The organism is Pseudomonas resinovorans NBRC 106553 (assembly GCF_000412695.1).
GTDB classification, from domain to species: Bacteria; Pseudomonadota; Gammaproteobacteria; order Pseudomonadales; family Pseudomonadaceae; genus Metapseudomonas; species Metapseudomonas resinovorans_A.
The window spans coordinates 4,695,589-4,926,274 of the sequence record NC_021499.1 but is presented as its reverse complement, the minus strand read 5'-3'; the positions used below and the strand labels follow the sequence as shown (position 1 = coordinate 4,926,274).

At 65.1% G+C, this 230,686-nt stretch carries 187 protein-coding genes, 2 tRNA genes, 1 pseudogene and 1 riboswitch (2 of these 191 running past the window's edge); of the genes and pseudogenes, 99 read left to right on the top strand and 91 right to left on the bottom strand.

All coding sequences use genetic code 11. The features are described from left to right. From PCA10_RS22160 to PCA10_RS22135, 6 genes are all read left to right on the top strand, one after another. On the top strand, positions 1-1,770 hold the 3' portion of the coding sequence (locus PCA10_RS22160) for a TonB-dependent receptor (RefSeq protein WP_016494323.1). 399 nt of this gene lie to the left of the window's left edge; the window shows 1,770 of its 2,169 coding nt (coding positions 400-2,169); its start codon lies beyond the left edge, outside the window; the stop codon is at positions 1,768-1,770. A 203-nt stretch (positions 1,771-1,973) separates the two neighbouring features. Continuing rightward, complete coding sequence (gene cysM, locus PCA10_RS22155; RefSeq protein WP_016494322.1) at positions 1,974-2,885, top strand: cysteine synthase CysM; 912 nt, start codon at positions 1,974-1,976, stop codon at positions 2,883-2,885. Beyond that, positions 2,872-4,224, top strand: coding sequence for a 23S rRNA (uracil(1939)-C(5))-methyltransferase RlmD (rlmD, locus tag PCA10_RS22150; protein WP_016494321.1), 1,353 nt, complete (start codon positions 2,872-2,874; stop codon positions 4,222-4,224). The genes cysM and rlmD overlap by 14 nt, the downstream gene beginning before the upstream one ends. Positions 4,225-4,307: 83 nt before the next feature. Continuing rightward, complete coding sequence (relA, locus tag PCA10_RS22145; RefSeq protein ID WP_016494320.1) at positions 4,308-6,554, top strand: GTP diphosphokinase; 2,247 nt, start codon at positions 4,308-4,310, stop codon at positions 6,552-6,554. A 97-nt stretch (positions 6,555-6,651) separates the two neighbouring features. Then, the gene (gene mazG, locus PCA10_RS22140; protein ID WP_016494319.1) at positions 6,652-7,482 is read left to right on the top strand and encodes a nucleoside triphosphate pyrophosphohydrolase; all 831 of its coding nucleotides are present in this window, start codon (positions 6,652-6,654) and stop codon (positions 7,480-7,482) included. Between the two features lie 21 nt (positions 7,483-7,503). Continuing rightward, positions 7,504-8,043 carry a DUF2058 domain-containing protein gene (locus PCA10_RS22135; protein WP_016494318.1) on the top strand — a complete coding sequence of 180 codons (540 nt, stop codon included), beginning with the start codon at positions 7,504-7,506 and terminating at the stop codon, positions 8,041-8,043. A 187-nt stretch (positions 8,044-8,230) separates the two neighbouring features. Here the strand turns inward: PCA10_RS22135 and PCA10_RS22130 are convergent, their stop codons facing one another. From PCA10_RS22130 to purM, 4 genes are all read right to left on the bottom strand, one after another. Continuing rightward, entirely contained in the window at positions 8,231-8,506 is a 276-nt protein-coding gene (locus tag PCA10_RS22130) for a Rho-binding antiterminator (protein ID WP_016494317.1), read from the bottom strand. 156 nt (positions 8,507-8,662) lie between these two features. Continuing rightward, on the bottom strand, positions 8,663-9,373 hold the full coding sequence (locus tag PCA10_RS22125) for a DUF3108 domain-containing protein (protein ID WP_016494316.1): 711 nt from the start codon (positions 9,371-9,373) through the stop codon (positions 8,663-8,665). A gap of 11 nt (positions 9,374-9,384) precedes the next feature. Continuing rightward, positions 9,385-10,035 carry a phosphoribosylglycinamide formyltransferase gene (gene purN / locus PCA10_RS22120; RefSeq protein WP_016494315.1) on the bottom strand — a complete coding sequence of 217 codons (651 nt, stop codon included), beginning with the start codon at positions 10,033-10,035 and terminating at the stop codon, positions 9,385-9,387. Next, positions 10,035-11,093 (bottom strand): phosphoribosylformylglycinamidine cyclo-ligase, encoded by a 1,059-nt coding sequence (gene purM, locus PCA10_RS22115; RefSeq protein WP_016494314.1) that lies wholly within the window; start codon positions 11,091-11,093, stop codon positions 10,035-10,037. Before purM ends, purN begins: the two co-directional genes overlap by 1 nt. 230 nt (positions 11,094-11,323) lie before the next feature. Between purM and PCA10_RS22110 the strand changes: the two genes are divergently transcribed. The 3 genes from PCA10_RS22110 (at position 11,324) to hda (ending at position 14,251) form a co-directional block, all read left to right on the top strand. Then, the gene (locus PCA10_RS22110; RefSeq protein ID WP_041770400.1) at positions 11,324-12,358 is read left to right on the top strand and encodes a DUF2066 domain-containing protein; all 1,035 of its coding nucleotides are present in this window, start codon (positions 11,324-11,326) and stop codon (positions 12,356-12,358) included. Positions 12,359-12,455: 97 nt separating this feature from the next. Beyond that, entirely contained in the window at positions 12,456-13,550 is a 1,095-nt protein-coding gene (locus tag PCA10_RS22105) for an AI-2E family transporter (protein ID WP_016494312.1), read from the top strand. Beyond that, positions 13,547-14,251: a DnaA regulatory inactivator Hda gene (gene hda, locus PCA10_RS22100; protein ID WP_016494311.1), complete on the top strand. Its 705-nt coding sequence runs from the start codon at positions 13,547-13,549 to the stop codon at positions 14,249-14,251. Before PCA10_RS22105 ends, hda begins: the two co-directional genes overlap by 4 nt. 632 nt (positions 14,252-14,883) lie before the next feature. On the opposite strand, the gene PCA10_RS22095 is transcribed toward hda, so the two are convergent. From PCA10_RS22095 to arsC, 3 genes are read right to left on the bottom strand one after another with little or no spacing between them, the layout of a single operon-like run. Further along, on the bottom strand, positions 14,884-15,291 hold the full coding sequence (locus PCA10_RS22095) for a DUF2069 domain-containing protein (RefSeq protein ID WP_016494310.1): 408 nt from the start codon (positions 15,289-15,291) through the stop codon (positions 14,884-14,886). Continuing rightward, entirely contained in the window at positions 15,284-15,889 is a 606-nt protein-coding gene (wrbA, locus tag PCA10_RS22090) for an NAD(P)H:quinone oxidoreductase (protein ID WP_016494309.1), read from the bottom strand. The genes PCA10_RS22095 and wrbA overlap by 8 nt, the downstream gene beginning before the upstream one ends. Then, complete coding sequence (gene arsC, locus PCA10_RS22085; RefSeq protein WP_016494308.1) at positions 15,886-16,239, bottom strand: arsenate reductase (glutaredoxin); 354 nt, start codon at positions 16,237-16,239, stop codon at positions 15,886-15,888. The genes wrbA and arsC overlap by 4 nt, the downstream gene beginning before the upstream one ends. Positions 16,240-16,363: 124 nt before the next feature. Here arsC and PCA10_RS22080 point away from each other — a divergent pair, with 124 nt between their 5' ends. Further along, positions 16,364-17,584, top strand: a complete 1,221-nt coding sequence (locus tag PCA10_RS22080; protein ID WP_016494307.1) for a YihY family inner membrane protein — start codon at positions 16,364-16,366, stop codon at positions 17,582-17,584. 135 nt (positions 17,585-17,719) lie between these two features. Further along, positions 17,720-17,911 (top strand): hypothetical protein, encoded by a 192-nt coding sequence (locus tag PCA10_RS22075; RefSeq protein WP_016494306.1) that lies wholly within the window; start codon positions 17,720-17,722, stop codon positions 17,909-17,911. A gap of 6 nt (positions 17,912-17,917) precedes the next feature. Here the strand turns inward: PCA10_RS22075 and PCA10_RS22070 are convergent, their stop codons facing one another. Then, entirely contained in the window at positions 17,918-18,307 is a 390-nt protein-coding gene (locus PCA10_RS22070) for a hypothetical protein (protein WP_016494305.1), read from the bottom strand. 120 nt (positions 18,308-18,427) lie between these two features. Next, a complete protein-coding gene (locus tag PCA10_RS22065; protein ID WP_016494304.1) occupies positions 18,428-19,834 on the bottom strand; it encodes a PilZ domain-containing protein in 1,407 nt (468 codons plus the stop codon). Between the two features lie 30 nt (positions 19,835-19,864). Between PCA10_RS22065 and PCA10_RS22060 the strand changes: the two genes are divergently transcribed. Together PCA10_RS22060 and PCA10_RS22055 are read left to right on the top strand one after the other, a co-directional pair. Then, the gene (locus PCA10_RS22060) at positions 19,865-20,344 is read left to right on the top strand and encodes a TlpA disulfide reductase family protein (protein WP_016494303.1); all 480 of its coding nucleotides are present in this window, start codon (positions 19,865-19,867) and stop codon (positions 20,342-20,344) included. 2 nt (positions 20,345-20,346) lie between these two features. After that, positions 20,347-20,622, top strand: coding sequence for an acylphosphatase (locus tag PCA10_RS22055; protein ID WP_016494302.1), 276 nt, complete (start codon positions 20,347-20,349; stop codon positions 20,620-20,622). 187 nt (positions 20,623-20,809) lie between these two features. On the opposite strand, the gene PCA10_RS22050 is transcribed toward PCA10_RS22055, so the two are convergent. Together PCA10_RS22050 and PCA10_RS22045 are read right to left on the bottom strand one after the other, a co-directional pair. Continuing rightward, positions 20,810-21,766, bottom strand: a complete 957-nt coding sequence (locus PCA10_RS22050) for a hypothetical protein (RefSeq protein ID WP_016494301.1) — start codon at positions 21,764-21,766, stop codon at positions 20,810-20,812. Between the two features lie 8 nt (positions 21,767-21,774). After that, entirely contained in the window at positions 21,775-23,490 is a 1,716-nt protein-coding gene (locus tag PCA10_RS22045; protein WP_016494300.1) for a proline--tRNA ligase, read from the bottom strand. Between the two features lie 113 nt (positions 23,491-23,603). Between PCA10_RS22045 and PCA10_RS22040 the strand changes: the two genes are divergently transcribed. Continuing rightward, positions 23,604-24,017: a PaaI family thioesterase gene (locus PCA10_RS22040; protein WP_041770921.1), complete on the top strand. Its 414-nt coding sequence runs from the start codon at positions 23,604-23,606 to the stop codon at positions 24,015-24,017. A gap of 67 nt (positions 24,018-24,084) precedes the next feature. Here PCA10_RS22040 and PCA10_RS22035 read toward each other — a convergent pair whose 3' ends face one another. Next, on the bottom strand, positions 24,085-25,431 hold the full coding sequence (locus PCA10_RS22035) for an OprD family porin (protein ID WP_016494298.1): 1,347 nt from the start codon (positions 25,429-25,431) through the stop codon (positions 24,085-24,087). Between the two features lie 693 nt (positions 25,432-26,124). Here PCA10_RS22035 and PCA10_RS22030 point away from each other — a divergent pair. Together PCA10_RS22030 and PCA10_RS22025 are read left to right on the top strand one after the other, a co-directional pair. Beyond that, positions 26,125-26,556 carry an HIT family protein gene (locus tag PCA10_RS22030; protein WP_016494297.1) on the top strand — a complete coding sequence of 144 codons (432 nt, stop codon included), beginning with the start codon at positions 26,125-26,127 and terminating at the stop codon, positions 26,554-26,556. Beyond that, complete coding sequence (locus PCA10_RS22025; protein WP_016494296.1) at positions 26,553-26,759, top strand: SlyX family protein; 207 nt, start codon at positions 26,553-26,555, stop codon at positions 26,757-26,759. Before PCA10_RS22030 ends, PCA10_RS22025 begins: the two co-directional genes overlap by 4 nt. Before the next feature lie 48 nt (positions 26,760-26,807). On the opposite strand, the gene PCA10_RS31315 is transcribed toward PCA10_RS22025, so the two are convergent. From PCA10_RS31315 to PCA10_RS22005, 4 genes are all read right to left on the bottom strand, one after another. Continuing rightward, a complete protein-coding gene (locus PCA10_RS31315) occupies positions 26,808-27,410 on the bottom strand; it encodes a cold-shock protein (protein WP_041770920.1) in 603 nt (200 codons plus the stop codon). Between the two features lie 151 nt (positions 27,411-27,561). After that, the gene (locus PCA10_RS22015; protein ID WP_016494294.1) at positions 27,562-28,629 is read right to left on the bottom strand and encodes a GGDEF domain-containing protein; all 1,068 of its coding nucleotides are present in this window, start codon (positions 28,627-28,629) and stop codon (positions 27,562-27,564) included. A gap of 105 nt (positions 28,630-28,734) precedes the next feature. Then, the gene (locus tag PCA10_RS22010) at positions 28,735-29,205 is read right to left on the bottom strand and encodes a Dps family protein (protein ID WP_016494293.1); all 471 of its coding nucleotides are present in this window, start codon (positions 29,203-29,205) and stop codon (positions 28,735-28,737) included. A 134-nt stretch (positions 29,206-29,339) separates the two neighbouring features. Beyond that, positions 29,340-30,158, bottom strand: a complete 819-nt coding sequence (locus PCA10_RS22005; RefSeq protein WP_016494292.1) for an SDR family NAD(P)-dependent oxidoreductase — start codon at positions 30,156-30,158, stop codon at positions 29,340-29,342. Between the two features lie 272 nt (positions 30,159-30,430). Here PCA10_RS22005 and aspS point away from each other — a divergent pair, with 272 nt between their 5' ends. The 16 genes from aspS to nadA all read left to right on the top strand — a co-directional run bounded on the left by aspS (position 30,431) and on the right by nadA (position 43,755). Then, positions 30,431-32,206 (top strand): aspartate--tRNA ligase, encoded by a 1,776-nt coding sequence (gene aspS, locus PCA10_RS22000; RefSeq protein ID WP_016494291.1) that lies wholly within the window; start codon positions 30,431-30,433, stop codon positions 32,204-32,206. A gap of 61 nt (positions 32,207-32,267) precedes the next feature. Then, positions 32,268-33,017, top strand: a complete 750-nt coding sequence (locus tag PCA10_RS21995; protein ID WP_016494290.1) for a YebC/PmpR family DNA-binding transcriptional regulator — start codon at positions 32,268-32,270, stop codon at positions 33,015-33,017. Positions 33,018-33,153: 136 nt separating this feature from the next. Continuing rightward, on the top strand, positions 33,154-33,678 hold the full coding sequence (gene ruvC, locus PCA10_RS21990) for a crossover junction endodeoxyribonuclease RuvC (protein ID WP_016494289.1): 525 nt from the start codon (positions 33,154-33,156) through the stop codon (positions 33,676-33,678). Between the two features lie 21 nt (positions 33,679-33,699). Then, positions 33,700-34,305 carry a Holliday junction branch migration protein RuvA gene (gene ruvA, locus PCA10_RS21985; RefSeq protein ID WP_016494288.1) on the top strand — a complete coding sequence of 202 codons (606 nt, stop codon included), beginning with the start codon at positions 33,700-33,702 and terminating at the stop codon, positions 34,303-34,305. Positions 34,306-34,311: 6 nt separating this feature from the next. Then, positions 34,312-35,364, top strand: coding sequence for a Holliday junction branch migration DNA helicase RuvB (gene ruvB, locus PCA10_RS21980; RefSeq protein WP_016494287.1), 1,053 nt, complete (start codon positions 34,312-34,314; stop codon positions 35,362-35,364). A 93-nt stretch (positions 35,365-35,457) separates the two neighbouring features. Continuing rightward, on the top strand, positions 35,458-35,904 hold the full coding sequence (ybgC, locus tag PCA10_RS21975) for a tol-pal system-associated acyl-CoA thioesterase (protein WP_016494286.1): 447 nt from the start codon (positions 35,458-35,460) through the stop codon (positions 35,902-35,904). 2 nt (positions 35,905-35,906) lie between these two features. After that, the gene (tolQ, locus tag PCA10_RS21970) at positions 35,907-36,602 is read left to right on the top strand and encodes a protein TolQ (protein ID WP_016494285.1); all 696 of its coding nucleotides are present in this window, start codon (positions 35,907-35,909) and stop codon (positions 36,600-36,602) included. A 34-nt stretch (positions 36,603-36,636) separates the two neighbouring features. Next, entirely contained in the window at positions 36,637-37,095 is a 459-nt protein-coding gene (gene tolR, locus PCA10_RS21965; RefSeq protein ID WP_016494284.1) for a protein TolR, read from the top strand. Further along, complete coding sequence (gene tolA / locus PCA10_RS21960) at positions 37,095-38,150, top strand: cell envelope integrity protein TolA (protein ID WP_016494283.1); 1,056 nt, start codon at positions 37,095-37,097, stop codon at positions 38,148-38,150. Before tolR ends, tolA begins: the two co-directional genes overlap by 1 nt. Beyond that, the gene (gene tolB / locus PCA10_RS21955; protein ID WP_016494282.1) at positions 38,147-39,451 is read left to right on the top strand and encodes a Tol-Pal system beta propeller repeat protein TolB; all 1,305 of its coding nucleotides are present in this window, start codon (positions 38,147-38,149) and stop codon (positions 39,449-39,451) included. Before tolA ends, tolB begins: the two co-directional genes overlap by 4 nt. 58 nt (positions 39,452-39,509) lie before the next feature. Next, positions 39,510-40,007, top strand: a complete 498-nt coding sequence (gene pal / locus PCA10_RS21950) for a peptidoglycan-associated lipoprotein Pal (RefSeq protein ID WP_016494281.1) — start codon at positions 39,510-39,512, stop codon at positions 40,005-40,007. 6 nt (positions 40,008-40,013) lie between these two features. Then, positions 40,014-40,838, top strand: a complete 825-nt coding sequence (gene ybgF, locus PCA10_RS21945) for a tol-pal system protein YbgF (protein ID WP_016494280.1) — start codon at positions 40,014-40,016, stop codon at positions 40,836-40,838. 124 nt (positions 40,839-40,962) lie between these two features. After that, the gene (gene queE, locus PCA10_RS21940; protein WP_016494279.1) at positions 40,963-41,610 is read left to right on the top strand and encodes a 7-carboxy-7-deazaguanine synthase QueE; all 648 of its coding nucleotides are present in this window, start codon (positions 40,963-40,965) and stop codon (positions 41,608-41,610) included. A 58-nt stretch (positions 41,611-41,668) separates the two neighbouring features. Continuing rightward, complete coding sequence (gene queC, locus PCA10_RS21935; RefSeq protein ID WP_016494278.1) at positions 41,669-42,343, top strand: 7-cyano-7-deazaguanine synthase QueC; 675 nt, start codon at positions 41,669-41,671, stop codon at positions 42,341-42,343. A gap of 58 nt (positions 42,344-42,401) precedes the next feature. After that, a tRNA-Lys gene (locus tag PCA10_RS21930) sits at positions 42,402-42,477 on the top strand. A 219-nt stretch (positions 42,478-42,696) separates the two neighbouring features. Continuing rightward, positions 42,697-43,755 (top strand): quinolinate synthase NadA, encoded by a 1,059-nt coding sequence (nadA, locus tag PCA10_RS21925; RefSeq protein ID WP_041770399.1) that lies wholly within the window; start codon positions 42,697-42,699, stop codon positions 43,753-43,755. A gap of 59 nt (positions 43,756-43,814) precedes the next feature. Here nadA and PCA10_RS21920 read toward each other — a convergent pair whose 3' ends face one another. Further along, complete coding sequence (locus PCA10_RS21920; RefSeq protein ID WP_041770398.1) at positions 43,815-45,248, bottom strand: M48 family metalloprotease; 1,434 nt, start codon at positions 45,246-45,248, stop codon at positions 43,815-43,817. Between the two features lie 158 nt (positions 45,249-45,406). Between PCA10_RS21920 and PCA10_RS21915 the strand changes: the two genes are divergently transcribed. Beyond that, entirely contained in the window at positions 45,407-45,658 is a 252-nt protein-coding gene (locus PCA10_RS21915; protein WP_016494275.1) for a sulfurtransferase TusA family protein, read from the top strand. 33 nt (positions 45,659-45,691) lie between these two features. After that, entirely contained in the window at positions 45,692-46,762 is a 1,071-nt protein-coding gene (locus PCA10_RS21910) for an AI-2E family transporter (protein ID WP_016494274.1), read from the top strand. 194 nt (positions 46,763-46,956) lie between these two features. Here the strand turns inward: PCA10_RS21910 and PCA10_RS21905 are convergent, their stop codons facing one another. Together PCA10_RS21905 and PCA10_RS21900 are read right to left on the bottom strand one after the other, a co-directional pair. Beyond that, entirely contained in the window at positions 46,957-47,430 is a 474-nt protein-coding gene (locus tag PCA10_RS21905) for a peroxiredoxin (RefSeq protein WP_016494273.1), read from the bottom strand. A 13-nt stretch (positions 47,431-47,443) separates the two neighbouring features. Next, a complete protein-coding gene (locus PCA10_RS21900; protein WP_016494272.1) occupies positions 47,444-48,001 on the bottom strand; it encodes a glycine cleavage system transcriptional repressor in 558 nt (185 codons plus the stop codon). 178 nt (positions 48,002-48,179) lie between these two features. Between PCA10_RS21900 and dapA the strand changes: the two genes are divergently transcribed. The 5 genes from dapA (at position 48,180) to PCA10_RS30470 (ending at position 52,203) form a co-directional block, all read left to right on the top strand. Further along, positions 48,180-49,058 carry a 4-hydroxy-tetrahydrodipicolinate synthase gene (gene dapA / locus PCA10_RS21895; RefSeq protein ID WP_016494271.1) on the top strand — a complete coding sequence of 293 codons (879 nt, stop codon included), beginning with the start codon at positions 48,180-48,182 and terminating at the stop codon, positions 49,056-49,058. Between the two features lie 18 nt (positions 49,059-49,076). Continuing rightward, positions 49,077-50,198 (top strand): outer membrane protein assembly factor BamC, encoded by a 1,122-nt coding sequence (gene bamC, locus PCA10_RS21890; RefSeq protein WP_016494270.1) that lies wholly within the window; start codon positions 49,077-49,079, stop codon positions 50,196-50,198. Positions 50,199-50,287: 89 nt separating this feature from the next. Next, positions 50,288-51,157 carry a phosphoribosylaminoimidazolesuccinocarboxamide synthase gene (locus PCA10_RS21885; protein ID WP_016494269.1) on the top strand — a complete coding sequence of 290 codons (870 nt, stop codon included), beginning with the start codon at positions 50,288-50,290 and terminating at the stop codon, positions 51,155-51,157. Positions 51,158-51,317: 160 nt separating this feature from the next. Further along, positions 51,318-51,407, top strand: a tRNA-Ser gene (locus tag PCA10_RS21880). A gap of 337 nt (positions 51,408-51,744) precedes the next feature. Then, complete coding sequence (locus tag PCA10_RS30470) at positions 51,745-52,203, top strand: hypothetical protein (RefSeq protein WP_016494268.1); 459 nt, start codon at positions 51,745-51,747, stop codon at positions 52,201-52,203. 377 nt (positions 52,204-52,580) lie between these two features. Here the strand turns inward: PCA10_RS30470 and PCA10_RS29840 are convergent, their stop codons facing one another. Next, entirely contained in the window at positions 52,581-53,495 is a 915-nt protein-coding gene (locus tag PCA10_RS29840) for a replication initiation protein (RefSeq protein ID WP_016494266.1), read from the bottom strand. A gap of 345 nt (positions 53,496-53,840) precedes the next feature. On the opposite strand from PCA10_RS29840, the gene PCA10_RS21875 reads away from it, so the two are divergent. Then, entirely contained in the window at positions 53,841-54,137 is a 297-nt protein-coding gene (locus PCA10_RS21875) for a type II secretion system protein (protein WP_016494265.1), read from the top strand. Between the two features lie 15 nt (positions 54,138-54,152). Here PCA10_RS21875 and PCA10_RS21870 read toward each other — a convergent pair. The 8 genes and pseudogenes from PCA10_RS21870 to PCA10_RS31025 form a co-directional block, all read right to left on the bottom strand. Further along, a protein-coding gene (locus PCA10_RS21870; protein ID WP_144276949.1) for an IS3 family transposase occupies positions 54,153-55,303 on the bottom strand; the annotation gives its coding sequence in 2 pieces (ribosomal slippage) (positions 54,153-55,066 and positions 55,066-55,303; 1,152 coding nt in all). Between the two features lie 40 nt (positions 55,304-55,343). After that, on the bottom strand, positions 55,344-56,849 hold the full coding sequence (locus tag PCA10_RS21860; RefSeq protein WP_144276996.1) for a coiled-coil domain-containing protein: 1,506 nt from the start codon (positions 56,847-56,849) through the stop codon (positions 55,344-55,346). 387 nt (positions 56,850-57,236) lie between these two features. Continuing rightward, positions 57,237-58,700, bottom strand: a complete 1,464-nt coding sequence (locus PCA10_RS29835; RefSeq protein ID WP_016494263.1) for a tyrosine-type recombinase/integrase — start codon at positions 58,698-58,700, stop codon at positions 57,237-57,239. A 327-nt stretch (positions 58,701-59,027) separates the two neighbouring features. Then, the gene (locus tag PCA10_RS21850) at positions 59,028-60,290 is read right to left on the bottom strand and encodes a HipA domain-containing protein (protein ID WP_016494262.1); all 1,263 of its coding nucleotides are present in this window, start codon (positions 60,288-60,290) and stop codon (positions 59,028-59,030) included. Then, complete coding sequence (locus tag PCA10_RS21845; protein WP_016494261.1) at positions 60,287-60,520, bottom strand: helix-turn-helix domain-containing protein; 234 nt, start codon at positions 60,518-60,520, stop codon at positions 60,287-60,289. The genes PCA10_RS21850 and PCA10_RS21845 overlap by 4 nt, the downstream gene beginning before the upstream one ends. Positions 60,521-60,964: 444 nt before the next feature. Then, positions 60,965-61,243 (bottom strand): hypothetical protein, encoded by a 279-nt coding sequence (locus PCA10_RS21840; RefSeq protein WP_016494260.1) that lies wholly within the window; start codon positions 61,241-61,243, stop codon positions 60,965-60,967. 86 nt (positions 61,244-61,329) lie between these two features. After that, positions 61,330-61,536: a carbon storage regulator gene (locus tag PCA10_RS21835; protein WP_016494259.1), complete on the bottom strand. Its 207-nt coding sequence runs from the start codon at positions 61,534-61,536 to the stop codon at positions 61,330-61,332. Positions 61,537-61,735: 199 nt separating this feature from the next. Further along, a pseudogene (locus PCA10_RS31025) lies at positions 61,736-61,955 on the bottom strand (type II toxin-antitoxin system RelE/ParE family toxin); the annotation flags it as partial. 94 nt (positions 61,956-62,049) lie between these two features. Here PCA10_RS31025 and PCA10_RS21825 point away from each other — a divergent pair. After that, positions 62,050-62,667: a hypothetical protein gene (locus tag PCA10_RS21825; protein ID WP_016494258.1), complete on the top strand. Its 618-nt coding sequence runs from the start codon at positions 62,050-62,052 to the stop codon at positions 62,665-62,667. After that, positions 62,660-63,412, top strand: a complete 753-nt coding sequence (locus tag PCA10_RS21820; protein ID WP_016494257.1) for a hypothetical protein — start codon at positions 62,660-62,662, stop codon at positions 63,410-63,412. The genes PCA10_RS21825 and PCA10_RS21820 overlap by 8 nt, the downstream gene beginning before the upstream one ends. A 247-nt stretch (positions 63,413-63,659) precedes the next feature. On the opposite strand, the gene PCA10_RS21815 is transcribed toward PCA10_RS21820, so the two are convergent. Both PCA10_RS21815 and PCA10_RS21810 read right to left on the bottom strand, forming a co-directional pair. Continuing rightward, on the bottom strand, positions 63,660-64,043 hold the full coding sequence (locus PCA10_RS21815) for a hypothetical protein (protein ID WP_070104103.1): 384 nt from the start codon (positions 64,041-64,043) through the stop codon (positions 63,660-63,662). 172 nt (positions 64,044-64,215) lie between these two features. After that, positions 64,216-64,917: an SOS response-associated peptidase gene (locus tag PCA10_RS21810; RefSeq protein ID WP_016494255.1), complete on the bottom strand. Its 702-nt coding sequence runs from the start codon at positions 64,915-64,917 to the stop codon at positions 64,216-64,218. A gap of 280 nt (positions 64,918-65,197) precedes the next feature. On the opposite strand from PCA10_RS21810, the gene PCA10_RS21805 reads away from it, so the two are divergent. From PCA10_RS21805 to PCA10_RS21785, 5 genes are all read left to right on the top strand, one after another. Continuing rightward, positions 65,198-66,811, top strand: coding sequence for a M28 family metallopeptidase (locus tag PCA10_RS21805; protein WP_016494254.1), 1,614 nt, complete (start codon positions 65,198-65,200; stop codon positions 66,809-66,811). Positions 66,812-67,018: 207 nt separating this feature from the next. Continuing rightward, positions 67,019-67,633, top strand: a complete 615-nt coding sequence (imuA, locus tag PCA10_RS21800) for a translesion DNA synthesis-associated protein ImuA (protein ID WP_016494253.1) — start codon at positions 67,019-67,021, stop codon at positions 67,631-67,633. A 5-nt stretch (positions 67,634-67,638) separates the two neighbouring features. Beyond that, positions 67,639-69,054, top strand: coding sequence for a Y-family DNA polymerase (locus PCA10_RS21795; protein WP_016494252.1), 1,416 nt, complete (start codon positions 67,639-67,641; stop codon positions 69,052-69,054). After that, a complete protein-coding gene (locus PCA10_RS21790; RefSeq protein ID WP_016494251.1) occupies positions 69,051-72,131 on the top strand; it encodes an error-prone DNA polymerase in 3,081 nt (1,026 codons plus the stop codon). The genes PCA10_RS21795 and PCA10_RS21790 overlap by 4 nt, the downstream gene beginning before the upstream one ends. Before the next feature lie 303 nt (positions 72,132-72,434). Beyond that, complete coding sequence (locus PCA10_RS21785; RefSeq protein WP_016492035.1) at positions 72,435-73,415, top strand: IS110 family RNA-guided transposase; 981 nt, start codon at positions 72,435-72,437, stop codon at positions 73,413-73,415. 514 nt (positions 73,416-73,929) lie between these two features. Here PCA10_RS21785 and PCA10_RS21780 read toward each other — a convergent pair. After that, positions 73,930-74,352: a hypothetical protein gene (locus PCA10_RS21780; RefSeq protein ID WP_041770914.1), complete on the bottom strand. Its 423-nt coding sequence runs from the start codon at positions 74,350-74,352 to the stop codon at positions 73,930-73,932. 28 nt (positions 74,353-74,380) lie between these two features. After that, a complete protein-coding gene (locus tag PCA10_RS21775; protein WP_016494249.1) occupies positions 74,381-74,863 on the bottom strand; it encodes a GreA/GreB family elongation factor in 483 nt (160 codons plus the stop codon). Positions 74,864-75,439: 576 nt separating this feature from the next. Here PCA10_RS21775 and PCA10_RS21770 point away from each other — a divergent pair. Next, positions 75,440-75,850 (top strand): tetratricopeptide repeat protein, encoded by a 411-nt coding sequence (locus PCA10_RS21770; RefSeq protein ID WP_016494248.1) that lies wholly within the window; start codon positions 75,440-75,442, stop codon positions 75,848-75,850. 53 nt (positions 75,851-75,903) lie between these two features. Beyond that, complete coding sequence (locus tag PCA10_RS21765) at positions 75,904-77,382, top strand: DNA recombination protein RmuC (RefSeq protein WP_016494247.1); 1,479 nt, start codon at positions 75,904-75,906, stop codon at positions 77,380-77,382. Positions 77,383-77,411: 29 nt separating this feature from the next. Here the strand turns inward: PCA10_RS21765 and PCA10_RS21760 are convergent, their stop codons facing one another. Both PCA10_RS21760 and PCA10_RS21755 read right to left on the bottom strand, forming a co-directional pair. Beyond that, the gene (locus PCA10_RS21760; protein WP_016494246.1) at positions 77,412-78,668 is read right to left on the bottom strand and encodes an MgtC/SapB family protein; all 1,257 of its coding nucleotides are present in this window, start codon (positions 78,666-78,668) and stop codon (positions 77,412-77,414) included. Positions 78,669-78,782: 114 nt separating this feature from the next. After that, positions 78,783-80,054: an MFS transporter gene (locus tag PCA10_RS21755; protein WP_016494245.1), complete on the bottom strand. Its 1,272-nt coding sequence runs from the start codon at positions 80,052-80,054 to the stop codon at positions 78,783-78,785. Between the two features lie 193 nt (positions 80,055-80,247). Here PCA10_RS21755 and PCA10_RS21750 point away from each other — a divergent pair, with 193 nt between their 5' ends. Together PCA10_RS21750 and PCA10_RS21745 are read left to right on the top strand one after the other, a co-directional pair. Then, positions 80,248-81,300 carry an aldo/keto reductase gene (locus PCA10_RS21750; RefSeq protein WP_016494244.1) on the top strand — a complete coding sequence of 351 codons (1,053 nt, stop codon included), beginning with the start codon at positions 80,248-80,250 and terminating at the stop codon, positions 81,298-81,300. Between the two features lie 13 nt (positions 81,301-81,313). Continuing rightward, complete coding sequence (locus PCA10_RS21745; RefSeq protein ID WP_016494243.1) at positions 81,314-82,297, top strand: quinone oxidoreductase family protein; 984 nt, start codon at positions 81,314-81,316, stop codon at positions 82,295-82,297. Between the two features lie 115 nt (positions 82,298-82,412). Here PCA10_RS21745 and ppnN read toward each other — a convergent pair whose 3' ends face one another. The 3 genes from ppnN to PCA10_RS21730 all read right to left on the bottom strand — a co-directional run bounded on the left by ppnN (position 82,413) and on the right by PCA10_RS21730 (position 85,928). After that, on the bottom strand, positions 82,413-83,810 hold the full coding sequence (ppnN, locus tag PCA10_RS21740) for a nucleotide 5'-monophosphate nucleosidase PpnN (protein WP_016494242.1): 1,398 nt from the start codon (positions 83,808-83,810) through the stop codon (positions 82,413-82,415). A gap of 254 nt (positions 83,811-84,064) precedes the next feature. Next, positions 84,065-85,111: a class I SAM-dependent methyltransferase gene (locus PCA10_RS21735; protein WP_016494241.1), complete on the bottom strand. Its 1,047-nt coding sequence runs from the start codon at positions 85,109-85,111 to the stop codon at positions 84,065-84,067. A gap of 367 nt (positions 85,112-85,478) precedes the next feature. After that, positions 85,479-85,928 (bottom strand): hypothetical protein, encoded by a 450-nt coding sequence (locus tag PCA10_RS21730; RefSeq protein ID WP_016494240.1) that lies wholly within the window; start codon positions 85,926-85,928, stop codon positions 85,479-85,481. Positions 85,929-86,129: 201 nt separating this feature from the next. Between PCA10_RS21730 and PCA10_RS21725 the strand changes: the two genes are divergently transcribed. Next, complete coding sequence (locus PCA10_RS21725; RefSeq protein WP_016494239.1) at positions 86,130-90,593, top strand: DEAD/DEAH box helicase; 4,464 nt, start codon at positions 86,130-86,132, stop codon at positions 90,591-90,593. A 241-nt stretch (positions 90,594-90,834) separates the two neighbouring features. Here PCA10_RS21725 and PCA10_RS21720 read toward each other — a convergent pair whose 3' ends face one another. Continuing rightward, positions 90,835-91,593 carry a Mut7-C RNAse domain-containing protein gene (locus PCA10_RS21720; protein WP_016494238.1) on the bottom strand — a complete coding sequence of 253 codons (759 nt, stop codon included), beginning with the start codon at positions 91,591-91,593 and terminating at the stop codon, positions 90,835-90,837. A 78-nt stretch (positions 91,594-91,671) separates the two neighbouring features. Then, on the bottom strand, positions 91,672-92,325 hold the full coding sequence (locus PCA10_RS21715; protein WP_016494237.1) for a peroxiredoxin: 654 nt from the start codon (positions 92,323-92,325) through the stop codon (positions 91,672-91,674). Between the two features lie 337 nt (positions 92,326-92,662). On the opposite strand from PCA10_RS21715, the gene fusA reads away from it, so the two are divergent. Further along, a complete protein-coding gene (gene fusA / locus PCA10_RS21710) occupies positions 92,663-94,765 on the top strand; it encodes an elongation factor G (protein ID WP_016494236.1) in 2,103 nt (700 codons plus the stop codon). Positions 94,766-94,849: 84 nt separating this feature from the next. Here the strand turns inward: fusA and PCA10_RS21705 are convergent, their stop codons facing one another. Together PCA10_RS21705 and PCA10_RS21700 are read right to left on the bottom strand one after the other, a co-directional pair. After that, the gene (locus PCA10_RS21705) at positions 94,850-95,983 is read right to left on the bottom strand and encodes an LLM class flavin-dependent oxidoreductase (RefSeq protein ID WP_016494235.1); all 1,134 of its coding nucleotides are present in this window, start codon (positions 95,981-95,983) and stop codon (positions 94,850-94,852) included. 287 nt (positions 95,984-96,270) lie between these two features. Further along, positions 96,271-97,455, bottom strand: coding sequence for an acyl-CoA dehydrogenase family protein (locus PCA10_RS21700; RefSeq protein ID WP_016494234.1), 1,185 nt, complete (start codon positions 97,453-97,455; stop codon positions 96,271-96,273). Positions 97,456-97,643: 188 nt separating this feature from the next. On the opposite strand from PCA10_RS21700, the gene PCA10_RS21695 reads away from it, so the two are divergent. The 6 genes from PCA10_RS21695 (at position 97,644) to PCA10_RS21670 (ending at position 104,366) form a co-directional block, all read left to right on the top strand. Then, positions 97,644-98,150, top strand: a complete 507-nt coding sequence (locus tag PCA10_RS21695; RefSeq protein ID WP_016494233.1) for a flavin reductase family protein — start codon at positions 97,644-97,646, stop codon at positions 98,148-98,150. Between the two features lie 9 nt (positions 98,151-98,159). Then, positions 98,160-99,836, top strand: coding sequence for an FAD-binding protein (locus tag PCA10_RS21690; RefSeq protein ID WP_016494232.1), 1,677 nt, complete (start codon positions 98,160-98,162; stop codon positions 99,834-99,836). Beyond that, positions 99,833-100,591, top strand: a complete 759-nt coding sequence (locus PCA10_RS21685; protein ID WP_016494231.1) for a glucose 1-dehydrogenase — start codon at positions 99,833-99,835, stop codon at positions 100,589-100,591. The genes PCA10_RS21690 and PCA10_RS21685 overlap by 4 nt, the downstream gene beginning before the upstream one ends. A gap of 13 nt (positions 100,592-100,604) precedes the next feature. Then, a complete protein-coding gene (locus tag PCA10_RS21680) occupies positions 100,605-101,660 on the top strand; it encodes a ferredoxin--NADP reductase (RefSeq protein WP_016494230.1) in 1,056 nt (351 codons plus the stop codon). A 287-nt stretch (positions 101,661-101,947) separates the two neighbouring features. Further along, positions 101,948-102,721 carry an SDR family NAD(P)-dependent oxidoreductase gene (locus PCA10_RS21675; protein ID WP_016494229.1) on the top strand — a complete coding sequence of 258 codons (774 nt, stop codon included), beginning with the start codon at positions 101,948-101,950 and terminating at the stop codon, positions 102,719-102,721. Between the two features lie 64 nt (positions 102,722-102,785). Then, complete coding sequence (locus tag PCA10_RS21670; protein WP_016494228.1) at positions 102,786-104,366, top strand: FadD3 family acyl-CoA ligase; 1,581 nt, start codon at positions 102,786-102,788, stop codon at positions 104,364-104,366. Here PCA10_RS21670 and PCA10_RS21665 read toward each other — a convergent pair. From PCA10_RS21665 to PCA10_RS21645, 5 genes are all read right to left on the bottom strand, one after another. Further along, entirely contained in the window at positions 104,363-105,055 is a 693-nt protein-coding gene (locus PCA10_RS21665; protein ID WP_016494227.1) for a transglutaminase-like cysteine peptidase, read from the bottom strand. The genes PCA10_RS21670 and PCA10_RS21665 overlap by 4 nt on opposite strands. 296 nt (positions 105,056-105,351) lie before the next feature. Then, a complete protein-coding gene (locus PCA10_RS21660; RefSeq protein ID WP_016494226.1) occupies positions 105,352-105,645 on the bottom strand; it encodes a hypothetical protein in 294 nt (97 codons plus the stop codon). Positions 105,646-105,941: 296 nt separating this feature from the next. Then, entirely contained in the window at positions 105,942-107,375 is a 1,434-nt protein-coding gene (locus PCA10_RS21655) for an AdeC/AdeK/OprM family multidrug efflux complex outer membrane factor (protein WP_016494225.1), read from the bottom strand. Beyond that, on the bottom strand, positions 107,372-110,506 hold the full coding sequence (locus PCA10_RS21650) for an efflux RND transporter permease subunit (RefSeq protein WP_016494224.1): 3,135 nt from the start codon (positions 110,504-110,506) through the stop codon (positions 107,372-107,374). Before PCA10_RS21650 ends, PCA10_RS21655 begins: the two co-directional genes overlap by 4 nt. An 11-nt stretch (positions 110,507-110,517) precedes the next feature. Continuing rightward, complete coding sequence (locus PCA10_RS21645; RefSeq protein ID WP_016494223.1) at positions 110,518-111,660, bottom strand: efflux RND transporter periplasmic adaptor subunit; 1,143 nt, start codon at positions 111,658-111,660, stop codon at positions 110,518-110,520. Positions 111,661-111,862: 202 nt separating this feature from the next. Here PCA10_RS21645 and PCA10_RS21640 point away from each other — a divergent pair, with 202 nt between their 5' ends. From PCA10_RS21640 to PCA10_RS21625, 4 genes are all read left to right on the top strand, one after another. Next, positions 111,863-112,504 (top strand): TetR family transcriptional regulator, encoded by a 642-nt coding sequence (locus PCA10_RS21640; protein WP_016494222.1) that lies wholly within the window; start codon positions 111,863-111,865, stop codon positions 112,502-112,504. A gap of 585 nt (positions 112,505-113,089) precedes the next feature. Next, entirely contained in the window at positions 113,090-114,826 is a 1,737-nt protein-coding gene (locus PCA10_RS21635) for a type I secretion system permease/ATPase (protein ID WP_016494221.1), read from the top strand. A gap of 66 nt (positions 114,827-114,892) precedes the next feature. Beyond that, entirely contained in the window at positions 114,893-116,176 is a 1,284-nt protein-coding gene (locus tag PCA10_RS21630) for an HlyD family type I secretion periplasmic adaptor subunit (RefSeq protein WP_394296630.1), read from the top strand. A gap of 1 nt (position 116,177) precedes the next feature. Further along, entirely contained in the window at positions 116,178-117,521 is a 1,344-nt protein-coding gene (locus tag PCA10_RS21625) for a TolC family outer membrane protein (protein ID WP_016494219.1), read from the top strand. A gap of 587 nt (positions 117,522-118,108) precedes the next feature. On the opposite strand, the gene metR is transcribed toward PCA10_RS21625, so the two are convergent. Further along, on the bottom strand, positions 118,109-119,026 hold the full coding sequence (gene metR / locus PCA10_RS21620) for a transcriptional regulator MetR (RefSeq protein WP_016494217.1): 918 nt from the start codon (positions 119,024-119,026) through the stop codon (positions 118,109-118,111). Positions 119,027-119,134: 108 nt separating this feature from the next. Between metR and metE the strand changes: the two genes are divergently transcribed. Then, positions 119,135-121,435 carry a 5-methyltetrahydropteroyltriglutamate--homocysteine S-methyltransferase gene (gene metE, locus PCA10_RS21615; RefSeq protein WP_016494216.1) on the top strand — a complete coding sequence of 767 codons (2,301 nt, stop codon included), beginning with the start codon at positions 119,135-119,137 and terminating at the stop codon, positions 121,433-121,435. Between the two features lie 456 nt (positions 121,436-121,891). Then, entirely contained in the window at positions 121,892-125,362 is a 3,471-nt protein-coding gene (locus tag PCA10_RS31185; RefSeq protein ID WP_016494215.1) for a beta strand repeat-containing protein, read from the top strand. Here the strand turns inward: PCA10_RS31185 and lipA are convergent. The 8 genes from lipA to PCA10_RS21570 all read right to left on the bottom strand — a co-directional run bounded on the left by lipA (position 125,352) and on the right by PCA10_RS21570 (position 136,296). Then, positions 125,352-126,344 carry a lipoyl synthase gene (gene lipA / locus PCA10_RS21605; RefSeq protein ID WP_016494214.1) on the bottom strand — a complete coding sequence of 331 codons (993 nt, stop codon included), beginning with the start codon at positions 126,342-126,344 and terminating at the stop codon, positions 125,352-125,354. The two genes, PCA10_RS31185 and lipA, sit on opposite strands and share 11 nt — an antisense overlap. 37 nt (positions 126,345-126,381) lie before the next feature. After that, complete coding sequence (gene gcvT / locus PCA10_RS21600) at positions 126,382-127,500, bottom strand: glycine cleavage system aminomethyltransferase GcvT (protein WP_016494213.1); 1,119 nt, start codon at positions 127,498-127,500, stop codon at positions 126,382-126,384. 83 nt (positions 127,501-127,583) lie between these two features. Further along, a complete protein-coding gene (locus PCA10_RS21595; RefSeq protein WP_016494212.1) occupies positions 127,584-128,960 on the bottom strand; it encodes an L-serine ammonia-lyase in 1,377 nt (458 codons plus the stop codon). 17 nt (positions 128,961-128,977) lie between these two features. Next, positions 128,978-130,231, bottom strand: a complete 1,254-nt coding sequence (gene glyA, locus PCA10_RS21590) for a serine hydroxymethyltransferase (protein ID WP_016494211.1) — start codon at positions 130,229-130,231, stop codon at positions 128,978-128,980. A 64-nt stretch (positions 130,232-130,295) separates the two neighbouring features. Further along, on the bottom strand, positions 130,296-133,160 hold the full coding sequence (gcvP, locus tag PCA10_RS21585; RefSeq protein ID WP_016494210.1) for an aminomethyl-transferring glycine dehydrogenase: 2,865 nt from the start codon (positions 133,158-133,160) through the stop codon (positions 130,296-130,298). A gap of 15 nt (positions 133,161-133,175) precedes the next feature. Continuing rightward, positions 133,176-133,553 (bottom strand): glycine cleavage system protein GcvH, encoded by a 378-nt coding sequence (gene gcvH, locus PCA10_RS21580; RefSeq protein WP_016494209.1) that lies wholly within the window; start codon positions 133,551-133,553, stop codon positions 133,176-133,178. Positions 133,554-133,824: 271 nt separating this feature from the next. Beyond that, positions 133,825-135,363 carry a sigma-54-dependent transcriptional regulator gene (locus PCA10_RS21575; protein ID WP_016494208.1) on the bottom strand — a complete coding sequence of 513 codons (1,539 nt, stop codon included), beginning with the start codon at positions 135,361-135,363 and terminating at the stop codon, positions 133,825-133,827. Positions 135,364-135,384: 21 nt separating this feature from the next. Then, positions 135,385-136,296, bottom strand: coding sequence for a LysR family transcriptional regulator (locus PCA10_RS21570; protein ID WP_016494207.1), 912 nt, complete (start codon positions 136,294-136,296; stop codon positions 135,385-135,387). 155 nt (positions 136,297-136,451) lie between these two features. Between PCA10_RS21570 and speB the strand changes: the two genes are divergently transcribed. From speB to PCA10_RS21545, 6 genes are all read left to right on the top strand, one after another. Then, a complete protein-coding gene (speB, locus tag PCA10_RS21565) occupies positions 136,452-137,423 on the top strand; it encodes an agmatinase (protein ID WP_016494206.1) in 972 nt (323 codons plus the stop codon). A 57-nt stretch (positions 137,424-137,480) separates the two neighbouring features. Beyond that, positions 137,481-138,989 (top strand): aldehyde dehydrogenase family protein, encoded by a 1,509-nt coding sequence (locus PCA10_RS21560; RefSeq protein WP_016494205.1) that lies wholly within the window; start codon positions 137,481-137,483, stop codon positions 138,987-138,989. Between the two features lie 99 nt (positions 138,990-139,088). Beyond that, entirely contained in the window at positions 139,089-139,262 is a 174-nt protein-coding gene (locus PCA10_RS30755) for a hypothetical protein (protein ID WP_016494204.1), read from the top strand. A 3-nt stretch (positions 139,263-139,265) separates the two neighbouring features. After that, on the top strand, positions 139,266-140,747 hold the full coding sequence (locus tag PCA10_RS21555; RefSeq protein ID WP_016494203.1) for a purine-cytosine permease family protein: 1,482 nt from the start codon (positions 139,266-139,268) through the stop codon (positions 140,745-140,747). Beyond that, positions 140,740-142,425, top strand: coding sequence for a choline dehydrogenase (gene betA / locus PCA10_RS21550; RefSeq protein ID WP_016494202.1), 1,686 nt, complete (start codon positions 140,740-140,742; stop codon positions 142,423-142,425). Before PCA10_RS21555 ends, betA begins: the two co-directional genes overlap by 8 nt. 157 nt (positions 142,426-142,582) lie before the next feature. Beyond that, positions 142,583-143,578 (top strand): alpha/beta fold hydrolase, encoded by a 996-nt coding sequence (locus PCA10_RS21545; RefSeq protein ID WP_016494201.1) that lies wholly within the window; start codon positions 142,583-142,585, stop codon positions 143,576-143,578. 148 nt (positions 143,579-143,726) lie between these two features. Here PCA10_RS21545 and glpD read toward each other — a convergent pair whose 3' ends face one another. Together glpD and PCA10_RS21535 are read right to left on the bottom strand one after the other, a co-directional pair. Next, positions 143,727-145,256, bottom strand: coding sequence for a glycerol-3-phosphate dehydrogenase (glpD, locus tag PCA10_RS21540; protein WP_016494200.1), 1,530 nt, complete (start codon positions 145,254-145,256; stop codon positions 143,727-143,729). 136 nt (positions 145,257-145,392) lie between these two features. Next, complete coding sequence (locus PCA10_RS21535) at positions 145,393-146,151, bottom strand: DeoR/GlpR family DNA-binding transcription regulator (protein ID WP_016494199.1); 759 nt, start codon at positions 146,149-146,151, stop codon at positions 145,393-145,395. A 90-nt stretch (positions 146,152-146,241) separates the two neighbouring features. On the opposite strand from PCA10_RS21535, the gene ybaK reads away from it, so the two are divergent. The 4 genes from ybaK to PCA10_RS21515 all read left to right on the top strand — a co-directional run bounded on the left by ybaK (position 146,242) and on the right by PCA10_RS21515 (position 149,933). Beyond that, positions 146,242-146,712: a Cys-tRNA(Pro) deacylase gene (gene ybaK / locus PCA10_RS21530; protein ID WP_016494198.1), complete on the top strand. Its 471-nt coding sequence runs from the start codon at positions 146,242-146,244 to the stop codon at positions 146,710-146,712. Between the two features lie 31 nt (positions 146,713-146,743). Continuing rightward, entirely contained in the window at positions 146,744-148,231 is a 1,488-nt protein-coding gene (gene glpK, locus PCA10_RS21525; protein WP_016494197.1) for a glycerol kinase GlpK, read from the top strand. 76 nt (positions 148,232-148,307) lie between these two features. Continuing rightward, complete coding sequence (locus PCA10_RS21520) at positions 148,308-149,051, top strand: substrate-binding periplasmic protein (RefSeq protein WP_231866602.1); 744 nt, start codon at positions 148,308-148,310, stop codon at positions 149,049-149,051. A gap of 99 nt (positions 149,052-149,150) precedes the next feature. Further along, on the top strand, positions 149,151-149,933 hold the full coding sequence (locus tag PCA10_RS21515; RefSeq protein WP_016494195.1) for a PhzF family phenazine biosynthesis protein: 783 nt from the start codon (positions 149,151-149,153) through the stop codon (positions 149,931-149,933). Positions 149,934-150,040: 107 nt separating this feature from the next. Here the strand turns inward: PCA10_RS21515 and PCA10_RS21510 are convergent, their stop codons facing one another. Together PCA10_RS21510 and argF are read right to left on the bottom strand one after the other, a co-directional pair. Next, positions 150,041-151,150 carry an ABC transporter ATP-binding protein gene (locus PCA10_RS21510; RefSeq protein WP_016494194.1) on the bottom strand — a complete coding sequence of 370 codons (1,110 nt, stop codon included), beginning with the start codon at positions 151,148-151,150 and terminating at the stop codon, positions 150,041-150,043. Continuing rightward, on the bottom strand, positions 151,147-152,064 hold the full coding sequence (gene argF / locus PCA10_RS21505; protein WP_016494193.1) for an ornithine carbamoyltransferase: 918 nt from the start codon (positions 152,062-152,064) through the stop codon (positions 151,147-151,149). Before argF ends, PCA10_RS21510 begins: the two co-directional genes overlap by 4 nt. Positions 152,065-152,514: 450 nt before the next feature. Here argF and PCA10_RS21500 point away from each other — a divergent pair, with 450 nt between their 5' ends. From PCA10_RS21500 to grxD, 4 genes are all read left to right on the top strand, one after another. Further along, positions 152,515-154,038, top strand: coding sequence for a sensor domain-containing diguanylate cyclase (locus tag PCA10_RS21500; RefSeq protein ID WP_016494192.1), 1,524 nt, complete (start codon positions 152,515-152,517; stop codon positions 154,036-154,038). Between the two features lie 184 nt (positions 154,039-154,222). Further along, positions 154,223-154,660: a hypothetical protein gene (locus tag PCA10_RS21495; RefSeq protein ID WP_016494191.1), complete on the top strand. Its 438-nt coding sequence runs from the start codon at positions 154,223-154,225 to the stop codon at positions 154,658-154,660. Positions 154,661-154,794: 134 nt separating this feature from the next. Then, positions 154,795-156,903, top strand: a complete 2,109-nt coding sequence (locus PCA10_RS21490; protein ID WP_016494190.1) for a molybdopterin oxidoreductase family protein — start codon at positions 154,795-154,797, stop codon at positions 156,901-156,903. 93 nt (positions 156,904-156,996) lie between these two features. Next, positions 156,997-157,323 carry a Grx4 family monothiol glutaredoxin gene (gene grxD / locus PCA10_RS21485; RefSeq protein WP_016494189.1) on the top strand — a complete coding sequence of 109 codons (327 nt, stop codon included), beginning with the start codon at positions 156,997-156,999 and terminating at the stop codon, positions 157,321-157,323. A 172-nt stretch (positions 157,324-157,495) separates the two neighbouring features. Here the strand turns inward: grxD and bfr are convergent, their stop codons facing one another. Continuing rightward, positions 157,496-157,966: a bacterioferritin gene (gene bfr / locus PCA10_RS21480; protein WP_016494188.1), complete on the bottom strand. Its 471-nt coding sequence runs from the start codon at positions 157,964-157,966 to the stop codon at positions 157,496-157,498. 203 nt (positions 157,967-158,169) lie between these two features. Next, entirely contained in the window at positions 158,170-158,388 is a 219-nt protein-coding gene (locus PCA10_RS21475) for a bacterioferritin-associated ferredoxin (protein ID WP_016494187.1), read from the bottom strand. 283 nt (positions 158,389-158,671) lie between these two features. Between PCA10_RS21475 and PCA10_RS21470 the strand changes: the two genes are divergently transcribed. Next, the gene (locus PCA10_RS21470; RefSeq protein ID WP_016494186.1) at positions 158,672-159,274 is read left to right on the top strand and encodes a peroxiredoxin; all 603 of its coding nucleotides are present in this window, start codon (positions 158,672-158,674) and stop codon (positions 159,272-159,274) included. A gap of 122 nt (positions 159,275-159,396) precedes the next feature. Here PCA10_RS21470 and rnt read toward each other — a convergent pair whose 3' ends face one another. Both rnt and pyrC read right to left on the bottom strand, forming a co-directional pair. Continuing rightward, a complete protein-coding gene (rnt, locus tag PCA10_RS21465) occupies positions 159,397-160,071 on the bottom strand; it encodes a ribonuclease T (RefSeq protein ID WP_016494185.1) in 675 nt (224 codons plus the stop codon). Next, positions 160,068-161,114, bottom strand: a complete 1,047-nt coding sequence (gene pyrC / locus PCA10_RS21460; RefSeq protein WP_016494184.1) for a dihydroorotase — start codon at positions 161,112-161,114, stop codon at positions 160,068-160,070. The genes rnt and pyrC overlap by 4 nt, the downstream gene beginning before the upstream one ends. Before the next feature lie 166 nt (positions 161,115-161,280). On the opposite strand from pyrC, the gene PCA10_RS21455 reads away from it, so the two are divergent. The 6 genes from PCA10_RS21455 to modC all read left to right on the top strand — a co-directional run bounded on the left by PCA10_RS21455 (position 161,281) and on the right by modC (position 167,437). Beyond that, positions 161,281-162,312, top strand: coding sequence for a flagellar protein MotY (locus PCA10_RS21455; RefSeq protein ID WP_041770907.1), 1,032 nt, complete (start codon positions 161,281-161,283; stop codon positions 162,310-162,312). Between the two features lie 129 nt (positions 162,313-162,441). After that, positions 162,442-163,659: an argininosuccinate synthase gene (locus tag PCA10_RS21450; RefSeq protein ID WP_016494182.1), complete on the top strand. Its 1,218-nt coding sequence runs from the start codon at positions 162,442-162,444 to the stop codon at positions 163,657-163,659. Positions 163,660-163,894: 235 nt separating this feature from the next. Further along, positions 163,895-164,281, top strand: a complete 387-nt coding sequence (gene gloA / locus PCA10_RS21445; RefSeq protein ID WP_016494181.1) for a lactoylglutathione lyase — start codon at positions 163,895-163,897, stop codon at positions 164,279-164,281. A gap of 276 nt (positions 164,282-164,557) precedes the next feature. Next, the gene (locus PCA10_RS21440) at positions 164,558-165,586 is read left to right on the top strand and encodes a GGDEF domain-containing protein (protein WP_016494180.1); all 1,029 of its coding nucleotides are present in this window, start codon (positions 164,558-164,560) and stop codon (positions 165,584-165,586) included. Between the two features lie 75 nt (positions 165,587-165,661). After that, the gene (gene modB / locus PCA10_RS21435) at positions 165,662-166,348 is read left to right on the top strand and encodes a molybdate ABC transporter permease subunit (protein WP_016494179.1); all 687 of its coding nucleotides are present in this window, start codon (positions 165,662-165,664) and stop codon (positions 166,346-166,348) included. A gap of 3 nt (positions 166,349-166,351) precedes the next feature. Further along, on the top strand, positions 166,352-167,437 hold the full coding sequence (gene modC / locus PCA10_RS21430; RefSeq protein ID WP_016494178.1) for a molybdenum ABC transporter ATP-binding protein: 1,086 nt from the start codon (positions 166,352-166,354) through the stop codon (positions 167,435-167,437). A gap of 232 nt (positions 167,438-167,669) precedes the next feature. Here the strand turns inward: modC and PCA10_RS21425 are convergent, their stop codons facing one another. The 9 genes from PCA10_RS21425 to PCA10_RS21385 form a co-directional block, all read right to left on the bottom strand. Further along, positions 167,670-169,163: a sensor domain-containing diguanylate cyclase gene (locus tag PCA10_RS21425; RefSeq protein WP_016494177.1), complete on the bottom strand. Its 1,494-nt coding sequence runs from the start codon at positions 169,161-169,163 to the stop codon at positions 167,670-167,672. A gap of 55 nt (positions 169,164-169,218) precedes the next feature. Beyond that, a complete protein-coding gene (locus PCA10_RS21420) occupies positions 169,219-170,073 on the bottom strand; it encodes a DUF4824 family protein (protein WP_016494176.1) in 855 nt (284 codons plus the stop codon). Continuing rightward, a complete protein-coding gene (locus PCA10_RS21415) occupies positions 170,070-171,146 on the bottom strand; it encodes a DUF2157 domain-containing protein (protein ID WP_016494175.1) in 1,077 nt (358 codons plus the stop codon). The genes PCA10_RS21420 and PCA10_RS21415 overlap by 4 nt, the downstream gene beginning before the upstream one ends. Positions 171,147-171,337: 191 nt before the next feature. Beyond that, the gene (gene uca, locus PCA10_RS21410; protein WP_016494174.1) at positions 171,338-174,937 is read right to left on the bottom strand and encodes an urea carboxylase; all 3,600 of its coding nucleotides are present in this window, start codon (positions 174,935-174,937) and stop codon (positions 171,338-171,340) included. 259 nt (positions 174,938-175,196) lie between these two features. Next, positions 175,197-175,832, bottom strand: coding sequence for an urea amidolyase associated protein UAAP2 (locus PCA10_RS21405; RefSeq protein ID WP_016494173.1), 636 nt, complete (start codon positions 175,830-175,832; stop codon positions 175,197-175,199). An 11-nt stretch (positions 175,833-175,843) separates the two neighbouring features. Then, on the bottom strand, positions 175,844-176,572 hold the full coding sequence (locus tag PCA10_RS21400) for an urea amidolyase associated protein UAAP1 (protein ID WP_016494172.1): 729 nt from the start codon (positions 176,570-176,572) through the stop codon (positions 175,844-175,846). Positions 176,573-176,586: 14 nt separating this feature from the next. Beyond that, positions 176,587-177,408, bottom strand: a complete 822-nt coding sequence (locus PCA10_RS21395; RefSeq protein WP_016494171.1) for an ABC transporter ATP-binding protein — start codon at positions 177,406-177,408, stop codon at positions 176,587-176,589. Then, positions 177,405-178,220 carry an ABC transporter permease gene (locus PCA10_RS21390; protein WP_016494170.1) on the bottom strand — a complete coding sequence of 272 codons (816 nt, stop codon included), beginning with the start codon at positions 178,218-178,220 and terminating at the stop codon, positions 177,405-177,407. The genes PCA10_RS21395 and PCA10_RS21390 overlap by 4 nt, the downstream gene beginning before the upstream one ends. A 103-nt stretch (positions 178,221-178,323) precedes the next feature. Beyond that, on the bottom strand, positions 178,324-179,391 hold the full coding sequence (locus PCA10_RS21385; protein WP_016494169.1) for a putative urea ABC transporter substrate-binding protein: 1,068 nt from the start codon (positions 179,389-179,391) through the stop codon (positions 178,324-178,326). Positions 179,392-179,455: 64 nt separating this feature from the next. Beyond that, positions 179,456-179,555: riboswitch (guanidine-I (ykkC/yxkD leader) on the bottom strand. Positions 179,556-179,862: 307 nt separating this feature from the next. Between PCA10_RS21385 and PCA10_RS21380 the strand changes: the two genes are divergently transcribed. Then, positions 179,863-180,393: a hypothetical protein gene (locus PCA10_RS21380; protein ID WP_016494168.1), complete on the top strand. Its 531-nt coding sequence runs from the start codon at positions 179,863-179,865 to the stop codon at positions 180,391-180,393. Positions 180,394-180,532: 139 nt separating this feature from the next. Here PCA10_RS21380 and PCA10_RS21375 read toward each other — a convergent pair whose 3' ends face one another. After that, on the bottom strand, positions 180,533-181,450 hold the full coding sequence (locus tag PCA10_RS21375; protein WP_016494167.1) for a LysR family transcriptional regulator: 918 nt from the start codon (positions 181,448-181,450) through the stop codon (positions 180,533-180,535). A gap of 97 nt (positions 181,451-181,547) precedes the next feature. Here PCA10_RS21375 and PCA10_RS21370 point away from each other — a divergent pair, with 97 nt between their 5' ends. The 3 genes from PCA10_RS21370 to lapD all read left to right on the top strand — a co-directional run bounded on the left by PCA10_RS21370 (position 181,548) and on the right by lapD (position 186,245). Continuing rightward, complete coding sequence (locus PCA10_RS21370) at positions 181,548-183,335, top strand: alkyl/aryl-sulfatase (RefSeq protein ID WP_041770394.1); 1,788 nt, start codon at positions 181,548-181,550, stop codon at positions 183,333-183,335. Positions 183,336-183,579: 244 nt separating this feature from the next. After that, positions 183,580-184,287 (top strand): cysteine protease LapG, encoded by a 708-nt coding sequence (gene lapG / locus PCA10_RS21365; protein WP_081663990.1) that lies wholly within the window; start codon positions 183,580-183,582, stop codon positions 184,285-184,287. Positions 184,288-184,295: 8 nt separating this feature from the next. Further along, the gene (gene lapD / locus PCA10_RS21360) at positions 184,296-186,245 is read left to right on the top strand and encodes a cyclic di-GMP receptor LapD (RefSeq protein ID WP_016494164.1); all 1,950 of its coding nucleotides are present in this window, start codon (positions 184,296-184,298) and stop codon (positions 186,243-186,245) included. Between the two features lie 69 nt (positions 186,246-186,314). Here lapD and PCA10_RS21355 read toward each other — a convergent pair whose 3' ends face one another. After that, positions 186,315-186,659, bottom strand: a complete 345-nt coding sequence (locus PCA10_RS21355) for a hypothetical protein (protein ID WP_016494163.1) — start codon at positions 186,657-186,659, stop codon at positions 186,315-186,317. 88 nt (positions 186,660-186,747) lie between these two features. Then, on the bottom strand, positions 186,748-203,457 hold the full coding sequence (locus PCA10_RS30460) for a retention module-containing protein (protein ID WP_016494162.1): 16,710 nt from the start codon (positions 203,455-203,457) through the stop codon (positions 186,748-186,750). A 338-nt stretch (positions 203,458-203,795) separates the two neighbouring features. Here PCA10_RS30460 and PCA10_RS21345 point away from each other — a divergent pair, with 338 nt between their 5' ends. The 3 genes from PCA10_RS21345 (at position 203,796) to PCA10_RS21335 (ending at position 208,762) form a co-directional block, all read left to right on the top strand. Then, positions 203,796-205,148, top strand: coding sequence for a TolC family outer membrane protein (locus PCA10_RS21345; RefSeq protein ID WP_016494161.1), 1,353 nt, complete (start codon positions 203,796-203,798; stop codon positions 205,146-205,148). 109 nt (positions 205,149-205,257) lie between these two features. After that, entirely contained in the window at positions 205,258-207,414 is a 2,157-nt protein-coding gene (locus tag PCA10_RS21340) for a type I secretion system permease/ATPase (RefSeq protein ID WP_041770392.1), read from the top strand. Next, positions 207,404-208,762 (top strand): HlyD family type I secretion periplasmic adaptor subunit, encoded by a 1,359-nt coding sequence (locus PCA10_RS21335; RefSeq protein ID WP_016494159.1) that lies wholly within the window; start codon positions 207,404-207,406, stop codon positions 208,760-208,762. The genes PCA10_RS21340 and PCA10_RS21335 overlap by 11 nt, the downstream gene beginning before the upstream one ends. A gap of 243 nt (positions 208,763-209,005) precedes the next feature. Here PCA10_RS21335 and mmsB read toward each other — a convergent pair whose 3' ends face one another. From mmsB to PCA10_RS21310, 5 genes are read right to left on the bottom strand one after another with little or no spacing between them, the layout of a single operon-like run. Then, on the bottom strand, positions 209,006-209,890 hold the full coding sequence (gene mmsB, locus PCA10_RS21330) for a 3-hydroxyisobutyrate dehydrogenase (protein ID WP_016494158.1): 885 nt from the start codon (positions 209,888-209,890) through the stop codon (positions 209,006-209,008). Positions 209,891-209,933: 43 nt separating this feature from the next. Further along, entirely contained in the window at positions 209,934-211,037 is a 1,104-nt protein-coding gene (locus PCA10_RS21325) for an enoyl-CoA hydratase/isomerase family protein (protein WP_016494157.1), read from the bottom strand. Between the two features lie 22 nt (positions 211,038-211,059). Beyond that, positions 211,060-211,878 (bottom strand): enoyl-CoA hydratase, encoded by an 819-nt coding sequence (locus tag PCA10_RS21320; RefSeq protein ID WP_016494156.1) that lies wholly within the window; start codon positions 211,876-211,878, stop codon positions 211,060-211,062. 10 nt (positions 211,879-211,888) lie between these two features. Continuing rightward, on the bottom strand, positions 211,889-213,052 hold the full coding sequence (locus PCA10_RS21315; RefSeq protein ID WP_016494155.1) for an isobutyryl-CoA dehydrogenase: 1,164 nt from the start codon (positions 213,050-213,052) through the stop codon (positions 211,889-211,891). A 16-nt stretch (positions 213,053-213,068) separates the two neighbouring features. Next, complete coding sequence (locus PCA10_RS21310) at positions 213,069-214,562, bottom strand: CoA-acylating methylmalonate-semialdehyde dehydrogenase (protein ID WP_016494154.1); 1,494 nt, start codon at positions 214,560-214,562, stop codon at positions 213,069-213,071. A 132-nt stretch (positions 214,563-214,694) separates the two neighbouring features. On the opposite strand from PCA10_RS21310, the gene PCA10_RS21305 reads away from it, so the two are divergent. Then, positions 214,695-215,576: an AraC family transcriptional regulator gene (locus PCA10_RS21305; RefSeq protein WP_016494153.1), complete on the top strand. Its 882-nt coding sequence runs from the start codon at positions 214,695-214,697 to the stop codon at positions 215,574-215,576. 174 nt (positions 215,577-215,750) lie between these two features. Here PCA10_RS21305 and PCA10_RS21300 read toward each other — a convergent pair whose 3' ends face one another. Further along, positions 215,751-216,596: an HDOD domain-containing protein gene (locus PCA10_RS21300; RefSeq protein WP_016494152.1), complete on the bottom strand. Its 846-nt coding sequence runs from the start codon at positions 216,594-216,596 to the stop codon at positions 215,751-215,753. Positions 216,597-216,705: 109 nt separating this feature from the next. On the opposite strand from PCA10_RS21300, the gene ung reads away from it, so the two are divergent. Then, positions 216,706-217,404 (top strand): uracil-DNA glycosylase, encoded by a 699-nt coding sequence (gene ung, locus PCA10_RS21295; protein WP_016494151.1) that lies wholly within the window; start codon positions 216,706-216,708, stop codon positions 217,402-217,404. Positions 217,405-217,470: 66 nt separating this feature from the next. Here the strand turns inward: ung and PCA10_RS21290 are convergent, their stop codons facing one another. The 6 genes from PCA10_RS21290 to PCA10_RS21265 all read right to left on the bottom strand — a co-directional run bounded on the left by PCA10_RS21290 (position 217,471) and on the right by PCA10_RS21265 (position 224,151). Beyond that, positions 217,471-218,370: a DUF6279 family lipoprotein gene (locus PCA10_RS21290; protein WP_016494150.1), complete on the bottom strand. Its 900-nt coding sequence runs from the start codon at positions 218,368-218,370 to the stop codon at positions 217,471-217,473. 479 nt (positions 218,371-218,849) lie between these two features. Further along, positions 218,850-219,872, bottom strand: a complete 1,023-nt coding sequence (locus PCA10_RS21285; RefSeq protein ID WP_016494149.1) for an AbrB family transcriptional regulator — start codon at positions 219,870-219,872, stop codon at positions 218,850-218,852. Beyond that, the gene (locus PCA10_RS21280; protein ID WP_016494148.1) at positions 219,865-221,373 is read right to left on the bottom strand and encodes a tripartite tricarboxylate transporter permease; all 1,509 of its coding nucleotides are present in this window, start codon (positions 221,371-221,373) and stop codon (positions 219,865-219,867) included. Before PCA10_RS21280 ends, PCA10_RS21285 begins: the two co-directional genes overlap by 8 nt. A gap of 1 nt (position 221,374) precedes the next feature. Continuing rightward, on the bottom strand, positions 221,375-221,818 hold the full coding sequence (locus PCA10_RS21275; protein WP_016494147.1) for a tripartite tricarboxylate transporter TctB family protein: 444 nt from the start codon (positions 221,816-221,818) through the stop codon (positions 221,375-221,377). A gap of 55 nt (positions 221,819-221,873) precedes the next feature. Further along, positions 221,874-222,848, bottom strand: coding sequence for a tripartite tricarboxylate transporter substrate binding protein (locus tag PCA10_RS21270; protein WP_016494146.1), 975 nt, complete (start codon positions 222,846-222,848; stop codon positions 221,874-221,876). Between the two features lie 37 nt (positions 222,849-222,885). Beyond that, positions 222,886-224,151: an OprD family porin gene (locus PCA10_RS21265; protein WP_016494145.1), complete on the bottom strand. Its 1,266-nt coding sequence runs from the start codon at positions 224,149-224,151 to the stop codon at positions 222,886-222,888. A 200-nt stretch (positions 224,152-224,351) separates the two neighbouring features. Here PCA10_RS21265 and PCA10_RS21260 point away from each other — a divergent pair, with 200 nt between their 5' ends. Next, positions 224,352-225,023, top strand: coding sequence for a response regulator (locus PCA10_RS21260; RefSeq protein ID WP_016494144.1), 672 nt, complete (start codon positions 224,352-224,354; stop codon positions 225,021-225,023). Continuing rightward, the gene (locus tag PCA10_RS21255) at positions 225,016-226,401 is read left to right on the top strand and encodes a sensor histidine kinase (RefSeq protein ID WP_016494143.1); all 1,386 of its coding nucleotides are present in this window, start codon (positions 225,016-225,018) and stop codon (positions 226,399-226,401) included. The genes PCA10_RS21260 and PCA10_RS21255 overlap by 8 nt, the downstream gene beginning before the upstream one ends. An 88-nt stretch (positions 226,402-226,489) precedes the next feature. On the opposite strand, the gene PCA10_RS21250 is transcribed toward PCA10_RS21255, so the two are convergent. The 3 genes from PCA10_RS21250 to ygfZ form a co-directional block, all read right to left on the bottom strand. After that, entirely contained in the window at positions 226,490-227,245 is a 756-nt protein-coding gene (locus PCA10_RS21250; protein WP_016494142.1) for a substrate-binding periplasmic protein, read from the bottom strand. A gap of 68 nt (positions 227,246-227,313) precedes the next feature. Next, a complete protein-coding gene (locus PCA10_RS21245) occupies positions 227,314-228,150 on the bottom strand; it encodes an HDOD domain-containing protein (protein WP_016494141.1) in 837 nt (278 codons plus the stop codon). Between the two features lie 32 nt (positions 228,151-228,182). Next, the gene (gene ygfZ / locus PCA10_RS21240; RefSeq protein ID WP_016494140.1) at positions 228,183-229,124 is read right to left on the bottom strand and encodes a CAF17-like 4Fe-4S cluster assembly/insertion protein YgfZ; all 942 of its coding nucleotides are present in this window, start codon (positions 229,122-229,124) and stop codon (positions 228,183-228,185) included. Positions 229,125-229,243: 119 nt separating this feature from the next. Here ygfZ and PCA10_RS21235 point away from each other — a divergent pair, with 119 nt between their 5' ends. Continuing rightward, positions 229,244-229,498, top strand: a complete 255-nt coding sequence (locus tag PCA10_RS21235) for an FAD assembly factor SdhE (RefSeq protein ID WP_016494139.1) — start codon at positions 229,244-229,246, stop codon at positions 229,496-229,498. Continuing rightward, a complete protein-coding gene (locus PCA10_RS21230; protein ID WP_016494138.1) occupies positions 229,482-229,934 on the top strand; it encodes a protein YgfX in 453 nt (150 codons plus the stop codon). The genes PCA10_RS21235 and PCA10_RS21230 overlap by 17 nt, the downstream gene beginning before the upstream one ends. Here the strand turns inward: PCA10_RS21230 and nadB are convergent. Further along, positions 229,903-230,686 carry the final stretch of an L-aspartate oxidase gene (gene nadB / locus PCA10_RS21225; protein ID WP_016494137.1) on the bottom strand. Its footprint extends 833 nt past the window's final position, so the window shows 784 of its 1,617 coding nt (coding positions 834-1,617); the start codon falls outside the window, past its right edge — the gene reads right to left on this strand; it ends in the stop codon at positions 229,903-229,905. The two genes, PCA10_RS21230 and nadB, sit on opposite strands and share 32 nt — an antisense overlap.

Sequence of the window (230,686 nt, the reverse complement as noted above, 5' to 3'; positions counted from 1 at the left end):
AGCGACACCTTCCTGGACGGCGTGCGTGACACCGGCGCCCAGACCCAGCGCTACACCGCCGATATCAACCGGCAGTTCCTCGACAGCGGCGCGTTCCGCCTCAACCTGGTGAGTCACGAGAGCAACGTCGCCGGCCGCGATAAGGTCGACTACGACCGTTGGGGCGTGGCGCCGTCGCTGGCCTTTGGCCTGGGCACCGACACCCGCGTGAACCTCGACTACTACCACCTGGAAAGCGACGACCTGCCGGACTCGGGCATTCCCTACGGCTACTCGGTGGGCACCACCCATACCGCCGCCCGCCCGGACAAGCGCACCGACGGCGGCGACAGCAGCAACTTCTACGGCCTGACCAACCGCGACTTGCGCAAGACCCGGACGGACATCGCCACCTTCGCCTTCGAGCACGACCTCAGCGACTCGCTGACCATCAGGAACACCCTGCGCCACGGCAGCAGCATGCAGGACTACATCCTGACCCAGCCGGACGACAGCCAGGGCAACGTGCGCAACGGCACGGTCTGGCGTAGCGCCAACACCCGCGTCAGCAACACCGACACCTCCACCAACCAGACCGATCTGTTCGGTGATTTCTACCTGGCCGGCTTCAAGAACAGCTTCTCTACCGGTATCGAGTTCACCCGCGAGGAGTCGGATCGCTCCAGCTACAACGTCGACACCAACACCAACGGTCCGGGCGGCGCCAACAAGTGCGTCCCGGCGATCATCGGTGCGCCCAGCGGCTACAACTGCACCTCGCTGTCCAACCCGAATCCCAACGATCCCTGGTCGGGCGCCATCTCGCGCAACTACGCCAGCACCGAAACCACCGGTGACACCCGCGCGGTCTACTTCTTCGACACCATCGAGCTGGACCCGCAGTGGCTGCTCAATGTCGGCCTGCGCTACGACAACTTCCAGACCGACTCCAAGACCAAGTCGGCGGCTGGCGCCACCACCTTCAAGACCTCGGACACCAGCGAGTTCGTCAACGGCCAGTTGGGCCTGGTGTGGAAGCCCGCCGAGAACGGCAGCGTCTACGCGTCCTACGCCACCTCCGCGACGCCGCCCGGCGCCATGCTCGGCGAAGGTCAGGACGGCAACCCGCTGCCGAGCTCCGTCGGCACCCCCACCAGCATCGTCAGCGACCTGGAGCCGGAAGAGACCACCAACTACGAGCTGGGCACCAAGTGGGACGTGCTGGACAACCGCCTCTCGCTGACGGCCGCGATCTTCCGCACCGAGAAGGAGAACACCCGCGTCCTGGTCAGCAACTACACCTATGAGAACGCCGGCAAGACCCGTGTGGACGGGATCGAGCTGACCGCCAGCGGCAAGCTGACCGACAAGTGGCAGGTGTTCGCCGGCTACAGCTACCTGGACAGCGAGGTGGTAGACCCGGGCGCCGTGGGCAACCGCGCCGGTGTGGTGACCAGCGGCGTCAACCCGGCCAAGGGCAATGAGCTGCCCAACACGCCGAAGAACAGCTTCAGCCTGTGGACCACCTATGAAGTGGTGCCGAAGCTGACCATCGGCGGCGGTGCCTTCTATGTGGACGACGTGTTCGGCGATACCAACAACACCGTGTACGTGCCGTCCTACTGGCGCTACGACGCCATGGCCAGCTACCAGCTGACCGAGAACGTCGACCTGCAGCTGAACGTGCAGAATCTCACCGACGAGGTCTACTACGACAAGGCCTACTCGGCGCACTTCGCCAACCAGGCGGCGGGCCGCACGGCGCTGTTCACCACCAGCGTGCACTTCTGATGCGCTGACGAAAAAGCCCCGACCGGGAAACCGGCCGGGGCTTTCTCATTCCGGGGTTCCCCCGGATGGGCAAGGGCGGGCAACATGCTTTTTCGTTCCATATATATAGCTGCACGCCATAAGCCCAAACGCTTGCGCGATATGGCGTCGCGCGGTTTGCCGCTATCATATGCACCCCCTGCGTCTGGATTGCGAAACCCGCCATGACTCTGCAGTACCCCACAATCGCCGATTGCATCGGCCATACCCCGCTGGTGCGTTTGCAGCGCCTGGCTGGTGAAACCAGCAACACCCTCCTGGTCAAGCTCGAAGGCAACAATCCCGCCGGTTCGGTGAAGGATCGCCCGGCCCTGTCGATGATCACCCGCGCCGAACTGCGCGGCGACATCCAGCCCGGCGACACCCTGATCGAGGCCACTTCCGGCAACACCGGCATCGCCCTGGCCATGGCTGCGGCCATCAAGGGCTACAAGATGATGCTGATCATGCCCGACAACATGAGCGCCGAACGCAAGGCCGCCATGACCGCCTATGGCGCCGAGCTGATCCTGGTGAGCCGCGAAGAGGGCATGGAAGGCGCTCGCGACCTGGCCGAAAGCCTGCAGCGCGGTGGTCGTGGCAAGGTGCTGGACCAGTTCGCCAACGGTGACAACCCCGAGGCCCACTACGTCGGCACCGGCCCGGAAATCTGGCAGCAGACCCAGGGCGGCATCACCCACTTCATCAGCTCCATGGGCACCACGGGCACCATCATGGGTGTGTCGCGCTACCTCAAGGAGCAGAACCCGGCCATCCAGATCGTCGGCCTGCAGCCCCAGGAAGGTTCGGCGATCCCCGGCATCCGTCGCTGGCCCCAGGAATACCTGCCGAAGATCTACCAGGCCGAGCGCGTCGACCGGGTGGTGGACATGGCCCAGAGCGAGGCCGAGGACACCATGCGCCGATTGGCGCGCGAGGAAGGCATCTTCTGCGGCGTGTCTTCCGGCGGCGCGGTGGCGGCCATGTTGCGCCTGTCCCGCGAAGTGGAGAACGCCACCATGGTGGCGATCATCTGCGACCGTGGTGATCGCTACCTTTCCACCGGCATCTACGAAGATCCGAATGTCCCGGCGTAACTCCGGCCTGCGCTTCCAGCCCAGCGGCGGAGCGCGGACCCCCCAGGTTCCGGTGGGCAAGAAACAGCGGCTCGCCATCGAGCGGCTGGCCAACGACGGGCGTGGTATCGCCTTCCTCGAAGGGCGCACCTGGTTCGTCGCCGGTGCCTTGCCCGACGAAGAAGTGGAAGCCCGCGTGCTGGCGGCCCGCAGCCAGGTGGTGGATGCCCGCACCGAGCGCGTCCTGCGCGCCAGCCCGTTGCGCGTGGTGCCGCCCTGCGAGCATGCCGGCCATTGCGGCGGCTGCACCCTGCAGCATCTGCCCCATAGCGATCAGGTCGCCCTCAAACAGCGCACCCTGGCCGAGCAGTTGGCGCGTTTCGCCGACCTGGTGCCGCAGACCTGGGCGGCCCCACTTGTGGGGACCGAATTCGGTTATCGACGTCGCGCCCGCATCGCCGTGCGCTGGGACGCCAAGGCGCGCCAGCTGGAAGTCGGCTTCCGCGCGGCTTCCAGCCAGGCGATAGTCGGGATCAAGGATTGCCAGGTACTGGTACAGCCCTTGCAGCCTGTAATGCGCGCGCTGCCCGATCTGTTGCGTGGCCTGGAAAAGCCCCAGGCGGTTGGTCACGTCGAGCTGTTCCACGGCACCGCCTCGGCGTTGCTGCTGCGGCATACCCAGCCCCTGGGCGAGCTCGACCTGCAGCGTCTGCGCGAGTTCTGCGCGGCGCACCAGGCGCAGCTCTGGCTGCACGGCGAGGGCGAGCCCCAGCCGGACCAGGCCGGGGCGCGACTGGGCTATCGCCTTGAGCGCTGGGACCTGGAGCTTGAATATCGCCCCGGCGACTTCGTTCAAGTGAATGAGGCCGTCAACGAGGCGATGGTGGCCCAGGCGCTAGACTGGTTGAATCCGCAACCGGGCGAGCGTGTACTGGATCTGTTCTGCGGGCTCGGCAACTTCGCCTTGCCGCTGGCGCGCCAGGTGCGCGAAGTGGTGGCGGTGGAAGGTGTCGAGGCTATGGTGGAAAGGGCGCGCGGCAATGCCGTGGCCAACGGCCTGGATAATCTGCACTTCCACCAGGCCGACCTGTCGAACCCCTTGGCCAATGCCTCCTGGGCGCGGCAGGGATTCGACGCCGTGTTGCTCGATCCGCCGCGGGACGGTGCCTTCGAAGCCGTTCGGCAGATGACTGCAACCGGAGCGCGACGCGTGGTCTATGTATCCTGCAACCCAGCGACCCTGGCGCGCGACAGCGCCGAACTGGTCAAGCAGGGATACCAGTTGAAGAAGGCCGGGATCCTCGACATGTTTCCTCAGACGGCCCATGTCGAGGCCATGGCGTTATTCGAGGCGGGCTAGGAAGCCCGCGAAATCCGACCGGCACGACAGAGGCTGGCGACAATTCGACGTGAGGGGTTCACGTCGTAGGGAAGGTAGGCAAGATGGTACAGGTGAGAGCGCAACAGCCGGTCAATACGGACGGCAGCATCAACCTCGAGGCGTGGCTGGACCATGTCATCAGCCTCGACCCGGTGCTCGACCGCGCGGTACTCAAGGAGGCTTGCGAGTTCGCCCGCGATGCCGAACAGCAAGCCAAAGCCGCGCAGAACAGCTGGGCCGAAGGCAACTCCAGCTTCCAGACGGGCCTGGAGATCGCCGAGATTCTCGCGGACCTGAAACTGGACCAGGAGTCCCTGGTGGCCGCGGTGATCTACCGTGGCGTGCGCGAAGGCAAGATCCAGCTGCAGGCCGTGCAGCAGCGCTTCGGCCCGGTGGTGGCCAAGCTGATCGAAGGCGTGCTGCGCATGGCCGCCATCAGTGCCAGCCTCAACCCCCGGCAATCCATGGTCCTCGGCACCCAGGCGCAGGTGGAGAACCTGCGCAAGATGCTGGTGGCGATGGTCGACGACGTGCGCGTGGCGCTGATCAAGCTGGCCGAGCGTACCTGCGCCATCCGCGAAGTGAAGAATACCGACGAGGAGAAGCGCCACCGCGTCGCCCGCGAGGTATTCGACATCTACGCCCCCCTGGCCCATCGCCTGGGGATAGGTCATATCAAGTGGGAGCTGGAGGACCTGTCCTTCCGCTACCTGGAACCCGAGCAGTACAAGCAGATCGCCAAACTGCTCCACGAGCGCCGCCTGGACCGCGAGCAGTACATCGCCGACGTGATGAAGCAGCTGCGCGACGAACTGGCCGCCACCGGTATCAAGGCCGACATCAGCGGCCGCGCCAAGCACATCTATTCCATCTGGCGGAAGATGCAGCGCAAGGGCCTGCAGTTCAGCCAGATCTACGATGTGCGCGCCGTGCGCGTGCTGGTGCCGGAGATGCGCGACTGCTACACCGCCCTGGGCATCGTGCACACGCTCTGGCGGCACATTCCCAAGGAATTCGACGACTACATCGCCAACCCCAAGGAAAACGGCTACCGCTCCCTGCACACCGCGGTGATCGGCCCGGACGGCAAGGTGCTGGAAGTGCAGATCCGCACCCACGCCATGCACGAGGAGGCCGAACTCGGGGTCTGCGCCCACTGGCGCTACAAGGGCACCGACGTCAAATCCAGCTCCGGCCACTACGAAGAGAAGATCGCCTGGCTGCGCCAGGTGCTCGAATGGCACGAGGAACTGGGCGACATCGGCGGCCTGGCCGAGCAGCTGCGAGTGGATATCGAGCCCGATCGGGTCTACGTATTCACCCCCGATGGCCACGCCATCGACCTGCCCAAGGGCGCAACGCCGCTGGACTTCGCCTACCGGGTGCACACCGAGATAGGCCACAACTGCCGGGGCTCCAAGGTCAACGGCCGCATCGTGCCGCTGAACTACAGCCTGCAGACCGGCGAGCAGGTGGAAATCATCACCGGCAAGCACGGCGCTCCCAGCCGTGACTGGCTCAACCCGAACCTGGGCTACATCACCACCTCCCGGGCGCGGGCGAAGATCGTCCACTGGTTCAAGCTGCAGGCCCGCGACCAGAACGTCGCCGCCGGCAAGGCCATGCTCGAGCGCGAACTGTCGCGCCTGGCGCTGCCGCCGGTGGACTTCGAGAAACTCGCCGAGAAATGCAACCTGCGCACCGCCGAGGACATGCATGCGGCCCTCGGCGCCGGCGACCTGCGCCTGGCCCATGTGGTCAACTGCGCCCAGGCCCTGGTGGAGCCGGAGCGCGGCCACAGCGAGCAGCTGGAGCTGATCCCGCGCAAGCACTCCCAGCACAAGCCGGGCAGGCGCGGCGACGTGCAGATCCAGGGGGTGGGCAACCTGCTCACGCAGATGGCTGGCTGCTGCCAGCCGCTGCCGGGCGACCCGATCGTGGGCTACATCACCCTCGGGCGTGGCGTCAGCATCCATCGCCAGGACTGCGCCTCGGCCTTGCAACTGGCCGGCCGCGAGCCGGAGCGGATGATCCAGGTCAGCTGGGGCCCGGTGCCGGTGCAGACCTACCCGGTGGATATCATCATCCGCGCCTACGACCGTTCCGGCCTGTTGCGCGACGTGTCCCAGGTGCTGCTCAACGATCGGATCAACGTGCTGGCGGTCAATACGCGCTCGAACAAGGAAGACAACACCGCTGCCATGTTGCTGACCATCGAGATTCCGGGGCTGGATGCATTGGGACGCCTGCTCGCCAGGATTTCCCAGTTGCCGAATATCATCGAAGCCCGCCGTAACCGCGCGGCCTGACCTCCGTAGGTTGGTGCAGAGCGTAGCGAAGCCCAACATCGCTGTTGGGCCTCGCGGGCTCGGACCAACCTACGGTTGATCTCTACCAGGATTCGTCATGTACCAACTCAATGACCTGCTGCACCTCATGGCCCGGCTGCGCGACCCGCAGTACGGCTGCCCCTGGGACCTGAAGCAGGACTACGCGAGCATAGTCCCGCACACGATCGAGGAAGCCTACGAGGTGGCCGACGCCATCGAGCGCGGCGACTTCGATCACCTGCCCGGCGAGCTCGGCGACCTGCTGTTCCAGGTGGTCTATTACAGCCAGCTGGCCAAGGAGGAAGGGCGCTTCGAATTCGCCGGCGTGGTGGATGCCATCACCCGCAAGCTGGTCCGCCGCCATCCCCATGTGTTCCCCGACGGCGACCTCTACGGCGCGCCCGACATGGCTCGCCTGGAAGAGGCGGCGATCAAGCAGCGCTGGGAAGAGATCAAGGCCGAGGAGCGCGCCGAGAAGGCCGCCGCGCCGGAGCAACTGTCCCTGCTGGATGATGTGCCCGGTGCCTTGCCGGCCCTGAGTCGCGCCGCCAAGTTGCAGAAGCGCGCGGCCCAGGTGGGCTTCGACTGGCCCGAGGCGCTGCCGGTGATCGACAAGCTCCGCGAGGAGCTGGACGAGGTACTCGAGGCCATGAGCGAGAACGACCCGCAAGCCATCGCCGACGAGTTGGGCGACCTGCTGTTCGTGGTGGTCAACCTGGCCCGTCACCTCAAGGTCGACCCGGAAACCGCCCTGCGCGGTGCCAACGAAAAATTCGAAAGACGCTTCCGTTTCATCGAGCAGGCATTGCACGAGGCGGGTCGTCCCATTGAAGATTGCACCCTGGAACAACTGGATGCCCTCTGGGGCGAAGCCAAGAAACAGGAAAAACTCAGCCTTGGCTGTTAACTCGAGAGACTGAACCCCGACATGAGCCTTTCCCTCCGCGACCAGCTGCTTAAAGCCGGGCTGGTGAACGAAAAGCAGGTCAAGCAGGCCGGCAAGCAACAGCAAAAACAGACGCGCCTGGAGAAGAAGAACCAGGTCGAGAAGGACGACTCGCTTCGCCAGGCCGCCCTCCAGGCCCAGGCCGAGAAGACCGCCCGCGATCAGGAGCTGAACCGCCAGCAGCAGGAAAAGGCCGACCAGAAGGCCAAGGCTGCCCAGGTCAAGCAACTGATCGAAACCTCGCGCCTGCCCAAGCTGACCTCCGACGACTACTACAACTTCGTCGACGAGAAGAAGGTCAAGCGCATGGCCGTCAACGCGCTGATGCGCGAGAAGCTCAGCAGCGGCTCCCTGGCCATCGTCCGCCATGGCGGCGGCTACGAGGTGATCCCGCGGGACGCCGCGCTGCGTATCCAGGAGCGCGATCCGCGTCGTGTGGTGCTGCTCAACACCCAGACCGAAGAGCCGGATGCCGACGATCCGTACGCGGCCTACAAGGTGCCAGACGACCTGATGTGGTGATGCAATGAAGAACCGGGCCTAGGCCCGGTTTTCTTTTGCGAGCGGCGAGGCCGGGAGTAGGTTGGGTAGAGCGAAGCGAAACCCAACGTTCGGTGCTCCGGATGGTGCTCGGAGTCCCGGATTGCATCCGGGGTGCCGCTGTCGGCTCGTGGCCTGTCTGTAGGAGCGAGTGCGCAGCTGAAAGCGCTCAGCAGATCTGATTCCCCAGCAGCACCCGCCCGAAACTCGCGCCCTCGGTCAGCGGCGTGATCGCCGTTATCTGGTCCAGGCGCAGGCGTTCCTGGCCGCCCTCGTTCTGCACCAGCAGGAACTCCTCCTTGTCGGGCGTCGTCAGCGTGGTCATGGCGCGGGCGTCCAGGCGGGCGCCGCCGACCAGTTCGATGTGCAGCTGGTAGCGATGCAGGCAGGCGATCTCGATGTAGTCGTAAAGGTCACAGGAGAGCGGCTGGTAGTCCTGGATCATGGTGGTTTCCTCTGCGGCGGACAGATGGACAGCATAGGCGCAGTCGACGCGCCCGGGCTTCCCTTCAAGTATCAGCCTGTTTCGCCCGTTGCGACGGGACAAAAACCCATAAAAAAACCGAGCGCTCGGCCCGGTTTCTTGTGGAGGGGGTAGCGACTACTGGCCTTTCACCGATTTGCCGTCCACCGTGCCGTCCTTGAGCATGATCACGTACTCCTTGCCGTCCTTTTCCACCTGTTGCAGGCGGACGAGCAGGTAGTCCCAGTCCTTGGCGAACCAGAGCACGGTCTTGCGGTTGCTCTGGGTGGGGTCGCGCACGCGCTCGACCTTGATCGCGTCCACCGCACCGGCTTCGGTCTCCACGCGTTCTTCGCCCAGTACGCGGAAGTCGTAGGTCTCGATCTCGTCACCGTCGACCACCTGGTAGCTCATGCTCTTCTTGCCGTCGGCGACGTCATGCTGGAGCACCAGCTGGTAGGTGGACTTGTCCTGCAGGCCACGGTTCAGGGGCAGGCGCACCTGGTTGCCGCGGTCGGTGCCGATGATCTGCTTCTGGGTCCAGTCGAAGTCGAACTCCACCTGCTTGCTCTTGCCGAGGCCGCTGCGCTTGAAGCGGTAGGTCAGGGGCAGGAATGCATTGTTCTCGACGCGGAAGGTGCTCACTTCGCTCAAGCTGGCCACCAGCATCGAAGCTTCGAAGTCCAGTTCCCAGCGACCGTTGTCGAGCTGCTTCAGGCTGCGGCCGGCGGTACCGCTGACCGGCAGCTGCTTCCAGTCGGCGGTGTAGCTGGCCTCGAAGGGTTTCAGCTCGGCCGCCACGGCGGGGAGGGTAGAAAGGGCGAGGAGCAACAGCAAGGCGCGACGCATTGGCGAATCTCCTAGTTACGCAGTTGTTGCCCCGATGGGGGCAACCTTTGTCCATCCAGTTCGGCGCCGCTCGGGCCCAGGCGCAGTCTGCCTTCGGCAAACCAGCGCATGGCCAGCGGATAAATGCGGTGTTCCTGTACATGAACCCGCTGGGCCAGGCTTTCCGGCGTGTCGTTCGACTCTACCGGGATAAGGGCCTGTACCACCAGAGGGCCACCATCGAGTTCTTCGGTGACGAAGTGCACGCTGCAGCCATGCTCCGCGTCTCCGGCTTCCAGTGCGCGCTGGTGGGTGTGCAGGCCCTTGTACTTGGGCAACAGCGAGGGATGAATGTTCAGCAGGCGGCCCTGGTAGTGGCGCACGAATCCGGGGGTGAGGATCCGCATGAAACCGGCCAGTACCACCAGTTGGGGCGCGTAGGCATCGATGGCTTGCACCAAGGCGGCGTCGAAGGCTTCGCGGTCGGCGAAGGCCTTGTGGTCCAGTACCCGGGTCTCGATGCCGGCGATCTTCGCCCGTTCCAGGCCGTAGGCATCGGCGCGGTTGGAAATCACCGCGCGGATGCGTGCCGGATGGTCGCCGCCGGTGGTGCTGTCGATCAGCGCCTGCAGATTGCTGCCGGAGCCGGAGATCAGCACCACTACATCACAGCGTGCGGCCATCAGTGGCTTTTCAGGTTGTTCAGCACGACGCGCGGGGCGTCTTCGGCGGCCGCGGCGATTTCACCGATGACCCAGGGCTGCTCGCCAGCGGCGCGCAGGACCTTGAGCGCGGCTTCGGCCTGCTCGGGGGCCACGCAGATGACCATGCCCACGCCGCAGTTCAGCACGCGGTGCATTTCGGTCTCGTCGACGTTGCCTTGCTGTTGCAGCCAGTCGAAGACCGCCGGACGGGTCCAGCTGGCCACGTCGATCACGGCCTGGGCGCCTTCGGGCAGTACGCGCGGGATGTTGTCCAGCAGGCCGCCGCCGGTGATGTGGGCCATGGCCTTCACCGCGCCGGTTTCCTTGATCAGTTGCAGCAGCGCCTTGACGTAGATGCGGGTCGGCGCCATCAGCAGGTCGGCCAGGGGCTTGCCGTCGAGCTGTACCTGCTCGATGTCGGCGCCGCTGACTTCGATGATCTTGCGGATCAGCGAGTAGCCGTTGGAGTGCGGGCCGGAGGAGGGCAGGGCGATCAGGGTGTCGCCGGTGCGTACCTTGGAGCCGTCGATGATCTCGGCCTTTTCCACCACGCCGACGCAGAAGCCGGCCAGGTCGTAGTCTTCGCCTTCGTACATGCCCGGCATTTCGGCGGTTTCACCGCCCACCAGGGAGCAGCCGGCCAGTTCGCAGCCGACGCCGATACCGGTTACCACGGTAGCGGCCACGTCGACGTTGAGCTTGCCAGTGGCGTAGTAGTCGAGGAAGAACAGCGGCTCGGCGCCGCAGACCACCAGGTCGTTCACGCACATGGCCACCAGGTCCTGGCCGATGCTGTCGTGCTTGTTCAGGTTCAGCGCCAGGCGCAGCTTGGTGCCGACGCCGTCGGTGCCGGATACCAGGACCGGCTGCTTGTAGCCGGCCGGGATCTCGCAGAGGGCGCCGAAGCCGCCCAGTCCGCCCATCACTTCCGGGCGCGCGGTACGCTTGGCCACGCCTTTGATGCGTTCGACCAGGGCTTCACCAGCGTCGATGTCTACACCGGCGTCCTTGTAGCTCAGGGAGGGTTGCTTGCTCATAAATCCAGGCCTATAGGGGGGGAATTCGAGGATCGACCGGCAAGTCTGGCTGCCGGTTTGCGAAGGCGCGCGATTTTATCAGGCTTGCCCGGTAGCGGCCATCGGCAGCGGTCGGCCCCTGGATAAAAGTCGCGAAAAACGCCCGCGTTGCTCAGTGCCAGGCAGCTGATTAAGGTATAGCCCTTAGATTGCGGCCTATGCTGCACCTGTTCGCCCCTAGAGAGTCCGCCATGCGCCTGATCGCTCAATCCTTCCTGCTCTGTCTTACGCTGCTCGGCCTCACGGCCCATGCCGAAACGGTCAACAACCTCTACCAGGTTCGCGAACCGGTCAGCTCCCAGCAGCCGGAGGAACGCACCCAGGCACTCGTCCGTGCCCTGGACACCCTGGTGCTGCGCCTCTCCGGCGACCCCAAGGCAGCCCAGAACCCGGCCCTCGACGCACTGCGCAAGGACCCGCAGCAGGTAATCAGTCAGTACGGGTACGAAGGGCAGGCCCTGGTGGTGGATTTCGACCCGATTTCCACCGAGCGTGCCCTGCGCCAGGCCGGTATCCCGCTGTGGAGCGCCAATCGCCCGGCCGTGCTGGCCTGGTGGCTGAATCGCGCCGCCGAAGGCAGCAACCTGGTGGGTGACGGCCAGGACGCCGCGGCGCCCCTGCGGCAGGCCGCGCAGAACCGTGGCCTGCCGCTGCGCCTGCCATTGGCTGACCTGAACGAGCAACTGCTGGCGACACCTGAACAACTCACCTCGGCACAGCCCGGTGCCCTGACCCAGGCCTCCGAACGCTACGACGCCGACGCCCTGCTGGCGGTGGATGCCAGCGAGGCCGACGGCAGGTGGCAAGCCCAATGGCGCCTGTGGCTGGGCGACACTCGCGAGCAAGGCACCGCCGAGGGCGCCGACAGCGCCGCCGTGGCCGATGCGGTGATGGCCGCCGTGAGCCAGCGCCTGGCGACACGCTTCGTGTCGGCTCCTGGTGCCGGCCAGAACCTGGCGCTGGAAGTGCAGGGCGCCAACCTGGCGCGCTACGCCGAGCTGTCGCGCCTGCTGGAGCCATTCGGCGCACGGCTGACCCGGGTCGAAGGCGATCGCCTGGAGTACCAGGTCAACGCCAGCCCGGAGCAACTGCGGGCCCAACTGGGCCTGGCCGGGCTCCAGGAGTCGGCGCCCGAGGCACCGGTCGCTTCCGCCGATCCGCAGGGCGCGCCGGCGCAGGCGCCTCTGGTGGTGCCGCGCGACAACCTGCTGCGCTTCCACTGGTAGTGGGCATGGACCAGCCGCTTCAGCGTGTCTCGCCTCCTGGCCGGAGACGGCCGGGACGGGTTGCGGAAATATCGTTGCGCAAGGATGAGGGCCCGAGATGACCGATTCGCGCCGCTGGGTCTGGCTGGCCGGCTTGCTGTTCCTGGGGTGGCTGTTCTACCAGCTGCGCCCGGTGCTCTCACCTTTCCTGGTGGGCATGCTGCTGGCCTACCTGGGCGACCCCCTGGTGGACCGCCTGGAACGCCTGGGCCTGTCGCGCACCATCGGTGTGGCGCTGGTGTTCGGCCTGTTCGGGGTGATCCTGCTGGACCTGCTGCTGGTGATGCTGCCCCTGCTCGGCCGCCAACTGGTCCGTCTCTACGAACTGGTGCCGCAGATGCTCGACTGGCTGCAGCACATCGCGTTGCCCTGGGGGCAGGAGATGCTCGGGCTGCCCGGGGACTTCTGGCGCTTCGACAAGCTCAAGACGGTGGTCAGCGGCTACCTGGGTCCAACCACGGACATCGCCACCACCCTGCTGAGCGGCGTCACCACCTCCGGCCTGGCGCTGCTGGGCTGGCTGGCCAACCTGCTGCTGATCCCGGTGGTGGGTTTCTACCTGCTGCGCGATTGGGACCTGATGGTGCACAAGCTGCGTGGCCTGCTGCCGCGCAACCGCGAGGAACAGGTGGTCGGATTGGTGGCTGAGTGCCACGAGGTGCTGGGGGCATTCGTGCGTGGCCAGTTGCTGGTGATGCTGGCCCTCGGCTTGATCTACGCGGGTGGCCTGATGCTGGTGGGGCTCGACCTGGGGCTGCTGATCGGCCTGCTGGCGGGGCTCGCCAGCATCGTGCCGTACCTGGGCTTCGTCGTCGGATTCGGTGCCGCCCTGGTGGCCGCACTGTTCCAGTTCCAGGGCTTCGAGCTCTATCCGCTACTGGGGGTCGCCGCGGTATTCACCGTGGGGCAAATGCTTGAAAGTATGCTGCTGACGCCGCTCCTGGTGGGCGATCGCATCGGCATGCACCCAGTGGCAGTGATCTTTGCGATACTTGCTGGCGGCCAGCTGTTTGGCTTCACCGGCGTGCTGCTGGCACTGCCGGTTGCGGCGATCATCATGGTTTTGCTGCGCCATGCGCATGATTTCTATAAACTTTCCGACCTTTACGGACAGTCGAGTAGCGGTCCAGACGACCCTCCCAGTACGGCATGACACCGATCCAGCTCCCCCTGAGTGTGCGTCTGCGCGATGACGCCACCTTCGCAAACTTCTATCCCGGCGCCAATGCTGCGGCCCTCGGCTATGTCGAGCGCCTGTGCGAGGCCGATGCCGGCTGGACCGAAAGCCTGATCTACCTCTGGGGTGGCGAGGGCGTTGGCCGTAGCCATCTGCTGCAGGCAGCCTGCCTGCGCTTCGAACAACGAGATGAGCAGGCCATCTACCTGCCCATGGACGAGCTGGTGCACTACGGGCCCGAGGTCTTCGACAACCTGGAACAGTGCGAACTGGTCTGCCTCGACGACCTGCATGCCCTGGCCGGGCGGCCGCAGTGGGAAGAAGGGCTGTTCCACCTGTTCAACCGCCTGCGGGATGCCGGTCGCAAGCTGCTGCTGTCGGCCGACAAGTCGCCCCGCGAGCTGGGCATCAAGCTGCCGGACCTGAAGTCGCGCCTGACCTTGGCGCTGGTGTTCCAGCTCCATGGCCTGTCCGACGAGGACAAGCTGCGGGCCTTGCAGTTGCGCGCCTCGCGCCGTGGCCTGCACCTGACCGACGAAGTCGGGCGCTTCATCCTCACCCGTGGTCCACGCAGCATGAACCTGCTGTTCGACTTGCTGGACATCCTCGACCAGGCCTCGTTGCAGGCCCAGCGCAAGCTGACCATTCCGTTCCTCAAGGAAATCTTCGGCTGGTAGCTGGAGTCGAGTGAAAAAAAGCCCGGGCCTTGGTCCGGGCTTTTTTCGGGTGCGCGCTGGAAGTTGAGGGCTTAAACCGGATTGGCAGTCCGGCATGAAGGGGTTTGGAGCTGTGTCGTTTGGCTCATTGTCGAGTGGGCTGCGGGTTTCTGTTTCGCCTTCCCGGGCGACTCCCTTTGGCAGTCGCCCCAAAGGAAGCAAAGGGCTTGCCCCGACATCCGGCCCCGGCTGCGCCGGGGTTCCCTCCCTACATCGTCGCTCCGGGGGCACGGCGCGAAGGGCCATCCATGGCCCTGCGCGCCTCTCGCGGCATCCATGCCGCTCATCCCCCTGACTCGCTGCGCTCGCCCTTCGGGCCAGCCTGCGGCTGTTACTTCGCTGCGCTCCGTTTCACAACGATTCCGCTCGGCCTCCTGAAGGGGCGGTTCGCGCGGCGTCATCGTCCCAGCTTCATTTCAGACCGGTATGGGCAACAGGCACAAGTCACCCCTCTCCCTCCGGGAGAGGGGCAGGGGAGAGGGATGCTTCAGCAAGCAGAGTCTCGGGCAAAGGCAATCACAAAAACTTGCCAATCCGGCATGAGCCGATACTTCCCCCGAAAGTCTGCGAAGCACCCCCCCCCCAGCCAGGAATCACTCCCCGGCGAGCTTGCGGGTGTTCTGGAAGCTCCAGCGGGTATAGAGCAGCGCCGAGCAGAACAGCACCAGGCTGACCACTGTCTCCAGCCAGCCGTACAGGCTGCGTGCCGGGTCGATGGTGGCCAGTACGCCCTGGATGAAATAGATATTCACCACGAAGCAGGTCCAGGCGTGCACGCGGGCATTGCCGAGGATCATGCCGGGCGCGAGCAGCACCAGCGGCGCCAGTTGGACCGAGAGGACCACCCAGGTGCGTGCACCGTGCAGGTCGGCGAAGAACAGGGTGTTCACGGCCAGCAGCAGGGCCAGGGCGAAGAAGCTCGCCAGGGCGACCACGCGGCTCACCGCCAGACGCGGTGCCAGCCAGGCCAATTCCGGGAGTTGCTTGGGTTTTCTAGCCACGCGGGGTCTCCAGGCGTTGGGCGGTTTGCGCCAGGCGTTGGCCCAGGGCGCGGCAGAGGGCGATCTCGTGTTCGTCCAGCGGGCGCTTGCCGTCGGCGCCGGCATGGTGGCTGGCGCCGTAGGGCGTGCCGCCACCACGGGTTTCCAGCAAGGCCGGCTCGCTGTAAGGCAGGCCGGTGACCAGCATGCCGTGGTGCATCAGTGGCAGCAGCATGGACAGCAAGGTGGTTTCCTGGCCGCCGTGCAGGCTGGCGGTGGAGGTGAACACCGCCGCCGGCTTGCCCACCAGCTCGCCGGTGAGCCAGAGGCTGCTGGTGCCGTCGAGGAAGTATTTCAGCGGCGCGGCCATGTTGCCGAAGCGGGTCGGGCTGCCGAGCACGAGGCCGACGCAGTGGCGAAGGTCGTCCAGGGTGGCGTAGAGCGGGCCGTCGGCGGGAATGTCCGGGGCTACCGCCTCGCATTCGCTGGAGACCGCTGGCACGGTGCGCACGCGGGCTTCCAGGCCGGTCAGCTCGATGCCGCGGGCGATTTGCCGGGCCATTTCGGCGGTGGCGCCGTGGCGGCTGTAGTAGAGGACCAGAACGTAGGGGGCGCTCAAGGCAGGATCTCCAGCACGCGCTCCGGCGGCCGGCCGACCACGGCCTTGTCGCCGGCGATCAGGATGGGCCGTTCGATCAGCTTGGGGTGGGCGACCATGGCGGCGATCAGTTGCTCTTCGCTGAGGCCGCTGTCGGCCAGGTTCAGCTCCTTGTACTCATCCTCGCCGCTGCGCAGCAACTGGCGGGCGGACAGGCCCAGCTTGGCCAGCAGGTCGCGCAGTTCGGCGGCGCTGGGCGGGGTTTCCAGGTAGCGCACGATGGTGGGCGCCAGGCCGCGCGCTTCCAGGAGTTCCAGGGCACCGCGGGATTTGGAGCAGCGCGGGTTGTGGTAGAGGGTCAGTTCGGTCATGTCGGGGGTCGCATGGGCTTGGTCGAGGCGGCTATTCTAACCGGGTCACGGCGCAGTCCTGAACCGTGGGCGGTGCTGGCGGTCTGTTGAGCCGGTCCGGACCGAAACGCGTCAAGGAGATGGAATGCACCAACGCCTCACGGACATCGTCGAATTCTGGCGCTTCCTGCTCCAGCGGTTCATTGCCGATCGTGGCACCAACAGCGCTGCGGCCCTCACCTATACCAGCCTGTTCGCCGTGGTGCCGGTGATGACGGTGACCTTCACCATGCTCTCGGCCATTCCGGCCTTCCAGGGCACGGGCGAGCAGATCCAGAGCTTCATCTTTCACAACTTCGTGCCCTCCACCGGGGAAGCCCTGCAGGAATACCTGCATGCCTTCACCGCCCAGGCCCGGCACCTGACCTGGTTCGGCGTCGGCCTGCTGGTGGTGACCGCCTTCATGATGCTGGTGACCATCGAGAAGGCCTTCAACACCATCTGGCGGGTGCGCCAGCCGCGCCGGGGCGTGTCCAGCTTCCTGCTCTACTGGGCGATCCTCAGCCTGGGCCCGTTGCTGCTGGGGGTGGGATTCGCGGTCAGCACCTATATCACCTCGCTGTCGCTGATTTCCGGTCCGGATGCGCTGCTCGGCGTCCAGACCCTGCTGGGCTTCATGCCGCTGTTGTCCAGCATCGCCGCCTTCACCCTGATCTACGCCGCCGTGCCCAATGCCCGGGTGCCGGTGCGCCACGCCCTGGTTGGCGCGATCTTCACGGGACTGCTGTTCGAGGCGGCGAAGGCGCTGTTCGGCCTCTACGTCAGCTTTTTCCCGGGCTATCAGTTGATCTACGGCGCCTTCGCCACGGTGCCGTTGTTCCTGCTGTGGATATACCTGTCCTGGGTCATCGTGCTGTTCGGCGCGGAGCTGGTGTGCAGCCTCTCCACGCCCTGGCACTGGCGCCGTCGCGCGATGCCGCGCCTGCTGGTGCTGATGGGGGTGCTGCGGGTGTTCCATGATCGGCAGATGCGCGGCATGCCGGTTCGCCACCTGGATGTCCAGCGGGCCGGCTGGCACCTGCCGGAAGACGAGTGGTTGGAGATGCTGGAACTGCTGGAGAGCCAGCACTTGGTCTGCCGTGCCAGTGGTGGTGTCTGGGTGCTCTGCCGCGACCTCGGCGGCTACAGCCTCTACCAGTTGCTCGCCCACATGCCCTGGCCGCTGCCGCGTCCGAACCAGTTGCCCGAGCATCTCGACGAGTTGTGGTATCCGCCGCTGCGCAAGGCGCTGGAGCTGCTTCAGGAAGAGCAGCAGGCGTTGTTCGGCGGCAGCCTGGCGCAATGGCTCAAGCCGGGGAGCGACTGACGAATTTCGTCAGTCGGCGACCGAGCCGGGCGCTGCGAGGCGCGCGGGGCCTGGCAATGACGGGGCTATGGGATTGGCATGGATATGGCACTACAGGGAAGAGGCCATCGAGCCGATGGCCAGGGGAAGCAGGCAATGGGCACCAGGAAAGACACACTGATTCATCTGCACGAGCGCGCGCCGCAACGGGCACTGGAAGGGCTTAACCGGGTTACCGGGCTGAAATTCCAGCACTGGCCCGAGTCGCTGGTGCCAGTGCCGGTGGCGGATGAATCGGAGTCGGCGCAGGCGCTGCCGCGCGAGGGGAATCGGGCGCTGCCCGGTTGAGCGGAGTCAGGCGCGGGCTTTGCGGCCGGCCGGTTCGGCCAGCTCCACCGCCTGGACGAAGAGTTCGTCCACCAGCAGGCTCTTGATCGGCACGGCTGCGCGCAGGCGTACCTGCATCTGTTCGATCTTCTGCTTGAACGGCAGGCGGGCGATACCCGACAGGAGAATCTTGCCCTTGGCGTTGGGCCTGCCGTGGTCGACCGCGACTTCGCGGCGGCGATCGCCGTCGAGGTAGCTCACCAGCAGGGACACCGGCAAGTCGGCCATGCCCGGCAGGTTCAGCCAGGCCGCCACGTTGAAATCCGCCACCCGGCCGTCGAAGGCGGTGAGCGAGGAGCGGGCGACGTCGACGATACCGCTGGGGACTGGGCCGATCAGGCTGTCTTGCTGCTGCATTGGGCATCCAGGCTGAAGAGGTACGTTCGTACCGATGGTCCGGGATTATAAGCAGCTATTCCCGCACGAACTGTGCGCGCTGGCCGCCGACGGGCGTGACCCGTCTCGCAGATTGACCACTCAGGCAAGTTGCAGGGGGTAGCGCGCCACCAGAGAGGTGCAGAGGTTGGGCTGGGGCAGCGGGACTATGGCCTGGTTGTTCACGCTGGCCAGCTGCATCCAGAGGTTTTCCCCGTCGCCGAATTGATTGCAGGGCAGCCAGAGGCCGTGATGCCAGCCGCTGCCAGGGTCGGGCGTGCTCTGCAGGACGCCAGGGTGGGTCTGGGCGTTGGGCGCGCGGCGCAGCCAGACGGGACGCGGCAGGCCCTTGAGGTAGCGCAGGCCGAGGTGCAGGCCTTCGGCGTTCTGGTAGCGCCAACGCACCAGGGCCAGCACCGGTGTATTCGGGGTCTGCACCAGCACCAGTTGGCCCACCGGCAATTGGCTGCCCTGGTCGCCATGGCAGAGCAGGCGGGCGCCGCCGGGGCTGGTATCGAGCAATTGCGCCTCGCAGCGGCCGGGATGCTGCGCAAGCAGCTCGGCATGGATGGCGGGCAGTCCCACCACCAGTTGGCAGCTTCCCGTCTTCTCGGTACGCAGGTGGCGGCGCTGCTGGCGGCCGAGCCAGTGCTGGCGGACCTTTTCCAGGAGCTGGCGTTCGCTGTCGCTGCGCAGTGGCGCCGGCTCATGCACGGCGATCAGCAGGGCGCCCAGCTCGAAGCGGCGCAGGTAGGTGTTGGCGCCATCGGGGCGCTGGTCCTGGGGCAGGCAGGGCTGGGATTCGGTGAGATCGACGGTCGGGCTGCCGTTCTCGTCGTCCTCGTCCCAGGGCAGTAGCCGCGCCAGGCCGGCGAGCGGGGCCAGGGCACCGAACAGCAGCGGGCATTCGCCTTCGCTGAGGTGGAAGGGGTTGCTCAGTGCCAGCAGGAGCATCTGCTGGTAGAGCCCGCGCAGGGTGTTTGCCGGTGTGGGGCGAAATGCCGCGGCCACCGGCTCGTCCAGGCAGCCCTGGTGCTCGCCGATCCAGTACAGCAGGTGGCTGTCGCGCCAGAGCCGGGGGCTGGGTTCCTGGTAGAGCTGGTAGTGGCGCAGCAGGGTCTGGGCGAGGAAGTGCTGGGCCATGTACAGGCACCAGGCAAGGTGCGGGCGCGACGGTTGATGGCCCTGGAGAATCTGCAGCAGTAGGCGTTTGAATCCGCAGGCCAGCTCGTCGCAGAGCCTGATGAACAGGGGCGGTGGCGACGTGCGGCCCTGGTAGGCCTGGGCGTAGTGGCGGAACTCTTCGCTGAAGCTTTGCAGCACCCTTTGCCTTTCGAGTAAGGTCAGCGCGCTACGATTGAGCCTGAACAAATGCCCCAGGACCTGTTGCAGGGCACTATCCTGAGGGAGTTGGCGTGCCTGTGAGAGGAGTGTCGGCACGCTTGCCAGTGGAGTGCTGTTCTCTTCCAGGATGTCCGGCACTTCCAGGCGCAGGGCATCCAGCGTCATACCAACCCCGCGTACACGAGGACTGAATGCATGGGATCGCGACTCCAAGCTTTGATAGGGGTGATCGCACTGATGAGCGCCGGCCTGTTCCTTGCCAGCTGCTCGGACGACGTAGGCGTCGATCAGCATGGACAGAAGGTAGCGGTTGAGCGCCTCGAAGGCCAGTGGCTGGTGATCAATTACTGGGCCGAGTGGTGCGCGCCTTGCCGGACGGAAATACCCGAGCTCAACGCCTTCGCCGAGCAGCAGCGGGACAAGGGCGTGAAAGTCCTGGGGGTGAATTTCGATGGCCTGCAGGGCGATGAACTCGGCCAGGCCACGAAGAAAATGGGCATCCAGTTCACCGTGCTGGCGGAGGACCCTTCCAAGCGCTTCGACCTGCCGCGCAGCGAAGCATTGCCGGTCACCTACATCATCGACGCTCAAGGCAAGTTGCGCGATCGCCTGATGGGTGAGCAGAGTGCGGCGGGCCTGACCGCGCGCCTCGAAGAACTGCGCAAGGGGAGCTAGCGATGGCGCGAATCTGTCTGCATGGCTACGTGAGCGGCAAGGTGCAGGGTGTCTATTACCGCCAGTCCACCCAGGAAGAAGCCGACCGCCTGGAACTCGATGGCTGGGTGCGCAACCTGGCCGATGGCCGGGTCGAGGTGCTGGTGGAAGGGGACGAGGAGCCGGTGCGCGAGCTGGCGGCCTGGTTGGAACGGGGGCCGGCGGATGCGCAGGTGACGGCTGTCGAACTCGAGGAACAGCCGTTGCAGGGGATTACCGGTTTCATCGTGCGGCGCTGAGAACCTGCTCAGGATCTGCTGCGCGTCGGAATAACCGCGTTGAGAATGGCTTCGGGCTTGCTCATTTACAGCGCGTAAACTCCGCGCCCTCAGCCATTCTCGCCTTGTTCTTCTCTAGCTCGCGAAATCCTGAGCCGGTTCTGAGTCCACATGGAGAGCGGGCTGGGCCACTCCCGGGAGGGTGGGATCAGTCCGAATCACCCGGGTCGACGGCCAGTCGACCGGCGTTCTTCATCAGCGACTGGAGAAACTCCTGTTGCAGCTCCGGATCGTTGCGGGTCAGCTCGATCAGGCTCTGCTCCAACTCGCTGGCTTCTTCTTCCAGACCCAGGTCCGACAGGCGTTTGACCCGGTGCACCCATTGCGGCACTTCGTCGTCCTCGAGGTCCTCGAAGATCAGCGCATGGGCCTCCGCCAGCTTGCCGCGCAGGGCGTGGCTGATGCCAAGGCTGGCATCCGCGCGGGCGTTGTCGGAGGGATCCTCGACGCTCAACAGCAGTGTGCCGGTGCGGCTGATGTCCTGGTCGGCGAAGGGGCCGTCCAGCAGGTTCAGGCGCAGGATGCCGTTGCGATCGGTGACCAGCTCATGGGTCTGCTTGCCAAGCTTGACCAATACCGGACGCTCGGCCCAAGGCAGGCTGGAGTACTCCATGCGCTTGTCCAGTTGCTTCTCGTCGAGGCTGGCGAGGTTCTGCTCGGAGCGGCCGTTGGACTCGACGTTCATCGCCGGGTTGAGGCCGGCGAAGCCGTAGCTGATCCAGTCCTTGGTGGCGGTGTCCGGCAGGCTGCCCAGCAGCACCACGTTGAGCACGTTGGCGCCGACACCGGCGACCACCGCTACCGCGCCCAGGGGCACTTCGTAGAGTTCGCGCCAGGGCTGGTAGGGCGTGTAGCGGTCGTAGTGGCGGCTGACCTCGAACTCGGTGACTTCGAAGGTCTTCTGCTCGTTGATGCGGATGCGCCGTTGTGGCAGTTCCAGCACCTGGGGGTCACCCACCTCGATCTGCAGGCTGTGGTTGAGCAGTTTGCGCTCGACGCGCTCTTCGTGTTCGCTGCGCTGCGGCAAATGATTGGCGCAGCCGCTGACGAAGAGGGTGCCGCACAAGGCGGCACCGGTGAGGTATTGGGAACTACGCTTGGACATTTTCTCGATCAGCGATTCACGCGGGCGGTGATGTAGGAGAGTACGTCGGCGACCGCTACAGCCTGGCTGTCGGTCTCGCGGCGGCTCTTGTATTCCAGGTTGCCTTCGGCCAGGCCACGCTCGCTCACGACGATACGGTGCGGAATGCCGATCAGCTCCATGTCGGCGAATTTGACGCCGGGGCTGGTCTTCTTGTCACGGTCATCCAGCAGTACATCGATGCCCGCCGCGCGCAGCTCGGTGTAGAGCTTGTCGGTAGCTTCCTTGACGGCCGGGGTCTCGTACTTGAGCGGCACCAGGGCTACCTGGAAGGGCGCCAGGGCCTCTGGCCAGAGGATGCCGCGGTCGTCGTAGTTCTGCTCGATGGCGGCAGCCACCACGCGGGATACGCCGATGCCGTAGCAGCCCATGATCAGGGTGACCGGCTTGCCGTGCTCGCCGAGCACCGCAAGCTTCATGGCTTCGCTGTACTTGGTGCCCAGCTGGAAGATGTGGCCCACTTCGATGCCGCGCTTGATCACCAGGGTGCCCTTGCCGTCAGGGCTCGGGTCGCCGGCAACCACGTTGCGCAGGTCGGCGACTTCCGGCAGCGGCAGGTCGCGCTCCCAGTTCACGCCGAAGTAGTGCTTGTCGTCGATGTTGGCGCCGATGGCGAAGTCGCTCATCAGGGCGACCGAACGGTCGACCACGCAGGGCAGGGGCAGGTTCAGCGGGCCGAGGGAGCCGGCACCGGCACCGATGGCCTGGCGCAGTTCGGCTTCGCTGGCGAAGACCAGGGGGTTGGCGATCTGGGCCAGGTTGGCGGCCTTGATCTCGTTCAGCTCGTGGTCGCCACGGACGATCAGCGCCACCAGGGTGCCTTCCTCGGCGCCATGGACCACGAGGGTCTTGATGGTCTTCTCGATGGGCAAGCTGAAGTTTTCCACCAGGTCGGCGATGGTCTTGGTGTTCGGGGTGTCGACCAGCGTCAGCGCCTGGCCGGGCGCGGCGCGCTCGGTCTCGCGGGGCAGGGCTTCGGCCTTCTCGATGTTGGCGGCGTAGTCGGAGCTGTCGCTGAAGGCGATGTCGTCTTCACCCGAGTCGGCCAGCACGTGGAACTCGTGGGAGCCGGTACCGCCGATGGATCCGGTGTCGGCCAGCACGGGACGGAAGTCCAGGCCCAGGCGGCTGAACACGTTGCAGTAGGCCTGGTGCATGCGGTCGTAGGTTTCTTGCAGCGATGCCTGGTCCATATGGAAGGAGTAGGCGTCCTTCATGATGAACTCGCGGCCGCGCATCAGGCCGAAGCGCGGACGGATCTCGTCACGGAACTTGGTCTGGATCTGGTAGAAGTTCAGCGGCAGCTGCTTGTAGCTGTTCAGCTCGTTGCGCGCCAGGTCGGTGATGACTTCTTCGTGGGTCGGGCCGACGCAGAAATCGCGCTCGTGGCGATCCTTCAGGCGCAGCAGCTCGGGGCCGTACTGCTGCCAGCGGCCGGACTCCTGCCACAGCTCGGCAGGCTGCACGGCGGGCATCAGCACTTCCAGCGCACCGGCGGCGTTCATCTCTTCACGGACCACCGTCTCGACCTTGCGCAGTACACGCAGGCCCATTGGCAGCCAGGTGTAGAGGCCAGAGGCGAGCTTGCGGATCATGCCGGCACGCAGCAGCAGCTGGTGGCTGATCACCACGGCGTCGGTGGGGTTTTCCTTGAGGGTAGACAGCAGGTACTGACTGGTACGCATGTTTGGCCGTTTTGTCGGTTGCGATGGGTTTGAATGGCTCGGCATTGTACGGCGCTGATCAAGTGGCGTACAGGATAGCGGTCCGGTAGCGGCAGGAGGACGAGGTGAAAGTGTTGACGGCGGGGCAGGTGGAGGCGTTGATCCGCGAGGGCGTGCCCATGGCGGAGGACATCGGTTTACGCATCGAGCGGCTGGACGCCGAGGGCGCCCTGGCGCGGGTGCCGTTCCAGCCCAAGTTGGTGCGTCCGGGTGGGACCTTGTCCGGCCCGACCATCATGGCGCTGGCCGATGCGGCCATGTATGCGGTGGTGTTGGGAAGTCTCGGCAAGGTCGAGATGGCGGTGACATCCAACTTGAATATCAACTTCCTCGCCCGGCCCAGGCCGGTGGATCTGTTTGCCGAGGCACGGATACTTAAACTGGGTCGACGTCAGGCGGTATGCGAAGTCTCCCTTTATTCGGAAGGGGAGCAAGACAATCTCGTCGCCCATGTAACCGGTACTTATGCACTGCCACTGGTTGATTAAAGTTTGAGCAAAAAAGAACCCCGGCCTAGGCCGGGGTTCTTATTTCACTTAGTAGAACGCTGGGATATTAGAGGATATCCAGCGGGTACTCGGTGATTACGCGGATTTCGTCCGAAGCGGTGCCGCCAGCGGAGCCGAAGAAGGCCATGTCGCTGTTTGCACGCCAGGTGGCGTGACGCAGGCGGATGGACAGATCCTTGGCCGGACCTTCCTGTACCACGTACTTGGCTTCGATGTTGCGTTCCCATTCCTTGCCATCGTCGCCGATGCCGCCGTACGGGCCGAGCTGGTTGGCCTTGGTACCGTCGACGTCCTTACCGGAGATGTAGCGAGCCATGAAGCTCAGGCCCGGTACGCCGTACTCGGCCATGTTCAGGTCGTAGCGAGCCTGCCAGGATTTCTCGTTCGGGCCGTTGAAGTCGGAGTACTGAACGGAGTTGGCCAGGAAGATGGAGTCGCCGGAGTTGCCGAAGTCCATGCCGATGTAGTCAAACGGCGTGTCAGCGTTGTTGCGCTGGTAGGCCAGAGTGAACTTGTGGGCGCTGATGGAGTAGGCGGCGGCTACGGAGTAGATGGTGCCGTCGATGTCGCTGCCGGCTTTGGCTTCGCCTTCGTCCAGGGTGCGGTAGACGTTGAAGTCCAGGTTCACCGCCTGAGCGTCGGTGATCGGGAAGTTCAGGTTCAGGTTGCCGTAGTACTGGCGCCAGATGTCTTCCAGCTCGGAGCCGTACAGGCTGACGCTGACGTTGTCGGTGATGGCGTAGGTGCCACCAACGTAGTCGGCGTTGCGAGCGGTGATGTCCGGGTTGGCGGTGTAGGCGGTGCTGATCTCACCGTTGCTGCGGGTGGACAGGTTACCGTCGCGGATGGCGGTGAAGTGACCGGCGTCCAGGTTCAGGCCTTCGATCTCGCTGCTGGTCAGCTGGAAGCCTTCAGCGGAGCTCGGGAACAGGCGAGCGGTACCGGTGGCGAATACCGGAGCGGTGGGGAACAGGTTGCCGTACTTCAGCTGGGTGCTGGACACCTGCATTTTCACGGCGCCGCCGGCGTAGGAGTAATCGTCCTGGGCTTTGCCGTCGTCGCCGATCGGCAGCAGGCCGGTACCGTTGGTGCCGCCGCCGCTGTTCAGTTTCAGACCCAGCATGCCGTGGGCGTCAACGCCGAAACCAACGGTGCCTTCGGTGTAACCGGACTCGAAGTTCAGGCTCATGCCATGAGCCCACTCGTTACGGTAGTTCTGGCGATCGTTGGGGTTGTTACGGAAGTCGCGGTAGAACGCGAAGTTCTTGTTCAGCAGAGTCAGGTTGGCGTCTTCGACGAAGCCCTTGGACTCAGATTGGGCGCTGGCGAAGGCCAGTTGCATGCTACCGGCGGTCACGGCCAGAGCCAGTGCGCTCCACTTCATCACTTGCATTGTGATTGCTCCTTTGGTTTGAAGATTATCGCCGCATTCTTATGTTTGAAGGCGGTTCTTTCTTTTTGTGTCGGCGCTAACTTATAGCACGGTCAGAATATTCGCCATAGTTGAAGCTTAATCCTTGCGAATTCTTCACATCGCTGTCGCAATTTGTGAAGGGGTATGTCGCGTTTTTATAGGTTTGGCCTTGCATCCTTTCACTACCTATGTTTGACGGGCATTTTGCGAGGGGGATTCGTTGGTTTTCTCCCTAACTCGCTATGTCCTGGCGTTCCAAAAGCAAGAAGCGTGCTCAAGTGATGATTTCTTACGTGAATTCGGGTTTTTCTTCGATGCCTAATCGATTTCCGTGCGCCAACACCTTGATTCTCTGGCTCGGAGCGCAGACGCGCGCCCTAAAATGAGGCATTCATTGTGTTGGCTGGTGCTTGACATGGGGTGTAGGAAAGGTCTGTAAGTGCCGCCGGGCGGCGCTGCGGCTGGTTGGCGTCACCGCAGGTAACAGAATGTTAACGGTGCGCCGTCCTGGTGCGTCGCCCGGTGGCTTCCTGCCTTCTATATGGCGATGGGGCGGGAGGAGTTCCGCATCCAGCGAGCCTTGCCTTATGCTGCGCGGCCCGCCCGTCTCGGCCTAGTGCCGGAGGCGGGTGTTAAGCTCGAATTCCCTACAGTCGAACAGGAGAGGCCAGTATGTTCGCCCTGGACCCAAGACTTCAGCAGGACACCCTGCCAATCGGTGATTTCCCCCTGTGCCGGCTGCTGTTGATGAATGATGCCCAGTACCCCTGGTTCATCCTGGTGCCGCGCTGCGAGGAAGTGAGTGAGTTGTTCCAGCTCGGTGCGCAGGAGCAGCGGCAACTCTGGGAAGAAACGACCTTCCTTGCCGAAACCCTCAAGGACACCTTCGGTGCCGACAAGATGAACGTCGCGACCCTCGGCAATATGGTCAGCCAGTTGCACATGCATGTGATCGTGCGTCGCCGTGAAGACGCCGCCTGGCCCGCCCCGGTATGGGGTCGCCATCCGGCGGTGGCCTATTCGGCCGAGCAGGTGGCCGCCATTCGCGCAAAGCTCCGCCTGGTGCTGGCCGATGATTTCCGCTTCGTGGAGGGTGAGTCGTGAGCCTGGAGACGCGCATTGCCGACCTGGAAAGCCGCCTGGCTTTCCAGGATGACACCATCCAGGCCCTCAACGATGTGCTGGTGGAGCAGCAGCGGGTCGTGGACCGCCTGCAGCTGCAACTGGCGGCATTGGCCAAGCGCCAGGAGGAGTTGCTCAGCCAGTATGGTCCCGGCGACGACGAGGCGCCGCCTCCCCATTATTGAGCGCCCATGAAAAAGCCCGCCGATTGGCGGGCTTTCTTTTTGCCGGGCTCAGCGTCGGCCGGGCAGGGCGGCGATCACGTCTTCGGCTTGCAGGCCTTTGTCCCGCTGGATCACCGAGAACTCCACGCGTTGGCCTTCGATCAGCACGCGGTGGCCTTCGCCGCGAATGGCGCGGAAATGCACGAAGATGTCATCGCCGGTATCACGGGAGATGAAGCCGAAGCCCTTGGAGGTGTTGAACCACTTCACGGTACCGGTTTCGCGGTTGCTCATGTCCTGGGGCAGGAGTGGCGCCTGGGTGACTTTCTGCAGGTTGATGGCCAGGTGCAGTGCGACGGCCAGGATCACCGTCAGCAGGCTGATGAGGATCGCGGGCTGCTCGCCCACGGTGGGCAGCGGGGCGAGGAGGATCAGGGTCTGCAGGATCACCGCCAGTACCAGCAGGGCGGAAACCAGGTTCTGCAGCTGGTGGCGCAGGCCCTTGGCCCAGGCGGGAACCACCGGGGCCAGCAGCAGGTTGAGCAGGCCGCAAAAGGCCAGGAACAGCGCCTCGGGTTGTTGCAGGTAGGGGATGGCGTCGGCACGCAGGCTGGGAATGAAGGACAGCAGTAAAGCGGCAGCGCCCGTCAACAGATGGACGATTTTCAGTATGTTCAATGGATTCACCTTGGAAACGGAATCTCTAACGGAAGAGCCGAACCGCGCGAGATGAAAAGAGCGACGGTGCCGGCCTATGCCGCAGGTCAGAGAGTTGACATGCGGCACGGGCTGTATTTAACAGCAAAGGAGAGGGCTTCTCAAATCAAGCGGTTAGCGCGTCTTCGGAGCCTTGCGGATGCACCTGGTTACGCCCGTTGCGTTTGGCCTGGTAGAGGGCGTCGTCGGCACGGGTGATAAAGCTTTCGAGGGTGTCGCCGGGCTCCGCGAGGGCCAGGCCGAAGCTCGCCGTGATGGTATCGAGTACCTGGTCGGTGCGCCGGACCTTGACCCGCAGCGCCTGCATCTTGCTGCGCAGTTGCTCGGCGAACGTGCGTGCCGCGTTGAGATCCTGGCAATCGCGCAGCACCACGCAGAACTCTTCGCCACCGTAGCGGCCCGCCATGCCTCGGGGCGGCAGGAGTTCCCGCAGCAGCTGGCCGACATGCTGCAGAACGCGATCGCCCAGCGGGTGGCCGAACTGGTCGTTGAACTGCTTGAAGTGGTCGATATCCAGCATCACCAGCGCCAGGCCTTCCTGGCCGCTCTTCAGCGCCTGTTCCAGCAGGCGTGAGAAGGCCTGGCGGTTGAACACCTGCGTCAGGCCGTCGACGGTGGCGGCCAGTTGCGCGCGTTCGAGCTGGCTGCGCAGGTGCTGGATCTCCGTCTGGGCGGCGCGCAGTCGATAGAGGAACTGCTCCTGCTGCTCCTGCATCAGCTGGGTGCTTTCCTGCAGGTGGTTCAGCACGCTGGGCAGGTCGTCGATGATGGGTTCATGCAGGGCGGCCAGGCCGGCGGACAGGCTGCTGTTGTAGGCCTGGCTGCCGTTGACGCTGCGGCTCACGTCGCCTTCGATATCGTCCACCAGGTCGATGACCTGCTGCTGGCCGTGGCGCGCGTCTTCCAGTTCGCCACGGATGATGTATTCGCGGAACAGCTTGAGCGCCGACTCCGGCGGGAACACGTCGAAGTCCTTGGTGATCTTTTCCAGGCGGCGATTGAGGTCCGGCTCCACACCTTTGCTGTAGGTGTACCAGAGCGCGTAGTGCACTGGGTTCGGCGGGATGGCGTGGCGCACCATGAGCGGGACGGCCTGCTTCAGCAGGTCGGCGGCTTCGCGGGTTTCTTCGGGGTAAAGCTCAAGCAGCGACGGTGGTTTCGGAGGCTGGCTCATGCACTTCACTGTGACGAGATGTCGAATTGCCAGAGCATAGAACAGGCGCGTTGTCGCGCATAGCGAAAGGCCCGGTTTCCCGGGCCTTTTTGCAGCGCCTGGAGGTCAGGCGGCGAGCAGGCTGCGGAGCATCCACGCGGTCTTTTCGTGGACTTGCATGCGCTGGGTGAGCAAGTCGGCGGTGGGTTCGTCACTGACTTTGTCCAGCAGCGGGAAAATGCCGCGGGCAGTGCGCACGACCGCTTCCTGGCCCTGGACCAGTTGGCGAATCATGTCCTCGGCTGCCGGTACGCCTTCTTCTTCCTTGATGGAGGAGAGGCGGGCGTAAGCGGCGTAGGTGCCGGGCGCAGCGAAGCCCAGGGCGCGGATGCGTTCGGCGATGGAGTCCACCGCCAGCGCGAGTTCTGTGTACTGACCTTCGAACATCAGGTGCAGGGTGTTGAACATCGGGCCAGTGACGTTCCAGTGGAAGTTGTGGGTCTTGAGATAGAGGGTGTAGGTGTCGGCCAGAAGTCGGGAGAGACCCTCCGCGATAGCGGCGCGATCCTGTTCGGCAATTCCGATATTGATGTCCATACCAGTTCTCCTCTGGGTAGTGTGCGGCCCAAACCGGGCCCTTGATGGGCAGAGCCTAGCACGGGGGTGGCGGTGGTCGGCCTTGTCTTCGGTCAATGGACGTGATGGATAGAAGTCATTGGCAGCTACCGGGTTCAACTCTTTATTAGCAGCTTTGCGAGAAGTCGTGGGTAGTTGGCGGGCAGCAGGCGCTGGAGGCGATCGAGGAAGCGTGCATCGGCACCAATCAGGATGCGCGGGCGACCGGCCCGGATGCCGTCGAGGATGACGCGCGCGGCTTGCTCGGCGGAGGTACGCGCCAGTTGGTCGAAGCGTGCCGCCGCCTTGCCGGCGTCGGACTTGCCGTCTACGCCCTGGTAGAAGCGGGCCGAGCGGGCGATGTTGGTGCGGATGCCGCCGGGATGGACGCAACTGACCTTGATCGGCGTGTGGCAGAGTTCCTGGCGCAGCGCTTCGGTGAAGCCGCGCACGGCGAACTTGCTGGCATTGTAGGCGCCCTGGGTGGGCACGCTGACGATGCCGAAGATGCTCGACAGATTGACGATGTGGCCCTCGCCCTGGGCCAGCAGGTGGGGCAGGAAGGCCTTGGTGCCGTGCACCACGCCCCAGAAGTTGATCCCCATCAGCCATTCGAAATCGTCGTAGCGCATCTCTTCGATGGTCTGGGACACCGCCACCCCGGCGTTGTTGATGACCAGGTGGGCGCGGCCGTGATGGGCCAGGACCTGCTCGGCGAACCCGTGCATGGCGTCGCGATCGGCGACATCCAGGGTGTGGGTGGAAACCCTCAGGTCTGGACTGCGCAATGGGGCGGTGGTGACTTCCAGGCCTTCGGCGTCGATGTCGGCGAGGGCGAGGTGGCACCCCTGGGCCGCCAATTGCTGGGCCAGGGCGCGGCCGATACCCGAGCTCGCCCCTGTAATGATCGCGACCTTCCCTGCGAATGACTGCATCTCCACTCCTTCCTTGTATGCCTGGCGTCCGTCCGTCGGGCGGGTGTCCGCGAGCTTAGACACAGGTATCCGGCCCAGCAAGCCAGGGCGCGTCAGGGCTGGGCGCGTGGGGTGGTGGGGAGGGCGGCTGCACGGTGACAATTTACGCTATATAATCCCGCTCTTTGCCGCGAACCCCGGCCTGTCCGGCAGGGGGTTGCACCTCCGCCGGATGCTCCGCCGCCCCCGGGCGGGCGGACGAATTCACGACTCAAGAGAAGCGAAACACGACCATGATGCGCAGCCACTATTGCGGCCAACTGAACGAGAGCCTGGACGGCCAGGAAATCACCCTCTGCGGTTGGGTACACCGCCGCCGCGACCACGGCGGGGTCATCTTCCTCGATATCCGTGACCGCGAAGGCCTGGCCCAGGTGGTGTTCGACCCGGATCGCGAAGAAACCTTCGCCCGCGCCGACCGCGTACGCAGCGAGTACGTCGTGAAGGTCACCGGCAAGGTGCGCCTGCGTCCTGAAGGCGCGCGCAACTCCAACATGGCCTCCGGCGCCATCGAAGTGCTGGGCTACGAGCTGGAAGTGCTGAACCAGGCCGAGACCCCGCCCTTCCCGCTGGACGAATACTCCGACGTGGGCGAAGAAACCCGCCTGCGCTACCGCTTCATCGACCTGCGTCGTCCGGAAATGGCCGCCAAGCTGAAGCTGCGCGCGCGCATCACCAGCAGCATCCGCCGCTACCTGGACGAGAACGGCTTCCTCGACGTGGAAACCCCGATCCTGGGCCGTCCGACTCCGGAAGGCGCCCGCGACTACCTGGTGCCGAGCCGCACCTACCCGGGCCACTTCTTCGCCCTGCCGCAGTCGCCCCAGCTGTTCAAGCAGCTGCTGATGGTGGCCGGCTTCGATCGCTACTACCAGATCGCCAAGTGCTTCCGCGACGAAGACCTGCGTGCCGACCGCCAGCCGGAATTCACCCAGATCGACATCGAGACCAGCTTCCTCGACGAGAGCGACATCATCGGCATCACCGAGAAGATGGTGCGCCAGCTGTTCAAGGAAGTGCTGGATGTCGAGTTCGACGAGTTCCCGCACATGCCCTTCGAAGAAGCCATGCGCCGCTATGGTTCCGACAAGCCCGACCTGCGCATCCCGCTGGAACTGGTTGACGTCGCCGACCAGCTGCAAGGCGTGGAATTCAAGGTGTTCTCCGGCCCGGCCAACGATCCGAAGGGCCGCGTCGCCGCCCTGCGCGTACCGGGTGCCGCTTCGATGCCGCGCAGCCAGATCGACGACTACACCAAGTTCGTCGGCATCTACGGCGCCAAGGGCCTGGCCTACATCAAGGTCAACGAGCGCGCCAAGGGTGTCGAGGGCCTGCAGTCGCCCATCGTCAAGTTCATCCCCGAGGAGAACCTCAATGTGATCCTCGACCGCGTCGGTGCGGTCGATGGCGACATCGTGTTCTTCGGTGCCGACAAGGCCAAGATCGTCTGCGACGCCTTGGGCGCGCTGCGTATCAAGGTCGGCCATGACCTCAAGCTGCTCACCAAGGAGTGGGCGCCGATGTGGGTCGTGGACTTCCCGATGTTCGAAGAGAACGACGACGGCAGCCTGACCTCGCTGCACCACCCGTTCACCGCGCCCAAGTGCACCCCGGAAGAGCTCGAGGCCAACCCGGCCGGCAAGCTGTCCCGTGCCTACGACATGGTGCTCAACGGCACCGAACTGGGCGGCGGTTCCATCCGTATCCACGACAAGTCCATGCAGCAGGCGGTATTCCGCGTGCTGGGCATCGACGATGCGGAGCAGGAAGAGAAGTTCGGCTTCCTCCTCGACGCCCTGAAGTACGGCGCGCCGCCCCATGGCGGCCTGGCCTTCGGCCTCGACCGCCTGGTCATGCTGATGACCGGCGCCGCGTCGATCCGTGAAGTGATCGCCTTCCCGAAAACCCAGAGCGCCGGCGACGTCATGACCCAGGCACCGGGTACCGTGGATGCCAAGGCCCTGCGCGAGCTGAACATCCGCCTGCGCGAACAGGCCAAGACCGAGTAATCAGAACCAACCCGAGGTGGCGCCGACAGGCGCCATCCGTTCAGAGAGTACGGAGTGAGTTATGGCTGGTCATTCCAAATGGGCCAACATCAAGCACCGCAAGGAACGTCAGGACGCCAAGCGCGGCAAGATCTTCACCAAGCTCATTCGTGAGCTGACCGTCGCGGCCAAGCATGGCGGCGGCAACCCCGCGGACAACCCGCGTCTGCGCCTGGCCGTGGACAAGGCGCTGACCGCGAACATGACCCGCGACACCATCGATCGCGCGATCGCCCGTGGCGCCGGCTCCAACGAAGCCGACAACATGGTCGAGCTGAGCTACGAGGGTTACGCGCCGAGCGGCGTGGCCATCATCATCGAAGCCATGACCGACAACCGCAACCGTACCGCGGCCGAAGTGCGCCATGCCTTCAGCAAGTGCGGCGGCAACCTGGGTACCGACGGTTCGGTAGCCTACATGTTCGATCGCAAGGGCCAGATCAGCTACGCCCCGGGCGTGAACGAAGACGCCCTGATGGAAGCGGCGCTGGAAGCCGGTGCCGACGACGTGGTGGCTGAGGAAGATGGCTCCGTGGAGGTCTACACCACCTTCGCCGACTTCCTGTCGGTGAACGAGGCGCTGACCAAGGCGGGCTTCAAGGGCGACGAGGCCGAAGTGGCCATGATCCCCTCGATCGCCGCGCCCATCACCGACCTGGAAACCGCCCAGAAGGTGCTGAAGCTGATCGACATGCTGGAAGACCTGGACGATGTCCAGAACGTCTACCACAACGCCGAGATTCCTGACGAGATCATGGAACAGCTCGGTTAAGTGCTGGCGTGATCGAAAGCCGGAAGTCGCCTCGCGCGCTTCCGGCTTTTTTGTTGGCGGGCCACTCCGTATACTCGCGGCTGGATAAATAGACAGTGTGCCGACCCTTGAGTCGGTCCGTGGAGCTAGCGGCGGCATGACCCTGATTCTTGGTATCGACCCCGGCTCACGCATTACCGGCTACGGCGTAGTCCGTGACACCGGTCGCGGCTGCGAGTACATCGCCTCCGGCTGCATCCGTACCGGCTCGGGTCCGCTGCACGAGCGTCTGCAGATCGTCTTCCGTGGCGTCAGTGAGGTGATTCGCACCTACGGCCCGGTGACCATGGGCATCGAGCAGGTGTTCATGGCGCGCAACGCCGACTCCGCGCTGAAGCTGGGCCAGGCCCGTGGCGCGGCTATAGTCGCTGGAGCCGAGGCTGGCCTGGAAATCGCCGAATACACCGCCAGCCAGGTCAAGCAGGCCATCGCCGGCACCGGCGGCGCGGACAAGCAGCAGGTGCAGATGATGGTCATGCATCTGCTCAAGCTGGTGCAGAAACCCCAGATAGATGCCTCCGATGCCCTGGCCATCGCCCTTTGCCATGCCCATCACCGGCAAACCCTGATCCCCCACGGCCTGGTGTCCGCCAAGCGGCGGAGCGGGCGACTTCGTTTGTAATTATTTCAAAGGACGTTATTCGTGATTGGACGCCTGCGCGGCAACCTGGCGGAAAAGCAACCGCCGCACCTGATACTCGACGTCAATGGTGTGGGCTACGAGCTGGAAGTGCCCATGACCACGCTCTATCGCCTGCCCTCGGTGGGCGAGCCGGTGACCCTGCACACCCATCTGGTGGTGCGCGAGGACGCCCAGTTGCTCTACGGGTTCTTCGAAAAGCGCGACCGGGAGCTGTTCCGCGAGCTGATCCGGCTCAACGGCGTCGGCCCGAAACTGGCCCTGGCGCTGATGTCCGGCCTGGAGGTGGATGAGCTGGTGCGCTGCGTTCAGGCCCAGGACACCTCCACCCTGGTGAAGATCCCCGGCGTCGGCAAGAAGACCGCCGAGCGCCTGCTGGTGGAGCTCAAGGACCGCTTCAAGGCCTGGGAGAGCATGCCGGCCATCGCAACCCTGGTGGTCGAGCCTCGGCTTGGTGTGGCAGTCTCCAGCGCGGAGAATGACGCCTTGTCCGCATTGATCGCCCTTGGCTTCAAGCCCCAGGAGGCGAGCCGTGCGGTATCCGCCATCAAGGAAGAAGGGCTGTCCAGCGAAGAAATGATCCGCCGCGCCCTGAAAGGAATGGTGTAACCCCGCATGATCGAAGCCGACCGCCTCATCACCGCCAGCAGCCGCGACCGCGACGAGCAGCTGGACCGCGCCATTCGCCCGCTGAAACTGGCCGACTACATCGGCCAGCCGGTGGTGCGCGAGCAGATGGAGCTGTTCATCCAGGCAGCCAAGGGGCGCAGCGAGGCCCTCGACCATACCCTGATCTTCGGCCCGCCGGGCCTCGGCAAGACCACCCTGGCGAACATCATCGCCAGCGAAATGGGCGTTGCCATCAAGAGTACCTCCGGCCCGGTGCTGGAGCGGCCGGGTGACCTGGCTGCGCTGCTCACCAACCTGGAGGCCGGCGACGTACTCTTCGTCGACGAGATCCATCGCCTCTCGCCGATAGTCGAGGAAGTGCTCTATCCGGCGATGGAAGACTTCCAGCTCGACATCATGATCGGCGAAGGCCCGGCAGCCCGTTCCATCAAGCTCGACCTGCCGCCCTTCACCCTGGTCGGCGCCACCACCCGTGCCGGCATGCTGACCAATCCGCTGCGCGACCGCTTCGGTATCGTCCAGCGCCTCGAGTTCTACAGCACCCAGGACCTGTCCACCATCGTCGCCCGTTCCGCCGGCATCCTCGGTTTGCAGATCGACCCGGAAGGCGCCTTCGAGATCGCCCGGCGCGCCCGTGGCACGCCGCGTATCGCCAACCGGCTGCTGCGGCGGGTACGTGACTTCGCCGAGGTGCGCGGGCAGGGCGACATCACCCGGGACATCGCGGACAAGGCGCTGAACCTGCTGGATGTCGACGAACGTGGCTTCGACCACCAGGACCGGCGTCTACTGCTGACCATGATCGACAAGTTCGATGGCGGCCCGGTGGGCATCGACAACCTGGCGGCGGCCATCAGCGAAGAACGCCACACCATCGAAGACGTGCTCGAGCCCTACCTGATCCAGCAGGGCTACATCATGCGCACGCCTCGGGGGAGGGTGGTGACGCGCCATGCTTACTTGCATTTCGGGCTGAACCTGCCCAAGCGCATGGTGGATCAACCGACCGCCGACCTGTTCGGTTCGGGTGACGAATAGTGGCATTCGTGGTCGAAGGGCGTGGCAAGGACTAAGCCATGAAAAAAACAGTTGCCTGTTCGGATTGGCAACCTCAGGAGTAAGCACTAGAGTATGCGCGCGCAAATTGGGGCCCAGCTTTTCCAGCATCGCTGTCGTGTCTACTACGAAGACACCGATGCTGGCGGCATCGTCTACTACGTCAATTACCTCAAGTTCATGGAGCGGGCTCGAACCGAGCGCCTGCGGAGTCTGGGTTTTGCCCAGTCCGAGCTGGTCGGGGAGAACCTGCTGTTCGTCGTTCATTCCGCGCAAGCGCGCTACCTTGCGCCGGCAAAGCTGGATGACGAACTGAATATCAGTGCCGAGGTGATGGAAGTAAACCGGGCCAGCCTGCGTTTTCGTCAACAGGTCAGGCGCGCCGCCGATGACGTATTGCTATGCGAAGGGCAGTTCCTGATTGCCTGTGTTCGTGCCGACAGTTTGAAACCCCGGGCGATCCCCGAAGCGCTGCGTGAAGCCTTCGCCGTCGACCCGGGTCTTTACCCAGCAGGAGATTAAGCGTGGAAGCCAACGTCGTCGACCATACCTCCATGTGGAGCCTGATCAGCAACGCCAGTATCGTGGTGCAGCTGGTCATGCTGACCCTGGTGGCCGCCTCGGTCACTTCCTGGATCATGATTTTCCAGCGCAGCAACCTGCTGCGCGCCGCCAAGAAGTCCCTGGAGTCCTTCGAGGAGCGCTTCTGGTCCGGTATCGATCTCTCCAAGCTGTATCGCCAGGCCGGTAGCAACCCGGACCCGGATTGCGGCGTCGAGCAGATCTTCCGTGCCGGCTTCAAGGAATTCTCCCGTCTGCGCCAGCAGGCCGGCGTGGACCCGGACGCAGTGATGGAAGGTGTGGCCCGCGCCATGCGCGTGGCCATTTCCCGTGAGGAAGAGAAGCTCGAGCAGAGCTTGCCGTTCCTCGCCACCGTGGGTTCCACCAGCCCCTACATCGGCTTGTTCGGTACCGTGTGGGGCATCATGAACTCCTTCCGCGGCCTGGCCCAGGTGCAGCAGGCGACCCTCGCCACCGTGGCGCCCGGCATCGCCGAAGCCCTGATCGCCACCGCGATCGGCCTGTTCGCCGCAATCCCGGCGGTCATTGCCTACAACCGCTTCGCCGCTCGTGGTGAGACCCTGATCGGTCGCTACTACACCTTCGCCGATGAGTTCCAGGCCATCCTGCACCGCAAAGTGCACACCAGCGACGAGTAAGTCGCTGGGACCCTGAGAGGAAAGGTTTCAAGCCATGGCCAGAATCCGCCACAAACGCAAACCGGTCGCCGAGATGAACGTCGTGCCTTACATCGACGTCATGCTCGTGCTGCTGGTGATCTTCATGGTCACCGCGCCCATGCTCAACCAGGGCGTCAAGGTCGACCTGCCGAAGGTCTCCAGCGAGGCCCTGCCACAGGACAACAACGCCCGTGTCCTGACCATCTCGATCAAGGCCGACAAGTCCTACTTCTGGAACATGGGCGAAGAAGTTCAGACCGACCAGACCCGCAAGAGCGAAACCTCGGTTTCCCTGGAAGAACTGGTCCAGGCGGCCTCCGGCATCATGGCCGAGAACAGCCGCCAGGGTAAAACCGTCCAGGTCTTCGTGCGCGGCGACAAGACCGTCGACTACGGTGCCGTGATGGCGGTGATGGGCGGCCTGCAGAAGGCTGGCGTGGCCAACGTCGGGCTGATTACCGAGGCGCCCTGATGCAGCAGCAGAGCGAACGCTCCCCCTCGGAAAGCTACTTCTGGCCCAGCGTCTGGGCCGTGGCTTTGCACGTCCTGATGTTCGGCATGCTGTTCGTCAGCTTCGCCTTCACCCCCGAACTGCCGCCGTCGCGGCCGATCGTGCAGGCCACCCTCTACCAGCTCAAATCCCAGAGCCAGGCCACCACCCAGACCAACCAGAAGATCGCCGGCGAGAAGAAGCAGACCACGGCTCCGCAGTTCGAGACCGAACAGATGGAGCAGAAGAAGGCCGACGAGCAGAAGGTCGCGGCGGCCAAGGCAGCGGAACAAAAGAAAGCCGATGAGGCTCGAAAGGCCGAAGCGGCGGAGCAGAAGGCCGAGGAAGCCAAGCAGGTAGCCGAAGCCAAGAAAGCCGAAGAAGCGAAGAAAGTCGAAGAGGCGAAAAAGGTCGAAGAGAAGAAACAGGCCGATTTCGCCAAGAAGAAAGCCGAAGAGGAAGCCAAGAAAAAGGCGGCCGACGAGGCGAAGAAGAAAGCAGCTGAGGAGGCCAAGAAAAAGGCCGCCGAAGACGCGAAGAAAAAGGCGGCAGCCGAAGCTGCGAAGAAGAAAGCTGCCGAGGATGCCAAGAAGAAAGCCGCTGCTGATGCCGCGAAGAAGAAATCGGCCGAGGAAGCCAAGCGCAAGGCTGCGGAGGACAAGAAGGCCGCGGCCCTGGCCGAGCTGCTGTCCGAAGATGTCGGGCGCCAGCAGGCACTTGCCGATGAAGTTGGCGACCAGGTTGCCGGCAGCCTCGACGACTTGATCATCAAGCTGGTCAGCGAGCAGTGGCGCCGTCCGCCATCGGCCCGTAACGGCATGAGCGTAGAAGTCCTGATCGAGATGCTGCCCGATGGCACCATCACCAACGCCAGCGTCACCCGCTCCAGCGGCGATTCGCCCTTCGACGGTTCGGCAGTGAGTGCCGTGCGCAGCGTCGGGCGTATCCCCGAAATGCAACAATTGGATCGCGCTACCTTTGACCAGATGTACAGGCAGCGCCGCATCATCTTCAAACCGGAGGATCTAGGTCTGTGAACACCCTCATTCGTATCGTCCTGCTCGGAGTGGCCATGCTGGTCGGCTCCGTCCAGGCCGCCGACCCGCTGGTGATCACCAGCGGTACCGACCGGGCGACCCCGATTGCGGTGGTGCCCTTTGGCTGGCAGGGCGGCACCGTGCTGCCCACCGACATCGCCGAAGTGGTCGGCAACGACCTGCGCAATTCCGGTTACTTCGAACCGATCCCGCGGCAGAACATGATCAGCCTGCCGACCCAGGCCAGCGAAGTCATCTTCCGCGACTGGAAGGCCCTGGGCGCCCAGTACGTGATGGTGGGCAGCATCGTTCCCGCCGGCGGCCGCCTGCAGGTGCAGTTCGCCCTGTTCAACGTGACCACCGAACAGCAGGTCATGGCGGGCAACGTCAGCGGTTCCACCGACCAGCTGCGTGACATGGCGCACTACATCGCCGACCAGTCCTTCGAGAAGCTCACCGGCGTCAAGGGCGCGTTCTCTACCCGCATGCTCTACGTCACCGCGGAGCGTTTCTCGGTGGACAACACCCGCTACACCCTGCAGCGCTCGGACTATGACGGCCAGCGCGCCGTGACCCTGCTGCAGTCCCGCGAGCCGATCCTGTCGCCGCGCTACGCGCCGGATGGCCGCCGTATCGCCTATGTGTCCTTCGAGCAGAAGCGTCCGCGCATCTTCATCCAGCACATCGACACCGGCCGCCGCGAGCAGATCACCAACTTCGAAGGCCTCAACGGCGCCCCGGCCTGGTCGCCGGACGGCAATCGCCTGGCGTTCGTGCTGTCCAAGGACGGCAACCCGGAGATCTACGTGATGGACCTGGGCAGCCGCCAGCTGCGCCGCGTCACCAACAACATGTCGATCGACACCGAGCCCTTCTGGGGCGCCGATGGCCAGACCATCTATTTCACCTCGGATCGTGCCGGCAAGCCGCAGATCTACAAGGTCAACATCAACGGTGGCGAACCCCAGCGCGTGACCTTCGTGGGCAACTACAACGCCAACCCGAAACTCTCGGCCGACGAGAAGATGCTGGTGATGATCCACCGTCAGGACGGCTTCACCAACTTCAAGGTGGCTGCCCAGGACCTGACCCGCTCCGGCAGTGCTCCGCGCATCCTTTCCGGCACCTCGCTGGACGACTCGCCCACTGTCGCGCCCAATGGCACCATGTTAATCTACGCAACTCGCCAGCAAGGGAGCGGCGTACTGATGCTCGTGTCTACAAACGGGCGCGTACGGATCCCGATTCCCACAGTTCAGGGCGACATTCGCGAACCGTCCTGGTCGCCGTACCTGAACTGAAGCGGTCTTAAAAAAATACCCTTACTAAACACAACTGGGGTTCATTAGGAGTTACATGATGGAAATGCTGAAATTCGGCAAATTTGCCGCTCTCGCACTGGCTATGGCCGTAGCTGTTGGTTGCTCGTCCAAAGGCGGCGAAGGTACTGGCGAAGGCGCCGTTGACCCGAACGCTGGCTACAACGCCGGCGGTAGCGGTGTAGATGGCAGCATGAGCGAAGAAGCCGCTCTGCGCGCTATCACCACCTTCTACTTCGAGTTCGACAGCTCCGACCTGAAGCCGGAAGCCATGCGCGCTCTGGACGTTCACGCTCGTGACCTGAAGGCCAACGGCAACCGCGTTGTCCTGGAAGGCCACACCGACGAGCGCGGCACCCGCGAGTACAACATGGCTCTGGGCGAGCGTCGCGCCAAGGCCGTTCAGCGTTACCTGGTTCTGCAGGGCGTTTCCCCGGCTCAGCTGGAACTGGTTTCCTACGGCGAAGAGCGTCCGGTTGCCACTGGCAACGACGAGCAGTCCTGGGCGCAAAACCGCCGCGTAGAACTGCGTAAGTAATTCGCGATGCGCAAGTCCAGTCGTGCTCTGACTTTCCTGGCCCTCTCCAGCCTGCCGTTCGCGGCGCTGGCTGAGGTTCCCGTGGTGGATAACAACGCCGGTTACGGCAGCAGTTACCCGCCGGCCGGTTACGGTACGACTGGCGCTGCCTACGCCGGGACAGGGGCCCCCGCGGCCCCTATCTCTGCGCAGGGCGAGCTGTTCATGCAGCTCCAGCAGATGCAGGAAGAGATCACTCGCCTGCGTGGCATGCTCGAGGAGCAACAGTACGAGATCCAGCGCCTGAAACAGGAAAGCCTGGAGCGTTACCAAGACCTCGATCGCCGTGTTTCCGGTCCCGCCGCCGCTGGCGCGCCGACCGCCCCCAATTCCCCTGCCGCTGGCGCACCCGCTGCCAACGGCGCTCCGGCCGCACCCGCGCAGCAAGCCGCTGCCAGCAGCGAACCGGGCGATCCCGCGAAGGAAAAGCTCTACTACGATGCCGCCTTCGACCTGATCAAGGCCAAGGACTTCGACAAGGCCAGCCAGGCGTTCAACGCCTTCCTGCGCAAGTACCCCAACAGCCAGTACGCCGGCAACGCGCAGTACTGGCTGGGTGAGGTGAACCTCGCCAAGGGCGACCTGCAGGGCGCCAGCCAGGCCTTCGCTCGTGTCGGCCAGGCCTATCCGCAGCACCCGAAAGTGCCGGACTCCCTGTACAAGCTGGCGGACGTCGAGCAGCGTCTGGGCAATGGCGCCAAGGCCAAGACCATCCTCCAGCAGGTCATCAGCCAGTTCCCGGGCAGCTCGGCCGCCCAATTGGCCCAGCGCGATCTGCAGCGCCTGCCCTGACGGCAAGCCTCTCGGTCACTTGAACCCGCGCTAGTCGCGGGTTTTTTGTTAGAATGGCCGGCTACACCCTTCTTTCCCGCAACGGAGGCGGATGGCCTGTTTAGCCGTCACGCCCGTGGCTGATATGCATCAAACCCTGCGAATCACCGAGATTTTCTACTCGTTGCAGGGGGAAACACGTACCGCCGGCCTGCCGACGGTTTTCGTGCGCCTCACCGGCTGCCCCCTGCGCTGTCAGTACTGCGACACCGCCTATGCGTTCAGTGGTGGCGAGCTCATGACGCTCGACGCCATCCTCGAACGTGTCGCCGCCTACAAGCCGCGCTACATCTGCGTCACCGGTGGCGAACCGCTGGCCCAGCCGAACTGCATCCCGCTGCTCCAGCGCCTGTGCGACGCCGGCTATGACGTGTCCATCGAAACCAGCGGCGCCCTGGATGTATCCGCCGTGGACCCGCGCGTGAGCAAGGTGGTCGACCTGAAGACCCCCGGCTCCGCCGAAGTGGGGCGCAATCGCTACGAGAACATCGCCCACCTGACGGCCAACGACCAGGTGAAGTTCGTCATCTGCTCCCGCGAGGACTATGACTGGGCAGTGTCCAAGCTGATCGAGTATCGCCTCGAGCAGCGCGCTGGCGAGGTGTTGTTCTCGCCCAGCCACAAAGAGGTCAGCGCCCGCGATCTGGCCGACTGGATAGTGGCTGACAACCTGCCTGTGCGCCTGCAGTTGCAGTTGCACAAGATTCTCTGGAACGACGAGCCGGGTCACTGATCCGGCACGGAACGCACCTTGCCTGCCTGCGAGGCAGGCCGATTTCGAGGGACCTCCCATGAGCGAGAAGAAAGCGGTCATCCTGTTGTCCGGCGGCCTGGACTCGGCCACCGTGGTCGCCCTGGCCCGCGCCGAAGGCTACGCCTGCTACACCATGAGTTTCGACTACGGTCAGCGCCATCGCGCCGAGCTCCAGGCCGCCGAGCGCGTCGCGCGCCAGCTCGGGGCGGTGGCGCACAAGGTCATTGGCCTCAACCTGAACGGCATCGGCGGCTCTGCGCTGACCGATACCTCCATCGATGTGCCCGAGAGTCCCACCGAAGGCATTCCGGTCACCTATGTACCGGCGCGCAATACCGTCTTCCTGTCCCTGGCGCTGGGTTGGGCGGAGGTGCTGGGGGCGCGGGATATCTTCATCGGCGTCAACGCCGTGGACTATTCCGGTTACCCCGATTGCCGCCCCGAATTCGTCGACGCCTTCGAGCGCATGGCCAACCTGGCCACCAAGGCCGGCGTGGAAGGGCAGGGGTTCCGCATCCAGGCGCCGCTGCAGAATCTGAGCAAGGCCGAGATCGTCCAGGCCGGCATGCGCCACGGCGTCGACTACGCTCTCACGGTATCCTGCTACCAGGCCGACGACGAGGGCCGCGCCTGTGGCAAATGCGACAGCTGCCGGCTGCGCGCGGCAGGCTTTGCGGCGGCGGGTATGAAGGATCCTACGCGCTACCAGTAAAAAAGTTTTTATGAGGTGTTGAATTCCTGAATAAAATCAGTATCATGCGCCTCGCGTTGGGTCGTTAGCTCAGTCGGTAGAGCAGTTGGCTTTTAACCAATTGGTCGTAGGTTCGAATCCTACACGACCCACCATCTCCAAAAGCCCGCCTTCTCAGGCGGGCTTTTTCGTTTCCGGACACTTCATTTCCCTTCCCCAATTGCCTGGCCACGACAGACGGATGGTGCTTGCCAGGGTTGTCCCTGCACTGCCAAATCTGCGATATCATCCGCAGCCGCTCCCGTGACGCCGTGGTCACAGGGGGGCAGGTGTATAATCGATTCCGCGCCACCGTGCCCGCAGGTTCAGCTTCCATGACACAGCTTTCCGAACGCTTTCTGGTCCAGGCCCATCTTGCCGCCAAGCAGCCCAAGCCGCTGACGGCCGAGGAGGAGGCGCACTACCGTGCCGCCATCGCCGCCGAGTTGAAGGCGCGCGATGCCGTGCTGGTCGCCCACTACTACTGCGACCCGGTGATCCAGGCGCTGGCCGAGGAAACCGGCGGCTGCGTCTCCGACTCCCTGGAAATGGCCCGTTTCGGCAACCAGCATTCGGCGCAGACCGTGGTGGTCGCCGGCGTGCGCTTCATGGGCGAGACCGCGAAGATCCTCAACCCGGAAAAGCGCGTGCTGATGCCCACCCTGGAAGCCACCTGCTCCCTCGACCTGGGTTGCCCGGTGGATGAGTTCTCGGCCTTCTGCGACCAGCACCCCGAACGCACGGTGGTGGTCTACGCCAACACCTCGGCGGCCGTGAAGGCCCGTGCTGACTGGGTGGTGACCTCCAGCTGCGCGCTGGAAATCGTCGAGAGCCTGATGGACAACGGCGAGAAAATCATCTGGGCGCCGGACCAGCACCTGGGCCGCTACATCCAGCGTGAAACCGGTGCCGACATGCTGCTCTGGGACGGCGCCTGCATCGTCCATGAGGAGTTCAAGGCCAAGCAGCTGGAAGACATGAAGGCGCTGTACCCGGAAGCCGCCGTACTGGTCCACCCGGAGTCCCCGGAGGCCGTGATCGAACTGGCGGACGCCGTGGGTTCCACCAGCCAGCTGATCAAGGCTGCGCAAACGCTGCCGAACAAGATGTTCATCGTCGCCACCGACCGCGGCATCTTCTACAAGATGCAGCAGCTGTGCCCGGACAAGCAGTTCATCGAGGCGCCCACCGCCGGCAACGGCGCCGCCTGCCGCAGCTGCGCCCACTGCCCCTGGATGGCCATGAACACCCTGGAGCGCACCCTGCAGTGCCTGCGCGAAGGCACCAACGAGATCTTCGTCGACCCGGCGCTGATCCCCAAGGCCATCAAGCCGCTCAAGCGCATGCTGGACTTCACCCAGGCCGCACGCCTGAAACAGGCCGGCAACGCCTGATTCCCGCGCAGAAAAAAGCCCGGACCAGTCCGGGCTTTTTCATGCCTGCCTGAAGCGCCTCAGCGCATCATTTCCTTGATCATCTTCTGCTGCTGGATGATCTCCTGCTGGCGGGCATCGATACGCGAGGCCAGGGGGAAGTTGCCGGATGCGCGGCGCTTGGCGAAGTCCAACTGCTCGATGGCCTGATCGAAATCGCCCACCAGGGCGAAGAACTCGGCGCGGGCCTGGTGCAGGCCGATGGTGTTGCCGGCCAGGCCGCGCACTTCGGCCACCTGGTACCAGACGTCCGGATCGTTGGGGCGGCTCTTGAGCAAGGCGTCGAGCACCTTCTCGGCTTCCTTGGGCTTGTTCTGCTTGATCAGCAGGTCGCTGCGCATCTGCTTCAGCGGGTAGTTGTTGGGGTACAGGGTGAGCAGGCGGTCCACGCGTTGCTGGGCGTCGGCCAGGCGATTGCCGGTGATGTCCAGGTCGACCTGGGCCAGGTTGTAGACGATTTCGTTCGGCGCCTTGGCCAGCAGCGGCGCCAGGTTATCCCGGGCCTGGTTGAGCTGGCCGCCCTTGATCTGGGCGATGGCCAGGCCGTAGCGGGCGGCATCCAGCTTGGGGTCTTCGTCGAGCATGGCGCGGAAACGCTTGGCGGCGATGCCCGGGGTCTCTTCGAACATCAGCTGCACGCGGGCGCGCATCAGCTGGTAGCGCAGGCTGTCCTCGACGCCACCCGAGGGGAATTGTTCGGCACGGTTGCGGGTGTCGGCGATACGGTTCTCGGTCACCGGGTGGGTGAGGAGGAATTCCGGCGGCTTGGCGTCATAGCGGTACTGGCGCATCAGGCGCTCGAACATGCGCGGCATGGCGCGTGGATCGTAGCCGGCCTTTTCCAGGTTGAGCAGGCCGATGCGGTCGGCCTCCTGTTCGTTCTGCCGGGAGAAGCGGCGCTGCTCCTGGATGGCTGCGGCCTGGGTGCTCATGATCGCGGCCATGCCGGCGTCCCCCGCGCCTGCGGCGGCGGCGACGATACCGGCGAGCATCGCGGCCATCACCGGGATCTGCATGCGCTGCTGGGCTTCCACGCCTCGGGCGAAGTGGCGCTGGGACAAGTGCGCCAGTTCGTGGGCCAGCACTGAGGCGTACTCGGCCTCGGTGGGGGCGTAGAGGAAGAGGCCGCCGTTGACGCCGATGATGCCGCCCGGTGCGGCGAAGGCGTTCAGCTGCGGGCTGTTGAGCAGCACGAACTCCAGGCGCCGGTCCTGCAGCTGGCTGGTCTCGGCCAGGCGGTAGACGCTGGTTTCCACGTAGTTCTTGAGCTGCGGATCGCTGAGTTGCGGCACCTGGCCGCGGAGCATGCTCAGCCAGGCGCGGCCAAGCTGATGTTCCTGTTCCGGAGAGACGATGGATGAGCTGGAATCCCCCAGTGACGGCAGGTCGTCGGCCATGGCCGGTGAAGCGAGAAGGCAGGCAAGCGTCAACAGAGTGGGGCGCAGAAGATTCATGCACTGGGCTCGTGGGGCGACAAAGGGCTAACTGTAGCGTCCAGGCGCGGTCGCTGGCCAGCGGCGCTCTGCCTTCGGTATCCTAACCGCCCGCTCAAGTATTACCGCCATGGGTCCTCCCCGAACGACCCGCCAGGCGCCTTCCCCGGAGACCCACCATGACTGACACCGCCAGTCGAGCCGATGCGTTCGACGCCGAGCTGGATGCCAGCGGCCTCAACTGCCCCCTGCCGCTGCTCAAGGCCAAGCTCGAACTCAATCGCCTGCCCAGCGGCGCGGTGCTCAAGGTGATCGCCACCGACGCCGGCTCCCAGCGGGATTTCCGCGCTTTCGCACAGTTGGCCGGGCACCAGTTGCTGCGTGAGGAAGTCGAAGACGGCGTGTACCGCTACTGGCTGCGCAAGGCCTGATTCCGGCCGCTCAGGGCCATCCAAGGATTTTCGATGCTCAAGGTGCTTCGCGACTGGGTCCAGCGCTACTTCTCCGATGAAGAAGCCGTGGTGCTGGCCGTCTTTCTGGTTCTCGGCTTCACCATCGTCCTCACCCTCGGCAACATGCTCGCGCCGGTACTGGCCGGGCTGGTGCTGGCCTTTCTCATGCAAGGGCTGGTCAACCTGCTGGAGCGCCTGCGGCTCCCCCAGGGCCTGGCGGTGTGGATAGTCTTCACGCTGTTCATCGGCGCCCTGGCGCTGATCATCTGCGTGCTGGTGCCGCTGCTCTGGCAGCAGCTCAGCGCCTTGTTCCAGGAGCTGCCGGGCATGCTCGGCGAATGGCAGTCGCTGCTGCTCCTCCTGCCCGAACGCTACCCGCACCTGGTGACTGACGAGCAGGTGCTCAAAGCCATCGAAGTCACCCGCAGCGAGATCGCCAAGTTCGGCCAGTGGGCGCTGACCTTCTCCCTGTCCAGCCTGCCGTTGCTGGTCAACGTCATGATCTACCTGGTGCTGGTGCCGATCCTGGTGTTCTTCTTCCTCAAGGACCGTCTGTTGATCGCGCGCTGGTTCAGCGGCTACCTGCCCACCGAGCGCGCGCTGATGACCGAGGTCTGGGACGAGGTGAACGAACAGATCGCCAACTACATCCGCGGCAAGGTGATCGAGATCGTCATCTGCGGTTCGGTGACCTACGTGGCCTTCGTCTGGCTGGGGCTCAACTACGCGGCGCTGCTGGCCCTGCTGGTGGGCCTGTCGGTGGTGGTGCCCTACATAGGCGCGGTGGTGGTGACGGTGCCGGTGGCCATGATCGCGCTGTTCCAGTGGGGCTGGAGCGACCAGTTTATCTACCTGATGGTGGTCTACACGGTGATCCAGACCCTGGACGGCAATGTCCTGGTGCCGTTGCTGTTCTCCGAGGCGGTGAACCTGCACCCGGTGGCGATCATCTGCGCGGTGCTGCTGTTCGGCGGGCTCTGGGGCTTCTGGGGCGTGTTCTTCGCCATCCCCCTGGCCACCCTGTTCAAGGCGGTGCTGGATGCCTGGCCCAAGGCCGGGCCGCCGCAGGCCCTCGAACACTAGGTTCTGTACGAAAAGTGCCTGCGCTCGGTGATGCTGTGTTGAAATCGGCCTCAGAATGCTCATTTACAACACGTAAACTGCGCTTCTTCGGCCGATTTCGCCTTGCCTGACCTTCGCTCGACGACTTTTCGTACAAGACCTAGCCCTGAAACGAAAAAGGCCGCTGATGCGGCCTTTTTCTTGTGGCTGACGGCTCAGCCCCGGTTGAGCGCCTGGGCGGCGGCGAGCACCGCATCCACATGGCCCGGCACCTTCACGCCGCGCCACTCCTGGCGCAGCACGCCGTCCTTGTCGAGCAGGAAGGTGCTGCGGTCGACGCCCATGTATTCCTTGCCATAGAGCTTCTTCAGCTTGATCACGTCGAACAGCTGGCAGAGCGCCTCGTCCTTGTCGGAGATCAGCTCGAAGGGAAACTCTTGCTTGCACTTGAAGTTCTCGTGGGACTTCAGGCCATCGCGGGAGATGCCGAACACCTGCGTGTTGGCCGCCAGGAAGGCCTCGTGCTGGTCGCGGAAACCCTGGCCTTCGGTGGTGCAGCCCGGGGTGCTGTCCTTGGGATAGAAGTAGAACACCACCTGCTGGCCCTTGAGGGCGGCGAGGCTGACCTCCAGGCCGCTGGTGGCCTGGGCGATGAAATCGGCGACGGGTTGGTTCAGGGAAACGGCCATGTCTCTCGGCTCCTCAGGGGTGTTGCGGGCGCCAGGGCTCGATCAGCGCATCCAGGTTCAGTGCGTCGGCGAAGTCCAGGAACTGGTCGCGCAGCCAGCTGATCTGGGTGCCGGCGGGCAGGGTCACGGTGATGGTGGCGTTGAGCATGGTGCCGCCGGTCTGCGGCGCCTGGTAGGTGTCGCAGGTCAGGCTTTCCAGCTCCACGTGGTGGTCGAGGAAGAACTGGCACAGCTCGTTGAGGATGTCCGGACGGTAGGCCGCGCTGACGTAGGCCACGTAGGGCAGGGCCTGGGGGCGAACCTCCTGGGCGCTGCTGCGGGTCACGTTGGCGGTGAAGCCATGACGCTTGGACAGCGCCGACAGCCCGGCTTCCAGGCGCGCGAGACCGTCCCAGCTGCCGGAAATCTGCAGTACCAGGGCGCAGAACTCGCCGTGGCGGGTCAGGCGGCTGCTGACCACGGCGCAGCGGTTCTCCTGGCTGGCGCGGCACAGCACGTTGGTCAGTTCCGTAGGGTTACGGCCCATGGCGCTGATCAGGAGGAATTGTTCGCGGGGCGGGGTGGTGGACATGCAGCATTCCTAAAGCGAGGGAAGGGCGGCGCGGGCCGCGCTGTTCAAACCGGGAAGGTTAGCGAAAAGCGCCGCCGAGGGAAATGCCGTAACCGCCTGACGGCGCTTGCGTTCACCTTGTGCAAGGCCTGAGCCGACAGTACCATTACGGCTCTCTTTTTCCGGCAGGAGCGGTTGCATGATTGCGGGCAGTATGGTGGCACTGGTTACGCCCATGGATGCGCAGGGTCAATTGGACTGGGACAGCCTGGCCAAGCTCGTTGACTTCCATCTTCAAGAGGGCACCAACGCCATAGTTGCCGTCGGCACCACGGGCGAATCCGCCACGCTTGACGTCACCGAGCACGTCGAGGTGATCCGCCGGGTGGTCGCGCAGGTCAATGGCCGCATACCGGTCATCGCCGGTACCGGTGGCAACTCCACGCGCGAATCGGTCGAGCTCACCGCCGCCGCCAAGAACGTCGGCGCCGACGCCTGCCTGCTGGTGACCCCCTACTACAACAAGCCGACCCAGGAAGGCCTGTACCAGCACTTCCGCCACATCGCCGAGTCGGTCGCCATTCCGCAGATCCTCTACAACGTACCGGGCCGCACCGTCTGCGACATGCTCCCGGAAACCGTCGAGCGCCTGTCCAAGATCAGCAACATCATCGGTATCAAGGAAGCCACCGGCGACCTGCAGCGCGGCCAGGAAGTACTGGATCGCGTGAGCAAGGACTTCCTCGTCTACTCCGGCGATGACGCCACCGCCGTCGAGCTGATGCTGATGGGCGGCAAGGGCAATATCTCCGTGACCGCCAACGTCGCCCCGCGCGCCATGGCCGATCTCTGCGCAGCCGCCATGAAGGGCGACGCCGTCGCCGCCCGCGCCATCAACGACAAGCTGATGCCGCTGCACAAGGCGCTGTTCATCGAGTCCAACCCGATTCCGGTGAAGTTCGCCCTGCACGAGATGGGTCTGATTCCCGATGGCATCCGCCTGCCGCTGACCTGGCTCAGTCCGCGTTGCCACGAACCTCTGCGCCAAGCCATGCGCCAATCCGGCATTCTTGCCTAATCCAAGGAAACATTCCGCATGAAGCGACTGGCCGGACTCTCCGCACTCGCCCTGATCATTTCCAGCACCAGCGGTTGCGGCTGGCTCTGGGGCCAAGATGGCTACTTCCGCGACCGTGGTAGCGACTACCTGGAAGCGCGTCAGACCGCGCCCATGCAGGTGCCCACCGACGTACACAACGCCAAGCGCCTCGACCCACTGCTGCCCGTGCCGATGAACGTGGCCGACAGCCGTGCCGAGGGCGAATTCGAAGTACCCCGTCCGCAGGCCCTGCAAGCCACGGCCGAGGCCAGCGACTTCAGCCTGCAGAAGAGCGGCGACACCCGTTGGGTGGTCGCCCAGCGTCAGCCGGCAGAAGTCTGGCCGGTGGCCCGTCAGTTCTTCGAGGACGGCGGCTTCCGCATCGCCAACGAGCGTCCGCAGACCGGTGAATTCAGCACCGACTGGCAGCGCCTCGACCAGCTTTCCGGCCCCCTGGCCCGTCGCCTGGGTACCCGTGTCAGTGGCGTCGAGCCGGACAGCGAAGTCCGCGCCCGCGTGCGCATCGAGCCGGGCGTGCAGCGCAACACCAGCGAAATCTTCGTCCTGACCACCAGCCGTCCGGCTGGCAGCACCGCCGATATCGGCTGGCCGAGCCGTTCCGACAACCCGGAAATGGAAGCCGCACTGCTCGACGAAATGCTCGCCGGCATGGCGCGCAGCTCCGAGCAGGGTGGTTCCGTATCCCTGCTCGCCGCCCGCGACTTCGATGCCCCGAACCGCGTGACCCTGTCCGAGGACGGCAACGGCAACCCCATGCTCAGCCTCGGCGCCGACTTCGACCGCTCCTGGTCCAGCGTCGGCCGCGCCCTGGAAGCCGGCGATGTTCGCGTCGACGACATCAACCGCAGCCTGGGCGTCTACTACATCAACCTCGCCGAAGGCGCGGTGAAGGAAGACAAGAAGCCTGGTTTCTTCGCCAGCCTGTGGGGCAGCGCCCCCAGCGAGGAAGAAATCGAGGCCCGCGCCGAACGCTTCCAGGTACGCCTGACCCGCGTCGGTGAAAGCGTGCAGGTGACCGTGGAGAAGGACCTCAACACCGTGGCTCCCGCCGATGTGGCGCGCCGCGTGCTGACCCTGATCCAGGAAAACCTCGGCTAAGCGTAACGCCGTCTCGCGGCGATTCGTGGAAACAACAAGGCGAAACCCTCGGGTTTCGCCTGTTTCGTTTGATAAAGGCGGAAAACGACATGAGCACACCCACCACACTCAGCCTGAAGAAGATCTACTCGGGAAAGGTCCGCGACCTCTACGAAATCGACGCCAAGCGCATGCTGATGGTCGCCACTGATCGCCTTTCCGCGTTTGACGTGATCCTCGAGCAGCCGATTCCCGAGAAAGGCAAGATTCTCACCGCCATCTCCAACTTCTGGTTCGACAAGCTGGCCGACGTAGTACCCAACCACTTCACCGGCGACAAGGTGGAAGACGTGGTGCCGGCCGCCGAGCTGCCCCTGGTGGAAGGCCGCGCCGTGGTCGCCAAGCGCCTCAAGCCGGTGGCCGTCGAAGCCATCGTGCGCGGCTACATCGTTGGTTCCGGCTGGAAGGAATACCAGAAGACCGGCACCGTCTGCGGCATCCAGCTGCCGGCCGGCCTGAAGGAAGCCTCCAAGCTGCCGCAGCCCATCTTCACCCCCTCGACCAAGGCCGCCGTCGGCGACCACGACGAGAACATCTCCTTCGAGCAGTGCGAAGCCATCATCGGCAAGGAACTGGCCGCCAAGGTCCGTGATACCGCCATCGCCCTGTACAGCGCCGCCGTCGAATACGCCGCCACCCGCGGCATCATCATCGCCGACACCAAGTTCGAGTTCGGCATCGACGAAGACGGCACCCTGACCCTGATGGACGAAGTGCTGACCCCCGACTCCAGCCGTTTCTGGCCGGTGGAAAGCTACGTCGAAGGCAAGAACCCGCCGAGCTTCGACAAGCAGTTCGTCCGCGACTGGCTCGAATCCACCGGCTGGAACAAGGAACCCCCGGCCCCGGCCGTGCCCGCCGACGTCGCGCAGAAAACCGCCGACAAGTACCGCGAAGCCCTGACCAAGCTGACGTCCTGATCACGTCCCACCCCCATTCGCCCCTCCTCTGTAGGGGCGAATTCATTCGCCAAGGATCGCGCAGCGCTCCCTGGCACATGCAACCATCTGAAACCACGCGAAAAAATCGCCCGATTGGGCTTCGCCAAAGGCCCATGAGCTGATATCATGCGCGCCGTTCGGGAAGATGCCGGAGTGGCCGAACGGGACGGATTCGAAATCCGTTGTGTCAGCAATGGCACCTAGGGTTCAAATCCCTATCTTCCCGCCATATCGTAAAAAGCCTTATAAATCAACGGTTTATGAGGTAGCCGAAACGGCGATTTGTAGCAACGGTTTGTAGCGTTTTTTGTAGCGCAAGCCTGACCTACGAATCGCCGTTTTTCTTTGTCTGCGATTTGCCACGCTTAGCCCTTCTAAGCCGTTTCTAGGCTTCCCCTTGGTTTGCCCTGCCGTTTTGATTTCCACGCCTCCTATAGGGCTGTGATGCGTCTATACGTTCGTTTGTTGGGGAGAGGTAGCCGAAGGTGCGGAGGGTTTCCATCCGTGGCTTTGGGTGCCTAAAAATCTGTAAGATTAGATCCAACGGGAATCTATCAAGGATAAATATGGGAAGTTTAGGGTTTTACGAGGAGGTTTTTGGTAAGCACGGTCTTATAATTCCTGTCTATTCTAATTTCGGAGTTATTAGAGATATCTGTAAGGAGTTAGTAGAGGTTGAAAACCCCAGCGATGAAATCGTTGGGGAGATCCTTTCGGCTGTATATAGTCCAAGTCATTTGGCTGCTATGGTCTTAGAACGATATCCTCATGTACCAATAGTTTCCGAATATCAAACGTCCATAGCCGAGTCTATTGAAGCTCACTTTTTAGGTCTTGGACATGTTGCGGTTGCAGGTCTTATGCCTGTTGTAGAGGGGGTGGGGAGATCGCTTTATGAGCAGAGAGGGCTTGGAAGTAGACGTGGAAATGGAATAGTTAGGCGTTTCGAGAAACTTGTCTCGTTTGCAATTGTGAAGTTAATGAGAGAAAAATTGGTGATTACGCTGAAGTTGAATCAATGCTGAATTCATTTCAGACTTTCTTGAAAACTTGTTTTTACAGTGATTCTTATTCTTATCCATTGGCAGACAACACAAATAGAAATGGTGTTACTCATGGTACTTATACTGATAAGGATTTTGGAAGTCCATTAAATTTCTATAAAACTCTAAGTGCGGTTGATATGCTCTGCTTAATCTCAACTTTCCAAGTTTTTCCACCTAAGCGAACTACAGAAAGTACAGCCTTGGCTATGTATTACCAAAGTATGCGCAAGCATAACTCTGCCAGTCGTGAAGCCTGGGGTAAATTTCTTTCTCAATAACTAGTGTGTTCAGGGTCAAGCCGCAACATCCTGTCCGGGTGCTATTATCTGATATAGGCTTTTAGACAAATTATAATGCTATGTATTGGATTTCCAGTTGTAGGCTGTTGCTCTACTGACTTTTAGCAGTTGCATTACTTCTTGAATGCTAGCGCCAGATTTAAGCAAAATAATTCCTTCCTCTCTTTTTGTTCTGCCTTTCTGCTTGCCTCTCAAAGCCTGTATATCGCTTGTATGTGTCTTTGCGATATAGTTTTCAAAGGTTCCACGGTTGAAGTTTCTAAACGTCCACTTGGCTACGCTCTTGGCTGTGTGTTTGACTTCTGCACTATCCAGTGGAGTAGAAAATTGGCTGTTGTAGCCTGTGGCTCTATCCACGCAAGCGTTTAGCCATTGTTCATAGTCAGGCCAGCCCTGACGAATTGCCTTATATGCCCAAGCCCTTAGTTTCTCGAATAGTGTGCAGTTCCTACCTAAGCCATAGTCGGGAAGGGGCTTGCGCTTGTTCTGGTAAGGGGATAGGTCCAGGTAATCGGCTAGGCCGTCTAGGGTGTAAAGTTCTGGCTCCCACTGTTTGACGATCCAATGTGGATTGAGTGGGTTTTTACAGATAAGCCCTGAATAGCCTATGTCAGCGTTTAGAAGATCACGCATAGCGTTGTCGATAGCCCCTGCGTAGCGTAAAGGGGCTGTTTTGCCGTCGATTGCGGTTCTGATAGGGGTATGTAAGCCGTAGAGCAAATGAGCGTGCCCATTGGCCGGATTTCGAGCGATTAGATTAGGTGGTGGTGCCCCTACCTGCTCCCAATGTAAGCCAGCGTCTCGACGGTCTACGTCATAGACAAGCCATAGCTTATGGGTTGGGCCATTCGGTTGAATGTGGCGAGCAAGTGCGGCTTTTTCTTTTTTGTTTATTTTTAAGCCGTTTGATAAGTGGTCAGCGTGATACGGTCTTGCTGGTAATTTCTCGTTAAATAAGTCTAAGCATTCCATTGTATTCCTCTTCTGATTAATGTTCAGAAAGAGACAACCTAGGAAGTGACTTGACAATGATTTATTTGATGATTAAATGAATATTGTTAAGTTTATGTTCGTTGTGTTCTAATCTAGCCACCTTCCCCAAGGTGGTTTTCTCTTTCTACTCTATTCAAAATCTCATATTATATAATTTTGTCAATGTGCTATTGACTTAAATTGTTTATAGGTTAATTTGTAAGTAGCACAATCCTCAATTGTGTGTTTCTTGAAAGAAGGCCAGCAAATGCTGGTCTTTTTTTGCTCTTCCATTCTTTAATTTATGAGGTATATTGATATTAAGTAAACAATAAAAAGGAATGTATGTTAAAGGATGGAATTAGAAAAAGTGCCGGTTTAACTTTGATTGAGTCATTGGTTGTTGTAGGTATTTTGCTCGGCATTGTGGCAATTGCTTTGACTTTGTATGGGACTGTTAAAGATAGATTGAATGTGAAAAATGAGTCAGAGAATATATCCTTTGTATACTCTCAGGTCCTAGATTTGTTTAGTGATGAGACTACGGATGAGCTAGAAAATCCGCTGGCGATTGAGTCGGGGATATTCCCGAAGAAGATGAAGATCGTTGGTGATAAGGTTTATAATTCTTGGGGTGGGTGAATCGCCCCGGCTTTCCTAGACACTCTCCAAGCTCTGGAAATAACGCTTTTCAAACTCCACTGGCGATAGCTGCATAGCGCTGCTGTGCCGGCGTTTGGGGTTATAAAACATCTCGATGTAATCGAACACATCACTCCGGGCTTCTTCGCGGGTGCCGTAGGTTTTTCGTCGGATGCGTTCCCGCTTCAGCAACTGGAAAAAGCTTTCCGCCACCGCGTTGTCGTGGCAGTTACCGCGTCGACTCATGCTGCTGATCAGGTTGTTGGCCTTGAGGAAGCTCTGCCAGTCCGAGCTGCTGAACTGGCTGCCCTGGTCGGAGTGGATCATCACTTCCTGCTTGGGCTTGCGCCGCCACACCGCCATCAACAGGGCATCGATAGCCAGGTCGCTGCACATCCGTGGCTTCATCGACCAGCCGATCACCTGGCGTGAAAACAGATCCAGCACCACCGCCAAATACAGCCAGCCTTCATAGGTGCGGATGTAGGTGATGTCGGTGACCCAGACCTTGTTCGGTTCACTAACGTTGAATTGCCGCTCCAGGCGATTGGGCGAAGCCACCGTTGGCCGGCCGCCGTAATAGCCGGGGCGCCGCCGATAGCCGGTCTGTGAGCGCAGCCCTTCTCCTCGCATCAGGCGAGCCACGCGGTGCCGGCCACAGGACTCCCCCAGCTCACGCAGGTCGTCGTGAATCTTGCGATAGCCGTAGACCCCACCGCTTTCCAGCCAGGCATGTTTGATCAACCCGAGTAGGCGCTGATCTTCCTTGGCGCGTACGGATTTCGGCTCGGTCAGCCAGGCGTAGTAACCGCTGGGATGCACTTTCAGGGTCTGGCAGAGACGTCGAACCGGGTACTCCACCGACAGCTTGCTGATGAAGGCGTACTTCAGCCGGACTCCTTGGCAAAGTACGCGGCGGCCTTTTTTAGGATGTCTCGCTCTTCGGTCACTCGCTTGAGTTCGGCGCGCAGACGACGCAGTTCGGCCTGCTGATCGTCGTCTTGCTGCCGCTGCGCCTGGGGCTTGCCGTAGCGCTTGATCCAGGCATACAGGCTATGCACCGACATGCCTAACCGCGCTGCCACCTCGGCTACGGGGAGGCCGCGCTCGGTCACTTGTTTGACCGCTTCGATTTTGAATTCTTCGGGGTAACGCTGGTTGCTCATGGCACCTCCTAATGGGCCTCATTATGAGGCTTGGAGGTGTCTACGAAACTAGGGGCGATTCATTTACAATCTGAGCGTTTAGGGCTTTTATAGCCTTGTTGTGCTTCTCTAGTTCTGCTGTGATTGTCTTTTCTAGTTCAGTCTTTTTCTTTTCAAGGACCCTAACGGTTTCCTTGGCTATTTTCTCTTGAGCAATAATGTTGTCGAGTTTTCTTTTCTGCTCGTCGTATTCATTTGATAGCAAGTCAATCCTGTTTTTTGACGTTTTTTCAATTTGCTCTAATTTCTCCGTCTGTTCGAGTATTTGAGAATTTTTTCTATCTATCATTTGCTCTAGTTTGCTCTTCTGGACTACCGCCTGTTTTACTTCCTGCTGAGTGTTTTCCAGCTTTTTCGTGGTTTCTGCTAGCTGTTCCTCTCTTAGGGTGTAGAGATTGAATGCACGGTCTTCCTTGGCTTTTTTGCTCTCAAGTCTGAGTTTTTTTCTTAGTTCAAGGCTTTCTTGCGTGGTTTCCACTCTGCTAGCGACAATAGGGATATTCTCATTTTTAAACTTATCGTTTATGTGTTGGTAGAACAGTTCTTGTAATGCTTCACCTATAATCTGGCTTTCTTCGTAGGTCTGGCTTTTTGTATTGACTGGATTGTATTCTTTGAAGAAGTCAATTGACTCAATGACCTTGTTGGCAAGCAAGGCTTGATGCTCTGTGAGGTCATATTCGCCTGTCCTTTGGTTTTTACAGTCGATAAAGATATGAGGGTGGTCGCCAACCTTCTTGTTCCCTTTAGCCTCTAGTTCGTCGCCGTGGTAAACGGTTAGTAGGACTTTATAGTCTGGAAAATACTTGGAGTAAAAGTCTTGAATACCGCTTATGTAGAAGTCTGCTGACAAATCTACTTGGTTGTGCATCGGGAACTTGAAGAAGGCTTCTTGAATAACCGTTTTTCTTCCATCCAGCGGTTTTTCTATCTGGATGATTCCATTGTGTAGGTCTATGTAATTCTGCACGCTTTTGAGCTTCTGAGCCTTTCTGCTCAGGTCAAAACCGTTGAAGTCTTCTGCGACTTGAAGGGGGTCTATGTGGTCGTTTCTTTCGATTAGATCTTCTAGGTAATCAGCAACCGGATTCCCGGCTTCTTCCTTGATTATCTTCTTGATTTTGTACTTATATTTACCTTTGGTTTCTATGTCCTCCTGCCTTTTCTCCTTGGATCGACTTATTGCATAGAACGGTTTTAGTGTCTCTTTAATGTAAGACATGCCGTCCTGCGGATTCATTGCTACTTGTTTTCCATTTACTATAAAAACGTTTTTGTGTGATAGTGCTTCGTCCCATTGAAGTTTTTTTATCTCCTTGCTTGGGATTCGCAAAGAGTGCTTAAGAGACTTGTTCAGTTTTCGGAGTGTTGAAACTGAAAAATTTAGTCTCTTATATAGCATTGATGTTTCTTTAATTTGACCAGTCATTTTTACCTCATTTTTTAGTTGTTTTTCCCTCCATTTATCCAGCGAGATGGCTTCTGCATTTTGCTTTTGGGATTCCAAAGGGTGGAACCCTTGGCCCGACGTTTTAACTTCTCACCTTTTGCGCAGCAAAAGTGTGAAGTTAAAACCAAAGGGTTGATAAAGGTCTAAAAACTCTCGGTTTTCATACCTTATATAAATAATTTACCATAAATTTTAATTTGATCAAAAAATGATCACTATTTTGATTGGTTTTCTTGTGTTGCGTATGTGCGTGTATAAGGGGGCTTATACAAGCCTGCTGTATAGGCTGTCTTTTATAAGTGCTCTATATATAGCTTGCTATGGCGGGCGCACATGTGAGGTGCTGGGTACGGTCTGCTTTAAAGCGGGAGGCGGGATTTAAGGGCGTTCTTTTATGTGTAACGCCCTAATTTTTTAATGAGTAACGCTTTCCGAGTAGGCTGGTTAGATTGGGTATTTTAGTTTGGATATTGCATTGAGTTTTTGGCTGGGGCTAGGGCCTGAACTGTATACGTCAAAAGTAATTGTTCCGGTTTCATGTCCTACAACTGCGGCAATCAAGATTCCGGGTATATCTGCACGTTGCAATTGAGTAATTACTGTCTTGCGTAGGCTGTGAAAAACGAATTGAGAGTTATAACCGATCTCGGTTTTTAACCGTCCAAACTGTTTGCTGAGCGCATCCGAGCGGTTCCCATACTTGTTGCCTGAAGTAGACTTTATGAGATAGCCGTCTTCGGATTTCTCCGCTAGACGGTCTATTACATGTAATAGGTCTGGGTGGATGGGGATGTTTCGTTCGCCTGCTGCGGTCTTGGCGTCTTTGATTGAAAAGCACTTAATGCCCTCATCGTTGATTATGTCGCTTGTTTTCAAGCGGCATAGTTCTTCGATTCGTGCGCCTGTGTAGGCACCTAATAGAATTAGGTCGGAAAGGGTTTCACGGTTTTTAAGCCCTTTGGCTGTGTTGTATAGCCTTGCTACGTCTTCCGTGCTGAATGATTTCCGCTCTGTAGAGTTTGCGGATTTCTTGCTTCGGTTTGTGGGAAAGTCGTGGTTCTGGAATGGGGACTGCTGGTCACGGTGTAGTTTCTTGAAGTTCTCATCGTAGCGAAGTGCCCATTTCCAAAAGCTGGAACCTGCAAACAAAAATTGCTTTTTGGTTTTCTCGCTGACGTTGAGCGTATCCATGTAGGCCGTAATGCTTTCGTGGGTGAGATCTCGGCGGTTATCTTCAAGCCATTTCTTGAGATTTTCCAAACGGGCTACTTGAGTGTCTACGGTCTTTTGAACTATGCCTTTGACGTTCTCTTGATATGTCTTGAATGTGTTGATTCTGGCGGTCGTTATGGGGGATTTAGCCCGGTAGTGGCTAGGGTCTTTGAGAATTTTGCGGATATCTTCTTTTTCTTCTTCTTTAAGGGGCAGAGTATTACTCTGCCGCTCCATGTTCTCTTGGATAAGATTTTGAAAGTCTTGATTGAGTGCCAAAACGTCAACTTTTTCGCCAATCTCAAAATGGCGCAAAATTCGCTCCCATTTTTCTTGGCTATGGTTTTGGTCGAGTTTCAAAAAATCTGCCGCAAAATCGGTATTCAATGAAGCGATAGGGCGTTCCATTACGGTTGCCTGTGCCATATCTGCAAAGAATGCTTGGGCACGCTCTGCCATTCGCTTTGCTTCAATGCGGGCGTCTTCGGGGTCGATCTTCGCTGCGCTGCGAGCTTTGGCAATCATTGATTGCCATTCCTGTAGGTAGGGGATTTTTAGCCGCTGGGCTTCGGTCTTGGAGCCTGTCTTGAGCGAAGCGGTGAACTCTCGTCGATTGAGTGCAGGTCTGGCGTCCTGTGGAATCGCTAGGCGGGCGTGCCAAGTGCCCGAACGTAAGACGAGGTTGTCGCTAGCCATTTCTGTTCACCCATAAAGAACATGTTCTTTAGGGTGACAGGCTAGTCGTTTTTTCTGTGGTTTTGTAGCAAAAATTTGTAGCAAAACGATCTGTAAGTACCTGTAATGCTTGATTTTACTGGGCTGTAGCCTGTTTTTCGGAAAGTCCCTATCTTCCCGCCATATTCAAAAGCCTAAACCCCTGAAGCTCTTAGAGTTTCGGGGGTTTTTGCTTTTAGGCCCGCTCAAGAGTGCCGAGAAAGCCCAGTGCGGCTTGCCCAGTCGCTTCACCCAGGCAGGCCAGAGTCCGGGTGTAACGGGCTTGGCCTTCCTGCCTTGGTGTTCCCGTCAGGGCGTACGCAGCTTTGCAGCCATGTCTCGCATGACGCCATGAACGATGCGACGCAGCAGGTATCTCTCACCGGCAAGGAAGGGCTCCGGGCGGCCTTCCAGGAGTTGTTCGGCAGCTTCCAGGGTTGCCTTCACAAGCTCATCCATCAGCTTGGCGGCAATCCGATTCGATAGCCCGAGGTGGCTGCCCATGAAGAGCACATGCTCCCTGGTCACTTCGGCGTGTGTTCGCATGCCTTCCACCTTCCATACCAGCTCTGCATCCAGCCAGGGGGCCGATTCCGTGCTTCCGGAATAGATCGCTGTGCAGAGCAGGTCGTAATGAGGTGCAAGGTCAACGCCGTCCGATGTGACGTAAAAGGAGAGGTTCTTCAGATGGGCGTCGTTGTTGCCGACCAGGATGTTGAACACCAGCCAATTGAATAGCTGGATTCGTGCTTCGGCTTTCCGGCGACAGAGACTGACGATGTACTGAAGCGTCCTCATCGAGGCCTGTTGGTATTTGAACTGTCGATCCAGGCCCAGTAACTGGCAGCCGTCCAGGACATGCAGCCGTTTCAATTGGCCATCGACGACTTGCCGGTCAAAGCGCTCAATTAGGTAAGCCGGCTCTGGAACGCGGTGAATAGCAACGGGGGCAGTGTTCAGCCTGGCCATTCGTGCGACAGACATGACGAACCATTCATTGGCCACGCTGTTGTCGTACTGGTCTGTTTCCGGGTGGTTCGGCTTGAGGATGTGAGTTGAGGGGCGGCTGCCGATTGGCTCGTACAACACGCCGTCCAGGACCACGACAGGCAACTTGTGCTGGGCGCCTGCCAGCGACATTCGCTTGGGGGCTCCGGTGGTCAGCGATACCCGGGGGAGGTTCCTGATTCGCTGGCTGAGCACGTCGTCTGGGAGCGGCTGGAGTCCACCATCGGGTAGCGGTTCAGCCCCAGGCAGAAGCGTGATGGCTCCCGCCGATTCCGCGCCGTAGTAGCCCAGGAGGCCAAAGGCATCCGCAAACTCGATTTTCGCGTCGCTGGCCAGCAGCTGGCGGGCCTGCTCTTCCGGCAGCAGATTGTCGAAGAACCACTGAACGGGGCGTTCCGTAGAGCCATCCACGACCCGCCCGGCAGAGCGGGGAAGGGTAGGGGAGAGGTCGAATGATCGGGGGTTATTCAGCCAGTCAGCTGAATACTCGAGCGCCCATGCACCGTTCTGGTCGATCAGGCTGCCGACATGCTCGTTGTTGATGCTGACTTCCAGCTGCCTCATGGCTTCGGTGCGTCCAGATAGACCCTGATACCCAACTCATCGAGCAATTGCAGAACACTCCCCAGGGAGACTGTTGGCTTGCCCTTTTCGATATCGCGCAGATGCACGTGGCTCTTGCCAATCAGCATGGCCATGTCTTCCTGGCGAATGTGCTGTTTCTTCCGTGCCTCGCGAACGACCTTTCCAAGATCTTCCGGTGTGCGAACGGGGACATACGAGTGCTGATCCATTTGGATGGTCCATTTCGAAGCTATGGTTTCGATTGTAGGAGGGGGCAAGGCGCAGTCAAGCCAAATCGAAACTATGGTTTCAGTTCTAACGGATAGATCTGCTTTTTTGTTGAAAGCGAAACTATGGTTTCTATTTTGATGTTGAGCAGGGGGGGGCAGACAGAATAGAAGCTATGATTTCGATTTTTGCCTAGCCCTAACAGGCGGAAAGCGTGTCGAAGAACTGTCGAAATCACACGGCACAAACTGTCGAAGATCGACACGGGCGCATGGCTGGAAACCCTGGATTGAGCTGGGCTGCAACGTGCTGAACCAGTCACCGGGATAGTTCAAATCCTTTTCTTCCCGTCATACATAGCAAAGCCCCTGGCTCCCCGGAGCCAGGGGCTTTGTGCTTTTTGGGGCCTGCAACCTGCCGCAGGTGCCTGCCAGCCGGCCGGATGCTCAATCCTCCAGCGTGCGCCGTTCCAGCGTCGTGATGCTGTGGATATCTACCCAGAACAGCTCCTCTGGAAAGCGCCCGCCCTCCAGCGCATCCATCACCAGGAAGTGCCCAGCCTCGTAGATGCCCTCCAGCGGCACCACCACGCCCATGATGTGATAGCAGCGCCACAACGACCGTGGCACGTCGTCCCAGACCAGTTCCGCAAGCACCGTCTGCCCCAGGAACGACAGCGTCCGAGCGGCATTCTGCGGGGCGGGGCCCTGGGTTTCAGCCTTCATGCCGTCCACTCCTGCTCAAGCAGCCAGCGGTCCGCCGGTTCACCCTGCGGGCCAAGACAGACTGAATACCTACCGCTCCAACCGCTTCAAGGCAGAGCAGCCAACTCTTCAACAATCAGCATTTTCTGCGGTGCACGCACAACCAGCTTCACGGTGTCGCCCAGAATCGATACGACCTCGATCTCGATCCCATGAGTCAGGAGCAGATGCATCAGCTCGTTACTTGCCTTGCCTTCCAGGATGTTCAGCGACAAAACATCGCCTACTCGGCACTCACCTTCGTGGATTTGCATAGGGCTCTTTCTCTCTGGTTTGGAGGGATAACCACAGCAAGAGTGCGACGTTCGAATAGGGATGAAAAATCAGACATGTCTGGTTTTGGTCGAGGCGGCATGGGATAGAAACGAGTTTCTCGAGATCAATAGAAAAAGGTACGGAGAAAGGGGATGGATTATCTTTCGCCGCTCTGTTGTATCCACGCTTGTACGCCCTCATCCCATGCAGCACCCGCCAAACATCAGTGCGATCTTCACGCTCGATATGGAAGACCAGGTAGGGATAGCGCTTCAGCGTCCAGGAGCGCAATCCCGGCAGATCGAGCGCATGGGGCGTATCGCGATGAACCTGATTCGGGGTGCCGGCTGATGTGCTTGTAGGCCCGCTCCAGGGCATCGATAAAGCCGAGCGCAGCCTGCTCGGCTTCTTCCCTCAGGTAGACGTTGTCCTGTAGCCCAGAAAGGGCTCTTTTGCATTAGTAGCTTTTTAAGGCTACTTTTCAGCATCCATCGCCAGTTTCCGGTTTATCTATGACGATCAAGGCAGTACTGACCGGTGATTTGATCCATTCCCAGTCGTCCAATGACACGTTGGCCTATATCGACAGCTTGCAGGCTGTCCTGAACAGGCTGGAAGCACCCTTTGGTTTCAAGGCAGAGACCTTCCGTGGCGACGGCTTTCAACTGGTGCCGGAGCGCACGGCTGATGCAGTTCGCTGCGCGGTATTGCTCCGCGCTGGGTTGATCGCCTCCAGCCCGTCCAAGGAGCGATGGGATGCGCGAATTGCGGTCGGCATTGGTGCGGTGGAGTCTCAGCGAGGGTTCGGCGAAGCGTTCGTGCTCTCCGGCCAAGGGCTGGATGGCATGAAGAAAAACAGCCTCGCGGTTTTTTGCAGCGATAGTCAGCTGCAAGAACGCCTTGGGCTGGTAACGGAGTTCGTTGGGGCAATCCTCGATGGGTGGACTGCCGTTGAAGCGCAAACTTACTACCTCCAAGCGTTGGAGGGACGGGATCAGCAGGGCACCGCGCAACTCCTCGGCAAATCCCGTGTGACCGTGAACAAGGCATTACAACGGGCCAACGCTCGTTTGGTGGACCGCTACCTGGAGCGTGCCTGCGAATGGATCATGGAATTGTTGCATGAGTGAGGCAAAGGTCCTGCTGCTGTTCTTGTTATTGGGTTTCACGCTACTGGAGTTTCTGCTGCCATTGCGGCGGATGATCGACCAAGCGACTCGACCGGTCAGAGCTTGGGAGCGGTGGCTGTTGGCCGGGCTTCATGGGCTGGCAGTACTGATTGTGTTGGCTGCCTTCGGCCAGGGCTGGATCTTCGCATTGACGGCGGGGCTCGCTGTCTCGTCGTCCTGGTTGTTGCTCAACTATTGCTTGTCGTTGGGCGGCCCTGGAAATGCGATGAGGTTCGTCGTCGAGTTGCTAGGCAACCTGTCGATCATCCTGGCCGTATGGTTGACCAGCAAAGGGTATTGGGGGGAGGTGGTGGGGTATCTCAATAGCGCCCTGAATGCCCACAATCTTGTTGTCCTCCTGGCTTACATGATGGTGCTGCAGCCGGCTTCGAGGCTGATAGTCGCGATGCTGCAGCCCTGGTTGACGTCGATATCTTCAAGGGACGGCTCCTTGAATAATGCCGGGGCTCTTATTGGTTACCTGGAGCGCGCGATGATTCTTACGTTCGTGCTGTTGCAACAGTGGGAGGCGGTTGGCTTCCTGCTTACGGCCAAGAGCATCCTGCGTTTCAATGAAGTGAAGGGCGCCAATCATCGAGCGCTCAGCGAATACATCCTGCTAGGCACCTTGCTCAGTTTCAGTATCAGTATCGGCGTTGGCTTGGTGGCGCTTCTGATACTGGGGCAAGACATTCAAACAAAGTAGCCTAAAAAGGCTACTTATCTATTTTTAGCCTCTTAAGGCTACCTAGGCCTAATGTCTCGTTCGACGCGGCACGACAACCAGCTTTCATTACTCAGGCCTCTTGATTTGCCTTGCGGCGTACTGAGCCAGCCACCAGCACGATTAAACCCCTATCTCCCCGCCATACATGGAAAAGCCCCGCAGTCTTCTGGTCTGCGGGGCTTTTCCATTCAGGGACGCTACTTACCGCCCATTACGCCTATCTACCTCAGGTCCTGGCACAAGCCAGCGCCGCATTGATCAACCTGCCCCTGTCCTGCCAGGCCGCACGCTGGTAGACGGCGAACTGGTTCTGCCCGTTGGCGCTGGTGAGTTCGACAAGGCCCGACGCCTTGGTGGGGTCGGTGCTGCCGATATAGAGCAGGGTCTTGCCGTTTTCTTCCTGGGTGAAGCCCTGTGCGTTCTGGCGGTCCTTCACGCAGTTCATGTACTGGGGATTATCACTGGCCGTCACTCCGGACGTTCCGTCGCGGCTGGATCTGATGTCGGGGTTTTGTGCACAGCCTGTTGCAACCAGCAGGGCGGAAAAAATAAACCAGAGGTTGCTGCGACGCAGTACTGCTGAAGAGTTGCCAGTGGGAGTGGTTGTCATGGCTGTTGCTCCAGGCCGTTGCACATGGCTGTCCGGCCTGTTGCCGGCCAGCCGTTGGGGCAGGGTGCCTGGGAGCTGAGGCCGTCGTCGGAGGGCGGGTATCTTCCCCCGGGTAGCCACTGCCGTTCCGGGTAAGTGTATGCCCGATTTCCGCTGTCGATGGGAATCGGTCCTATTGCTCCTCGAGCTCCACCGCCTCGATCAGCCCCACATCGTTGTTATGCACATCGTTCACCCGCGTGGACACCGCGTAGCCGGTGAAGTCGTCGCGTGCCTGGGCGATTGCCTGTTGCAGTTGCTCGGCCGTCGTCCGGGGTTCCAGCCAGCACTCGAACTGCTCGGGAGGCAGGATCACCGGCATGCGCTGGTGGATGGCACGGATGCCGGGTGCGGCTTCGCGGGTGAGCAGGGCGCAGGAGGTGATGCTGCGGCCGTCCGGGCTGGTCCAGTTCGCCCACATGGCCGTCATGGCCAGCACCGGGTCGTCCGGGCAGTGGAGGTAGTAGGGCTGGTGCACCGGCCGGCCCTTGGCGTTGCGTGCCTGCTGCTGCGGGTTCCATTCGTACCAGCCATTGGCGGGCATCAGGCAGCGGAAGCTGCGCAGGCTTTGGCGCCACAGGGGTTTGCCGGCGGCCTCTTCGCTGCGGGCGAAGAAGGACATGGTCGGTGGTTTGGCCTCCTTCCACCAGGAAGGAATCAGCCCCCAGCGCGCGGGGATCAGTTCGAGTTCGCCCTGGTCATCCAGGCGCAGCACGGGAACCGTCGTGGTGGGGGCCACGTTGAAGTTCTGCAGCCAGCGGCCGGAATCCCGGGCGCCTATGTGCCAGTAGTCTTCGATGGCGCGATCCGATGGGCTGACGTAGCGGCCGCACATGGCAGGTTCCTGCGTCGGGGGGTGGATTGAGCATAGAAGCTGCGTGCATGTCGCCGGGTGTGTGACATGAGATGGCCACTTCTTTGGTGGCACATTGCTGGTACATCTGCGGCGAACTTCAGGGAAAAAGGCGACAAAGTGCACGTTTTTTAGCAGAAACCGAAGAACCGAACGATCTTGCGCCAGTCTCTTCTCCTAGGCCCGTCCAGAGGAAGCCGTACCGGACCATGGCGTCACGCCATCGAGGCCTGCCTACAACCACTTCAAAAGGATTGGAGTCATGACCCACAAGTACAGCGTCAGACGTGTTGTTGGTTCTCTGGTTCTCGCAGCTTCCACTTCCACCCTTGCCGCCCCCGGGCCTGAAGGAGCCGACTTTGGCGACTTCTGGAGCCCCGGCAAACCCAACCCCGCCCTCTGCAAGTCGCCGATCCTGGTGGGCACGCCCTTGGGCCTGCCGCGCTGTCTCGAGGCGAGCAATGTGATGCGACGCCTGAACCAGTTGCAGGACATCGCCACGCTCAACGACGGCAACCGCGCCGCCGGCCTGCCGGGCTACCAGGCCTCGCTCGATTACGTGAAGAAGACCCTGGAGCGCGCCGGCTACCAGGTGCGGGTACAACCCTTCCCCTTCACCGCCTACTTCCCCAAGGGGCCGGGCACTCTGCAGGCCCTGGCGCCGCAGCCGGCGAGCTATGTCTGGGAGGAGGATTTCAACTACCTGTCGCAGACCGATCCCGGTGATGTCAGTGCGCCGGTGGTGGCGGTGGACCTGGCCCTGGGCGCCGGCAACGCTTCCACCAGTGGTTGCGAGGTCGAGGATTTCGCCGGTTTTCCCAGCGGCGCCATCGCCCTGGTCCAGCGCGGTAGCTGCAACTTCGAAGTGAAGGCGGAGAACGCCGCGGCCGCCGGCGCGGCGGGGGTGATCATCTTCAACCAGGGCAACACCGAGGACCGCAAGGGCCTGGAGAACGTCACCCTGGGCGATACCTACGAGGGCGGCATCCCGGTGCTCTTCGCCACCTACGACAACGGCGTGGCCTGGTCCCAGACCGCCGGCCTGCAGTTGCACCTGGTGGCGGACGTGATCCGCGAGAAGACGCAGACCTTCAACCTGGTGGCCGAGACCCGGCGTGGTAATCCGAAGAACGTGGTGATGGCCGGCGCGCACCTGGACTCGGTGTTCGAGGGGCCCGGCATCAACGACAACGGCTCGGGCAGCGCGGCGCTGCTGGAAATGGCCGTGCTGCTGAGCAAGGCGCATCCGCAGAACAAGGTGCGCTTCGCCTGGTGGGGCGCGGAAGAGTCGGGGCTGGTGGGCTCGACCTTCTACGTCAACAGCCTGAGCGAGACGGAGCGCCAGCGGATCAAGGCCTACCTGAACTTCGACATGATAGGTTCGCCGAACTTCGGCAACTTCATCTATGACGGCGACGGCTCTTCCTTCGGCCTGCAGGGCCCGCCCGGCTCGGCCGCCATCGAGCGTCTGTTCGAGGCCTACTTCAAGCTGCGTGGCGAACCCTTCGAAGGCACCCAGATCGACTTCCGCTCCGACTATGCGCAGTTCTTCGAGCTGGGCATTCCCTTCGGCGGCCTGTTCACCGGCGCCGAAGACATCAAGAGCGAGGAACAGGCGCAGAAGTACGGCGGCGCCGCCGGCCAGCCCTTTGATCCCTGCTACCACCAGGGTTGCGACAACACCGCCAACATCGACCTGAACGCGCTGGAGATTAATGGCGACGCCATGGCCTTCGCCACCAGTTGGCTGTCGCTGTCGACCAAGGTGATCGACGACGAGATCGCCGCTGCCGCCAAGGCGGCCGAGGGTGCCACCACCCTGCGCCAGCAGTCGGTGCGCCAGGCCGAGCGTTGGGGCAACCACTACATCAAGTGATGGGCTGAGCGTCTGACCTGCGGGAGCCTCGTGCTCCCGCAGGCCTTCTGTCTTTTCCGGATTGACCGGGAGAAGTCTCTGCTATTTACTGTATATAAATACAGTATCTGTAGGATTTCCCCCAATGGCCTTGGTAATTTTTCCTGGCCCTTTCGGCAGCTCTCTCCGGGGGCTGCCGTTTTTCTCTTCCGGCAATGGACGGCGCTGATGGGTGCCGTCGTTGCCCTCGACACCCTGCTCAACGAGCGGCGGGTCTGGAAAGGCCAGCCCGGCACGCAGCCGGCCGGCAGCGACCAGCCCACGGGCCTCGACGCCCTGGACCGGGTCCTGCCCGGCGGTGGCTGGCCCGAGGCCGCCCTCAGCGAAATCCTTGTGGCGGCCACGGGCCTGGGTGAACTGCGCCTGCTTTGGCCGACCCTGGCGCGCCTCACTGCCAGTGCCGAGCGGGTGGTGCTGGTGGCGCCGCCACACATCCCTTATCCACAGGCCTGGCAGGCGGCCGGCGTGGACCTGCGCTGGCTGGCGCTGGTGGAGGCCAGCGGCCGTGACGCCCTCTGGGCCGCCGAGCAGTGCCTGCGTTCCGGCAGCTGCGGCGCGGTGCTCTGCTGGCCGCAGCAGGCCGATGACCGCGCCCTGCGCCGGTTGCAGGTGGCCGCGGAAACCGGCCAGACCCTGGCTTTCGCCTACCGTCCGCTGGAGGCCGCCCTCAATCCTTCGCCGGCGGCTCTGCGCATCGCCGTCGATGGCCAGCCGGCGCAGCTGCGGGTGCTCAAGTGCCGGGGCGGCCTGGCGCCGGCCGCGCCCATCGCCCTGGCCCGGTAGCCGCCATGCGCTGGGCCTGCATATTGCTGCCGCAGTTGGCGCTGGATGGCGTGCTGCGTGCTCACCCCGACCCCGAGGCGCCCCTGGCGCTGGTCAGCGGCACGCCCCAGCGCCGCGTGCTGCGCGCCCTCAATCCGGCGGCCAAGGCCCTGGGCCTGCGCCCCGGCCAGTCGCTGAGTGCCGCCCACGCCCTGACCCGTGACTTCGCCCTGGTGGAACACGACCCCGCGCAGATCGAGCGTTGGGAACAGCTGCTGGCGGCCTGGGCCTATGGCTTCAGCTCTCAGGTCAGCCTGCGTTATCCGCGCTGCCTGCTGCTGGAGGTGGAATCCAGCTTCGCCCTGTTCGGTCCCTGGCCACGTTTCGAGGCGCGGCTGCGGCGGGAGCTGGCGGCCCTGGGCTTTCGCCACCGCATAGTCGCCGCGCCCAACCCGGTGGCGGCGCGGATGCTCGCCAATGCCTGCGACGGCCTGGCGGTCACGAGCCAGGAGGAGCTGCGCGATGCCCTGGGGCGGCTGCCGGTGGACCGCGCCGGGCTGGATCGGGACGCCGCCACCGCCTTCGTGCGCATGGGCCTGCGCAACCTCGGCCAGGTGCTGGCGCTGCCTCGGGACACACTGGCCCGGCGCTTCCCGGCAGAGGTGCTGCGGCACCTCGACAGCCTGCTCGGCGAGCGGCCGCTGGCCCTGGAGTGCTATCGCCCGCCGGACGAGTTCGACCTGCGCATCGAGCTGAATTTCGAGGTCGAATCCCACCAGGCGCTGCTCTTTCCCCTGCGTCGCCTGACCGCCGACCTGGCGGCCTTCCTCGCCAGCCGCGACAGCGGCGTGCAGCGCTTCAGCCTGCACCTGGAGCACCGCGACCTCGCCGACACGCTGGTGCCGGTGGGCCTGCTCAGCGCCGAGCGCGAGGCGGCCATGCTCTTCGAGCTGGCTCGCGGCCGGCTCGAACAATTGCAGGTACCGGCGCCGGTGCGCGCGTTCCGCCTGCAGGCGCGGGACCTGCCGGCCTTCGTGCCGGAGCGCCGCGAGCTGTTCGACGAACGCCCGCAACAATCCCTGCCCTGGGAGCAACTGCGCGAACGCCTGCGCGCCCGCCTGGGGGATGCCGCCGTACACGGCCTCGCCGCCCGCGCCGACCACCGACCCGAACGCGCCTGGCAACTGGATGGCGCGAGCCCATCGCCCCCGCTGCCGTCCGGCGCGACGCGCCCTGGCTGGCTGCTGCGCGAGCCGCTGGTGCTGCGCGACGGCAGCGTGCGCATCCTCGCCGGCCCCGAGCGCATCGAGTCCGGCTGGTGGGACGGCGCCGACCTGCGCCGTGACTACTACCTGGTGCAGACCCGTTGCGGCCAGCGTGGCTGGGCCTTTCGCGCGGTGGGCGGTGAGGGGCCGTTGCTGTTGCACGGCTGGTTCGCATGAGCGACTACGCCGAGCTGCATTGCCTGTCCAACTTCAGCTTCCAGCGTGGGGCCTCCAGTGCCGAGGAGCTGTTCCGCCGGGCCTTTGAGCACGGTTACCAGGCACTGGCGATCACCGATGAATGCACCCTGGCCGGTATCGTCCGCGCCTGGCAGGCCTCGAAGGAGGCCGGGCTGCCCCTGGTGATCGGCAGCGAGATGCGCGTGGAGGGCGGTCCCAAGCTGGTGCTGCTGGTGGAGAACCTGGTCGGCTACCAGCATCTCTGCGGCCTCATCACCCGGGCCCGGCGCCGGGCGAAGAAGGGCGAGTACCGCCTGCTGCGCGAGGACCTGGACGAACCCACCGACGGCCTGCTGGCCCTCTGGGTGCCCGACTCCGAGGGCGAGTCCGGCGACGGTTCCTGGTTGCGCCAGTGCTTCCCCGAGCGCCTGTGGCTGGCGCTGGAGCTGCACCGGGGGCCGGACGACAGCGGCCGCCTGGCGCGCCTCCTGGCCCTGGCCGAGAGCCTGGGCATCCCCGCGGTGGCCACCGGCGATGTGCACATGCACGCCCGTGGTCGCCGCGCCCTGCAGGACTGCATGACCGCGGTGCGTCACCACTGCACCCTGGCCGAGGCCGGGCACCGGCTGTTCCCCAATGGCGAGCGCCACCTGCGCCGCCGCGAGCTGCTGGCCAGTTTCTACCCCGCCGAACTGCTCGCCGAGTCGGTACGCATCGCCCGCCGCTGTGGCTTCGACCTGGGCCAGCTGCGCTACCAGTACCCCCGCGAGCTGGTGCCGGCAGGCCATAGCCCCAGCACCTGGCTGCGCCATGAAACCGAGCGGGGATTGCGCGAGCGCTGGCCCGACGCGGTGCCGGAGAAGGCGCGGAGCCTGGTGGAGAAGGAGCTCGCGCTGATCGCCGAGCTGGGCTACGAGAGCTACTTCCTCACGGTGCACGACATCGTTCGGTTCGCCCGTCGCCAGCACATCCTCTGCCAGGGGCGCGGTTCGGCGGCCAACTCGGTGGTCTGCTTCGCCCTCGGGATCACCGAGCTGAACCCCTGCAACGGCACCGAACTGCTGTTCGAGCGCTTCATGTCCAGGGAGCGCAACGAGCCGCCGGACATAGACGTCGACTTCGAGCATGAGCGCCGCGAAGAGGTCATCCAGTACGTGTTCCAGCGCTACGGACGGCACCGGGCGGCACTCACCGCCGTGGTCAGCACCTATCACGGCGCCGGCGCCATCCGGGATGTGGCCAAGGCCATCGGCCTGCCGCCGGACCAGGTCAACGCCCTGGCCGACTGCTGCGGCGGCTGGAGCGATTCGGCGCCCAAGGCCGAGCGCCTGCAAGAGGTGGGCTTCGACCCGGAGAGCCCGGTGCTGCGCCGGGTGCTGGCGCTGACCAATGAGCTGATCGGTTTTCCCCGGCACCTGTCGCAGCACCCCGGCGGCTTCGTGATTTCCGAGGCGCCCCTGGACAGCCTGGTGCCGGTGGAGAACGCCAGCATGGCCGAGCGCACCGTGATCCAGTGGGACAAGGACGACCTCGACCTGGTGGGTCTGCTCAAGGTGGATGTACTGGCCCTGGGGATGCTCAGCGCGCTACGCCGCTGCTTCGACCTGATCGAGCGCTATCGCGGTACCCGCTGGACCCTGGCGAGCCTGCCGGAAGGGGACCCGGCCACCTACGAGATGATCAGCCGCGCCGACTCCATCGGCGTGTTCCAGATCGAGTCGCGGGCGCAGATGTCCATGCTGCCGCGCCTCAAGCCCAGGACCTTCTACGACCTGGTGATCCAGGTGGCCATCGTTCGTCCGGGGCCCATCCAGGGCAACATGGTCCACCCCTACCTGCGCCGGCGTAACAAGGAAGAGCCGGTGACCTACCCGAAGAAAGAACTCGTTCCGGTGTTCCAGCGCACCTTGGGCGTGCCGCTGTTCCAGGAGCAGGTGATGCAACTGGCCATGGTCGCCGCCGACTACAGCCCCGGCGAGGCGGACGAATTGCGCCGTTCCATGGCCGCCTGGAAGCGCCACGGCGGGCTGGAGCACCACCGCCAGCGGCTGACCTCGCGGATGCTCGCCAAGGGCTATGAGCAGGCGTTCATCGAGCAGATCTTCGAGCAGATCAAGGGCTTCGGCAGCTACGGCTTCCCCGAGTCCCACGCCGCCAGTTTCGCCCTGCTCACCTACGCCAGTTGCTGGCTGAAATGCCACGAGCCGGCGGCCTTCGCCTGTGCCCTGATCAACAGCTGGCCCATGGGCTTCTACAGCCCCGACCAGGTCCTGCAGGACGCCCGCCGACATGGCATCGAGGTGCGCCCGGTGGATGTCCGGCATTCCGCCTGGGACTGTTCCCTGGAGCCCGTGGGGCAGGGGAGCGAGTTGGCCATCCGCCTGGGGTTGCGCCTGGTGCGCGGCTTCCGCGAGGACGATGCCCGGCACATCGAGGCGGCTTTGCAGGTCGCGCCCTTTGCCAGCGTCACCGACCTCGTCCAGCGCGCCCGCCTGGATGCCCGTGCCCGCGACCTGCTGGCCGATTCCGGCGCCCTGCGTGGCCTGGCCGGGCACCGCCACCGGGCGCGCTGGGCGGTGGCCGGGGTCGAGGTGCAGGCGCCGCTGTTCGCCGACTTGCCGGAACGCGGCGAAGTCCAGGTAGACCTGCCGCTGCCCAGCGTGGGCGAGGATATGTTCACCGACTACGCCACCCTGGGCACGACCCTCGGCCCACACCCGATGACTTTGTTGCGCGGCGCCCTGGCTAAACGGCGCTGCCGCAGTTCGCGGGAGCTGCCGGGCGTGGAGCACGGCCGACAGGTCAGCGTCGCCGGCCTGGTGGTGGGGCGGCAGCGGCCACAGACCGCCAGCGGGGTGATCTTCGTCACCCTGGAAGACGAGCACGGCATGGTCAACGTGGTGGTCTGGCACGACCTGGCCGAACGTCAGCGTCGCATCCTGGTGGGCTCGAAACTGCTGCAGGTGGACGGCCGCCTGGAATCGGTGGATGGCGTACGCCACCTGATCGCCCGCCGCCTGCACGACCTCACGCCGCTGCTCGCCGGCCTGGATGTGAAAAGCCGGGATTTCCACTGATCCGGGACTGCGGCCAGGCCCTGCGGGCTGATCAGGGGCGTAGAACGTAGGATGGGTTGAGCGCAGCGATACCCATGCTGTTCGTTAGGGGCGATGGGTATCGCTGCGCTCAACCACATCCTTGTATCTCTCCAGGGCAATGAGGTTAGCTACCTTGATGCCCAAGGCCGGGAAAGCCGTTCCCATCCTGAGAGCCTGACTCTGTTTCGTAGATTGTGCTCCCGGCCCACTTCTCCAACTCCTGAATGGTATCCAAGCCCCTCCAGCGGAGTGAGGCTGTATGAACAAGGCAAGGATCGAGAGATGGCGGTTATTGGAATCGATGTCAGCAAGCAAAAGCTCGACTGTCTGTGGCTACGCGACCCGGAAAGTCTGAAGGTCAAAACCAAGGTATTTACCAATCAAGTGGACGACTTCGCCGCGTTGGTTGATTGGTGTTGCACGCACACCGGAGCCACAGCCGGGGAACTGAAGGTGTTCCTTGAGGCCACCGGGGTCTATCACGAATCCTTGGCGTATTACCTGCACGAGCGCGGCGTTCAAGTCTTTGTCCTGAACCCGGCGCAGGTCCGCGACTATGCGCGCAGCCAGGGCATTCGTGGTAAGACGGACAAACAAGACAGCCTGGTGCTCGCCCGTTTTGGCGCAACCCAGAAGGCCCGGCGCTGGTTGCCGGAAGCGCGGGAAATCCGCGAGCTGAAAGCGATGATCGTGCGCTATGAGGCGCTGCAAGAGGACCTTCAGCGCGAACTGAACCGGCGGGAAAAGGCCGAGGTCAGTCAGGCCAGCCTCAGCGTAATGGCCTCCATCGATACGATGCTCAGTGCGTTGCGCCAGGAAGCCGAGCGCCTGAAACAAGAGATCGACGATCACATCGACCGGCACGACCAGCTCAAACGCAACCGACAGCTGCTGCAGAGCATCCAGGGCATCGGGGATGTCCTCTCCCGTCATCTGCTGGCGTTTCTGCACAGCCGCGACTTTGGCACTGCCCGACAATGCGCGGCTTTTGCGGGCCTGGTGCCACGACCTTGGGACTCCGGCTCATCGGTGAAGGGCAAACCTCGTTTGACCAAGGCGGGGCAGCCTCGACTGCGGGCCAAGCTCTACATGGCCGCGATTGTCGCCAAGCAGTACAACCCCACGGTTAGAGCGCTTTACCAACGTCTACTGGCGCGGGGAAAAGCCAAGATGAGCGCCCTGGGTGCCGCCATGCGCAAGCTGTTGCAGATTGCCTATGGCGTGCTCAAGACGCAGACACCCTATCAGCCGCAACCGACCTGATAGGGTCGGTTGCATCTGATCGGAGAGATGGTATCTACAAATCTCATCCCGATAGCGAGGTATCGAGTTCAAATGCATTCGCCCGCGCAAGATTCTTCCGCTAATACCGGATCGATTGGGGAAGATAGCTGCAGGATGTCCGCTTTTCCCTGTGGGAGCGCTTTCACTCGTGAAAGCATTCGCTCCCAAGGGAAAAGCGGTTGGTCAGTGCGGAGTGGCCGGAGCGCCCTTCACCTTGTGCCGCCGGAACGAGCGGGAAGAGTGGGGCGGCGAAGGCCGGCTGTGATGGTGGTGGTGATGGTGAGAGATCCTCAGCATGGCCCACAGCAGCGCGACCGCTGCCAGCAGCCAACCCAGGATCATCAAGGCTATGAAGATTTCTGGACCCATTGCAAACCGCCTCTGGCGCCAAAGTGGAGGGCGCACGACCAGAGTCTAGCCGGACCAGTGTGACGACTGCTCGACGCAGAACGCCTTTGGTCGGCTGGCAGGCGGAAATCGGACGGGGTGTCGCTTATCCACACGCCTCCCCCATGTTGCGCCGGGATTTGTCGGTGGGCGCATTGCGGTACTGCTCCGTCCAGAACTGGCACTTGGCGTCGTTCAGCCGGCGCTGTTCCTCCAGCCGCTCGAGGCGCTCGTTGTCCGCACGCTGGGTGGCGTTGTAGCGCTCCTCGTACTGCTGCAGGCGCTGTTCATCCAGGCCCGCGCCCGGGTTTGGCGGCACCGGGGCCGGTGCGGGGGCCGGCTGGGCCGGGGCGGGCGGCGGGACGGCCACCTGGGCGACCGGGGCCTCGGCATCCGCCATGTAGAGCCGGTAGCCGAGGTAGCTGGTGAGGCTGATGGCGAGGAAGCCGAGCCACACCCCCAGGGCGACGCTGAGGGTCAGGACCAGGGGATTGAAACTGATGCGCAGGATGCGGCGTGGGCGGGTCATGAAGCCTCCGGAGCGGTGGGCGGCCACTTCAGTGTACCTCCAGCACCTCGAAGGTCTGCTGGCTGTTGCCGATGGTGAGCGTCACCTCGGCGCCCTCGGCCTTGCCCAGCAACGCCTGGCCCAGGGGCGAGCGCGGGCTGATCACGGTGATCTCCTCGCCTTCGTCCAGCACCTTCAGGCCGGCGGCCTCGGGGCCGAGGAACAGGCGTTGCTCGCTGCCATCCTCGGCGGCCAGCAGCACCAGGGCGCTGAGCCCGATACCCTGGGCCGGATCGAAGGCGCGCAGCCGCAGGTTCTCGAACAGCCCCAGGGCCTGCTTGATCTCGGCGGCGCGGCGGGCCTGCCCAGTGGCCAGGTAGGAGGCCTCCAGGCCGAGGGTGTCGTACTTGTTCTCGGCGATGTTCTGCTCGTCGGTCGCGGCCTCGTAGGCGGCCTGGGCCGCGCGTTGCAGCAGCTGCAGGTCAGCGGCGAGGCTGTCGAGGATCAGGCGGTGGATGCGGGCTTTGTCCATGGGAAGGGTGCGGTCGAAGGGCTGGGCGAAGCATTCTAGGGGGCTTGCCGCGTGGCTGGGAAATGCCTTGGAACAAGTGGGCCGGCAACTTGTGCACAGAGTTGGCGCAGAAGTACGTTCGTGCCAGCTTGCGGGGTGCCCCTGAACACGTACTTTCGTGCCATTCGTCGCTGCCTGCAACGCCCGCGCAACACAGGCTCCAGCCGCATTTCAAGGGTAAATGCCCCGCAACGGGGCGAGAGGGGCCTTGACAGTTGCAAGTTGTGCACAGTTGCGAAGCAGCCAGGCAAACCGCTGCCGAAAAGCCCCGTAAGCGCTTGATTCTCAGTGGTGATTTCGTAAGTACATGAAATATAAGGATTTTTGTAATTGGTGAAAAAATCGTCAGTTTGAGCGCAGGCCACGACCCACAAGCATTTCGTGACGTTTCGAGCATCTTCTGCACAGAGTTATCCACAGCTTCTGTGGATTGTCCCGAGCAGTTGCTCTAGATCGCGTTCTTTGGCAATTGCAAGACTTTACCTGCCAGGAAAAAGGAGTAGAGTTGCGCGCCTTTCCGGCCACTTGCCCTTTTTCATGAAGTATCGCGTCCCCGCCAGTTCCCTCGTCGCCCAGCAAACCCTGCCGACCCGTGTTGCCGTCTGGCTGCTCGACAGCCCGCGCCTGGGGCAGGCACCGAGCGTCAAGCGGTTCGCCGGCAAGCTGCTCAAGCAGCCCGCCCGCGAAGGCGTGGTGGTGGCGCAGAGCCGCCTGGGGCAGATGCTCTGCCGCGACTGCGGCAACCAGCGCGACCGCCGCATCGGCCTGGACATGCTGCGCCAGGCCGCACGCGCCGGCGATCGCCGCGCCCAGCTGGAACTTGGCCGGCTGTGCAGCCAGCCGCGCATCAACGAGATGGAACAGGCCCGTCACTGGCTGGAACAGGCCGCCGCCCAAGGCTCCCACGAAGCCAAACGCCTGCTCGCGCGACTGCCTCTGCAACCCTGATCGCGCCGCCCGCCGCTGGGTATACTGCCCAGCATTCCAGCGCGGAGCCGCTCATGCCCATCGATATCCCCAACCTGTTGCTCGGCTTGTTCGCCGCGGCCGTGCCCCTGCTGGGCCTGGCCTGGCAACAGCAGCGCAGGCTCACCGCCCTGCAGACCGAACACGCACTTCTTGAAGAACGCCTGGCGACCGCCCAGTTGGCCCAGGACGGCCTGGCGGTGCAACTGGACGACAGCCGCGAGGAAAACCGCGAGCTCGGCCACCTCAACGCCGCCCAGCAGGCCGAACTGGCGGCCCTGCGCCGCGAGGCAGAGTTACTCGGCGTCGAGCGCCAGAGCGCCCGCGAGGCCTTGCTGGCCTGGAACCAGGAGCGCGAGCGCAAGGATGTCGAACTGCGCCGCCTGGACGCCGACCGCGCGGGCCTGGAGGCCGAGCTGCGGGAGCAGCGCGAAGCCCACGAACAGCGCCTGGGCGACCTGCAGGCGGCCCGTGACGACCTGCGTGCGCAGTTCGCCGAACTGGCCGGGAAGATCTTCGACGAGCGCGAACAGCGCTTCGCCGAAACCAGCCAGCAACGCCTCGGCCAATTGCTCGATCCCCTCAAGGAGCGCATCCAGGCCTTCGAGAAGCGCGTGGAAGAGAGCTATCAACAGGAAGCCCGCGAACGCTTCTCCCTGGGCAAGGAACTGGAGCGCCTGCAGCAGCTCAACCAGCGCCTGGGCGATGAGGCCACCAACCTCACCCGCGCCCTGAAGGGCCAGAAGACCCAGGGCAACTGGGGCGAGCTGGTACTGGAACGGGTGCTGGAGCACGCCGGCCTGGAGAAGGGCCGCGAATACCAGACCCAGGTCAGCCTCAAGAGCGCCGAGGGCGAGCGCTTCCAGCCCGACGTGCTGATCCAGCTGCCGGGCGACAAGCAAGTGGTGGTGGACGCCAAGGTCAGCCTGACCGCTTACCAGGCACTGATCGCCGCCGAAGACGAGAACGCCCGCAGCCAGGCCCTGAAGCAGCACGTGCTGTCACTGCGCAGTCACCTCAAGGGCCTCTCGGTCAAGGACTACCAGCGCCTGGAAGGCCTGCACAGCCTGGACTTCGTGCTGCTCTTCGTGCCCATCGAAGCCGCCTTCGCCGCCGCCCTGCAGGCCGACCCCAGCCTGTTCCAGGAAGCCTTCGAGCAGCACATCGTGATCGTCAGCCCGACCACCCTTCTGGCCACCCTGCGGGTGATCGACAGCCTCTGGCGCCAGGAGCGGCAGAGCCAGAACGCACGCGAGATCGCCGAGCGCGCCGGGGCGCTGTACGACAAGTTCGTCGCCTTCGTCCAGGACCTGGACGAGATGGGCAGCCGCCTGCAACAGCTGGACAAGGCCTACTCCAATGCCCGCAACAAGCTGGTGGAAGGACGAGGCAACCTGATCAGCCGGGTGGAGAACCTCAAGCTGCTCGGCGCCCGAGCCAGCAAGAGCCTGCCCAACGACCTGCTGGAACGCGCGGCGGGGCTGCCCCTGCTGGACGAACAGTTCGAGGGCTGAGCCGCCGCCGGCTTGGCGAAGGAGTGGGTTCAGATCATCAGCAGCGCCACGCTACCGGCCACCAGGCCGCCGGCGATGAAGGGCAGGGTGCGCAGCGCCAGGCCCTTGCCGCCGATCACCACGATCAACCCGGCCTTCACCAGGCTATTGCTGAGCACCGCGAGGAAGATGCCGCGCACGGCCACCTCCGCACCCAGTTCGCCGTTGGCGCCACGGGCGAGGGAGAGGGTGATGGCGTCCACGTCGGTCAGCCCCGACAGCAGCGACACCAGGTAGACGCCGACATCCCCCAGGTAGCGCCGCGCCGCCTCCACCAGCAGCAGGATCAGCGCCAGCAGCGCGGCGAAACGCAGGGCCGGGCCGAGTTCGAAGGGGTTCTTCAGCGGCGGCTCGGCATTGGGCGATTCGGCGTTGGCCGCGACACGCCAGTAGAAAAACGCACCGGCGGCGTAGACCAGCGCGGCGATACCCAGGGGCACCCCCAGGCGCGGCAGCAGGTCGGGGTTCACCAGGCCGACTTCCAGCAGCACGCGGGGAAACATCAGCGCCGAAGTGGCCAGCAGGCCCGCCGCCAGCAGCGGGCGCAGGGCGCGGTGCTCCTGCAGGTGGGAGAGGGTGATGGTCATGGCCGTGGACGACACCGTGCCGCCCAGCAGGGCGGTGAGCAGCAGGCCGCGCTGGGTGCCCACCAGGCGGATGGCGAAGTAGGCGGCGAAACCCAGGGCGGCGATCAGCACCACCATCCACCAGGTGGCGTAGGGGTTGAACACCTCCCAGGGGCCGAAGCCACGGTTGGGCAGGATCGGCAGCAGCACCACCGAGATGAACAGCAGCTTGAGGGCGGCCAGCAGCTCTTCTTCGTTGAGCCGTTTCAGCGCGCTGTTCAGGGTGTCCTTCAGGCTCAGCAACAGGGCCACCACCACGGCGCCGGCGCCCGCGAGCACATGGTGGCCGGCCACCGCCAGGCTGCCCAGGAGGAAGGTGAGCAGCAGCGCCAGTTCGGTGGACAGGCCGAGGTCGCCGATATAGATCAGCTCGCCGAAGTAGGAGGCGATCACCAGCACCGCGAAGCAGGCGAAGATCACCACCCAGGCGGCCATGCCGAACCGTTCTCCGAGGAAGGTGGCGAACCCGCCGAGCAGCCCGGTGAGGCCGAAGGAGCGAATGCCCGCCACCATCCGCAACGCTTCGGTGTTGCGTTCGCGCCAACCGCGTTCGGCGCCGATCAAGAGGCCGGCGGCCAGGGCGATGGCGAAATCGATCAGGACTTCCGTGGTGTCGGGCATGGGGCTTCCTTTCGGTAGGAATGGAAGCAGTCTAGCCCGCACCTGGGTCGCTCGCGGCGGTGCGCACGGCGCACCCTACAGGAGCGCACCAGCGCTACGATCGGGGCGTGCCCCTCAGCCGGCCAGCGCGGTCCGCCGTCCCCGCTCCAGGCGCACGCTGGCGAGCAGCAGCAGGCCGGCGACGAAGTAGCTGCCGGTGATCAGCATGGCCAGCCGGTGGTCGCCGCCGGACAGCCAGCTGGCCAGGCCGTAGGTCATGGGGCCGAGGATGGCGGAGAGCTTCACCGCCTGGCCCCAGAGGCCGAAGAACTCCGCCAGCCGCGTGGGCGGGGCGAGCAGGCCGACGATGGCGCGCCCGGCCGACTGGCTGGCGCCCATGCACAGGCCGGCGATGTTCGCCGCTACCCAGAACAGCTCCGGGCCGCTGGCGAACCACATCAGCGCCACCATGGCCAGCCAGCCCATCAAGGTCAGCGCCAGGGTGGCGCGGTGGCCGATGCGGTCCTGCAGCCAGCCGAACAGCACGGCGCCGATGGAGGCGGTGATATTGACCACGAAGATCAGCAGCAGGGTGTCCTGGGTGGTGAAGCCCATCACCTGGGCTGCATAGATGGCGGCCAGGCTGATCACCGCCGAGATGCCCGCCTGGTAGCAGACGGTGCAGGCTAGAAAGCGCAGCAGGTCGCGGTAGCGCCCGGCCTCGCGCAAGGTCTGTCTGAAGCGTTGCCAGGCCCCGCCAGCCGCGGCCGGTTGCGGTTTGCTGCGTTCCTTGAGGAAGAGGAAGGTCGGCGTGCTGGCCAGGGCGAAGAGCAGCGCGGTTATGACCACGCACACCGGCACGAACTGCGCCGCCGTCTGCCCCTGGCCCTGGGCCCAGCTGACGTAGGCCAGGCAGGCTCCCAGGCTGACCAGCCCACCGATGTAGCCCAGGCCCCAGCCCCAGCCGGAGACCCGTCCCATGGCGTCGTCACGGGCGAGCTCCGGGAGGAAGGCGGCGATCAGGTTCTCGCCGGTGCCGAAGCAGAAGTTCGACAGCACCACGAACAGCACCGCCAGCGCCAGGCTGCCCGGCCCGGCCAGGGCCAGGGCGGCGGTGAAGATCACGCAGCCCAGGGTGCTGAACAGCAGCAGGCGTTTCTTGCTGGCGGTGGCGTCGGCGTGGGCGCCGATCAGCGGCGCGGTGAGTATCACCAGGGCGTAGGAAACGGCGAGGGTGCTGGTCCAGGCCAGGGTGCCCCAGGGTTTCCCCTCGGCCACCACTGCGACGAAGTAGGCGTTGAAGACGGCGGTGATGATCACCGTGGTGTAGCCGGAATTGGCGAAGTCGAACATCGCCCAGGCCCAGATTTCCCGGCGTGTCACACCGGTGGTGAGGCTGGATCGCATGGCGCTTTTCCCCCTGTCGAGCGTCCCGGAGAGCCTAGCCCGGTAGCCGCCATACCGCGACCGGGATAGCCGATTGGATGTTTTTCGACCAATAGCCGTCGGCTATCCGACTGATCGACTAACGTGAGTTGCCTAGTTGGAATTTTTTAATATTATGGTCGACATCTAAAGCAATCCCCAGCAGGAGAACTCCATGCGCTACACGACTTTCGGCCGCCGTACCGGCCTTCGCGTTTCCGAACTTGCCCTGGGCACCGGTAACTTCGGCACAGGTTGGGGGCACGGCGCCGAGCGGGATGAAGCGCGGAAGATCTTCGACGGCTATGTGGAGGCCGGCGGCAATTTCTTCGACACCGCCAATGGCTACCAGGCCGGCCAGGCCGAAGTGCTGTTGGGCGAGTTCATCGCCAGCCAGCGCGACGATTTCGTCATCGCCACGAAGTACAGCTTCGGCACCACCCCGGCCGACGGCATCGCCCGCACTGGCAACAACCGCAAGAACCTGGTCCGCGCCGTGGAAGAGAGCCTCAAGCGGCTGAAGACCGACCACATCGACCTGCTCTGGGCCCACATCAGCGACGGCATGACGCCGATGGAGGAGATCCTGCGCGGCTTCGACGACCTGGTCAGCGCCGGCAAGATCCATTACGCCGGCCTGTCCAACTTCCCGGCCTGGCGCATCGCCCGCGCCGACCTCCTGGCCGAGCTGCGCGGCTGGGCGCCCCTGGTGGGCATCCAGGTGGAGTACAGCCTGGCCGAGCGCACCGCCGACCGCGAGCTGCTGCCCATGGCCGAGGCCCTCGGCCTGGCTGTCACCCAGTGGTCGCCGCTGGGTGGGGGCTTCCTCACCGGCAAGTACCGCGCCGGCAACGACGATTCCCGCGCCACCAAGCTGGGCATGCTGGTGCATGCCGAGAAGAGCGCCCGGGAAACCGCGATCCTCGATGCGCTGTTCGCCGTGGCCGCCGAGCTGGACGCCACGCCCACCCAGGTGGCCATCGCCTGGCTGCTGCACAAGGCGCGTGCTGCTTCCACCGCGCTGATCCCGATCCTCGGCTCGCGCACCCGTGAACAGTTCGACGCGACTCTCGGCGCCCTCGAGGTGCGGCTCAGCGACGAGCAGTTCGCCCGCCTGAGCGCCGCCAGCGCCGTGGAGCTGGGCGTGCCCCATCTGCAGGCCGCCGAGATGCTGCCGGCGTTGTCCGGTGGTCGCGATATCCGCCTGCCCATCGTTCCGGTCATCTGAGGGGGAGTCAGTCATGAAAGCTGTGCGATTCCACCAGACCGGCGGGCCGGAGCAACTGGTCTACGAAGACGTGCCCACCCCACAACCGGGACCGGGCGAGGTGCTGTTGCGGGTCGAGGCGGTGGGGGTGAACTACGCCGATGTGATGCGCCGCCGTGGTGACAACTATCCACAGGAAAGCCCGTTGCCCTTCACCCTCGGCTACGAGATCGCCGGTGTGGTGGAGGCCCTGGGGGAAGGCGTGAGCAGCCCCGAGGTGGGGGCGCGGGTGTTCGCCGCCTCTGGCGGTGGTGGATACGCCGAGTACGCGGTGGCCCCGGCCGCCGGGCTGGTGCCGCTGCCGCCGGGCCTGTCGGCCGAGCAGATGACCGCGCTGTTCGTCCAGGGCATCACCGCCCTGCGCAGCCTGAAGGATGCCGCGCGCCTGCAGCCCGGCGAGAGCATCCTGGTGGAAGGCGCGGCCGGTGGGGTCGGTTCGCTGATCGTGCAGCTGGCGAAAGCCCTGGGTGCGGGGAAGGTGATCGCCGCCGCCAGTACCCCGGAAAAACGCCAGTTGGCCCTGGACCTGGGCGCCGACGCCGCGGTGGACTACACCGTGCCGGGGTGGGAAGAAGGGGTGCGCTTGCTGACTGATGGCAAGGGCGTCGACGTGGTGATGGAGATGGTCGGCGGCGACGTGTTGCCGGCCGCGCTGAAGAGCCTCGCAGACTTCGGCCGCATGGTGGTATTCGGCGGTGCCGGCAGCCACCTGAGCCAGCTGGACAGCGGCGACCTGGTGTTCTCCAACCGCAGCATCCAGGGCTTCACCATCACCCAGTACTTCGAGCGCCCGGACATTCTCGGCGAGACGCTGGGCGAGCTGATCGGCCTGGTGCTGGGCGGTCGCCTGCAGCTGCAGATCGGCCAGGTGCTGCCGTTGTCGCAGGCGGCCGAAGCACACCGGCTGCTGGAGTCGCGCCAGACCTCCGGGAAGATCGTGCTGAAGCCGGGTCTGTAGGAGCGAATTCATTCGCGAAAGGAGCGCATCGCGCTCCCCCCTGGTCAGGCAGGACGGCGGCCTGCTTCGCGATTGAAATCGCTCCTACAGGTTGCGAACGAGCGGGTGTACCCGCTCAGCTAGCCAGTTCCTCGGCGTGGGTCTGCACCACCCGGTAGCAGGGCACGTAGGCCGCGCCACCCGGGAGTTTCATGCGGTGCTGCTGGACGAAGGCCTTGAGCAGCTTGTCCAGGGGCTGCATCACTGCGGCGTCGCCGTGGATCTCGTAGGGGCCGTGTTCCTCGATCAGGCGGATGCCCTTGTCCTTGACGTTGCCGGCGACTATGCCGGAGAAGGCCCGGCGCAGGTTGGCGGCGAGCTCGTGGGGCGGCAGCTTGTGGCTGAGGTCGAGGTTGGCCATGTTGGCGTGGGTGGGTTCGAAGGGATGCTGGAAGCGCTCGTCGATCTTCAGCAGCCAGTTGAAGTGGAAGGCGTCGTTGCGCTCGCGGCGGAACTGCTTGACCTGCTTCAGGCCCTGGGCCATCTCGATGGCCACCGCTTCCGGGTCGTCGATGATGATGGTGTAGCGTTCCTGCGCTGCCGCGCCCAGGGTGGCGCCGACGAAGTCGTTGAGCTGCTGCAGGTAGGCGGAGGCGCTCTTCGGTCCGGTGAGCACCAGGGGGAAGGGCACGTCCTGGTTGTCCGGGTGCATCAGGATGCCCAGCAGGTAGAGGAACTCTTCCGCCGTGCCGGCGCCGCCCGGGAAGATGATGATGCCGTGGCCGACGCGGACGAAGGCCTCCAGGCGCTTCTCGATGTCGGGCAGTATCACCAGTTCGTTGACGATGGGGTTGGGCGCCTCGGCGGCGATGATGCCGGGCTCGGTCAGGCCCAGGTAGCGGCCACCGTGGGTGCGCTGCTTGGCGTGGCCGATGGTGGCGCCCTTCATCGGGCCCTTCATCACGCCCGGCCCGCAGCCGGTGCAGATGTCCAGGTGGCGCAGGCCGAGCTCGTGGCCGACCTTCTTGGTGTACTTGTATTCCTCGTCGCTGATGGAGTGGCCGCCCCAGCACACCACGATCTTCGGCTCCACGCCGGCACGCAGGGCGCGTGCGTTGCGCAGCAGGTGGAAGACGTAGTCGGTGAGGCCTTCGGAAGAGTCGAGATCGATGCGCCGGCTGCCCAGCTCGTTCTCGGTGTAGACGATGTCGCGCAGGGCGCTGAACAGCATCTCGCGGGTGCTGGCGATCATCTCGCCATCGACGAAGGCGTCGGCCGGGGCGTTGATCAGCTCCAGGCGCACGCCACGGTCCTGCTGGTGGATGCGGACTTCGAAGTCCTTGTAGGCGTCGAGGATGGTCTTGGCGTTGTCGCTATGGGCGCCGGTATTGAGGATGGCCAGGGCGCACTGGCGGAACAGCTGGTACATGCTGCCGGAGCCGGCTTCGCTGAGCAGATGCACTTCGACTTGGGAGAGGGTTTCCAGGCTGCCCTTGGGGCTGACCTGGGCATTGATGACCTTTCTTCTGGGCATTCGAGTATTCCTTGCAACGATGCCTCGGAGCCGGGAAGGCCCAGGGGCGGAATGCGGAGCGCCGTTGTCCATGGCGCGGTCGGGCGGTAGTGCTCGTTATCTGCTCACGGTGAGGTTACAGATCGTGTTGCGGGAGACGCTTGTGGTCATGCTCCAGCGTAATAGCGAGATTAATGCCTGTCTGACAAGGACTTTTTGGGGGAGGTTCAGCTCACCGGAGGGTTGGACAGCCGTCCGGCCGTCCAACCCGCGCGTCACTTGCGCGCTTCCAGGATCAGGTTGAAGGGGGTTTCCGTGGCGCGGCGGAACTGGGTGAAGCCGGCTTCCTCGAACACCTTGCGCAGGCGCGCCTCGCCGGCCTGGGCGCCGAGGCCCAGGCCCACTTCCTGGGACAGGGAGTTGGGGGTGCAGATGAAGGTCGAGGCCGAGTAGAACAGACGGCCCACCGGGGTCATGTTGTCGTCCAGGTGGTCGTTGGCGAAGGGTTCCACCAGCAGCACGCTGCCGTCCGCCTTCAAGCTCTGGTAGGCGTGGCGGGCGGCACCCACCGGGTCGCCCATGTCGTGCAGGCAGTCGAAGTAGCAGATCAGGTCGAAGTCCGCGCCGGGGTAGTCCTTGGCGCTGGCCTGGGCGAAGCTGGCGCGATCCGCCACGCCGCCTTCGCGGGCGCGCTGGGTGGCGGTTTCGATGGACGGTGCGTGGTAGTCGTAGCCGATGAAGCGCGAGGCCGGAAAGGCCTGGGCGAGGATCACCGTGGACGCGCCGTGGCCGCAACCGACGTCGGCGACCTTGGCGCCGGCCTTGAGCTTGTCCACCACACCGGACAGCGCCGGCAGCCACTCGTCCACCAGGTGCGCGCGGTAGCCGGGGCGGAAGAAGCGTTCGGTGCCGCTGAACATGCAGGGATGGTGATCGCCCCAGGGCAGGCCGCCATCACCGCGCATGGCCTTCACCACCTTGTCCTTGTCGTGGAACAGCGCGGCGATCACCGAGGCGCCGCCCGCCACGTACACCGGCGAGTCTTCCACCGCCAGGGCCAGCGCCTGTTCTTCGGGCAGGCGGAAACGGCCGTTGTCGTGCTCCATGTAGCCGGAGGCAGCGTGGGCGCTCAGCCATTCGCGCAGCAGGCGCGCATTGCAGCCGGTGCGTTCGGCCAGCTCTTGCGGGCTGACCGGCTGGCTGTCGGCCATGGCGCGATACAGGCCGAGTTCGTCGCCGAGAATGATGTTGGCGAGCATGGCCGCGCCGCCCATGTCGCTCACCAGCTTGCCCATGAAGTCATTCAGCTTGGATTCGTCCATTGCCTCTCCTCCCCTGTCGAAGGGAGCGTTCGACTGGCCGGGGCGACAGCGCAATGCGGCGGCGGGAAACGGCGGGGGTAGCGAGGGAAGGAGCCGCGTCGAACGAGTCGTGTGGAGCAGGCGAGGCTCCTTCCTTGTCCCGCAATCGCAGGACACTTTTTAGTGTAGTGCCGGGTGCAGGTCAGCCATGGGCTGAACGGGCGCAGCCGATAAGCGGTGAAATCACAGAGCCTGTTCACGGTCTTGCGAGCTAGAGCCATGCAAGAAAAAAACAGGCGAGGAAGCGGAGTTTACGAGTGCTAAATGAGCATTCCGAGCCTGTTTTTGACGCAGCAGGGCCGACGCGCAGCTGATCGTGAACAGGCTCTCAGGCGTAGACGCTGATTCCGCCCCTGGCCTGCAGCCAGTCGCGATAGGTGGCCAGGGAGTCGGTCTGCTGCTCGCCGTTGTAACCGATGAAGCCGGTGCTCTTGTCCAGGCCGAGGTCGATCAGCTTCTGCACCTTGTCCTTGAGCGCCAGGGCGTCTTCGCGGTCCAGCTCCGCCACGTCGGGCAGCTCGATGGTGTCGCTGCCGGAGGTTTGTCCGCTGTCGGCAACCGGGCTGGCGCTGGCCACCTCGCCGCCGCCGTTCATGGCGCGCAGCAGGCCGCCGCGTCCCTGCTCGACCAGCGCGTTGGCGAAGCGGCGAATCTCGGCGATCGGGTCCTGGGGGGCGGACTCGGTGTTCTCCGGCTTGCCCTGGGTAGTGGCGGCCTGGGGCTTTGCGGCCAGGCCGAGGTAGCTGGCCAGGGGCGAGCTGATGGAAATGCTGTTCATGGAGTTCCCTCTGCATCAGGTGCAGCCGGGTAGAGCAGGATTCGCGCCAGGTCGCCGCAAGCCCATGGTTGCCGGGCCTGGCCGGGAATGGCCGGCACGCCGGGCGGCAGCGGATTGCCGATGCGGGCAAGGGGCTGCCGCCGGTGGACCGTCGGTCCGTGGCCCTTGAGCGTGCGCCGGCTCGCCAGCATAGTTGGCGGCATGACCTCGAACCGATCATCCCACCACGCCGCGCTGGAGGGATTCCATCCCGCCGTCGCGGCCTGGTTCGACAGCCGCTTCGCCGCGCCCACCGAGGCCCAGGCCCTGGCCTGGTCCAGGCTGCGCGCGGGCGCCAGCACCCTGGTGGCGGCGCCCACCGGCTCGGGCAAGACCCTCACCGCCTTCCTCTGCGCCATCGACGAGCTGGTGCAGGAAGGGCTCGCCCAGGGCGGCCTGCCGGATCGCTGCACGGTGGTCTACGTGTCGCCGCTGAAGGCGCTGTCCAACGACATCCGCATCAACCTCGAAGAGCCGCTGGCGGGTATTCGCGCCGAGCTGGCGCGCCTGGGCCTGGCGGATGTGGATATCCGCACCGCCGTGCGTACCGGCGATACGCCCCAGGCCGAGCGCGACGCCATGCGCAAGCGCCCGCCGCACATCCTGGTGACCACCCCGGAATCCCTCTACATCCTGCTCGGCTCGGACTCCGGCCGGGCCATGCTCGGCGGCTGCCGCAGCCTGATCATCGACGAGATCCACGCCATCGCCGGGAGCAAGCGCGGCAGCCACCTGATGCTCAGTGCCGAGCGCCTGGAGGCCCTGTGCGGCCAGCCCTTGCAGCGCATCGGCCTGTCCGCCACACAGAAGCCCATCAAGCGCGTGGCGGCCTTCCTCATGGGCCGGGAGCGCCCGGCCTGCGAGGTGGTGGACGTGGGCTACAGCCGGGCGCGCGACCTCGCCATCGAGGTGCCGCCGACGCCCCTGGAGGCGGTGCTTGGCAACGATGCCTGGGAGCAGGTCTACGACCGCCTGGCCGAGCTGGTGGCCGCGCACCGCACCACCCTGGTCTTCGTCAACACCCGGCGCCTGGCCGAGCGCGCCAGCCGGCATCTCTCCGAGCGCCTGGGCAATGCCGCAGTGGCCGCCCACCACGGCAGCCTGGCGCGGGAGCTGCGTCTGGACGCCGAGCAGCGCCTCAAGCGCGGCGAACTCAAGGTGCTGGTGGCCACCGCCTCCCTGGAGCTGGGGATCGACATCGGCGACGTGGAACTGGTCTGCCAGCTCGGCTCGCCGCGCAGCATCGCGGCCTTCCTGCAGCGGGTCGGGCGCTCCGGCCACAGTGTCGGCGGCACCCCCAAGGGACGGCTGTTCCCGCAATCGCGGGACGACCTGATCGAATGCGCGGCGCTGCTGGACTGCGTGCACCGTGGCGAGCTGGACGCCCTGCGGATTCCCCTGGCGCCGCTGGATGTGCTGGCGCAGCAGATGGTGGCCGAAGTGGCCTGCCGGGAGTGGGGCGAGGACGAGCTGTTCCGCTTGCTGACCCGCGCCATGCCCTACATGGACCTGGCGCGGGACGCCTTCGACGCCCTGGTGAAGATGCTCTCCGAGGGCTACAACGGCCGCCAGGGCGTGCGCGGCGCCTACCTGCACCGTGACGCGGTGCACCGCCGCCTGCGCGGCCGCCGTGCCGCGCGCCTGACCGCCATCACCTCCGGCGGCGCCATTCCGGAAACCGCCGACTACGCCGTGCTGCTGGAGCCCCAGGGCATGTCGGTGGGCAGCGTGCACGAGGACTTCGCGGTGGAGAGCCTGGCCGGCGACGTGTTCCAGCTGGGCAACCAGTCCTACCGCATCCTGCGCATCGAGCCGGGGCGGGTACGGGTGGAGGACGCCAAGGGCCAGCCGCCGAACATTCCCTTCTGGCTGGGCGAGGCGCCGGGACGCACCGACGAACTGTCGGCGGGGGTGGCGCGGTTGCGCGAGCGGGTGGAAGGGTGGTTGGAGACGTCCGAGCTGACGGACGCTACCCTCACCCCCGGCCCCACTGGGCTCGCCACATCCATGTGGCTCGGCCTTCGGCCAGCTGAAGCTGCCCAAATCGGCAATCCTGCCGATTTGTCCAAAGGGAGAGGGGAGGGAATCGAGCGAGCGATTCGGGGGGTGTGCGATGAGCTCGGTATCAGCGAAGCGGCGGCGCGGCAGATAGTCGAGTACCTGGCGCGGGCACGGGCCTCCCTGGGGGCGCTGCCGACCCAGGGGCGGCTGGTGATGGAGCGCTTCTTCGACGAATCCGGCGGCATGCAGCTGATCATCCATTCGCCCTTCGGCAGCCGCCTCAACCGTGCCTGGGGCCTGGCGCTGCGCAAGCGTTTCTGCCGCAGCTTCAATTTCGAATTGCAGGCGGCGGCCACCGAGGATGCGCTGATCCTCTCGCTGTCCACCAGCCACAGCTTCCCGCTGGAGGAGGTCTGGCGCTACCTCCATTCGGGTAGCGCCGAGCACATCCTGATCCAGGCGGTGCTCGACGCGCCGCTGTTCGGCGTGCGCTGGCGCTGGAACGCCTCCGCCGCCCTGGCCCTGCCGCGCTATTCCGGCGGGCGCAAGGTGGCGCCGCAGATCCAGCGGATGCGCAGCGAAGACCTGCTGGCCAGCGTGTTCCCCGACCAGGTGGCCTGCCAGGAGAACCTGGTGGGCGAGCGCGAGATTCCCGACCATCCGTTGGTAGCCCAGACCCTCGACGACTGCCTGCACGACGCCATGGATACCGAGGGCTGGCTGGCCCTGCTGCGGCGCATGGAGCGCGGCGAAGTGCAATTGCTGGCCCGCGACCTGCCGGCGCCATCGTCCCTGGCGGCGGAGATTCTCGGCGCGCGGCCCTACGCCTTCCTCGACGACGCGCCACTGGAGGAACGCCGCACCCAGGCCGTGCAGCAACGCCGCTGGAGTGATCCGGAGTCGGCCGACGATCTCGGCGCCCTGGACCCGGAGGCCATCGCCGCCGTGGCCGAGGAGGCCTGGCCCCTGGTGCGCGATGCCGACGAGATGCACGAAGCGCTGCTGACCTTGGCTTGCATCACGGCGTCGGAAGCCGAGGCCAACACGGGCTGGTCGGCCTGGCTCGCGCAGTTGGCCAAGGCCCGTCGCGCCGCCTGCCTGCAGCTGGCTGGCAAGCCGGTGCTGTGGCTGGCGGCCGAGCGCCTGGCGCTGTTCCAGGCGCTTTATCCACAGGCGACGCTGAAACCGGTCATAACCGCGCCCGAGGGCTTCGACGCCGCGTGGGAGGCGGAAGCCGCCCTGGTGGAGGTGGTACGCGGTCGGCTGGGCGGGTTCGGCCCCTTGACCCTGGCGCGCCTGGCCGCCGATCTGCATCAGCCCCCGTCGACCTTGGCTATGGCCCTGGCCCGCCTGGAGGGCGAGGGCCATGTACTGCGTGGGCGCTTCAGCCCGACGGCGACGGAAGAGGAGTGGTGCGAGCGCCATCTGCTGGCGCGCATCCACCGCTATACGGTCAAGCGCCTGCGCCGCGAGATCGAGCCGGTGGAACCCGCCGATTTCATGCGTTTCCTGTTCGACTGGCAGCGCGTCGCCGCCGATACCCAGGTGCGCGGCGCCGAGGCCCTGGCCGGCGTGCTGGGGCAGCTGGAAGGCTTCGAGGCGGCGGCCGCCGCCTGGGAGAGCGAGATACTTCCGAGCCGGGTGGCCGACTACGGCATCAACTGGCTGGACGACCTGTGCCGTGCCGGCCGGGTGGTCTGGTGCCGTCTCGGCGGGCGCGGCAAGGCGGTGGTGGGGCCGGTGCGCGGCACGCCCATCCTGCTGCTGCCACGCAAGAGCCTGGCGCTGTGGCGGGCCTGCCTGCAGGAAGCGCCGCCCGCCGAACCCTCACCCCGCGCCGAGCGGGTGCGCCAGGTGCTGGCCAGCCAGGGCGCGTTGTTCTTCGACGAACTGATGGACGAGGCCCACCTGTTGCGCAGCGAGCTGGAGGATTGCCTGGGCGAGCTGGTCGCCCTGGGGCTGGCCAATGCCGACAGTTTCGCCGGCCTGCGTTCCCTGCTGCTGCCGGCGGCGCGGCGCAGCCGCCACGACCGCCGCGCTCGCCTGGCCCTGGCCAATATGCAGGACGCCGGGCGCTGGGCGTTGCTGCGCGGCAGGGCGGAGGAGGGCGGCAAGCTGCCCGCCGAGGCCCTGGAACACGTCGCGCGCACCCTGCTGCGACGCTACGGCGTGGTGTGCTGGCGCCTGCTGGAACGGGAGGCCAACTGGCTGCCCCCCTGGCGCGACCTGCTGCGGGTGTACCACCGCCTGGAAGCACGGGGCGAGATTCGCGGTGGTCGCTTCGTCGCCGGTGTCTCCGGCGAACAGTTCGCCCTGGCGGAGGCCGTGGGACTGCTGCGGGACGTGCGCAAGCACCCGCAGGCCGGCAGCCTGGTGAGCCTGTCTGCCTGCGATCCGCTGAACCTGCTGGGCACCTTGCTCAATGGTGCCAAGGTGCCGGCGCTGGCGGGCAACCGCCTGTTGTTCAGGGACGGGGTGCCGGTGGCGAGCCTGGTGGCGGGCAAGGTCAACCTGCTGCAAGACGTCGATCCGGCCACCGCCAATGAATGGCGCGCGGCGCTGATCCGGCAGCCGGCGGCAACGCCCCTGGGGCAGCAGTCGAGAAGGGCGCGGATGCCGCTTTGATCAAGGCCCGGATGAAATCCGGGAGTGACGTGCTACATGCGAAATTATTCGCTGTGTCGGGCAACGGGCCTTTCGGCCCTTCGCGAATGAATTCGCTCCTACAAGGCGTATCGCCGTCGTAAGCGCTTGAAACCGCTCAGAAATTGACCCAACCCCGGTAGCCCGCGCCACACATGGCGCCTGGCCATCTCCCGACAGCTTATCCACAGCTTCATCCACTGGGTTTGTGGGTAAAGGCCGGTCAGTCTCCGGCCGATTTATCCACAGCCAGCAGGGGCTCCAGCAGGGCGCACATGCTGCGCCAATGGGAGCCTTCCCAGTACAGGCGGTCGCAGGCCACGCAGTTGAGAAAGCGCGTATGCCGCGCGCCGATTCGCGGCGGCACGCGCGGGCGGGCCAGTTCCGGGGCGATCTCCTGCAGGGGGTGGTTGCAGTGCAGGCAGAGGCTGAAGGGATTGGCGCTGCGGGCCAGGTCCAGGCGCTCGAACAGCTCGCGCAGCTGCAGGGCGGGCTTGAGCGCATGCACGTAGCATCCGTGGGTGATGATGCGGCGCTTGAGCAGTTCGCGGTCGCGGGTCAGCACGATGCGCCCCTGATGGACGGAGATATCGGCGATCTGGCTGTCTTCGAAGCGGTTGTCGTAGAGGGTGTCGAAGCCGCTCATGCGCAGCAGGTTGGCTAGGCCGCCGAGGTGGGCATCGGCCACGAAGCGGAGCACGCGCATGGGACGGTCGCGGACCTTGAGCAACGGGCTGATGTCCAGTGTCTCGAACTTGGGGTAGACCGCGACCCGGTCACCGTCCTCGATCAACCGCTCGAAGCCCACCGACTCGCCATTGAGCAGCACCAGCTCCACCTCTGTGTGGGGCACGCCGAGGGCCTCGATCATGTGCTTGACCGTGGCCGCCCGCGCGCAGGCGCAGCTGAACGAGAGCCGACGCCGTTCGGCGGGCAGGAAGTCGTTGAGCTCCTCGTAGAAACGGAATGTCGCCCTGGCCATGGGGAAGAGTATGGCAGGCGCCCGCGCGCCCTCCCGGAGAAGGGCGCGCGGTCGCTCACTTGGGTGGCGCGCGGTCGCTCACTTGGGTTGTGCGACGACCCGCAGGTACGGTTTCAGGGTCTTGAAGCCGTCGGGGTACTTCTTCTTCGCGTCTTCGTCGGAGACCGAGGTGGGAATGATCACGTCGTCGCCCGGGCGCCAGTTCACCGGTGTCGCCACCGTGTGCTTGGCGTTCAGTTGCAGCGAATCCAGCAGCCGCAGCACCTCGTCGAAATTGCGTCCGGCGCTCATGGGGTAGATCAGCATGGCCTTGACCTTCTTGTCCGGGCCGATGATGAACACCGAGCGCACCGTGGCGTTGTCCACGGCGGTGCGCGGGCCGGTGCTGGCATTGGGGTGGATCATGTCGTAGAGCTTGGCGACGGTGAGGTTTTCGTCACCGATCATCGGGTAGTTCACCGCGCAGCCCTGGGTTTCCTCGATATCGCCGGCCCAGCGGTGATGGTCGCTGACCGGGTCCACGGAGAGGCCCACCACCTTGGTGTTGCGCTTGTCGAATTCGGGCTTGAGCCTGGCCATGTAGCCCAGCTCGGTGGTGCAGACCGGGGTGAAGTCCTTCGGGTGGGAGAACAGGATGGCCCACTGGTCCCCGATCCACTGGTGAAAGTTGATGGTGCCTTCGGTGCTGTCGGCGGTGAAATCGGGTGCTTCGTCACCAATGCGGATAACCATGTTCGACCTCCTGTATGCCGGTTGTCATGGGCACTACCGCCCGCTGGCGGCGGCCGTCGTGGCAGGCTCCGGTGCGCGTTGGCCTGCCGGGCAATCAGTATAGGTGGGGCATGGGCGTCCCGTGTCCGGATGAGCGGCCAGTGCCCGGGTCGAGGCGGTGCTAGCGTTAGAGAAGGGGGCGGTGCCGGCCTGAGTGTCGCGCCGAGCCCATTGTGGCTGGGCCACTCGGCCTTTCGCCGCCCACAACCTTCCGTCATCGAACCCGATGCCGCGCGGCGTCGCCGGAAGGCCTGTGCGGCCCTGCCAAGACCTGACAACCCGCACGGAGGTGATCGCCATGGCCCGTACAACACCCATCAGCCACTACCGCAACATCGGCATCGTGGCCCATGTGGATGCCGGCAAGACCACGACCACCGAACGGGTGCTCTACTACACCGGCGTCAATCACAAGATGGGCGAGGTGCACGACGGCGCCGCCACCATGGACTGGATGGTCCAGGAGCAGGAGCGCGGCATCACCATCACCTCGGCCGCCACCACCGCGTTCTGGAGCGGCTCGCGCAAGCAGCTCGACAAGTACCGCATCAACATCATCGATACCCCCGGCCACGTGGATTTCACCATCGAGGTGGAGCGTTCCCTGCGCGTGCTGGACGGGGCGGTGGTGGTGTTCAGCGGCGCCGACGGCGTTGAGCCGCAGTCCGAGACGGTGTGGCGCCAGGCCGACAAGTACCACGTGCCGCGCATCGCCTACGTGAACAAGATGGACCGCGCCGGCGCCGACTTCCTGCGGGTGGTGGAGCAGATCAAGAAGCGCCTCGGCCACACGCCGGTGCCGATCCAGCTGCCCATCGGCCAGGAGGAGAACTTCAACGGCCAGATCGACCTGATCCGCATGAAGGCCATCTACTGGAACGACGCCGACCAGGGCGCCAGCTTCCGCGAGGAGGAGATCCCCGCCGAGCTGCAGGAAGAGGCCCGGCACTGGCGCAACCAGATGCTGGAAGCGGCGGCCGAGGCCAACGAGGAACTGATGACCAAGTACCTCGACGGCGGCGAGCTCAGCGAAGACGAGATCAAGGCCGGCCTGCGCATCCGCACACTGTCCTGCGAGGTGGTGCCGGCGGTATGCGGCTCGTCCTTCAAGAACAAGGGCGTGCCCCTGGTGCTGGACGCGGTGGTCGAGCTGCTGCCGGCGCCCACTGAAATCCCGGCGATCCACGGCACCCATCCGGACGACCCGGAGAAGAGCGACGAGCGGCATGCCGACGATGGCGAGCCGTTCTCGTCCCTGGCCTTCAAGATCGCCACCGATCCCTTCGTCGGCAACCTGACCTTCGTCCGGGTCTACTCCGGCGTGCTGAATTCCGGGGACGCCGTGCTCAACTCGGTGAAGGGCCGCAAGGAGCGGGTCGGCCGCATGGTGCAGATGCACGCCAACCACCGCGCCGAGATCAAGGAAGTGCGTGCCGGCGACATCGCCGCGCTGATCGGCATGAAGGACGTCACCACCGGCGACACCCTCTGCGACCTGAACAAGCCGATCATCCTCGAGCGCATGGACTTCCCCGAGCCGGTGATCTCCATCGCCGTGGAGCCCAAGACCAAGGCCGACCAGGAGAAGATGGGCATCGCCCTCGGCAGGCTGGCCCAGGAAGACCCGTCGTTCCGGGTGCGCACGGACGAGGAAACCGGGCAGACCATCATTTCCGGCATGGGTGAGCTGCACCTGGACATCATCGTCGACCGAATGAAGCGCGAGTTCGGCGTCGAGGCCAACACCGGCAAGCCGCAGGTGGCCTACCGCGAGGCGATCCGCAAGACCTGCGAGATCGAAGGCAAGTTCGTCCGCCAGTCCGGCGGTCGTGGCCAGTACGGCCACTGCTGGATCCGCTTCGCCCCGGCGGACGAGGGCAGCGAGGGCCTGGTGTTCGTCAACGAGGTGGTGGGCGGGGCGATTCCCCGCGAGTTCGTGCCGGCCATCCAGAAAGGCATCGAGGAGCAGATGAAGAACGGCGTGCTCGCCGGCTACCCGCTGCTGGGGCTGAAGGCCGCGGTGTTCGACGGTTCCTACCACGACGTCGACTCCAGCGAGATGGCCTTCAAGATCGCCGCCTCCATGGCCACCAAGCAGCTTTCGCAAAAGGGCGGCGCGGTGCTGCTGGAACCGGTGATGAAGCTGGAGGTGGTGACCCCCGAGGACTACATGGGCGACATCATGGGCGACCTCAACCGCCGCCGTGGCCTGATCCATGGCATGGACGACGGCGTGTCCGGCAAGATCATCCGCGCCGAGGTGCCCCTGGGCGAGATGTTCGGTTACGCCACCGATGTGCGCTCCATGTCCCAGGGGCGGGCGAGTTTCTCCATGGAGTTCGCCCGCTATGCCGATGCGCCGGCGAGCATCGCCGAGGCGATCGTCAAGAAATCGGGTTGAAGCGCCAGCACAACCTGGCAACGCTTGGAATCTCCCATAAAAAACGGGCCGCGAGGCCCGTTTTTCCTTCCTTGCTCCCGCCGCTCAGGTCAGTCCGTTCTGTTTGCGGAAGTAGGGAATCACGTGTTCGCCGATGTTCTTCAGGGTTTCCAGCTGCGCCCACTGGGGCACGGTGCCCATCTGGCAGATGAAGAGGATTTCATCGGCGCCGGCATCGATCAGGCGCTGCACATAGCCAATGCAGTCGTTCACCGTGCCGTAGGCATGGTTGGGGTTCATCATCGCCATGGTCGGGTCGGAGAAGTCCACGCTGACCTCCTCGGAGGCGAAGCGCGACTTGATCACCGCCTGGCCGTTGCCGTCGACGAAGGTGTCGTCCTTCCACTGCTCCGGGTCCGGACGTTCGCCGCCGGCGTACCAGTAGGCCAGGGATTCCATGAAGTAGCGCTGGCCACGGATGCCGATGGCGCGGGCCTTGTCGTTGTCGTCCAGGACGATGGCCGGGCACAGGGCGGCGATGTGGCGATTGGGGCGGAAGCCCACCTGGTTCTTCTCGTCGCGGTTGTCCCAGGCCTCGTGGTACACGGCGACCTTCTTGGCGATTTCCTCGGGGCCGCCGAAACCCAGCACCAGGGCGCCCATGCCCCGGCCGCCGGCGTTCTTCAGCGACTCGGTGTTGGTGCAGGCCAGGTACATCGGCGGGTGCGGGTCCTGGTAGGGCTTGGGATGGATGGGGCGCTTGGGGATCTTCACGAAGTCGCCGTTATGTTCGATCTCGTCCTGCACGAACATCTTCGGGATCAGGTACATGGCTTCGTCGATCTGCGGCTGCAGGGTGGCCAGGTCGTAGCCGAAGGTGCCGGCCTCCTGCTGGGTGCCGCCCTTGCCCACGCCGAAGTGCACGCGGCCCTTGGACAGGAGGTCGAGGGTGGCGATGCGCTCGGCCACCTTCACCGGGTGGTTCATCGCCGGCGGCAGGCAGACCACGCCGTGGCCGATGCCGATGCGCTCGGTCTTGCCGGCGACGAAGGCCAGCATGGTTTCCGGCGCCGACATGTGCGAGTAGTTGGTCAGTGCGGTGTGCTCCACGCACCAGAAGGTATCGAAGCCGAGCTTGTCGGCGAGCACGGCCTGTTCGACGGTTTCGTCGAAGATGCGACGGTCGCCCTCGCGGCTGGAGTCGATCGTCTGTGCCTCGTAGATCAGGGAGAATTTCATGCGCTTGGCCCTTTTTGTTCTTTGAGCGGTCAACCCGGAAATCCCGGGCCTTGAAGCCATGGTGTGGGATCGCCGACGGGCCGGAATCCTCCAAAGGGACTAGTCACTTTGCCCCCGCGCAAAGCACGACGCCCGCGCAGGGCGGGCGTCGTGGCAGGGTGGAACGATACCCTGCGCGGATTGATGGGTATCGCAAGCTCAACCCATCCTACGGGAGCGGTTTTTCAGTTTCGTAGGATGGGTCGGGCGGCGTTCCGCTGAGCGAAGCGATACCCATCGATGAGGGATCAAAGGAAGTAGTCGTTGCTATCCAACCCCATCCCCACGGCGCCCAGGTTGAGTGCGTACTTGCCCGGGCAGTTGGCCACGTGGGCGCGGCCGGTGTGGATATCGCGGAAGGCGCGGTTGATGCCGTGCTGGCGGAAAATGGTGGAGGCGCCGCTGTTGTACATCAGGGCTTCCACCGCCTGGGCGCACTTGTCCGGGACTATGGCCGAGTCGTAGCGCATCTTCACCCGCTCGGCCATGGTCAGCGGCTCACCGGTCTTGGCGCGTTGGGTCATCAGCTCGAAATTGCGCAGCAGCACGGTGCGGCATTCGTCCACGGTGACCATGGCGTTGGCCAGGGCGGTCTGGGCGCCGGGGTCCTGGATGATGCGGCGGCCGTCATTGACGCCCACGCGGCCCTTGTTGGCCTCGATGAACAGGTCGATGGCGCCTTGCAGCGCGCCGATGGTGGCGGACGATACCGCGCGCACGAAGATCTGCCCGAAGGGCAGGCGGAACAGCGGTGCGGTGTTCACCGAGTTGCCCGGGCTGTTCTGCAGGAATCCGTCGATGGATCGGTGGGTGTGGTGTTCCGGCACGAAGACGTCCTCCACCAGCACGTCGTGGGAGCCGGTGGCTTCCAGGCCCATCACGTCCCAGTTGTCGAGGATGGCGTAGTCCGCGCGGGGTACCAGGAAGGTGCGGTAGTCCGGGCCGTCGCCTTCGTTTTCCGGCGGCACCATGGCGCCGAGAAACGCCCACTGGCAGTGCTTGCTGCCGGAGGAAAAGCCCCAGCGGCCGCTCAAGCGGAAGCCGCCGTCCACGCGGGTGACCTTGCCCACCGGCATGTAGGACGAGGAGATCAGCACGCTCGAATCCTGGCCCCAGACCGCCTGCGCCGCGCGGTCGTCGAACAGCGCCAGCTGCCAGTTGTGGATGGCCACCACGCCCAGCACCCAGGCCGATGACATGCAGCCTTCGGCGAGGGTCATCTGCACCTCGAAGAAGTCCTTGGGCTCCAGTTCGTAACCCTCCCAGCGCGCCGGCTGGAGAATCCGGAAGAAGCCGGCTTCGTGGAAGTCGCGCAGGGTTTCCTCGGGTAGCTGGCCGTTCTTCGCGGCCAGCGGCGCGCGCTCGCGCAGCACCGGCACCAGTTCACGGGCACGTTGTTTCAGGCGTTCGCGGATCAGGTCGTGGTCGAGCATCTTGTTGTTCTCCTGTTGAAGGCTTTTCCACCTATCGCCAGGCATTCAAACAACGGGCAAGCGGGCGGGCATCCCTCAAACGGACCATATGGGAATGCGGCGCTTCGACTAGTCCCCTCGGACGATGTTGCCGGCCAGGCCCTGGCGAAGAATCAGTCTCACCGTGAGAACAACAAGAGGGCAGTGCGATGAGCCAGGCCGATCTGAAAGGCGAGATGCTCCAGGCGATGCGTCGTCTGGCCAAGTCCGTCACCATCATTACCACCAGCAACGGCCAGGAGCGGTTCGCCATGTCCGCCACCGCCGTGGATTCGTTGTCCACCGAGCCGCCGTCGCTGCTCATCTGCGTGAACAAGACGGCGTCCCTGCACCGCGTGCTGGCCGCCGGCGCCGATTTCTGCGTGAACATCCTCGGCCTGGAGCAGGAACAGCTGTCGCACTTGTGCAGCGGCCCGGTGAAGGGCGAGGCGCGCTTCCAGCAGGGTGACTGGCGCACCAGCGAAGGCGGCATTCCCTACCTGGGCGACGCCCAGTCGGCGATCCTCTGCCAGCAGGACGGCTCCTTCAGCTATGGCACCCACACGGTCTTCATCGGCCGCATCGTGCAGATCCACAACAGTGCCGACATCAGTCCGCTGGTCTACCTCAACGGCGCCTACACCACCACTGCGCCGTCGCTGGCCATCGCCAACTGAGGTTCCGCCATGACGGCAATGGAGCAGCACCCCGAAGCACCGCTGCGGGTTCGTGACGCCGCGCAGCTGGCGTGGGATGACGGCGCCGACCTGCTGGTGGTCGGCTTCGGTGGGGCCGGCGTATGCGCCGCCCTCGAAGCCGCGAGCCGGGGCGCCTCCGTCCTGGCCCTGGAACGCTTCGCCGGCGGTGGCGCCACGGCGCGCAGCGGTGGCGTGGTCTACGCCGGTGGCGGCACGCCGCAGCAGGCCGAGGCGGGCGTGGAAGATTCCCCTGAGGCCATGTACGACTACCTGCGCCAGGAAGTCGGGGATGTCGTTTCCGCCGAGACCCTGCGTGGCTTCTGCCAGCAGAGCAGCGCCCACCTGGCCTGGCTGGAACGGCATGGCGCGGCCTTCCAGGGCAGCGTGCCGCCGCTGAAAACCTCCTACCCCAGCGACCGCTATTTTCTCTATTACTCCGGCAACGAGGCGGTGCCCGACTACGCGGCGCTGGCCCGTCCGGCGCCGCGCGGCCACCGCGCCCTGGGCTCGGGCATGTCCGGGATCAATCTGTTCCGTCCGCTGGCCGCCAGCGCGCAACAACTGGGTGTGCGCCTGCAGCGCCAGTGCGAAGTCCGGCGCCTGGTGCTGGATGCCGCCGGTGCCGTGCTTGGCGTCGAGGCCTGGGTGCTGCCACCGGGCAGCCGGGCGGCGAGAACTCATGCACGACTGAGCCGCTGGACCGATGCCCTGCATCCCTATGCGCCGGCGCTTGCTGCTCGCTGGCGGCGCAAGTTGCGGGCGCTGGAAACGGCCCATGCCGAGCGCCGCCTGATCCGCGCCCAGCACGGCGTGTTGCTCAGCGCCGGCGGCTTCGTGTTCAACCGCGCCATGCTCAGCCAGCACGCGCCGCGCTACCTCGATGGCCTGCCCCTGGGCACTAGCGGTTGCGACGGCAGCGGCATCCGTCTCGGCGAGAGCGCGGGCGGCGCAACCGCACACATGGAGCGCGCCAGCGCCTGGCGCTTCATCAACCCGCCGCTGGCCTGGGCCCGAGGGCTGATCGTCAATGCCGACGGCCGCCGCTACTGCAACGAAGAAGTCTACGGCGCCAAGCTCGGCCACGCCATGGTGGAAGAGCAGGGTGGCCGCGCCATCCTCATCCTCAACCGCGCCTTGATGAAGGAAGCCTTCGCCCAGGTGGGGCCGGGCAAGGTGTGGGCCTTCCAGCGCCTGCCGGCACTGCTGAACATGCTGTGCAATGCCCGTCGCGGCGACAGCCTGGCGCAGTTGGCCGAGCGCGTGGGGCTACCGCTGGTGAACCTGCAGCGGACCCTCGCCACCTACAACGCCGCGGCCCGTGGCGAATGCGCCGACGAGCTGGGCAAGTCCGCGGGCCTGCTGGCCTCGCTGGAGCAGGGGCCCTGGTACGCCATGGACCTGTCCTTCGCCAGCAAGCTGTTTCCCTGCCCGGTGATCACCCTCGGCGGGCTCAAGGTATGCGAGCGCAGCGGCCAGGTCCTGGACCAGGACGGTGCGCCCATCGATGGCCTGTTCAGTGCCGGCCGCAACGCCGTCGGCGTGGCCTCCCATTTCTACGTGTCCGGCCTGTCCCTGGCCGATTGCGTCCATTCCGGGCGCCGTGCCGGTGCCCATGTCGCGGGCCTGGCGCGAGCCGTACGGTCCACCCGAGGAGAACAACAATGAAGCGAGTCGAAGGCAAGGTCTGCATCGTCACTGGCGCCGCCAGTGGCGTGGGGCGCGAGGATGCGCTGCTGCTGGCCAGTGAAGGGGCGAAGGTGGTGCTCACCGACCTCAACGAGGAGGCCGGTCGCCAGGTGGTCGCCGAGATCGGCGCCAACGCGCTGTTCGTGCGCCAGGACATCGCCAGCGAGGCGGACTGGCAGAACCTCGTCAAGGTCACGCTGGAGACCTTCGGCCGGCTCGATGTGCTGGTGAACAACGCCGCCATCCTGGCTCTCGGCAGCGTCGAGGACACCAGCCTGGAGCTCTGGCAGAAGGTCCAGCGAATCAACAGTGACGGCTACTTCCTCGGCTGCAAGTACGCCATCGCGGCGATGAAGGACAGCGGCGGCGGTTCCATCGTCAACATGTCCTCGGTGGCGGCCTTGGGGGGTATGCCGGCGTTCTGCGCCTACTCCGCCTCCAAGGGCGCGGTGGCGGCGCTGACCCGTTCGGTGGCGCTGCACTGCAAGCAGGAGGGTTACCGCATCCGCTGCAACAGCGTGCACCCGGACGGCATCAACACGCCCATGACCCAGGCCCTGATGGGCGGCCAGGCGATCGCCCAGGAGCTGCTGGATCAGGACCCGAAGAACCGCATGTGCGCGCCGCGCGATATCGCCAACCTGGTGCTGTTCCTGGCCTCGGACGAGTCGCGCTTCATCAACGGCACTGAGCTGCGCATCGACAACGCGCAGACCATCAGCGGCCTGCTGTAGGACGGAGTCGGACATGGGCAGCGTGCAGTCGCCGGTAGTCGAGCCCCAGCAGGGCGGTGCCTTCCAGCTGGAAGTGGCGGAGATGATCGCCGAAACCCACGACAGCCACTCGCTGGTGCTGCGGGTGCCGGCCGGGCTGGAGGAGCGCTTCCGCTACAAGGCGGGACAGTACCTCGGGTTCCGTGTGGTGCTCGGCGGCAAGCGGCTGACGCGCTGCTATTCCATGTCCAGCTCGCCGGATTGCGACGCCCTGCCGAAGGTCACCATCAAACGGGTGGATGGAGGCCGGGTCTCCAACTGGTTCAACGACCAGGTGCGCCCCGGCGACCGGCTGGAGGTGCTGCCACCGGCCGGGCATTTCCATCTGCGTCCCGGCGAGCATGACCTGGTGCTGTTCGGCGGCGGTTCGGGGATCACCCCGGTGTTCTCCATTCTCAAGTCGGCGCTGAAAACCAGCGGGCGGCGGATCAAGCTGGTGTACGCCAACCGGGACGAGGGCTCGGTGATCTTCCGCGACGAGCTGCGTGCCCTGGCCAAGGCCCATGTGGACCAGCTGGACGTGGTGCATGTGCTGGATTCAGTGCAGGGCTTTCTCGGTGAAGGCGAGGTGCGCCACCTGGTGCGCGGCCACGCTGGCGCTGAGTTCTACATCTGCGGGCCGGGGCCCTTCATGGACACCGTGGAGCGGGCGCTGTTGGGCCTGGGCGAGCCGCGCGAACGCATCCATGTGGAGCGCTTCATTTCACCGCCTGATCCGGACACCCAGGACCTGGCCCCGGCGTATGGCGCGGTCGCTGAGCAACTGCTGGTGGAGCTCGATGGCCAGCTCAGCGAGGTGCCCGTGCAGCCCGGCGAGACCTTGCTGCAGAGCATGCGCAATGCCGGCCTGGATGCCCCCTATTCCTGCGAGGAGGGCTTCTGCGGGGCCTGCATGTGCAAGGTGGAAGCGGGCGACGTGGTGCTTTCCCGCAACGATATCCTCAGCCCCGCCGAACTGGCCGAAGGCTGGACCCTGGCGTGCCAGGGCCGCCCGGGCAGCGCGAGGCTGAAACTGAAGTTTCCGGGGTGACAGCCGGGGGCTGCCACCCTCACCGGTGGTATTGAGCGTGTATGTCTGTGCCAATTTCACCCGGCTTCGGCCGGGTTTTTTTTGGGCGCACGGACTGCCTTTGTAGGATGGGTCGGGCGGCGTTCCGCGAGCTTGCGATACCCATCAATACCGACCGCATGGGTTTCGCTCCGCTCTACCCATCCTACGGCTCGAATCTGGATAGTCCCATCGGACGATCATCCCCGCCTCCGGCTTAGGTAGACTCCTCCGAAACCCCATTCCAAGAACAAGCAACGAGGTTTTCCATGGCACGTCTGTCCAACAAGGTCGCGGTCATCACCGGAGCCGCATCGGGTATAGGTCTGGCTTGTGTACGTCGTTTCGCCGCCGAAGGTGCGCAGGTGGTCGGGCTGGATGTGGGGGAACCCCGGGCGGATATCGCCGCCAGCCTGGAGGGGCTGGAGCCCGCTCCCCTGTTCATGAGCCTGGATGTGCGCGACGAGTCGCGGGTGAAGGCGGTGATGGACGAGGTGGTGGCGCGTTTCGGCCGCATCGATGCGCTGGTCAACGCCGCCGGCGTCGCCAGCCAGGGCAACATCACCAGCGCGCCCACCAGCGAGTGGCAACGGGTGCTGGATATCAACCTCACCGGCAGCATGCTCACCAGCAAGTACGCCCTGGTGCCGATGCTGGCGCAGAAGGCCGGTTCGATCATCAACGTCGGCTCGATCTTCGGTGAGCAGGGCTGCGACAACAACACCGCCTACAACGTCTCCAAGGGCGGCATCAGCCAGCTCACCCGTTCCCTGGCCATCGACTACGGCCACGCCAACATCCGCGTCAACGGCCTCTGCCCGGGGCTGATCGACACCCCCATGACCCAGATGGTCAAGGAGCAGGAGGCCTTCCACGCCTTCTTCGCCTCGCAGCACATGCTGTGCCGTGCCGGCCAGCCGGAAGAGGTGGCCAACGTGGCGCTGTTCCTCGCCTCGGATGACGCCTCTTTCGTCAGCGGGCAGATGATCGGCGTCGACGGCGGTTTCTCCGCCGGCCGCCGCTTCGCACCACCGCAAGCCTGATCGCCACTACCCCTGCGCGGCCTGGAACTCCAGGCCGCTGCTTCGTCATGCCCGAGAAATGCCCATGACCGACCTGGAAAGCGCCCTGACCATACCCGACCTGCTGGCGGCCGCCGCGACCCGATACGGCGACGCCACGGCCATCGAGGACGGGGATACCCGTCTCGCCTACCGACAGCTCGACCAGTTGCGCCGGCAGGCCGGCCGGGCCCTGCTGGCGCTCGACCTGCGGGTCGGCGAGCGGGTGGCGATCTGGGCGCCGAACATCCATGAGTGGATAGTCGCCGCCATCGCGCTGCAGAGCGTGGGCGCGGTGCTGGTGCCGCTCAATACCCGGATGAAGGGCGCGGAAGCGGCCTACATCCTGCGCCAGAGCGGCGCCAGCCTGCTGTTCGTGGTCGGCGAATTCCTCGGCACCCGCTACCCGGCGCTGCTGGACGGCGAGGACCTGCCGGCGCTGCGCACGCGTATCTGCCTGCGCGGCGAAGCGCCAGGCTGCCTCGGCTGGACGGAGTTCATGGCCCTGGCCGCCGAGGTTTCCCCGGCCGCACTGGAGGTGCGCCAGCGCCAGGTAGGCCCGGACCACCTGTCGGACCTGCTGTTCACATCCGGCACCACCGGCAAGCCCAAGGGCGTGATGAGCGCCCACGGGCAGAACCTGCGCATCGTCCGCGACTGGAGCACCATGGTCGGCTTGCGTCCGGGGGACCGCTACCTGATCGTCAATCCGTTCTTCCACAGCTTCGGCTACAAGGCCGGTTGGCTGGCGGCGCTGATGAGCGGCTGCTGCATCCTGCCGCAGCAGGTGTTCGATGTGCCGGTGATGCTGGAGCGCGTCGCGCGGGAGAAGGTCAGCGTGCTGCCCGGCCCGCCGACGCTGTACCAGTCCATCCTCAGCCACCCGAAACGCCGCGACTACGACCTTTCCAGCCTGCGGGTGGCGGTGACCGGCGCGGCGTCGGTGCCGGTGGAGATGGTCCGGCGCATGGCCAGCGAGCTGGGCTTCGAGACCATTGTCACGGCCTACGGCCTGACCGAGGCCTGCGGCTTCGTCACTATCTGCCGTCCGGGGGATTCCGCCGAACGGGTGGCCACCACCTCGGGCCGTGCCTTCCCGAACGTGGAGGTGCGCTGCGTGGATGGCGCCGGCAACCCGGTGCCGGCCGGCGAGCCGGGGGAGTTGCTGGTGCGCGGCTACAACCTGATGAAGGGTTATTTCAACGACCCCGAGGCCACCGCCGAGGCCATCGACGCCGACGGCTGGCTGCACACCGGCGATATCGGCGTGCTGGACGAGGCGGGCTACCTGCGTATCACCGACCGGATCAAGGACATGTTCATCACCGGCGGCTTCAACGTGTACCCGGCGGAGATCGAGCAGGTGCTCCTGGGCTATCCGGGGGTGGCCCAGGCGGCGGTCATCGGCATCGCCGACGAGCGCCTGGGGGAAGTGGCCATGGCCTTCCTGTTGCCGGCCGCCGGCTGCAGCCTGGATGGCGACGCCTTCCTCGCCTGGTGCCGCGAGCAGATGGCCAACTACAAGGTGCCGCGCCGGGTCCGGGTGCTGCAGGCCATGCCGCTGAACGCCGCGGGCAAGGTGACCAAGGACGCCTTGCGCCGGCTGGCGGAGGACGACGCGGGCTAGAGGCTGAAACCTTCGCGCTCCATCCGCGCCAGCAGCCCGCGCCAGAACGGCAGTTCGGCGGTGTCGCCGATGCGCCGGGGGGCGTCGCCTTTCATCGAGTAGAGCCCCTGGGCATCGAAGGCATAGCGCACGGCGAGGTCGTCGCGGCGGGAGAGGGGAAGGATGTCGTCCACCAGGTTGTCGAGCACCAGCGGCTCGGCATCCGGGGTTTCGTAGTAGCTCACCACCATGTGCGCCTGGCGCAGTTTCAGCGCCCGGACGTAGGTGATGCGCAGCTTGTCCGGCGCGACGCCGAGCTGCAGCAGGGTGAAGTACTTGGCCAGGGCGAAGTCTTCGCAATCGCCCGCGCCCTTGGCCAGGGTTTCCACCGGTGTGGCCCAGTAGTCGCTGCGTTGCCAGAGCGCGCGGTCGTCGGTGAAACGCACCTGTTGATTGATCTGCCGGTTGACCGCCTCCAGCTGCTGCCGCTCGGTGAGCTGGCGGCCGCTTTGCAGAAGGTCCTGCCAGGCCTGCAGGCGATCCTTGGCCGGACCACTGCGGCCATAGCGTTTCTCTGCCTTGCGCAGCACCGGGTCGAGGCTCCAGGCCGCCCCGGCATCGGCGGCACCCAGCAGCAGGCTGCCGCTGAGCAGGACCAGGGCGAGGGAATGCAGGGACAGGCCACGGCGGCCGAAGACGGGCTTCTGCAACGGGTCGATTCTCCAGGGAAGGCGGCCGAGGCCGGGTTCAGCGGTCAATCAATCCGTTGAGCGAATCACTGGCAAAGGAAACACCCTCCGCCAGTTCGGGGATGGCGTCACACTAGGACCCTGGTGGCCGGCGCCGCAACCGTCGGGAGACGCACGGCAGGGCTGAGCGTTTGGCTGGGCGCCGGTAAGGCTCTGGAACGGGAGTTGGCGTCGTTCGCCGGTTGTCGGAAACCAAGCCGACGCTCTGCCCGACGGGCGCGCGGGAAGGGGGCGCACCCGACGGGCGGTGGATTCGGCTATTTACCGAATTCGACTTTCTGCTGGTGGATCAAGGATTGGTATTTCGGTGGTTGGCGGACATCGGGGCCGATGTCTTCACTGGGGTAGCCGGCCGCGGTGGGTTCTCGTTCGACCATCTGGGTGAAACTTTCGCTGGAATCCTCCCGCATCTGCAGTATTTGCTGGTTACGCATGTGGTAATCGCCCAGGCGGTCGCTTCCGTTCTCCGCGAGGACCGTCCCCGGTCCCGTTGTCAGCGCCAGGGCCAGGAACAGGCCGCTGAGGGCTGTAGTGTCGAGTCGCGATTTCATTGTCTTGTCCTCTTGTTCCCCCACTTGCCCCGATGAATTGGATGAACTTGAACGGGGTTTGTTACGGGCTGGGACGATTGCCTGACAAAAGGTGAAAAACTCGACCGATGGGCTTGTGCAAGCCCCTGATTGGCATGGTGATTTCCGGGTTTTGTGCCCGTTCGGGGTGCCCTGTGATGGGGCATGGCGGCGGTAGGCGAGGGCGGTCTGGCGGGGGCGGATAAAAGTACGCCCCGGCCAACAACAGCCGGGGCGCCGCGTGGATTCCTCGTCCCTGAGGATTGGGGAGTCGCGGATCAAGCTTGCGGGATGGTCGTCCCTTGTTCCTTCCAGCCGCCGCCGAGTGCCTTGTACAGGTTCACTTCGCTGGTCAGCTGGTTGAGCCGGTCGCCGATCAGCTGCTGGCGGGAGCTGAACAGCAGGCGCTGGGCGTCGAGCAGGGTCAGGTAGCTGTCGACGCCGGTGCGGTAACGGCGATCGGCGAGGCGGTAGTACTCCTCGGTGGTTTTCACCAGGTCGCGCTGGTAGCCCAGCTGCTGCTGGTAGGTGGTACGTGCGGCAAGGCCGTCGGCGACTTCCTGGAAGGCCACCTGGATGGCGCTCTCGTACTGCGCCACCTGGATGTCCTTCTGCAGCTCGCTGTAGTCGAGGTTCGCCTTCAGGCGGCCGGCGGTGAAGATCGGCAGGCTGATGCTGGGCTGGAACAGCCAGCTGCCGGACCCCGCATCGAACAGGCCGGACAGTTCGTTGCTCATGCTGCCGGCGTTGGCGGTCAGGCTGACGCTGGGGAAGAAGGCCGCGCGCGCCGCGCCGATGTTGGCGTTGGCGCCCTTGAGCAGATGCTCGGCCTGGAGCACGTCGGGGCGACGTTGCAGCAGGTCGGAGGGCAGGCCCGGCGGCACTTCGGCCAACAGGTCGGCGTCCAGGGCCAGGCCCTTGGGCAGGTCCGCCGGCAGGCCGGCGCCCACCAGCTGGATCAGGGCGTTGCGGTCCTGGGCCACCAGGCGGGTGTACTGCGCGAGGGTGACCTGGGCGCTTTCCACCGCGGTGCGCGCCTGGCTCAGGGCCAGGGCATCGGCGACGCCGACGTCGAAGCTGCGCTGGGTCAGGTTGTAGCTTTCCTGGTAGGTCTTGAGCGTGTCCCGGGTCAGCTGCAGCAGGGCCTGGTCGGCTTGCCAGTCGAGGTAGGCGGTGGCCACCGCGGCCACCAGGCTGATCTGGGTGCTGCGGCGCGCCTGTTCGGTGGCGAAGTACTGTTCCAGGGCCTGCTCGTTGAGGCTGCGCAGGCGACCGAAGAAGTCCAGTTCCCAGGCGTTGGTGCCGAAGGTGGCGCTGTACTGGCCGCTGGTGTTGGCCTCGCCGGTCTGGCTCTGGGAGCCGGGCAGGCGCTGGCGGGTACCGCTGCCGTCGGCCGAGAGGCTGGGGAACAGCTCCGAGCGCTGGATACGGTAGAGCGCGCGGTAGGCCTCGACGTTCAGCGCGGCGACGCGCAGGTCGCGGTTGTTGTCCAGGGAGAGCTGCACCAGCTGGCGCAGAGCCGGGTCCTGAAAGAACTCGCGCCAGTCGAGGTCGGCGGCGGCGGTGCTGACCTGGGCCGCGCCATTGCTGTAGGCCTCGCCCTCGGGCCAGGCGGCGTCCACCGGCGCTTCCGGGCGCTGGTAGTCGGGGATCATCGAGCAGCCACCGAGCAGGGTGGCGGCGATGGTCAGGGATAACAGGGAATGCCTCACTGCAGGGCCTCCTTCTTGATCGCGGCCTTGCTCGCCTTGTCCTTGAACAGGGAGCAGACCAGCACGTAGAACAGCGGCACCCAGAAGATGGCCAGGACGGTGGCGGTGAACATGCCGCCGATCACGCCGGTACCGATGGCGTGCTGGCTGCCGGAACCGGCGCCGTTGGAGATGGCCAGGGGCACCACGCCGAGGATGAACGCCAGCGAGGTCATGATGATCGGGCGCAGGCGCATGCGGCAGGCTTCCACGGCGGCGTCGAACAGGCTCTTGCCTTGTTCGTGCAGCTCCTTGGCGAACTCGACGATGAGGATCGCGTTCTTTGCCGAGAGGCCGATGGTGGTGAGCAGGCCGACCTGGAAGAACACGTCGTTGGACAGGCCACGCATGCTGGTGAACATCAGCGCGCCTATCACCCCGAGCGGAACCACCAGCATCACCGAGAACGGAATCGACCAGCTCTCGTACAGCGCCGCCAGGCAGAGGAACACCACCAGCAGCGACAGCGCATAGAGGGCCGGGGCCTGGGAGCCGGACAGGCGTTCCTCGTAGGAGAGGCCGGTCCAGGAGTAGCCGACGCCCGCAGGCAGCTGCTTGGCGATCTCTTCCACCGCGGCCATGGCTTCTCCCGAGCTGTGGCCAGGAGCCGCCTCGCCGAGGATTTCCACCGCCGGCACGCCGTTGTAGCGGGCGAGCTTGGGCGCGCCGTAGGTCCACTTGCCGCTGGCGAAGGAACTGAACGGCACCATCTGGCCCTGGTCGTTGCGCACGTACCACTTGCTCAGGTCTTCCGGGTTCATCCGCGCTTCGGGCTCGCCCTGCAGGTAGACCTTCTTCACCCGACCACGGTCGATGAAGTCGTTGACGTAGCTGGCGCCCCAGGCGATGGACACGGTGTTGTTGATGTCGGCCAGGGACACGCCCTGGGCGCGGGCCTTCTCGTCGTCGATCAGCAACTGGTACTGCGGCTCGTCGCGCAGGCCGTTGGCGCGCACGCGGGCCAGTACCGGGTCCTTCGACGCCAGCTCGACGAACTGGTCGCGGGCGGCGTTCAGCGCTTCGTGGCCGACGCCGGCGCGATCCTGCAGGAAGAAGTTGAAGCCGGTGGCGTTACCCAGCTCCATCACCGCCGGCGGGGCGAAGGCGAAGACCATCGCGTCGCGGAAGCTGAAGAAGTGCTGCTGGGCGCGCTGGGCCAGGTCGAACACGCTCTGGCCCGCGGCGGTACGTTCTTCCCACGGCTTGAGCATGATGAAGGCCATGCCCGAGCTCTGGCCGCGGCCGGCGAAGTTGAAGCCGGTGACGGTGAACACGGATTGCACGGTGTCCTTCTCGGCGTCCAGCAGGTACTCGCGCATCTGGTCCACGACGGCCTGGGTACGCTCGGCGCTGGCGCCGGACGGGGTCTGCACCTGGGCGAAGAGCACGCCCTGGTCTTCCTCGGGGAGGAAGGCGGTGGGGATGCGGGTGAACAGCCAGCCCATGGCCACCAGGATCACCGCGTAGAGCACCAGGTACGGCGCCTTGCGGGTGAGGATGCCGCGCACGCCGCGCTCGTAGCCGCGCACGCTGCGGTCGAAGCTGCGGTTGAACCAGCCGAAGAAGCCGCGCTTCTCATGGTGGCCCTTGGCGACGGGCTTGAGCATGGTGGCGCACAGGGCCGGGGTGAAGACCAGCGCCACCAGCACCGACAGGGCCATGGCCGAGACGATGGTGATGGAGAACTGCCGGTAGATCACACCGGTGGAGCCGCCGAAGAAGGCCATCGGCAGGAACACCGCCGAGAGCACCAGGGCGATGCCCACCAGCGCGCCCTGGATCTGGCCCATGGACTTGCGGGTGGCTTCCAGCGGGGACAGGCCTTCCTCGGCCATGACCCGCTCGACGTTCTCCACCACGACGATCGCGTCGTCCACCAAGAGGCCGATGGCCAGGACCATGGCGAACATGGTCAGGGTGTTGATGGTGAAGCCGAACATCGCCAGCACGCCGAAGGTACCGAGCAGCACCACGGGGACGGCGAGGGTGGGGATGATGGTGGCGCGCAGGTTCTGCAGGAACAGGAACATCACCAGGAACACCAGGACGATGGCTTCGCCCAGGGTGTGGATAACCCCTTCGATGGAGGCGGAAACCACCGGGGTGGTGTCATAGGGGAAGACCACTTTCATCCCGGCGGGGAAGAAGGGTTCCAGCTCGCCGATGGTGGCGCGCAGTGCCTTGGCGGTGTCCAGGGCGTTGGCGCCGGTGGCCAGCTTGATCGCGATGCCGGAGGCGGGCTTGCCGTTGAACTGGGCGCTGATGCTGTAGTTCTCGCCGCCCAGCTCGATCTTCGCCACGTCACGCAGGCGGACCTGGGAGCCGTCGCGGTTCACCTTGAGGAGGATCTCGCCGAACTGTTCGGGGGTCTGCAGGCGGGTCTTGCCGATGATGGTGGCGTTGAGCTGCTGGCCGGGGGAGGCGGGCAGGCCGCCGAGCTGGCCGGAGGAGACCTGCACGTTCTGCGACTGGATGGCCGTCTTCACGTCCACCGGGGTCAGCTGGAAGTTGTTCAGCCGCGCCGGGTCGAGCCAGATGCGCATGGCGTACTGCGAGCCGAACACCTGGAAGTCGCCCACGCCCTTGGTCCGCGAGATCGCGTCCTGCATGTTGGAGACGATGTAGTTGGACAGGTCGTTCTTGTCCATGGAACCGTCTTCGGACACCACGCCGATCACCAGCAGGAAGTTCTTCACCGCCTTGGTCACGCGGATGCCTTGCTGCTGCACTTCCTGCGGCAGCAGCGGGGTGGCCAGCTGCAGCTTGTTCTGCACCTGCACCTGGGCGATGTCAGGGTTGGTGCCCTGCTCGAAGGTGGCGGTGATGGTCATGCTGCCGTCGGAGTTGCTCTCCGAGGAGATGTAGCGCAGGCCATCGATACCGTTGAGTTGCTGCTCGATCACCTGCACCACGGTGTCCTGCACCGTCTGCGCCGAGGCGCCCGGGTAGGAAACCTGGATACCGACGGCGGGCGCGGCGATGCTGGGGTACTGGTTGATCGGTAGCTTGAGGATCGACAAGCCGCCGGCGAGCATGATCACCAGCGCGATCACCCAGGCGAAGATGGGGCGATCGATGAAGAATCTCGACATCTGGGGGCTCCTCAGTGGTTGCTGGTCAGGCCATCAGCCACTGGTTTCTGGGGGGCGACATTGGTGGCCGGCGCGGCGCTCACTTCAACGCCCGGGTGCACGAACTGCAGGCCTTCGGTTATCAGGCGATCGCCCGCGTTGAGGCCTTCGTTGACCAGCCAGAGGTCGCCGACGGTGCGCTCGGCCTTGAGCTGGCGCAGTTCCACCTTGTTCTCGGCGTTCACCACCAGCGCGGTGGCCTGGCCCTTGAGGTCGCGGGTCACGCCCTGCTGCGGCGCCAGGATGGCCTGCTGCTTGATCGCCGAACCCAGGCGCGCATGGACGAACATGCCCGGTAGCAGGCTGTGGTCGGGGTTGGGGAAGACCGCGCGCAGGGTCACCGAGCCGGTACCTTCGTCCACCGAGACTTCGGAGAACTCCAGGCTTCCCTGGTGCGGATAGGCACTGCCGTCTTCCAGCAGCAGGGACACCTTGGCGCCGCTCTTGCCGGCCTTTTCCAGGCGTCCGCTTTCCAGGTCGCGGCGCAGGCGCAGCAGGTCCTTGGTGGACTGGGTGACGTCGACGAAGATCGGGTCGAGTTGCTGGATGGTGGCCATGGCCTGGGACTGGCCGTTGTTCACCAGGGCGCCTTCGGTGACCGCCGAGCGGCCGACGCGACCGGAGATGGGCGCCAGCACCTTGGTGTAGCGCAGGTCGATCCGGGCTTTCTCCATGGCGGCCTCGGCCTGCAGGCGCGCGGCCTGGGACTCGTCATAGGCCTGCTTGCTCACCGCCTGGTCGCTGACCAGGTCCTTGTAGCGATCGGCCAGGGACTGGGCCGACGCCAGGGTGGCCTGGGCGCTCTTGAGAGTGGCGGTATAGACGGAGGGGTCGATCTGGTAGAGCTGCTGGCCGGCCTTGACCTCGCTGCCCTCGGTGAACAGGCGTTTCTGGATGATGCCGTCCACTTGCGGGCGCACTTCGGCGATGCGGTAGGCAGTGGTGCGGCCGGGGAGTTCGGTGGTCAGGGTGAAATCCTGCGGTTGCAGGGTCACGACGCCAACCTTGGGCGTCTGGGCGGGCGGCGGTGCCGAGGCTTCCTTACAGCCGGCAAGGCTGAGGGTGGCCAGTGCGATGGCGGAAACCAAGGCGGCAAAGGCTGGCTTCATGGGCATCTGAAGGGACCTCATTTTCTGGAGTGCGACCCAAGAACGGGTCAGGCGCGGGGGCAGGTTGTGGAATCTGAGCGAATGCTGTGAAATATACTTACATGCGTGAATGTTTGTAAATCGCATAATCCTGCACCGATGTCAGATTTTGTTGCGGTGATGGAATTAAGTTTTCCCTTTGTCAGCAATCAGATAGGTCTTTTGGCATATGGCCAGACGCACCAAAGAGGAAGCCGAGGAAACCCGGGTGCAGATACTCGACGCTACCGAGCGGGTGTTTCACGAAAAGGGTGTCTCCCGTGCTTCCCTGGCGGAAATCGCCGCTGCCGCCGGGGTGAGCCGAGGTGCCATCTATTGGCATTTCGAGAACAAGACCGATTTGTTCCAGGCCATGCTGGAGCGCATCCGCATGCCGCTGGAGGAGTTGGCCCGCGCCAGTGAAAGCGAGGACGAGCCCGACCCGCTGGGGCGCATGCACCAGTTGCTGGTGCGCCTGCTCCGGCGCGTGGAGCTCGACCCGCAGAGCCGCCGCATCCACGAGATCCTGCGACTCAAGGTGGAGTACACCGAGGAACTCGGTGACCTGCGGCGGAAGATGCAGGACCTGAGCGCCGACTGCGATCTGCGCATCGCCAAGGCCCTGCGCAACGCGGTGAGTCGTGGCCAATTGCCCGGCGACCTGGACTGCCGGCGTGCCGCCATCAGCGTCCATGCCTATATGGAAGGCGTCCAGACCAACTGGCTGCTGGTGCCGGAGGGCTTCTCCCTGGCGGCGGAGGCCGAGAACCTGGTGAATAGCCTGATGGACATGCTGCGGGCCAGCCCGGCGTTGCGTATCCAGGCCGGTTGAGCCGGAGAGGGCGCCGCCGCTTGCTTCCGCGCCCGGGGCCGAGCAAGATGCTGCACCTGCTCCTGAGTGATGGCTGTTTGCCGGCTCCGGGCGCCCCTCCACGGCCACGGCCTACTGCGCCCGGCGGCCACCACCAGCGAAGAGTCAAATGATGCGCACTCTAGAGAAACACAGCGGAGATCTGTCGTTCGTCCCCCATCCGCCGGGGCCTCGCTAGCCAATCGATTCGCCAGCAGCCCTGGTTTTGCCGGTTCGTCATGAAAATGGCGTTCATTTCCCGGCTGAGGCGACGTCAAGCGGGCGCCCCGAAAAGCGCAGCAATCGCTGAAACTACCAGGCCAGAGCCGCTACAGCGTTGTATTCCACGGTAATGCAAATCATTGTCGAGAGCCCCGGAGTTGCGTTGGTCGGACTATGCCCCACTACCGTCTGCCAACGCGGGATCCGATTGGAATAGCGGTGCACCCTTGGCTAAGCCTGTTATGAGGCTATCGCGGGGGCTGATGCCGATATGCTCCGCGGGTTACAACGATAAGAACGGCCATTGCCGGCCTGCCCACCATCTCCTGATGGAGCGTCGACGAGATGAAGAATTTCTCGCAGCCCCGTACCGAATTGTCCGAAGCCTTGAATCGCCTGCGCCGCACCTTCTATGTGGTGGGAGGATTCAGCGGCGTCATCAACCTCATGATGCTGGCGCCCGCGCTCTACATGCTGCAGGTGTACGACCGCGTGCTGGCCAGCAGCAACATCACCACGTTGTTGATGCTGACGGTGCTGATGCTCGGCCTCTACGTGCTCATGTCGCTGCTCGAGGTGGTGCGTTCGACGGTGCTCATCCGCCTCGGCAACCGGCTGGACATGAGCCTGAACAAGCGCATCTTCAATGCCTCCTTCGAGCGCAACCTGCGCCGCGCCGGCGGTAACCCCGCCCAGGCGTTGCAGGACTTGTCCCAGGTCCGCCAGTTCCTCACCGGCAACGGCCTGTTCGCCTTCTTCGATGCACCCTGGACGCCCATCTACCTGCTGGTGATCTTCCTCGTGCACCCACTGCTGGGCATCGTCACCCTCGTGGGTTCGGCGATCCTCTTCTGCCTGGCGCTGCTCACCGAAGTGGTCACTCGCGGCCCGCTGATGGAAGCCAACCAGGCGTCCATGTCCTCCGGCGCCTTCGCCAACAACAACCTGCGCAACACCGAAGTGATCGAGGCCATGGGCATGTTGCCGGCGATCCGCGAGCGCTGGTACGGCAGCCACCAGCGCATCCTCGAGAAGCAGACCCAGGCCTCCGACCGCGCCGCCTACATCAACGGCGTCAGCCGCTTCGTGCGCGTCACCCTGCAGTCGCTGATCCTCGGTGCTGGCGCCTTGCTGGCGATCAAGGGCGAGATCACTGCGGGGATGATGATTGCCAGTTCGGTGCTCAGCGGCCGTGCCATGGCGCCGGTGGAGCAGGCCATCGGCGTGTGGAAGCAGTTGCTCTCCGCACGTGGTTCCTGGGAGCGCCTGTCCAAGCTGCTGCAGGACTTCCCGGCCCGCAAGGACGCCATGTCGCTGCCCAAGCCCAAGGGCGAGCTGTCGGTGGAGCAGGCCATGACCGCCGCGCCCGGTGGCGTCGCCACCATCCTGCGCGGGATCAACTTCAACCTCTCGCCCGGCGAGGCCGTCGGCATCATCGGTCCGTCGGCGGCCGGCAAGTCCACCCTGGCGCGGCTGCTGGTAGGGGTGTGGCCGGCGCAGTCGGGCAAGGTGCGCCTGGACGGTGCGGACATCTATCAGTGGAACAAGGAAGAGCTCGGCCCCTGGATCGGCTACCTGCCCCAGGATGTGGAGCTGTTCGAAGGCAGCATCGCCGACAACATCGCCCGCTTCGGCGAGCTGAACAGCGAAGAGGTGATCCTGGCGGCCAAGCGCGCCGGGGTGCACGAGATGATCCTGCGCTTCGAGAAGGGCTACGACACGATCCTCGGGTTGGACGGCAGCCCGCTGTCCGGCGGGCAGAAGCAGCGCATCGCCCTGGCTCGCGCCATCTACGGCGATCCCTCGATGATCGTGCTCGACGAACCCAACGCCAACCTCGACGACGTGGGCGAAGCGGCGCTGGTCGAAGCCATCCTCGACCTGAAGAAGCGTGGCAAGACGCTGATCCTCATTTCCCATCGCCCCAGCGTGCTCAGCACGGTGGACAAGGTCCTGCTGTTGCGTGACGGCGGCATGCAGGTGTTCGGTCCTCGCGACGAAGTGTTCGCGGCGCTGCGCCAGGCCAGTGTCATGCCTTCCGTGGGCACACCCAACCTGGCGTCGATGCGGGCTAAGGAGTAATCGATCATGCAAGCGGCAAGCGAAAGCAAGGCCCTGGTACGGGTCGAACAACCGGCGCAGGTGGACATGGACGACACCCGTCCGGCCCGCTGGGGCGTCTGGATGGTCCTGGCAGGCTTCGGCGGCTTCCTGGTCTGGGCCGTGCTGGCCCCGCTGGATGCCGGCGTGGTGGCCAACGCCACGGTCAACGTCACCAATGCGCGCAAGACCGTCCAGCACCTTACCGGCGGCACGGTGGACGCCATCCTGGTGCGTGAGGGCGACAAGGTGCGCGCCGGCCAGGAGCTGCTGCGGCTCGACCCGACCCAGGCGATCGCCGAACAGGGCGCCCTGAGCTCCCAGTACATAGTCGCCAAGACGGTGGAAGACCGCCTGGTGGCCGAACGCGATGGCGCCGATTCGGTGACCTTCACCCCGTTCCTGCTGGAGCGCTTCGCTGGCGACCCGCGCCTGCAGGAGGCCATCGCCCTGCAACAGCGCCTGTTCCACACCCGCCGCAAGGCACTGCTGGGCGAGATCAGCATCCTGCGCGAGAACCTCAACGGCGCCGAAGAACAACTCAAGGGGCTGCGCCAGGTCCAGGCGACCCGCGCCAGCCAGTCGGGCCTGCTCGGCCAGGAGCTGGAAGGGGTACGCAGCCTGGCAGCCGAGGGCTACATCCCGCGTAACCGCATGCTGGAGTTGGAGCGCAGTGCCTCGGAACTCAATGGTTCCATGGCGCAGAACATCGCCGACATCGGCCGCACCCGTAACCAAATCGCCGAGCTCAAGCTGCGCGTCCTGCAGCGTGAGCAGGACTTCCAGAAGGAAGTGGAATCCCAGCTGACCGACGTGCAGAAGGAGACCACCTCCCTCGGCGAACGCCTGCGCTCGGTGGACTACCAGGTGGACAACACCGTGATCCGCTCGCCCATCGACGGCATAGTCCTGGGCCTCAACGTCGCCACCATCGGCGGTGTCATCCAGCCGGGTGCGCGGATCATGGACGTGGTGCCGGACAAGGAGCCGCTGCAAGTGGACGCCCAGGTGCCGGTGCAGGCGATCGACAAGATGGTGCCGGGGCTGCCTGTGGATATCACCTTCCCGGCCTTCAACCATGCGCAGACCCCCAACATTCCCGGACGGGTGATGACGGTGGCCGCCGACCGCCTGGTGGACGAAGCGAGCAAACAGCCCTATTACTTGACCCAGGTGGAAGTGACCGAAGAAGGCATGAAGTTGCTCGGGCCGAACAATATCCGGGCGGGCATGCCGGCCACCGTGACCATCAAGACCGGCGAGCGCAGCCTCATGAGCTACCTGATGAAACCTCTGCTGGGCCGCGTCGGAAGCGCATTCAAGGAGCAGTGATATGAGAGCCCGGACGGCCATAGCCGGTTTCCTCGGAGCCGTCGCCCTGCCCGCGACCGCCATGGACCTCACTGAAGCCTGGGGCACCTACCAGGTCCAGGGGCCCACCTACCTGGCTTCGGTGCATGAGCGCCAGGCCGGCCAGGAGTACGAGAACCTGGGCAAGGCGGGCCTGCTGCCCAATATCAGCGGCACCGCCTTCTGGAAGCGGGTGGACGGCACCAGCGAGCAGGACGACTTTCTCGGCCGCAGCAACGAAAGCGACCTTAAGTACGACTCGCAGGGCGCGGTGGTGGAACTGCGCCAACCCCTGTTCAACAAGCAGCGCATGGCCGAATACCGCCAGGGAATTCAGCGCACCGATTTCAGTGATGCGGTGTTCGATGCCAAGACCCAGGAGTCCGCGGTCAACCTGGCCAGCCGCTATTTCGCCGTACTCCTGGCCCTGGAAACCATCGACCTGGCGCGGGTCAAGTTGAAGAACCTGGATAACCAGGTGGCGTCGGCCAAGCGCCGCTTCGAGCTGGGCGACGGTACCGTGATCGACATCGACCAGGCCTCCGCCCGGCGCGACCTGGCCCAGGCCGAAGTGATCGAGGCCGAGGACAACCTGCTGGTGGCCCGGCGCCTGTTGCAGGAGTTGCTCGGCGTGCTGCCGGAAGAGATGTCCACCTTGCGCACCGAGTTCCCCACCCCTCCGCTGGATCCACCGACCCTGCAGGACTGGATCAACGATGCGCGGGCCAACAACCCCGGCATCATCGCCCGCACCCGCAGCCTGGATATCGCCGACGAAGAAGTGAACCGGGCCAAGGCCGGGCACTGGCCGACCCTGGACCTGGTGGCGGCCTACAACGATTCGGAAAGCGACTCGGTTTCCACCCAGGACCAGCGCAACAAATACGGCTCCCTCGGGGTGGAACTGCGCGTGCCGATCTTCACCGGTGGCGCCACCAGCGCCCAGGTGCGCCAGGCGGCCGCCAACCGCGAGCTGGCCAACGACCAGCTGAATTCCAGCCGCGAGGAAGTGCTCTCCGGTACCACCCGCGAGTTCCGTGGCGTGCAGAGCGGCGAGCAGCGGGTACGTGCGCTGGAGAAGGCGGTGGTGTCCAGCGAACGGGCCCAGGACTCCGCGCGCAAGGGCTTCCAGGCCGGCACCAGTACCAACCTGGATATCCTCAATGCCGAGGAGCAGGCGTTCATCGCCCGCCGCGACCTGCTGGAGGCCAAGCTGCGCTACCTGCTGTCGCGCCTGCGCCTGGCGGCGTCCGTGGGCTCCCTGGGCACCGATGATATCCAGCAGGCCAACGAGTACCTGGGGCCGTCGCTGTCGATGCACCCGTGAGGGTAATTGGTTATCGGGTGGAGGGGGCTTCAAGTTAGGTCGTTATTTTTATTGCCGAGTGGGCATTGGGTTTCTGTTTCGCCCTCCCGGGCGAGTCACTTCTGGCAGTCGTCGGGGTGCCGAACCACCCAGAAGTAACCAAGAGGGCTTGCCCCACCATGCGGGTTTGGCTGCGCCAAACTCCCCTCGCTCCATCCTTGCGCCGGGGGGCCGCCGCGAAGGGCCATCCATGGCCCTGCGCGGCTCTCGCGGCATCCATGCCGCTCGCCCCCCTCTGCAAGGATTCCGCTCGGCCTCCTGAAGGGGCGATTCGCGCGGCGTCATCTTCGCTGCCTCGCTTCAGGCTGGTATAGGCATCAGTTTTCAGCTTGTAGGATGGGTTGAGCGGAGCGATACCCATGCGGACAAGGCTGATGGGTATCGCAAGCTCAACGGAACGCCGCCCGACCCATCCTACGTCGCTCCCGCTTGCGGGAGAGGGCCGGGGGGTGTGGGAAGTGTCAGAGCGCAGGGTTCAGGGACGTGGCGCTCATCCGCAAATCGCCAGTCCGTTGTGTCTTCCCCCGCGGTCATTTCTCCCAATTGCCTCACCGCGCCGCACTCACCCCTTCCAGGGTGGCGAAGGACGTGTCCTTGGCGGTCAGCAGGAAGTCGCGCATGAAGGGCGCGTCGAGCATGTCGGCGCGGATAGCCGCATAGAGGGTGCAGAGCAGGCCCTTCTCGCCAAGTCGCTTGGCGGTCACATAGCCCCGCGAACTGTATTCGTGCAGCGCCCAGTTCGGCAGGCAGCAGACGCCACGGCCGCTGGCCACCAGCTGCATCATCATCACCGTGAGTTCCGAGGTGCGCACCTGCGCCGGTTCGATGTCGGCCGGCTCGAGGAAACGGGTGAAGATATCCAGCCGATCCCGTTCCACGGGGTAGGTGATCAGGGTCAGGCTGGCCAGGTCTTCGGGGACGATGAAGGGCTTGCCCGCCAGGGCGTGCTGGTTGTCCACCGCCAGCAGCGCTTCGTAGGTGAACAGGGGCACATAGGTGATGCCGGCCAGCTCCACCGGGTCCGACGTCACCACCAGGTCCAGGTCGCCACGGGCGAGAGCGGGCAAGGGGGCGAAGGAGAAGCCCGAGGCCAGGTCCAGTTCCACCTCCGGCCAGGCGTCGCGGAACTGGTCGATGGTGGGCATCAGCCACTGGAAGCAGCTGTGGCACTCGATGGCCATGTGCAGCCGGCCCGCGGTGCCGCCGGCCAGGCGCGCCAGGTCGCGTTCGGCGCTGCGCAGTTGCGGCAGCACGCTGTCGGCCAGTTGCAGCAGGCGCAGGCCGGCGCTGGTGAAGCGGACGGGCTTGGTCTTGCGCACGAACAATGGCAGCCCGACGCGCTCTTCCAGTTCCTTGAACTGGTGGGAGAGGGCGGACTGGGTCAGGTGCAGGCGTTCGGCGGCTTCCACCAGGCTGTCGGCTTCGCGCAGGGCTTGCAGGGTCTTGAGATGGCGCAGCTCAAGCATGGGTGGCTCCATGAATGAAATTTGAGACAAACACGAATTTATTGAGTTTGTCTCAAGTAGCCACGACTGTCGACAATTCGCTCCATTACTTAGATGGAGATTCGACACATGGCCCTTTCCCATTCCCTCGGCTTCCCGCGCATCGGTCGCGACCGTGAACTGAAGAAGGCACAGGAGGCCTTCTGGAAGGGCGAGCTGGACGAAGCCGGCCTGCGCGCCGTTGGCCGCCAGTTGCGCGCCGAGCACTGGCAGTTGCAGAAGGATGCCGGCATCGAGCTGCTGCCGGTGGGCGACTTTGCCTGGTACGACCAGGTGCTCACCCATTCCCTGACCTTCGGTGTCGTTCCCGAGCGTTTCCGTCCCCACTCCGGCACGCCGGATCTTTCGACGCTGTTCGCCATGGCGCGCGGCGTCGGCAAGGGCTGCTGCGGCGGCGCCCACGCCCAGGAGATGACCAAATGGTTCGACACCAACTATCACTATCTCGTCCCCGAATTCACCGCTGACCAGCAGTTCGCCCTGAGCTGGGAGCAGCTGTTCGAGGAAGTGGACGAAGCCCGGGCCCTGGGGCACACCGTGAAGCCCGTGATCATCGGCCCGCTGACCTACCTCTGGCTGGGCAAGGTCAAGGGCGAAACCGAAGGCTTCGACAAGCTCGAACTGCTCGACCGCCTGCTGCCGGTCTATGGCGAGATCCTCCAGCGCCTGGCCGACCAGGGCGTGGAGTGGGTGCAGATCGACGAGCCGATCCTGGCCCTGGACCTGCCCCAGGACTGGAAGAACGCCTTCGAGCGCGCCTACAACCTGATCCAGCGCGAGCCGCTGAAGAAGCTGATCGCCACCTATTTCGGCGGCCTGGAGGACAACCTCGGCCTGGCCGCCAGCCTGCCCCTGGATGGCCTGCACATCGACCTGGTGCGGGCCCCCGAGCAGTACCCGACCATCCTCGACCGTCTGCCGGCGTACAAGGTGCTGTCCCTGGGCCTGGTCAACGGCCGCAACGTCTGGCGCTGCGACCTGGACAAGGCGCTGGACGTGCTGCGCCATGCCCATGAGCGCCTGGGGGATCGTCTGTGGGTCGCGCCGTCCTGCTCCCTTCTGCACAGCCCGGTGGACCTAGGACGAGAAGACAAGCTGGATGCCGAGCTGAAGGGCTGGCTGGCCTTCGCGGTGCAGAAGTGCGAAGAGGTTGCCCTGTTGTCCCATGCCCTGACCGAGCCGGAAGCGCCGGAAGTGCTCGCGGCCCTGGCCGCCAGCCGTGCCGTGCAGGCCAGCCGCGCCGCCTCGCCGCGCATTCACAAACCGCAGGTGCAGGCTCGCCTGGCGGCGTTGCGTCCCGAGGACAGCCAGCGTCCGTCGCCCTTCGCCGAACGCATCGCCAAGCAGCGTGAAGGCCTTTGCCTGCCGGCGTTCCCCACCACCACTATCGGATCCTTCCCGCAGACCGCGGCCATCCGCCTGGCGCGCCAGGCCTTCAAGCAGGGCAAGCTGTCGGAGGCCGAATACACCGAGGCCATGCACAGCGAAATCCGCCACGCGGTGCAGGTGCAGGAGCGCCTGGACCTGGACGTGCTGGTGCATGGCGAGGCCGAGCGCAACGACATGGTGGAGTACTTCGCCGAACAACTGGACGGCTACGCCTTCACCCGCTTCGGCTGGGTACAGAGCTACGGTTCGCGCTGCGTGAAACCGGCGGTGATCGTCGGCGACCTGAGCCGTCCGCAGGCCATGACCGTGGAATGGATCAAGTACGCCCAGGGCCTGACCGCCAAGTGGATGAAGGGCATGCTGACCGGCCCGGTGACCATGCTGATGTGGTCCTTCCCCCGCGAGGACGTATCCCGCGAGGTGCAGGCCAGGCAGCTGGCACTGGCCATCCGTGATGAAGTGCTGGACCTGGAAGCGGCCGGTATCCGTATCGTGCAGATCGACGAGGCGGCCTTCCGCGAAGGCCTGCCGCTGCGCAAGGCCGAGTGGCAGTCCTACCTGGGCTGGGCCACCGAGGCCTTCCGCCTCACCGCCAGCGGTGTGCGGGACGAAACCCAGATCCACACCCACATGTGCTACAGCGAGTTCAACGACGTGATCGAGTCCATCGCCGCCATGGACGCCGACGTCATCACCATCGAGACCTCGCGCTCGGACATGGAACTGCTGGACGCCTTCGAGGCCTTCGCCTACCCGAACGAGATCGGCCCGGGGGTCTACGACATCCACTCGCCACGGGTCCCGGACAGCGCCGAGATGGCCAAGCTGCTGCGCAAGGCCGCCGAACGCATCCCCGCCGAGCGGCTCTGGGTCAACCCGGACTGCGGCCTGAAGACCCGTGCCTGGCCGGAAACCGAGGCGGCGCTGGTGAACATGGTGGCGGCGGCGCGGCAGTTGCGGGCGGAGTTCAACTGCCGTTGAGTTGCACCCGTCTGCACGACACAAGGTCGGTTTGAACGCGTAACTGTCTTTTACCCGATATGGAACCTGAGCTAGGATCCGAGCCTGGTCTCACGGATGAAGACTTGCCAGGCAAAGGAACGCGGAGCTGTCGGGATTTTTCGTATCGCCCAGTCTTGCAGGATTGGGCGATTTCCCCCCAGGGCCCTGGCCCGTCTCCCGATGCAGGTTCCCCCCCTCGCGCAATCTCCAGTCCTCGGCCACCAGTTCCGGGACTGGCAGCCATTTTCCCGGACTCGAACGCTGCGTGGCCGCCTCGGTCAGCTCATTCAGATGAATGATGCCTGATTGATGGCCAGTGGCTACATTACCGGTCATTCCTCGTGGGCCATCGTCGATTTGCCCGCACCGGAATTCGGTTCGACATCCGTTGAGCGTTTCGGCGGACAGCACGTAACGAAAAGGAGATTCTGAAAAATGGCAAATTTGGTCGGTGGATTGGGCGGAGCTTCGGGTTTCGGCGAGAACCAGGTGACGCGAAATGACGATGGCTATTCGTCGAGCATCGATGTCAGTTCGATCTTCGGTGCCGCCGGGATCAACTTCTTCGGTACGAACTACACCAGTCTCTTTGTAAACACCAACGGCAGCATCACCTTCGGCTCTGGCGAATCCACCTACACGCCTTACGGCATGCAGAACTCCTCGCGAGCCATGATCGCGCCCTTCTTCGCGGACGTGGATACCCGTGGTGGCACGACCACAGCCACGCCGGGCGGCACTTCCAAGGGTACCAACCTGGTCCACTACGACCTGGATTCGACCGGCAACGGCGTGCTGACCGTCACCTGGGACGATGTGGGTTACTACAACTCGAAAATCGACAAGCTCAATGCCTTCCAGCTCCAGTTGGTCGGCACCGGCAACGGCAACTTCGATGTGATTTTCCGCTACGAGAACATCAACTGGACCACCGGTAGCGCCAGTGGCGGCACCAATGGCTTGGGTGGGACCGTGGCGCGTGCCGGCTACTCCACCGGGGACGGTACGTCCTGGTACGAGTTGTCTCAGTCCGGCAACCAGTCAGCGATTCTCGACCTGGAAACCACTCCGGGGAACACGGGGGTCGCGGGCTATTATCGTTTCAGCGTGGTCAGCGGTACCGCCGGCAACGACAACATGGTCGGCACGGCGGGCAACGACTCCCTCTACGGCTCCACCGGCAACGACATCATCCGCGGCCTGGCGGGCAACGATCTCCTCTATGGCAGTGGCGGAACCGATAGCCTCTACGGTGGTACGGGTGACGATACCTACGTCATCGACGCCCAGGACGCCCTGTACGAACTGGCGAACGAAGGGGTCGACACCGTCCAGGCAGGCTTCGACTACACACTGCTGAACAACTTCGAGAACCTGGTGTTGGCGGGCACCGGCAACATCAATGGAACCGGTAACGCTGGCAACAACACCTTGTTCAGCAACCTCGGCAACAACGTCTTCAATGGCGCTGGCGGATTCGATTACGTCTCCTACGAATTCTCCACCAGCAGCGTCACCGTCGACTTGTCCCAGACAGCGTCCCAGTTCACCAGTCACGGTAGCGATACCTTCATCTCGATCGAAGGCGTCATCGGGACGGACCGGGGCGACACGCTCACTGGTAACGCCCTGGCCAACACGCTGATCGGGGGGGAGGGCCTTGACCAGTTGAATGGCGGGGCTGGCAACGATGTACTCAATGGCGGCGGCGGTAACGACACCATGATTGGTGGGGATGGTTCCGACACCTACTACGTGGACAGCGTCGACGACGTGGTTTCGGAAACCAACGCCGTACTGGCCAGTGGTGGTTCCGATACCGTCTACAGCTACCTGGCGTCCTATACCCTGGGCACCAATCTCGAGAACCTGCGCCTGCTCTCCAGTGGCGCGGCCAACGGTATCGGCAACGCTCTGAACAACGTGATCTATGCGGGTGCCGGCAATAACGTGCTCAATGGCGGCGCGGGCGTGGACACCGCGTCCTATGCCTTTGCCACTGCGGGCGTAACGGCCAGCCTGGCGGTGACCACCGCCCAGGCCACTGGTGGTTCGGGCTCCGACACCCTGGTGGCATTCGAGAACCTGACCGGCAGTGCCTTCAACGACCAGTTGACCGGCAACGCGGCCGCCAACGTCCTGAGTGGCCTGGCGGGCAACGATATCCTCAATGGTGGTGCCGGCAACGACACCATGATCGGAGGGGACGGTTCCGATGCCTACTACGTGGATAGCGTCGGCGACGTGGTCCAGGAGACCAATGCGGTGTTGGCTACCGGTGGCTCCGATACGGTCTACAGCTACCTGTCGTCCTATACCCTGGGCGCCAATGTCGAGCACCTGCGCCTGATGTCCGCCGGCGTGGCCAATGGCACCGGCAATGCTCTGAACAACGTGATCTACGCGGGCGCCGGCAACAACGTGCTGAATGGCGGCGCGGGCGTGGACACCGCGTCCTATGCCTTTGCCACCGCTGGCGTGACGGCCAACCTGGCGGTGACCACCGCCCAGGCCACGGGCGGTTCGGGCTCCGACACCCTGCTGGCATTCGAGAACCTGACTGGCAGCGCCTTCAACGATCGGCTGACTGGCAACGCGGCCGCCAACGTCCTGAGCGGCCTGGCGGGCAACGATATCCTCAATGGTGGTGCCGGCAACGACACCATGATCGGAGGGGACGGTTCCGATGCCTACTACGTGGATAGCGTCGGCGACGTGGTCCAGGAGACCAATGCGGTGCTGGCCACCGGTGGCTCCGATACGGTCTACAGTTACCTGTCGTCCTATACCCTGGGCGCCAATGTCGAGCACCTGCGCCTGATGGCCGCCGGCGTGGCCAATGGCACCGGCAACGCTCTGAACAACGTGATCTACGCGGGCGCCGGCAACAACGTGCTCAATGGCGGCGCGGGCGTGGACACCGCGTTCTATGCCTTTGCCACCGCTGGCGTGACGGCCAACCTGGCGGTGACTACCGCCCAGGCCACGGGCGGTTCGGGCTCCGACACCCTGCTGGCATTCGAGAACCTGACCGGCAGCGCCTTCAACGACCGGTTGACCGGTAACGCGGCCGCCAACGTCCTGAATGGCCAGGCGGGCAACGATATCCTCAACGGTGGTGCCGGCAACGACATCATGATCGGTGGCGACGGTTCCGATACTTACTACGTGGATAGTGTCGGCGACGTGGTCCAGGAGACCAACGCGGTGTTGGCTACCGGTGGCTCCGATACGGTCTACAGCTACCTGTCGGCCTATACCCTGGGCGCCAATGTCGAGCATCTGCGCCTGATGGCCGCCGGTGTGGCCAATGGCACCGGCAATGCTCTGAACAACGTGATCTACGCGGGCGCCGGCAACAACGTGCTGAATGGCGGCGCGGGCGTGGACACCGCGTCCTATGCCTTTGCCACTGCGGGCGTGACGGCCAGCCTGGCTGTGACTACCGCCCAGGCCACCGGTGGTTCTGGCACCGACACCCTGCTGGCATTCGAGAACCTGACTGGCAGCGCCTTCAACGACCGGCTGACCGGCAACGCCGCCGCGAACGTGCTGGTCGGCGGTGGCGGCACGGACCAGTTGACCGGTGGGGCGGGGGCCGACCTGTTCGCCTTTGCTGCCCTGAGCGACATGGGGATTGGTGCGCTGCGTGACGTGATCACTGATTTCCGCAGCAGCGACGGCGACAGGATCGTCCTGTCCGCCATCGATGCGCGGCCCGGTACAGTGGCCAATGACGCGTTCAGCTTCATTGGTTCGGCGGCGTTCAGTGCCACCGACGCCACGGGACAGCTTCGCTTTGCCAACGGCATCCTCTCGGGCAGTACCGATGCGGACGCCGCGGCAGAGTTCGAGATTTCCCTAGTGGGGGTGTCGACCTTGACGGCCGAAAGCATCATTGCCTGATCGGCGGGAGTTGCTCCCCTAGGCCGTGGGCCTGCTGGTCGGCGTGGTAGGAAGAACGCACCAGCGGGCCCGAGGCGACATTCGAAAAGCCCATCCCGGCACCTTTTTCGGCAAACCAGGCGAAAGTGTCGGGGTGGACGAAACGCTGTACCGGCAGGTGGCTGCGCGAGGGTTGCAGGTACTGGCCGAGGGTGAGCATGTCGATACCGTGCTCGCGCATGCGCTGCATCGTTTCGATCACTTCGTCATCGGTCTCGCCCAGGCCCAGCATCAGGCCGGACTTGGTCGGCACCTGGGGCACGCGCCGTTTGAAGTTCTCCAGCAGGTCCAGTGACCACTCGAAGTCCGAGCCCGGGCGTGCGGCCTTGTACAGGCGCGGCACGGTTTCCAGGTTGTGGTTGAACACATCCGGTGGCTCCCGCTCGGTAATGTCCAGGGCCACGTCCATGCGCCCGCGGTAGTCCGGCACCAGGGTTTCCAGCTGGATGCCGGGGCACAGGGAGCGGATTTCCCGCAGGCAGTCGGCGAAATGCCGGGCACCGCCGTCGCGCAGGTCGTCGCGGTCCACCGAGGTGATCACCACGTACTTCAGGCGCAGGTCGGCGATGGCGATGGCCAGGTTCTTCGGCTCGTCCGCATCCAGCGGCTTCGGCCGGCCGTGGCCGACGTCGCAGAACGGGCAGCGGCGGGTGCAGATGTCGCCCATGATCATGAAGGTGGCGGTGCCGCCGGCGAAGCATTCGCCCAGGTTCGGGCAGGAGGCTTCCTCGCAGACGCTGTGCAGCTTGTGCTTGCGCAGCAGTTGCTTGATCCGTGCGACCTCCGGCGAGGAAGCGATGGGTACGCGAATCCACTCCGGTTTGCGCGGTACCTCCTCGGTTGGAATGATCTTCACCGGAATGCGCGCCACCTTTTCGGCGCCGCGCAGTTTCACGCCGGCCTCTACGGGCTGCGGACGCGACGCGATCTGGGTTTCAGTCATGCACTTGCTCCTGTCCGTTCGAGGAAGCCGCGCGCCATCAGCCGCGGTAGTAGCGCTGGGGTACGAAGGGCGTGCGCACCACGCGCATGGGCAGTGGCTTGCCGCGCACCAGGGCGAATACTTCGGTGTCCAGTGTCGCGTAGCGGCTGTCGATGAAGCCCATGGCCAGTGGGCCGCCCAGGCTGGGGCCGAAACCGCCGCTGGTGACTTCACCGATGACCTGCTGCTCGGCGTTGACCAACTGGGTGCCTTCGCGAACCGGGGCACGGCCGCTGGGCAGCAGGCCGACGCGTTTGGCCGCCACGCCGTCGCGCTGGTGAGCCAGGATGCGATCCGCGCCGGGGAAGTTGCCGGCGCGCAGGCCGTCGGCGCGGCGGGCCTTGGAGATGGCCCAGGCCAGGCCGGCTTCGATGGGGGTGGTGGCCTGGCTCATGTCGTGGCCGTAGAGGCACAGGCCGGCTTCCAGGCGCAGCGAGTCGCGGGCGCCGAGGCCGATGGGCTGGACTTCCGGCTGGGCCAGCAGGGTGCGGGCCAGGGCTTCGGCCTGGGCCACGGGCACGGAAATCTCGTAGCCGTCCTCGCCGGTGTAGCCGGAGCGGCTGACGAAGCACTCCACGCCTTCCAGGCGCACGCTGCCGAACTGCATGAAGGTCATCTTCTGCACTTCCGGCGCCAGACGGCCGAGCACCTCGGCGGCGGCCGGGCCCTGCAGGGCCAGCAGGGCGCGGGATTCGAACAGCGGCTCGATCTCGCATTGCTCGCCGATCTGCTGCTTGAGGTGGGCCAGGTCCTGGTCCTTGCAGGCGGCGTTGACCACCAGGAACAGTTCGTCGTCCGCGAGGCGGGCCACCATCAGGTCGTCGAGGATGCCGCCGTGCTCGTCGGTGAACATCGCGTAGCGCTGGGTGCCCGCCGGCAGGTCGAGGATGTCCACCGGCACCAGGCTTTCCAGGGCGCGGGCGGCGTTCTCGCCACGGAGGATGATCTGGCCCATGTGGGAGACGTCGAACAGGCCGGCCTGCGCGCGGGTGTGCAGGTGCTCCTTGAGCACGCCGAGGGGGTATTGCACCGGCATGTCGTAGCCGGCGAAGGGCACCATGCGCGCGCCGAGTTCGAGGTGCAGGGCGTGCAGCGGGGTCTTGGCGAGGTCAGTCATGTAAGGCTCCAAAGTTGAATTCCAAGCGGGGTGGGACTTCCCTCACCCCAGCCCTCTCCCAAGGGGAGAGGGCGCGAAAAAAATCAGCATTCGATGATGTTCACGGCGAGGCCGCCGCGCGCGGTTTCCTTGTACTTGCTCTTCATGTCGGCGCCGGTCTGGCGCATGGTGCGGATCACCTTGTCGAGCGAGATGAAGTGCTGGCCGTCGCCGCGCAGGGCCATGCGCGCGGCGTTGATGGCCTTCACCGAGCCCATGGCGTTGCGCTCGATGCAGGGCACCTGGACCAGGCCGCCCACCGGGTCGCAGGTGAGCCCCAGGTTATGCTCCATGCCGATCTCGGCGGCGTTCTCCACCTGCTGCGGGGTGCCGCCGAGGACTTCGCACAGCGCGCCGGCGGCCATCGAGCAGGCCACGCCCACCTCGCCCTGGCAGCCCACTTCGGCGCCGGAGATGGAGGCGTTCTCCTTGTAGAGGATGCCGATGGCGGCGGCGGTGAGCAGGAAGCGCTCGACGCCGTCGTCGTTGGCGCCCGGCACGAAGCGGCTGTAGTAGTGCAGCACCGCCGGGACGATGCCGGCCGCGCCGTTGGTGGGCGCGGTGACCACGCGGCCGCCGGTGGCGTTCTCCTCGTTCACCGCCAGGGCGTAGAGGTTGACCCAGTCGAGCACCGAGAGGCTGTCCTTGAGGCTGGCTTCCGGGCTCTCGCTGAGCTGGCGGTAGAGCGCGGCGGCGCGGCGCTTGACCTTGAGCCCGCCGGGCATGATGCCTTCCTTGCGGCAGCCGACCTTCACGCAGTCCTGCATCACCTGCCAGATCTTCATCAGGCCGGCGCTGGTCTCCTCGGGGGTGCGCCAGGCCATTTCGTTCTCGCGCATCAGGGCGCTGACCGGGAGGCCGGTGGCGACGCAGTGGGCGAGCAGGTCCTTGGCGGTCTTGAAGGGGTAGGGCAGCGGCGTGCGGTCTTCGACGATGCGGTCCAGGCCGGCGGCTTCTTCATCCACCACGAAGCCGCCACCCACCGAGTAGTACTCGCGGGAGCGGATCTGGATGCCGGCGTCGTCGAAGGCGCGGAAGATCATGCCGTTGGGGTGGTAGGGCAGCGGCTTGCGAATCATCGCCAGATGCTCCCTTTCCACGAAGGGGATGGTCTTCTCGCCACCCAGGCACAGCTCGCCGCGCTGGCGGATGCCGGCCAGGCGTTCGTCCACGCGTTCGGTGTCGACGGTGTCGGGTTGCTCGCCTTCCAGGCCCAGCAGCACGGCCTTGTCGCTGCCGTGGCCCTTGCCGGTGGCGCCGAGGGAGCCGTACAGCTCGACTTTCAGGCTCTGGGTGTCGGCCAGCAGGGACTCCCGGCGCAGGCCATCGACGAAGCGTGCGGCGGCGCGCATCGGCCCCACCGTGTGAGAGCTGGAAGGGCCGATACCGATCTTGAACAGGTCGAAGACGCTGAGGGACATGGTCCGTCTCCGCTCGGTCAGGCCGGGTACACCGGGAAGCGTGCGCAGAGCGCCGCCACTTGCCGGGCCACCTGGGCCTCGACGTCGGCATCGCCGAGGTGGTCGAGGATGTCGCAGATCCAGCCGGCCAGTTCCAGGCTCTGGGCTTCCTTGAAGCCGCGGCTGGTGATGGCCGGGGTACCGATGCGCACGCCGGAGGTGACGAAGGGCGACTGCGGGTCGTTGGGCACGGCGTTCTTGTTCACGGTGATGCCGGCGCGGCCGAGGGCGGCGTCCGCCTCTTTGCCGGTCTTGCCCTGCTTGATCAGGCTGACCAGGAACAGGTGGTTGTCGGTGCCGCCGGAGACCACGTCGTAGCCGCGCTCGATGAACACCTTGGCCATGGCCTGGGCGTTCTTGATGACCTGGGCCTGGTACTCCTTGAAGCCGGGCTCCAGGGCTTCCTTGAAGCACACCGCCTTGGCCGCGATCACGTGCATCAGCGGGCCACCCTGGGCACCGGGGAACACGGCGGAGTTGAGCTTCTTCTCGATCTCTTCGTTGGCCTTGGCCAGGATCAGGCCGCCGCGCGGACCGCGCAGGGTCTTGTGGGTGGTGGTGGTGACCACGTCGGCGTAGCGCAGCGGGTTCGGGTACAGGCCGGCGGCCACCAGGCCGGCGACGTGGGCCATGTCGACGAACAGCAGCGCACCCACCTTGTCGGCGATGGCGCGGAAGCGCGGGAAGTCGAGGGTCTTGGAGTAGGCGGAGAAGCCGGCGACGATCATCTTCGGCTTGTGCTCCACGGCCAGGCGCTCGACTTCGTCGTAGTCGATCAGGCCGTTGGCGTCGATGCCGTACTGCACGGCGTTGTACAGCTTGCCGGAGGAGGAGACGCTGGCGCCGTGGGTCAGGTGACCGCCGTGGGCCAGGCTCATGCCGAGGATGGTGTCACCGGCCGACAGCAGGGCCAGGTAGACGGCGCTGTTGGCCTGGGAACCGGCGTGGGGCTGGACGTTGGCGTAGTCGGCGCCGAACAGCTGCTTGGCACGATCGATGGCCAACTGCTCGACCTTGTCGACGAACTCGCAACCACCGTAGTAGCGCTTGCCCGGGTAGCCTTCGGCGTACTTGTTGGTCAGCGCCGAGCCCTGGGCTTCCATCACCTGCGGGCTGGTGTAGTTCTCCGAGGCGATCAGCTCGATGTGGTCTTCCTGGCGGGCGGTTTCCTGGCGGATGGCCTCGGCCAGGGCGGGGTCGAAATCGGAGAGGGTCAGGCTCTTGTGGAACATGGTCGGTTTCCTTCTTGTTCGATAAGGGGCGGCAATTACCGTGTAGAGGTCGTTCCAGCGGTGCTCAGGCGTCCATGTACGCCTCGATGGACGGGCAGGCGCAGACCAGGTTGCGGTCGCCGTAGACGTTGTCCACGCGGCCCACCGGCGGCCAGTACTTGCCGTCGATCAGGCTGGCGCTGGGGTACACGGCCAGTTCGCGGCTGTAGCGGTGGGTCCACTCGCCCACCAGTTCGGCGGCGGTGTGCGGCGCGTTCTTCAGCGGGTTGTCGTCCTTGTCCAGCTCGCCGTTCTCCACCGCGCGGATTTCCTCGCGGATGCGGATCATGGCGTCGCAGAAGCGGTCCAGCTCTTCCTTCGACTCGCTCTCGGTGGGCTCGATCATCAGGGTGCCGGGTACCGGGAAGGACATGGTCGGGGCGTGGAAGCCGTAGTCGATCAGGCGCTTGGCCACGTCGTCGACGCTGATGCCGCTGCTCTCCTTGAGCGGGCGCACGTCGAGGATGCACTCGTGGGCCACCAGGCCGTTGCTGCCGGTGTAGAGCACCGGGTAGTGCTCCTCCAGACGGCGGGCGATGTAGTTGGCGTTGAGGATCGCCATCTGGGTGGCGCGGCGCAGGCCTTCGCCGCCCATCATGCGGATGTACATCCAGGTGATCGGCAGGATGCTGGCGCTGCCGAAGGGCGCGGCGCTGACCGCGCCTTGCTTGCGCTCCAACTGGCCGTGGCCCGGCAGGAAGGGCGCCAGGTGGGCCTTCACGCCGATCGGGCCGACGCCCGGGCCGCCGCCGCCGTGGGGGATGCAGAAGGTCTTGTGCAGGTTCAGGTGGGACACGTCGCCGCCGAACTGGCCCGGGGCGCAGAGGCCGACCATGGCGTTCATGTTGGCGCCGTCGATGTACACCTGGCCGCCGTTGGCGTGGATGATCTCGCAGATCTCGCGGATGCCTTCCTCGAACACGCCGTGGGTGGACGGGTAGGTGATCATGATCGCGGCGAGGCGCTCCTTGTGCTCCTCGGCCTTGGCCTTGAGGTCGGCGATGTCCACGTTGCCGCGGGCGTCGCAGGCGGTCACCACCACGCGCATGCCGACCATGCTGGCGGTGGCCGGGTTGGTGCCGTGGGCCGATTGCGGGATCAGGCAGATGTCGCGCTGGTCGTCGCCACGGCTCTGGTGGTAGGCGCGGATGGCCAGCAGGCCCGCGTACTCGCCCTGGGAGCCGGCGTTGGGCTGCAGGGACACGGCGTCATAGCCGGTGGCCTGGCAGAGCATGGCTTCCAGCTCGCGGGTCAGCTCCAGGTAGCCCTGGGACTGCTCGGCCGGCGCGAAGGGGTGCAGGGCGCCGAACTCGGCCCAGGTCACCGGGATCATCTCGCTGGCGGCGTTCAGCTTCATGGTGCAGGAGCCCAGCGGGATCATGCTGCGGTCCAGCGCCAGGTCCTTGTCGGCGAGCTTGCGCAGGTAGCGCATCAGCTCGGTTTCCGAGTGGTAGCGGTTGAACACCGGGTGCTCGAGGATCGCCGACTGGCGCAGCAGGGCGGCCGGCAGGCGGCTGGCGACGCGGGCGGCGAGTGTGGCGAAGGCCGGCAGGGCCTGGCCGTCGGCGAAGATCGCCCAGAGTTGCTCGACGTCGGCCTGGGTGCTGGTCTCGTCGAGGGACAGGCCGAGGCGCGCGGCGTCCACTTCCCGCAGGTTGATGCGTGCGGCGCGGGCCTGGGCGTGCAGGTCGGCGGTCTTGCTGCCGGTGGCCAGGGTCAGGGTGTCGAAGAAGCTTTCCTGCTCCACGGCGAGGCCCAGCTGGGTCAGGCCGTCAGCCAGGATGGCGGTCAGCTGGTGCACGCGGTTGGCGATGCGGGTCAGGCCCTGGGGGCCGTGGTAGACGGCGTACATGCTGGCGATGTTGGCCAGCAGCACCTGGGCGGTGCAGATGTTGCTGGTGGCCTTCTCGCGGCGGATGTGCTGCTCGCGGGTCTGCATGGCCAGGCGCAGGGCCGGCTTGCCGTGGCGGTCGATGGACACGCCGACCAGACGGCCGGGCATGTCGCGCTTGAACGCGTCGCGGGTGGCGAAGTAGGCCGCGTGCGGGCCACCGAAGCCCAGCGGCACGCCGAAGCGCTGGGCGCTGCCCAGGGCGGCGTCGGCGCCGAACTCGCCGGGCGGGGTCAGCAGGGTCAGGGCCAGCAGGTCGGCGGCCACGGCCACCAGGGCGCCTGCGGCGTGGAAACGCTCCACCAGTGCGCGGTAGTCGAAGATGTCGCCGTTGGCGGCCGGGTACTGCAGCAGGGCGCCGAAGTAGGCGCTGGCGTCGCTGATCTCGCGCTCGTCACCGATCACCACCTCGATCCCCAGGGGCTCGGCACGGGTCACCAGTACGTCGAGGGTCTGCGGGTGGCAGTGCTGGGAGGCGAAGAAGGTGTTGCTGGCCTTGTTCTTCGACAGGCGCTTGCAGAAGGTCATGGCCTCGGCGGCGGCGGTGCCTTCGTCGAGCAGGGAGGCGTTGGCCACCGGCAGGCCGGCGAGGTCGCTGACCAGGGTCTGGAAGTTCAGCAGGGCTTCGAGGCGGCCCTGGGAGATTTCCGGCTGGTAGGGGGTGTAGGCGGTGTACCAGGCCGGGTTTTCCAGCAGGTTGCGCAGGATCGGGCTGGGGGTGTGGCAGGGGTAGTAGCCCTGGCCGATGTGGCTCTTGAACAGCTGGTTCTTCGCGGCGATGGCCTTGATGTCGGCCAGGGCCTGGGCCTCGCCCTGGCCAGCCGGCAGGTCGAGCACGCTGGTGCCCTTGATGCTGTCAGGCACCACGCTGGCGATCAGCGCTTCCAGGCTGGGGAAGCCGAGCAGCTCCAGCATGCCGGGGATATCGGCCTCGCGCGGGCCGATATGGCGCGGGACGAACTCGTTGCGTGTGTCCAGGGGGAAACGGGCGAGGCTCATGGCGGTTCCTCCGGCTCAGGCGTGGTCGGCGAGGAAGGCGTCGTAGCCGGCCTGGTCCATCAGGCTGGCGAGTGCCTCGGGGTTGTCCGGGCGGATGCGGAAGAACCAGCCGCCGTCCATGGGGGCTTCGTTGACCAGCTCGGGGTTGTCGGCCAGGGCCTGGTTCACTTCGATCACTTCGCCGTCCAGCGGCATGGCGATGTTGCTGGCGGCCTTCACCGACTCCAGCACGGCCACTTCGGCGCCTTGCTCGTAGCGGCCCGCGTCGGGCAGCTGCACGAACACCACGTCGCCCAGTGCTTCCTGGGCGAAGCTGGTGATGCCGACGGTCAGTTCGCCGGAGGCTTCGACGCGCAGCCATTCGTGTTCGGGAGTGAAACGCAGTGTGCTCATGGGACTTCCTCTTGTTATCGGTTTGGGTTCCGAGTGTTGGGTGAGGCTCGGTTGAGAGAACAAGAGCAAGGGTGGTGCCAGTTATTGAAAATCCATGTATTTCAAAGGCTTGGTGTGAATATTGTTGACGAGCTGAGTTGGCTTGGAGCGATATCGCTCCAGGCCGGGAAGGCCCTTGCGGCCGCCACGGATGAGGAAAGCCCCGGACGCCGGGGCTTGTGGAGAGGTGGAGCGAAATCGCTCCGGTGGAACGTTATCGCGCCGCCAGTCGCTAGCCCCTGGGGATGCCGTACTTGCGCAGGCGCTGGCCGATGGCGGTGTGGGATGTATTCAGCCTGGCGGCCAGCTGCCGGGTGGAGGGGAAGGCGGCATAGAGCTGCTGCAGCAAGTCCTTCTCGAAGCCCTGCACCGCTTCTTCCAGGCTGGTGACCTGCAGGGCGTCGGCCTGGCGCGGGGTGAGGGCGGTACCGGCGAGTTCCAGGTTGTCGCAGTCGATCAGGTTGCTTTCGCTGATGGCGGCGGCCCGGAAGATCACGTTCTGCAGCTGGCGCACGTTGCCCGACCAGGGGTTGCCCAGCAGTACCGGGTAGGTGGCCGGGGCCAGGCGGCAGGGCGGCCGCTGGATCTGCGCGCAGGCCTGGTCGAGGAAGTGCTCGGCGAGCAGGAGGATGTCCTGGCCGCGTTCGCGCAGGGGCGGCACGTCGAGGTTGAGCACGTTCAGGCGATAGAACAGGTCCTCGCGGAAGCCGCCTTCGCTGACCATGCGTTCCAGGGGCCGGTGGGTGGCGCCGACCACGCGCACGTTCACCTGCACTTCGCGGTCGCCGCCCACCCGGCGGAAGCAGCCGTCGCTGAGGAAACGCAGCAGCTTGGCCTGCAGGTACGGGGACATCTCGCCGACTTCATCGAGGAACACCGTGCCGCCGTCGGCCAGTTCCAGCAGGCCCGGCTTGCCGCCGCGCTGGGCGCCGGTGAAGGCTCCCGCCGAGTAACCGAAGAGTTCGCTTTCGGCGAGGCTTTCCGGCAATGCGGCGCAGTTCAGCGCGAGGAACGGGGCGTCCCGGCGGTCGCTCAGGGTGTGGCAGGCACGGGCCACCAGTTCCTTGCCGGTGCCGGTTTCGCCCCGGATCAGCAAGTGCGCGTCCAGCCGGGCGACCTTGCGCAGGCGCGCCTTGAGCTGCTTCAGCGGCGGCGACTTGCCCAGCAGGTTCTCCAGCCCCTCGCCACCTTCGTGGCGCAGGGAGGCCAGGCGTTCGCCGATGCGGCTCGGCGGGTAGAGCGTCAGCAGGCCGCCGGCGATCAGCGGTACGCCGCCGTCCGTTCCGGAGCTGACCGGCGTGGCGTCCAGCAGCAGCGCGATGTCCTTGAGGGCCACCTCGCACATGGGCAGGCGGAATCCGCGCTCGATCAGGGTCCGGGCCAGGTTGGGGTCGTCGAACAGGCCGGACAGCGGCTCGCCCGTGGGGTCGCGCCCGTGGAGCGCCACGAACGAGGGGTTGGCCAGCAGCACGCGGCCGCCGCCATCCACCGCCAGCACCGGGTCGGTCATGGCGGCCAGCAGGGCGTCCAGCTGCAGGTGCCGGCGCTGGCCGGGGAGGATGTCCACCAGGGTGACGTCCTTGACGCCCTGCACCGCGTAGAGAGCGTCGCGCAGTTCGTCGAGCACTTCGGGGCCGAGGGCGGGGGCGTCGATGTAGACGTTGGGCGGGATCATTTCCACCGCCTCGAGGTTGAGGTTGCGTCCGCCGAGCAGGGCGAGGACTTCCTGGGTGATGCCGACACGGTCGATGAAGGTGACGTGGATGCGCATGGGGTCTCCGTCGCCGCGGGTTCAGTTGCGGGTTGCGCCGCTGGTGCAGGCGGTCAGGTCTTCGAGGAAGGCCGTGAGGATCGGCGGGCTCACACCGCGCCGGGTGATGACGTCGAAGGGCGATTCCAGGTGATCGCCCTGGGTGGACAGCTGGCGCATCTCGCCGGTGCGTACCCACTGCTCGGCGACGTGCATCGGCAGTAGGCCGAGGTAGGCGCCGGAAATGATCAGGATGGCCAGTGCCTCGATGTTGTCCACGGTGGCCGCCGCCTTGCTCACGCCGAGCACGTCCAGGTCGTACTGCTGCATGTAGCCGCGCACGACGATCCGGCTCGCGACTATGGCGTCCTTCAGCGCCTTGCCGCCGAGCTCGCTGCCGAACAATGGGTGGTGGCGCCCGCAGTAGAGCCCCAGGGACTCCCGGTAGAGCGGGTCGTAGGCCAGGCCCGGGATGCGCGCGGGAAAGTGCCCGATGGCCAGGTGCAGGCGGTTGTCCAGCACCCGCTCCTCAAGCTCCGCCGGCGTGCCGACGTAGACGCTGAGGTGGACGTCGTGCCCACGGGAGACGAAACGCTGGGTGGCGCGGGGCAGGGGGGAATCGCGGTCGGTGAGGGTGCTGTCGATGATGCCGAGGTTGAGCTTGCCGCTGATGCGTTGCTTGAGCACGTCGGCGTCCATGCAGAAGGTTTCCACCGCCGAGAGCAGGCGCTGGGTGGCCTCATGGATGGCCACCCCCTGCTCGGTGAGGCGGAAGCCGCTGCGGCCGCGCTGGCAGAGCTTGACCCCGAGCCGGGTCTCCAGGTGGGTCATCTGTTCGCTGATGGTGGACTGGCCCGCGTTGAGCGCGGCCTGGGCGGCGGAAAATCCCCCGCATTTGACGATGGTGGCGAAGACTCGCAGGAGCTTCAGGTCGACATCATGCAACTGGATCACGGGAGCCTCCCGGTCGATGGATACATCGTTATCAGCGATTTGAGTATCTGATGTTTTGCATTTTTCCAAATTAATCCCGCGCCCATAGTTCCTGCAACGGCGAATTCGAAGCCGGTTCGCCGACGACAGAAAACAAGAAACGGAGGCGCATGAAAATGCCGAAGAACGCGTATGAGTCCGGGCGGTTGAATCTCCCATTCGTGGGTCACTGCACCTTTGCCAAATCCCCGATCTGCACCGATTGGGATGACATCGATGCCGACGTCGCCATCCTCGGCGCACCGAACGACATGGGTACCCAATGGCGCTCCGGTGCGCGCTTCGGACCGCGCAGCATCCGCGAAGCGTCCACGCTCTTCTCTTTCGGCCACTCCGGTGCCTACGACCACGAGGACGACGCGCTCTACCTGACCCAGGACCAGGTGCGCATGATGGATGTGGGGGACGCGGACATCGTCCACACCGACATGGCCACCAGCAACGACAACATCGAGTTCGCCGTGCGCAAGATCCTCGCTTCCGGCGCCATGCCGGTGGTGCTGGGCGGCGACCACTCGATCCACGCCCCGGTGATCAAGGCCTTCGAGGGTCACGCGCCGATCCACATCGTGCACTTCGACGCGCACCTGGACTTCGTCGACGAACGCCACGGCGTGCGCTACGGCCACGGCAACCCGCTGCGCCGCGCCTCCGAACTGGACCATATCGTCGGCATGACCCAGATGGGCATCCGCAACGTGTCTTCCTCCAACCGCGACGACTACGACGCCGCGCGCGCCGCCGGCTCGCAGATCCTCTCGGTGCGCGACGTGCGCCGCCTGGGCGTCGAAGGGGTAATGGCGAAGATTCCGGAAGGCCTGGACTACTACATCACCATCGACATCGACGGCTTCGACCCCTCCATCGCCCCCGGCACCGGCACGCCCAGCCACGGCGGCTTCCTCTACTACGAGGTGCTGGAAATCATCCAGGCGCTGGCCCGCCGCAGCCAGGGACGCGTGGTCGGCATGGACCTGGTGGAGGTCGCGCCCGCCTATGACCCCACCGGCGCCACGTCGATCCTCGCGGCGCAACTGCTGATGAACAGCATCGGCTTCATCTTCCACGAACGCGCCCGCAACCGCTGAGACGCGGCCCACCCAGCAGCCGGGCCTCGCAGGGGGGCCGGCGACGAGGAACAGACAGTGGACAACACGGTTAAAGACTATCTGCAGAAATTCGGCGTATCCGAAGCCACCCAGCGCTTCCTCGGCAAGGCCAAGAAGCTGTTCGTGGGCGGTGCCTGGCTGGATGCCGCCGACGGCGCCAGCGCCGAGGTGATCGAGCCCTCCACCGGCGGTGTGCTCGCGCGCATTCCCATGGGCACGGTGGAGGACCTGGACCGCGCCGTGGCGGCGGCCCGCGCGCAGTTCGATGGCGGCCCCTGGAGCCAGCTCAAGCCCCTGGAGCGCGAGCGCCTGCTGCATCGCCTGGCCGACCTGATCGAAGACAACGCCGACGAGCTGGCCGAGATCGAATCCATCGACATGGGCAAGTCGGTGGCCCAGGCCCGCGCCGTGGATATCCAGGGCACCATCGATACCTTCCGCTACTTTGCCGGCTGGGCCAGCAAGATCCACGGCCGCACCGTCGAACCGTCGCTGCCCGGCAACTACCTGGCCTACACGCGCAAGGAGCCGGTGGGCGTGGTGGGCGTCATCGTGCCGTGGAACTTCCCCCTGCAAACCATGGCCTGGAAGCTGGGCGCCGCCCTGGCGGTGGGCTGCACCGTGGTGGTGAAGCCGGCCGAGCTGACCTCCCTCTCGGCCCTGCGTTTCGCCGAACTGGTCCAGGAAGCGGGCATCCCCGACGGGGTGGTGAACATCGTCAGCGGGCGCGGCAGCGTGGTGGGCTCGGCGATGTCCGGCCACCCGGGCATCGACAAGCTGAGCTTCACCGGTTCGACCCCCGTGGGCTGCTCCGTGGGCAAGGCGGCCATGGACCAGATGAAGCGCCTGACCCTGGAACTGGGCGGCAAGTCGCCGGTGATCGTCTTCGCCGATGCGGATATCAAGGCCGCGGCCCAGGCGGTGGCCAACGGCGTGTTCTTCAACTCCGGCCAGGTCTGCGACGCGGGCACCCGCGCCTATGTGCACCGCAGCGTGTACGCCGAGTTCCTGCGCGAACTGGCCGCCTACACCGCGACGCTGAAGATCGCCCCCGGCCTGGACCCGGACTGCTTCATCAGCCCCATGGTGTCGCGCCAGCAACAGCAGCGGGTGCTGGAGTACATCGCCACCGGCAAGGCCGAAGGCGCGGAGCTGTACTACGGCGGCGAGCCGGTGGAAGGCCCCGGCTTCTACGTGCAGCCGACCATCTTCGCCAACTGCCGCAACGACATGCGCATCGTCCAGGAGGAGATCTTCGGCCCGGTGCTGGTGACCGCGCCCTTCGACAGCGAGGACGAGGCCCTGGCCCTGGCCAACGATTCCGCTTTCGGCCTGGCCGCGGCGCTCTACTCCAAAGACCTCGGTCGCGTGCACGGCCTGATCCCGAAACTGCGGGCCGGCACCGTCTACGTCAACGCCCACAGCACCCTCGACCCCTCCATGCCTTTCGGCGGCTACAAGCAGTCCGGCTATGGCAAGGACCTCGGGTCGGAACAGCTGGATTACCTGCTGGAAACCAAAGCCGTGTGGATCACACTGCCCTGAGGAGCTGGGCACTAGCGTGCCGTCGCCTTCGGGCGGCGGCCCTGATTGGCCGGGATGCATCGAATTTCAAGAACAAGAACCCCTAGAGGTGATGCCCAGATGAACAGCCAACCCGATATCGAGCGTGCGCAAGAACTGGAAAGACGCATCCGCGTCTACGAACAGCTGGAAGAACTGAAGGCGTGGCCGGGGGCGTTGAACGCCGTCGACTACATCGCCACCACCCTGATGACGCTGGTCCTGGTCGTCGGCTTCTACCTCTGGGGGTACTGAGCCATGGCCCATCAGGAACCCGTCAATCACGGCCTGGAAGCCGAGCGCGGCGACACGCCGCTGCTGCCCAACGAACGCATGTGGGGCTTCTGGGAATTCACCTACGCCAACTCGGCCCTGGCCATCGCCACCTGGGCCTTCCTCATCGGCGGCGCCACGGCCCTGTTCGTCGGGCCCAAGCAGGGCATCGCCGCCATCGTCATCGGCAATATCCTCGGGGTACTACTGACCACCTTCGCCACCTGCGTGCCCTGCGGCAAGTACGGCACCGAGCAGTTCACCTTCCTGCGCAGCATGTTCGGCGGCAATGGCAGCCGGCTGGTGTACGTGCTGGCGGTGGTGTTCCTGACCATGGGCTGGCTGGCGGTGCTGGGGCTGATGTTCGGCCGCTCCATCGACGGCCTTTCCGGCCTGGTGTCGGAGCACAAGACCGACGCCAACGGCTGGCTGGTATTGGCGTCGGGCTTCTTCGCCATCGTCCTGACCGGCTTCGTGGTGGCCAAGGGGCCCACCTCGATCAAGGTGTTCAACATGATCGTGGCGCCGGCCCTGGTGGTGATCATGGGGGTGATGTTCTACATGATCCTCAGCGAGCACGCCTTCTCCGAGCTGATGGCCATGCCCGCGCTGGACGCGCCGTTCGACGATAACCGGGTCAACTTCATGATCGCCGTCGAGGTGAACATGGCCGCCGGTTTCTCCTGGTGGCCCTATGTTGGCAACCTGGCGCGCCTGTCGAAGAACCAGCGCACCTCGTACTGGCCGAACATCATCGGCATCTTCGGTGCCGCCGCCCTGGGCGAAGTGGTGGGCCTGCTGGCCGCCGCCGCGCTGGGCGACAGCGACCCGACGGTGTGGATGACCCGCATCGGCGGCCTGACCTTCGGCGTCATCGCCCTGGGCTTCGTGGCCTTCGCCAACGTCACCAGCATGGTGAATATCCTCTACACCTCCATCGTCGGCCTGCGCCAGGTGGTGGGGCAGAAGCTGCGGGACATGAGCTGGGAATGGCTGGTGGTGCTGTTCTGCCTGGCCCCCGCGCTGATCGTGCTGTTCGCCCCGGGTATCTATGACGGCTTCTTCATCTTCCTGGTCTGGACCTCGGCCCTGAACAGCGCCCTGGCGGGCATCGGCATCGCCGACTACTTCTTCCTCCGCCGCCAGCGCCTGAACCTGCGCCACCTCTACACCGAGGGTGAGCAGTCGCCATTCCACTTCTGGCGCGGGTTCAACCCGGCGGCCCTGGTGGCACTGGTGGCGGGCTTCGTCATCTACATCGTGGTGTTCAACCCGCAGACCCTGGCCAACACCACCTTCTTCACCTTCGCCACCGCTTCCCTGCCGTCCTGCCTGCTGGCCGGGGTGGTGCACTACGCGCTGACCCGCGTACTGGCCGCCCACCTGGCCTGGGGTGCCTACCCGAAGGGCAACGATCGCAAGACAGAGGCCCTGGGCCTCACCGCAAAGGGCTACAGCAATGAATAAGCGCTACGACTACATCATCATCGGTGCGGGCTCGGCCGGCTGCGTCCTGGCCAACCGCCTGACCGAGGACGCCGGCACCTCGGTGCTGGTCCTGGAATTCGGCGGCAGCGACCGCAGCGTGCTGATCCAGATGCCCAGCGCCTTCTCCATCCCGATGAACACCAAGAAGTACAACTGGCGCTACGAGACGGCGGCCGAACCGCACCTCGACAACCGCCGCCTGCACTGCCCGCGCGGCAAGGTGCTGGGTGGCTCGTCGTCGATCAACGGCCTGGTCTACATCCGTGGCCACGCCTACGACTTCGACGAGTGGGAAAGCCTGGGGGCGAAGAACTGGGGCTATCGCAACTGCCTGCCGTACTTCAAGCGCGCGGAGCACTACAAGTTCGGCGGCGACGACTACCGCGGTGCCAGCGGGCCCCTGGCCACCAACAACGGCAACAACATGCAGAACCCTCTGTATGGCGCCTGGGTGGAGGCCGGCGCGGAGGCCGGCTACATCAAGACCGACGACTGCAACGGCTACATGCAGGAAGGCTTTGGCGCCATGCACATGACGGTGAAGGACGGCGTGCGCTGGTCCACCGCCAACGCCTACCTGCGTCCGGCCATGGAGCGGCCCAACCTGACGGTGGTTACCCACGCCATGACCCGGCGCATCCTCCTCGACGGCAAGCAGGCGGTGGGGGTGGAGTACGACCAGGGCGGCACCACCCACACCGTGTACTGCAATCGCGAGGTGCTGGTGTCCTCCGGCCCCATCGGCTCGCCGCACCTGCTGCAGCGCTCCGGAATCGGCCCGCGCGAGGTGCTGGAGAAGGCCGGCATAGAGGTGCGCCATCACCTGCCGGGCGTGGGGGAAAACCTCCAGGACCACTCGGAGATCTACATCCAGTACGAGTGCAAGGAGCCCATTACCCTCAACGGCAAGATGAGCCTCTTGGGCAAGGCCCTGATCGGCCTGCGCTGGCTGCTGTTCAAGGACGGCCTGGGCGCCAGCAACCACTTCGAGGCCGGCGGCTTCATCCGTTCCGAGCAGGGGCTGCGCTGGCCGGACATCCAGTTCCACTTCCTGCCGGCGGCGATGCGCTACGACGGCGACAAGCCGTTCAAGGGCCATGGTTTCATGGTGCTGACGGGGCCCAACAAGCCGAAGAGCCGTGGCCATGTCCGCGCGCTGTCGGCCGACCCCTACGTGCATCCGGAAATCCGTTTCAACTACCTGGAGAGCGAAGAGGACCGCGAAGGCTTCCGCCGCTGCGTGCGCCTGACCCGCGAGATCATCGGCCAGCCGGCCATGGACCGTTACCGTGGCGCGGAGCTGGCGCCCGGCCCGCAGGTGCAGACCGACGAGGAGATCGACGCCTTCGTGCGCGCCAACATGGAAAGCACCATGCACCCCTGCGGCTCCTGCCGCATGGGCGAGGACGACCTGGCGGTGGTGGATTCGGAACTGCGGGTTCGGGGCATCAAGGGACTGCGGGTGATCGACTCGTCGGTGTTCCCCACCGAGCCCAACGGCAACCTCAACGCACCGACCATCATGCTCGCCGAACGAGCGTCGGACCTGGTGCGCGGTCGCCGGACGCTGGAACCCGAGGACCTGCCGGTGGGCCTGGCCGCCAACTGGGAAAACGCCCAGCGCAGCAATGCTCCCCGGCGCCAGGTAGGCGCCTGAGCCGCCACCGAAGAGGCGGCCGTGCGGGCCGCTTCTTCGGTTACGGTAACGACCGTTCAGCGCTGGTCATCAAACTGTCACCGTTCTGTGGCAGTGCGAACGCAAGGAATTCATCAGAATCGCGCTCAACTGGGGTTTTGCGTTCTGGATTTCCATCATGCGTGTGCTGATCCTGCTGGCCGTGCTCATTTGCGGCCTGCCTTCCTTTGCTTTTGCCAATGCGCGTTGCGATGTGGCCGTGCCGACGGAGACCGTCGACCTGGGCCCGGTGCGCCTGGCCTACCAGAGCATCGGCGGCGAGCGGGACCCGGCGCTGCTGTTGATCATGGGCCTGGGTGGACAGCTCATCCACTGGCCGGACGAAGTGGTGCAGAGTCTGTGCCAGAGCGGTTTTCGCGTGATCCGGTTCGACAACCGGGATGTCGGCCTTTCCGCCTGGACCGGCGCCGAACCCTCGGTGAACCTGCCTTTCGAAGTGGTGCGCTATCGCCTCGGTCTGCCGGTGTCTGCGCCCTACGGCCTGCGCGACATGGCCATGGACTCCCTGCACCTGCTGGATGCCCTGGGTATCCAGCGCGCCCACGTGCTGGGCGCCAGCATGGGCGGGATGATCGCCCAGCACCTGGCGGATCTCGCACCCGAGCGGGTGCTCAGCCTGACCCTGGTGATGACCAGCTCCGGCGCCCAGGGCCTGCCGGCGCCGAGCCCGGCATTGCTGGAACTGCTGGCCCGGCGCGAGGCGCCGAACCGTGACGTGGCCATCACCCAGCAGGCCGACCTGCTGGCCGCCCTGGGCAGCCCCCAGGTCAGCGATGACCGTGGACAGTTGCTGGAGCAGGCGGCGCGCTCCTACGACCGCTCGTTCAACCCGGAAGGCGTGCAGCGCCAGATCCTGGCGATACTCGCCGAGCCCAGCCGCGTCGACCTGTTGAATCGCCTGCAGGTACCGACCCTGGTGATTCACGGCACCGCCGATCCGTTGCTGCCGGTCATGCATGGCGTGCACGTGGCGGCCCATATCAAGGGTTCGGAACTGAAACTGATCCCCGGCCTCGCCCATCGCTTCCAGGAGGCCTTCAAGGAACCGCTGCTGTCGGCGGTGCTGCCGCACCTGCGGGCCCACCGGGCCGAGGGGCATGTGGCGCAGCTGTGATTGTGTTGCTCCGGGGTGCTTCTATCTGTGGGGCGAATCTATTCGCTAACCGGACCGCAGGTTCGGACTTCAGATCTGACCGGGGACGCTACGCATCCCTTGGCGAATGAATTCGCCCCTACAGGACAACCAGGCTGCAGGTCAGACTCTACGCCGCATTCGCCCTAGGCCGACGCGGGTGTTCCTGCTTGAGGTACTGGACGAGGCGCGCCTGCTGGCCGGCGCTCATGAATAGGCCTAGCTTGGTGCGGCGCCAGAGGATGTCTTCGGCGCTCACCGCCCATTCTTCCTGGCACAGGTAGTCCACTTCCCGCGTGTAGAGGCCGGCGCCCAGGTGTTCGCCGAGGTCGGCCAGTTCCCGCACGCCGCGCAGCAGGTGCCAGCTGCGGCTGCCGTAGAGGTTGGCCCAGCGCCGGGCGATGGCGGTGGGTAGCCAGCCGAAGCTGGAGCAGAGGGCTTCCACCAGGGCGCTGCGGGTATCCATCTGTTCGCCGCCAGGCAGTGGCGCAGTAGCGGTCCAGGGTCCTTTGGCGAAGGGGAACCAGGGGGTGAGCTGCGCCATGGCGGCTTCGGCCAGCTTGCGGTAGGTGGTGAGCTTGCCGCCGAACACCGAGAGCAGCGGCGCAGCACCGGGGTGGGCGGAGAGCGACAGGGTGTAGTCGCGGGTCACCGCTGACGGGTCGGCCGATTCGTCGTCGCACAACGGGCGCACGCCCGCGTAGCTGTGGAGGATGTCCTGTTCGCTCAATTGACGCTTGAAGTGGCGGTTGACCACGTCCAGCAAGTAGCGGGTTTCTTCCGGCGTGATCGCCACCGCGGCCGGGTCGCCATGGTATTCGCGGTCGGTGGTGCCGATCAGGCTGAAGCGTTCCAGGTAGGGGATGGCGAAGACGATGCGGCGGTCCTCGTTCTGCAGGATGTAGGCCTGCTCGCCGTCGTGCAGGCGCGGCACGATGATGTGGCTGCCCTGGATCAGGCGGATGCCGTAGGGCGCCTGTTGCTTGAGGTCCTGCTTGATGAAACGCGCCACCCAGGGGCCGGCGGCGTTGACCAGGGCGCGGGCGCGGATCGACAGCAGGCTGCCGTCGGCGCGTTCCAGGTGGATGTGCCAGAGCCCCTTGCTGCGCCGGGCGCTGACGCAGCGGGTGCGGGTATGGATGTGGGCGCCGCGTTCGCGGGCGGCCATGGCGTTGAGCACCACCAGGCGGGCGTCGTCCACCCAGCAGTCGGAGTACTCGAAGCCCCGGGTGATTTCCGCCTGCAACGGGCTGCCGGCGCCGAAGCGCAGGCTGCGTGAGGCGGGCAGGCGTTTGCGCTTGCCGAGGTGGTCGTAGAGGAACAGGCCGGCGCGGATCATCCAGGCCGGGCGCAGGTGCGGCCGGTGCGGGAGGATGAAACGCAGTGGTTTGACGATGTGCGGCGCCTTGGCCAACAGGACTTCGCGCTCGGCCAGGGCCTCGCGCACCAGGCGGAATTCGCGGTGCTCCAGGTAGCGCAGGCCGCCGTGGATCAGCTTGCTGCTGGCCGAGGAGGTGTGCTGGGCCAGGTCGTCCTTCTCGCAGAGAAACACCGACAGGCCCCGACCGGCCGCGTCGGCGGCGATGCCGACGCCATTGATGCCGCCGCCGACGACGGCGAGGTCATAGACTTCGGCGATGGGGGAATGGTTGTGGTTCATGGCAGGCACCGAAGTCGAAATTGAACTTTTAATGTTCACTTCCGAAAATAGCCTAGACGAGCGAACAGCAAATGACCAGCCCGGCATGCGCTCTCGCGCCGGGTGGTCATGAAAAATTCATCGAGGTCGGGGGGGCTCAGACCGCTTCCAGTTGCACCTTGTGCTCGGCCAGCAGGCGGGCCAGTGCGGGGGAGGGCTGGTGGTCGGTGAACAGTCGATCCACCAGGGCGATGGAGCCCAGGCGCACCACGGCGTTGCGCCCGAACTTGCTGGAGTCGGCGGCGAGGAACACCTGCCGGGCGTTCTCGATGATGGCCTGGGACACGCGCACTTCCTGGTAGTCGAAGTCCAGCAGGCTGCCGTCTTCGTCGATGCCGCTGATGCCGACCAGGGCGTAGTCCACCTTGAACTGCTGGATGAAATCCACCGCCGCCTGGCCGACGATGCCGCCGTCGCTGCGCACGGTGCCGCCGGCCACCAGCACTTCGAAATCCTGCTTGTCGGCGAGTTGCGCGGCCACGTGCAGGTTGTTGGTGATCACCTTCAGGCCCTTGTGGCCCATGAGTGCGCGGGCGATGGCTTCGGTGGTGGTACCGATGTTGATGAACAGCGACGCGTGGTCGGGGATGTGTTCGGCCACGGCATCGGCGATGCGCTGCTTCTCGTCGCGGTTCTGCCCGGCGCGCATGGCGTAGGCGGTGTTCTGGGTGCTCGAGGCCTCGCTGGCCGCGCCGCCATGGGTACGGCGCAACAGGCCGTGTTCGGCCAGTTGGTTGATGTCGCGGCGGATGGTCTGCGGGGTGACCGCAAAGGCCTGTGCCAGCTCATCGATGCTGACGTAGCCGCGCTCGCGGGCGAGGTCGAGGATGTCTTGTTGTCGTGGCCCCAGGTTCATGCTGGCTCCTTGTGCTGCGCGGCATTATGCCCAATCGTGGCTTTTCCGCTAAGGTACGCCAAATCTGTCGCAGGATTTTCACAATCGAACATGACCCCCGCCATCGATCTGCTGAAGAAGGCCAAGGCTGAGCACAAGGTGCACAGCTATACCCACGACCCAAAGGCACCGTCCTACGGCCTGGAAGCCGCCGAAAAACTCAACCTGGACCCCGCCCGGGTGTTCAAGACATTGCTCGCGGCCACCGAAAAGGGCGAGTTGCTGGTGGCAGTGGTACCGGTGGTGGGCAGCCTGGACCTCAAGGCCCTGGCCCATGCCGCCGGTGCGAAGAAGGCCGACATGGCCGATCCCAACCAGGCCCAGCGCGCCACCGGTTACCTGGTGGGCGGCATCAGCCCGCTGGGGCAGAAGAAGCGGCTGCGGACCTTTATCGACAACAGCGCGCGGAATTTCGCCAGCATCCACGTCAGCGCCGGACGGCGCGGACTTGAAGTGGAACTGAGCGCGGACACCCTCGCCGTTCACACCCAAGGTCAGTTCGCCGATATCGGCCGTCCCTGACCGTCCATAACAAGAATCAGGAAACATCGCCATGGCCCACTATCTGCTCGCCATCGACCAGGGCACCACCAGCAGCCGCGCCATCGTCTTCAGCGCCCAGGGCTTGCCGGTGGCGCGTGCTCAGCAGGAATTCAAGCAGTACTTCCCCAAGGATGGCTGGGTGGAGCACGACGGCGAGGAGATCTGGCTGACCACCCTCAAGGTCTGCCGTGAAGCCATCGAGCAGAGTGGCCTGGACGCCGCGCAGATCGCCGCCATCGGCATCACCAACCAGCGCGAGACCACCCTGGTGTGGGACGCGCTGACCGGCACCCCGATCCATCCCGCCATCGTCTGGCAGGACCGCCGCACCGCCGACTACTGCGCCACGCTCAAGGCGGCCGGCCACGAGACCGATGTGGCCAGCCGCACCGGCCTGCTGATCGATCCCTATTTCTCCGCCACCAAGCTGCGCTGGGTGCTGGAAAACGTGCCCGGTGCCCGTGAGCGCGCCGAGCGCGGCGAGCTGCGCTTCGGCACGGTGGACTGCTTCCTGCTGTGGCGCCTGACCGGCGGCAAGGTGCACCGCACCGATGCCACCAACGCCTCGCGGACCCTGCTGTTCAACATCCACAGCCAGCAGTGGGACGACGAGCTGCTGCGCTTGTTCGAGATTCCTGCCAGCCTGCTGCCGGAGGTGCTCGATTGCGCGGCCGAGTTCGGTGACACGGATGCCGTGCTGCTCGGCGCCAGCATTCCGGTACGCGGCATGGCCGGCGACCAGCAGGCCGCGCTGATCGGCCAGGCCTGCTTCCAGCCGGGCATGGTGAAAAGCACCTATGGCACCGGCTGCTTCATGATCCAGAACACCGGCGAGCGGCCGGTGGCGTCGCGCAATCGCCTGCTGACCACGGTGGGCTATCGCCTGAATGGCAAGGTGACCTACGCGGTGGAGGGCAGCATCTTCGTCGCCGGCGCCGCGGTGCAATGGCTGCGTGATGGCATCAAGCTGATCAGCCATGCCCGCGACACCGAGGCCCTGGCCGAACAGACCGGCGACGCTTCCGGTGTCTACCTGGTGCCGGCCTTCACCGGCCTGGGCGCACCCTACTGGGACCCGCGCGCCCGTGGCGCGATCTTCGGTCTGACCCGCGATACCGGCATCAAGGAGATCGTCACCGCCGGGCTCCAGTCGGTCTGCTACCAGACCCGCGACCTGCTCGAAGCCATGTCCCAGGATGGCGCCGAAGCGCCCAGCGCGCTGCGGGTGGATGGAGGGATGGTGGAGAACAACTGGCTGATGCAGTTTCTCGCCGACATTCTCGGGGTACCGGTGGAGCGTCCGGAAGTGACCGAGACCACTGCCCTGGGTGTGGCCTATCTCGCAGGTTTGCAAGCCGGGCTGTATCGCGATCTGGACGAAGTGGCCAGCCACTGGCATCGTCAGCAACGATTCGCCCCGCGCATGGCTGATGGCCATCGTAGGAAACTCTACGACGGCTGGTTGGATGCCGTGCAGCGGGTGCGCAGCGGCGCGTAAGGATGCGCTGGTCAGGCCAGGAGGTGGGATGGGAGCAGGGGTAGGGTCGCTGAAGCGTCGCTGGCAGGTCTTGGCCTTGCTGGTCGCACCTCTGTTCTTTCCGTCGGCGCGCGCCGAGACCCTGGTCATCGCCGGGGATATCTGGTGCCCCATCAATTGCGAGCCGGGCTCCGAGCGGCCGGGCCTGTTCGTCGAGCTGGCGCGGGAGATCTTCGGCGACGCCGGCATCAGCGTCGACTACCGCCTGGTGAACTGGGCCCGGGCCATCCACGACACCCGCAACGGTCGCGTGGATGCGTTGATCGGCGCCGGCGTCCAGGACGCTCCCGATTTCGTCTTCACCCCCACCGCGCCGGGGGTGTCGCGCATGTGCTTCTACGTCTCCCCCGATGCCAAGTGGCGTTACCGGAACCTGGATTCCCTGGCCCGGGTCCGCCTGGGCAGCATCAACGGCTACAGCTATGGCCAGGAGATCGACGCCTATATCCGCATCAAGCGCAATGATCCGGCGCGGGTGCAGGTGGTGTCCGGCGACCAGGCCCTGGAGATGAACGTGGAGAAGGTGCTGCTCGGCCGCATCGACGCCACCATAGAGAACGCCTGGGTCATGGATGCCCACCTGGCCGGCAGCGGCCAGCGGGACAAGCTGGTGCAGGCCGGATGCCGGTCGCCGGATGTGCCCATCTACCTGGCGTTTTCCCCGGCCCTGGCGACCAGTGTGCAGCACGCGGCGCTCTTCGAGGCCGGGCTGAAACGCATGCGCGAGAGCGGGCGGTTGAACCAATTGCTGCAGCGCTACGGCCTCTCTCCGCTAGACTGAGCGCGCTGCGGCGCAAAAAAAGCTGGCCACTGTACGGCGCGTGGGGCCTCGGTGATCGGCATGCTGGTAACTTTTCGACCCCACCTCAAGGAGCTTTTCATGCAGCTGGATTTCCATCAGGTCGACGCTTTCAGCCAACGCCCCTTCGGCGGCAATCCCGCGGTGGTCTATCGGCTCGATTCCTGGCTCGACGACCAGCTCATGCAACGCATCGCCGCCGAGCACAATCTTTCGGAAACCGCCTTCCTGGTGAAGGAAGGCAGCAGCTGGCACATCCGCTGGTTCACCCCCAGGGCCGAAGTGCCGCTGTGCGGCCATGCGACCCTGGCCAGCGCCCATGTGCTGTTCGAGCTCTACCAGGAGCCGGGCGATCGCCTGACCTTCACCAGCAAGTCCGGTGAGCTGCGGGTGACCCGGGAAGAGGAGGGCCGCCTGGCCCTGGACTTTCCGGCCCAGGTGCCCCAGGAGGTCGGGGTGACCCTGGAACTGGAGCACGCCCTGGGCGTGGCGCCGGTGGATGCCCTGGGCGCGAACTTCCTGCTGGTGGTCCTGGAGTCGGAACAGGCGGTGCGCGAATGCACGCCGGATTTCAAGGCGCTGGCCAAGCTGCCCTGGTCGGGCGTGATCGTCACCGCAGCGGGCATGAAGCATGATTTCGTTTCGCGCTTCTTCGCACCCAAGATCGGCCTCGACGAAGACCCGGTGACCGGTGCCGCCCATTGCGCGTTGATCCCCTACTGGGCCAACCGCCTGGGCAAGCGCGTGCTGCGTGCCGAGCAGTGTTCCGAGCGTAGCGGCGAACTCTGGTGCCGCCTGGATGGCGACCGGGTGAGCATTGCCGGGCATTCGGTACTGGTGGCCAGTGGTCGGCTGTGGGTGTAACGACTACCTGTACACAGTTCGTAGCCTGGATTTCTTCCGGGCTACGATTCCGGGCACGCTGTAGTAGAGGACGAAAAAGGGGCCGCGTTTGCGGCCCCTTTTTCATTTCAGAGTGCGCCGCTGATGCGCCGTACCCCGGACTCCTGGGGCGTGAACTGGGCGGCGACGCTGCCCTGGGCGGGGAACACCACCAGGTGCTCGGCGGCGACGCGGATACCGACTTCCTGGCCGGGTTGGTGGTCCGCGTGGCTGGGGAAGATGGATTCCAGCTGGCTGCCGGTGGGCAGCAGCAGGCGGTAGAGCGTGGCGGCGCCAAGGAAGGTCTTGCCGATCACCGTGGCACGCAGCTCGCTGTCCGGTGCGTGGACGATGTCATCCGGGCGCAGCAGTACGTCCACCGCGGCACCTTGCGGCCAGGTGTAGGCACGGTTGCCGCGCAGGACACCCAGTTCGGTGGACACCGAATCGGCGGAGGCCAGTTGACCACGGATGAAGTATCCCTGGCCGACGAAGCTGGCGACGAAGGGCGTCATGGGTTCGTGGTAGAGGTTGTACGGGGTGTCCCACTGCTCCAGCAGGCCGTGACGGAAGACGCCGACATGGTCGCTGACGGCGAAGGCCTCCTCCTGGTCGTGGGTCACCAGGATGGCGCTGGTGCCGCGTGCCTTGAGGATCTCGCGAACTTCCTGGCTGAGGCGGCGGCGCAGTTCGCCGTCGAGGTTGGAGAAGGGCTCGTCGAGCAGCAGCAGGCGTGGTTCCGGCGCCAGGGCGCGGGCCAGCGAGACCCGTTGCTGCTGGCCGCCGGAGAGTTCGTGGGGATACCGCCTGGCCAGGTGGTCCAGCTTCACCAGCTCCAGCAGCTCGCCAACCCGTTGCGCACAGTCGGCTTCCTTGCGGATGCCGAAGGCGACGTTGTCGGCCACGGTCAGGTGCGGAAACAGCGCGTAGTCCTGGAACACCATGCCGATCCGGCGTTTTTCCGGCGCAAGGGTGAAGCCGGCACGGGAGATGATCTCGTCGGCCAGTTGGATCTCGCCTTCCAGCACCGGCTCGAAACCGGCGATGGCGCGCAGGGTGGTGGTCTTGCCGCAGCCCGAGGGGCCGAGCAGGCAGCCGATGTCACCGGCGTTGAGATGAAGGTTCAGGCCCCGCACAACCTGCTGGTCGTGGTAACCACAGCTGAGGTTGCGCAGGCTGAGCAGTGTTTCGCGATTCATGCGTGATGGGCGTGTTCGACCAGTAGTTCGAGCAGGGCCTTCTGGGCGTGAAGACGGTTTTCCGCCTGATCCCAGGCTACCGAACGCGGATCGTCGAGCAGGTCGACGCTGATTTCTTCGCCACGGTGGGCCGGCAGGCAGTGCATGAATATCACGTCGTCGGCGGCCAGGTCGAGAAGCGCCTTGTTCACCTGGTAGGGAGCGAACAGCGCCAGGCGCTGGAGGGCTTCCTCTTCCTGGCCCATGGAGGTCCATACGTCGGTGCTGACCAGGTGGGCGCCGGCCACGGCTTCGCGCGGGTCGCGCACGACCTTGACGCGGTCGCCGGCCTGGGCGAGGAAATCGGCGTTGGGCTCATAGCCCTCGGGGCAGGCGACGCGCAGCTGGAAATCGAACTGGATGGCCGCCTCGATGTAGGTGTTGCACATGTTGTTGCCGTCGCCGATCCAGGCAACGGTCTTGCCCTGGATGCTGCCGCGATGCTCGAGGAAGGTCTGCATGTCGGCCAGCAGCTGGCAAGGGTGCAGGTCATCGGACAGGCCATTGATCACCGGCACCCGCGAATGGGCGGCGAACTCGACGAGCGTGCTGTGGGCGAAGGTGCGGATCATCACCGCATCGAGCATGCGCGACATGACGATGGCGCAGTCGCTGATGGGCTCGCCGCGACCCAGCTGGGTATCGCGCGGCGAAAGGAAGATCGCCTGGCCGCCGAGCTGGATCATGCCGGCCTCGAAGGAGAGGCGGGTACGGGTGGAGGCCTTCTCGAAGATCATGCCCAGTACGCGGCTTCTCAGGGGCTCGTAACGCACGCCTCGGTTGCGCAGATCCTTCAGCTCGGTGCCTCGACGGATCAGGCTGTTCAGCTCCTGGGGAGTACAGTCCATCAGGGAGAGAAAATGCCTAGCGCTCATGGTTACTACCTTTCTTCTTTTGCCACTGGCCGCGTGTCCTGGCCGGATATTGCGGGAACAATGCAGGCGGGACGGGCGGTTGAAGCCGCACGTGGCGACAATTTAGGGGGAAGGCGCGATCTTATAAGGAAATGTCGCATGATGCCAACAAGGGCCACGGATGGCGCGGCCTAGAGCGGTTTCGCTGATTTCACTGTAGCGATTTCAGCGCCGATTTGCTGGTTTTCCGGCATCCGCCATTCACATCGGTGCGAGCTGGAGTCGAGTTACCTGACATCCTTTTGGCGGCGGCGGATCGTAGCGGGTGCGCCGCTCTAGCCAGGTGATCCCGAGTGGCGGGACGTTGTACAGCGGTCCGAAAGCCGCTGGCAATTGCACTTCATTCCAGATTGTTTCGGTTCCAGGCCTTGTCTAAGGTGTGCCAGGCACGGGTAGTGAGGAGTGTGGCGGATGGCTGGAACAGGTCCTGAACCTGGACAGGGGTACCTGGGAACGGGACGCTCCCTGTGGCTCGCCTATGCGCTGTTGCTGGCAGCCGGCCTGGGGGCGATCCTGGTCAACCTGCTGCAGGTGCTCGATTCCAAGCAGCTCTACCTGCGCGAAGCCGACAAGGCCAACGCCAACCTGGCCTATTCCATCGCCCAGCATGCCCAGGAGTCCATCAAGGAAGCGGACATCGTCCTGAGCGGCATGGTGGACCTGCTGGAACGCGGCGAGAACAGTCCCGAGGCCTTCAACCAGCTGTTGACGACCTACAAGCAGCGCACGCCGCAACTGGCCGGAGCGTTCGTCTACGACGCCCAGGGCCGCTGGCTGCATTACACCAATCCACCGCCAACGGCCGACGCCAACAACTTCGATCGCGCCTACTTTCAACATCACCTCCATTCGGTGAGCCGTGACACCGAGGTGAGCAACCCGATCCGCAGCCGCTCCACCGGCGAGTGGGTACTGCCGGTGTCCCGTCGCTTCGATGATCGGGACGGGCATTTCGCCGGCGTGGTGCTGGCGACCATCCGAGTCGATCACTTCCGCCAGTTCTACAAGCTCTTCGACATTGGCCAACAAGGCTCGGTGCTGATCGCCATGAACGACGGCACCATCATCTATCGCCGCCCGGAGAAGGGGGGCGACACGGGCGACAGCATTCTCGGCAGCCATATGTTCCAGTCCGACCTCAAGCGCTCGCCGGTAGGGCTGGGCGCCAGTATCTCGGTGCTCGACGGCGTGGACCGGGTCTATGCCTACCGCGCCCTGGACCATTTCCCGCTGGTGGTGTCGGTGTCCCTGTCCCGCCAGGAAGTGCTCGCCGAGTGGGGGCGCAAGGCGGTAGTGGTGGCCTGCCTGGTGGCGGTGCTGGTGCTGGCGCTGATCCTGGTGGGCGGCAGCCTGGTGGCGAGGCTGCGCAAGCGCATTGTCGCCGCCCAGAGCATCGCCCTGGAGAACCGCGAGCTGCAGCACCTGGCCCACCGCGACAGCCTGACCGGCATTTCCAATCGCCGGCAGTTCGATCATGCCCTGCGCACCGAATTTCATCGCGCCGCTACCGTGGGAACACCCTTGGCGTTGGTGATGATCGACGTCGACCACTTCAAATCCTTCAACGACCGTTACGGCCACCAGGCCGGGGACGTTTGCCTGAAGGCGGTGAGCGACGTGCTGCGCCGCTTCAAGGTACGCGCCGGCGACACGGTGGCCCGCTACGGCGGCGAGGAGTTCGTCGTGCTGCTGCCGCATACCGACCCGGCTGGCGCGCGCCTGGTGGCCGAGCGCATTCGCCAGGCGGTCCAGGAGCAGGGCCTGGTCCATTCCGGCAACCCGGCAGGGGTCGTCACCGTGAGTGTCGGCGTGCACAGCATGGTGCCCGAGGACACCGAACAGCCCGAGCGGTTGCTGGAGCTGGCCGATGCCGCGCTGTATCTGGCTAAGAGCGGTGGGCGTAATCGCGTCTGCATGGCACAACCGGTTGTCTGAGGACCGGGGTGTACGATTTGGGGGAATTGTCTGAGGTTCTTTTCGGAATGCGTGAACTGCTATCCCGCTACGCCGGTTGATAGCTTTGCGCCTCCCCGAAATCCACGGGTTTCAGGGGGCGGTATCCGCGCAAGGAAATAGGCGGAACCACTCAGAAAAAACCTAAAGAATCATGGAGATTCCGATGAACAAGTTCCTCATGCCCGCCGCACTGGCAGCCGCTTTGGCCGTCCTGACCGGTTGCAGCAGCCATAACATCAGCCAGCCGGCCGCATCGCTGACCGGTGACGTCAAGACTGACCTCAAGGCTGATGTGGCTGTCGGCGAGCAGATCAGCGGGCAGTCCGAAGTGAACATCCTGTTCAACTTCCTGCAGTTCGGTGGCGATTCCCAGTACGCCGATGGCGTTGCCTACGGTGGTGCTGGTGGCGGCGGCCTGCCCTTTGGTCCGGACCCGATCTCCGCAGTCAAGTCCGCTGCGGCCTACAAGGCCGTGAAAGCCTCAGGCGCCGACCTGATCGTCGCTCCGCGCTATGAGCTCAGCGTCCAGGACTACGTGGTCTTCAAGAAAGTGAGCGCCAAGGTGACCGGCAACAAGGGCACCATCCAGTCCATCCGCTGACCCGGACGGCGAATCGGCAGGCTTGATGCCTGCCGATTCATGGCGCTGAGGCTGCTGGTCGGCCGGCCGATCTGGCTCCATAGTCTTGTATTCGCGACCTGACCGGTCGTCTCGAACAAGAAAGAGGCCAGGCCATGACCAAGACCCTCCATCACCGTGCATGCCATCTCTGCGAAGCCATCTGCGGCCTGAGCATCGAAACCGAAGACCAGGCGGACGGTAGCCGCCGGATTCTGTCCATCAAGGGTGATGCCCAGGACAGCTTCAGCCGTGGCCATATCTGCCCCAAGGCGGTGGCCCTGCAGGATATCCAGAACGACCCCGACCGAGTCCGCCAACCCCTGCGTCGTGCCGGCAACGAGTGGTTGCCCATTGGCTGGGACGAGGCCTTCGCCCTGGTCGCCGAACGGCTGGCCGATATCCAGGCGCGTCATGGCAACAACGCGGTTGCCGTGTACCAGGGCAACCCGAGCGTGCACAACTACGGGCTGATGACCCACAGCAACTACTTCCTCGGACTGCTCAAGACCCGCAGCCGTTTCTCCGCGACCTCCGTGGACCAGTTGCCCCACCACCTGATCAGCCAGCAGATGTACGGCCATGGCCTGCTGATCCCCATCCCGGACATCGACCACACCGGCTTCATGCTGATCCTCGGCGGCAACCCGCTGGCGTCCAACGGCAGCATCATGACCGTGCCCGACGTGGAAAAACGCCTGAAGGCACTGCAGGCCCGTGGCGGCAAGCTGGTGGTGGTGGACCCGCGACGCAGCGAAACCGCCGCCATGGCGGACCAGCACCTGTTCGTGCGCCCGGGGCAGGACGCCGCGTTGCTGTTCGGCCTGCTCAATACGCTGTTCGAAGAAGGCCTGGGACGTACCAGCCACCTCGAGATCGAAGGTCTGGCGCGGGTGCGCGAGGCCATCGCGCCATTCACGGCAGAAGCGATGGCCCCGCGTTGCGGTATCCCGGCTGAGGACATCCGCCAGTTGGCGCGAGACTTCGCCGCCGCCGACAGCGCGGTCTGCTATGGCCGCATGGGGGTCTCCACCCAGGCGTTCGGCAGCCTCTGCCAATGGCTGATCCAGCTGATCAACCTGGTCACCGGCAACGTCGACCGGGTGGGCGGCGTGCTCTGTACCGAACCTGCGGTGGACCTGGTAGCCGCGACCTCCGGCGGCCATTTCAATCGCTGGCAGAGCCGGGTGTCCGGCCTGCCGGAGTACGGCGGTGAGCTGCCGGTGGCGGCCCTGGCCGAAGAAATGCTGACTTCCGGCGAAGGACAGGTACGGGCGCTGGTGACGGTGGCCGGCAACCCGGTGCTGTCCACGCCCAATGGGCGCCAGCTGGAGCGGGCGCTGGACGGACTGGAGTTCATGGTCAGCGTCGACCTCTACATCAACGAGACGACGCGCTACGCCGACCTGATCCTGCCGCCCACCGCACCGCTGGAACATGATCACTACGACACCACCTTCAACCTCTTCGCCGTGCGCAACGTCACGCGCTTCAACGAGGCGGTGCTGGCCAGGCCCGAGGGGGCGTTGCACGACTGGGAAATCTTTGTCGGCCTGGCGAAGGCCTTCGCGGCGAAGACCGGCATCGAGCTGAAGCCCACCCTGGCGCCGGACCAGATGATCGACCTTGGCCTGCGCGCGGGGCCCTATGGCGACCGCTCCACGCACAAGCTCTCGGTGGCGCGCCTGCGCGAGCATCCCCACGGCCTGGACCTGGGCGCCCTGAAAGCCAACCTGGGCGGGCGCCTTAAGACTGCCAGCGGCAAGGTGGAAGCCGCCCCGGCGCTGCTCCTTGGCGACCTGGAGCGCTTCGCGGCGCAGCCCGTGCCGGGGGAGGGCGAGCTGATGCTGATCGGCCGGCGCCATGTGCGCAGCAACAACTCCTGGATGCACAACTACCATCGCCTGGTGAAGGGCAAGCCGCGCCACCAGTTGCTGATGCACCCTCGGGACCTCGAAGCTCGGGGGCTGGTGGATGGCCAGCGGGTCAGGGTGCGCTCGCGGGTGGGGATGATCGAAGTGGAGGTGGGCGCCAGTGACGACATGATGCCCGGCGTGGTAAGCCTGCCCCATGGCTGGGGCCACGCGCGGCCCGGTGTGCGCATGGGGATCGCCAGCGAGCAGCCGGGAGCCAGCGCCAACGACCTCACCGACGAGCGCCAGTTGGACGCGCTGTCCGGCAACGCCGCGCTCAATGGCGTTCCTGTGGAAGTGGTAGCCGCTTGAAGGCAAGGGAAGCCCGAGCGCATCGCTCGGCTTTCCGATACAATGCCGCCATCCTGCCGACGCGACAGTCGGAAAGTTCAGCCGAGGTGCCCAATGGATATCATCGAAACCATCAAAGAGCAGATCGCCAACAACACTGTCCTGCTGTACATGAAAGGCTCGCCGAACGCTCCGCAGTGCGGCTTCTCGGCCCGCGCCGCGCAAGTCCTGATGGCTTGCGGCGAGAAGTTCGCCTACGTCGACATCCTGCAGAACCCGGAAATCCGCGCCAACCTGCCGAAGTACGCCAACTGGCCGACCTTCCCGCAGCTGTGGGTCGGTGGTGAACTGGTCGGCGGCAGCGACATCATGACCGAACTGTTCGAGAAGGGTGAGTTGCAGACCCTGGTAAAGGATGCCGTGAGCAAGGCCAGCGCCTGATCCGCATTTGAATGAAAGAGCCCCGCTGATGCGGGGCTTTTTTATTTCCGGAAGTTCTTCGGGCAGGAGTCTAATTGCTTATTGAAATTGATCTTATCTGGAATGGTTGTAAGTAGTGGAAGTTGGGAATGAAAAAGCCCCGCAAGTGCGGGGCTTTTTACTTGGCGACCTATTACTCTTCCATCTGCGATTGCAGGTAGTTTTCCAGGCCGACTTTGTCGATCAGGCCCAGCTGGGTTTCCAGCCAGTCGATGTGTTCTTCTTCGGATTCGAGGATCTCTTCCAGCAGCTCACGGCTGCCGTAGTCGCCGACGCTCTCGCAGTAGGCGATGGCGGTCTTCAGGTCCGGTACGGCCTGCTGTTCCAGCTTGAGGTCGCTGGCCAGCATCTCCTTGGTGTTCTCGCCGATCATCAGCTTGCCCAGATCCTGCAGGTTGGGCAGGCCCTCGAGGAAGAGGATGCGCTTGATCAGCTTGTCCGCGTGCTTCATCTCATCGATGGATTCGTGGTACTCGTGATCGCCCAGCTTCTTCAGGCCCCAATCTTCATACATGCGGGCGTGCAGGAAGTACTGGTTGATCGCGACAAGTTCGTTACCGAGGATCTTGTTCAGATGCTGTATGACTTTCTTGTCGCCTTTCATTTGGGGTCCTGCCATGGGAATGTGGATGATTAATGAATTCTGATCCCCATGTTTACCACTGTCAAATCTAAGTTGTTGAATTGTAAATAAATTTGAATACTAATAAGAATGTTTAACTTCCACATTTGACAGCTAAATATCTGAATTACGGGCACAAAAAAACCGGACGCGAAGGTCCGGTTTCCTTTGTTGCCTGCCGTGGGTCAGGCGATGGAGTACGCGGCGGGGTAGGCGAGGGCGGCCTGGCTACTCTGCACCTCGGTCAAGGTCTCCTTGACCACCTGCTTGGCTAGGCAAGCGCATTTGCCACATTGGGTACCCACTTCCAGGGCGTTGCGTACTTCGCGATAGCTGCAGCAGCCTTCATAGATGGCTTCGCGAATTTGACCGTCAGTGACACCTAGACAGAGACAGACGTACATGGCGACTCGGGACTCGGAGAGTGGTTGGATGGAGGGGATACTAATAGTAATGAGAATGATTGTCAAAGATCTGTCTGAAACGCCCGGACCAGAGGCGCTCGCGGGCTCCCGGACGGGTTTCGGCGGGCGTTGACTCGTCGGTCGAAAGCGGTGGGCGGGGGTGGTCGCCAAGTGTATGATCGCCAGTCCTTTTGGAAGCGGGTGTCACAGGGTCGCCACACAGGTCGGCCAGGCTGGGACACCTGACTCTCTCACTACTCATGACTATTTCAGGAGACATGGAATGAGCGTACTCGTAGGCAAGCAGGCACCGGACTTCAACGTCGCCGCCGTTCTGGGCAATGGCGAGATCGTCGACAGCTTCGTCCTGTCCGAAGCCATCAAGGGCAAATACGGCCTGGTGTTCTTCTACCCGCTGGACTTCACCTTCGTCTGCCCGTCCGAGCTGATCGCTCTGGACCGTCGCATTCCCGAGTTCAAGGCTCGTGGCGTGGAAGTGATCGGCGTGTCGATCGACTCCCACTTCACCCACAACGCCTGGCGCAACACCCCGGTGGACAAGGGCGGCATCGGCCAAGTCCAGTACACCCTCGCCGCCGACATGAAGCACGAGATCGCCAAGGCCTATGACGTCGAATCCGAAGACGGCGTTGCCTACCGTGGCGCCTTCCTGATCGACAAGAACGGCGTTGTGCGTTCGCAGATCGTCAACGACCTGCCGCTGGGCCGTAACATGGACGAGCTGCTGCGTCTGGTCGACGCCCTGCAGTTCACCGAAGAGCACGGCGAAGTCTGCCCGGCCAACTGGAAGAAAGGCGACAAGGGCATGACCGCTTCTCCGGAAGGTGTGGCCCAGTACCTGTCCGAGAACGCTTCCGCCCTGTAAGCCTCTCCACGATCCGCTGCGCAACGCGCGAGATCGTGAAAAGGTTTGCGCTGAAGCTACTCGCGGTAAAGAAAAAGCCCGGCAATCGCCGGGCTTTTTCATGTCTGGAGAAAGACGCGGACTCAGTCCTCGTCGTCCATCCAGCCGCCCATCTCTTTCCAGCGATTGACGATGCCGCAGAACAGCTCGGCGGTCTTCTCGGTGTCGTAGCGTGCCGAGTGCGCCTCGCGGCCGTCGAACTCGATGCCGGCGGCCTGGCAGGCCTTGGCCAGTACGGTCTGGCCATAGGCGAGGCCGGCCAGGGTCGCGGTGTCGAAGCTGGAGAAGGGGTGGAAGGGGTTGCGCTTCATCCCGGTGCGATTCACCGCGGCGTTGAGGAAGCCGAGGTCGAAGCTGGAGTTGTGGCCCACCAGGATGGCGCGCTTGCAGCCATTGGCCTTGATCGACTTGCGCAGGCCACGGAAGATTTCCGTCAGCGCGTGCTCCTCGGTCACCGCCATGCGCAGCGGGTGATCCAGCTTGATCCCGGTGAACTCCAGCGCAGCCTGTTCGATGTTGGCGCCTTCGAAGGGCTCGATGCGGAAGAAGTGGGTGTGGTCCGGATAGAGGAAGCCTTGCTCATCCATGGCGATGGTCGTCGCGGCGATCTCCAGCAGGGCGTCGGTGGCGGAATTGAAACCACCGGTTTCCACATCCACCACTACCGGCAGGTAGCCACGGAAACGCGCTGCCATCGGGTGGCGCGGGCCGGAAGGCAGGCTGCCGTCCAGTTCGTCGTCGTAGAGGTCCTCGCTCACGCTTGTTCCTCCAGCAGGCGCCAGCGCAGCTTCTCGCCGGCGCGCAGCGGTACCACTTCCTGGTCGCCCAGCGGCAGGGTAGCGGGGGCGGTCCATTCCTCGCGCACCAGGGTGATGCTGTCGGTGTTGCGCGGCAGGCCGTAGAAGTCCGGGCCGTGGAAGCTGGCGAAGGCTTCCAGCTTGTCCAGCGCATTGCGCTGCTCGAAGGCTTCGGCGTAGAGCTCGATGGCCGCATAGGCGGTGTAGCAACCGGCGCAGCCGCAGGCGGCTTCCTTGGCGTGCTTGGCGTGGGGGGCCGAGTCGGTGCCGAGGAAGAACTTGTTGCTGCCACTGGTGGCCGCGTCCAGCAGGGCTTCCTGGTGCACGTTGCGCTTGAGGATCGGCAGGCAATAGAAGTGCGGACGGATGCCGCCCACCAGCATGTGGTTGCGGTTGTACAGCAGGTGGTGGGCGGTGATGGTGGCGCCGACGTTGGCCGAGGCCGACTGCACGAACTGCACCGCATCGCCGGTGGTGATGTGCTCGAACACCACCTTCAGGGTCGGGAAGCGCTGGACCACGCGGGTCAGGTGCTCGTCGATGAACACCTTCTCGCGGTCGAACACGTCGATCTCGCCACGGGTCACTTCACCGTGGACCAGCAGCAGCATGCCCACTTCGGCCATGGCTTCCAGGGCCGGGAAGATCTTGTCGACGTTGGTGACGCCGGAGTCCGAGTTGGTGGTGGCGCCGGCCGGGTAGAGCTTGGCGGCGTGCACGAAGCCGGAAGCCTTGGCCGCGCGGATGTCCTCCGGGCTGGTGCGATCGGTGAGGTAGAGCACCATCAGCGGCTCGAAGCGGCTGCCGACCGGGCGCGCGTCGAGGATGCGCTGGCGGTAGGCATCGGCTTCCTCGGCGTTGCGAACCGGGGGTACCAGGTTGGGCATGATGATGGCGCGGCCGAAGGTACGGGCGGCATCCGCGACGGTATGGGCCAGGACGGCACCATCGCGCAGATGGATGTGCCAGTCGTCGGGTCGCAGGAGGGTCAATCGGTCGGACATGAGGGGCTTCCAGGCGGGCAGAACTGGGCGAACATGCTACCGGAAAAGGCCTCCAGGGGCACGCGGGGCTTGAGCCCTGGCTTGGGTGCCGGCAAATCGGCGTTCAAGTTTTGCCGCGCGCCACCGATATCCAGCAGGAGTGCCGCAATTCCCCGTGGAGCCCGTCGTGCGCCAGCGCTATCTCCTCTTCCTGAGCTTGTTCGCCAGCCTGCCGGCCATGGCCATCACTTTCCAGACTCGTCTGGAGAAAGTGGAGTGGAAGGTCGAGGGCGACAAGTTCGAGTGTCGGCTGTCCCAGCCGATCACCGATTTCGGTTCGGGCGAGTTCGTGCGCCGCGCCGGCGAACAGGCCACCTTCCGTCTCAAGGCACGCGAGCGCTGGATGGGGACGGGCTCGGCCACCCTGCTGGCGGCTGCGGCGCCCTGGCAGCCGGGCAGGGGTGACATCAACCTGGGTTCGGTCAGCGTCGGCAATGGCGAGGTGCCCTTCAACAGTTCCGAGCAACAGGCCGGGCGCCTGCTCACGGGCCTGATGCAGGGGCGCAGCCCGCTGGTGCGCCACCGTACCCTGCAGGGCGGCGACGCCATGGAAGTGCGGCTTCTGCCTGTCAGGTTCAACCAGGCCTACCAGGACTACCTGGCCTGCACCGCCAAGCTGTTGCCGGTGAACTTCGATCAGATCAGCCACGCGCAGGTCGGCTTCCCCGGCGGCGGCGTGGACCTGGACGACATGGCGCGGGCCAAGCTGGAGATCATCCTCGATTTCATCAAGGCCGATCCCAGCGTCAATCACATCGAGATCGACGGCCATTCCGATAACAGCGGCAACCGCCTGACCAACCGCGACCTGTCGCGCCGCCGGGCGCTGGCGGTGTTCGAGTTCCTCAAGGCCAACGGCTTCCCCGAAGCGCAGATGGCCATGCGTTTCCATGGCGAGCGTTACCCGCTGGCACCGAACAACAACTCGGCCAACCGGGCGAAGAACCGTCGCGCCACGGTGCAGTTGTCTCGTGTCGAGCCGCCCGAGGTCGCGCCGGCACCCACGCCGCCCCCGGCTGAGGCACCGGCGCCCACGCCAACGCCGGGCGTCCCGGCCAACTCTCCGGGCGTGTCGACGCCGAGGCCCGGTGTCCAGGGCCCGCCGCCTGCGCCTGCACCTGCAGCCCAGCCGCCGGCCCCTGCACCCGCTGGATCATGACCTTGCCGTTCGTCGCACAGTCGACAGAATCTGTCGCCTCGTCGTCATAAGCTGTCGCGCCACTGTAATTTGGCCGTCAGGGTCAGTAGAATCACGGGCTTTTCGTACAACCCCCGTGGAGTTGATGGCATGGCGGACGTAAAGAAGGTTGTCCTGGCTTATTCCGGTGGCCTGGATACTTCGGTGATCCTCAAGTGGCTGCAAGATACCTATAACTGCGAAGTGGTGACCTTCACCGCCGACCTCGGTCAAGGCGAGGAGGTCGAGCCGGCCCGCGCGAAGGCCCAGGCCATGGGCGTCAAGGAAATTTACATCGACGACCTGCGCGAAGAGTTCGTTCGCGACTTCGTCTACCCGATGTTCCGCGCCAACACCGTATATGAAGGCGAGTACCTGCTGGGTACCTCCATCGCCCGTCCGCTGATCGCCAAGCGCCTGATCGAAATCGCCAACGAGACCGGCGCCGACGCCATCTCCCATGGCGCCACCGGCAAGGGCAACGACCAGGTTCGCTTCGAGCTGGGCGCCTACGCGCTGAAGCCGGGCGTGAAAGTGATCGCTCCCTGGCGCGAGTGGGACCTGCTGTCCCGCGAGAAGCTGATGGACTACGCCGAGAAGCACGGTATCCCGATCGAGCGCCACGGCAAGAAGAAGTCCCCGTACTCCATGGACGCCAACCTGCTGCACATCTCTTATGAGGGCGGCGTGCTGGAAGACACCTGGACCGAGCACGAGGAAGACATGTGGAAGTGGACCAAGTCGCCGGAAAGCGCGCCGGACGTCCCCACCTACATCGAGCTGACCTACCGCGCCGGTGACATCGTCGCCATCGACGGCAAGGACATGACCCCGGCCCAGGTGCTCTCCGAGCTGAACCGCATTGGCGGCGAGAACGGCATCGGCCGCCTCGACATCGTCGAGAACCGCTATGTCGGCATGAAGTCCCGTGGCTGCTACGAGACCCCCGGCGGCACCATCATGCTAAAGGCCCACCGCGCCATCGAGTCCATCACCCTGGACCGCGAAGTGGCTCACCTGAAAGACGAGCTGATGCCCAAGTACGCCAGCCTGATCTATACCGGTTACTGGTGGAGCCCCGAGCGTCTGATGCTGCAACAGATGATCGACGCCTCCCAGACCAACGTGAACGGTGTGGTGCGCCTGAAACTGTACAAGGGCAACGTCGTAGTGGTCGGCCGCAAGTCCGACGACTCCCTGTTCGACGCCAACATCGCCACCTTCGAGGACGATGCCGGCGCCTACAACCAGGCAGACGCTGCAGGCTTCATCAAGCTCAACGCCCTGCGCATGCGCATCGCCGCAGGCAAGGGTCGCAAGCTGTTCTGATAAGCTTGCGCGCTTGAGCCTACAGACCCCGGCCAAGAGCCGGGGTTTGCATTTAGAGCCCGTCTACAATCTGCTGCGCGTCGGAAGAACTGCGTTGAAAATGGCTTCGGAATGCTCATTTACAATCTGTAAACTCCGCTTCCTCAGCCATTTTCGCCTTGTTCTTCTCTAGCTCGCGAGATCGTAAACGAGCTCTCAGACCCCGCCAACCCGGGCAAACGATGAGGAACCAACGATGAGACTGCTGCATACCATGCTGCGAGTCGGCGACCTGGACAAATCCATCGCCTTTTACACCGAAGTGCTGGGCATGACCCTGCTGCGCCGCAATGACTACCCGGACGGCCAGTTCACCCTCGCCTTCGTCGGCTACGGCGACGAGGCCCACAACAGCGTGATCGAACTCACCTACAACTGGGGTGTGGACCAGTACGACCTGGGCAGCGGCTACGGCCACATCGCCCTGGAAGTGGCCGACGCCTACCAGGCGTGCGCGGACATCAAGGCCAGCGGCGGCAACGTGACCCGCGAAGCCGGTCCCATGAAGCATGGCAGTACCGTCATCGCCTTCGTCACCGACCCCGATGGCTACAAGATCGAGCTGATCCAGAAATCCAGCTGACGGATATTCGCTGCGCGGCCGGCAAGCGCCGCGCAGCCCTGCTCGCGGTAGCCAGGAAAAGACCAGCTCGGCCCAGGCCGGGCTGGTCTTTTCGTTTTGGCACTGGGGATCAGAAGGTCAGGTCCAGGGAACTGCCGACCACCCTCTCGCGGCCGGCCCCTCCACAGCTGGGGATCTACCCCGATGAAGGCAAATTGCTGTCTTCCTCTCGCAAGGACGAACGCTCTGTGCTGATATGAATCCGGGGCGCTACCGCCCGGTCTGGAGACCTGTTCCATGGATGGTTCCGCGGTCAGCTACGAACGTCATCTCGAATGCCTGGTCAGGGCCATCCAGGAATTGTCCCTGGCTCGTGACCTGGACCGCATCGCGGAAATAGTCCGCAGCGCCGCGCGGGAGCTGGTGGGGGCCGACGGCGCCACCTTTGTCCTGCGCGACGGCGACCTCTGCCACTACAAGGACGAGGACGCCATCTCGCCGCTGTGGAAAGGCCTGCGATTTCCCATGGAAACCTGCATCAGCGGCTGGGCCATGCTCAATCGCGAGCCCGCGGTGATCGCGGATATCTACCTCGACCCGCGCATCCCCCACGACGCCTACCGCCCGACCTTCGTCAAAAGCCTGGTGATGGTGCCCATCCGCAGCCTGGCGCCGGTGGGGGCGATCGGCACCTACTGGGCCACCGCGCGCCAAGCCACTCTGCGCGAGGTTGGCCTGCTCCAGGCCCTGGCCGACTCCACCTCGGTGGCCATGGAGAACGTCCAGCTCTACAACGAACTGGAGCAACGGGTCGTCGCCCGTACCCAGGACCTGGTGGCCGCCAACCGACTTCTCTATGACGAAGCCTGCGAACGCGAGCGGGTCGAGCAGGACATCCAGCGCTTCGCCATGACCGACGAACTCACCGGCCTGCACAATCGCCTCGGCTTCCTGCGCCTTGCCGGCGAGACGCTGGAGGCCGCGCGCCAGCGCGACACCCCATGCCTGCTCCTGCACCTGCTGGTGGACAGCGCCGACCTCGGGCCGGGCGAAAGCCTGCCGCTGGTGGCCGCCCGCATGCTGCGCGCGCAATTTCGCCGCGACGACCTGCTGGCGCGCCTCGGCGGTGGCGAGTTTCTCGTGCTGACCACCGGCTACGGCTATCCGGAGGCCGTGGTGCAGCGCCTGCTCGGGGGGCTCGGAGCCTTCAATCGTGCGGCCGAGCAGCATCTCGGCCTGCGCGTCGGCCATGCCGAATCCACCCGCGGCCAGGACCTCGAGCAACTGATAGTGGAGGCCGGAAACGCCCTGCAGCGCAGCCGCTGACGCCTTGTCCTGGCTGGCTCGCAGGCTTCGCTATATAGTTCGCCACACAGCGAAACTCGACCGTTCGGCCAACTCATGAACTTTCCCCTCGACCGCACCGACCTGGCCGCCATCTGGCTGACCCTGGAACTGGCCACCCTCACCACCTTGTTGCTGCTGGTGGTGGGCACGCCCATCGCGTGGTGGCTTGCGCGTACCCGCTCACGGATGAAGGGCCCGGTCGCCGCGGTGGTGGCCCTGCCGCTGGTGCTGCCGCCCACGGTCATCGGTTTCTACCTGCTGGTGAGCATGGGCCCCCATGGTTTCATCGGCCAGTTCACCCAGAGCCTTGGCCTTGGCACCTTGCCATTCACCTTCGCCGGCCTGGTGGTGGGGTCGGTGATCTACTCCATGCCCTTCGTCGTGCAGCCCCTGCAGAACGCCTTCAGCGCCATTGGCCAGCGTCCCCTGGAAGTGGCCGCGACCCTGCGCGCCAGCCCCTGGGACACCTTCTTCAGCGTGGTGCTGCCACTGGCGCGACCGGGCTTCGTCACCGCGTCCATCCTCGGCTTCGCCCACACGGTGGGGGAGTTCGGCGTGGTGCTGATGATCGGCGGCAATATCCCGGAGAAGACCCGCGTGGTCTCGGTGCAGATCTTCGACCATGTCGAGGCCATGGAGTACGCCCAGGCCCACTGGCTGGCCGGCGGCATGCTGGTGTTCTCCTTCCTCATCCTGCTGGCGCTGAACTCCAGCCGGCGCCTGAAACCTGGCTGGACCTGAAGCATGCAACTGATTCGCGCACGATTTCGCCTGCGCCATCCGGGCTTTTCCCTGGACACCGACCTCGAACTGCCCGGTCGTGGCGTCAGCGCCCTGTTCGGTCATTCCGGCTCGGGCAAGACCAGCCTGCTGCGCTGTATCGCCGGCCTGGAACGAGCCGCCGAAGGCTTCCTGGAAGTGAATGGCGAGCTCTGGCAGGACAGCTCCAGCGGCCATTTCCTGCCCACCCACAAGCGGCCGCTGGGCTACGTGTTCCAGGAGGCCAGCCTGTTCGAACACCTCTCGGTGCGGCGCAACCTGGAATATGGCCAGCGGCGCATTCCGGCGCGGGAGCGGCGGGTGCAGCTGGAGCAGGCGGTGGAGCTGCTGGGTATCGGGCATCTGCTGGAACGCATGCCGGGCGGCCTGTCCGGCGGCGAACGGCAGCGCGTGGGCATCGCCCGGGCGCTGCTGACCAGCCCGCGCCTGCTGCTGATGGACGAACCCCTGGCGGCGCTGGACCTCAAGCGCAAGGGCGAGATCCTGCCCTACCTCGAACGGCTGCACGACGAGCTGGATATCCCGGTGCTCTACGTCAGCCACTCGCCGGACGAAGTGGCGCGCCTGGCCGACCATCTGGTGCTGCTGGACGACGGCAAGGTGCTGGCCAGCGGCTCGCTGGCGCAGACCCTGGCGCGACTCGACCTGCCCACCGCCCACGAGGATGAGGCCGGCGTGGTGATCGAGGGCAGGGTGCTGGGCTTCGATACCCGCTACCAGTTGCTGACCCTCGCGCTGCCGGGCAGCTCGCTCAGCGTGCGGGTGGCCCATTCGCCCGTCGAGGCGGGGCGTGGCCTGCGTTTCCGGGTGCTGGCGCGGGACGTCAGCCTGAGCCTCGAGAAGCAGCGCGACAGCAGCATTCTCAACCTGCTGCCGGCGCGGGTGGTGGAAGAGTCACCGGCGGCCAACGCGGCCCATGTACTGGTACGCCTGGATGTGGATGGCGCCCCCATGCTGGCGCGCATCACCCGCTTCTCCCGCGACCAGCTCGGGCTCTACCCGGGCCAGACGCTCTGGGCGCAGATCAAGTCGGTGGCGTTGCTGGCCTGAGGCACGTTCTCTCTCCCCTCGGTAGCCCGGATGAAATCCGGGGAGGCGGGTGTCGGATTGGTCCCGGATTGCATCCGGGCTACAGGTTCTGCGTCATCCGTGTAGGAGCGAATTCATTCGCGAAACGGGCCGAAGGGCAGTCCTGCACGGCTTGAGGCAACGGGCAGCGTGGCTGCCCTTCGCGATTGAAATCGCTCCTACGGACGTTCCCGGCCGGACACTGTCGTAAGCGTCAGAGCACGTCGTGGTTGCCCGATGGCTCCACGCACACGCAATTGCGGCCCGACTGCTTGGCCCGGTAAAGGCCACGGTCGGCGCGGCCGATCAGGCTGTCCAGGGAGTCGTCCGGGTGCATCTCGGCCAGGCCGATGCTGGTGGTCACGTGCAGGTTCACGCCCTTGAAGGGATAGCGCCGCGCAGCCACGTCGCTGCGCACCTTTTCCGCCAGGAAGTGGGCGGTGGCGTTGCCGGTGTCCTTGAGCAGGATGATGAATTCCTCGCCGCCCCAGCGGCAGACGATATCCGACTGGCGCAGGCCGTCCCGCAGGTTCTGGGCGAAACCTTGCAGCACCTCGTCGCCGGCCTGGTGGCCGTAGGTATCGTTGAGCAGTTTGAAGTGGTCGAGGTCCAGCAGCAGGGCGGTCAGCGGCTTGCGGTCACGACGGGCTTCCTGCAGCGCCTGGCCGGCCAGCAGCTCGAAGCCGCGCCGGTTGGGCAGTCCGGTGAGGCTGTCGGTGGTGGCCAGGGCGGCGATGCTCTGCCGGTAGCGGCGCATCAGCCGGCTCAGCAGCACCAGCACCACGATGGTCACCAGCAGGCAGATCAGCAGGTTGAGGTAGAGGGTATTGCGGAGTCCGTTGAGCAGGCCGCCTTCATGCTTGTCGACGAACAGGTACCAGTCCAGTTCGGGGATGTAGCGCACGTTCAGGTAGTGATCGCGGCCGCGCTCCTGGTACTCGAACTTGCCGCTCTGGGGGCGCCCCAGCTTGGCCTGCAGGTCTTCGAGGCCGGGCACCTGCGACAGCGATTCGCCGACTTTCGCACCCAGCGGGCCGCCGTCCGCACCGGTGAGGACGATGCGCCCGGTGGTATCGACGAAGTAGACGCTGCGGTCGTAGCGGCGCTGGTATTCGTCGATCAGCTTGATCACCGCGTCCACCGTCAGGCCGATCCCGGTGGCGCCGATGAAGTTGCCGTCGTAGTCGAACACCTTGTAGTTGATGAAGATGGTCAACCGGTCCTGGTTGGCCATGTCCACATCGACGTTGATCTCGTACGGCTCCTTCATGTCGCGCACGCGGAAGTACCAGATGTCCCGCGGTTCCTTCGGGTCGACGCGCTTGAGCACGCCCTTGGTCTGGTAGTAGGTGAGGCTGCGCTCGGAGACGAAGAAGCTGGTGAAGGCGCCGTAGTGCTCCTGGACTTCGCGCAGGTAGCGGGTCATCGGCTCGACGTCCTTTTCCCCTTGCATCACCCAGTCCCGGAGGAAGGTGTCGCGGCTCATCATCGAGGAAATCAGGATGGGACGGACCAGGTCCTTCTGGATTTCCGAGTAGACGTTGTCCGAAGTCAGCGGCAGTTCGGTGTTGATGATGCTGCTGCGCATGGACTTCAGCGATGCCTGGTAGCTGACCAGGGAGGTGACCAGGAAACCGCCGCCAAGCAGCAGTACCAACGTCAGGACCAACAGGCGGTGGCTTTGCTTGGTAGCTTCTGGTAACGGCATCGGACAACAGGACCTCAGGCTAGTGGCGCAATGCTAGCGTGCGCTGGCGCGGGCGTCACGGACGGGTACTTGACGCCAGGCTATCGGCGCTGGCCGGCTTTCCTTGACCGTCACCGCGCTGGAGCTCCGGCACCGAATCGATCCAGGGTTCCAGGCGCTGGCCGATGCTGAGCCACAGGCGCAAGCGCGCACTTGGCTTGTCTTCGCGGTCGCGCACCAGTCCGTCTCGCAACCCCTCACGCCAGGCGTGGGGCACGTTGATCTCGGCGATGCGCAGCCGACTGATCTGCCCGGTCAGGCGCCCATCGCGCACCCAGGCACTGACGATGCCGGACAGGATGGCGTAGCGACCGCGATCGGGATAACGGCTGCGCAGGGCCTCGCGATCCAGCCCCACGTCCACCGCGAACAGGCGACTGCTGCGGTGCTCCTCCTGTTCAACATAGTTGCGCGCGGCGCGTTCGGCTTCCTGTCGGCTCTTGTCCTGTGGAGCGCTGCGCAATTCGCTGCGGGCTTTCGCCAACCGTTGCCTGGCGCGCTCAAGTTCGGCCACCCGCGCCGGACCATCCAGCTCCAGCACCACGAGTACCTCGCGGTTGCGGTTATCGAAGCGCAATGTCTCCCGGTCCGTGGCCGAGAAGCCCAGTTGCAGCAGGCTGTCCTGATCCAGCATCAGGCTTTGGTAAGGGTCATCGCCTGTCGCGGCGCTGGGGCGTCGCCAGTCCAGGCGCAGGGCCAGGCCACTGTTTTCGTGGTCGGCCCAGTCGTAGCTGCGTCGAACCTCGCGTTCGGACAGCAGGAGGCGACTGTCCGCCTCGCCGCTGCGGTTGTACCAGACGCCCCCCAGGGCGATGGCATTGGTCAGGCCGATCAGCGCCAGGCCGCCAAGCAGTGCGGTGCGATTTTTCATGGGCGCTGGCCTCCCTTGTGGGGGCTGGGCCGGCGCAGGCGGTTGAGCACCATGAGGATGAGCACTGCCACCAGGCCGAGCAGCAGGAAGAACAGGTACTTGGGCATCAGCTCCCACCACCAGTCGAACAGCTTGATGCCGAGCAGGACGATGAAGAACAGCAGGCCGCTGTAGAGCACCTCCGGCCAGTCGCGGCGGTTGCCGAGCCAGATCGCCAGGCCCGCAGCGATAAAGCCCGTGACCTGGTAGAAGCCTTCCACCAGCTCGCGGGGCCAGGGCAGATAGCTGGCGCTTGCCCAGTTGGCCAGCACCAGCACGGGCACGAACAGCCCGAGCAGGCCCATCACCCGGTAGATCGCGGCAAAACCGCTGTAGCGGGCCTGGGAGATCAGGCCGGGCACCAGGAATATCAGCAGGCCGGCAGGCAGCAGGTGTTCCGGGCGCTCGGCGCAATCCAGCCAGTACAGGCCGCTCCAACTCGCCAGGCGGGTCGCCACCAGGGCCATGAGGCACGCGAGGCCGGCACCCAGGAGCAGCCTCGACTCGCAGGCATAGGCCAGCAGCAGGGCGTAGGCCGCCCAGGGCAGCAGCGCCTGGTCGGTGGGGGTGATGTTGAAGATCTGTCCGAGCATCGACAGGTTCAGCACGAAGCAGGCGAAGGCGAGGAGGGCGGCCAGCCTGGCGAAGTAACCGGAGGCGTCACGCCGACGCAGCAGCAGGGTCAGCAGCAGGCTGCCCAGGGAGAAGCCGGCGAGGATGCCGACCTGGGCGACTTCCGGGAACAGGCCCCAGAACTGGTAGAAGAAGAACAGCAGGCTGGCGGCCAGCGCCAGGGCGCCGAGCAGCGAGGCGATGCGCATACCCAGGGACAGGCGCCGGGCCTGGGCGTCCGGGTCGATGTCGTAGACGCTGCGGTAGTCCGCCAGCAATTGACGGTGGTAGTGGCCGAGGCGCTCGATCTGCTCGGGGGAGAGCAGCAGCGTCTGTTCCTCGTGCAGGCGCGTTACTTCCCGATAGAAGGCCTGGATGTCGTCGGCGCGGTGCTGCGCCTGGTCGCGGCTGAGCAGCGGCATTGCGGGTCCTTGTGCGTAAGTTGCCGGCTGAACTGTAGGGCCGCCATCGGCGTTGGGCAATCAGTCGAGAACCTGTAGGGGCGAATTCATTCGCCAAGGGCAGCGCAGCTGCCCCTTGCAAGCAGTCAGGGCAGACCTGCGGCCTGCTTGGCGATTGAAATCGCCCCTACAAGCAGCAAGCCGCCCGGTGCTCAGGCCTCTTCCATCACCACTACCCGTTGCCCGGCGCGCACCGGCGAGCCGGGTTGCACCCGCACCTCGCGCACCACGCCGTCACGCGGGGCGGTGAGGGGGATTTCCATCTTCATGGATTCGAGGATCACCAGGATATCGCCGGCTTTCACGCTGGCACCTTCCTCCACCTGCACCTGCCAGAGATTGCCGGCGATATGGCTTTCCACCGCGTGCTGGCCCGCGCCCAGGGGGGCGTCTTCACCCAGGTCGGCAACGCCCTCGTCGCTCTCGAAGTGGGCCTGGCCGCTGGCGATCCAGCGCTCGCGCTCGGCGTTGAAGGCGGCCTGCTGCTGGGCACGGAAGGCGTCGATGCCCTCGGCTTCGCGGGCGAGGAAGTCCTGGTAGTCGGCCAGGCACAGTTCGCTGTCTTCGATGCGCAGTGGGTAGCGGCCCAGGGGGAAGTCGCGGCGGATCCGCGTGAGTTCGGAGGCGGAGACCGGGTAGAAGCGGATCTGGTCGAAGAAGCGCAGCAGCCAGGGTTTCCCGTCGAAGGCGGCCACCTCGCGGTAGCGGTTCCACATCTGCAGGGTGCGGCCGACGAACTGGTAGCCGCCGGGGCCTTCCATGCCGTACACGCACATGTAGGCGCCGCCGATGCCCACCGAGTTCTCGGCCGTCCAGGTGCGCGCCGGGTTGTACTTGGTGGTCACCAGGCGGTGGCGCGGGTCCAGCGGCGTGGCCACCGGCGCGCCAAGGTAGACGTCGCCCAGGCCCATCACCAGGTAGCTGGCGTCGAACACCGTGCGCTGCACTTCGTCGAGGTTGGGCAGGTCGTTGATGCGGCGGATGAACTCCAGGTTGCTCGGGCACCAGGGCGCGTCCTTGCGCACCGTGGTCATGTATTTCTCGATGGCCAGCTGGCAGGCCGGGTCGTCCCAGGACAGCGGCAGGTGGACGATGCGCGAGGGCACCCGGAGGTCGCCGGCGGCGCACACGCCGTCCCAGAGGCTGGCGACGATTTCCAACAGCGCCTCCAGCGCCAGGGTTTCCGGCTGGTAGTGGACCTGCAGCGAGCGGATGCCCGGGGTCAGGTCGATCACCCCGGCGAGCGCCCGTGCCTCCAGCGCCTGCATCAGCGCGTGGGCGCGGAAGCGCAGCACCAGGTCCAGCTCCGGCGCGCCGATCTCCAGCAGCAGGTGGGTGTCGCCGGAGAGGCGGGCGACCAGGCGTTTGTCGCCTTCGCCGAGGTCGAGTACCACGGGGCTCTGTAGCCCGGATGCAATCCGGGGAATCTCCGCCTCGTCGTCCCCGGATTGCATCCGGGCTACGCCCTGCGCCAGTTCGCGGGCGCGCGCGATGCTCACCGGCACGAAGCGCACCTTGTCGCCGGCCTTGAGCTGGCCGAGCTGCCAGAGGTCGGCTTCGATTATGGTCACCGGGCAGACGAAGCCACCCAGGCTGGGGCCGTCCGGGCCGAGGATCACCGGCATGTCGCCGGTGAAGTCCACCGCGCCTATGGCGTAGGGGTTGTCGTGGATGTTCGAGGGGTGCAGGCCGGCTTCGCCGCCACTCTCGCGCACCCACTCCGGCTTGGGACCGATCAGGCGCACGCCGGTGCGGCTGGAGTTGAAGTGCACTTCCCAGGCGGTGGCGAAGAAGGTCTCGATGTAGGCCGGGGTGAAGTACTCCGGGGCGCCGTGGGGGCCGTAGATCACCCGCAGGGTGCGTACCGCCGGCAGCTCGGTGCGCAGGTCCGGTTCCAGTGCCTGGCCTGCGCTGTGATCGCCCAGGGGAGCCAGGTGCAGTACGTCGCCGGCGCGCAGCGCGCGGCCGCCGTGGCCGCCGAACTGACCGAGGGTGAAGGTGCTCTTGCTGCCCAGGTACTCCGGCAGTTGCAGGCCGCCACGCAGGCACAGGTAGCTGCGCGCCCCGGCACCATTGATGGTGCCCAGGACCAGGGTGGCGCCGGCCGGCACGAAGAGCGCGGTGTCCATGGGCTGCGGCTGGCCGTCGAGGAGGAGCGGAATGGGCGCGCCGGTGACGGCTACCACGGCATCGGTGTTGAAGCGCAGGGTCGGGCCGCTCATGGTGATTTCCAACCCGGCATCGCCCTCGGCGTTGCCCAGCAGGCGGTTGCCCAGGCGCAGGGCGCGGCTGTCCATGGGGCCGGACGGCGGCACACCTACGGCCCAGTAGCCGAGGCGGCCGGGATAGTCCTGCACGGTGGTCTGGGTGCCGGCGCCCAGCACTTCGAAGGTGCTGGCGCGATAGGCCAGGCCTTCCAGGCAGCGGGTCCAGGGCGAGCCGCTGGCGAATGGCGCGTCATGGATGATCTGGCGCAGGTAGTCGCGGTTGCTTTCCACGCCATACAGCTGCGAATCGGCCAGCGCCTGGTCGAGGGCGGCACTGGCTTCAGTGCGGCTCGGCGCCCAGGCGATCAGCTTGGCGATCATCGGGTCGAAGTAGGGCGGGATCTCGCAGCCGGCTTCCACCCAGGTATCGATGCGCAGGTGCTTGCCATCGGCGGCGGGGAAGGCGACGGCGGTGAGCAGGCCGGGGCAGGGCTGGAAGTCGCGGCCCGGGTCTTCGGCGTAGAGCCGCGCCTGGATGGCGTGGCCGGAGGGTTGCAGGCCCGCCGCCAACTCGGCCAGGGGCGCCAGGGTGCCGGCAGCCAGTTCGATCATCCAGCGCACCAGGTCGACACCCCAGACCTGTTCGGTGACGCCGTGCTCCACCTGCAGGCGGGTGTTCACTTCGAGGAAGTAGAAGCGCTGCGCCTCGCTGTCGTAGACGAATTCCACGGTGCCGGCGCTGCGGTAGCCCACCGCGCAGGCCAGCTTGATGGCGGCGGCGCAAAGCTCCTCGGCCATGCCTTCCGGCAGGTTGGGCGCCGGGGTTTCTTCCAGCACCTTCTGGTTGCGCCGTTGCACCGAGCAGTCGCGCACACCCAGGGCGAGCACCTCGCCTTGGCCGTCGCCGAATACCTGTACCTCCAGGTGGCGGGCACGCTGGATGTACTTCTCGATGAACACGCCGGAGTCGCTGAAATTGTTCTGTCCCAGCCGCTTCACCGCCTCGAAGGCATCGCTGAGCTCAACCGCCGAGCGGCACACGCGCATGCCGATACCGCCCCCGCCGGCGGTGCTTTTCAGCATCACCGGGTAACCCACCTGCTCACCGGCGGCCAGGGCGGCTTCCAGGTTTTCCAGCAGGTCGGTGCCTTGGAGCATGGGCACGCCGTTGGCCTTGGCCAGGGCACGGGCGGTGTGCTTCAGGCCGAACACCCGCAGCTGCTCCGGCGTTGGGCCGACGAAGGCGATGCCGGCCGCTTCGCAGGCTTCGGCGAAGGCGGCGTTTTCGGAGAGGAAGCCGTAGCCGGGGTGGATGGCCTGGGCACCCGATTCGCGGGCCGCCGCGAGGATCTTCTCCACCACCAGGTAGGTGCTGGCGGCCGGGCCATCGCCCAGGCTGATGGCCTGGTCCGCCTGCTGCAGGTGCAGGCTGGCGGCGTCGGCCTCGGAATACACGGCCACGCCCTGCACATCGAGGGCGCGCAGGGTACGCAGGATGCGGCAGGCGATGGCGCCGCGGTTGGCGATCAGGAGCTTCTCGAACATGAGGACGTCCTCATGGGTGGCGGGCCGTCCCGCCGCTAGTCATCTGCACCACGGTCGTCCGTGGCTGGAGCGCATTTGCTCCCTCTCCCCCTGGGAGAGGTTTGTAGGATGGGTTGAGCGAAGCGATACCCATCAGTCCGGAGCGATGGGTTTCGCGGGCTCTGCGGAGCGCCGCCCGACCCATCCTACGGAGGGCTTTTGCGCAGGCACTGGCCCGAGCGGCTCTGGCAGAGCAGGAAGAGCCACTGCCGCAGGCGCTTCAGTCCCATACCAGCACCTGGGCCGGGGTGGGGTTGTAGGCGTTGCACGGGTTGTTCAGCTGCGGGCAGTTGGAGATCAGCACGATGATGTCCATGTGTGCCTTGAGCTCGACGTACTTGCCCGCCGCGGAGATGCCGTCCTCGAAGGTCAGGCCGCCTTCGGGGGTGACCGGCACGTTCATGAAGAAGTTGATGTTGGCGCTGATGTCGCGCTTGCTCAGGCGGCCGTCGTGCAGGCTGGCGCGCAGGAAGTTGTCGCGGCAGCTGTGCATGTAGCGCGTGTCCAGGGCGTAGCGCACGGTGTTGCTTTCCTGGGCGCAGGCGCCACCGAGGGTGTCGTGGCGGCCGCAGGTGTCGGCGGTGATGGTCAGCATGGGGTTGCCGAGGTTCGAGTAGAGCACGCTGCCGGCGCTGAGGTAGACGCGGTTCTGCCGACGCAGGGTGCGCTGCACGTCGTAGCGCTCGCGCGGGTTGCTGGCGCTGTAGAACAGGGTGTCCACCGCCTGGTTGCCTTCCAGGTCCAGCAGGCGCAGGGTCTGCCCGGCCTTCACCTCGGTCATGAAGGGTTCGCCAGCGGCGATCACCGCCCGGTAGACGGCGGCTTCGGAGTGCTTTTCGCTGTGGGTCAGGTTCATGGGAGCGGCCCTCAGATGTACAGGCGTTCGGTGTTGTGGAAGCCACGGCCATTTTCCGGGCGCGAGGTGCGGCAGAGCAGGGTGATGCCATCGCTCCGCACCTGCTGCCAGGTGAGCTGCACGGGCTTGGGCGCATAGGCGGGGTTGGGGTCCATCGGGTGCTGCAGGGCGGTGAGCACCACCAGGGTGTCCATGGGCGCGTAGAGCTCGATGTGGTCGCCGGCCCTGGAGTTGTCCGGCTGGAAGTGGAAGCAGCCGTCGCTGTCCACCGTGACCTTGCTGAACAGGTTCAGGCACATCAGCAGGTCGGCCAGGCCCAGGTCCCACTTGCCCATCTCCACCAGCAGGTTGTCCACGCCGTTGCGGAAGTAGCCGTTGCGCAGCTCCTGGTAGCGGCCGGCGCCGTACTTTTCCTTCACTTCATCGGCGTTGAGCACGCCGCCGAAGCTGTCGTGCCAGCCGCAGGTGTCCTTGGTGATGGCGGCCAGCACCCGGCCCATGTCGGAGTACAGGCAATGGCCGGCGGTGAGCTTGGCGGTGTGCTGGCACTTGAGGCTGTCGGGCAGGTTCAGGCGCTCGCTCTTCTCCATGGCATTGAGCAGCAACAGGCTGACGTTGGCGCCGCCTTCGATATCGGTGATGCGCAGCTGCTGGCCGCGCTTCAACACGAAGGAGGTGTGGCCGCCGCCGGGGACGGTTTCTTCGTAGAGGGTGGGGCCGAGGGCCAGGGAAGCGGTCATGGGCAGGCTCCTTGTCAGTGCGCGATGGCCGGTTGCAGGACGCTGGTGACGCGTTCCGGCAGGGCTGCGACGGCCGCGCGGGCGGCTCGACGGTCGCTGTTCAGGGGGATGTCGTAGGTGATGCGCGCGCCGAAGGCGTTGGGCGCGTGTGGGTCGTGGCGGACCTTGTCGAAGACCAGCAGGCGGGTGCCCAGGCTGAAGCCTTCGGCCAGGTCGTGGGTGACCATGAACACGGTCAGTCGGGTTTCGTGCCAGAGGCCCAGCAGCAGTTCGTGCATGTCCTTGCGGATGCCCGGGTCGAGGGCGCCGAAGGGCTCGTCCAGCAGCAGCACCCGGGGCTTCATGATCAGTGCCTGGGCGATGGCCAGGCGTTGCTGCATGCCGCCGGAGAGCTGGCTGGGGTACTTGGCCAGGGCATGGCCGAGGCCGACCTTGGCGAGGATCGCGGCCGCTTCTTCGCGGGCCTGGCGCCTGGCGGCACCGAACAGTCGGCCGAGCAGGGGCGCGCGGGGCAGTTCCAGGCCCAGGGCGACGTTGTCCAACACCGACAGATGGGGGAACACCGAATAACGCTGGAATACCACGCCACGGCTGGCGTCGGGCTCGGCGGTCAGCGGCTGGCCGTCCAGCAGCAACTGGCCGCGGCTGGGGGATTCCTGGCCCAGCAGCATGCGCAGGAAGGTGGACTTGCCGCAGCCGGAAGCGCCTACCAGGGTGCAGAACTCGCCCTCGTTGACCGACAGGTTGAGGTTCTCCAGGACGATCTGGTCGCCGTATTCCTGCCAGAGGTTCTTCGCCTCGATGAAGGCGCCGGCGGTGCTGTTGGTCGGGTTCATGCCTTGGCTCCTTCGTACCAGGGGAAGGCCAGGCGGGTGAGCTGGCGCAGGCCCAGGTCCATCAGCCAGGCCAGCAGGGTTATCCACACCACGTAGGGCAGGATCACATCCATGGCCAGGTAGCGGCGGACCAGGAAGATGCGGTAGCCCAGGCCGTCGGTGGAGGCGATGGCTTCGGCGGCGATGAGGAACAGCCAGGCCGAGCCCAGCACCAGGCGCAGGGAAATCAGCAGGCGCGGCATCAGCTGCGGCAACACCACCCGCAGGATCAGGGTCCAGGTGTTGGCGCCGAGGGTCTGCGCCTTGATCAGCAACTCACGGGGGATTTCCCGGGCGCGCTGTTCCAGGTCTCGGGCGATGCAGGGGGCGATGCCGATGACGATGAGCATGACCTTGGACAGTTCGCCCAGGCCGAAGACGATGAACAGCACCGGCAATATCGCCAACGGCGGGATCATCGACAGCACCGTGAGCAGGGGCGACAGTGGCGCGCCGAACAGCGGCAGGGTGCCGGCGGCGATGCCCAGCGCGAGGCCCAGCAGGGCGGCGATGGACAGGCCCAGGCCCAGGCGTTTCAGGCTCGAGGCGGTGTCCTGCCAGAACAGGTAGTCGCCACTGCGCTTGTCCTCGGTAAAGGCCAGGCGCTCCACGGCATCCATCATCTGTGCGGCGCTGGGCAGCAGCTTGTCGTTGGGGTTCTCAGTCAGCCTGGCCGCCGAGCCGGTGAAGTAGGCCAGCAGCAGCAGGGCGAAGGGCAGCAGGATCAGGATCAGGCGGCCGGCGCGGTCCGGTTGGCGGTTGATCAGGCGCATGGCGGGTACTCGGTTCGGAGGGGCGGGTAGGTTGGTGCTGAGGAACGAAGCCCAACATTGGGGGTGTTGGGCTTCGCTGCGCTCAGCGCCAACCTACGGTCGGTCAGAGCTTGCCGTCGGCGGCCAGCTGCACGTAGGTCGGGTCGAAGCGCAGCTTCACGTTGCCCTTGTCGCCGGTGACCACGTCCTTGGCGAAGCTCATGCCCACGGCACTGGCGTCCTTGGCGCCTTCACCCAGCAGTCCGTGGCGGAAGGAGAAGTTCGCCACCTTGTCCATGGTCGCCGGCAGTTTCGGGCTGGTGACGAACGACAGGGCGTCGGCCGGGGATTGGAACAGGCGGGTGGCGGCCAGTTGCGCCTGGTAGCCGGCGAGGTCCGTGCCCGAGGCCTTGGCCATGTGTTCCAGGGCGGCGGCGCTCTCGGCGTTGCCGGCGTGCATCAGCGCGACGATCTCGAACCAGGCGCCGGTCAACGCCTTGCCCAGGGCGGGGTTGTCTTCGAGGGTCCTGGTGTTGACCACCATCATGTCCATGATCTCGCCGGGCACCTTGCTGGAATCGAACACCAGGCTGGTGCCGGGTTTGGCCTTGATCTCGGCGAGCATGGGGTTCCAGGTGGTCACGGCCTGGACTTCGGCGGTGTTGAAGGCGGCGGCGATGTCGGCGTCGGAGGTGTTGACCACCTGCACGTCCTTCTCGGAGAGGTCGGCGCGTTCCAGGGCCCGGGCCAGCAGGTAGTGGGAGACGGACAGCTCCACCAGGTTGATGGGCATGTCCTTGAGGTCGGCCAGGGTCTTGCCTTCGCCCTTGACCACCACGCCGTCATTGCCGTTGGAGAAGTCGCCGATGATCAGTGCGGTGCTGTCCACGCCGCCGGCGGCGGGGATCGTCAGGGCGTCCATGTTGGTCATGGTGCAGCCGTCGAACTGGCCGGCGGTGTACTGGTTGATGGATTCGACGTAGTCGTTGAGCTGGGTGACCTTGATCTCGATGCCGTACTTCTTCGCCCACTTGTCGACGATGCCCTTGGCGGCGCCGTACTCCCAGGGCATCCAGCCGGCATAGATGGTCCAGCAGACATCGAAGCTGTTCTTCTGGGCGGCGGAGGTGTTGAAGCTGAGGACGGCGGCGAGGCCGGCGGCGGCGAGGGCGAACAAACGGGGCTTGCGCATGGAGAACCTCCAGTTCGGTTGATGGCGGGCGGAGCTGCGCGGCACTTCCCAATCAAGGGGCGCGTTCTCCCGGGCTTTTGTCCCGCCGTGTAACCTCGCTGGAGGTCGCCAGCTCTCGGACCAGTCGTTCGCTTGCGCGAACCGGAACCCTAGCCAGCCATTGCAAATTGTGGTGCCGCGAACCCGGTGGTCCGGGTAGCTCCTGCACGGCATAGCCAAAGCGAAGGTCGTGCCAAGATGGCGCGATGGCTCTGCGGCAAGGCTTTCAGCGATCAGGATGAGTGGGAGAAGGGCGGCCGGTGCTCGCTGATGGGGCGCGCGGCGTCAACTTGGTGCGCGGCAACAACTGGTAAAGGATTTTTCCGACAGGCGCTGAGCGCTGTTCTGTAGGAGGCGTTGTCCAACGCAGTGGGAGCAATCCCAGTCGCCGACATCTGTCTGCGCCGTCCCTAGCGGTCGAAGGAGGCCGCCATGTCCTACCAATCATTCATCCTTGCAGTGCTGAGCCTCGCCCTGGGCGGCTGTGCCGTCTACGACTACGACTACGACAACGACTACTACGGCCGCCGCTACTACGGCGGTGACGACTACCGGGTGCACCGCTACTACGACGAACCGAGGACACGGGTCTACTACGTGGACCAGCGCCGCGTCGACCATCGGTATGCCGACCAACGCTACGACGACCGCAACTACCAGCGCCGTTACCACGATGACCGCAGGGACTACGACAAAAAGCGCTACGACAAGCGTTATCACGACGACAACCGCAAGTTCCGCAACGATCGGCGCTACAACCAGCCACGCCACGACAACTTCCAGGAACGCCGCTTCGACTACACCCCGCGCCTGCAGAACTGGAGCCAGAACCAGTCCCAGCCCGGTTATCGCCAACCCAGCCATCGCCAGCAATATCGGGTGCAGCCGGGCTATGAAGCGCGCCCGCACAACAACCCGCGCTACAACAACCGCAGCGACTGGTCGCAGCAGAATCGCCGCTGAAGGCGCGTTGATCAGCCGGTCAGGCAGCGCGCTCCCGTAGGATGGGTTGAGCGGAGCGATACCCATCACACCGGCCGATGGGTATCGCAGGCTCGCGGAACGCCGCCCGACCCATCCTACGATCGCGTTTTCAGCCGGGCTACGATCTGAGGGCCACATCGTCGGCAAACCGCTCATCCTCTTCCAGCAACAACTCCCTCACCACCCGCGCCGCAGGCGACAGGCTGCGCGCGGCGTGGCTGACCACGCCATAGGCCGATGACGTCTCGCCGCCCTGGGGAATCTCCAGGACCGCCAGTCTGCCGGTGCGCACGTCCTCGGCCACCACATCCCAGGGCGCCATGCTGATCACGTCGCTCTCGGCCACAAGGGCCTTGAGCACCATGAAGTTGTCGCATTCGATACCCAGCGGATTGCGGTTGCCACTCAGCGTGCCGACCGCCTGGGCCACCTCCACGGGCAGCTGGGTGCCGGCCAGGGCGTAACCGGCGAGGTCGCTCAGAAGGACCCGACGGCGGGCGAGCAGTGGGTGGCCCGGGCGGCAGAAGAGGGTGCCGGGGTGGCGGCGCAGGGGCGTGATATCCAGCAGCGGGTCGTCCGCGAGTTCGCGGATATCGGCGACGAACAGTTCGATGGCGTCGTCCAGCAGGCGCTGGTGCAGGCTGTGCCAGTTCTCCAGGCTGAGCTGTACGCGCACCCCCGGGTGGCGGCTGGCGAAGCGGCCGAGGGCGCGGGGCACCAGGCGCGCGGCGGGGTAGGGGCCGGCACCCAGGCGCAGTTCGCCGCTGTCGAGGTTGTCCAGCTGGGTCACCGCACTGCGCAGGGCGCGGTTGCCGTCCAGCAGGCGCCGGGCGTGTTCCAGTACCAGCCGGCCATGGGCGGTCAGGCTGATCTGGCGCGGGCCTCGGTCCAGCAGGCTGCAGCCCAGGCTGGCCTCCAGGGCCTGGATGCTGCGGCTCAGCGCCGGCTGGCTGAGGTTGACCGCTTCCGCCGCGCGGGCGAAGTGGCCGTGCTCGGCGAGGGCGACGAAGTGGCGGAGCTGGCGAAGATCGTTCATGCGTTACCTGCATCAAGATTGGCAGAGGAATGCATTGGAATTATTAACAGGTCCCTGCCAGCCTGTCCCGATCAATAACAACGATACCGAGCCCAACATGCGCATCAGCACCCGTTTCAGCGGCCTGCTCCTGGCCGCCGCACTGCCCCTCGGCGCCGACGCGGCGCTGCCGGACGAGACCATCGAGCCGAGCATCAACGCCGAGCTGGCCGAGCACACCAGGCACTTCAGCGAGAAGGTCTACAAGATCGCCGACAACGTCTATTCGGCGGTGGGCTGGAACCTGGCCAACAGCGTGATGATCGAGGCGCCGGAAGGGCTGATCATCGTCGACACCGGCGAGTCCGCCGAGCAGTCGCGCAAGGTGCTGACGGAGTTCCGCAAGATCAGCGACAAGCCGATCAAGGCCATCGTCTACACCCACTTCCACCCCGACCATATCAACGGCGTGAAGGGCTTCGTCAGCGAAGAGCAGGTGAAGTCCGGCGAGGTGCAGATCTACGCCCAGGAAACCCTGCTGGACAACGTGGTGACCCAGGGCGCGCTGGTGGGCCCGATCCTCGGCATGCGCTCGGGCTACAGCTTCGGCGTGGCTCTGCCGGATGCCGACAAGAAGGACATGAACGCCGGCCTCGGCCCGCTGGCCCATGAGGGCAAGTCCACCTTCATCGCCCCGACCATCACCTTCAAGGACAAGCTCGACACCACCATCGCCGGCCTGCCGATACAGTTCCTCCATGTGCCCAGCGAGGCACCGGACGAGATCGTCCTCTACCTGCCGGACAACCGCGTGCTGATCAGCGCCGAGGTGACCCAGGGGCCGACCCTGCCGAACATCCACACCCTGCGCGGCACCAAGTTCCGCGACCCGGTGGTGTGGGTGGCGAGCCTCGACAAGCTGCGCGCCTTCCAGGCCGACTACATGGTGCCGCTGCACGGCCAGCCGGTATCCGGCAAGGACAAGGTGGAAGAGGTGCTGCGCATGACCCGCGACGCCATCGCCTACGTCCACGACCAGACCGTGCGCTGGATGAACAAGGGCCTGACCCCCGACGAGCTGGTGGAGAAGGTCCAGCTGCCGCCCCACCTGGCCGGCTACACCCCCTACCTGCGGGAGTACTACGGCACCGTGAAGCACAGCGTGCGGCAGATCTACCAGGGCTACCTGGGCTGGTTCCAGGGTGACCCGGTGGATCTCGACCCGACCCCGCCGGTGGAGAAGGCCACGCGCCTGGTGGAGATGATGGGCGGGCGCGAGAAGGTGCTGCTGGCCGCCGGCAACGCCTACCTCAAGGGCGACTACCAGTGGGCCGCGGAGCTCGCCGGCTACGCCATCCGCATCGACCACGACGACAAGCTTGCCCGCGAGATCAAGGCCCGCAGCTTCCGCCGCCTGGGCTACGCCAGCATGAACATCAACTGGCGCAACTGGTACCTGATGAGCGCCATGGAGCTGGAAGGCAAGCTGAACGGCGACGCCGCGCTGCAACTGTCCCAGGCTGTGCGCAATGCCTTCCTCTCGCCGGAGATGCTGAAGAACCTGCCGGCGCGTATCTTCCTGCAGAACTGGGTGACCCGCCTCGACCCGGAAAAGAGCGCCGACGTGAACCTCACCCTGGGCTTCGTCTTCCCCGACATCAACGAGGAGTGGGCGCTGGAGGTTCGCCGTGGAGTAGCCGAGCTGCACAAGGGCATCCCCGAGGGCACCACGCTCAAGCTGACCTTCGACAAGACCTACCTCGACACCGTGATCAGCGGCGAGAACGGCCTGCTGAAGGGTGCGCTGCTGGGGGATGTGAAAGTGGACGGCAACCTGCTGGACATCAAGACCTTCCTCGGCTGCTTCGACTTCGACGAAACCCCCATCGCCCTGACCCTGCGCTGAGGGTCGGCCGAGGCGACGACATAGACTCGTAGGTTGGGCTGAGCGCAGCGAAGCCCAACGCTCCCGGTCCGCCACCGCCCTGTTGGCTTCGCTCCGCTCTGCGCCAACCTACAAGCCCCCTGTGCGCGCGGCACCACCTCGGCCGCATGGATGGCGGCAGATTGCCATTGTTTTTTCCAGGGCCAGCCCGCACCATTCGCGCCGTGTTTCATGGGGCCTGACGGCCTCCGATACGGGATGGTGGATGTTCCGAGGTAGCGTTCAGGCCTGGCGTGCATGTCGGGGGCGGCGGGTGCTGGCCCTGGCGGCGCCATTGCTGTTGGCGCTGCTGGCCGGCGTGCTGCAGGCGGACTGGGATTTCGCCCTGATCAGCCGCCGCGCCGAAACCCTCTACGGTCCCCTCGGCGCCGGCAGGCCGCGCATCGACGATTGGCAGGCGATGCTGGGCCGCCTGGCCGGCGTCGACGAGAAGCGCCAGTTGGAAGAAGTGAACCGCTTCTTCAACGCCAAGCTGCGCCTCACCGATGACGAGCGTCTCTGGCGGCAGGTGGACTACTGGGCCACCCCGGTGGAAGCCTTGTTGCGCGGTGCCGGCGACTGCGAGGACTTCGCCATCGCCAAGTACTTCAGCCTGCGCCAGCTCGGGGTGCCCAGCGAGAAACTGCGCATCACCTACGTCAAGGCGCTGCGGCTGAACCAGGCGCACATGGTGCTGACCTACTACCCGTCGCCCGACGCCATGCCGCTGGTGCTGGACAACCTGGTGGGGATCATCCGCCCCGCCGACCAACGTACCGACCTGCTGCCGGTCTACGCCTTCAACGCCGAGGGCCTGTGGCTGGCCGGCAGGGGCGGCGGCAAACAGGTGGGCGATGCCAAGCGGCTGTCGCGCTGGCAGGAACTGCTCAAGAAGATGAAGGCCGAGGGCTTCCCGGTGGAGCCGGCCCGATAGGAGTCGAGATGTCACTGTTCAAACAGTTGTTGATCGCCATCTGCCTGTTCCTGGTGGTCGCCTTCAGCGGCAGCTTCATGGTGGGGCTGGAAAGCTCGCGGGAGCAGTACGTCAACCAGTTGCGCTCCCACGCCCAGGACGCGGCAACGGCTCTGGGGCTGTCGCTGACCCCGCATATCGACGACCCGGCGATGATCGAGCTGATGGTCAGCTCGATCTTCGACAGCGGCTACTTCGAGCGCATCCGGGTGATCGACCTGGACAGCGGCAAGGTGCTGGTGGAACGCACCGGCGTGCCCGATGCGCTGGGGGCACAGGTGCCGCAGTGGTTCGTCGACCTGATCGACCTGCACTCCGAGGGTGGTGACGCCATCGTCAGCCGCGGCTGGCAGCAGGCCGCGCGGGTGGAGGTGCAGAGCCACCCGTTGTTCGCCCTGGCCCGACTCTGGCAGAGCGCCCTGGGCAGCCTGGGTTGGTTGCTGGTCTGCGGCCTGGTCAGTGCCGGACTCGGTGCCTTCCTGCTGCGACGTCAGTTGCGGCCCCTGGACTATATGGTGGAGCAGTCCCACGCCATCGCCCGGCGTGAATTCCTCAGCCTGCCGGAACTGCCGCGCACCCCGGAGCTGCGCCGTGTGGTACAGGCGATGAACCAGATGGTGGAGAAGCTCAAGGCGCTGTTCCAGGAGCAGGCCGAACGCAGCGAACGCCTGCGCGACGAGGCCTACAAGGACAACCTGACCGGCCTCGCCAACCGCCGATACTTCGAGGCGCAGTTGCAGGCGCGGCTCAGCGCCGACGACCAGTCCAGCTCCGGCCAACTGATGCTGCTACGTGTGCACGACTTGGCGGGATTGAACCAGCGCCTGGGCGGCCAGCGCACCGACCAGCTGCTGCTGGCGGTGGCCGAGCTGTTGCGGCAGTTCTCGGCCGGGCGCGGCGCCGGCCAGTTGGTGGCGCGCAGCCGTGGCGGCGATTTCGCCCTGATGCTGCCCGGCCTGGTGGCCGAGGAAGCCGAGCAACTCGCCGTGCAGCTGGAAGCCGGACTGGCCAATCTGGTGGCCACTGGCGCGGCGGACAGCCTGCCGGTGGCGCACATGGGGCTGGCGCATTTCAGTCCCGGCGACGACATGGCGGACTTGCTGCGTCTGGCCGACGAGGCCCTGGCCAAGGCGGAAAGTCAGGGCGACCGGGCCTGGGCGACCCTGGCCGGAGGTGCCGTGCCCAACGTGGGCGAGGAGCGCCATGCCTGGCACCAGTTGCTCGACCAGGCGCTGCGCCAGCGCCAGTTCCAGCTCTATTTCCAGCCGGTGGTGGACAGCCACCAGCGCGACCAGGTGCTGCACTACAAGGTGTTGTCGCGCTTGCGCGACGAGCGGGGCGAGAACATTCCCGCCGGGCGCTTCCTGCCCTGGCTGCAGCGTTTCGGCTGGGCGGCGCGCCTCGACCTGCTGATGCTGGAGCTGGTGTTGGAGCAGATGGGCGGCCACGGCCAGAGCCTGGCGTTGAACCTTTCCGGCGCCCTGTTGCGCGAACCCCAGGCGCTGGAAAAAGCCTTCGAGCTGCTGCGCCGCTATCCCCAACTCGGCCCGCGCCTGGTGCTGGAACTGGAGGAAGACCAGTTGCCGGAACAGGCCATGCTGGAACAGCTCACCCGCCGACTACGGGAGCTGGGCTTCGCCCTCAGCCTGCAGCACTTCGGTGGCCGCTTCAGCATGATCGGCAACCTGGCGCGCCTGGGCCTGGCCTATCTCAAGGTGGATGGCAGCTATATCCGCGCCATCGATCAGGAAGGCGACAAGCGCCTGTTCATCGAGGCCATGCAGCGCGCGGCCCACAGCATCGATCTGCCACTGATCGCCGAACGGGTGGAAACCGAAGGCGAATGGCAGGTGCTGCGGGACATGGGCTTCCGTGGCGTGCAGGGCCAGCTGTTCGGGGCGCCGGCGCCCTGGCGATGAGCCCGGGCGCTGGGGCAGGGGAATCGCCGGGCTGTTCGATACAGCGCGGCGCTTGAGCGGAGGCCGGACTCAGATCAGGCCGGCCTGATCCTCTTCCTCGACAATCAACCGCGAGATACCGCCCAGGGCCTCCCGTGCCTGGTTCCGGCTGAGCAGCTTGGACTGCGCCGCCGGTGGCAGGTCGGTGATGCGGATCACGCCCTTGATCATCAGTACGGAAATCAGGTCGTCGAGTACCCGGATCATGTCCAGGTCGCTCTGCTTGAGTTGCAGCAGGCTGCTCTGCATCGCCAGGTTGGCGTACCAGGCCTGGATCTCCTGGTCGTCGGCGGGCAGGGCGCCGGTCATTTCATCGAACTCGGCCGCTTCGACGCGAGTGAGCTTTCCTTGTTCGTCGCGCTGGATATAGAGCATTGCGGATCTCCGGGGGAGGGCTTGCGCAGCATGAGGCCAGAATCCCCCTGTCCGCAACCGTTGCAGCGATTGCGGACAGGGGAAGCCATCAGCTGTGGTCGACCTTGATGGTCGGGTCGGCGCCGGCGATCAGGGAGTTGATGGAGGACCCGCTGAGCTGGTTGGCCGCGCCTTCCAGGGTGATGCTCAGGTCGGCGTGGCTGGCGGCGGCGCCGCCATCGTTGAGGTGGCCGTCCTTGCTCACCAGCAGGGTAGCGTTGCCGGTACCGGTATCGACGATCAGCTTGAGGAAGTTGTCGATGGTGGTGGTGGTCTCTCCTTGCAGCAGGTCGCTCAGGTCGATCTTGTCGCCTTCGCTCAGCTTGAAGTCCTTCACCACGTCCTGGGCCGGGTTGCCGGCGATGCCCGCATCTCCCGACTTCCAGACGAAGGTGTCGGCGCCGCCCTGGCCCCAGAGGATGTCGTTGCCCTGGCCGCCGATGAGGCTGTCCTTGCCTTCTCCACCGTAGAGAGTGTCGTTGCCCTTGCCACCGTCGAGGGTGTCATTGCCGGCGCCGCCCTGGAGGGTATCGGCCAGGTCGCTGCCCTTCAGCGAGTCGTTGCCGGTGGTGCCCTGCAGCGTGTGATCCGGATCGATCACCACGCTGAAGTCGGTGGAGGCCTTGTCGCCGGAGCCATCGGTGACGGTGGCGCCCAGGTTCAGGGTGGTGTTGGAGCTGGCGTCGGCGGTAACCGTCTTGGTGAAGCCCACGTTCACGCTGCCCACCGAGAAGTCGGTGCCTGAGTTGCTGGCTCGCAGATCGACGGTGCTGATACCACTGAGGTCCGAAAGGCTCAGCGTGGGCGAATTGTTGGCTCCGCTAACCTCGGTCCACTGCCCACCGTTGATCCGGTACTCCAGTCGCTCACCGCTTTGCAGGTCGACCGTGCCAATCTGGACGGAATTGACCAGCACCCCCGCAATCGCGGCGAAGGTGAGCGTCAGCACTTCGTTGCTGGTGCGGTAGTTGAGCTCGCGGTTCTCGCTGCCACTGCTGGTGCCCGGCGCGTCGATCCCCAGGCGGCTATTGCTCCAGTAGGGCGTACCGTTGCTGCCGCTCAGCGACACGGTGAAATTGCTGTTGTTGCTGTTCGCCACCGCAACGTTGTTGGACTGCGAGAAGGAGACCGCAGACGTACCGGTGGTGACCTTGGAACCCTGGTCCAGGGTGCCGACCATCTGCACCGAGTAGGTGCCCTTGGCGGCATCGCCAGTGACCTTGAACACCACGTCGTTGGTGCCTTGCTTGACGGCATCCAGGCTGCCATCGGCGTTGGCACGGTAGACCAGGGCCACGCCGCCGGAGGTCAGGGTGACGCTCTCCGCCACGCCGTTGAACAGCACGCTGCCCTTGACCGCCTGGCCGTTCAGCGAGGTGTCGTCGGTGGCGGTGATCTTCACCGAGGAGCCGCTGACATCGCGGCCCACGTCGATACCCAGGCTGGCGGTGGACTTGGTGCCCGGGTCGATGCTCAGCACCGTGGTCTGGGCGGCCTGCTCCACCAGCGGCGCGAAGGGCACGACCTTCTCGCCGTTGAGGGTCACGGTGACCTGGGAGGTGGCGGTGTCGCCGTCGCCGTCCTTCACCACGTAGGTGAATTTGAGGTTCTCGATCTGGTCGGCATCGAAGTTGTCGCGCGCGGTGCGGCTGACTTCGAAGCGATAGCGACCATCCGCCCAGCCAGTGAAGGTGCCGAACGCGTTGGTGATGGTGGAGGTGCCATCGGCGTTCTTGGTCGCGCCGGTCCACTCGATGGTGGCGTTGCTGCCCGCGACTACCACGCTGCCATCGGCACCGGTGGTGGTGTTGGTGGACACATCACCGCTGTTGAGCGGCAGGCCATCGGTGGATTTCACCACGGCGTACAGATCGAAGGCCGAGGAGGCGTTTTCCGTGGTGTAGATGGTGGTGACGACGTTGCCGGTCTTCGGATCGAGGAAGCCCTTGATCTCGAATTCGAAGGTGCGGTCGCCCACGGTGAACTGCTTGACCAGCGTGGAGTTGTCCAGGCGGATGATGTCGTCGTTCGCCGGGTCCTGGGTGTTGGACGCGTTGTTCGGGGTTTCCGTATGGCGCAGGTTGACGGTGTGCTCGATGGTGGTCGGCACGCCGTCGATCATGACGGTGAGCTTCACCTTCAGGCCCACGGTGTTCAGCACCGAGGCGTCACTGCTGATCGGGTAGTTGTTGTGGGTCAGGGTGCCGACCTTGAACTGGCTGTCGGGCAGGCTCGTGGCCGAGGTCCGGAAGGACTCGTTGTCCGCGAAGGTGTAGCCCGAGCCGCTGCTGCCGCCCCAGTTGATCTTGTCGATGTAGCTGTCGCTGTCCGTGTTGGTCTGGGTCAGGCCGGACGTGCCGCCGCCGGTGGAGGTCGGGTTGACGAAGCCTGCTTCCAGACCGGAGACGTTGATGCTGCTCACCGGGATGTCGATAGTGACGCCGCCCGGGGAGGCGGTCGGCACGTCGTCCTGGATCTGCACGGCCAGGGTGGTGGTCGACTGGTTGTTGTAGGCGTCGGTGACGCGTACGCCGACGTTCAGGTTGAGCACATCCGCGGACGTGGTATCCGGGTGGTCGACCGGTTTCAGCAGGTTGACCGAGTAGTTGCCCTGGTTGTCGATGGAAAGGGTCAGGACGTTCTCGCTGCCCGCCTTGCCGGTCAGGGTCTTGCCATCGGCGCTGAGGCTCCAGGTGATGGTGGTGCCGCCCGACTTCAGCGTGGTGCCGGTGGGCGCCACGAGGGTCACAGTGGTGGCCGAGTCGTGGCTGATGGTGACCTTGCCGCTGGCGACGTTGCTGGTGTCGGCGTCGCTGGCGCTCTTCAGGCCGGTCTCGGAAACCAGCGAGGAGGCGCCCGAAACCACCGGCGGGGAATCCGGCAGGTTGTTGACGTTGACGGTGATCAGCGCGGTGTCGCTCAGGCTGCCGTCGCTGGCTCTGACGGTCAGCACGTGCTGGGAGGCGGTCTCGTAGTCGAGGGTCTTGCCGGCGGCGATGCTGATAATGCCCGTGGCCGAGTCGATGACGAAGATGTTGCTGCCGTTGCCACCGGTGATGCTGTAGGTGATGGCCTGGTTATCCACATCCTTGTCGATGCCGGTGAAGCTGTCGTTGACGTCGAACACGAAGGTGTTGGCGGGCACGTTCTCGTTCAGGCTCACGCCGGCATCGACGATGTTCGGCGCGTCGTTCACCGCGTTGACGGTGATGGTGCCGGTGGCCGGGGTCGCGTCCGCCAGGCTGTTGTTGTCGGTGGCGGCGTAGTTGAAGGTGTAGCTGCCGTTCCAGTTGGCATTGGGCTTGAAGTAGATGGTGGCGCCGTTGTTCACGGCGTTGATCACACTGGCCAGGGTCAATGCGATGGTGGCGCCGGAATCGCTGTAGAAGCTACCGCCGGCCGGGATCGAGGTCAGCTTGAAGCTGGCCACGGTGCCATCCACGTCACTACCGCTGAGGTTGACCGCGATGATGTTGTCTTCGCTGCCGGTGGCGGTGGTGTTGCTGGTTTGCGGTGCGTCGTTCACCGGGGTCACGCCTATTGTGACCGAGCCGTTCACGGTGGCGGTGCCATCGTTGACGCTGTAGGTGAAGTTACCCACGACCTGGCCGGTGGTGTAGTCGGCCGGCGCGTTGTACTTCAGGCCTTGCAACTGGGCACTGGTCAGGGTCTGGCCATTGGTGACGGCGGTGCCGTTCGCCAGCAGGACCTGGCCGAGGCTCGGCAGGCCGGTGACGGTGATGGTCAGGGCGTTGCCGTCCACATCGGTCGGCGCGCTCAGGCCCAGGCTGGTGCCGATGCTTTCCTCGGCCACGGTGATGCTGTTGCTGCTGACCACCGGGAGGTCGTTCACCGGAGTGACGGTGATGTTCAGCGTCGAGCTGCTGCCGGTATTGGTGGTGTAGGTGACCTGCGGCACCGTGCCGTTCCAGTTGGCTACCGGGGTGAAGCTGTACTCGCCGTTGCTGCCGAGGGTGAAAGTACCCATGCCGGTGATGTTGGCGCTGGCGCCGGCGGTGAAGCTGCCGGGGATGCCGGCAATGCGGAAGCTGGCGACGCTGAGGGTGCTGTCCACATCGCGGTCGTTGTCGAGCACGTTGCCGGTGGCCGTGTTGTCTTCGGCAACCGACTTGGTGTCCGGCGCCAGTACGGACGGGTCGTCCACCGGAGTCACGCCGATGGTGACCGAACCGTTCACGGTCACAGTGCCGTCGTTGACGCTGTAGGTGAAGGAGCCCACCGGAGTGCCTGCGGTGTAGTCGGCCGGGGCGTTGTACTTCAGGCCTTGCAGCTGGGCACTGTTGAGGGTTTGGCCGTTGACCACCGGGTTGCCGTTGGCCAGGAGCACCTGGCCGATGGTCGGCAGGCCGGTGACGGTGATGGTCAGGCTGTCGCCGTCGGCATCGGTCGGGGCGCTCAGGCCGAGGCTGGTGCCCACGCTCTCTTCGGCCACGGTGATGCTGTTGCTGCTGACCACCGGTGCGTCGTTCACCGGAGTGACACCCAGGGTGATGGTGCCGGCGGTGCTTACCTTGCCGTCGCTGACGCTGTAGGTGAAGTTGCCAACGGTCTGGCTGGTGTTGTAGTCGGCCGGAGCGTTGTACTTCAGGCCCTGTAGCTGGGCGCTGGTCAGGATCTGGCCGTTGGTGACGGCGGTGCCGTTCGCCAGCAGGACCTGGCCGAGGGTCGGCAGGCCGGTGACGGTGATGGTCAGCGCGTCGCCATCCACGTCGGTGGGTGCCTGGATGTTCAGGCTGGTACCGACGCTTTCCTCTGCGACCGTCAGGCTGTGGCTGTCGGCGACCGGCGCATCGTTCACGGCGGTGACGTTCACCATGGCGGTGGCGGTATCGGTGCCGCCCTTGCCATCGCTGATGGTGTAGGTGAAGGAGGCCTGGCCATTGAAGTTCGCGGTCGGGGTGAACACCACCTTGCCGTTGACCAGGGCCACGGTGCCGTTCTGGGCGCCCTGGACGCTGATGATGCTGAGGGGGTCGCCGTCCGGGTCGGTGTCGTTGCCCAGCAGGGTGGCGGGTTCGATCTGCAGCGCAGTGTCTTCCACCGTGGTCAGGGCGCCGACGTTGTGGCTCAGGCTGTTGCCGCCCAGCACGCTGTAGGCGCCGCCTTCCGGACGCAGTTCCACCTTGAGCTGGGCGTGGCCGCCCTGATCCCAGTAGATGATCTCGATGTTGTGCTGGCCGCCCTGGGCGATGGTGAAGGTAGCCGACTCGCGAGTGGTGCTGCTCTGGTTGCCGCTGAACTCGGCCACCACCACGCCATCGATGCGGATGCTGTAGCCGTCGTCCGCGGTCACCTTGAACTGGTAGGTGCCGGCGGCGAGGCTGACATTGCCGGTGAGCTGGATGATGGCATCCGAGCTGTTGACCGGGTCGCGGTTCAGGGACGAAGCGTCGCCGCCAAGGAACTGCTGCAGTTGCTGGTCGTTGCCCAGGTTGCTGCTCACACCATTGCCATAGTTGAGGCTGGTGGCGGTGAAGGTGGCGTTGGCGCCGTGGCTGTCGATGAAGTTCTTGACCTGGGCGACGTTGGACAGGTTGGTACCGTCCGGGCCTTCGTTGTAGGCGTAGTAGTTGCCTTTAAGGCCGCTGAGCAGCGCCTGGTCGTCGCGGGCGTCCGGCGCATCGTTCACCGGGGTCACCGTGATGTTCAGCGTCGAGCTGCTACCGGTGTTGGTGGTGTAGGTGACCTGCGGCACCGCGCCGTTCCAGTTGGCTGCCGGGGTGAAGCTGTATTCGCCGTTGCTGCCGAGGGTGAAGGTGCCCACGCCGGCGATGTTGGCGTTGGCGCCAGCGGCGAAGCTGCCGGTGACGCCAGTGATGCTGAAGGTGGCGACACTGAGGGTGCTATCCACATCGTGGTCGTTGTCGAGCACGTTGCCGGTGGCGGTGTTGTCTTCGGCAACCGACTTGGTGTCCGGCGTCAGTACGGACGGGTCGTCCACTGGCGTCACGCCGATGGTGACGGTGACCGGGTTGGACTCGACACCCGCCTTGTCCTTGATGGTGTAGGTGAAGGAATCGCCGGTGGTCTCGCTGCCGTTGTGCTGGTAGCTGACGGTGCCGTTGGCGTTGACGACCAGGCTGCCGTTGGCCGGGTTCGACTTGATCACGATGCTGGCGAGGTCCAGGCCGTCGTCGATATCGCGGTCGTTGTCGGCAACGTTGATTACCACGCTGCCGCCTTCGGCGACGGTGGCGCTGTCGGCCAGGGCGACCGGTGCGTCGTTCACCGGGGTCACCGTGATGTTCAGCGTCGAGCTGCTACCGGTGTTGGTGGTGTAGGTGACCTGCGGCACCGCGCCGTTCCAGTTGGCCACCGGGGTGAAGCTGTATTCGCCGTTGCTGCCGAGGGTGAAGGTGCCCACGCCGGCGATGTTGGCGCTGGCGCCAGCGGCGAAGCTGCCGGCGACGCCGGCGATGCTGAAGGTGGAGACACTGAGGGTGTTATCCACATCGTGGTCGTTGTCGAGCACGTTGCCGGTGGCCATGTTGTCTTCGGCAACCGACTTGGTGTCCGGCGTCAGTACGGACGGGTCGTCCACTGGCGTCACGCCGATGGTGACGGTGACCGGATTGGACTCGACACCCGCCTTGTCCTTGATGGTGTAGGTGAAGGAATCGCCGGTGGTTTCGCTGCCGTTGTGCTGGTAGCTGACGGTGCCGTTGGCGTTGATGACCAGGCTGCCGTTGGTCGGGTTCGACTTGATCACGATGCTGGCGAGGTCGAGGCCGTCGTCGATATCGTGGTCGTTGTCGGCAACGTTGATTACCACGCTGCCGCCTTCGGCGACGGTGGTGCTGTCGGCCAGGGCGACCGGTGCGTCGTTGACCGCATCGACGGTCAGGGTGGCGGTAGCCGGTGTCGTGTCTTCCAGGCCCTGGTTATCCACAGCGGCATATTTGAAGGTGTCGTCGCCGTTCCAGTTGGCATTCGGCACGAAGGTGACAGTGGCACCGTTGCCGGTGGCCGGAACGATGGCGCCGGCGATCAGGGCGGCGCCATTGAACAGCAGGGTGCCGTTGGCCGGCAGCTCCTTGATGATGAAGTGCTGGACGGTGCCGTCCACGTCCGAGCCGCTGAGGGCGACCGGAATACCCGGGGCGTCCTCGTTGCCGGTAGCGCTGGCAGCGTTGGTTTCCGGTGCATCGTTGACCGGGCTGACGTCAGCGAAGCTGAGCTCGGCGGTATCGGTGGCGGTGCCATCGCTGAGGGTGTAGGTCGCGGTGGGCACCGGGCCGTTGTAGTTGGTGGCCGGGGTGAAGGTGAAGCTGCCATCGGCACGGATTACCAGGCTGCCGACACCGTTGATGGTGGCGGTTTCGCCGGCCAGGTAGTCGCTGCCACCGAAGCTGAAGCCGGTGACGCTGAGGTCATCGTGATCCGGGTCGCTGTCGTTGGTCAGCACATTGCCGTTGGCCGGGGTGTCTTCGGTGACCGGGACCGGGCCATCGTTGACGGCGATCGGCGCATCGTTGACCGGCGCTACATTGCCGAAGCTGAGCTCGGCGGTATCGGTGGCGGTGCCATCGCTGAGGGTGTAGGTCGCGGAGGGCACCGGGCCGTTGTAGTTGGCGGCCGGGGTGAAGGTGAAGCTGCCGTCGGCACGGATTACCAGGCTGCCGACACCGTTGATGGTGGCGGTTTCGCCGGCCAGGTAGTCGCTGCCGCCGAAGCTGAAGCCGGTGACGCTGAGGTCATCGTGATCCGGATCGCTGTCGTTGGTCAGCACATTGCCGTTGGCCGGGGTGTCTTCGGTGACCGCAACCGGGCCATCGTTGACGGCGATCGGTGCGTCGTTGACCGGGCTGACGTCAGCGAAGCTCAGCTCGGCGGTGTCACTGAGGCTGCCATCGGAAACGGTGTAGGTCGCGGACGGTACCGGGCCGTTGTAGTTCGCGGCCGGGGTGAAGGTGAAGCTGCCGTCGGCACGGATTACCAGGCTGCCGACACCGCTGATGGTGGCGGTTTCGCCGGCCAGGTAGTCGCTGCCGCCGAAGCTGAAGCCGGTGACGCTGAGGTCGTCGTTTTCCGGATCGCTGTCGTTGGTCAGCACAAAGCCGTTGGCCGGGGTGTCTTCGGTGATCGGGACCGGGCCATCGTTGACGGCGATCGGCGCATCGTTGACCGGCGCTACATTGCCGAAGCTGAGCTCGGCGGTGTCACTGAGGCTGCCATCGGAAACGGTGTAGGTCGCGGACGGCACCGGGCCGTTGTAGTTCGCGGCCGGGGTGAAGGTGAAGCTGCCGTCGGCACGGATTACCAGGCTGCCGACACCGTTGATGGTGGCGGTTTCGCCGGCCAGGTAGTCGCTGCCGCCGAAGCTGAAGCCGGTGACGCTGAGGTCATCGTGATCCGGGTCGCTGTCGTTGGTCAGCACATTGCCGTTGGCCGGGGTGTCTTCGGTGACCGCAACCGGGCCATCGTTGACGGCGATCGGTGCGTCGTTGACCGGGCTGACGTCAGCGAAGCTCAGCTCGGCAGTATCGGTGGCGGTGCCATCGCTGACGGTGTAGGTCGCGGACGGTACCGGGCCGTTGTAGTTCGCGGCCGGGGTGAAGGTGAAGCTGCCGTCGGCACGGATTACCAGGCTGCCGACACCGCTGATGGTGGCGGTCTGGCCTGCCAGGTAGTCGCTGCCGCCGAAGCTGAAGCCGGTGACGGTCAGCGGGTTGTTTTCCGGGTCGCTGTCGTTGGTCAGCACATTGCCGCTGGCCGGGGTGCCTTCGGTGACCGCAACCGGGCCATCGTTGACGGCGATCGGCGCATCGTTGACGGCGGTGACGGTGATGGTGCCAGTGGCCGGTGTGCTGTCCGCCAGGCCCAGGTTATCCACCGCGGTGTACTGGAAGGTGGTGGTGCCGTTCCAGTTGGCATTCGGCACGAAGGTGATGTTCGCGCCATTGCCGCTGGCCGGAACGAGTGAGCCAACGCCCAGGGCGACACCGTTGAGCATCAGTGTGCCGTTGGCCGGCAGGGACTTGATGACGAAGTGGTCGACGCTGCCGTCGATATCCGAACCACTGAGGTTGACGGAGATCGGATTGTCTTCGTTGCCGACGCCGCCGCCGATGTTGGTTTGCGGCGCATCGTTCACCGGGCTGATGTTCAGGGTGACGGTGTCGGTGTCGCTCAGGCTGCCATCGGAGGTGTGGATGGTCAGGGTGTCCTGGCCGTTGTAGTTGGCGGCCGGGGTGTACTTCAGGCCTTGCAGGGCGGCGTTGATGGCGGCCTGGCTGCCGGACAGGGTGATGCTGCCGGTGCCATTGCCGCTGAAGGTCACGCCACCGGCCAGCGGGCCGAGGTTGATCACGCCGTGCTGGACATTGAGGGTGACGCTCAGGTTGCCGCTGTCGATATCGCTGACGCTGACGCTGTTGCCGCCGATCAGGCTGAAGACCTTGCTGCCGTCTTCGGCCAGGGTCTGGGCGCCGGGCACGGCGTTGACGGGTGCGTCGTTGACCGGGGTGATCTCGAACTTGAGGGTGGCGGTGTCGGTGAGCGAGCCGTCGCTCAGGGTGTAGGTGACGGACGGCACCGGGCCGTTGTAGTTGGCCGCCGGGACGAAGGTGAAGTTGCCGTTGGCGAGGATGGTCAGCTTGCCGATGCCCAGGTCCAGGGTGCTACCGGCGTTGGCGCTGATGAAAGGCAGGCCGGTGACGTGGAACTTGGTGACGGTCAGGGTGCTGCTGTCGACGTCGGTGTCGTTGGTCAGCACGTTGCCGGTGGCGATGCTGTCTTCGTTCAGGGTGACCGTGTCGTTCACGCCGACCGGACGGTCGTTGACCGGGGCCACATTGATGGTGGCGGTGGCGCTGCTGGAGGTGGCGCCGTTGTTGTCGACGGCGCTGTACTCGAAGGTGGTGCTGCCGTTCCAGTCCTTGGCGGGGACGAAGTAGACGGGGCCGTTCACCTGGTCGCCGATCTGCAGGGCGGTGCCGCCATTGGCGCTGGAGTAGAGGGTGCCGTGGTCGGGCAGCGAGCCGATGGTGAAGCCGGTGACGGTGCCATCGACATCGCTGCCGGACAGGTTCACCTGGATGCGCGCGGGCTGGTCTTCGTTGCCGGACGCGGCCACGGCGTTGGCCACCGGCGCGTCATTGGTGCCGGTGAGGGTGATGGTCAGCTGGGTGGTGGTGGACGCACCGTGCTCATCGGTGACGATAACCGGAACCGTGATGACCAGTTCTTCGCCGGCCGACAGGTAGTCGTAGGACGGATCCTGGGCGTCGAAGGTCCAGCCGCCGTTGCTGTCGAGGGCGAAGCCGGCCGGGGCGTCGTCAGCCAGGCTGAAGCCCAGGATCGCGCCATCGTCCACGTCACTGGCCGGGATCTGGCCGGTGAGCGGGGCATCGCCTTCATCGGCGGCGGCGCTGGTAGCGGTGGCCACCGGCGCGTCGTTCACCCCGGTGACCTTGATGGTCAGCGTGCTGTTGCTGGACAGCTTGCCGTCGCTGACGGTGAAGGGAACGCTGATGGTCAGCGTCGCGCCGTCGGCCAGGTGCTGGTAGGCGGCGTTGCTCGGGTCCAGGGTCCAGGTGCCGTTCGAATTGAGGTTGAAACCGGCCGGGGCAGAGCCTGGCAGGCTGAAGCTCAGGGTGTCGCCATCCACATCGGTGGCGGCGAGCTTGCCGCCGATGCTCGGGGCGTCCTCGAAGGTGCTTTCGCTGGTGGGCGCGGTCACCGGACGGTCGTTCACCGGGGTGATGTTCAGGGTGACGGTGTCGGTGTCGCTCAGGCTGCCATCGGAGGTGTGGATGGTCAGGGTGTCCTGGCCGTTGTAGTTGGCGGCCGGAACATACCGCAGGCCTTGCAGGGCGGCGTTGATGGCGGCCTGGGAGCCGGACAGGGTGATGCTGCCTGTGCCATTGCCGCTGAAGGTCACGCCACCGGCCAGCGGGCCGAGGCTGATCACGCCGTGCTGGACATTGAGGGTGACGCTCAGGTTGCCGCTGTCGATATCGCTGACGCTGACGCTGTTGCCGCCGATCAGGCTGAAGACCTTGCTGCCGTCTTCGGCCAGGGTCTGGGCGCCGGGCACGGCGTTGACGGGTGCGTCGTTGACCGGGGTGATCTCGAACTTGAGGGTGGCGGTGTCGGTGAGCGAGCCGTCGCTCAGGGTGTAGGTGACGGACGGCACCGGGCCGTTGTAGTTGGCCGCCGGGACGAAGGTGAAGTTGCCGTTGGCGAGGATGGTCAGCTTGCCGATGCCCAGGTCCAGGGTGCTACCGGCATTGGCGCTGATGAAGGGCAGGCCGGTGACGTGGAACTTGGTGACGGTCAGGGTGCTGCTGTCGACGTCGGTGTCGTTGGTCAGCACGTTGCCGGTGGCGATGCTGTCTTCGTTCAGGGTGACCGTGTCGTTCACGCCGACCGGACGGTCGTTGACCGGGGCGACGTTGATGGTGGCGGTGGCGGTGCTGGTCGAGACGGCACCGTTGTTGTCCACGGCGCTGTATTCGAAGGTGGTGCTGCCGTTCCAGTCCTTGGCGGGGACGAAGTAGACGGGGCCGTTCACCTGGTCGCCGATCTGCAGGGCGGTGCCGCCATTGGCGCTGGAGTAGAGGGTGCCGTGGTCGGGCAGCGAGCCGATGGTGAAGCCGGTGACGGTGCCGTCGACATCGCTGCCGGACAGGTTGACCTGGATGCGTGCGGGCTGGTCTTCGTTGCCGGACGCGGCCACGGCGTTGGCCACCGGCGCGTCGTTGGTGCCGGTGACGGTGATGGTCAGGGTGCTGTCGGCGGTGGCGCCGTGCTCGTCGGTGACGGTGACCGGCACGCTGATGACCAGCGGCTCGTCGACGCTGAGGTAGTCGTAGGCACTGTCGTTGGCATCGAAGCTCCAGGTGCCGTCGCTGTTCAGGGTCAGGCCCGGAACGGTGTCGGTCGTGCTGAAGCTGAGGACCGCGCCATCATCCACGTCGGTGGCCGGGATCTGGCCGGTGATGATGCCGTTGCCCTCGGTGGCGTCCGCCGTGCTGGCGGTGATCTCCGGCCGGTCGTTGACGCCGGTGACGGTGATGGTCAGGACGCTGTTGCTGGAGAGCGTGCCGTCAGTGGCGGTGAAGTTGATGGTGAGCGTGGTCGACACGCCGTCGGCCAGGTGTTGATAGGCCGCGTTGCTCGGGTCCAGGGTCCAGGTGCCGTCAGCGTTCAGGCTGAAACCGCCCGGAGCGTTGCCAATGACGCTGAAGCTGAGAGTATCGCCATCCACATCGGTGGCGGCGAGCTTGCCGCCGATGCTCGGGGCGTCTTCGAAGGTGCTTTCGCTGGTGGGCGAGGCCACCGGGCGGTCGTTCACCGGGGTGATGTTCAGGGTGACGGTATCGGTGTCGCTCAGGCTGCCATCGGAGGTGTGGATGGTCAGGGTGTCCTGGCCGTTGTAGTTGGCGGCCGGGGTGTACTTCAGACCCTGCAGGGCTGCGCTGATGGCGGCCTGGGAGCCGGACAGGGTGATGGTGCCTGTGCCGTTGCCGCTGAAGGTCACACCGCCTTTCAGCGGGCCGAGGGTGAGCACACCGTGCTGGACGTTGAGGGTGGTGGTCAGGTTGTCGCCATCGATATCGCCGACGGCAACGCTGTTGCCGCTGATGAGGCTGAAGGTCTTGCTGCCGTCTTCGGCCAGGGTCTGGGCTCCCGGTACGGCGTTCACCGGGGCGTCGTTGACCGGGTTGATCTCGAACTTGAGGGCGGCGGTGCTGGTAAGGCTGCCATCGCTCAGGGTGTAGGTGATGGAGGGCACCGGGCCGTTGTAGTTCTTGCCGGGAACGAAGGTGAAGTCGCCATTGGCCTGGATGGTCAGCTTGCCCACAGGGCCCAGGTCCAGGGTGCCGCCGGCGTTGACGCTGGTGAAAGCCAGATTGCCGACCTGGAACCTGGTGACGGTAAGGGTGCTGCTGTCGACGTCAGTGTCGTTGGCCAGCACGTTGCCGGTGGTCAGGGTGTCTTCGTTCAGGGTGACGCTGTCGTTGGCGCCGACCGGGCGGTCGTTGCTGCCATTGATGGTGACCGTGACGCTGGTCTTGGTGCCGTCGGCGGCGAAGACATCGAAGGACTCGGTCAGCTTGTCGTCGACGTTCAGTTCGTTGAAGGCGGAGTTGGCGACGAAGGTCCAGGCGCCGGCAGCGTTGATGCTGAAGGTGCCATAGGTGCCAGCGGTACCGGGCTGGGCAACGAAGGTCGCCGGGTTGTCCACATCGCTGATGGTCAGGGTGCCACTGGTGGTCAGCGGGGCGTTGGTTTCGGTCAGCTGCACAGTGGCGCTGCTGAGGACGGCCGCGTCATTGCTGCCATTGATGGTGACGGTAACGCTGGAGGTGGTGCCGTCGGCACTGGTGACCACGAAGGTATCGGTCAGGGAGTCAGTGGTATTCAGCTCGTTGAAGGCGGAGTTGGCGGTGTAGGTCCAATTGCCGGCTGCATCGATGCTGAAGCTGCCGTATTGGCCGGCAGTGTTGCTCTGGGCCACGAAGCTGGCCGGGCTGTCCACATCGCTGACGGTCAGGGTGCCGCCGGTGGTCAGCGGCTCGTTGGTTTCGGTAAGGGCAACGGTAGCGCTGCTCAATACGGCGGCATCGTTGCTGCCATTGATGGTGACGGTGACGCTGGTTTTGGTGCCGTCGGCGCTGACGACTTCAAAGGTGTCAGTGCGGGAATCGCCGACATTCAGCTCGTTGAAGGCGGAGTTGGCGGTGTAGGTCCAGTTGCCGGCCGCATCAATGGAGAAGGAGCCGTAGGTGCCAGCGGTGCCGTTCTGGGCAACGAAGGTTTCCGGGCTGTCCACATCGCTGACGGTCAGGGTGCCGCCGGTGGTCAGCGGCTCGTTGGTTTCGGTAAGGGCAACGGTGGCGCTGCTCAATACGGCGGCATCGTTGCTGCCGTTGATGGTGACGGTGACGCTGGTTTTGGTGCCGTCGGCGCTGACCACCTCGAAGGTGTCAGTGCGGGAATCGCCGACATTCAGCTCGTTGAAAGCGGAATTGGCGGTGTAGGTCCAGTTGCCGGCCGCGTCGATGCTGAAACTGCCGTATTGGCCAGCGGTTTTGGCCTGGGCCACGAAGGTGGCCGGGCTGTCCACATCGCTGATGCTCAGGGCGCCGCCGGTGGTCAGCGGGGCGTCGGTTTCGGTCAGCTGGACCGAGGCGCTGCTGAGAACAGCGGCATCGTTGCTGCCATTGATTGTCACGGTGACGCTGCTGGTGGTGCCGTCGGCACTGGTCACGACGAAGGTGTCGGTGCGCGAGTCGCCAACATTCAATTCGTTGAAGGCGGAATTGGCGGTGTAGGTCCAGTTGCCGGCCGCGTCGATGCTGAAGCTGCCGTACTGGCCGGTGGTGCCGCTCTGGGCAACGAAGGTTGCCGGGCTATCCACATCGCTGATGGACAGGGTACCGCCGGTGGTCAGCGGTTCATTGGTTTCGGTCAGCTGCACATTGGCGCTGCTGAGGACAGCGGCGTCGTTGGTGCCGTTGATGGTGACGGTGACGCTGGTGGTGGTGCCATCGGCGCTGGTGACCACAAAGGACTCGGTCAGCGAGTCGCCGGTGTTCAGCTCGTTGAAGGCGGAGTTGGCGGTGTAGGTCCAGTTACCGGCTGCGTCGATGCTGAAGCTGCCGTACTGGCCGGCGGTGTTGCTCTGGGCCACGAAGGTGGCCGGGCTGTCGACATCGCTGATGGACAGGGTGCCACCAGTGGTCAGCGGTTCATTGGTTTCGGTCAGCTGCACATTGGCGTTGCTGAGGACGGCCGCGTCGTTGGTGCCGTTGATGGTGACGGTGACGCTGGTGGTGGTGCCATCAGCGCTGGTGACCACAAAGGACTCGGTCAGCGAGTCGCCGGTGTTCAGCTCGTTGAAGGCGGAGTTGGCGGTGTAGGTCCAGTTGCCGTTGGCGTCGATGCTGAAGCTGCCGTACTGGCCGGCGGTGTTGCTCTGGGCCACGAAGGTGGCTGGGCTGTCCACATCGCTGATGGTCAGGGCGCCGCCGGTGGTCAGCGGGGCGTCGGTCTCGGTCAACTGGACCGAGGCGCTGCCGAGAACAGCCGCATCGTTGCTGCCATTGATGGTGACGGTGACGCTGCTGGTAGTGCCATCAGCGCTGGTGACCACGAAGGTGTCGGTCAGGGAGTCGCCGGTATTCAGCTCGTTGAAGGCGGAGTTGGCGGTGTAGGTCCAGTTGCCGGCTGCGTCGATGCTGAAGCTGCCGTACTGGCCGGCGACATTGTTTTGCACCTGGAAGGTGGCCGGGCTATCCACATCGCTGATGGTCAGGGCGCCGCCGGTGGTCAGCGGGGCGTCGGTCTCGGTCAACTGGACCGAGGCGCTGCTGAGAACAGCAGCATCGTTGCTGCCATTGATGGTGACGGTGACGCTGGTGGTGGTGCCATCGGCGCTGGTGACCACGAAGGTGTCGGTCAGCGAGTCGCCGGTGTTCAGTTCGTTGAAGGCGGAGTTGGCGACGAAGGTCCAGTTACCGGCGGCATCGATGCTGAAGCTGCCGTACTGGCCGGCGGTGCTGCTCTGGGCCACGAAGGTGGCCGGGCTGTCCACATCGCTGATGGTCAGGGTGCCGCCAGTGGTCAGCGGGGCGTCGGTCTCGGTCAGCTGGACCGAGGCGCTGCTGAGAACAGCCGCATCGTTGCTGCCATTGATGGTGACGGTGACGCTGGTGGTGGTGCCATCGGCGCTGGTGACCACGAAGGTGTCGGTCAGCGAGTCGCCGGTGTTCAGTTCGTTGAAGGCGGAGTTGGCGACGAAGGTCCAGTTACCGGCGGCATCGATGCTGAAGCTGCCGTACTGGCCGGCGGTGTTGCTCTGGGCCACGAAGGTGGGCGGGCTGTCCACATCGCTGATGGTCAGGGCGCCGCCGGTGGTCAGCGGGGCGTCGGTCTCGCTGAGCTGGACATTGTCGCTGCCGAGGGTCGCCGCATCGTTAACCGGGTTCACGCCGATGGTGATGGTGATGGTATCGGTGCCGCCCTTGCCGTCGTCGACTATGGCCGTGAAGCTATCGCTGCCGTTGAAGTCGCCATTGGGGGTGTAGGTGTAGGAACCGTCCGGGTTGATCACCACCGTGCCGTTGCGTGGGCCGTCGCCCAGGCTGTAGTTCAGCGGGTCGCCATTCGGGTCGGTCGCGCCCAGTTGGCCGCTTACCGGGGTGTCTTCGTCTGTGGTGATGCTGGTGTCCTGCCCCTGGGGCGCGCTGTTCTGCGGCGTCGGGGTGGGCTGTGTCTGAATGGCGTCATTCAGCGGCGTGGTCAGCTCTTCTTCCTGCGGTTCGGCGGCCGGGGCAAAGGTGCCGGTGGTGAAACCGATGGACGGATCGACGCTACCGGCGGTGGCATCCAGCATCACGAAGCTGTGACCGCCGCCTGCGGCACCACCGCCTGCGCCACCGGCGCTCGGGCCGGCCGCGGTGGCTTCGAGTTCCCGGGTCGGGTCGACGCCGGCCTGGATCGCCTGCTGCAGCTGCGCCACGTCATCGGCGGGAGTCGGGGATGCTGACTGGGCTGCCTGGGTATCGACGGCAGCAACCGTGTCGGTTTCGCTCCATTGGCTGTCGCGGCCGAGATCGATGGTACGGCCGTCGGCCAGATCCAGGCTCACCATGCCTTCATTGCCAGTCAGCAGTTGGTCGCCCTTGAAGAGTCTGTCGCCTTCGACCAGCAACCGCCGGAAGCCCTCCGGCGACATCGCGTAGACCTGACCAACAATGCTTTTGACGATGGCAATAACACTGCTCATTGGGCGACTCTCCTGAAGTTGACTCTCAGCTGGCTTGTCGTCGCTGGGGCCGTGATGGTGACGACCAAGCGCAGGACTGACATTCCCTTCTATTATTAAGACATGGCGTAACCCTGACGCCAATAAATTGGCTTATTCTCTTTGGCTATTGAGGATATGCCAAAGTATTGACCAATTGGTTCCCATCCTAAACAATCCAATTAATGCTGTCACTTTGATATTTACCTGCGTTTTTCAAGTCATCCAGTGTGAGGTCGTTCACGGATTCGGAAGCTTGATCCAACGCAATCCCGGTGAAGTTTCCGGACCTTACAATCAACGAAAAGGATGCCAAGAACATGCGTCTGCGCTTCTCCACCCTGCTCCCGTTCGCCCTGGTTGCCAGCCTGCCGGCCCATGCCCAGAGCCTCTCCGAAGCCATGCAGCGCGCGATGGATGTCCATCCGGAAGTGCAGGCCGGGGTCAACAGCCGCCTTTCGGCCGACAAGCAGCTGCGCGCCGCCCAGGGTGGCTACCTGCCGTCCGTCGACCTGCTGGGCGGTTATGGCCGTGAAGGCACCGACAACACCACGACCCGCGCTACCGGTGACGACCACTGGGAGACCATGACCCGGGGCGAGTCCAGCCTGCGTCTGCAGCAGATGGTGTTCGACGGTTTCGCCACCAAGAACGAGGTGGGGCGCCAGCAGGCCACGGTCAACTCCCGCGCCTACTCGCTGCTGGGGACCTCCGAGCGCACCGCGCTGGACGTGGCCCAGGTCTACATCGATGTCCTGCGCCGGCAGGAAATGGTGCGCCTGGCCCAGGACAACCTGCGCAGCCACGAACGCATCTTCGACCAGATCAGCCTGCGCAGTGAGCGCGGGGTAGGGCGCCTGGCCGACCAGGACCAGGCCGAAGCGCGCCTGGCCCAGGCCCGCAATAACCTGATCACCGAGCAGACCAACCTCAATGACGCGCGCACCAACTACTACAGCGTGGTCGGCATGGACCCGGTGGACCTGAGCGAGCCGGCCGGCTTGCCGGGGCAACTGCCGGGGTCCCTCCAGGATGCCCGCCAGGCGCTGCTGGCCAACAGCCCGATCCTGCGTTCCGCCGAGTCCGACGTAGCCGCGGCCGAGAGCCAGTACGCCGCCGCCAAGTCCACTTTCTACCCGCGCTTCGATGCCGAATTGTCCCGTGCAGCGGACAATGACGTGGACGGCGAAAACGGCCACGTCAACGAATGGCAGGCGATGTTGCGCATGCGTTACAACCTCTTCGCCGGCGGCAGTAACAAGGCCGACCTGGAATCCAAGGCCTTCCAGATCAACGAGGCGCTGGACATCCGCAACAACGCCCTGCGCGTACTTAACGAAGACCTCGGCCTGTCCTGGAACGCGCTGAACAACGCCCGTGAGCAGCTGCCGATCGCCCAGCAGTACGTCGACTACAGCACCCGTGTGCGCGAGTCCTACCAGAAGCAATTCAGCATCGGCGAGCGCACCCTGCTCGACTTGCTGGACAGCGAGAACGAACTCTTCACCGCCTCGCGTCGCCTGGTGGACCTGCGCTACACCGAGCTGTTTACTCAGTACCGCATCAAGGCGACCATGGGCGAGCTGCTGAAGAGCCAGGGCGTAGTGGCGCCCATGGCAACGGTGGTACAGAACGAAGTGAAGCCCCAGGCCACCCTTCCCGGCCTGAACTGAAGCCCCGGATCCCATCCGCATTACCCGGTCGAGACAGCCGTCTTGACCGGGCCTGCGGAGCTCGGCCCGGACCCGGTTACCCGAAGAACCCAGAGCAGAGTGTCCAGGCGTGGATCCAGAAGTCAGTCGCGTTCAAGTCAACATCGATCCTCGTGGGCAGCATGACGACCCCTTGCTGGACTCGCTGCTGTCCCTGTGTGTCCTGCACCACAAGCCGGCCAACCGGGCGATGCTCACCAGCGGCCTGCCGCTGCCCAAGCAACGCCTGACCGTCGAGCTGCTGCCCCGTGCGGCGGCCCGTGCGGGACTCCAGGGCCGCCTGCTGCATCGGCGCCTGGAACAGATTCCGAAGATGGCCATGCCGGCCCTGTTGCTGCTCAAGGAAGGCCGCTGTGCGGTGATCCTCGGCTGGGACAGCGACGGCGGCGCGCGGCTGCTGCTCAGCGAGAGCGACGGTGGCGAGATCAAGGTGGCCCGCGAGCTGCTGCAGGAGGACTACGCCGGCCAGGTGTTCTTCGCCCAGCCCCAGCACAAGTACGACCTCGACCAGGGCAGCCTGATCCCGCGCACCAAGTCCTGGTTCCGCGACACCCTCAAGCGCTCGCGCTGGCTCTATGTCGACGCCGTCGCCGCCAGCCTGCTGATCAACCTGATCGGCCTCGGCGCGCCGCTCTTCGTGATGAACGTGTACGACCGGGTAGTGCCCAACCAGGCCGCCGCCACCCTCTGGGTGCTGGCCATCGGCATTTCCGGCGCCTATATCTTCGACCTGCTGCTCAAGACCATGCGCGGCCTGTGCCTGGACCTGGCCGGCAAGAAGACCGACCTGATCATCTCCGCCACGCTGTTCGAGCGCATCGTCGGCATGGCCATGAAGCACCGCCCGATGCGGGTCGGCAGCTTCGCCCAGAACATCCACGAGTTTCAGACGCTGCGGGACTTCCTCGCCTCGCTGACCCTCACCAGTGTCATCGACCTGCCGTTCACCCTGTTGATCCTGTTGGTGATCGGCCTGCTCGGTGGCCATCTGGTGTGGGTGCCGTTGCTGGCCTTCCCGTTGGCCATGGGCATCAGCTGGATGCTGCAGAAGCCGCTGGTGGCGACCATGGATCGCACCATGGCGCTGGCCGCCGAGCGCCAGTCGAGCCTGATCGAAACCCTCGCCGGCCTCGACGCGGTGAAGGTCAACAACGCCGAGAGCGACCGCCAGTACCTCTGGGAGCAGACCATCGGCACCCTCGGCCGCCTCGAGCTGCGGGTGAAGATGCTCTCCAGCCTGGCGATGAACCTCACCCTGATGATCCAGCAGTTGGCGGGCGTGGTGATGATCGTCGCCGGCGTCTACCTGATCATGGCCGGCGACCTCAGCATGGGCGGCCTGATCGCCTGCTACATGCTCAATGGCCGTGCCCTCGGCCCGCTGACCCAGTTGTCCGGCCTGCTCACCCGCTACCAGCAGGCGCGCCTGACCATGACCAACGTGAACCAGATGATGGACCTGCCGCAGGAGCGCCAGGAGGGCGAGCAGCCCCTGGTGCGCTCCAAGCTGCAGGGCAGCATCGAGCTTCGCGAGGTCAACTTCACCTACCCGAACCAGCAGACCCCGGCCCTCAGTGAGGTCAACCTGATCATCCGTCCCGGCGAGAAGATCGGCATCATCGGCCGTAGCGGTTCGGGCAAGAGCTCCCTGGCCAAGCTGATCGTCGGGCTCTACCAGGCCGACTCCGGCAGCCTCCTGGTGGACGGCACCGACATCCGCCAGCTGGACGTCAGCGAGCTGCGCCACAACGTCGGCTACGTGCCGCAGGACATCCAGCTGTTCAGCGGCACCCTGCGCGACAACCTGATGTCCGGCGCCCGCTACGTGGAGGACGAGCTGGTGCTGCAGGCCGCCGAACTGTCCGGTGTCCACGAGTTCGCCCGGCTGCACCCCAAGGGCTATGAGCTGCAAGTGGGTGAGCGTGGCCAGAACCTGTCCGGCGGCCAGCGGCAGAACGTCGCCCTGGCCCGCGCCCTGTTGCTCGATCCGCCGATCCTGCTGCTCGACGAACCCACCAGCTCCATGGACAACCCGGGCGAGGAGCGGCTCAAGGAGCGCCTCACCGGGATGATCGCCAACAAGACCCTGCTGCTGGTCACCCACCGGGCCTCCATGCTTTCGCTGGTGGACCGGCTGCTGATCATCGACCGCGGCCGGGTCATCGCCGACGGTCCGAAGGAAGCGGTAATGGAAGCGCTGAAGAAGGGGCAGATCAGTGTTGCGTAACGGCTTCGGCGCCCTGCGCCGGTATTTCAAAGGTAGCGAGTCCCTTTCCGAGCAGCCGCTTCCCGAGGTCAACAAGGCCCTGGTGGAGGACGCGCCGCGCGTGGTGCGCCTGACCATCTGGACCCTGGTCGGCTTCACTCTGTTCATGGTGCTCTGGGCGAATTTCGCCAAGATCGATGAAGTCACCCGTGGCGAAGGCAAGGCCATTCCGTCTTCCAAGTTGCAGAAGATCCAGAACCTGGAGGGCGGCATCGTTTCCGAGCTGTTCGTCCGCGAAGGCCAGGTGGTGGAAGTCGGCGATCCGCTGTTGCGCCTGGACCCGACCCGCTTCGAGTCCAACGTGGGTGAAACCGAGGCCGACCGCACCTCCATGCAGCTGCGCGTAGAGCGGCTGAGCGCAGAGGTCGAAGACCGGCCGCTGCAGATTTCCGAGGAGCTGCGCAAGATCGCCCCCGAGCAGGCGGCCAGCGAGGAAGCCCTCTACAGCAGCCGCCAACTGCAATTGCAGGAGGAAGTGGCGGGCCTGGAAGAGCAACTGGTGCAGCGTCGCCAGGAGCTCCAGGAATTCCTTTCCAAGCAGGCCCAGTTCCGCAACAGCCTGCAACTGCTGCGCCAGGAGATCTCCATTTCCGAGCCGCTGGTGGCCGAGGGCGCCATCTCCAAGGTGGAAGTCCTGCGGCTGCGCCGTGCCGAAGTGGAGAACCGTGGCGAGCTGGAAGCCACCAGCCTGGCGATTCCCCGCGCCGAGTCGGCGATCAAGGAAGCCGAGCGCAAGATCGCCGAGACCCGCTCGCGCTTCCGCAGCGAGGCGCTGACCCAGCTCAACGAGGCACGCACCGAGCTGAACAAGGCCAACGCCACCGGCAAGGCCCTGGAGGACCGGGTCAAGCGCACCCTGGTCACGTCGCCCGTGCGCGGCATCGTCAAGCAGCTGCTGGTCAATACCATCGGTGGCGTGATCCAGCCGGGCAGCGACCTGGTGGAGATCGTGCCGCTGGACGACACCCTGCTGGTGGAGGCGCGTATCCGGCCCCAGGACATCGCCTTCCTGCACCCGGGCCAGCACGCGACGGTCAAGTTCACCGCCTACGACTACACCATCTACGGCGGCCTGTCGGGTGAACTGGAACAGATCGGCGCCGACACCATCACCGACGAGGACGGCAACAGCTTCTACCTGATCAAGTTGCGCACCCAGAAGAGCCACCTGGGCTCGGACGAGGACCCGCTGCTGATCATCCCCGGCATGGTCGCCTCGGTGGACATCATGACCGGCAAGAAGAGCATCCTCAGCTACCTGCTCAAGCCCATCATCCGCGCCCGCGCCGAGGCACTGAGGGAGCGCTGATCCGCTGGCGGGCCCCGTAGGAGCGAGCTCCGCTCGCGAACAGAGGTCGTGCCGGACCCCGTTCCGCTTGAGCGAAGCGATGCCCATCGGCTCCAAAGAACAGCATGGGTATCGCAAGCTCCGCGGAACGCCGCCCGACCCATCCACAAGGAGGCATGCGCCGTTCAGCCTTGTGGATGACGCACTTCCATCCACCAACGGGGTTGTGCCGGGACCCGATGGTGGACCACGCGCACCGTAAACCTATTCGGTGAACAGCTTCTGCACCACCGAGAAGTCCTTGCGGCCCTTGCCCTGCTTGAGCAGCAGCCGATAGAGCTGCAACGCCAGGGCGCCCATGGGGGTGCTGGAGAGGCTGCCCTGTGCGGTCTCCTGGGCCAGGCCCAGGTCCTTGGCCATCAGCTCGGCCATGAAGCCCCCTTCGTATTCCTTGCTCGCCGGCGCGTTGGGCATCACACCCGGCCAGGGGTTGTAGCGCTCCAGCACCCAGTTGCCGCCCGAACTCTGGCGCATGATTTCGGCCAGCACCGCCGGGTCCAGGCCGTTGGCCACGCCGAGGGCCATGGATTCCGCGGTGCCGATCATCTGCACCGCCAGTAGCTGGTTGTTGCACACCTTGGCCACTTGGCCGGCGCCATCGGGGCCGGCGTGGAAGATGTTCTTGCCCATGGCCTGGAAGATCGGCCGGGCCTTTTCCAGGGCTGCCGCCTGGCCGCCGACCATGAAGGTCAGGGTGCCGGCGGCGGCACCGGCGGTGCCACCGGATACCGGTGCGTCCAGCATCTCGATGCCCCGCGCCTTGGCAACGGCGTGCACCTTGCGCGCGGACTCCGGCGCGATGGTGGAGCACTCCAGCAGCAGGCTGCCTGCGGCAATCTCCGCCAGCAGTCCGTCATCGCCCAGCAACAGGCCCTCTACATGGCGGCTGGCCGGCAGCATGGTGACCACCACCTCGCAGCCCGCCACCGCGTCGCGGGCGTCCCGCGCGGGCAGGGCGCCTTCGGCCGCCAGCTCGTCCACGGCGGCCTGCATCAGGTCATAGACCTTCAACGCGTGGCCGGCCTTGAGCAGGTTGCGGGCCATGGGCAGGCCCATGTGGCCGAGTCCGATAAAGGCGATCTTGCTCATCGTGCTTCTCCTTGGCCCGCGCTGCGCGGCGGTGGGCGGCTTGTCAGAGGTCGGCCAGCGGGTGGGCGCCCTCCCAGACCGGCTCGAAGTGGGCTTCGATCACCGCGCGGGGAATGGCCGCCACATCCGGCCAATGCCAGCGCGGTGCGTTGTCCTTGTCGATCAGGCGCGCACGCACACCTTCGGGGAATTCCGGGTGGCGGCAGCAGTTCAGGCTCATGGCGTATTCCATGCGGAACACCTCGGCCAGGGACAGGTGCCGCGCCCGGCGGATCTGCTCCCAGACCAGGTGGGCGGTGAGCGGGCAGCCGGCGGCCAGGGTCTTGGCGGAGCGCGCCAGGGGCACGTCGCTGTCGTGTTGCAGGCCGGTCATGGCGGTCCAGGCGGCGGGCAGGTCGGCCACGTCCAGCAGTGCGTCGATGCGTGCGCGCCGGGGCAGCCACTGGGCTTCGGGCAACTGGCCATGGGCTTCGTGTTCCAGGGCCTTGAGCAGGCTGTTGAGCTGGCTGTCGGAATGGTCCTGCCAGTTGATCTGTACCAGGCCTCGGATCAGCTCGTCCTGCTGGGAGTCCAGCAGGAAGCGGTCGGCCAGGTCCAGGTCCAGGGCGTCGCGGGCGTTGATGGTGCCGGCGCCCAGCCCGAGGAACAGGCCGAGCTTGCCCGGCAGGCGGGCGAGGAACCAGCTGCCGCCGACGTCGGGGTAGAGGCCGATGTTGATCTCCGGCATGCCCAGGCGGCTGGACGGGGTGACGATACGGATCGAGGCGCCCTGCATCAGGCCCATGCCGCCGCCCAGCACATGGCCATGGGCCCAGCAGATCAGCGGTTTGGGGAAGGTATGGATGCGGTGGTCGAGGCGGTATTCATCGGCGAAGAAACGGCCCGCCAGGGGCGGCACCACGCCGGGATTCTCGCGGCAGGCGTCCACCAGCTTGCGCACGTCGCCGCCGGCGCAGAAGGCCTTGGGGCCATTGCCGCGCAGCAGCACGCAGACGATCTCCGGGTCGTCGGCCCAGGCGCGCAATTTCGCGTCCAGGGCTTCGATCATCGGCAGGGAGAGGGCATTGAGGCTGGCTTCGGCATCCAGGCTGGCGATGCCGATGCGGGCGCCGTGCAGGCCGTTGCGTTCTTCGAAACTCACATTCATGGTCATATCGTCCGGCGTTCGGTCATTTGTTGCGCCAATGGGGCTCGCGTTTCTCCAGGAAGGCGTTGACCCCTTCGCGGGTGTCGTCGGCGTCGAACAGGTCGACGAAGCGCTCGCGCTCTTCCGGCAGCCAGCCGTTCGGCCCGCGTTCCCGCGCACCCTGGATCAGCGGCTTGATGGTACGCACCGCCACCGGGCTCTGCCGCGCCACCTTGGCCGCCAGCAGCAGGGCGGTGCCACGGGCCTCGCCGCTGTCCACCAGTTGTTCCACCAGGCCGATGCGCAGGGCGGTTTCGGCGTCGATGCGCTCACCGCAGAGGATCATCCGCTTGGCCCAGCCTTCGCCCACCAGCCAGGGCAGCGCCTGGGTACCGCCGGCGCACGGCAGCAGGCCCACGGCGGCTTCCGGCAGGGCCATCTGCGCCTGGCGTTCGGCAATGCGGATGTCGCAGGCCAGGGCGCATTCCAGGCCACCGCCCATGGCATAGCCGTTGATCGCGGCGATGGATACGCCACGGAAGTCCCGCAGGGCCTCGAAGGCTTCGCCGAAGCGCCGGGCCATTTCCCGCGCGCGGGCCTTGTCGCCGTCGGCGAAGAGGTTGAGGTCGGCGCCGGCGCTGAAGAACTTGGGCCCCTGGCCGGTCACCACCAAGGCATAGATCTGGTCGTCGTGGTTGAGGTGCTCGATGAGCTGTTTCAGGCCGATCAGCGACTCCCGGTCCCAGGTATTGGCCGGAGGGTGGTTGATGGTGATCAGCGCGGTATGGCCGTGCTTTTCCACCGTGAGCTTGTGGGTCAGGTCGAAGATTCCGGGCTGGTAGGGTTCAACGGCAGTGGTCATGTGCTGCTCCTTACGAGAGACGGTCGAGGTCGCCGCCTTGTTCCAGTAAACGGCGCGCCACGATGACGCGCATGATTTCGTTGGTGCCTTCGAGTATCTGGTGCACCCGGGTATCGCGCACCCAGCGTTCCAGAGGATAGTCGTTCAGGTAGCCATAGCCGCCGTGCAATTGCAGGGCTTCGTTGCACAGGGTGAAGCACTGGTCGGTGGCGAAACGCTTGGCCATGGCGCAGAACAGGCTGGCTTCGGGGTGGCGCAGGTCCAGGCGGTTGGCGGCCAGGCGGACCATCTGCCGGCTGGCGGTGAGCGCCGTGAGCATATCGGCCAACTTGAACTGCAGGGCCTGGAAGTCGGCCAGGGGCTTGCCGAACTGCTTGCGTTCCTCGACATAGCGCAGGCTCTGTTCCAGGGCCGCCTGGGCGGCGCCGAGGGAGCAACTGGCGATGTTCAGGCGGCCGCCGTCCAGGCCCTTCATGGCGTAGACGAAACCCTGGCCTTCGGGGCCGATGCGGTTGCCCGCCGGGATGCGCACGCCCTCGAAGGTGATGGTGCGGGTGGGCTGGGCTCGCCAGCCCATCTTGTCCTCGTTGCGGCCGTAGCGGACGCCTTCGGCATCGGCCGGCACCAGGAAGCAGGAAATGCCCTTGGCGCCGTCTTCCCCGGTGCGCGCCATGACGATCAGCACCTGGGTGCTGCCGGCGCCGGAGATGAAGCACTTGCTGCCATCCAGCACGTAGTCGTCGCCGTCGCGGCGGGCACGGGTGCGCAGGCGGGCGGCGTCGGAGCCGGCGTCCGGTTCGGTCAGGCAATAGGACGCCAGCAGCTCGCCGCCGATCATGCCGGGTAGCCAGCGCGCCTTGAGCTCGGCGTCGCCGAAGCTGGCGAGCATCCAGGTGGCCATGTTGTGGATGGTCAGGTAGGCCGTGGTGGCCACGCAGCCGGCGGCCAGTTGCTCGAAGATCAGCGCGGCGGACAGCCGCGACAGGCCCAGGCCACCGTCTTCTTCGGCGATGTAGAGGCCCAGGTAGCCCTGTTCGGCGGCGCGGCGGATCACCTCCAGCGGGAAGTGGTGGTCGCGGTCCCAGTCGGCCGCGTGGGGCGCCAGCTCATGGCTGGCGAACGCGCGGGCGCTGTCCACCAGCAGGCGTTGTTCTTCGTCGAGATCGAAATCCATCTTGGCTCCGCCGTTCTTATTTCAACTGGATGGTGAGGTTGGGGCCGGCCACGGCGCTGTCGTCGAACCAGCGTGAGGTGACCGTCTTGGTTTCGGTGTAGAAGCGCACCGCTTGTTTGCCGTAGGCGTGCAGGTCGCCGTAGAAGGAGCCCTTCCAGCCGGTGAAGGAGAAGAAGGGCAGGGGCACGGGGATGGGCACGTTGATGCCCACCTGGCCCACTTCCACCGCATGCTGGAAGTGCCGCGCGGCGCCGCCGGAGCGGGTGAACAGGCTGGTGCCGTTGCCGTAGGGGTTGGCGTTGACCAGGGCGATGGCCGCATCGAGGCTGTCCACCTCCATGCACACCAGCACCGGGCCAAAGACTTCCTCGCGGTACAGGCTCATTTTCGGCGAGACGCCACGGAACAGGGTGGGGCCCAGCCAGTTGCCCTTCGGGTAGCCCGGCACCTGGCATTGGGAGCCGTCGAGCAGGCATTCGGCACCTTCGGCCTTGCCCTCGGCGATCAGGCGCAGCACCCGCTGGCGCGCCTGCTGGCTGATCAATGGACCGAAGGCGGAATGGGCATCCCGCCAGTGGCCCGGCCGCAGCTCCGCCATCTGCGCGGCCAGTTCGGGAATCCATTGCCGCGCCTCGCCCACGAAAATCGCCACGCTGATGGCCATGCAGCGCTGGCCGGCGGCACCGCAGCTGGCTCCCACCAGATTGCTCAGCACCTGGTCCTTGTGGGCGTCGGGCAGCACCACCATGTGGTTCTTGGCGCCGGCGAAGGCCTGCACCCGCTTCAGGTGGGAGGTGCCGGTACGGTAGATGTGCTGGCCCACCGATACGGAACCGACGAAGGAGATGGCGCGCACATCCGGGTGGGTGAGCAGGGCGTCCACCTGTTCGCGACCGCCGTGGATCACCTGCAACACGCCCTTGGGGGCGCCGGCTTCGATGAACAGTTCGGCCAGGCGGTTGGGGGTCAAGGGGTCCTGCTCGGAGGGCTTGAGGACGAAGGTGTTGCCGCAGGCGATGGCCAGGGGAAACATCCACAGTGGGATCATCGCCGGGAAGTTGAAGGGGGTGATGCCGACGCAGACGCCCAGTGGCTGCACCCAGCTGGCGGTGTCGATCTCGCGGGCTACGTTCTCCACCGTCTCGCCCATCATCAGGCTGGCCACGTTGGCGGCGTGCTCGGCGACTTCGATGCCGCGCCAGACATCGCCCTTGGCATCGGCCAGGGTCTTGCCGGTCTCGCTGGCCAGCAGTTCGGCCAGTTCGTCGTGGTGGTCCTTGAGCAGTTGCTGGTAGCGCAGCATCAGGCGGGCGCGCTCGGGCACCGGTACCTCGCGCCAGCTCTGGAAGGTTTCCTTGGCGCTGGCGACGGCGGCCTCGATCTCCTCCGCGGTGGCCTTGGGCGCCAGGGCCAGGACTTCCTGGGTAGTCGGATCGGTGACTTCAATCAGCTCGCGGGCGCGGCTTTCTCGCCACTCGCCATCGATCAGCTGGGGAATCGTCTTGGTCATCTGGTCCTCCACCCGTAAGACGGGACCTTGTTGTTTCTTGCTTTTATAGCGGCCACCGATCCAGATGTGGATTGACGATCTTGGCCGAGGGATGGACGATCTTGGGATTGAAGGTTACGACAAGAACAGCCCATGAGCCGCTCCGTGGAAACCTCGAACTGGCCGTTGCCGGCCAATGGCGTGCGCTTCACCACACCGCCCCGCCTGCGTCGGCTGTTGGCCCGCCACCCGCTGACGTCGGCCTGTTATCCACTGGCCCTGGGCTATTACCCGGAGGCCCAGGGGCACCTCATGGCGCGTGCGGAGCCCGAGGACGACCTGCTGATCTACTGCCGTTCCGGGCAGGGCTGGCTGGACAGTGGGGATGGACGAATAGCGGTGGGAGGTGGCGACCTGTTGCTGCTGCCCAAGGGCCGCGCCCATACCTATGGCGCCGATCCGCAGCGACCCTGGAGCATCTACTGGGTGCATTTCGAGGGTGAGCTGGTCGCGGACTACCTGCGTCCCCTGGGGCAGGCCACGCTGCGCCGCATCGGTGTGCAACCGCGCTTGCTGGCGGATTTCGACGCCCTGCTGGGGTTGCGCCGGCAGGGCCTGAACCTGCCGCACTTCATCCATGCCGCCCACCAGTTGCAGACCCTGCTGACGTCCTTGGCGGTGTTGCCCGTGCGTGGCTATCTCAAGTCCGGCCGGGTGCTCGACGTGGACGCGGTGCAGGCGGTGATGCGTGCCCACCTGCACGACAGTCTCAACCTCGACCAGTTGGCGGCGCAGTTCAAGCTGTCGCGCTTCCATTTCGCCAAGACCTACCGTGCCCTGACCGGCCACTCGCCGATCCAGGATTTCATCCAGCTGAAAATGGCCCACGCCTGCCGGCTGCTGGACGAAGGCAACCAGGGCGTGAAGCAGATCGCCGAGCAGCTGGGTTACGAGGATGTCTATTACTTCTCGCGGCTGTTCCGCAAGGTGGTGGGGATGGCGCCGACCCATTACCGGGCGCTGCACCAGGGGTGAGGCGGGGCGATGGTTGCGCCTCCGAGCCCCTCTCTGAGATCGAGCTCGGTGCGACATTTGGCACGGCCGGCTCGATGTAGGAGCGATTTCAATCGCGAAGGGCCGTGAGGCCCGTGGGTCCGATTCGCGAATGAATTCGCTCCTACCTCGTCTGCAGTCCGGCTGGGGCCGGGTTCAGGCATCCGTTTCCACGGGCCTGCCCCCCAGCAGTTTCAACCAGAGCGCCACCACTTCCGCCAGCTCGGCACGCAGCGCCTGGGGCGTCGGCAGCTCCATGCGCTGGTAGGCGGGCAGACGGGCCAGGCGGTCGTCGTTGCGTGGCTCGTCCAGTAGCTGGCTGGCGACCTGCACCACGTCGGCGAGGTCCACCGGGCCCTTGTGCTGCCGGCACCAGTCGCGGCGCAGGCGCGCGCATTCCTGTAGCGAGCCGGGCAGTTTCCAGGCCGTCAGCAGCAGCACCCCCAGCTCGGCGGACAACTGCTCGCAAAGCCGTTGCAGGTCGACCTCCAGGCGCGACACCTGCGGCCAGCGCTGCAGTTCCCCGAGCAGCGGCAGGCTGCCGACATCCTGCAGCAGGCCGGCCAGCAAGGCGTCTTCCTCCTGCAGGTGTGGGAGATGCTGGGCCAGGCCGGCGCTATAGGCGGCCCGTTGCAGGCTGAGGTTCCAGCGTTTGCCGAAGACTTTCTGCAGGCTCGGCTCGTCGCCCTCGAACAACTGGTGCAACTCGAAGGCGAGCACCAGGTTGGCCAGGCGCCTGCCATCCAGTTGCCGGACCACGTCCAGCAGTTGCGCGCCGGGGCGGATATGGCCGAGCAGGGGCAGGCTGGCGAACTCCATCAGGCGTTCGGCGACGGCGGGGTAGGTCGCAAGCAAGGCGCTTTGTTGCTCAAGGGAGGAGGTTTCGCCGGCCAGCAACTGGCGCAGGCGCAGGGACGCCTCCGGCATCGGTGGTAACGCATCGGCGTCCTTGAGAAAGCGCTCGTAGAGCGCGACTTTCACGGTGTCGTGGCGATTGTCCATGCGGGCTTGCTCCAGGCGTCCTTGATTGACAAGGGTAGTGGGCATTTCTTAGGGTGCCCGACCATCGGGCGGGAAGCGCCCCGGCAACCGATACGGAACAGATAGAGCAATGACTGAAAGCGACGACCGGATCAAGCTCGAAGAGAGCTGGAAAGACGCCCTGCGGGACGAGTTCGACAAGCCCTACATGAAGGCCCTGGGCGAGTTCCTGCGCCAGGAGAAAGCCGCCGGCAAGGTGGTGTTCCCGCCGGGGCCGCTGATCTTCAACGCGCTGAACTCCACGCCCCTGGAGCGGGTGAAGGTGGTGGTCATCGGCCAGGACCCTTACCACGGGCCCGGCCAGGCCCATGGCCTGTGCTTCTCGGTGCAGCCGGGAGTACCGACGCCGCCGTCCTTGCAGAACATCTACAAGGAGCTCAAGCGCGACCTGAACATCGAGATTCCGTCCCACGGCTACCTGCAGTCCTGGGCGGAGCAGGGCGTGCTGCTGCTCAACACCTCCCTCACCGTGGAGCAGGCCCGCGCCGGCTCCCATGCCGCCGCCGGCTGGCAACCCTTCACCGACAAGGTGATCGAGGTGGTCAGCCAGAGCCAGCCGCGCCTGGTGTTCCTGCTCTGGGGCGCCCATGCCCAGAGCAAGGAGCGGCTGATCGATCCCACCAAGCACCTGATCCTGAAGTCGGCGCACCCGTCGCCGCTGTCGGCGTACCGGGGTTTCCTGGGCAATGGCCACTTCAGCCGTTGCAACAAGTTCCTCGCCCAGCACGGGCTCGAGCCCATCGACTGGAGCCTGCCGGCGCTCGCATAAGAACGGGCTCTACTCGCGAAGCTTCTTTCGCGAGCAGAGCTCGCTCCTACGAACGGTCAAACGGCCTCAGCGCGGGTAGCAGGCCAGGCCCTTGAGGTCGCTGCTCAAGTCGCCGATACGCTGGCGCAGCGTGCTGCGCTGGCCCTCGTCGGCACTGTTGAGCAGGTCGGCGAACAGCTGCGCCAGGGCCGCCTCGGACGCCGGGTAGGCCTTGCGGTACGCCTCGGTCCAGAAGTCTTCCGGCTCCTGCAGCAGGGCCGTGAGGCGCGCCCGGAAGTCGGCGTTGTGGCGGTCGTAAAGGGTGCTGCGCAGCGCCTTTTGCCAGTTCTCGCGGTTCTCGGCCCAGGTCTTGTTGTAGTCGCCGCGCGCCTTGGCCCAGGCGTCGATGTGCGCCACCTGGCTCGGTCGCAAGGGCCCCATCCACTCTTCCACCGACTCACGCATGCGCAGGGTCCGGGCCGCAGCCTGTTGCTTGCGCGATGGCGCGACATGTTTCTCGCGCAGCTCGGCATTGCGCTCGTCCATGGCCACGTAGAGTTCGCCCATCTGCTTGGGCGTGAGGCTTTCCGCCAGGCCCAACGCCGTGGGGGTGATCTGCACCGCGATGTTCTGTGCGGCCTCGCGGACCTGCACCAGTTGTCCGCGCAGGTCGTTGGCGCTCACCTGTGGCCGCTGGCTGAGCTGGCCCAGTTGTTCGAGCCAGGCGACGTACTCCGGCAGCTGGGTGTCGCAGTGCCACGCCAGGTGCTGATCCAGGCGTGGCTCCAGCCAGGCCTTCTGCTCGTCGTCGAGGCTGACGTAGGTGCCGATCCACCAGGGGATCAGCAGGTCGAGGTTGCGGTAGGCCAGGTCGAGGCGGCTGCAGGCGGCCAGCAGCAGAAGGCCGACGGCGAGCATGAGGAAGCGAAGGCGGGCGATGCGTCCGGGCATGGGGCGGCCTTGGCGGAAGTGGATAGGGGAGAGCATAGGCGGCTCTCATTACCCGTGAGATCGCGCGCGCAACGGGATGTTGCGGGAAGATTTGTATGTGGGCTTCTAGCTTGGGTGTCCGGCTCATTGCCGAGCGGGCTTCGGGGTTCTGTTTCGCCCTCCCGGGCGAGTCACTTTCTCAAACGCCAGAAAGTAACCAAAGCGCTTGCCCCTGCATCCGGCCCCGGCTTCGCCGGGGTTCCCTCGCTACATCCTTGCTTCGGGGGCCCGCCGCGAAGGGCCATCCATGGCCCTGCGCGGCTCTCGCGGCATCCATGCCGCTCGTCCCCCTGCGCAAGGATTCCACTCGGCCTCCTGAAGGGGCGGTTGGCGCGGCGTCATCATCGATGCTTCGTTTCAGGCCGCTATGGGCATCAGGACTGCTTCGCGCCTACCGGCGTGAGAGGAGCCGCCACAAGCCCGGAGCCAAGCGAGGGCACCATTGGGCAAACCAAAAAAAGCCCGCGCAAGGCGGGCTAAGCGTGGCTCTCGCGTTTCTGCCAACGCCGGAACACCGGCTCGGCGAGAAACAGCACCAGTAGCAGTCGCAGCACCTGCAGGGCGGTCACCAGCGGCACCGACAGTTGCAGCGCCTCGGCGGTGAGGCTGAGTTCGGCGATGCCGCCCGGCATCATCCCCAGCATCAGCGAGCGGTGGTCGAGGCCGTCCAGCCAGCCGAGCAGTTCGGCGGCCACGGCGGCGAAGGCCATGCCCAGGGAGGTGGCCAGCAGGGTGCGGGCGATGAAGGAAGGGGCACGGTGGAAGAAGGCGCGGTCGAAGTGGCAGCCCAGGGCGCTGCCGATCAGCCACTGGCCGAGCTGGCTGGCGCCCTGGGGCAGGCCCAGTTGCAGGTCGAAGCCGATGCTCAGGGCGGCACTGACCAGCAGCGGGCCGATCAGCCAGGGGTTGGGTTGGCGATAGCGCTGCATCAGCAGCGCCAGGGCCGCGCCGCCAGCCAGCGCCAGGGCCAGCCAGGACCCATCCACCGCAGCGGCCTGGTGGGCGGTGGGAGGCGCGCCGAGGAACAGCTGGAACAATGCCGGCACGCTGAGCACCACCAGCAACAGGCGCAGGCTCTGGCCGGCGGCGACGCGGCTGGTGACCGCGCCGTTGCGCTGGCCGAGGTTGACCATCTCGCTGGCGCCACCCGGCATGCTGGCGAAGAAGGCGGTGGCGCGATCCTCGCCGCTGCGCAGCATCAGGCGGATGCCGATCACGCTGGAGAGGGTGGTGGCCACGGCGCCGACCAGGATGATGGCGCTGTTGGCCAGCACCTGTTCGATCACCGCGGGGGTGAAGTGCAGGCCGATGCCCACACCCACCACCCACTGGCCGCATTTGCGCGCCCCGGGTACTTCCGCCAATGGCAGGTTGCCGATGCAGCGCACGGCGATCACCGCCAACAGCGAGCCCACCATCCAGGGCAGCGGCCAGCCCACCAGGCTGGCCAGCCAACCGCCGGCGGCGCCCACCAGGGGCGTCAGCAACCACTTAGGCATGGGCGAGCTTCGCCTTGGCGCGGGCGCGCATCCAGCGGATGCCCGGCAGGGCCAGCATGACGGCGGTCAGTACCCAGAGGCCGATGGTGATGGGGCTGCTCCAGAGGATGCCGAGGTCACCGTTGGTGATGGACAGGGCTCGGCGCAGGTTGGACTCCATCAGCTCGCCGAGGACGAAGCCGAGGATCAGCGACGACATCGGGAAATCCATCTTGCGCAGCAGGTAGCCGAACACCCCGAGGGCGGCCATCAGTACCAGGTCGAAGGTGGTGCTGTGCACGGCGTACACGCCCACCACGCTGACCACGGTGATGGCCGGCACCAGGACCCAGGTGGGCACGGTGAGCATGCGGGCGAACAGCCCCACCAGCGGGATGTTCATCACCAGCAGGATGACGTTGCCGATGAACAGCGAGGCGATCAGCCCCCAGACCACGTCGGGCTGCTGCTCGAACAGCAGCGGGCCGGGGGTGATGTTGTAGAGGGTGAGGGCGCCGATCATCACCGCGGTGGTGCCCGAGCCCGGCACGCCGAGGGTCAGCATGGGGATCAGCGAGCCGCAGGCGGAGGCGTTGTTGGCCGCTTCCGGGGCCGCCACGCCGCGCAGGTCGCCTTCGCCGAAGCGGCCGCCGGTTCCGGCCATGCGCTTCTCGCTCATGTAGGTGATGGCGCTGGCGATGGTGGCGCCGGCGCCGGGCAGCACACCGATGACGAAGCCGGCCAGGGAGCTGCGCACGGTGCTCCACCAGGTGAAGGAGAACTCCTTGAGGTTGAACAGCATGCGCCCGCTGGCCTTGACCGCCTGCTGGCCTGTGGCGGTGTGTTCGAGCATCAGCAGCATCTCGCTGACGCTGAACAGGCCGATGACCACGATCACGAACTGGATGCCGTCGGACAGCCCGACGCTGTCGAAGGTGAAGCGGTATACGCCGGTGGTGGCGTCCACGCCCACGGTGGCCAGGCCCAGGCCGATCAACGCCGAGAGCAGGGTCTTGACCGGTTTGTCGCCGACCATGCCGCCGAGGCAGGCGATGGCGAAAACCATCAGCACGAAGTACTCGGCCGGGCCGAAGGCCACCGCCCAGTTGGCGAGGATGGGGGCGAACAGAACCACGCCTATGGTGGCGATGGTGCTGCCGATGAACGAGCTCATGGCCGACAGCGACAGGGCGATGCCCGCCTTGCCCTGGCGCGCCAGGGGGTAGCCGTCGAGGGTGGTCATGATGGCGGCGGCGTCACCGGGCACGTTGAGCAGGATGGCGGAGATGCGTCCGCCGTACTCGCAGCCCAGGTACACGGCGGCCAGCAGGATCAGTGCGGTTTCCGGCGGCAGGCCTAGGGCGAAGGCCAGCGGCAGCAGGATGGCCACGCCGTTGATCGGTCCCAGGCCCGGGAGCAGGCCCACCACGGTGCCGACGAAGGCGCCGAACAGCGCCACCAGCAGGTTGATCGGGCGCAGGGCGACGTCGAAGCCCTGGGCCAGGAAGTTGAGGGTTTCCATCTCAGTTCTCCAGGATGGCCAACAGGCCCATCGGCAGCGGGACGTCCAGCAGGTAGTCGAACAGGCCATAGAGCAGCGTGCCCATCAGTACGCCGCTGAGCAGGCTAGGCAGCGGCCGGCCGTTGAACAGCAGGCCCAGGCCGAAGCCCGCGAGGGCGGTGCTGAGGACGAAGCCCAGGGGTTCGAAGAGCAGGGCGTAGGCGAACAGGCCGCCGATGAACAGCGCGACCTTGCGCGCCAGGGACCAGGAAATCGGCAGGTCTTCGGCCTCGCCGGGTTTGACCAGCAGCCAGACGGCGGCGGCGGCCATCAGGAGCAGCAACAGCAGGGGGTAGGCGCGCGGGCCCACCGGGTCGTAGCTGAACGGCGCCTGGAAGCCCCAGGCGACCACGGCGAGCAAGGCGCAGACGAGCAGCCAGACCGCAGCGAAGATTCGTACGTACATGGCGGTGTACCTGAATATGCAGGGAGCGCCCCCTCCGGCGAGGGGGCGGGGCGGATTACTGCGCCAGGCCGAATTCGCCGGCCAGTTGCTTGTATTGCTTCACCTGGTCGAAGACGTAGGTCTTCAACTGGTCGCCGGTGAGGGTCAGGGGGAAGAGGTCGCGCTGTTCACGCAGCTTGGCGAAGTCCTCGCTGGCCAGCAGCGTGTCGAACTGCTGCTTCCACCAGTTGAAGTCCTCGTCGCTGACCTCCGGGCCCATGTAGAAGCCACGGATCACCGGCCAGCTGATGTCGAAGCCCTGTTCCTTGGCGGTGGGGATGTCGGCCAGCTTGCCGGGCAGGCGGTCGTCGGCGAGCACGGCGAGCACGCGGATCTTGCCGGCCGCCAGTTGCGGGGTGATCTCGCCGATGCCGCTGCTGGTCACCTGCACGTGGCCACCGAGCATGGCGGTCAGGGTCTCGCCGCCGCCCTCGAAGGCCACGTAGCGCAGCTTCTGCGGGTCGATGCCGGCTGCTCGGGCGATCAGCGCGGTCTGCATCCAGTCCTGGCCGCCGATGGTGGCGCCGGCGCCGAAGACGATGGCGGCCGGGTCTTTCTTCACCGCGTCCACCAGGTCACCGAGGGTCTTGTAGGGGGAGTCGGCGCGGACAGATATGGCGCCGTAGTCGGTGCCGATGCCGGCCAGCCAGCGCACGGCGTTTTCGTCGTAGCGGCCGAACTTGCCCTGGGCCAGGTTCAGCAGCGAACCCGAGGAGAAGGCGGTGATGGTGCCGGCGTCCTTGGGTCGCTGGGCCACCACGGCGTTGTAGGCCACGGCGCCGACGCCGCCGGGCATGTAGGTGACGCGCATCGGCGCCTTGAGCAGGCCGCCGTCCTTCAGGCCGCTCTGGGCCAGCTTGCAGGTCAGGTCGAAGCCGCCGCCGGGCTTGGCCGGGGCGATGCACTCGGGGCGCTTTGGCTCGGCCAGTAGCTGGCTGGAGAGCAACAGGCCGGAGGTGATCAGGGCGATACGCGAGAGGGCGCTTTTCATCGTGGGTCTCCTGTGGAGTTTTATTGTGGTTCAGGCATCACCAGATCGGCAGGGCGTAACTGACGATCAGGCGCAATTCATCCGCGTCGCGGGCGAAGTTGGAGCGGAAACCGGCGTGGCGCACACGGAATCCGAGGTCCTTCAGGGGGCCGCTCTGCACCACGTACTTGAACTCGACGTCGCGCTCCCACTCGCGGCCTTCCTCGAGGCTGCCGGCGACCTTGGCGTTGTCGCTGGTGATGTAGCGGGTCATGAAGCTCAGGCCGGGCACGCCGAAGGCGGCCAGGTCCAGGTCGTAGCGGGCCTGCCAGGAACGCTGGTCGGCGTTGGCGAAGTCGTTGATCTGCACGAAGTTGACCAGGAAGGGGTCGCTGCCATCGATGTAGGCGTAGCCGGTGTCGCCGCTCATGCGCTGGTAGCCCAGGCCCACCTTGTGGGCGTTCAGGCCGTAGCTGAGCATGCCGTTGAGGGCGCGGTTGTCCACCTTGCCGGCCTTGGCGCGGCCAGTGTCGTCGCTGACGGCGTAGCGCAGGTCGGCGCTGAGGGTGCCCTTGCCCAGCGGCTGGCTGGCGAGCAGGCCGAAGAAGTGCTGGCGGTAGACCTCGTCCAGTTCGGCGAAGTAGTAGCGGCCGGTGAACTGCTTGCTGAAGGCGTAATCCGCGCCGGCCAGGTCGAAGTGGTCGCCCGTGGCTGCCGCGGCGAAGCGCTTGTTCTTGTTGTTGATGGCCAGGTCTTCGGAGTTGGTGGAGGCGCGGTCCTTGACCTCGGAGAGGCGGCCACCGCTGAAGGTCAGGTCGCGGATCTCCCTGGAGGTGAGCAGGCCGCCCTCGAACACCTGGGGCAGGATGCGGCTGTCGCTGGCCTTGACCACCGGCAGTTCGGGGATGTGGGTGCCCAGGCGCAGTTCGCTTTTCGAGGCGCGGATTTTCGCGGTCAGCCCCAGCTTGCTGTACTCGTCCGGGGTGCCGCCATCGTCCTGCACCGGCAGTAGGTCGGTGCCGCTGCGGCCGCGGCCGGAGTCCAGCTTGACGCCGAGCATGCCCAGCGCATCGAGGCCGACGCCGACGGTGCCTTCGGTGTAGCCGGACTGCAGGTTGAGGATGAAGCCCTGTGCCCATTCTTCGCGCTTGGACTGGCCGGTGCCATCGCGGAAGTCGCGGTTGAGGTAGATGTTGCGGGCTTCGAGGGTCGCCGAGCTGTCCTTGATGAAGTCGGCGTGGGCGGTGCCGGCCTGGAGGCAGGCGGCGATGGCGAGGCTGAGGGTGCAAACAGGCGCTAGCGCCTGCCGTACGGCAGTGGGCATCGAGTGGTCTCCATTGTTGTTCTTGTCAGCCGCCGTAACCACGGGGCGGCTTTTACGGGTGGTTCTTGCCACCCTGTCGCGATGCTAGGCCGCGAAGCTTTCGCCAGGCTTTCAGTGCGAAAGAAAGTCGCGTTGGCGTCCACAGCCCTCGGCGGGCCGTTAAACTTCAGTCCGTTCACCGCAATTTCGGAGACCTTGCCGTGCGAATCCTGCTGGTCGAAGACCATCCCCAACTGGCTGAAAGTGTCGCCCAGGTGCTCAAGGGTGCGGGCTGGACGGTGGATGTGCTGCATGACGGCGTGGCCGCCGACCTGGCTCTGGCCAGCGAGGAGTACGCCCTGGCGGTGCTGGACGTGGGCCTGCCGCGCATGGACGGTTTCGAGGTGCTGGCGCGTCTGCGCGGACGCGGCAAGACCCTGCCGGTGCTGATGCTCACCGCCCGGGGCGAAGTGAAGGACCGTGTACACGGACTCAACCTCGGCGCCGACGATTACCTGGCCAAGCCTTTCGAGCTCACCGAGCTGGAGGCGCGGGTCAAGGCACTGCTGCGCCGCAGTGTGCTGGGCGGCGAGCAGCAGCAATGCTGCGGAGCGCTGGTCTACGACCTGGGCACCCGACGTTTCAGCCTGGCGGGCGAGATCTTCAGCCTGACTTCCCGCGAGCAAGCGGTGCTGGGGGCGATGATCGCCCGGCCGGGGCGGGTGATGAGCAAGGAGCAGCTCGCGTCCCAGGTCTTCGGCCTGGACGAGGAGGCCAGCCCCGACGCCATCGAGATCTACATCCACCGGCTGCGCAAGAAGCTCGAAGGCAGCGCGGTGCGCATCGTCACCTTCCGTGGTTTGGGCTACCTGCTGGAGAGCCTGGATGCGTGAAGCCGGCAGCCTGCGCGGTCGGCTGCTGCGCCGCCTGGCGCTGATGCTTGGCGCGCTGCTGCTGATCGCCAGCCTGAGTTCCTACTGGAATGCCCGCGATGCCGCCGACACCGCCTATGACCGCACCCTGCTGGCCTCGGCCCGGGCCATCGCCGGCGGTCTCTACGAGACCGATGGCCGGCTCAAGGCGGACGTGCCTTACGTGGCGCTGGACATCTTTGCCTACGACAGCGCCGGCCGGATCTTCTATCAGGTGATCGACCCGGACGGAAAACTGGTGTCCGGCTACGACCACCTGCCACCGCCCCCGCCGGGCACCCGACGTACCGACGACTACCCCGCCCTGGCGCGCTTCTACGATGGCGAATACGAGGGGGTGGGCGTGCGGGTGGTGAGCCTGCTGCAACCGGTCAGCGAACCACGGCTCAACGGCATCGCCGAGATCCGCGTGGCGGAAACCGATAGCGCCCGCGAGCGACTGGCCCGCGGACTGCTGGCGGACAGCCTGTGGCGCCTGGCGCTGCTGGTGGTGGCGGCGCTGGTGCTGGTGTGGCTGGCGGTGAGTGCGGCCCTGCGGCCGCTGAACAAGTTGCGCCTGGCGGTGGAAGAGCGCCAGGCCGACGATCTGCGCCCCTTGCCGGAAGTGTCGGTGCAGCGCGAACTGCGGCCCCTGGTGGATGCCCTCAACCAGTTCACCGAGCGCCTGCGCGGATTGTTCCAGCGCCAGGCGGATTTCATCGCCGACGCCTCCCATGAGTTGCGTACGCCCTTGGCGGCGTTGAAGGCACGGGTGGAGCTGGGGTTGCGCGAGCAAGACCCGAAGGTCTGGCGTTCGACCCTGGAGGAAGCGGCGCAGAACACCGATCGCCTGACCCATCTGGCCAACCAGCTGCTGTCCCTGGCGCGTATCGAAAGCGGCGCGCGGGCTATCGCCGAAGGCGGCGCCGAGCGCATCGAGCTGGGCCACCTGGCCCGTGAGCTGGGCATGGCCCTGGCGCCCCTGGCCCATGCCCGTGGCATTGCCCTGGCCCTGGAAGCGGAAGACCAGGCCTGGGTCATGGGCGAGCCGACCCTGCTCAACGAGCTGCTCTGCAACCTGGTGGACAACGCCCTGGCCCACACGCCCAAGGGCGGCAATGTGATCCTGCGGGTGCGCTCGCCGGCGCTGCTGGAGGTGGAGGACGACGGTAGCGGTATCCCGGCCGAGGAGCGCGACAAGGTGTTCCAGCGCTTCTACCGGCGCGGGGCTCAGGGCGGCGGGGCAGGGTTGGGGCTGGCCATCGTCGGCGAGATCTGCCGCGCCCATCAGGCGGAGATCAGTCTGCACGACGGCGATGGCGGTGGACTGAAGGTGCGGGTGAGTTTTCCGCCAGCGTAGCGTACGCCGTAGGGTGGAAATCGCTCTTCATTTCCACCATCGGAACCCAATGCGACATCGACGGTGGATCGGTGAAGCGTGATCCACCCTACGGTGCCAGGCTCAGCGGCTGCTGCACGTCCATCAGGTACTGGGCCATCTTGCCGCTGTCGCGCAGCTCGGCCAGGCCCTTGTTGAACCGCTCGATCAGCTCGGCGTTACCGGGCACCTTGCGTGACAGCATCAGGTGCAGGCTGTCGCTGCGTACCGGCAGCGGGTGGAAGGTCAGCTGCGCGCGCTCGGCGGAACCCAGATTGTCGTTGAGCAGGGCGAAGGCCACCACCTTGTCCATGGGGAAGGCATCGATTCGCCCGGCGAGGACCATGCGCAGGCCCTGTTCCTCGTTGGTCAGCCGCTGGACGTGGAGCTGCCCGGCTCGCTCGGCGCCCTGGAAGGCGGCGCCGTAGTCGTAGCCGGTGGCCCCGCCCAAGCGCAGGTCCACGAGGTCGGCAACCCGTTGCCAGTCCAGAGGGCGGTCCTTGCGGTGGAAGAAGTAGTAGCTGCTCTCGATCACCGGATCGCTGATGAAGAAGGTCTTTTCCCGTTCCGCGCTGCGCAGCCAGACGGCGGTGCCGCTGCGCTCGCCGCGTTCGGCCAGGTGCAGCGAGCGGGCCCAGGGGTAGAACTCCCAGCGCACCTGGACGTCTTCCAGGGCGAAGGCCTCCTGGATGATGCGCGAGGCGACGCCCTGGTGGGGCAGCCGGGCGCCCAGGTAGGGCGCCCACTCTCCATTGGTCAGGCGCACCTCTTGCGCCGCGGCGAGGCCGTGGCACAACAGGCAAAGGGCGAGGAGAAGTACGCGCATCCGGGTCCATCCAGCGACGTCAGGGGAAGGCTGAGTCTAGCGCCGGATGGACGAATGCGCGCGGGGGTTTACTGGAGCATGCCCATGGCCGCTTCCATGGCGGCGGAGAGGTCTTCGTCGGCCTGCATGTCGACATTCGGGTCGAGGCCGAGCTTGGCGAACGCCGAGACCTGGCTCCAGTCCAGCTGGGTATAGGGGTGCTCGCTGCCGAGGTAGCTCTGCAGGGTGGCGACCTGGACGATGTCGATGTAGTCGACACGGGCCGAATCGCGCTTGAAGTCGAGGTATTGACTGGGCACGGAGGCGATCGGCTCGGGGAACTCCCAGGCCCGCAGGATGCGGTCGCCGATCAGCGGGTGGATGCGCTCGATCACATGGTTGAGGCTGATGGAGTCGGCCAGCAGCTCGCTGTGTTCTTCGGCGTAGGTGAGGATCGGCAGCACGCCGATCTGGTGCACCAGGCCGGCGAGGGTGGCCTGGTCGGGCATCAGGCGGCTGTAGTGGCGGCAGAGCACGTGGCAGATGCCGGCGATTTCGGTGCTCTTGTTCCAGACTTCGCGCATCTTGCGATCGACCACGTCGGAGGTGGCCTGGAACATCTGCTCCATGGCCAGGCCCGTGGCCAGGTTGCTGGTGTAGTTGATGCCCAGACGGCTGATGGCCATCTGCAGGTCGGTGATTTCCTTGTTGGTGCGCAGCAGCGGGCTGTTCACCACCTTGATGATGCGGGCGGTCAGCGCGGCGTCGTTGCCGATCACCTTGGCCAGGTCCTGGATGCCCGCGTTCGGGTCCTCGGCGGTTTCGCGCACCCGCAGGGCGACTTCCGGCAGGGTCGGCAGCACCAGTTCATCGCTGTCGATCGCCTGGATGAGTTCCTGTTGGACTTTATCGGCAAGCTTGCTCATTGGGTTTCTCGTCAGTGGCCGGCCGGGGCGGGCTAGCGTTGAATTTCGCGGTCGGCGTCCAGGGTGTAGGGCAGGCTGAGCAGGTTCAGGGCCGGGCCATCGGCTGCGCCCAGGTGGAGTCGTCCATCGCTCGCGGCATCTTCCTGGAGCACGGCGAGCAGTTCGCAGCCGTCGCCAGCGGGGGCCGCCAGCACCACTTCGCCCACCGAGCTCTGGTGGACGGGGGAGAAGAGTTCGGTGCCCGGTTGCGGCACGGTGCCCGCCGGCAGGGCCAGGCGTTGCAGGCGGCGCTTGAGTTTGCCCAGGTACTGCATGCGGGCGACGATTTCCTGGCCGGTGTAGCAGCCTTTCTTGAAGCTGACGCCGCCCAGGGCCTGCAGGTTGATCATCTGCGGGATGAACAGCTCGCGGGTGGCGCCGAAGACCTGGCCGATGCCGGCGCGCACCTGCGCCAGCAGCCAGGCGTCCAGGGGGGCGCGGGGCAGTTGGGCGCTGAGACGGGCTTCGAGGGTGGCGGCTTCACCGCTGGGTGCCCAGAGTTCGGCGCGGCCGTCGGACAGGCGCAGGGCGATCAGGTTGCCGTCACGGGTAACGCTGTCGGCGGTCTGGGGCAGGTCGAGGCCCAGGGCCAGCAGAACGCCATCGCCTTGGCTGAGGCCGAAACGCACCCAGGCCGCGCTTTCGTCGGACAGGGTCGATTTGGAGAAAACGGCGTATTTCTTCAGGTCGGCCAGCTGCGCGTCCAGCAGGTCGCTGGACATGGCCAGGAGGAAGTCGTCGCCCACCTTGACGATGCGGAAGCTGGAGGTCATCCGGCCCTTGGGCGTGCAACGGGCACCGAGGCTGCAGGTGGCCTGGTCCAGGTAATTGAGGTTGCAGGTCAGCTGGCCCTGGAGGAACTTCGCGGCGTCCACGCCGCGGACGGCGAGCAGGCCTTCATGGGTGAGCGGACAGAAAAATGCGGAGTCGGCCATTGCGGATCGCTGGATTGAGGTCTGGGGCGCCATCATAGAGGCCCGCTGGTGGCTTGTCAGCGGGTGCCCGGGGCGGCGGCTGTGGTTATAATGCGCGCCTCATTCCCGGAGGCGCTGTGATGGCCGACTCAATTGAACTGAACCGACTCTTCTGGCACAGCCGCCGCGGCATGCTCGAACTGGACGTGCTCCTCGTGCCCTTCGTACAGGAGGTCTACGCGACCCTCGACGCCGAGGACCAGGCCCGCTACCGCAAGCTGCTGGAATGCGAGGACCAGGACATGTTCGGCTGGTTCATGCAGCGCGGCGAGCCGGAGGACGCGGACCTGCGCCGCATGGTTCGCATGATCCTGGATCGTGTCCAACCCAAGTGACGGCTTCGAATGCCACTGGCGCCCGTCGCGGCGCCTGTTGGCCGTTTATCTGATTCTCTCTTTCCTGGCCGTTCTGGCCTTGTCGGTCGCCGAGCTGCCCCGCTGGGTGCGGTTGATCGGCCTGCTGGCCTGTTCGGGCCACGCCGCCTGGTGTTTGCCCAGGCAGATCCTGCTGACCTCCTCCAGGGCTTTCACCGGCCTGCGCCTGAATCACGATGGCTGGCAACTGTGGAGCAGGGCTGACGGCTGGCGCCCGGTGCAACTGCGCCCGGACAGCCTGGCGCTGCCGCAGGTGGTGATCCTGCGCTTCCGCCTGGCGGGACAATGGTGGGGGAGGGGGCTGTGCATCCCGGCGGACGCCCTGGCTCGGGAGCAGCACCGCCGGTTGCGGGTGAGGCTGGCGTTCAGTCGCCGAAGGTGGGCGGCTCCAGGATAGTGTCGTGGGCCTCGGGCAGCAGGTCGGGATAGTCCAGGGTGTAGTGCAGGCCGCGGCTCTCACGGCGTTGCATGGCCGAGTTGATGATCAGCTCGGCGACCAGGGCCAGGTTGCGCAGCTCGATCAGGTCACGGCTGACCTTGTAGTTGCTGTAGAACTCGTCGATCTCGCTGAGCAGCAGGCGAACCCGGTGCTGGGCGCGCTGCAGGCGCTTGTTGGTGCGCACGATGCCCACGTAGTCCCACATGAAGCGCCGCAACTCGTCCCAGTTGTGGGCGATGATCACGTCCTCGTCCGAGTCGGTCACCTGGCTTGCGTCCCAGGTGGGCAGGTCGGTGGGCATCTGCACCTGATCGAGCTGGCTGAGCATGTCCTGCGCCGCCGAGCGGGCGTAGACGAAGCACTCGAGCAGAGAATTGCTGGCCATGCGGTTGGCGCCGTGCAGCCCGGTGAAACTGGTTTCGCCGATGGCGTAGAGGCCGGGGATGTCGGTGCGGCCATGCTTGTCCACCACCACGCCACCGCAGGTGTAGTGCGCCGCCGGCACCACCGGGATGGGCTCGCGGGTGATGTCGATGCCGAAGTCCAGGCAGCGCTCGTAGACCGTGGGGAAGTGGCTTTTCACGAACTCGGCGGGCTTGTGGCTGATGTCCAGGTAGACGCAGTCCACGCCCAGGCGCTTCATTTCGTGGTCGATGGCGCGGGCAACCACGTCGCGCGGGGCAAGTTCGGCGCGGGGATGGAAGCGCTGC

Coding starts and splice junctions, on each gene's coding strand:
- cysM (WP_016494322.1), top strand. CDS start 1,974: ATGACTCTGCAGTACCCCACAATCGCCGATTGCATCGGCCATACCCCG.
- rlmD (WP_016494321.1), top strand. CDS start 2,872: ATGTCCCGGCGTAACTCCGGCCTGCGCTTCCAGCCCAGCGGCGGAGCG.
- relA (WP_016494320.1), top strand. CDS start 4,308: ATGGTACAGGTGAGAGCGCAACAGCCGGTCAATACGGACGGCAGCATC.
- mazG (WP_016494319.1), top strand. CDS start 6,652: ATGTACCAACTCAATGACCTGCTGCACCTCATGGCCCGGCTGCGCGAC.
- PCA10_RS22135 (WP_016494318.1), top strand. CDS start 7,504: ATGAGCCTTTCCCTCCGCGACCAGCTGCTTAAAGCCGGGCTGGTGAAC.
- PCA10_RS22130 (WP_016494317.1), bottom strand. CDS start 8,506: ATGATCCAGGACTACCAGCCGCTCTCCTGTGACCTTTACGACTACATC.
- PCA10_RS22125 (WP_016494316.1), bottom strand. CDS start 9,373: ATGCGTCGCGCCTTGCTGTTGCTCCTCGCCCTTTCTACCCTCCCCGCC.
- purN (WP_016494315.1), bottom strand. CDS start 10,035: ATGGCCGCACGCTGTGATGTAGTGGTGCTGATCTCCGGCTCCGGCAGC.
- purM (WP_016494314.1), bottom strand. CDS start 11,093: ATGAGCAAGCAACCCTCCCTGAGCTACAAGGACGCCGGTGTAGACATC.
- PCA10_RS22110 (WP_041770400.1), top strand. CDS start 11,324: ATGCGCCTGATCGCTCAATCCTTCCTGCTCTGTCTTACGCTGCTCGGC.
- PCA10_RS22105 (WP_016494312.1), top strand. CDS start 12,456: ATGACCGATTCGCGCCGCTGGGTCTGGCTGGCCGGCTTGCTGTTCCTG.
- hda (WP_016494311.1), top strand. CDS start 13,547: ATGACACCGATCCAGCTCCCCCTGAGTGTGCGTCTGCGCGATGACGCC.
- arsC (WP_016494308.1), bottom strand. CDS start 16,239: ATGACCGAACTGACCCTCTACCACAACCCGCGCTGCTCCAAATCCCGC.
- PCA10_RS22080 (WP_016494307.1), top strand. CDS start 16,364: ATGCACCAACGCCTCACGGACATCGTCGAATTCTGGCGCTTCCTGCTC.
- PCA10_RS22075 (WP_016494306.1), top strand. CDS start 17,720: ATGGGCACCAGGAAAGACACACTGATTCATCTGCACGAGCGCGCGCCG.
- PCA10_RS22070 (WP_016494305.1), bottom strand. CDS start 18,307: ATGCAGCAGCAAGACAGCCTGATCGGCCCAGTCCCCAGCGGTATCGTC.
- PCA10_RS22065 (WP_016494304.1), bottom strand. CDS start 19,834: ATGACGCTGGATGCCCTGCGCCTGGAAGTGCCGGACATCCTGGAAGAG.
- PCA10_RS22060 (WP_016494303.1), top strand. CDS start 19,865: ATGGGATCGCGACTCCAAGCTTTGATAGGGGTGATCGCACTGATGAGC.
- PCA10_RS22055 (WP_016494302.1), top strand. CDS start 20,347: ATGGCGCGAATCTGTCTGCATGGCTACGTGAGCGGCAAGGTGCAGGGT.
- PCA10_RS22050 (WP_016494301.1), bottom strand. CDS start 21,766: ATGTCCAAGCGTAGTTCCCAATACCTCACCGGTGCCGCCTTGTGCGGC.
- PCA10_RS22045 (WP_016494300.1), bottom strand. CDS start 23,490: ATGCGTACCAGTCAGTACCTGCTGTCTACCCTCAAGGAAAACCCCACC.
- PCA10_RS22035 (WP_016494298.1), bottom strand. CDS start 25,431: ATGCAAGTGATGAAGTGGAGCGCACTGGCTCTGGCCGTGACCGCCGGT.
- PCA10_RS22030 (WP_016494297.1), top strand. CDS start 26,125: ATGTTCGCCCTGGACCCAAGACTTCAGCAGGACACCCTGCCAATCGGT.
- PCA10_RS22015 (WP_016494294.1), bottom strand. CDS start 28,629: ATGAGCCAGCCTCCGAAACCACCGTCGCTGCTTGAGCTTTACCCCGAA.
- PCA10_RS22010 (WP_016494293.1), bottom strand. CDS start 29,205: ATGGACATCAATATCGGAATTGCCGAACAGGATCGCGCCGCTATCGCG.
- PCA10_RS22005 (WP_016494292.1), bottom strand. CDS start 30,158: ATGCAGTCATTCGCAGGGAAGGTCGCGATCATTACAGGGGCGAGCTCG.
- aspS (WP_016494291.1), top strand. CDS start 30,431: ATGATGCGCAGCCACTATTGCGGCCAACTGAACGAGAGCCTGGACGGC.
- PCA10_RS21995 (WP_016494290.1), top strand. CDS start 32,268: ATGGCTGGTCATTCCAAATGGGCCAACATCAAGCACCGCAAGGAACGT.
- ruvC (WP_016494289.1), top strand. CDS start 33,154: ATGACCCTGATTCTTGGTATCGACCCCGGCTCACGCATTACCGGCTAC.
- ruvB (WP_016494287.1), top strand. CDS start 34,312: ATGATCGAAGCCGACCGCCTCATCACCGCCAGCAGCCGCGACCGCGAC.
- ybgC (WP_016494286.1), top strand. CDS start 35,458: ATGCGCGCGCAAATTGGGGCCCAGCTTTTCCAGCATCGCTGTCGTGTC.
- tolR (WP_016494284.1), top strand. CDS start 36,637: ATGGCCAGAATCCGCCACAAACGCAAACCGGTCGCCGAGATGAACGTC.
- tolA (WP_016494283.1), top strand. CDS start 37,095: ATGCAGCAGCAGAGCGAACGCTCCCCCTCGGAAAGCTACTTCTGGCCC.
- pal (WP_016494281.1), top strand. CDS start 39,510: ATGGAAATGCTGAAATTCGGCAAATTTGCCGCTCTCGCACTGGCTATG.
- ybgF (WP_016494280.1), top strand. CDS start 40,014: ATGCGCAAGTCCAGTCGTGCTCTGACTTTCCTGGCCCTCTCCAGCCTG.
- queE (WP_016494279.1), top strand. CDS start 40,963: ATGCATCAAACCCTGCGAATCACCGAGATTTTCTACTCGTTGCAGGGG.
- queC (WP_016494278.1), top strand. CDS start 41,669: ATGAGCGAGAAGAAAGCGGTCATCCTGTTGTCCGGCGGCCTGGACTCG.
- nadA (WP_041770399.1), top strand. CDS start 42,697: ATGACACAGCTTTCCGAACGCTTTCTGGTCCAGGCCCATCTTGCCGCC.
- PCA10_RS21920 (WP_041770398.1), bottom strand. CDS start 45,248: ATGAATCTTCTGCGCCCCACTCTGTTGACGCTTGCCTGCCTTCTCGCT.
- PCA10_RS21915 (WP_016494275.1), top strand. CDS start 45,407: ATGACTGACACCGCCAGTCGAGCCGATGCGTTCGACGCCGAGCTGGAT.
- PCA10_RS21910 (WP_016494274.1), top strand. CDS start 45,692: ATGCTCAAGGTGCTTCGCGACTGGGTCCAGCGCTACTTCTCCGATGAA.
- PCA10_RS21905 (WP_016494273.1), bottom strand. CDS start 47,430: ATGGCCGTTTCCCTGAACCAACCCGTCGCCGATTTCATCGCCCAGGCC.
- PCA10_RS21900 (WP_016494272.1), bottom strand. CDS start 48,001: ATGTCCACCACCCCGCCCCGCGAACAATTCCTCCTGATCAGCGCCATG.
- dapA (WP_016494271.1), top strand. CDS start 48,180: ATGATTGCGGGCAGTATGGTGGCACTGGTTACGCCCATGGATGCGCAG.
- bamC (WP_016494270.1), top strand. CDS start 49,077: ATGAAGCGACTGGCCGGACTCTCCGCACTCGCCCTGATCATTTCCAGC.
- PCA10_RS21885 (WP_016494269.1), top strand. CDS start 50,288: ATGAGCACACCCACCACACTCAGCCTGAAGAAGATCTACTCGGGAAAG.
- PCA10_RS30470 (WP_016494268.1), top strand. CDS start 51,745: ATGGGAAGTTTAGGGTTTTACGAGGAGGTTTTTGGTAAGCACGGTCTT.
- PCA10_RS29840 (WP_016494266.1), bottom strand. CDS start 53,495: ATGGAATGCTTAGACTTATTTAACGAGAAATTACCAGCAAGACCGTAT.
- PCA10_RS21875 (WP_016494265.1), top strand. CDS start 53,841: ATGTTAAAGGATGGAATTAGAAAAAGTGCCGGTTTAACTTTGATTGAG.
- PCA10_RS29835 (WP_016494263.1), bottom strand. CDS start 58,700: ATGGCTAGCGACAACCTCGTCTTACGTTCGGGCACTTGGCACGCCCGC.
- PCA10_RS21850 (WP_016494262.1), bottom strand. CDS start 60,290: ATGAGGCAGCTGGAAGTCAGCATCAACAACGAGCATGTCGGCAGCCTG.
- PCA10_RS21845 (WP_016494261.1), bottom strand. CDS start 60,520: ATGGATCAGCACTCGTATGTCCCCGTTCGCACACCGGAAGATCTTGGA.
- PCA10_RS21840 (WP_016494260.1), bottom strand. CDS start 61,243: ATGAAGGCTGAAACCCAGGGCCCCGCCCCGCAGAATGCCGCTCGGACG.
- PCA10_RS21835 (WP_016494259.1), bottom strand. CDS start 61,536: ATGCAAATCCACGAAGGTGAGTGCCGAGTAGGCGATGTTTTGTCGCTG.
- PCA10_RS21825 (WP_016494258.1), top strand. CDS start 62,050: ATGACGATCAAGGCAGTACTGACCGGTGATTTGATCCATTCCCAGTCG.
- PCA10_RS21820 (WP_016494257.1), top strand. CDS start 62,660: ATGAGTGAGGCAAAGGTCCTGCTGCTGTTCTTGTTATTGGGTTTCACG.
- PCA10_RS21815 (WP_070104103.1), bottom strand. CDS start 64,043: ATGACAACCACTCCCACTGGCAACTCTTCAGCAGTACTGCGTCGCAGC.
- PCA10_RS21810 (WP_016494255.1), bottom strand. CDS start 64,917: ATGTGCGGCCGCTACGTCAGCCCATCGGATCGCGCCATCGAAGACTAC.
- PCA10_RS21805 (WP_016494254.1), top strand. CDS start 65,198: ATGACCCACAAGTACAGCGTCAGACGTGTTGTTGGTTCTCTGGTTCTC.
- imuA (WP_016494253.1), top strand. CDS start 67,019: ATGGGTGCCGTCGTTGCCCTCGACACCCTGCTCAACGAGCGGCGGGTC.
- PCA10_RS21795 (WP_016494252.1), top strand. CDS start 67,639: ATGCGCTGGGCCTGCATATTGCTGCCGCAGTTGGCGCTGGATGGCGTG.
- PCA10_RS21790 (WP_016494251.1), top strand. CDS start 69,051: ATGAGCGACTACGCCGAGCTGCATTGCCTGTCCAACTTCAGCTTCCAG.
- PCA10_RS21785 (WP_016492035.1), top strand. CDS start 72,435: ATGGCGGTTATTGGAATCGATGTCAGCAAGCAAAAGCTCGACTGTCTG.
- PCA10_RS21780 (WP_041770914.1), bottom strand. CDS start 74,352: ATGACCCGCCCACGCCGCATCCTGCGCATCAGTTTCAATCCCCTGGTC.
- PCA10_RS21775 (WP_016494249.1), bottom strand. CDS start 74,863: ATGGACAAAGCCCGCATCCACCGCCTGATCCTCGACAGCCTCGCCGCT.
- PCA10_RS21770 (WP_016494248.1), top strand. CDS start 75,440: ATGAAGTATCGCGTCCCCGCCAGTTCCCTCGTCGCCCAGCAAACCCTG.
- PCA10_RS21765 (WP_016494247.1), top strand. CDS start 75,904: ATGCCCATCGATATCCCCAACCTGTTGCTCGGCTTGTTCGCCGCGGCC.
- PCA10_RS21760 (WP_016494246.1), bottom strand. CDS start 78,668: ATGCCCGACACCACGGAAGTCCTGATCGATTTCGCCATCGCCCTGGCC.
- PCA10_RS21755 (WP_016494245.1), bottom strand. CDS start 80,054: ATGCGATCCAGCCTCACCACCGGTGTGACACGCCGGGAAATCTGGGCC.
- PCA10_RS21750 (WP_016494244.1), top strand. CDS start 80,248: ATGCGCTACACGACTTTCGGCCGCCGTACCGGCCTTCGCGTTTCCGAA.
- PCA10_RS21745 (WP_016494243.1), top strand. CDS start 81,314: ATGAAAGCTGTGCGATTCCACCAGACCGGCGGGCCGGAGCAACTGGTC.
- ppnN (WP_016494242.1), bottom strand. CDS start 83,810: ATGCCCAGAAGAAAGGTCATCAATGCCCAGGTCAGCCCCAAGGGCAGC.
- PCA10_RS21735 (WP_016494241.1), bottom strand. CDS start 85,111: ATGGACGAATCCAAGCTGAATGACTTCATGGGCAAGCTGGTGAGCGAC.
- PCA10_RS21730 (WP_016494240.1), bottom strand. CDS start 85,928: ATGAACAGCATTTCCATCAGCTCGCCCCTGGCCAGCTACCTCGGCCTG.
- PCA10_RS21725 (WP_016494239.1), top strand. CDS start 86,130: ATGACCTCGAACCGATCATCCCACCACGCCGCGCTGGAGGGATTCCAT.
- PCA10_RS21720 (WP_016494238.1), bottom strand. CDS start 91,593: ATGGCCAGGGCGACATTCCGTTTCTACGAGGAGCTCAACGACTTCCTG.
- PCA10_RS21715 (WP_016494237.1), bottom strand. CDS start 92,325: ATGGTTATCCGCATTGGTGACGAAGCACCCGATTTCACCGCCGACAGC.
- fusA (WP_016494236.1), top strand. CDS start 92,663: ATGGCCCGTACAACACCCATCAGCCACTACCGCAACATCGGCATCGTG.
- PCA10_RS21705 (WP_016494235.1), bottom strand. CDS start 95,983: ATGAAATTCTCCCTGATCTACGAGGCACAGACGATCGACTCCAGCCGC.
- PCA10_RS21700 (WP_016494234.1), bottom strand. CDS start 97,455: ATGCTCGACCACGACCTGATCCGCGAACGCCTGAAACAACGTGCCCGT.
- PCA10_RS21695 (WP_016494233.1), top strand. CDS start 97,644: ATGAGCCAGGCCGATCTGAAAGGCGAGATGCTCCAGGCGATGCGTCGT.
- PCA10_RS21690 (WP_016494232.1), top strand. CDS start 98,160: ATGACGGCAATGGAGCAGCACCCCGAAGCACCGCTGCGGGTTCGTGAC.
- PCA10_RS21685 (WP_016494231.1), top strand. CDS start 99,833: ATGAAGCGAGTCGAAGGCAAGGTCTGCATCGTCACTGGCGCCGCCAGT.
- PCA10_RS21680 (WP_016494230.1), top strand. CDS start 100,605: ATGGGCAGCGTGCAGTCGCCGGTAGTCGAGCCCCAGCAGGGCGGTGCC.
- PCA10_RS21675 (WP_016494229.1), top strand. CDS start 101,948: ATGGCACGTCTGTCCAACAAGGTCGCGGTCATCACCGGAGCCGCATCG.
- PCA10_RS21670 (WP_016494228.1), top strand. CDS start 102,786: ATGACCGACCTGGAAAGCGCCCTGACCATACCCGACCTGCTGGCGGCC.
- PCA10_RS21660 (WP_016494226.1), bottom strand. CDS start 105,645: ATGAAATCGCGACTCGACACTACAGCCCTCAGCGGCCTGTTCCTGGCC.
- PCA10_RS21650 (WP_016494224.1), bottom strand. CDS start 110,506: ATGTCGAGATTCTTCATCGATCGCCCCATCTTCGCCTGGGTGATCGCG.
- PCA10_RS21645 (WP_016494223.1), bottom strand. CDS start 111,660: ATGCCCATGAAGCCAGCCTTTGCCGCCTTGGTTTCCGCCATCGCACTG.
- PCA10_RS21640 (WP_016494222.1), top strand. CDS start 111,863: ATGGCCAGACGCACCAAAGAGGAAGCCGAGGAAACCCGGGTGCAGATA.
- PCA10_RS21635 (WP_016494221.1), top strand. CDS start 113,090: ATGAAGAATTTCTCGCAGCCCCGTACCGAATTGTCCGAAGCCTTGAAT.
- PCA10_RS21630 (WP_394296630.1), top strand. CDS start 114,893: ATGGACGACACCCGTCCGGCCCGCTGGGGCGTCTGGATGGTCCTGGCA.
- PCA10_RS21625 (WP_016494219.1), top strand. CDS start 116,178: ATGAGAGCCCGGACGGCCATAGCCGGTTTCCTCGGAGCCGTCGCCCTG.
- metR (WP_016494217.1), bottom strand. CDS start 119,026: ATGCTTGAGCTGCGCCATCTCAAGACCCTGCAAGCCCTGCGCGAAGCC.
- metE (WP_016494216.1), top strand. CDS start 119,135: ATGGCCCTTTCCCATTCCCTCGGCTTCCCGCGCATCGGTCGCGACCGT.
- PCA10_RS31185 (WP_016494215.1), top strand. CDS start 121,892: ATGGCAAATTTGGTCGGTGGATTGGGCGGAGCTTCGGGTTTCGGCGAG.
- lipA (WP_016494214.1), bottom strand. CDS start 126,344: ATGACTGAAACCCAGATCGCGTCGCGTCCGCAGCCCGTAGAGGCCGGC.
- gcvT (WP_016494213.1), bottom strand. CDS start 127,500: ATGACTGACCTCGCCAAGACCCCGCTGCACGCCCTGCACCTCGAACTC.
- PCA10_RS21595 (WP_016494212.1), bottom strand. CDS start 128,960: ATGTCCCTCAGCGTCTTCGACCTGTTCAAGATCGGTATCGGCCCTTCC.
- glyA (WP_016494211.1), bottom strand. CDS start 130,231: ATGTTCCACAAGAGCCTGACCCTCTCCGATTTCGACCCCGCCCTGGCC.
- gcvP (WP_016494210.1), bottom strand. CDS start 133,160: ATGAGCCTCGCCCGTTTCCCCCTGGACACACGCAACGAGTTCGTCCCG.
- gcvH (WP_016494209.1), bottom strand. CDS start 133,553: ATGAGCACACTGCGTTTCACTCCCGAACACGAATGGCTGCGCGTCGAA.
- PCA10_RS21575 (WP_016494208.1), bottom strand. CDS start 135,363: ATGCGCATCCACGTCACCTTCATCGACCGTGTCGGCATCACCCAGGAA.
- speB (WP_016494206.1), top strand. CDS start 136,452: ATGCCGAAGAACGCGTATGAGTCCGGGCGGTTGAATCTCCCATTCGTG.
- PCA10_RS30755 (WP_016494204.1), top strand. CDS start 139,089: ATGAACAGCCAACCCGATATCGAGCGTGCGCAAGAACTGGAAAGACGC.
- PCA10_RS21555 (WP_016494203.1), top strand. CDS start 139,266: ATGGCCCATCAGGAACCCGTCAATCACGGCCTGGAAGCCGAGCGCGGC.
- betA (WP_016494202.1), top strand. CDS start 140,740: ATGAATAAGCGCTACGACTACATCATCATCGGTGCGGGCTCGGCCGGC.
- PCA10_RS21545 (WP_016494201.1), top strand. CDS start 142,583: ATGCGTGTGCTGATCCTGCTGGCCGTGCTCATTTGCGGCCTGCCTTCC.
- glpD (WP_016494200.1), bottom strand. CDS start 145,256: ATGAACCACAACCATTCCCCCATCGCCGAAGTCTATGACCTCGCCGTC.
- PCA10_RS21535 (WP_016494199.1), bottom strand. CDS start 146,151: ATGAACCTGGGGCCACGACAACAAGACATCCTCGACCTCGCCCGCGAG.
- ybaK (WP_016494198.1), top strand. CDS start 146,242: ATGACCCCCGCCATCGATCTGCTGAAGAAGGCCAAGGCTGAGCACAAG.
- glpK (WP_016494197.1), top strand. CDS start 146,744: ATGGCCCACTATCTGCTCGCCATCGACCAGGGCACCACCAGCAGCCGC.
- PCA10_RS21515 (WP_016494195.1), top strand. CDS start 149,151: ATGCAGCTGGATTTCCATCAGGTCGACGCTTTCAGCCAACGCCCCTTC.
- PCA10_RS21510 (WP_016494194.1), bottom strand. CDS start 151,150: ATGAATCGCGAAACACTGCTCAGCCTGCGCAACCTCAGCTGTGGTTAC.
- argF (WP_016494193.1), bottom strand. CDS start 152,064: ATGAGCGCTAGGCATTTTCTCTCCCTGATGGACTGTACTCCCCAGGAG.
- PCA10_RS21500 (WP_016494192.1), top strand. CDS start 152,515: ATGGCTGGAACAGGTCCTGAACCTGGACAGGGGTACCTGGGAACGGGA.
- PCA10_RS21495 (WP_016494191.1), top strand. CDS start 154,223: ATGAACAAGTTCCTCATGCCCGCCGCACTGGCAGCCGCTTTGGCCGTC.
- PCA10_RS21490 (WP_016494190.1), top strand. CDS start 154,795: ATGACCAAGACCCTCCATCACCGTGCATGCCATCTCTGCGAAGCCATC.
- grxD (WP_016494189.1), top strand. CDS start 156,997: ATGGATATCATCGAAACCATCAAAGAGCAGATCGCCAACAACACTGTC.
- bfr (WP_016494188.1), bottom strand. CDS start 157,966: ATGAAAGGCGACAAGAAAGTCATACAGCATCTGAACAAGATCCTCGGT.
- PCA10_RS21475 (WP_016494187.1), bottom strand. CDS start 158,388: ATGTACGTCTGTCTCTGTCTAGGTGTCACTGACGGTCAAATTCGCGAA.
- PCA10_RS21470 (WP_016494186.1), top strand. CDS start 158,672: ATGAGCGTACTCGTAGGCAAGCAGGCACCGGACTTCAACGTCGCCGCC.
- pyrC (WP_016494184.1), bottom strand. CDS start 161,114: ATGTCCGACCGATTGACCCTCCTGCGACCCGACGACTGGCACATCCAT.
- PCA10_RS21450 (WP_016494182.1), top strand. CDS start 162,442: ATGGCGGACGTAAAGAAGGTTGTCCTGGCTTATTCCGGTGGCCTGGAT.
- gloA (WP_016494181.1), top strand. CDS start 163,895: ATGAGACTGCTGCATACCATGCTGCGAGTCGGCGACCTGGACAAATCC.
- PCA10_RS21440 (WP_016494180.1), top strand. CDS start 164,558: ATGGATGGTTCCGCGGTCAGCTACGAACGTCATCTCGAATGCCTGGTC.
- modB (WP_016494179.1), top strand. CDS start 165,662: ATGAACTTTCCCCTCGACCGCACCGACCTGGCCGCCATCTGGCTGACC.
- modC (WP_016494178.1), top strand. CDS start 166,352: ATGCAACTGATTCGCGCACGATTTCGCCTGCGCCATCCGGGCTTTTCC.
- PCA10_RS21425 (WP_016494177.1), bottom strand. CDS start 169,163: ATGCCGTTACCAGAAGCTACCAAGCAAAGCCACCGCCTGTTGGTCCTG.
- PCA10_RS21420 (WP_016494176.1), bottom strand. CDS start 170,073: ATGAAAAATCGCACCGCACTGCTTGGCGGCCTGGCGCTGATCGGCCTG.
- PCA10_RS21415 (WP_016494175.1), bottom strand. CDS start 171,146: ATGCCGCTGCTCAGCCGCGACCAGGCGCAGCACCGCGCCGACGACATC.
- uca (WP_016494174.1), bottom strand. CDS start 174,937: ATGTTCGAGAAGCTCCTGATCGCCAACCGCGGCGCCATCGCCTGCCGC.
- PCA10_RS21405 (WP_016494173.1), bottom strand. CDS start 175,832: ATGAACCTGACCCACAGCGAAAAGCACTCCGAAGCCGCCGTCTACCGG.
- PCA10_RS21400 (WP_016494172.1), bottom strand. CDS start 176,572: ATGACCGCTTCCCTGGCCCTCGGCCCCACCCTCTACGAAGAAACCGTC.
- PCA10_RS21395 (WP_016494171.1), bottom strand. CDS start 177,408: ATGAACCCGACCAACAGCACCGCCGGCGCCTTCATCGAGGCGAAGAAC.
- PCA10_RS21390 (WP_016494170.1), bottom strand. CDS start 178,220: ATGCGCCTGATCAACCGCCAACCGGACCGCGCCGGCCGCCTGATCCTG.
- PCA10_RS21385 (WP_016494169.1), bottom strand. CDS start 179,391: ATGCGCAAGCCCCGTTTGTTCGCCCTCGCCGCCGCCGGCCTCGCCGCC.
- PCA10_RS21380 (WP_016494168.1), top strand. CDS start 179,863: ATGTCCTACCAATCATTCATCCTTGCAGTGCTGAGCCTCGCCCTGGGC.
- PCA10_RS21375 (WP_016494167.1), bottom strand. CDS start 181,450: ATGAACGATCTTCGCCAGCTCCGCCACTTCGTCGCCCTCGCCGAGCAC.
- PCA10_RS21370 (WP_041770394.1), top strand. CDS start 181,548: ATGCGCATCAGCACCCGTTTCAGCGGCCTGCTCCTGGCCGCCGCACTG.
- lapG (WP_081663990.1), top strand. CDS start 183,580: ATGTTCCGAGGTAGCGTTCAGGCCTGGCGTGCATGTCGGGGGCGGCGG.
- lapD (WP_016494164.1), top strand. CDS start 184,296: ATGTCACTGTTCAAACAGTTGTTGATCGCCATCTGCCTGTTCCTGGTG.
- PCA10_RS21355 (WP_016494163.1), bottom strand. CDS start 186,659: ATGCTCTATATCCAGCGCGACGAACAAGGAAAGCTCACTCGCGTCGAA.
- PCA10_RS30460 (WP_016494162.1), bottom strand. CDS start 203,457: ATGAGCAGTGTTATTGCCATCGTCAAAAGCATTGTTGGTCAGGTCTAC.
- PCA10_RS21345 (WP_016494161.1), top strand. CDS start 203,796: ATGCGTCTGCGCTTCTCCACCCTGCTCCCGTTCGCCCTGGTTGCCAGC.
- mmsB (WP_016494158.1), bottom strand. CDS start 209,890: ATGAGCAAGATCGCCTTTATCGGACTCGGCCACATGGGCCTGCCCATG.
- PCA10_RS21325 (WP_016494157.1), bottom strand. CDS start 211,037: ATGAATGTGAGTTTCGAAGAACGCAACGGCCTGCACGGCGCCCGCATC.
- PCA10_RS21320 (WP_016494156.1), bottom strand. CDS start 211,878: ATGACCACTGCCGTTGAACCCTACCAGCCCGGAATCTTCGACCTGACC.
- PCA10_RS21315 (WP_016494155.1), bottom strand. CDS start 213,052: ATGGATTTCGATCTCGACGAAGAACAACGCCTGCTGGTGGACAGCGCC.
- PCA10_RS21310 (WP_016494154.1), bottom strand. CDS start 214,562: ATGACCAAGACGATTCCCCAGCTGATCGATGGCGAGTGGCGAGAAAGC.
- PCA10_RS21305 (WP_016494153.1), top strand. CDS start 214,695: ATGAGCCGCTCCGTGGAAACCTCGAACTGGCCGTTGCCGGCCAATGGC.
- PCA10_RS21300 (WP_016494152.1), bottom strand. CDS start 216,596: ATGGACAATCGCCACGACACCGTGAAAGTCGCGCTCTACGAGCGCTTT.
- ung (WP_016494151.1), top strand. CDS start 216,706: ATGACTGAAAGCGACGACCGGATCAAGCTCGAAGAGAGCTGGAAAGAC.
- PCA10_RS21290 (WP_016494150.1), bottom strand. CDS start 218,370: ATGCTCTCCCCTATCCACTTCCGCCAAGGCCGCCCCATGCCCGGACGC.
- PCA10_RS21285 (WP_016494149.1), bottom strand. CDS start 219,872: ATGCCTAAGTGGTTGCTGACGCCCCTGGTGGGCGCCGCCGGCGGTTGG.
- PCA10_RS21280 (WP_016494148.1), bottom strand. CDS start 221,373: ATGGAAACCCTCAACTTCCTGGCCCAGGGCTTCGACGTCGCCCTGCGC.
- PCA10_RS21275 (WP_016494147.1), bottom strand. CDS start 221,818: ATGTACGTACGAATCTTCGCTGCGGTCTGGCTGCTCGTCTGCGCCTTG.
- PCA10_RS21270 (WP_016494146.1), bottom strand. CDS start 222,848: ATGAAAAGCGCCCTCTCGCGTATCGCCCTGATCACCTCCGGCCTGTTG.
- PCA10_RS21265 (WP_016494145.1), bottom strand. CDS start 224,151: ATGCCCACTGCCGTACGGCAGGCGCTAGCGCCTGTTTGCACCCTCAGC.
- PCA10_RS21255 (WP_016494143.1), top strand. CDS start 225,016: ATGCGTGAAGCCGGCAGCCTGCGCGGTCGGCTGCTGCGCCGCCTGGCG.
- PCA10_RS21250 (WP_016494142.1), bottom strand. CDS start 227,245: ATGCGCGTACTTCTCCTCGCCCTTTGCCTGTTGTGCCACGGCCTCGCC.
- PCA10_RS21245 (WP_016494141.1), bottom strand. CDS start 228,150: ATGAGCAAGCTTGCCGATAAAGTCCAACAGGAACTCATCCAGGCGATC.
- ygfZ (WP_016494140.1), bottom strand. CDS start 229,124: ATGGCCGACTCCGCATTTTTCTGTCCGCTCACCCATGAAGGCCTGCTC.
- PCA10_RS21235 (WP_016494139.1), top strand. CDS start 229,244: ATGGCCGACTCAATTGAACTGAACCGACTCTTCTGGCACAGCCGCCGC.